The organism is Dietzia sp. 111N12-1 (genome assembly GCF_001658045.1).
Taxonomy (GTDB): domain Bacteria; phylum Actinomycetota; class Actinomycetes; order Mycobacteriales; family Mycobacteriaceae; genus Dietzia; species Dietzia kunjamensis.
The window spans coordinates 113,327-284,505 of the sequence record NZ_LSSV01000001.1 but is presented as its reverse complement, the minus strand read 5'-3'; the positions used below and the strand labels follow the sequence as shown (position 1 = coordinate 284,505).

Genomic DNA, 171,179 nt, shown 5'->3' with positions numbered 1-171,179 from the left:
GGCGGCTCCGATAAAGTTACACGGGCCGCGGCGAAAGTACTAATCGCCTGGTCAGAGGCAGTTTCGGCGTTGCGTGCCCGATCTCCGCCCCGTCGACCTCAACGATGGGTGGGCACTCGCTCGATCTCGCCGCCGAGGGACCGGACGTTCCCGACGAAGTCGGAGTATCCCCGGTCGATGTGGAAGACCTCGCAGACCTCGGTGACGTCGTCCGCGCACATGCCGGCCAACACGAGCCCGGCCCCGGCGCGGATGTCGCTCGCCCAGACCGTCGCGGAGTCCAGGCGCTCGCGGCCGACGATCTTGGCGTGGTGACCGTCGGTCTCGGCGGTGACGCCCATGCGGACCATCTCCTCGACGAACCGGAACCGTGCCTCGAAGAGGTTCTCGGTCACCACCGACACCCCCTCGGACACGGAGGCGAGTGCGATCGCCATCGGCTGGAGGTCGGTGGGGAAACCGGGGAAGGGCAGGGTCCGGATGTCCCGGGCCCGCGGCCGGCCCTCCTGGGCGACCCGGATCCAGTCGGGCCCGGTCTCGACGTCGGCACCCACCGCGCGCAGGTTCTCCAGCACCACATGGATGAACATGGGGTCGATGCCGGTGACGGTGACGTCGCCCCGGGTCATCACCGCACCCATGGCCCAGGTGGCCGCGACGATCCGGTCCCCGACCACCCGGTGACTGACCGGCGTCAGCTCATCGACGCCGCGGATGGTGATCGTGCTCGTCCCCGCGCCGCTGATCTGTGCCCCCATCTCGTTGAGCAGGTCGCAGATGTCGACGATCTCCGGCTCGCGCGCGGCGTTCTTGAGAACCGAGGTGCCCTCCGCCAGGACCGCCGCGGTCACGAAGGTCTCGGTCGCGCCGACGGACGGGAAGCTCAACTCGTAGTCCGCGCCCCGGAGCTCGGTCGCGTCGGCGACGAGTCGGCCGTGGTCCATGCGGGTGCGGGCGCCGAGCCAGTTGAGTCCGTTCTGGTGCCAGTTGAGGGGACGGCTTCCGATCGCGTCTCCGCCGGGCATCGCGATCACGGCGCGATGATGGCGGCCGACCAGTGGTCCCAGGATGCACACCGATGCGCGCAGGCGCTGGGCCGCTTTGTCATCGGCCACGTGCCCCAACTCAGCCGGGGTGTCGATCACGACGGTGTCGCCGGAGACCTCGACCGTGCACCCGAGGTGGCGCAGCACATCGGCCATCGCGGGGACGTCGGAGATCGTCGGGCAATTGGTCAGCGTCGTCCGCCCCTCGGCCATGAGCGCCACCGCCATCAGCTTGAGCACGCTGTTCTTGGCGCCTGATACGGAGATCTCGCCGGACAGTCGGGTACCGCCGCGGACGAGGAAGCTCTCCTCGCGGGACGTGGGATTAGCGCTCACGGTTCCACCCTAGGCGAGAGGAGGGAGGGATCCGCTCCAGCCGCGGCCCCGCGGCAGCGTAGGTTGGCCGACATGGCTGTTCACCTGACCAAGATCTATACCCGGACCGGCGACGACGGGTCCACGGGCCTCTCCGATTTCTCGCGCGTGAGCAAGAACGATCCCCGACTGGTGGCGTACGCGGACTGCGACGAGGCCAACGCGGCGATCGGCGTGGCCGTGACGCTCGGAGGCCTGGACGACCGTGTCGTCGCGGTACTGCGGACCGTGCAGAACGACCTCTTCGACGCCGGCGCGGACCTGTCGACGCCGGAGGTCGAGGACCCCAAGTACCCGCCGCTGCGCATCGAGCAGCCCTATATCGATCGCCTCGAGAGCTGGATCGACCAGTTCAACGCCGAGGTGCCGGACCTGACGTCGTTCATTTTGCCGGGCGGGACCCCGGGGGGTGCGTACCTGCACGTCGCCCGTACCGTCACCCGACGGGCGGAGCGTTCGGCATGGGCGGCCGTCGAGGCCCATCCGGAGACGACCTCGGTCCTGCCGGCGAAGTACCTGAACCGGCTGTCGGATTTGCTGTTCGTCCTGGGCCGGGTCGCGAACCCGGAGGGCGACGTCCTGTGGGTGCCCGGCGGGGGAGCGCGGCTGACCGGAGCTCAGCGGACGGAGCGCGGCTGACCGGACCGCGACCGGCCGGAGCGGTGCGGGTCAGGGCAGCGCGCCCATGCGGCGTGCTGCGTTGACCGCCTCGAACCGGGTGTGCGCGTCGAGTTTCCGCATCACCGACCGCAGGTAGCTCTTCACCGTCTCGGCACCGATGCCCATGTCGACGGCGGTCTCGATGTTGGTCTTGCCCTGGGCTACGCACGCCAGCACGTCGAGTTCGCGGCGGGACAACCGCGCGGTGGGCATCTCGGGCGGCGGGGAGACCATCTCGGCACAGATGCGTTCGAGCTCCGCGCGGACGTCCGGGTCCTCGGTGCGTGAGGCGAGCATCCGCAGGCGGGCGTGGGTCTCGCGCATCCGCTCGTTGGACAGCACGTCGTCCCACCGGCCCTCGCCGGAGCCGGGCCCGACCGGGGCGGCGCCGCGGGCCGCCAGTGCGTCGTTGACCGCGATCTCCTGTTCCAGGGCACGGGCGGTGGCCGCCATCTGGTTGAGGACCTTCTCGCCGAACCTGACCGAGGAGTGGACACCGGCGTAGATCACCGCGCGTACGTCCTTGCCCACCACGACGGGGATCGCGGCCATCGACCGCAGCCCCTCGGAGAGCACCGGCAGGTCGTACTCGTGGGTGATGACCCCGGCCCGCGGGTAGTCCGCCACGCCGACCGGCCTGCCGGTGGCCATGACCCGACCGCCCACGCCCGCCCCGTAGTGGACCTTGAGGTCCTTCATCGCCGAGGTCCGCATCCCGAGGGACTCGGACAGGACCAACGTGTGGCCCTCCCCGACGACACCACCGATCGTCACGGGGATCCCCGTGGCCTCCCGCAGCGCCGCGATCGCGCTACGCACCGAGGCGAGGTCACGCTTGCGTCGCTGGGCGTCCCCGGCGCCGCTCGGGCCGTGGCCGGTGTTGTCCTCGTCCACGAGGTCTCCTCCCTCGTCCGTGCAGCACCCCCGCCGCGGGCGGGTTGGCCCCCCTGCCGGTGCGACACTTCGGCGTCGTCAGCGCCACTATACGCACGTGGTCGGGGTGACGCCGAACCAGAACATGAGAGAGGCGTCAGGTCGTCGGGGGTACCGGCCGCAGCTTCGTCCCCGCACCGCGGTCAGGGGGTGAAAGCTGGATCGAATGCCTCCGGATCCTCGGGGTCGGCCAACATCGCGGCGACCCCGGTGACGGGCGCCGCGCGCTGTTCGTCGTAGATCCATTCCTCGACGTCGCTGGAGTCCGGGTCGCCGACGAGGTACGGGTGCAGGCCCAGCATGGCCGAGGCGTCAACCGTCTCCCCGGTGTCCAGCACGGTCTCGTCGAGGAAGCGGACCACCTCGTCGTCGTCCATCTCCACGCCGATCACCACCAGACCCTCCGGCCCCTCTCCCCCGGCGCGCAGCTCCAACCGGCGACCCACCAGGGCCACCTCGTAGCGGCGGGGGCCGTCCGCGCCTGCCAGGGTCAACGTGCCCTTGGCGCGGTAGGCGCCGGCCGGCGGCGCCGAGACCGCGGTGAGGAAGCGGCGCGGGTGCAGGGGACCGGTCGGCGTCACGGTGACGGCCGTGTAGCCGTCATGCAGGTGTCCGTGCTCGTGGTGTCCGTGCTCGCCGTGTCCGTGCTCACCGTGTCCGTGGTCGCCGTGTCCGTGCTCGCCGTGCCGGTGGGTGCCGCCGGACGTCGCGGCGGGCGCGGCGGTCGGTGGGCCGTCGGGGGCCATGTCCAGGAGCAACCCGGCCGGGACCGCGGCGCGGACCGCCGGGAGCACGGCCACGCGCGGGGCGTGGGTGCGGATCGTCGCCCGGAGCTCGCCGAACCGCTCGCGGGTGACGAGGTCGCATTTGTTGACGACGACGAGGTCGGCCTCCGCCAGGTGCGCCGCGAGTCGCGGATGTCGCGTCATGGCGTCATCGAGGCCCTCGGCGTCGACGACCTGGACCATCCCCGCGTGGCGCGCCACGTGCCGCGGCACGTCGTGCACCATCCGCGACAGGACGGGCGGCTCGGCCAGGCCGCTGGCCTCGATGACCGCGAGATCCAGGCCGAGCTCCGGGTCCGCGAGCCGGGTGAGGGTCTCGCCGAGCTCGCTGGCGTCGACCTCGCAGCACACGCAGCCGTTGGCCAGCGAGACCATGGAGTCCACCCGGCCGGCGACGGCGGTGGCGTCCACGTCGATCTCGCCGAAGTCGTTGACGATCGCGGCGATGCGCAGCCCCGGTGTGCCGGACAGCAGGTGGTTGAGCAGGGTGGTCTTGCCGGCGCCCAGATAGCCGGTCAGGACCAGGACGGGCAGGGGCTCGCCGGGGGCGCGGTGCGCGTCGTGCGTCCCGCCACCGCCCCCCGCGAGGTGCCCGTGCCTCAGTCCGTCGTTCAGCGACGCCACTCGGGCTTCCGCTTCTCCGCGAACGCGGACATGCCCTCCGTCTGGTCCTCCGTGGCGAACAGCGCGTAAAAGGCGTTCTGCTCGGCGAGCAGGCCCTCCTCGAGGGTGGTCTCGAAGGAGCGGTTGACCGCCTGCTTGGCGACGATCGCCGTGGTCTTGCTCATGGAGGCGATCGTGGTGGCGACCTTCATGGTCTCGTCGAGCAGCTCGGCCGCGGGGACGACGCGGGCGACCAGGCCGGAGCGCTCGGCCTCGTCGGCGTCCATCTGGCGGCCGGTCAGGCACAGGTCCATGGCCTTGGCCTTGCCCACCGCGCGGGTGAGGCGCTGCGAACCGCCCATGCCGGGGATGACGCCGAGGGTGATCTCGGGCTGGCCGAACTTGGCGTTGTCGCCGGCGATGATCATGTCGCACATCATCGCCAGCTCGCAGCCGCCGCCCAGGGCGAAACCGGACACGGCGGCGATGATCGGCGTGCGCGCGGCGGTGAGGCGCTTCCAGTCGTGGAAGAACCGCTCGAGGTAGATGCCCGGGTAGTTCTTGTCCTTCATCTCCTTGATGTCGGCGCCGGCCGCGAAGGCCTTCTCCGACCCGGTGATGACGATGCACCCGACCCCGGGATCGCCGTCCAACGCCTCGACGGCCTCGACGACCTCCTTCTCCATGCCGCTGGACAGCGCGTTGAGCGCCTTGGGGCGGTTGAGCGTGATGGTCGCGACCCGGTCGGTCTGCTCGACCAGGATGTTCTCGAACTGCTTCTCCGTCACGGACATGCGTGTCTCCAGTCTGTCGTCGTCAGGTGCCTGTGCGCCATTACTTGGAAGTCCTTGTAATAGCTCCGGGGCCGATGCTAGCCGGTCACCGTGCGAGCGGCCCACCGTTCCACAGTCCCGACCGTACGGCCTCGTCGTGGGTGACGGTCGCCTCGCGCGCCTCGGGCACGAGCGGGGTGTACCGCACGAGCGATCCCCAGTCGCGGTCCCAGTCGTGTTCGAGGTAGGTCGGCACCGTCTCGCCCTCGAGCAGCAACTCGATGAACCCGATGGGGCCGCCGCCGTCCCACGCCTGCCACGTGTTGGTGGAGCTCACGGCCAGTCCCCGATCGGGCAGGACGCGGTACTCGGGCAGTTCGTGGACGCCGGCGTACTCGTCGAACGGGCGCAGGCACGGGGTGTGGAACGCGACCGCCCAGTCCGGCAGCACCGGCCTCGAGTCGCCGACCAGTTGCTGCATGGTGACCAGCTCCGGCATGCGCGGCGGGGTGAACGCGATCCACCGCGACGGGTCCGGGTCGAGGTCGCGCACGACCAACCGGATGGCCGAGGCGTCGGCGGGCAGGGTGTCCGTCGGTACGCGCAGGTTGCGCCAGGACGGAGCCGGCCCGATGTCGATCGGCAGGACCGAGCCCGCCACCTCGAACTCCCCGCCGCCGGTGGAATACTCGACGAGCACCGCGTCGGGAGCGAAGGACCCGGCCACGCCGATCGTGACGAGCGGGTCCTCCCTCTTCTGGCCGTTCTCCCCCTCCCCCTCGGGGAGCCGGTACCAGTTGGTGGTCGTCTCCGCGTTGAACTGCGCACCCGACTGGTGGCTGCCGAGGACCGGCACGCGGGCGGGGTCGAGTCCGAACGGCAGGACTGCGTGGCTGCCGTTGATGCCCTCCCCGATGCGCACGCCGCCCTCGGTGCCGGCGGTGGTCGACGTGGTGTCGGAGCCCTCGCCGGTGCCGGGGGTGTCGGTATCGGCCGCCTGCGTGGCGGTGAGGTCGGTCGGGATCCCGTCGGGGTCGAACACGACCGCCTCGCCGCCGGCCTCGAGCTGGTCCCGGGGCTCGCCGACGGGGGCGAGCAGGCCGGCGTTGGCGTCGGGCTCGGCGAGCACGACATCGGCGATGCCGCACGGCTCGCCGGAGAGCGCGCGGAGGTTCTGCAGGCCCACCGAGTACGCGGGGTACTGGTTGCGGACCGCTGCGGCCATGGAGGCGACGATGACGACGACGACGAGGGCCGCGGCCAGCCCGAGTGGGGCGTGGGAGACCTCACGGGCGAACCGGAGCAGGGGTCCGCGGTCGCCACCGTCCCGCTCCTGCCCGGTGCGCGTCATGAACGGCTCCCGGTAGTGCAGGACCAGGGCGGCGAGGAGTGCCACGAGCATCAGCCCGAGGAACACGGAGTACAGGGTGATCCCGGCGATGGTCGGCTGGGTGCCGCCCCACGGGATGCCGTAGATGGAGATGTACCACCAGCCGTTGGTGGAGGTGAAACTCAGCGCCAGCACGAACAGGACACCGGCGAGGAAGAGCATGCGGTTGCGCAGTGACCTGGTCGCCGCCGGGAGGACCGCCATGGTCACCAGTGCCGCCAGCGCCGCGCCGATGGTGGCGAAGGCGCCGAAGTGGTGGGTCCACTTGGTGGGGTTGAGCGCCATGAACGCGATCGAGATGGCCGCCAATCCCACGATGCGGCGGGCGGGGCCCACGGACACCCCGGGGATCCGGCCCTTACGGAACAGGATCGCCGCGCAGGTGATGAGGGACAGGAGCATGGCGAGTACACCGAAACGGCGGGCCAGCGAGCCGTCCGGGGTGGGGTTCATCAGCCATTCGTAGCGCCACACCTCCTCGTACCAGCTGCCCGAGGGGCCGACATCCCCGAGCAGCGCCGACGACTGCAGCGTGGTGACCAGCGGCTGGTCGAGGAAGATCAGGTGCAGCACGCCCAGTCCGGCGGCCAGCAGCGGCGCGACGGTCGGTACCCAGCCGTCGCGCTTCGCGCGCCGGATGACGAGCAGCAGTAGTGGCCTGGACGCGGCGATGATGACCGCGATGCAGAACGTTCCCGTGGGCGCTGCGGACAGGGTGAGCCCACCGATGATGAACCCGGTCGCCGCGGGTAGCAGCCGTCCCGTCGCGAGTGCCCGCTCGAGCGAGACCCAGGTGGCCAGGACACCGAAGGCGATGATCGGTTCGGGCCGGAGGCCGTTGTTGTAGGTGAGCCAGAACGCGAGGAAGACCGCGGCGGTGCTCCACCGCACGGCCGCGGCGCGGCGGGCGGCGATGCCGAGCCTCGGGATGACCTCCCGGGACAGCAGGATCCACGAGGCGATGCCGAGCAGCAGCGCGGGCAGTCGGAGCCAGACGCTGCCCAGCGAGATGGCGCTCATCGCTGTGTAGAGGTAGTACGGCATGCCGAACGGCGCGTACGGAGCCCCGTAGTAGCGGAACACCTCGGGCATGTAGCCGCTGGAGACGGCAGCGCGCGCCTCGGTGAGGATGTAGCCGTCGTCGGCGGTGTTGGCCCCGATGACGTGCCACACCAGGAGCGTCGCCACGACCAGCAGGTCCAGCGGACGCGGTTTCCACCAGCCCGGTGGGAGGATGCGTCGCGCGGTCCGCCCGTCCCGCAGGTCGAGCCGGTGCAACGCGACGAGTGCCACGAGGATCGCGAGGATGCCCACGACGATCGCGATCTGCTTGATGGCGGTCGCCTGCGTGGTGTAGCGCGAGTCGACCGTGATGTGGACGGCCATGCCCTCCGGTGCCGCGCCCTCCAGGTCGGTGAACACCCCGACCACCTGTGGACGGAGGTCCGCGTCGATCCGGCCCCCGACGCCCTGCCCGTCGATCTCCAGGCCGACGAACTCGGCACCGATCGAGCCGGAGTCGGCCGTGACGCGGATCGTGGAGCACGCGCCGGGCGCGGCGACCGCGTCGGTGGGCGCGGAGGCGACGAGCGCGTTGCGGCTGCGGACCTCCACGTCGGGGCCGGCCACGGACACCATGAGCGCGCGGGCCGCCGCGTTCTCCCCCGCCTCGCGGGGCGCGGTCGAGACCAGCACGCCGTCCTCGCGGCCGTCGGGCAACTGCCCGACGGCCGTGCACGGCACCTCGACGGTGAGGTCGAGCGGGTAGTACGCGACGAGCGGCGCGGTGACCGGCTCGAGGGTGCCCGCCTCGGGCCAGCTGACGGTGGAGGTGGTCTGCGTGACCGGCAGCAGCGGCACGATGATCGCGAGCAGGATGCCGACGAGTCCGCTGACGGCGGCGACGATCCCCCACCGAGGTCCCCTACGGGACTTTTCCGGCACGTCAGGGACCTCGGCGGCAGTCGATGGCATGGCGTCCACGCTATAACGAGGGGAGGACGTTCCCCGAAACGACGAACGCGCCGGAGGGGGTTCCCTCCGACGCGTTCGTCGGTGTTGTGGCCAGAGTCGGGATCGAACCGACGACCTTCCGCTTTTCAGGCGGACGCTCGTACCAACTGAGCTACCTGGCCCTAAGACCACCGGCGCACCCGGTGAACACCGAATGCGCCGGTATGTCTCTGGCGACCCTGACGGGACTCGAACCCGCGACCTCCGCCGTGACAGGGCGGCGCGCTAACCAACTGCGCCACAGGGCCGTGCTCTTCGCACGAGAAAGAACACTAGTGGACCGCCCGACCTTTGCGCAAATCGGCCCCCTGCCAGCCGTATCCGAGCACGTCAGGGTCGCGACAGAAGCACGCGTGCCATGAATGCACGAGGTCCCGGCCACCTGACGGTGACCGGGACCTCGACCATGTGTACCCCCTACGGGATTCGAACCCGCGCTGCCGGCGTGAAAGGCCGGTGTCCTAGGCCGCTAAACGAAGGGGGCCTACGCCACGTCCGGGTGCCCCGGTCCGCAGCGGGGTCCAGTGTAGGGCACCGCCCACCGGGCGGATAAACCAACCGCACACGAGGACGGTATCGTGACCGTCGCCCCTATAGCTCAGTTGGTAGAGCTACGGACTTTTAATCCGCAGGTCGTCGGTTCGAGCCCGACTGGGGGCACCATGTACCGCCCGGCGCGCGGGCCCATTGGACCTGCTCGCGCCCCGCTGGGAGAATCGGGGTCATGTCCGCACCCACCGCCGCCGCGGCCCCCGCACTGCGCATCGGCCCCCTGGAGCTCGCGTCCCCCGTCGTCCTGGCGCCGATGGCCGGGGTCACCAACGTCGCGTTCCGCACGCTCTGCCGCGAGATCGAGCGTGACCAGCAGGGCTCGGTGTCCGGCCTGTACGTCTGCGAGATGGTCACCGCCCGCGCCCTGGTGGAACGCCAGCCCGGGACGCTGCACATGGCCACCTTCGCCCCGGACGAGTCGCCGCGCAGTCTGCAGCTGTACACGGTCGACGCCGAGTACACCTACGCGGCCGCCAAGATGATCGTCGACGAGGACCTGGCCGATCACATCGACATCAACTTCGGGTGCCCCGTGCCCAAGGTCACCAGACGCGGTGGCGGGTCCGCCATCCCCTACAAGCGCCGGTTGTTCCGCTCGATCGTCGCCGCGGCGGTCCGCGCCACCGAGGGCACCGACATCCCGGTGACGGTGAAGATGCGCGTCGGCATCGACGACGCCCACCACACCCATCTCGACGCCGGCCGCATCGCCGTCGAGGAGGGCGCGCAGGCCGTCGCGCTCCACGCGCGGACGGCCGCCCAGCGGTACTCCGGGGAGGCGGACTGGTCGCAGATCTCCCGGCTCGTCGAGCACGTCGGGGCGGTCTCGGATGTGCCGGTGCTGGGGAACGGCGACATCTTCTCCGCCGAGGACGCCGTGCGGATGCGTGAACAGACCGGCTGCGCGGGCGTGGTGATCGGCCGCGGTTGCCTCGGCCGTCCGTGGCTCTTCTCCGAACTGGCCGCACGGTTGGACGGTCGCGAGGCGCCGACCCCGCCCGCGCTGGGCGAGGTCGCGCGCATCATGTACCGCCACGGCGAACTCCTCGCGCAGCACCACGGCGAGGACAAGGGGATGCGCGACATCCGCAAGCACGTCGCGTGGTACCTCCGGGGCTTCCCGGCCGGATCGGAGAAGCGGGTCGGCCTGTCCGCCGTCCGCACCCTGGACGACCTGGCCGAGCTGCTCGCGGACCTTCCCGCCGACGAGCCCTTCCCTGCCGACGGGTACGGACCGCGGGGGCGTCAGGGCTCCCCCTCCAAGGTGCTGCTGCCCGAGGGCTGGCTCGATGACCCGGAAGACGACGCCACCGCGCTCGAGGGCGCGGACGCCGAGAACTCGGGCGGCTGAGCCCACCGCGGACGAATGTTCACCGGTCGTTCACCGCACCGGCGGTGACCGCCCTGACATGCGCGTATTCTGGCAACATGCGTCTTGTCTACTCCGAAGAACTCGCGGGCCTGGCCACGTCCATGGCCCGGATGTGCTCCCTCGCGACCGATGACATGGAGCTGGCGACCCACGCCCTGCTCCAGGTCGACCTCGTCGCCGCGGAGAAGGTCCTGGAGTCCGCGACGGAGATGTCCAGGCTGGCGACCGAGAACGAGGAGCGGGGTTTCGCCCTGCTCGCCCTCCAGGCGCCCGTCGCGCGGGACCTGCGACAGGTGGTCACGTCGATCCAGCTCGTGCAGGACCTCGTCCGGATGGGCACCCTCGCCGGACACGTCGCCAAGATCGTCCGCCGTCGCCATCCCGAGCCGGTCCTGCCGGAGCCCGTCAACGGCTACCTCGCCGAGATGGGCCGGGTGGCGGTCTCACTGGGGCGCTCCGCCACCGAGGTCCTCCTCAACCGTGATGCCGAGCAGGCGGCCACGCTGGCACGGCAGGATGATGCCGTCGACGACCTCCGGCGCCATCTGTTCACCCTGCTCACCGTCCGGGAGTGGAAGTGGGGCGTCGCCTGCGCGGTCGACGTCACCCTCCTGGGCAGGTACTACGAGCGCTTCGCCGACCACGCCGTAGAGGTCGCCCAGCGCGTGATCTTCCTGGCGACCGGCGAGTACGCCACCGTCCCCGAGGACGACCCCGAGCGCCCGTCCCCCTCCAGCGAGGAACTGGTGCGCCAGTTCAACGAGACGGACCGGACCTTCAAGGAGCGCATCGCCCGCCACGAGGCCACGGGCCGGGACGGCACCGCCGGGGACTCTTGACACACCGCGACCTGACGTGGGGGAACGTCACTGCCCCGGTGCCGGCCTCGAGGCCTGTACCGGGGCAGTGACGTCCGTGTGAGCGCCGGGACGGGTCAGCCGAAACGGCCGGACACGTAGTCCTCGGTCTGCTTGTTGTCCGGGTTGGAGAAGATCTTCTCCGTGGAGTTGACCTCGACCAGTTGACCCGGCATGCCGGTGGCCTCGAGGGAGAAGAACGCGGTCTGATCGGACACGCGGGCGGCCTGCTGCATGTTGTGGGTGACGATCACGATCGTGAACTCGTTCTTGAGCTCGGCGATGAGGTCCTCCACGGCCAGTGTCGAGATCGGGTCGAGCGCGGAACAGGGTTCATCCATCAGGAGTACCTGCGGCTCGATGGCGATCGCGCGGGCGATGCACAGACGCTGCTGCTGGCCGCCGGAGAGCCCACCACCGGGCTTGTCGAGGCGGTCCTTCACCTCGTTCCAGAGATTCGCACCGCGCAGCGACTTCTCGGCGACCTCGTCGAGGGTCTTCTTGTTCTTGACGCCCTGGAGCCTGAGCCCCGCGACCACGTTCTCCTTGATCGACATCGTGGGGAACGGGTTGGGGCGCTGGAAGACCATCCCGATGGTCCGCCGGACGGCGACGGGGTCGATCTTCTTGTCGTAGATGTCCACACCGTCGAGCTTGATGGAGCCCTTGACGTAGGCCCCGGCGATCTCCTCGTGCATCCGGTTGAGGGAGCGCAGGACGGTGGACTTGCCACATCCGGAAGGGCCGATGAACGCGGTCACGGACCGGGGCGGGACGTGGAGGTCGACGTCCTTCACCGCGTGGAAGTCACCGTAGAAGATATCGACGTTCTCGAGGTCGAGTCGCTTTGCCATCTGAACCGATGTGTCCTTACTTGGTCTTCGGCGCGAGCGCCTTGGAAGCGAACGCCGCGAGAACGTTCGCGAGCGCGATGATGAGGATGAGCGTGAGGGCCGCGCCCCAGATGCGGTACTGACCGGCGTCGTTGGGGTTGGACAGCTGGTTGTAGATCAGCAGTGGCAGCGAGGCCATGTTGCCCTGGAAGAGGTCGTAGTTGTAGCTCGCGGTGTACCCCACCAGGATCAGCACGGGCGCGGTCTCCCCCATCACCCGGGCGAGCGCCAGGAAGATGCCCGAGATCATCCCCGACAGCGCGGTGGGGATGACCACGCTGGTGATGGTCTTCCACTTGGGCACCCCCAACGCGTACGAGGCTTCACGCAACTCATCCGGGACGAGCTTGAGCATCTCCTCGGTGGAGCGGACGATCAGCGGGATCATGAGCAGGACCAACGCGAGTCCCACAGCGAAGGCGCTCAATTCGAACTGCAGCATCGTGATCCAGATGCCGAAGATGAAGATCGCCGCGACCACCGAGGGGACGCCGGCGAGGACGTCGACCATGAGGGTGGTGGGTCGCGCCAGCGTGGAGTCGGGATACTCCACGAGCATGATGCCGGCGGCGATACCCAGTGGGATCGAGATGACGGCCGCGATGAGCGCCTGGACGAGGCTGCCGTAGATGGCGTGACCGACGCCGCCGGCGAGCGACGACGGCGATACCAGGAAGAGCGAGTTCGTCCACCAGTTCGGGTTGATGATCGCCTCGGCCCCCGCGGAGACCACCTTGTAGAGCAGCGCGATCAACGGGATCACCGCGACGATGAACGACAGGGTGAACACGACCGTCGCCACGGAGTTCTTCGCCTTCCGCCCACCGGAGACGGGGAGGAAGGTCTCGGACGGCTTGGCCGGTCGTGCGAGGTCGGGGGTTACCTGGGACATCAGCCGTTGACCTTTCCACCGGACACCGAGCGCGCGATGAGATTGACGATGAACGTGAGGAGGAAGAGCACGAGCCCGGCGGCGATGTAGGCCCCGGTCGACATCGGGTTGTTGAACTCCGCGGACCCGGAAGCGATCTTGGACGCGAACGTGAAGCCCCCGTCGAACAGGGAGAGGCCGCTGGCCGAGCTCGAGGCACGGAGGATGATGAGCACCGCCACCGTCTCACCGAGCGCTCTGCCGAGGGCGAGCATCGACCCGGCGATCATGCCCGATTTGGCGTAGGGGAAGCACGTCATCCGGATCTTCTCCCACTTCGTCGCGCCGAGTGCCAGAGCGGCCTCCTGGTGCAACGACGGGGTCTGACGGATCGTCTCGCGGGACATCGAGGTGATGATCGGGAGGATCATGATCGCGAGCACGATGCCCGCGGTGAAGATGGTCCCGCCTCCGGCGATCGAGACGTTCCCGTCGGCGAAGAGGAAGAACCACCCCAGGTTCTCGTTGAGCCAGGTGGCGAAGGGGGTGATCCACGGGCCGAGGACGATGAGTCCCCACATCCCGTACACGATCGACGGGACGGCCGCCAGCAGGTCGATCATCGCCGACAGCGCCCGGGAGATCCGGGGTGGCGCGTACTGGACGAGGAACGTCGCGATCCCGATCGCGACGGGCACCGCGAGCAGCAGTGCGAAGACCGAGCTCAGGACCGTGACCTTCAACAGGTCGAGGATGCCGAACCTCAGGTTGTCGGGATCGGTCGTGTTCCACTCGGAACTGGTGAAGAAGTTGACCTGGTCCTGGAGGATGGAGGGCACCGCCTGGAGGACCAGCACGATGCCGATCAGCGCGATGAGCCCGACGATGATCGCGCCCGCCGCGACCGTGACCGACCGGAAGACGGAGTCGATATTCCGGGACGACCCGTTGGTGAGCAGGCCCCGTGGGCCGTCTCCCCGGCCCCCGGCCCCCGGGTGGTCGTCCTCCGACCATTCACCGCGGCGGCCGGCGGTCTTGTCGACGTCTCGTTCGACGGAGTCGTGCACAGTCATGGGACCTTCAGTCTTCCGGGGGTCTGTATGAGGTCGGTCGCTGTCCCCGTCCGCGGACGGGGACAGCGACCGGGCTATCACTTGATCGCGTCGATCGCGTCAGTCAGCTTGCCACGGAAGGCGTCGGGAACCGGAATGTAACCCTCGCCCTCGAGCTCACCCTGCACGGACTCGGAGACGGCGACGTTCAGGAAGGCCTTGACCGCAGCAGCGGTCTCGGCGTCGGGGTACTCGGAGCAGACGATCTCGTAGGTCGGCATGAGGATCGGGTAGGCCCCCGCGGCCTCCGGGACGTAGAAGGACGAGGTGTCGATCACCAGGTCGTTGGTCCCCTCGTTCTGCAGCTTGGCGGAGTCGATGGTCGTGCCCGCGGTCTCGGCGTTGAGCTCCACGCCCTCGGCGTCCGCCGGCGTGATGACCTTGGCCATCGACAGGCCCTGGTTCTTGGCGTAGGACCACTCGGTGTAGGTGATGGTCCCCGGGGTCTGGCCGATCGCGGCCGAGACGCCCTCGTTGCCCTTGGCGCCCTCGCCGACGCCGCCGTTGAACGTCTTGCCGGCCTCCTGGGTCCACGCGCCGTCGGACGCGGCCACGAGGTACTTCTGGAAGTTGTCGGTCGTACCCGACTCGTCGGAGCGGAAGATCACGGTGATGTCCTGCTCGGGGAGCTCCACTCCCTCGTTCTCCGCGGCGATGGCCGGGTCGTTCCACGTGGTGATCTCGCCGTTGAAGATCTGGGCGATGGTGGAGCCCGACAGGCTGAGCTCGACCCCGTCGAGGTTGTAGGCCACCGCGATCGGACCGAAGACCGCCGGAAGGTTCCACGCGGGGCTCTCACAGCGCTGCTCGGCCTGGGGGTACTCGTCCTCCTTCAGCGCCGAGTCGGAACCGCCGAAGTCGGTCTGTCCACCGATGAACTCCTTCACGCCGGCGCCGGAGCCGTTGGAGTTGTAGTCGATGGTCTGTCCCTCACAACTCGTGGCGTAGGAGTTGGCGAAGATCGTCATGGCGTTGTTCTGCGCCGAGGATCCCGAGGCATTGAGGTTGGGCTTCCCCTCGCACTCGACGCCCGCGACGTTCTGGGCGGTGTCGTTGGTCCCCGCGTTGTCGTCGGAGCAGGCGGCCAGTCCGGCCGTCGTCAGGGCGGCCAGCCCGAGCAGGGCACCGGTGCGCTTGAGGTCCACAAAATCTCCTTGGTTCATCCGGTGGAGACCTCCACCGGGTCACGTTGTCGGCGACTGGGTCGCAGGGCCGGACCGGGACACGCCGATCCGACGTGGAGAGAACCTAGGGTGCGGACGTGAACAACGCCGAGGACGTAGGTGAACCCGAGATGAACTCCCTGGTCATGGGCTGTTCACCCGGACAGCCGTCCCTCCCCCCCGCGGTACCCCACCTGGGGTGATCCTGAGATCTCGTCTCCGGACCGCCGCGGAATTCAGCGTGAGGCGTACGTCACGTCTCGGTGCTCGACGGCGAAACCGAGCCTCTCGTAGGTGCGGATGGCCGGGAGGTTGTCGCCCTCCACGTAGAGGACGACCGATTCCGCCCCGGCCCGGCCCTCGAGGTGCTCGACCCCGACGGCGGTGAGCAGACCGCCCAGGCCCCTGCCCTGGTCAGACGGGTCCACGGCGACCACGTAGACCTCGCCCTCGACCGGCTTCCCGGGCTCGGCGACGGTCTTCGTCCAGTGGAACCCGGCCAGCCGCGGCGTCTCGCCCGCGGCATCCACGGCGAGGAAGACCGCGCCGGGATCCACCCAGTCGACGCCGAGCCGGTCGTCGAGCTGCTCTCGCGTCCAGCCCCCCTGTTCCGGATGCCACGAGAACGCGGCGTTGTTCACGCGGAGGAACTCCTCCCGGGTGTCCATCCCCGGCCACCGCGACCCGCCCTCCGACGCGGCCTCGGCGAGGGTTCCGGTCTCGATCCCCCCGGGCGGGTGCGGATCCGGAAGCGCGGGCCCGCCGGCGGCGCGCCGGCGCATCTTCAGCAGTTCGCGTGTCCGCGCCAGCCCGAGGCCCTCTGCCAGGGCCCGCGCGGACGGCATGTCACCGTGCGCCCACATCGCGGCGCCGGGCTCGGCTTCGAGGACCGTGCGGACGAGGGCGCTCCCGTGCCCCCGGCGCCGGTGCGAGGGGTCCACGACCAGTTCCGCCGAGGCCTCGTCCCCGGCGCCGACGAGCTGGGCGTAGCCGACGATCGCGGGGTCAGCGGAACCCCCGCCCGCGGCGGCACCGGGCTCATCGGGGTCGGTCGCGAGGAAGTGACGCGCCCCGCCGGCCGGCCCGCGGAGGGCCCGGAGGGGTTGCTCACCGAGGGGTGCGACCCCGTCGACCGATCCCGCCTGCCGTGCCATCGCCTCGATGCGGTCGGCGGCACCGGCGTCCGGTGCGCGTTCGGTGACTGTCATGCGTCGCCTCCGTCCTCCCTGCGATCCGACGGCCGGACCGCTTTGTACCCGACGTTACGGACGGTGCCGATCAGCGACTCGTGATCGGGACCGAGCTTGGCGCGCAGTCGCCGGACGTGGACGTCGACGGTCCGGGTTCCACCGAAGAAGTCGTAACCCCACACCTCCTGGAGCAGCTGCGCGCGGGAGAAGACCCGGCCGGGATGCTGGCACAGGTGCTTGAGGAGCTCGAACTCCTTGTAGGTCAGATCCAGGGGGCGCCCCTTGACGCGGGCGACGTAGGTCTCCTCGTCGATGACCAGCTCGCCGACCGTGAGGAGGCCACCGTCCGCCTCGCCCTGGGACGAGTGCCGCGCGGCGGCGAGGCGGAACCGGGCGTCCACCTCCGCCGGCCCGGTGGTCGGCAGGAGGATGTCGTCGAGGCCCCAGTCTCCGCTGACGGCGATCAGTCCCCCCTCGGAGACGACGGCGATGACGGCGAGGTCCCCGCCACCGGACAGCAGCCTGCACAGTGCCCGCGACGCCGCGAGATCACTCCGCGCGTCGACCAGGGCGAGTGCCGCACCGGAGAGATCCCCCAGCGAGGACGCCAGCGGCGGGAGTACACGCACCGAGTGCGGGAGGAGAGGCAGCGCGGGGATGACCGCCTCCGGGTCTGCTTCAGCGGCGAGGAGCACTACGTCCATGTCGCTTCCTCTCCGTCCGGGGGCCGAGACGATACTAGCGACCCGCACCCCCGAAACGGGGATTGGAGTACACCTGAATGCCATGAGACTCCCCCGCCCCGTCGTCATCGCGGCTGTCGCCGTGGCCGTCGTGGCCGGCAGCGCCTTCACCGTGGAGACGGTGTCCGCCTCACGGATCGAGGCCGACCTGTCCGGTCGGATCGACCCGGGGAACACTGGTGCCGGGCCCCCCTCGGTGACGATCGGCGGCGCGCCGGGGTCGCGGTGGTCCGGCCCGGACACCCTCGTCTCGGCGACGATCCGGGTCGAAGGGGTCGACCGGCCCGGGCTCGGGCCGGTCGCGGTGGAGGCCGTGGCCACCGACGTCTCCGTGCCGGAGGACCCGACCGGTCCGCTGACCGCCGGGGAGGTGACGGTCTCGGTACAGATCACCGGGGCCTCGCTCGGCCCGGCCCTGGGGATGCGGGACGTGCTGGTCGGCGCGGCCGACGACCCGAGCCTCGCCGGGGGTACCGAGACCCGGGCCCGGGTCACCGGGACACTCGAGGGATCCGACGTCCGCGTCTCGGCGTTCGTCGACCTCGTCGTCGACGACCTCGGCGCACGGCTCGTCCCCGTGGCGCCCGCGACCGGGCCGGCGGGGTTCCCCGACGGCGACGGCGAGCTCGCCCTGCGCCGTACGGCACTGACGTTGGAACCGGACGTCCTCCCGCTGGGCGTGGCGGTCGAGACCCTCAGCATCACGGGCGGCACCATCACCGCCGCCGGTGACGGCGGGCCCGGCACCGCGCCGCTCGACGGCCTCGCACGGACGGACCTCTAGACTCGGGCTCATGAGTCGCGACGACGTACTGGTCAGCACCCGCTGGGCCTCCTCGCGCCTGGCCGACGACTCGGTGGTCTTCCTCGAGGTCGACGAGGACGTGACGGCCTACCACTCCGACGGGCACATCCCCGGTGCCGTCGCGCTGAACTGGCGAACCGAACTCCAGCAGGAGTACACGCGCGATCTCGTCGACCGTGAGCGGTTCGGCGAACTCCTGTCCGTTCGGGGCATCACCCGCGAGCACACCGTGGTGGTCTACGGCGGTAACCACAACTGGTTCGCCGCCTACGCCTACTGGTACCTCCGGCTGTACGGGCACCCCGACGTCCGCCTCCTCGACGGGGGCCGTATGCGCTGGGAGCGGGACGGCCTGCCACTGGAGACCGAGCTGCCGCAGCGGCCGGCGACCGAGTACGTCGCCGAGCCCCAGGACTTGTCGATCCGGGCGTTCCGCGAGGACGTGCTCTCGGGCCTCGGCAGTGACGCGCTCGTCGACGTGCGATCGGTCGACGAGTTCACCGGCCGACTCGCCGCCCCGGCCGGCCTGCCCCAGGAGGGCGGCCGACAGCGCGGGCACATCCCCGGCGCGGTGAGCATTCCGTGGAACCGGGCGGTCACCCGCGACGGTACGTTCCGGCCCGACGCCGAGCTCCGTGAGATCTACGCCGATCTTCTCGGCACCCCCGGGCAGCGCGTCGTCACGTACTGCCGGATCGGCGAGCGGTCCAGCCACACCTGGTTCGTCCTCCACGAGCTCCTCGATCAACCGAACGTCGTCAACTACGACGGCAGCTGGGTGGAGTACGGCTCCCTGATCGGGGTCCCCGTCGAGCGGTGAGCCGTGTGTTCACCCCGGCGGCCGGCGGGACTGGCTAATCTCGATCCCATGTCTCTCCTGTCGCGTGCGCTCGGTATGGCCGGGCGAGCCTCCGTCGTCGCCGTCGGCGCCGCGGTCGCTTCCACCGTCCTCGTGGGAATCGATCAACGCCGTGGGGCGACCCCGGCCGTGCCCGATCACCCCGGCCCCTACTCCCCCGAGGAGCGGGAGGCAGCCGTTCGGATGTACCTCACCGCGCTCACGGTCCCGGCCGCGGCGTTCCGTGTGCCGTTCGCGAAGGACTGTGTCCGTCGCGAGAACGGCCTGAAGACCGGGTTCGGGGCGGACCAGCTCCGGTGGGACCTCCACCTGCACCTGCAGTACTCGGTGATCCGCGAGGTCCGCGACATTGTCATCACCGTCGACCCCCCGGGGCGCGAGGGCGTCGTGCACGCGGACTTCACCCTGGCGACCGTCGTGGGCGCCACCGCGCGGGTCAGCGAGGACTTCGTCGTGCCCCCCGAGGACTGCCTCATCCACTCGATCGAGGCCCGCGTCTCACTCGGCTGAGAGGCTCGGGGTTAGGATTGGGCCATGGTGCTCTTCTTCGAGATCCTCCTGGTCCTCTGCACGCTGGCCATCCTGTGGGCCACCTGCTACATCGTGTACCGCACGGTCACCGACGAGTCGTGACGGAACGCGACCAGCCGAACACCGGTGACCCCACGCCGCCCACCCCTCCCGGGGGAGGCGGCGGTTCGGTCGTGCGCGGGTCCGGAAACGCGGCCGTCGACGCGGCGGCGGAGCAATCGGAGCAGACCGCCCGCCGCAACATCGCCCCGTTCTCCGAGCTCCCGGTCCCCGAGGACACCGCCAACCTGCGGTTCGGCCCCGACCTGCACCCGGGCCTGCTGGCCCTGCTGCCCCTCGTGGGCGTCTGGGAGGGTGAGGGCGAGGCCGACACCGAGGACCGCGGCCAGCACCGGTTCGGCCAACAACTCATCGTCGCCCACGACGGCGAGAACTATCTGACCTGGACCTCCCGCGCCTGGACCTTCGACGCCGGTGGCGCCGTGGACGATGCGGCCTACCGGGAGACGGGATTCTGGCGGATCTCCGCGGATGACCAGCTCGAGTTCCTCGTGGCCCACGCGTCCGGCGTGATCGAGATGTACTACGGCGCACCGATCAGCCAGTCGGCCTGGGAGATGACCACCGACGTGGTCCTCGCGTCCCCCACCGGACCCAAGCGTGGCGGCGCCAAGCGCATCTACGGGATCGTCGAGGGTGGCGACCTGGGCTGGGTCGAGGAGCGCGTCCACCCGGAGCGGGGCCTGGTGCCCCACATGTCCGCGCGACTGCGTCGGATAGCCGGCTAGCGGTTCCCCGCCCGGGTGGCGGGGCCCGTCACCCGCGGCCGACCGCGCGGTCGACCATGCCGACGACATCGATCCCGGGGTCCCCGGTCGACAGCGTCACATCGTCGACCCTGCGGACCCGCGCACACAGGGTCACCGAGGACAACAGCCACACCGCGTCCGCGGCCAACAGGTCGGTCAGCAGCAGCCGCTCCCGCCGCACGCGCACACCCTCGGCCCCGGCGATCTCCGCCATGGCCGCCAGGGTGGTGCCCTCGAGGATCCCCACCTCCGCCGGAGGGCTCACCAGCTCACCGCCGCGGGCGATCACCACGGTGGAACGGGGGCCCTCCAGCACCTCGCCGTCGGAGGACAGGTAGATCACGTCGTCGAACCCGGCCGCGGCGGCGTGCCGCAGCGCCGCCATGTTGGCCGCATACGACAGCGTCTTGGATCCGAGCAGCAGCCACGGGGCGGACGCGGCGACGTCCGACGCATACCCCCGACCGAGGGCCGTCACCGCGATTCCGTCGGCCCGTGCCCGCAGGGCCACCCCGCTCACGGGCGCGACGGTGATGTAGGCCGTCTCCCGCCCGCCGCGCTCGGGCCCGCGGGACAGCACCAACCGCAGCATCGCCTCCGAGTCCGGCCCCCACCGGCGCGCGGCCAGGTCGATGCCCGCCAGCCACTGCTCCGGGGACGGCCCGGTCAGCCCCAGCGAGGCCGCTGATCTGGCGAGTCGCGCCAGGTGACGTTCCGGCTTGGCGGGGCGGCCACCGACGACGAGGAGTGTCTCGAAGCAACCGTCGCCACGGACGGCGGCCAGGTCGTCGGCCAACAACAGTGGCTGATCGGACGGGTGGACCCGGGGACGCGGCCCCTCCGGACCGCCCGCGACGAGGACGACCACCCGTGCGTCGTCAGTCCGGTCGGTACCCGTTTCCGCTGCTGCGCCCATGCCGCCCAACACTACGGCGGGGTACGTAGACTCGCGATCGTGACCGACCCAGTTGTGCCCGAGCGGACCGACAGCGGCTACCGCAGCCCGATCCTGAACCGCCCCGGAGCAGTGAACCAGGCCGACACCTCCCCCGACGTCGGGGTGCCGTACCACTACGGCGACCCGTTCGGGGAGCAGCGCGCGGCCGACTCCGCGCCGGTGGTCGTCGACCGCTCCCACCGGGACGTCCTGACCATCGGTGGCGGCGAGCGGCTGACCTGGCTGGAGGGCTTCGTCTCCCAGCACGTGTCCGAGATCCCGGACGGTGGCGGCGCCGAGACGCTGGTGCTGGACGCGAACGGGCGGGTGGAACACCACGCGGTCCTCGCCGACGTCGCCGGCACGCTCGTCGTGGACACCGAACCCGGCCGGGGAGCGGACCTGCTGCAGTTCCTCACCAAGATGGTGTTCTGGGCCGACGCGACACCGGAGACCGCGGACCTCGCCGTCCTCACCCTCACCGGCGCCGCCCTCCCCGCCACCCTCGAGGCCCCGGACGGCACCGAGGTGACCCTGCCGGTCGGGGACTACGCCGGCATCCCGCTGCCGGGCGGCGGTGTGGCCCGGCGGATGCCCTGGCCCCTGACCGGATCGATCGACCTGCTGGTCCCGCGCTCCGGACTGAGCGCGTGGTTCGACGCGGCGGTCGCCGCGGGAGCGCGTCCGGCGGGTTCGTGGGCGTTCGAGGCCCTACGGGCGGCGGGGACGACCCCGCCACGCGGCCGCCTCGGGGTGGACACCGACGAGAAGACCATCCCCCACGAGCTCCCCACCTGGATCGGCGATGTGGCGCAGCGCGGCGCCGTGCACCTGGACAAGGGGTGCTACCGCGGCCAGGAGACCGTCTCCAGGGTCCACAACCTCGGACGGTCGCCCCGGGTCCTGGTCCGACTCCAGCTGGATGGATCCGCCAGCGACGAACTGCCCGTGCCGGGCGCCGAGGTCCGCGCCGCCGGCCGCCCCGTCGGACGCGTCGGGACCGTGGTCCAGCACCACGAGGACGGACCGGTGGCCCTCGCCCTGCTCAAGCGGTCCGTGGCCGTCGACGCCGCCCTCGAGATCGACGGGGTCGTCGCCGCCGTCGACCCGGACAGCGCCCCGGAGGACACCGGGACCCAGGCCGGACGAGAGGCCATCCGCCGACTCCGCGGCCAGGCCTGACACCCCCGCGGGGGTCGGATCACCCCCGCGGGTCACTGCCGGAGACGACTCCCTCGACACCCGGGCGGACATTCCGCGCCGGGCACGCTATCCTGTGGACAGGCAGATACTCACACTTGCAATGGGCACCCCCGAGGTGGCCCAGCACCGTTTCCGAGGGGGTCAGGTCAATGGGCCGAGGCCGCGCGAAGGCGAAGCAGACCAAGGTCGCTCGCGAACTCAAGTACAACACTCCGCAGACGGACCTAGAACGTCTCCAGCAGGAGTTGTCGGGTGGAGGGTCGCCGACGCGGCTCAGCACCGATGAGGACGATGACCCCTACGGGTCATGGTCCGACGGCGACACCAGGTACTGATCATCCCCCGTTCCCGGTAGACCCACGTGGGCCGGGCATCCCCGAGGATGCCCGGCTCACGCGTGTCACACTGGCCGGGACACCTCACGACGACACAGCGACCCGGCCGGAACTGCCCCGGCCGGGTCGCTGTCGTCTGCGAGCGGTCAGAACCGGGCGTGTGAACCCTCGAGTGTCACGCGGGGGGCGTCGGCGTCCTCGCCGGCCTTCTCCACGCGCCCGATCACCCAGTTCTCGACGTGGCGTGCGGTGAGGACGGCCTGGGCCCGGTCCACGTCCTCCTCGGGCAGGACGGCGACCATCCCGACCCCCATGTTGAACGTGCGCTCCATCTCGGCCTGCTCGACGCGGCCGTGGTGGGCGATGGTGCCGAAGACGGCGGGAACGGGCCAGCGCCCCCGGTCGAGGCGCGCGACCAGGCCGCGGGGCATCACCCGGGCGAGGTTCTCGGCGAGCCCGCCGCCGGTGACGTGGCTGAAGACCCGGACGTCGGTCTCCGCGATGAGGCTCAGGCAGTCGAGCGCATAGATACGCGTCGGCTCGAGCAGCTCCTCACCCAGCGTCCGTCCGAACTCCTCGACGTGCCCCTCGAGCGGGAGTCGGGCGAGCTCGAGGAGGACGTGCCGGGCCAACGAGTACCCGTTGGAGTGCAGCCCCGAGGAGGCCATGCCGATGATCACGTCGCCGGGGCGGACCTTCTCGGCCTGGAGGATCTCGTCGGCCTCGACGATCCCCACACCGGTGGCGGAGATGTCGTACTCCCCCGGGGCCATGAGCCCGGGGTGCTCGGCCGTCTCCCCGCCCAGCAGCGCGCACCCGGCCCGGACGCAGCCCTCCGCGATCCCCTCGACGATGTCCGCGACGTGCTCGGGGACGACCTTGCCGATGGCGATGTAGTCCTGCAGGAACAGCGGCTCGGCACCGCACACCACGAGGTCGTCGACGACCATGGCGACGAGATCGATACCGACCGTGTTGTGGACGTCCATCGCCTGCGCGACGGCGATCTTGGTCCCGACGCCGTCCGTGGACGACGCGAGGAGCGGTTGCCGGTAGGTGTTCTTCAGCGAGAACAGGCCGGCGAATCCACCGAGGCCTCCCATCACCTCCGGCCGGGTCGCCCGCTTGGCATGGGGGGCGAACAGCTCCACCGCGCGCTCGCCGGCGTCGATGTCGACGCCCGCGGCGGCATACGAGGCGCCGGTCGGGGGGTGTGAGTTGTCGGTCATGTGGTCTCTCCTCGTCGGCGCCCCTGGTCGGGCGCCCGTTCAGGGTCGGCGGACGGGGTCCGCGATGTCACTGCGGACCGGGAAGCGATCGGCCTCGAGGCCGTCGACCTCGGCTGCCAGCGCGCGCACGGCCGCGCTCATGGGCGAGTCGTCGGGAAGCTCGATGGGATAGTGCCCGTCGAAGCACGCTGCGCACAGTTCGTCGCCGCGTTGGCCGCTGGCCTCGATCATCCCCTCGACGGAGACGTATCCGAGGCTGTCCGCGCCGATGGCGCGGCGCACCCCCTCGAGCATCCCGTCCGAGGCGTCGACGCCGTTGGCGATGAGTTCGGCGGGGCTCGCGAAGTCGATCCCGTAGAAGCACGGCCAGCGCACCGGCGGCGAGGCGATCCGGACGTGCACCTCACGGGCTCCGGCCTCGTACAACATGCGGACCAGGGCGCGCTGGGTGTTGCCCCGAACGATCGAGTCGTCCACCACCACGAGCCGCTGCCCGCGGATCACCTCACGCAGCGGGTTGAGCTTGAGTCGGATCCCCAGTTGCCTGATGGTCTGGCTGGGTTGGATGAACGTACGGCCCACGTAGGCGTTCTTCGTCAGCCCCTGCGCGAACGGGATCCCGGACTCCTGCGCGTAACCGACGGCGGCCGGGGTGCCGGACTCGGGGACCGGGATCACCAGGTCACCCTCGGCGGGATGCTCGCGGGCCAGGCGGCGCCCGATCTCGACCCTCGCGGAGTTGACCAGGCGCTGGTTGATCACCGAGTCGGGACGGGCGAGGTAGACGTACTCGAACACGCACGTCTTGGGGGTCGGGGGCGAGAGCTTGCGGGACCGCACGCCGTCGGCGTCGATCGCGATGAGTTCGCCGGGCTCGATGTCGCGGACGAACGAGGCGCCGACGATGTCCAGGGCCGACGTCTCGGACGAGACGACCCAGCCACGCTCGAGGCGGCCGAGCGCCAGCGGGCGGACACCGTGCGGGTCGCGGGCCGCGTAGAGCGTGTTCTCGTCGGAGAAGGTGAGACAGTAGGCGCCGCGGAGCCGGGGCAGCAGACGGGCCGCGGCCTCCTCGAGTCCCCCGTCGCGCGCTTCGTGGGCCAGCAGGGTCGAGACGATGTCGGAGTCCGAGTGGGTGCTCTCCTCCGAGTACCCGCCGATCCCCAGGGCCGTCGCGTGCCGTTTGAGTTCCTGCGTGTTGACGAGGTTGCCGTTGTGGCCGAGGACGACGGAACCGCCGTCGATGATCGGCCTGAACATCGGCTGGGCGTTGTCCCAGCTCGCCGCGCCGGTGGTGGAGTAGCGGCAGTGGCCGATCGCCACGTGACCGTGCATCGACTCGAGGGTCTGCTCGTCGAAGACCTGACTGACCAGGCCGAGATCCTTGTAGACCAGGACCTGCTCACCGTCCGCCACGGCGATCCCGGCGGCCTCCTGGCCACGGTGCTGGAGTGCGTACAGGCCGTAGTAGGTGAGCTTGGCGACGTCCTCGCCGGGGGCCCACACGCCGAAGACGCCGCATTCCTCGACCGGGCCGATGCGCTCGGCGTCGACGGGCAGGCCTGCGGGGCCGGGGGCGGACGGATCGGGCAGCCCGAGCCCGACGGCGGAGCTGCCACCGGGACGGCGGAGTGACCCGGACGGTGCCGGTCGTGACGACGTACTCTCCACCTGCTGGTGCTCCCTCGCGACTTTCGGGGCGGTCCGCCCGGACGGACCCCGGCGGTGCGCCTGCAAGTCTACGGTCACCGACCCCCGCGGCCCCAAAGTCCGGCGCGCAGCCCCCCTCCGCCGGGCGTCCGCGCCCGCCCCGTCACGAGGCACCCGACCGAGCCCCACCCCCCGGCTGAGCCCCGCACCCGGTCGGGCCCCTCACCCCGGCCGGACGACCGGCAGCCCCGCGGCGACCGCCGCCGCCCGGGTCCCCGAGGCGCGCACCCGGCCCTCGGAGATCGCCGAGTCCCAGTCGAGCCGGCCCGTCGCCAACTCCAGCCAGGTGCGGGGGTCCGTCTCGACGACGTTCGGGGGGCTGCCGCGGGTGTGCCGGGGCCCCTCCACGCACTGCGCCGCGGCGAACGGCGGCACCCGGACCTCGACCGACCGTCCCGGCAGCTCCGCCGCGAGGATCTCCACGGTGCCGCGGACCGCCGCCGCCAACGCGGACCGACCAGGTCTGGCGGCCGCCTCGTCGTCGTCGTCGAGCCACGGTGTCACCGCCTCGACGGCCGCGCGCACCGCCGCGGCGTCGGGGACGCGGCTCACGTCGGATCCCCCGCCGCCACGAGGACCGGGTCCGCGGCGACCGGCAGTCCCCGCGCGCCGGTGCGCACGCCCCGACGGCGGTCGCGACGGTCCTGGGCGGTGCGCCGACTCCACGTCCGCGCGGCCAGGCTCGTGAGCAACAACATGATGAGGACGTTGACCGCCAGGACGGGGTACCCGCCGAGGAAGGTGTCCTGCTCGGCATCGGTGGACACGCGCCCGTACTCGGTGGAGACGGTGCTCACCACGGTCAGTGTCAGCAACCACACGCGCGGCCGGGCGTACCCCAGGTAGGTGAGCAGTGCCAGAACCCCCATCGCGCCGTAGGTCGCGCCGATGAACAGCGCGAGCGCCACGACCGCGGGCACCACCTCGGACTGCTCGAGCCCCGCGAACTCCTCCAGGTCCGTCCCGCCCAGCAGGTCGCGCAACGCCAGCACGGTCAACACGAGGACGCTGACGGCGACGAGTGCGCACCCCGCGGTGAGCGCCGCCGGCCGCGGCAGGTGGCCGGGGTCGGGCGCGACGTCGTCGGCCGGGCGGTCCGGATCCCCCGAGGCGACGCCGCCCTCGGCGACCGGGTCGTCGAACCCGCGGGCCGCGCGCACCACGCCCGGCGGCAGGTCGGCCACCGACGCCTCGGGCACCGGCACGCTGCGCAGGTCCAGCACGGGCAGGTCCCCGTCGGTGCGGATGGCGTCACCGCCACCGTTGCGGGAGTGGTAGCCGGTCGAGAAGTTCTCCAGCACCCGGACCCCCACACCGGGGACGTGGTACCGGATGGAGTCGACGATGTAGTCGCGCTCGACGTCGATGTCCGCGTCGATCTTGTGGGTCACCTGGAGGGTGAACAGCGACAGGCCCACCGCGCGGTCGTAGGTGCCGGCGCCGAGCCACTGCACGCGGTGCCCGCCGGGCAGCAGCCACCCGTCCGGGCACCGCCAGAAGCGCACGTGGTGGCGCTGCGCGGCGTTGCCCTCGACCTCCTGCTGATACGCCAGGCACTGCCGGCGACCGAAGAGCCGCAACGGACTGACCGGCGCCGACGGGTAGGACCGACGCAGGACCGAGGACATGATGATCCCCCACGAGGAGCGGACCGTGATGTCGTCGGCCAGCACCCAGCCGCAGGCGGTCATCGCCTCGTGGATCTGGCGGGCCGTGCCGTCGACGGCGAGGTTGACCGGATCCCCCAGCAGACCGTCGGAGGTGCGGGTGCGGGCGATGAAGTACCCGGGCACGTACACCGACGTGACGAGCGTCTGCAGGCGCGGCAGCACCAGGTAGGCGACCAGCGCCCAGAACGGGATCAGCAGGAACAGATGCCACCAGGTGTGGTGCCAGACGTCGCTCAGCAACCGCCAGCCCAGCCAGCCCGCCGACAGGGTGGCGACCGAGAAGAACACGGTGTCCACCGCGAGGCCCGGCAGGGGTGGCCGCACCGTGTCGTCGCGGACCTTGGTCGGCGGGCTGACGTAGACGGGCGGTTCGGTCGGGCGGCCGGGCTCGACGGGGACTCCCGTCACGGCCGGAGCCGCCGGGTCGGCGCCGCCGCCCGCGACGGGCGTCGTGCGCTCGCTGGTGGACATGGATCGACGATAGCCGCCGGTCCGTCCCGTGCGGAGCCCGATCACTGCGAGAATATGCGCGTGCCCACGCCCGACCCCACCCCCGCGAGCAGTCTGACCGCCCACGAGGACCACCTGCGCGCCCTGGGGTTGCCGCTCGTGATCGCCCCGGCCACGCGGCGCCGCGAGGTGCTCCCCCGCTCCGCCGGCGTCGGTGCCGGGCTCGCGGTGGCCGCCACCGGGATCGCCGCCGTGGACCGGTCGAACGACTACATGATCGCGCTGCTCGAGCGGGCCGGGCCGGGGGCGGAGCCGGATCTGCTCGACGCCCCGGAGCCGATCTTCGAACTGCTCCTACTCGCGGTCGCGCTCTGGGTCGCCGCCCCACTCGTGGGATGGCTGGTGTCGACGGCGGCCCGTCGCGCGCGCCCGGTGGCCGGCTCGGCGATCGGTCTCGGGGCACTGATCGCCCTCGTCGTCGTCCCCCACGTCGTGTTCGACCCCCACGACGGCCCCTCGTACCGCACCACCGTCCTGCTCGCGGTGGGCGTCCTGGTGGGCACCTACACGGGGCTGGGCTCGCTGGTGCGCTGGTCGGCGCGGCGCGTGCGGCGGGAACTGGCAACCATGGGGCCGATGGTGGCGAGGGTGCTGCCGATCCTCATGCTGGCGGTGCTGTTCCTGTTCTTCAGCGTGGAGATCTGGCAGGTCATGGTGGAACTGTCCTGGCCGCGGACGTTCGCCGTGTTGGGCGTCATGGTGGTGCTCACCGTGCTGCTGGTGGGCATCTCCACCCGCGACGACATCATCCAGGACCTGGGCGGGCGCGCGCCGGACCACCCGCTGCGTCCGGGCGAGCGGGTGAACCTGGTGCTGGTGCCCGTGCTGGCGACCCTGATCCAGGCGGCGTTGTTCGCCACGCTCGTGTTCCTGTTCTTCGTGACCCTCGGGTGGATCGCCGTCCCCGAGATCACCGAGACCCGGTGGACGCTGCGTCCTCCCGACGAGCCGGGCGGGCTGCTGTTCGGACTCCCGGTCAGCGTCACCCTCGTGCGCGTGTCGCTGATGCTGGCGACGTTCTCCGCGCTCAACCTGGCCGCCGCGGCGGCCTCCGACGCAGCGCACAAGGAACGGTTCGTACGTCCGATGCTCGACGAGGTGGTCCGTGGCCTCGCCGCGCGGGAGGCCTACCTGGGGGCACGACGACGAGGGCTGCCGTAGGCCCGGGGCCCTGACGGGCCGTCAGGGGGTGCGGTAGTCCCGGGCGCGCAGCAGGACGGTCACGACCGCCGCGCCGATCACGACCGCCGCGGCCAGCGCGAGCGCGGTGGCGCCCATGGCCACGTGCAGCAGTGCGCCGGCGACACCACCGAGGACGAGCGCGGACCACAGGGCCACCTGCTGGCGGTACGGGGCCCACGATCCCCCGGCCAGCGCGTCGACCAGGCGGTGGGCCGACTTCACCACCGCGCCCGTCATGTACGTCACGCCGAGCGAGACCTCGCCACCGGAGTGGAAGACGGAGTTCATGGCCCCCATCGATGCCGCCGCTGCCGCGACCGACACCGGCGCCCCGAGCACCGTGGCCGTGGTGACCCAGTGCAGGACGAGCGAGAGCAGGAGTAGGAACGCCACGAGGGACAGGACCGCCGGTCGGTCGTCGAGGTTGCGGCGTCGGGTCACCACCGCGCCCCCGACCGCCCCCAGGAAGAACGAGACCAGCACGACGGCGGCGATGGCGGCACCTGCGAGGTCACCGCCAGAGAGGTCGACGACCATGCGGGTGGAGTTCCCGCTCATGAAGGACACGAAGTAGCCGCCCACCACGAGGAAGCCGACGGCGTCGACGAACCCCGCGGTGGCGGCGAGCACCACCGCGAGGACCCGCTCACGCCCGCGCAGGTCGCGCATCCGCCCGCCTGTCCCCGGTCCGGCCGTCCTCCCCGACGACTCAGACGGGGTCGACGCCGAACAGAGCCGGCAGCGTCCCCTCGTGGGCGGCGCGCAACTCGTCGGTGGTGAGGGTGAACTGGCCCTGCACCTCGAACGTGCCCGAGTCGGGGTCGGTCACGCCGACCCGCGCGTGCGGGATGTGCTGCGCGGTGAGCATCTGCTGGAAGCGGATCTCCTCGCCCCGCGGCACGGAGACGATCACGCGTCCGGAGGACTCGGAGAACAGCCACACGAACGGGTCGGCGCCCTCGGGCAGCACGACGCGGATGCCGCACTCGCCCGCCAGCGCCGACTCCACGAGAGCCTGCGCGAGGCCGCCCTCGGACAGGTCGTGGGCGCCGGTGATGAGGCCGTCCTTGGAGCTGGTCGCCATGATGCGGGCCAGGGTGGCCTCCCACGCCAGGTCCACCGTCGGGGGCAGGCCGCCGAGGTGGTCGTGGGCGACCTGGGCCCAGATGGACCCGTCGAGCTCGTCCCGGGTCTCGCCGAGGAGGTAGATGCTCTCGCCGGGGGTGTCACCGAACGCGGTGGGCGTGCGGCGGGCGACGTCGTCGATCACCCCGAGCACGCCCACGACGGGCGTCGGCAGAATCGGCGTGGAGCCGGTCTGGTTGTAGAACGAGACGTTGCCGCCGGTGACGGGGATGCCGAGCTCGGCGCACCCGTCGGCCAGGCCGTGGACGGCCTCGCGGAACTGCCACATCACGCCCGGGTCCTCGGGGGAGCCGAAGTTCAGGCAGTTGGTCACCGCGACCGGGGTGGCGCCGGTGACGGCGACGTTGCGGAAGGCCTCCGCCAGGGCCAGTCGGGCGCCGGTGTACGGGTCGAGCTTGGTGTAGCGACCGGAGGCGTCGGTCGACAGCGCGATGCCGCGACCGGTCTCCTCGTCGATGCGCAGGACACCGCCGTCGGCGGCTTCCGCGAGGATCGTGTTGCCGCGGACGTACCGGTCGTACTGCTCGGTGATGAACTTGCGCGAGCACAGCGCCGGGCTGGAGATCATGTCCAGAAGGGTCTGACGCAGCTCGTCACCGGTGGCCGGGCGGGCCAGGTTCGCGGTGGTGTCGGCCTGCAGAGCGTCCTGGTCGGCGGGGCGCTCGACGGGGCGCTCGTAGACCGGTCCCTCGTCGGCCAGTGACTCCGGCGGGGCGTCCACGACGGTCTCGCCGCGGAACTCGATGGTGAGCCGGTCGCCGTCGGTGACCTCGCCGATGTCGGCGGCCAGCACGTCCCAGCGGCGGCACACCTCCATGAAGGCCTCGACGTTCTCCGGCGTCACCACGGCGCACATGCGCTCCTGCGACTCACTCGAGAGGATCTCCGCGGCGGTCATGCCCTCCGCACGCAGCGGGACGTTGTCGAGCACGATGTGCATGCCGCCGTCGCCGGCCGCCGCCAGCTCGGAGGTGGCGCACGCCAGGCCGGCTCCGCCGAGGTCCTGGATGCCCACGACCAGTTCCTCGCGGTACAGGTCGAGGCAGCACTCGATGAGGACCTTCTCCATGAACGGGTCGCCCACCTGGACGGCCGGGAGCTTGCGGGGTTTGACCGGCGCGCCGTGCTCATCCACGTCGAAGGTCTCGGAGGCGAGCACCGACACGCCACCGATCCCGTCGAGGCCGGTGCGGGCACCGAACAGGATGATCCGGTTGCCAGTGCCGGAGGCGAACGCCAGGTGCAGGTCCTCGACGCGCATGACGCCCGCGCCGAGGGCGTTGACCAGAGGGTTGGCGGCGTAGGACTCGTCGAACACGGTCTCGCCACCGATGTTGGGCAGGCCCAGGCAGTTGCCGTAGCCGCCGACGCCCGCCACGACGCCGGGGAGCACGCGGTGCGTGTCGTCGGCGTCGGCGGGGCCGAAGCGAAGCTGGTCCATCACGGCCACCGGCCGCGCACCCATCGCCATGATGTCGCGGATGATCCCGCCGACACCGGTCGCGGCGCCCTGGTAGGGCTCGATGTACGAGGGGTGGTTGTGCGACTCCACCTTGAACGTCACGGCCCAGCCGCCGCCGATGTCCACGACGCCGGCGTTCTCACCGATGCCGGCGAGCATGGACGAGCGCATCTCGTCGGTGGTGGTCTCCCCGAAGTACTTCAGGTGCACCTTGGACGACTTGTAGGAGCAGTGCTCCGACCACATGACGGAGTACATGGCCAGCTCGGCGTCCGTGGGGCGACGCCCCAGGATCTCCCGGATGCGGGCGTACTCGTCCTCCTTGAGTCCGAGTTCCGCCCACGGCTGGGCCAGCTCGGGGGTGTCGGAGGCGTGCGAGATGGAGTCCACGTGAGAGGTCACGGGGCCGAGTCTAGTCGGCCCCCTCCGGGTGGCGAATCGACGCCTTCGGCCCCACCTCGTGCGGGGCCGCCCGGGGCCCGCCCTACGTCGACAGGACCTCGAACGTCAGGCCGCCGCGCTGGACCCGGTCCAGCAGGGCGTCACCCATGGCCTGGGCCGTGGTGAGCTGACCCGAGAGCGCGGGCAGGTCGTCGAACGCCAGACTCAGACCCGACTCGGCGAGCATCATCGACGTCTCGGTGTACCCGGGGTCGCCCCCCGAGACCCGGGTGACGATCCGACGGCCGCCGGCGAGCGCGACGAACGTGACGTCGAACGAGGACCGGGCCCGGCGGGACTCGCTCGGCCCGGCCCCGCGGTCGATCCGCTTGAGGATCTGCGACCGGATGGGGCCGACCTGCGAGCCGAGCGCGAGCGCGCCGACACCGACCATGCCGGCCGTGGCGGTGACGGGCGAGCCGACCGAGGCGTAGTGCGAGTAGGTGAAGTCCGGCCCGTAGCTCTCAAGGGCTGCGGCCGACCGCAGGACGATCTGCGGGTCGATGGTCGGCAGCGGCACGAGCCACCGGCCCAGCACGCTGTCCCGGTGCGGCTTGCCCTGGACCGACTTGATCCGCCGACCGGAGACCCTGCCCTCCTTCTGTCGCCGGAGCTTGGCGGTCTTCGCCGCGTCCCGCAGGCGCGCGAACTGGCCGATGGCCGAGTGGAAGGTTCCGCCGGAGAACTGGGCGTCCGCGTGGACGGCCCCGTACACCACCGCGGGCACGCCCTCGGGCACCTGCTTCATGGTGTAGAACACGCCCAGGTCGTGGGGGATCGAGTCGAAACCGCAGGCGTGGACGATCCGTGCGCCGGAAGCCACGGCCACGTCGTGATACTCGAGGTACATGCGGTCGACGAACTCGGGCTCCCCGGTCAGGTCCACGTAGTCGGTTCCGGCCTCGGCGCAGGCGGCCACCAGGGGCTCGCCGTACTCGAGGTACGGGCCGACGGTGGTGATGATGACGCGAGCGGACCGTGCCATCTCCGCCAGCGATCGCGCGTCGTCGGTGTCCGCGACGACGACCCCGGGCGCGGGGACGTCGGGCATCTCGGTGGCCAGTCGGGCGACGATCGCGTCCAGCTTGGTCCGGTTCCGGCCCGCGACCGCCCAGGAACCACCCTCGGGCATGTGCCGCAACAGGTACTCGGCCACCAGTCCCCCGGTGAACCCGGTGGCACCGTAGAGCACGATGTCGAACGGCCGGTCGGCCTTGTCGGGCGCGGAGACGGGCTGGCTGTTGGTATCGCTCATCCCACGGTTCTACCGCATCCGTGGCGGTCGACGACGGCGCGACGACATCGGAACCGTTGCGACCGCGGATCGCGGAGCATGACCTGGCAGCGGCGAACTGGACCGCCCGTCAACACCGTGGCCGATCCGAGGACAGCGGGCCCGCCGGTTCTCGCGCGCGGCGCCGCGGCCGGGTCTGCGCTGAGGCGGCCTGCCTCGCCACCACCGCACATCAACGCGCTGCCCATGAAGTTGTCGTTCGCACCCTCACGTTCAGGGGGCACCTGATGTTCGCCTGGCTTATATCACAGCTTGGTTGCTCTTGGCGCGCCTCGCGCCACGCGGTGAGATACTTTTCACCGACCCGGTTTCGCCGGGCGAGCGACGGCCCCTCGGCCGCCGCGGCCGCACTCCAGACGGGGAGCAGCACGAACCACTCAACCAAGGAGTCCCACATGGACCTCACCGGCTCGATCTTCGACGCCACCAGTCCCCTGAGCACGCAGGTCACGGGCAGCGTCCTCGGCCTCACGGGCTCGTCCTTCATCGATACCGTCGCCTTTGCCCTGACAGCCGCGCCCGGGTATCTGCTCGGCGTCCTCGCCGGAATCGGCGCCGACCTGGGCAGCACCACCGGCGCCTGACCGAATCCGCCACCCACCAACCAAGGAGACACCCCATGGACCTCACCGGTTCCATCTATGACGCCACAGCGCCTCTCAGTACGACGCTGGGAGGAAGCCTCGCCGGAGGCCCCACCGGGTCGTCGGCGATCGACACGATCCTCGGCACCCTCGTCTCGCTCCCCTCACTCTTCGGGAGCCTGGCCGCCATGGCGGGCGCCGACATCGGCAGCACCTGGGGGCCATAGCGCCGTCGGCCGGAACGGCCGCCCCACCGACTCCCCTGAGCGGCAGCGACGCGCCGCCCGATCGCCGGGCGGCGCGCCTCTTCGTCATCACCAACAACACCAAGTGACGTGCGACACATCTCCTGTGAAAGTAAGTGAATTCCTAAGTACCTGTGCAAAATGAGCCGGTGCGCGACCACCCGGGTCGCGACACTGCGGCTCAGCCTCGTGAGGCCGGGCCCTGACCCCAAGGAGACCCCGTGGACCTCACCGGTTCCATCGCTGAAATCACCGGCCCCCTGAGTGCCGACCTCACGGGAAGCGCCGACCCCGTCGGCTCGTCCGTCATCGACACCCTGTCGGCCGCACTGGTAATCGGCCCGACCCTGCTTCTGAACTTCATCGGCGATCTCGGCTTCGATCTCGGCAGCACCGGAAGCCTCTTCGGCGACGGTGGCGTGAACCTCCCGCTCTGACGTTCACGGAAACAAGAAGGGCCCGCCGGGATCACTCCCGGCGGGCCCTTTCTATGGCCGCTCTGCGGGGCCTCGAGGTGTGTCGATTAGACCTTCACGACCGCGTCCAGCGCGGATAGGAACAGGCCCAGCCCGTCGTCGGACGGCCCGGTCAGCGGGTCGATCGCGTGCTCGGGGTGCGGCATGAGACCCACCACGCGACCGTCGGCGGAGCTGATGCCGGCGATGTTGTTGGTGGAGCCGTTGGGGGCGTCACCGGCGTAGCGGAAGACCACGCGCCCCTCGGCCTCGAGCTGCTCGATGGTCTCGGGCGTGGCCATGTAGCGGCCCTCGCCGGACTTGAGCGGGATGAGGATCTCGGCATTCTGCTCGAACCGGGAGGTCCAGGCCGTGCCGTTGTTCTCCACCCGCAGCCACTCGTCGCGGCAGATGAAGTGCATGTCTCGGTTGCGTCCCATGGCGCCGGGCAGGAGCCCGGCCTCGCACAGGATCTGGAAACCGTTGCAGATCCCCAGCACGGGCATGCCGCCCTTAGCGGCCGAGATGACCTCACCCATGACGGGGGCCATCGAGGCGATGGCACCGCACCGCAGGTAGTCGCCGTAGGAGAAGCCGCCGGGGACCACCACGGCGTCGACGCCCTTGAGGTCGGCGTCGTCGTGCCACAGGGAGACGGCCTCGGCCCCGGCCCGGGTGACGGCACGGGACGCGTCGATGTCGTCGAGCGTGCCGGGGAAGGTGATGACGCCGATCCGTGCGGTCACGAGGCCGCCTCCGCGGTGTCCACGCGGACGACCTTCCAGTCCTCGATCACGGTGTTTGCCAGGAGGGACGACGCGATCTCCTCGAGCTCGGCCTCCGTCACGCCGTCGGCGACCTCGAGTTCGAACCGCTTGCCCTGCCGGACGTCGGTGACTCCGCCGTGGCCCAGACGGCCGAGGGCTCGGTGGATGGCCTGACCCTGCGGATCGAGGATCTCGGCCTTGGGCATGACTTCGACGACGACTCGGGCCACGGTGGGAACTCCTCGATCGGACGGCTACGCGGGACGATCCCGGACCGGCCGGGACTCACTGGTCGATCCTACCCGCCGCTGGTCGCCGGACCGAAAGCTCACGCGGCACCCACGAGGGCGACCGGAGACCACTCGTAGCGGGCGGGCCGCGCACCGTACTCTCCGACGACCGCATCGACCGCGTCGAGCAGCGCCGACCGGGGTGCCCGGCGCGAGAGTTGCCCGGCCGCGACGTTGAGCCGGACCGTCCCGCCGGCCTCGGCGGTGCGCCCGGCCGCGGCGACGAGGGCCCGGCACCACCAGGCGTCGGCGACGAACCCCTCGCCGATCGAGAGCGCCCGACCCCGCTCGATGGTGCCGCGCGGGAGGTCGTGGATCCCTGTCAGCGCGGCACAGACGTGGAAGCCCGCCCCGGGGAGTGCCCTGAGGCATCCCGGGGAGGCGTTCCAGCGCGGCGGGGCGAACACGCGGGTCCGCAGGCCCATCTCCGCCATGAGCCGGTCGGCGGCGGTGAGACGCACGGCGGCCTCGGCGGGTCCGATCGAGGCGAACTCGGGCCTGCGGGGCCTGGTCGCCGCGTCGTCGTAACCGCCCAGCACGATGGCGTCGCCCCGCCGCCGGCGATGCCGCAGCCACTCCTGGGTGCCGTCGTCGTCGGCGAGTCGGTACTCGCGCCCCCGCCGCGGGGCGACGAGCAGCGAGACCGGCACGGATCGACGTTCGAGGTCGCCGACCAGGTCGACGGCGTGGTCGAGGGTGGTGTCGCGGAGTCCCGAGACCGAGACGATGAGGTGCGGGGTCATGGGGGGATCGTGTCAGGGAGTGATGACGCGGTGACGACGGCGAGGTGTACTCCAGATTGCCGAGCCCGACACAGTGCCGGCGCGACACAGTGCCGAGACCGATATCCCCGCCGGCGCGGTCAGATCGGAAGAGTCTCCTCGAGCGCGTCCACCAGTTCGGGGGCTCCGGGCTCGACCTTGGGACGGAACCGTCCGACGACCTCTCCCTCGGGCGAGAGCAGGAACTTCTCGAAGTTCCACTGCACGTCCCCCGCCTCACCGTCGGAGTCGGCCACCTTGGTGAGCTCGACGTAGAGCGGGTGTCGGTCGGGCCCGTTGACGTCGACCTTGGCCGCGAGCGGGAAGGTGATCCCGTACTTGCCGGAGGTGAACTCCTTGATGGTGTCCTCGTCACCCGGCTCCTGGCCCATGAACTGGTTGCAGGGGAACCCGATCACGAAGAGGCCGCGGTCGCGGTAGTCGTCCGCCAGCTCCTGCAGCCCCTCGTACTGCGGGGTGAGCCCGCACTCGCTGGCGACGTTGACCACGAGGACCGCGTGGCCCGCGTAGTCGCCCATGCTGGCCTGCTCGCCGTCGATGGTGGTGAACGAGATGTCGTGGATGCTTCCGCTACTCATGTGATCCAGCCTACCCACAACGGACCATTGACAAATCGTTGGGTTTTCCCAACACTTAGATGCATGAGTCCAGTCCGACGGGGAGAAAAGCTCCCCATCCACAACCGGATCGCCGTGCTGCGGGCCGAGCGCCGCCTGAGCCGTGCGGCGCTCGCCGAGCAGATCGAGGTCAACCCCCAGACCGTCGGGGCGCTCGAGAGAGGCGACCACTACCCGAGCCTGGATCTGGCCTTCCGGATCTGCGCGGTCTTCGACCTGCCGGTCGAGGCCGTGTTCTCCCGCGAGGAGTTCCAACCGATGTCCGCCGAGATCTACCGCCCCACCCGAGAAGACCGATCATGACCTCCAACCGCGTCGACACCCTCACCCGATCCGAGCAGCGATTCGAGAAGATGCAGACCCGGACGGAGGGCAGACTCCCGTCGTGGCGCACCCCGGCACGTCGCCGACTGCTCGTCCGCCTGAACTGGGCGAGCCTGGCGATCATGGCCGCGATCGCGGTGGCGGGTTACTTCTGGTTCCCGATCATCCTGGCCTGGCTCCCCATGACCGTGGTGATCTGCGTGGTCTGGACGATGCTGCGCATCACCATCGACTCCAAGGACACCGCCCCCGCCCGATACCTGGACGAGTTCGAGCTGGCGACGCTCCTTCAGGCCCGCTCTCAGTCGCTCTCGCTGGTCACTGGCGGACTGTTCGTGATCTCGATGGTGCTGATCTTCGGTTCGAGCTTCGAGATCGGCGACGGACACCGGCTCGCCTATGTGATGGGAGGCCTCGGCATCCTCACGTTCCTGGCCGGGGCGGTCATTCCCGCAGCCGCGATGACCCGCACCATGCCCCCCGAGAGCGCGGACGACTTCGGGCCCGCCGCCGCCGACCACACCGCCTGATCCCCAGGAGATCCGCTACTCCGATTCCGGATCCGCTATCCCGATGGGACTAGCAGATCCCGAATTGGAGTAGCGGATCCTCGGGGTGGGGTGGGCGCTGGGCGGGGTGGGCGCGACTCGGAGTGGGCGCGACTCCGGGTGGGCGCCGGGCGGGTCTAGCGGGCGGGCCGGGCGGGCCGGGCGGGTCTAGCCTGCGCCCGCCGTGCGGAGGGTCCACGCGTACTCGAACGCGGTCTGACGCCACCGCTCGTAGCGCCCGGACACTCCCCCGTGACCCGCGCTCATCTCACAGCGCAGCAGCACCGGCCGATCCGCCGAGTTGGCCGACGGGGACACCGCCCGCAGCCTGGCCACCCACTTGGCGGGCTCCACGTACAGCACCCGGGTGTCGTTGAGCGAGGTCACCGCGAGGATGGCCGGATAGTCCTTGGCCTCGATGTTCTCGTACGGGGCGTACGAGGCCATGTAGTCGTAGACCTCCTCGGAGTGCAGCGGATCGCCCCACTCGTCCCACTCGATCACCGTCAGCGGCAGCTCCGGCATGAGGATCGAGGTGAGCGGGTCGACGAACGGCACCACGGCCTGGATGCCCGCGAACAACTCGGGGGCCAGATTCGCGACCGCCCCCATCAGCAGACCGCCCGCGCTTCCGCCCTCGGCGACCAACCGGTCCGGGGCGGTGAGCCCGGAGTCGACCAGGTGTCGCGCACAGTCGACGAAGTCGGTGAAGGTGTTGCGCTTCGTGTGCGTCTTGCCGTTCTCGTACCAGAGCCGGCCCATCTCACCGCCGCCCCGCACGTGCGCCACGGCGAAGGCCATCCCCCGGTCGAGCAGCGAGAGCCTCGCCACCGAGAACGCGGGATCGATGCTGGTCTCGTACGAGCCGTAGCCGTACAGCAGCGTCGGCACCTGCTCGCCGGCATCGACGCGGGCGGCGGTGCCGGTGGACATCACCAGCGAGATCGGCACCCGGGTGCCGTCCGCTGCCGTCGCCCAGTCGCGTCGCTGGACGTAGCCGCTCGGGTCGTACCCGCCGAGCACCTCCTGCTCACGCAGCAGCGTCCGCTCCCCCGAGGCGAGGTCGAGCGAGTAGACCCGGCCCGGCGTGACGAACGAACCGAAGCCGAACCGCAGGACCGGCGAGTCCCACTCCGGGTTGGACCCCGGACCGGAGGTGTACAGCTCCTCGTCGAACTCGACGGGCTCGAACCGCCCGTACGCCTCGACTCCCGCCGTGGACCCCTGCTCGAGCGGCATCAGCGCGAACCGCGGCAGCGCCGCTTCGCGGTACCCCAGCACCAGCACGCGCGCGAAGGCGTCCACGCCCTCCACCCGGACGTCGTCACGGTGGGCCACCAGCGTGCGCAGATCCCGCAGCTCGCCCTCGATCGGACCGACAGGCGCCTCGACCACCTCGTAGTTCGGGGCGCCGTCGTTGTGGGTGATGATGAACCGGTCCTCGCCACCGACGACCGCGTGCTCGACGTCGTACTCGACGCCCTCCTGCCGCGGCCGGACGCACCAGAACTCGCCAGCGGGATCGTTCGAGTCCAGGCACCACACCTCGGTGGTGATCTTGGACCCCGCCGCTATCTGCAGGAACTTCTCGCTGCGTGTCTCGCCGACCCCGATCCAGTAGGACTCGTCGGGCTCGTGGAAGACCTTGTCGTCGTCGTCCCTCGTCGTGCCCAGCCGGTGACGCCACACCGTGTCCGGTCGCCAGGCGTCATCGACGGTGACGTAGAAGACGTACCGGCCATCGCGGGACCAGGTCACGCCGGCGGCGATCCCGGAGATCTCCTCGTCCGGGGCCGTGTAGTCCGGGTCGAGCGAGCGGAAGCGCAGCGTGTACCGCTCGTCGCCCTCCGTATCCGTGGCCCACGCCAGTGCGCGGCCGTCGTGGCTGACCGAGAACGCGCCCAGCGCGAAGTAGTCGTGACCCTCCGCCTCGGCGTTTCCGTCGAGGAGCAACTGCTCACCCGGCAACTCCACGTCCGGGGAGACCTCGGGCGGAACCCAGCCCGCAGGGTCCGACGGGTCGTCGACGAACTGCTGCGGGACCGGGACCCGACAGTGCCTGGCGTACGAGCGGCCCTCCTCGGTGCGCGAGAAGTACCACCAGCCGCTGGCGCGCACCGGAACCGACATGTCGGTCTCCTTGACGCGGGAGCGGATCTCCTCGTAGACCTCGTCCTCCAGGGGCTTGAGGTCGGCGGTCATCGCATCGGTGTAGGCGTTCTCCGCCTCGAGGTAGGCGCGGGTCGCCGGAGCGTCCTTGTCGCGCAACCACTCGTAGTCGTCGACGAAGACGCGGCCGTGGTGCTCGCGACGGTGGGGCCGGCGCTCGGCCTGCGGCGGCGTGGGCGTCTGCCCCGTGGTGGTGGCTGTGGTGGCGGTCGCGGCGGCGGCGGTGTCGGTGGCTGCGGTGTCGGTGTCGGTGTCGGTCGTCTCGGTGGAGCTCACGCTGCGTCGCCCCCGATCCAGTCGGCGAACGAGCGGCCCGAGATGCGCTCGTAGGCCTCGATGTAGCGCGCCCGGGTCGCGTCCACGACCTCCTGCGGCAGAGCCGGTGGCGGGGTGTCGGCATCGGAGTTCCAGCCCGCCTCCGGGCCCGTCAACCAGTTCCGCACGTACTGCTTGTCGAAGCTCGGTTGCACACGGCCCGGCGAATACTCGTCAGCGGGCCAGTAGCGCGATGAGTCCGGGGTGAGCACCTCGTCGGCCAGGATCAGCTCCCCGTCGACCAGGCCGAACTCGAACTTGGTGTCGGCCAGCAGCACTCCGCGCTCGGCCGCCATCTCCGCGGCCCGCGCGTAGACGTCCAGCGTCGCCGTACGCAGCTGCTCGGCCAGCTCGGCCCCGACGATCCCGGTGAGCTGATCGAACGAGATGTTCTCGTCGTGATCCCCCACCGCCGCCTTGGTGGCCGGGGTGAAGATCGGCTCGGGCAGTCGGCTGGCCTCGACCAGGCCCCCGGGCAGCTCGATGCCACACACGGTCCCCGACTCCCGGTACTCGGTCATCCCCGACCCGGTCAGGTAACCGCGGGCCACACACTCGGCCGGGACCATGTCGAGTCGACGGACCACCATCGCGCGGCCGAGCACCTCGAGCGGGATGCGCTCGTCGTCCAGCGTCCCGGCCAGGTGGTTGGGCACGTCGAGGGCGTCGAAGAAGTAGGCGCTCATCGCGGTGAGCACGCGGCCCTTGTCCGGGATGGGCGTGCCGAGAACGTGGTCGTAGGCGGAGATTCGGTCGGTGGCCACCAGGAGGAGCGTCTCACCGTCGATCTCGTACAGCTCGCGGACCTTTCCGGAGACGAGATGGCGGTAGGAGGAGAGATCGGGTCGCATGACGGCCAGCGTAGCCGGAGGCCCACGTCCCGAGTCGGGGCCGTCGGCCCCCACCCGTGGTTGGTCGGACTCAGCCCAGTCGGGCCTCGAGCCACTCCCCCAACGCCGCGTACGCGTCCTCGGCGCACAGGTCGTTGAACAGCTCGTGGAGGCCGCCCTCGAACTCCCGGTAGGTGATCTCCGGGCGCGGGTCGTGGTCCGAACCGGCGATCTGCGCGAAGCGCCGCGCGCCCGACGGGTAGGTGATGGTGTCGGCCGAGCCGTTGAGGATCAGCGTCGGCAACCGCAGTGCCGGCGACCGCTCGATGAACTTGAGGCCGCCGGCGAGCATCGTCCCCGCCGTCACCGCGGGCACGCCCTTGTGGTGGACCAGCGGATCCGAGGTGTAGTCCTCGACGTACTCGGGCACTCGGGAGATGTCGTGCGGGTCGAGCTTCTCCACCGGCAGGAACGGCAGGAGACGAGCGATCACGGGCGCCGCCACGCGCAGCGGTGCCGGTGTCCCCTCGCCCACGACGAGCCCGGGCGAGGAGAGGATGAGGCCCTTGAGGTCCCACGGCCGCCGGAGCGCGGACTCCCCCGCGATCAACCCGCCCATCGAATGCCCCATCAGCAACCGGGGCAGGGACTCGGCCCCGCCGCCCTCGGCGGACCGGCTCCACTCCACCACCGCGTCACGCACCGCGAGGTTGTCGCGGATGTGCGTCTCCATCGACACCTTGGCGCGGGGCCCGGGAGCTGTGCCGTGGCCACGCAGATCGTAGGAGGCCACGCTGATCCCCCGGTCCGTGAGAAACCGGATGGTCCGCCCGTACCGGCCGGAGTGCTCGGCGAAGCCGTGCACGAGCAGCAGCAACGCCCGGGGCTGGTCAGCGTGGTGCAGGGTCACCTGCAGGCCGGAGGTGCCGGGGACGGGAACGGGGGTCTGGCGCATGAGCACGAGAGTAGCGCCGGTAGCCCCACCGGCGACGTCGATTGACCGGCCGCCTCAGATCCCGAGCTGGTCCAGGATGAGGCTGCCGGCACCGAGCGGCATCAGAGAGAACGCGATCGGAACGTAGAACTGCTGCATGAACGCCCCCGGGTCGATCCCGACGGCCGAACTGGCCGTGGCGAGCCCGGCCTGGATCATTCCGAACACGTCGTACAGTGCGCCCCCGATGGAGCCGTCGGGCCTGGTGACCATGAGGTGGTCCTTCCTTGTCACTCGGCGACGGGAGGGCCCCGCCGCCGTCGGTGTACAGGACTTATCGGGCGGGGGGCCCGGCGGGTTACGGACCGGGTGTCAGAGGATCGAACCCGGTGCGTAGCCGGCCGCCTCCGGGTGGCGGGCCACGAGCGCCTCGACGCGGGCGGCGACCGCGTCGACCTGGTCGCCGGCAGCGCCGACGAACGCGGCACGATCCGCGAGCGCCTCCTCGAGCGCGGCGCGATCCAACGGCAGTCGGTCGTCGGCGGCGAGCCGGTCGATGAGGTCGGGTTCGCGGCCCTCCTCGCGCATGGCCAGCGCCACCGCCACCGCGTTCTCCTTGATCGCCTCGTGCGCGACCTCGCGGCCGACCCCGGCGCGCACCGCGGCCATGAGGACCTTGGTGGTGGCGAGGAACGGCAGGTAGCGCTGGAGCTCCTTGTTGATCACGGCCGGGTAGGCGCCGAACTCGTCGAGCACGGTGAGGAACGTCTCGAACATTCCGTCCAGGGCGAAGAACGCATCCGGCAGCGCGACACGACGCACCACGGAGCAGAAGACGTCGCCCTCGTTCCACTGCGCGCCCGCGAGTTCGGCGGCCATGGAGCCGTAACCGCGGAGAACGACCTGCAGACCGTTCACGCGCTCGCAGGAGCGGGTGTTCATCTTGTGCGGCATCGCGGACGAGCCGACCTGGCCGGGCTGGAAGCCCTCGGTGACCAGCTCGTGCCCGGCCATGAGCCGGATGGTCTGGGCCAACGAGGACGGGCCGGCGCCGAGCTGCACGAGCGCCGAGACGACCTCGTGGTCCAGCGACCGCGGGTAGACCTGGCCCACCGAGTCGAAGGTGCGGGCGAAACCGAGATGCTCGGCGATCCGCCCCTCGAGCTCGGTCATCTTGGCGGCGTCACCACCGAGGAGGTCGAGCATGTCCTGCGCCGTGCCCATCGGGCCCTTGATGCCGCGCAGGGGGTACCGCTCGAGCAACGACTCCACGCGCTCCAACGCCACCAGCAGTTCGTCGGCCGCGGAGGCGAAACGCTTGCCCAGCGTGGTGGCCTGCGCGGCGACGTTGTGGCTGCGCCCGGCCATCACGGTGTCGCGGTGGGCGACGGCGTGCTCGGCCAGACGCCGGACCGCGGCGACGCCCCGGTCGCGGACGAGCTCGAGTGACCGCACCACCTGGAGCTGCTCGACGTTCTCGGTGAGGTCTCGGCTCGTCATGCCCTTGTGGATGTGCTCGTGGCCGGCGAGGTCGTTGAACTCCTCGATCCGGGCCTTGACGTCGTGCCGGGTGACGCGCTCGCGCTCGGCGATCGAGCCGAGGTCGACGCGGTCGATCACCGCCTCGTAGGCCTCGATCACCCCGTCGGGGACGTCGATGCCCAGGTCGCGTTGTGCGCGCAGCACCGCGATCCACAGCTGCCGCTCGAGCACGATCTTGTGCTCGGCGGACCACAGCGTGGCCAGGTCGGCGCTCGCGTAGCGCGAGGCGAGGACGTTGGAGATGCGGGACTTGCTGCTCTGGGCGGTCACGCCCCCCAGTATCGCAGCCCGGTCAGGAGATCATCGAGCCGCCGGTGGACCCGGCCAGGATCTCCCGGGCGTTGAGGTAGACCTGCTCCACCGTGAGCGGAGCCTGCGCCAGCAGCCACGGCCGGGTGAAGTAGACGAGGGCGGTGATGATCTCGGCGGAACCCATGCGCCGACGGTAGCGTTCCCCGGCCGCCGGCGGGGGCCGTACATCACAGCCGCCCACGGGGCCGGTACCTACGGGGTGAGCACTGCCTCCAGCCGGTCCATGGCCTCGGCGATCTCCTCGGTGCCGCCGGCGAAGCTCAGCCGGACGGTGTGGCCACCGTCGACGGTGTCGAAGTCGACGCCCGGCGTCAACGCGACCCCGGTGCGTTCCAGCACCTCCGCGCACCATGCCACCGAGTCGTCGGTCCAGCGTGAGACGTCGAAGTACGCGTAGAAGGCGCCGTCGGGTGGCGCGATCTCCCCCACGCCCAGCTCGCCCAGTCGGCGCAGGACCAGGTCGCGGTTGCGGGCGTACCGATCGACGTGGCCGTCCAGCTCCGCGGCGGCGGCCTCGGTGAACGCGGCGACGGCGGCGAACTGGGCGTCGGCGGGCGGACAGATGGTGAGGTTGCCGATCAGGCGGTCCACGGGATCACGCAGGTACTCCGGCAACAGCATCCAGCCGATCCGCCAGCCGGTCATGGAGAAGTATTTGGACACCGAGCCCATCACCACGGCCTCGCGGCTGGTCTGCCACGCGCTCGCACACCGGCGGCCGTAGGTGACGCCGTGGTAGATCTCATCGCTGATGAGCAGCGTGCCGTGGGCCTCGCACCAGCGCGCGAGGGCCTCGAGTTCGCCTGCGTCGATGATCGTGCCGGTGGGGTTCGCCGGGCTCGCCACGATGAGGCCGGCGGGCGCGTGCCCCAGTTCCGCCGTCACCGCCTCGAGCTGCGCGACCGTGGGTTGGTACCGGGTCTCGTGGCCGCAGGCGATCTCGTGGACCCGGCAGCCCAGGGCCTGGAGGGTGTTGCGGTAGGCGGGGTAGCCGGGGCGTGCCATCACGACGGTGTCGCCGGGGTCGAACGCGGCGAGGAACAGCACGGTGAAGCCGCCGGAGGACCCGGTGGTGACGACGACGTCGTCGGCCGTCACGTCCACCCCGTCCCGCCGCCGGTGGTACCCCGCGATCGCCTCGCGGAGCGGCCGGATACCCAGCGCCTCGGTGTATCCGAGGATCTCGGTGTCCAGGGCGTGGCGGGCGGCGGCGAGCACCGGGCCGGGGGCCGGGGTCGAGGGCTGCCCCGCGCACAGCGAGATGACGTCGCCGTGGGTCTCCTGCCGGCGGGCGGCGGCGGCGAGGACGCTCATGACGTGGAAGGGCTCGACGGCCGAGCGGCGGGAGGGTTCGCGTGCGACGGGCATGCCCCCGACGCTAGCGGGCCGGTCAGACGATCAGCCGGTCAGCCCGAACACCCACACCAACAGCGTCATGGTGACCGCGGTGATGGCGATCAGCCCGATCAGGTTGAGCCAGATCCCGCCGCGGATCATCTGCCCGATGGTCACGTATCCCGAGCCGTAGGCGATCGCGTTGGGCGGGGTCGCCACCGGGAGCATGAAGGCGCAGGTGGCGGCGAGCGCGACCGGGACGGCCAGGAACATCGGGTCCAGGTCCAGACCGAGGGCGACGCCACCGGCCACCGGCAGGAACGTGGCGGCGGTGGCGGTGTTGCTCGTCAGCTCGGTGAGGAACAGGACCCCGGCGGCCGCGACGAGCACCAGCGCGACGGTCGGCAGCGCGTCGAGCGCCGACGCCTGCTCGCCGATCCACCCGGTGAGCCCGGAACCGGAGAACTGCGCGGACAGTGCCAGTCCGCCGCCGAAGAGCAGCAGCACGCCCCACGGCAGGCCCAGCGCGGCGTCCCAGGTGAGCAGCCGCACCCCGCGCTCGGTGCCGGCCGGCAGCAGGAACAACAGCAGTCCGGCAGTGAGCGCGATCCCGGCGTCCGAGATCGGCGGGTCCTCCCACACCAGCGGCACGGCCACCCAGGCCACGGCCGCCGCGACGAACACCGCCAGGACGCGCCGTTCGCCCGACGAGGTCGGGCCGAGCCTGCGCAGTTCGTCGTCGAACAGTGCCCGACCGCCGGGGATCCGCTCGATCTCGGGACGGAACAGCACCTTGGTGAGGAGGAACCACGTGATCACGAGCATGACCACCGCCAGCGGGAGTCCGACCAGCATCCAGCGTCCGAAGCCCAGGACGATGTCGTGCTCGCCCTCCAGGTAGCCGGCGAGAAGGGTGTTGGGCGGGGTGCCGATGATGGTCGCCAGCGACCCGACCGACGCCGCGTAGGCGATGCCCAGCATCAGCGCGGTGCCGAAGTTCGACCGGATCACGGCCTGCTTCACCTGTTCGGAACGCGGATCGGACGAGGAGTCCATCCGGGGGATCGCGTCCTCGTCGTCGTTCCCACCGGCGCCGCCGTTCCCACCGGCACGGTCCTTCCCACCGGCACCGCCCTTCCCACCGAGCTCGGAGGCGAGCATCAGCACCGACACCCCGATCGGGAGCATCATCACCGCCGTGGCCGTGTTGGACACCCACATGCTCAGGAAGGCGGTGGCGATCATGAACCCGGCGACCACCCGGGTCGACCGGGTACCCATCGCGCGCACGGTGAGCAGGGCGATCCGCCGGTGCAGGTTCCAGCGCTGCATGGCGATCGCGATGAGGAAGCCGCCCATGAACAGGAAGATGATGTTGTTGCCGTACTCGGCGCCCACGTCGTTGACCGAGACGTCCTCACCCAGGACGGGGAAGACGATGAGCGGCACCAACGCGGTGGCCGGGATGGGGATGCACTCGGTCATCCACCAGATGCCCAGGAGCACGGCGACCGCCGCGGTGAGGCGCGCGTTGTGTTCGAGATCGCCCGGCATGACCAGGTACACGAGCACGGCCGCCGCCAGCCCGGCGACGGTGCCGATCACGCTGCGGACGAACTCGCCCCGCGGCACCGCGGGGTCGAGCTCGCCGGGTGACTTCTGGTCGATCTCCATCCCGCGGTCGGGGTCCGGCTCCAGCCCCCTCAGGTGTGGTGCCATCACGATCCTGCGGTCGACTGTGCCGCCCGCGTCCGTGCCCCCGCCGGTCATGGCCCGCTCCCTCCGCCGGTCACCCCGACGCCTCCCAGCGGGGTGCTCTGGCGATCACGGTAACCCCGGGACGGCGGCCTCACATCCGATCAGGAGCCGGACGATCCGATCGGGGCGGATCCGAGTGCGCCCGATCCGAGTGACAAGGTTCCGTCCGGGGCGACCTCGAGGCCGAACACCGCCAGTTCCTGCGCCGCGCCGCCATCCGCGGCACTGATCGAGATCACCAGTTCGTGGCGGCCCGGGGCGAGCGGCGCGGCCGGCCGGAGCGTCAGCGGGCGGTCCACCGACGCCCCGGCGCCCACGCTCACCGGGACGGCCGGCAGCTCCCCGGTGCCGGTCACGATCGGCAGTGCGAGCCGTCGCTTGTCCGGGCCGGTGATGGTGGCCCGGACCTCGCCGGAATAGGCGGTGCCGGTGGAGGCGACCCGTACCGAGAGGTCGATCACCTCGTCGTCGTCGTCGGCGGCGGTGCCGTCGTCGCCCGGTCGCAGCGACGCCTCCCCCACCGCGGTGAGGCGGACGGGGAGCGCGACCACCGGATCGGCGGGCCGCGCCTCCGACGGCGTGCCGTCCCCGACGACCGGCCAGCCGCCCACCCAGTCCAGACGGTCGAGCATGAGGTAGCGCCGCTGCACGCCGCTGGGCAGCACCGCGTTGCCGCGGGGCGCGGCGTGGTAGAGCATCCAGTCCCCGCCGGCGTCGTCGGTGGCCACGTCCACGTGCCCCGGGCCCACCCAGTCGTCGTCGCCGCGCAGGATGACGTCACCGGGAAGGGGCTCGCCCGGCGCCTGCACCAACGGGCGCCCGGTCCTGTCCCCGTACGGCCCGAAAAGTCCGTCGGCGCGGCCGCCCAGCACGCGGTACTGCGAGGCCTCCCCGTCGCAGCACAGCCCGGCGCTGGTGAACAGGTGCGTGCGCCCCTCACGGGTGACCACGGCCGGGGCCTCCACGCCGGTGCCGGCGACGAGCACGGGGTCGCCGTCCAGCGCCGTGCCGGTGGCGTTCATCGGCACCGCGTGGATGCCCTCGAAGTTCCCCATGAGCATGACCGGGCCGGCGTCGGTGACCACCACCTCGGGGTCCATGGGGTCCAGGTCCTGATACGGCTCCGGGGCGCCGTGGCAGACGATCGGCGCCGGATCGTGCGTCCACGGGCCGTCGACGCTCGGCGCGGTGGCCCGGCCGATACAGGGCGCGGCGCCCCCGGTCGTGTAGTACATGACGGCGCCCGTCGCGGTGAGGTGGACGTCGGGCGCCCACAGGAACGAACCGGGCGGGGCCCACGCGGGCCGGGCGGCGAACGCGTCGCCCACGTACTCCCACTCCACCAGGTCGAAGGACCGGAAGTGCGGGATGAGGCGGGACCCGGCGCCGTCGCCCCAGTCGTCCGAGGTCGCGTGGACGTGGAACGCCCCGTCGGCGCCCCGCTGCACGGAGGGGTCGGGGGCGACCGAGGAGATCACCGGGTTGGCCGCCGCCGTCGCCGCGGTGGTCGCCGAGGCGAGAGGGACGACGACGACGAGCGCCGCGGACACGAGAGCACGGGCAGCCGCCGCCGGTTTCATGTGCTGAGGGTAGACCCGTCACGGGGTGTGTGAACCGCGTTCACCGCGTTCGGTCGGGGCGGATGCGGTGCCGGTGGTGGCGACGCGCGGCGCGGGCCGCCTCAGGCCTGCCCGGCGCGCTCAGGCCTGTCCGGCGCGCTCCTTGCGCAGCAGGAACCGCTGGATCTTGCCCGACGGGGTCTTGGGCAGCTCGCGGACGAAGTGGATCTTGCGCGGGAAGGCGTGGGCCGCGAACTCCGTCTTGACCCACTTCTGCAGCTCGGCCTCGGCCTCCGGGCCACCCTCCACGCCGTCGCGCAGGACCACGTACGCCTCGAGGACCTCCCCGGCCAGGTCGTCGGGGACGCCGATGACCGCCGACTCGAGCACGTCCGGGTGCTTGGCCAGGACGGACTCCACGTCGAACGGGCCGATGCGGTACCCGGACATGATGATCACGTCGTCGTCGCGGCTCGAGAAGTAGAAGTGGCCGTCCGCGTCGAGCTTGGCGGCGTCGCCGGTGTAGTACCAGCGCCCGTCCGCGCTGAAGCGCTCGGCGGTCTTCTCCGGGGCCTGGTGGTACCCGGTGAACCACATGAGGGGGCTGGCGGGGACATCGATCGCCACGCGGCCCAGCTCGCCCACGGGGGCGGGCTCGTCGGAGTCCGCGGCGAGCACGGTGCACGACCAGCCCGGCAGCGGCACGCCCATGGAGCCCGGGCGCACGTCCTCCCGCAGCGAGTCGTGCCACGGGTTGATGATGAACATCCCGTGCTCGGTCTGCCCGTACTGGTCGCGCACCTCGACGCCGAACTGCTCGGTCGACCACTCGATCACCTCGGGGGTGAGCGGCTCACCGGCGGCGGAGGCCCGTCGGAGTCTGACGTCGGCCGGTGCGATGTCCCGCTTGGCCCGCATGGTGCGGTACACGGTCGGCGCGGCCGCGAAGTTGGTGACGTGGAAGTACTGAAGGACCGCGAACGCCAGCTCCGGGCTGTAGCGGGCGTGCAGCAGCAGGCTCCGACGGCCGACCGCCAGCGGGCCGAGGATGCCGTAGTAGAGGCCGTACGCCCAGCCCGGGTCGGCACCGTTCCAGAACACGTCGTCGGCCCGCACGTCCAGGCCCGTCTCGATGTACTGGTGGAACGCGGCCAGGGCGCGCACCGGCACGACGACGCCCTTCGGGGTGCCGGTGGTGCCGGAGGTGAACAGCATGACCAGGCCGGCGTCCGGGCCGGTGACCGCCGCGGCGAGGCCGGGCTGCTGGGCGGCGGTGATCGTGGCCAGGTCGAGGTCGCCGTCGCGGGCCTCGGGGCAGTCCGCCAGGCCGGCGACGACCACCGGGACCGCGACGCTCTCGAGCTTCCCGCGCTGGTCCGCGTCGGAGACGACCACCTTGGCGTCGCCACCGGTGAGACGCATCTCGATGGCCGGCCACGCGAAGGCGGTGAACAGCGGCATGTGGACGGCACCGAGTCGCCAGATCCCCATGAGGGTGAACACCAGGTCCGCGGACTTGGACATCAGCGTGGCCACCCGGTCGCCCTCGCCCACGCCGAGCTCGGCCAGCGCCGCGGCGACCTTCTCGCTCTCGGTCCGCAGCTCACCGTAGGTGATGTCCCGCCCGGACAGGTCGGCGTCGATGACGGTGAAGGCGACCGCCTCGGGGGCGTGGCGGTCGCACAGGAACTCCGCGGCGCTCGCACCGGGGACGTCGTAGATCGCCAGCAACTGCTCCGGCGACAGGGGCGTGGACGCGGTGGTCTCGGTCATACCGCCAGATTGTGTCGCACGTGACCCACGACGCACCAGCAGCACCCACCAACGGGCACCCCCACTATCGGGGCTGGGCGGCCCGCGTGGTGGCGGTGCACTCTAATGGGAGTCGACCGACCCCGGGGACCGCACGGTCCCCCACCCGCACCCGGAGGACCCCATGGCCGTGGACCGCCTGCTCCCCAGCGACGAGGCGTACGAACTGCTCGAGATGACGCGTTCCGTCGCGGACAAACTCCTCGAGCCGATCGCCGCCGAGCACGAGCGGAACCACACCTACCCCGAGGGCCTGTTCGTCCAGCTCGGCGAGGTCGGGCTGCTGGGCCTGCCCTACCCGGAGGAGTTCGGCGGCGGCGACCAGCCCTACGAGGTGTACCTGCAGGTCCTGGAGGAGCTCGGCGCCCGCTGGGCGGCCGTCGCCGTGGCGACCAGCGTGCACGGCCTGTCCTGCTTCCCGCTCGCCACCGTCGGGACCGACGCGCAGAAGGCCGAGTGGCTGCCGGGAATGCTCGCCGGCGAGCAGATCGGCGCCTACTCGCTGTCCGAGCCGCAGGCCGGGTCGGACGCCGCCGCCCTGCGGTGCCGCGCGGAGCGGGAGGGCGACGGCCCGGGCTCCGTGTTCGTCGTCAACGGCACCAAGTCGTGGATCACCCACGGCGGGATCGCGGACGTCTACAACACCTTCGTCCGCACCGGAGAGGGCTCCCGCGGGATCTCGTGCCTGCTCATCCCGCGCGAGACCGAGGGCCTGCACTTCGGCAAGCCCGAGGACAAGATGGGCCTCAACGGCGTCCCCACCACCACCGCCTCGTACGAGGGCGCCCGGGTCGACGCGGGCCGCCTGCTCGGTGCGGAGGGCGACGGTCTGCGCATCGCGTTCTCGGCCCTGGACTCGGGCCGCCTCGGGATCGCCGCGGTGGCCACCGGCATCGCCCAGCGCGCGCTGGACGACGCGGTCGCCTACGCCCGCGAGCGTGAAGCGTTCGGCAAGACGATCATCGGCCACCAGGGGCTGGGCTTCCTCCTCGCCGACATGGCCGCCGCGGTGGCCTCGGCCCGCGCCTCCTACCTCGACGCCGCCCGCCGCAAGGATGCCGGCCGCCCGTACTCGCGTGAGGCCTCGATCGCCAAGCTCACCGCCACCGACGCCGCCATGAAGGTGACGACCGACGCGGTGCAGGTCCTGGGCGGTGTGGGCTACACCCGCGAGTTCCCTGTCGAGCGGTACATGCGCGAGGCCAAGATCACCCAGATCTTCGAGGGCACCAACCAGATCCAGCGGCTGGTGATCGCCCGCAGCCTCGCGGGCTGACCGACTGCCGGCGGTGCCCGGAGCGGCGGCTCTCCCGCTGCGTGCGGCGGCCGGGCCCGCCGGAATTGCCTAGGCTGGGCGGCATGTCCTCCCCTTCCGAGTCCCCCGCCACCGCCGGGTCCCGCGCCACCGGGTCGCCGTCCGTGCCCACCGAGCTCGTTGTCCTCCTCGACGACGACGCCAACCCGATCGGTACCGCCGACAAGGCCACGGTCCACACCACGGATACGCCGCTGCACCTGGCGTTCTCGTGCCATGTCGTCGACGACGAGGGGCGCGTGCTCCTCACGCGGCGAGCTCTGGACAAGCGGACCTGGCCCGGCATCTGGACGAACTCGTTCTGCGGCCACCCCGGTCCGGGCGAGGATCCGGTCGAGGCGATAGTCCGGCGGGCCGAGCAGGAGCTCGGAACCCGGGTGGACTCGATCGAACCCGCGGTACCGGACTTCCGCTACCGGGCCGTCGACGACTCGGGGATCGTCGAGAACGAGATCTGCCCGGTGTTCACCGCCCGCATCCGCGCCGAGGTGAACCCGCGGGCCGACGAGGTGTGCGCGCACCACTGGGCCCGTCCGACGGATGTCCGCACCTCGGTCGACGCCACCCCGTTCGCCTTCAGCCCGTGGCTGGTCGCGCAGGTGCCCCGGATGGAGCTCTACTCGCGCTGATCGCGTGGGGCGCGTCAGCCGGGGAGGCTGATGCGCCCCTCCTCTGCGGCCTGGCCGATGTCCCGGCGGAAGTGCCCGCCGCCGAGCTCGATGCCGTCGAGGACCCGGTAGGCCTCGGCCCGGGCGGCTGTCAGGTCCGCCCCCGTGCCCACGACCGACAGGACCCGGCCCCCGGCGGAGACGAGTCGGCCCTCCGCGTCGCGGGCCGTGCCGGCGTGGAGCACGCCCGGTTGTTCGGCGCCTTCGATGAGGTCACCGCGCCGCGGCGTCGCCGGGTAGTGCTCGGCGGCCAGGACCACGGTCACGGCGGCGCCGTCCCGCCACACCAGCGGCGGCAGTTCGGCGAGTCGGCCGGTCGCCACGGCATGCAGTGCCTCGCCCAGCGGCGACTCGAGCAGCGCCAGTACGGCCTGTGTCTCCGGGTCGCCGAAGCGGCAGTTGAACTCCACGACCTCGGGCCCGGACGAGGTGATCGCCAGCCCCGCGTACAGCAGGCCGGAGAAGCCGCAGCCACGGGCGACCATCTCGCGGGCCACCGGCTCGCACACCTCGGTGACGATCCGGTCGACCATCCCCTGCGGCAACCACGGCAGCGGCGTGTAGGCGCCCATCCCGCCGGTGTTGGGACCGCGATCGCCCTCGCCGACCCGCTTGTGGTCCTGGGCGGGCAGCAACGGCACGACGGTCTCGCCGTCGACCAGGCAGAACAGGGAGACCTCCGGACCGTCGAGGAACGACTCCAACAGCACCGGGTGCCCGTCGTCGAGACAGGCGAGAGCATGCGCACGGGCCGCGTTGCGATCGGGTGTCACGACGACCCCCTTGCCGGCGGCCAACCCGTCGTCCTTGACCACCCAGGTCGGACCGAAGCGGTCGAGTGCGTCGTCGAGGTCGGCGGGCGAGTCCACGATCTCGGCGCGCGCGGTCTTCACACCCGCAGCCGCCATGACGTCCTTGGCGAACGCCTTGGATCCCTCGATGCGGGCGGCCTCGGCGGACGGGCCGAACACCGGGATCCCGGCCTCGCGCAGGGCGTCGGCGACGCCCGCGACCAGGGGCACCTCGGGACCGATGACGACCAGTCCGGCGTCGAGCTTGCGGGCCAGGGCCGTCACGGCTGCCGGATCGGTCACCGCGAGTTCGTGGCACTGCGCCTGCACCATGCCGGGGTTGCCCGGCGCGGCGTGCAACTCCGTCACCGCGGGATCCGCGGCGAGGGCGACGAGGAGGGCGTGCTCACGGGCACCGGAACCGATCACGAGAATGCGCACGACGACCACAGTAGCCCGGCCGCCGCGCCGGGTTGGCCCGGCCCGGAACGAACGGGCTCTAGACCCCTGCGTCGGCGGTGATGTCGGCGGCGGGGAACGCCGCGTCGCGGGACCGCAGACCCTCGTCGGTGAGCAGGTCCGTCATACACAGATCAATGGTCCGTGCGGTCGACCGTGCGGCGTCCGGGGTCCGCATCGGGCGGATCCCGAACATCGCCTGGGCGCTGAGTCCGTCGATCGCCGCCCACAGCGGCAGCTCGTCGTTCATGACGACGCCGGGCCGGAACGCCCCCGCCTCGATCCCGCGCTCGACGATCGCCTGCAACTCCACGTTGATGGCATCGGCGTGCGCGGCGACGGTCTCCGACGGGCCCAGGTTCTCCATCATCGTCCGGGCCCACGCCGGCTCGTCGATCGCGAACTCCACCACGGCGAGGGCCGCCTCGCGCAACTGGAGGTAGGCGGCGAGGACCGGATCGGACTCCGCACCGCCGACGGCCGAGGCCGCCACGCGCCCGACCAACTCGACGAACCCGCGGGCCGCGACCTCCTCGACGAGCTGCTGCCGATTGGCGAAATGGCGGTACGCCGCGGTGGCGGACACCCCGATGTGCGGGGCGATCTCCCGGAGGATGATCGCCTTCTCCCCTGAGACCCTCGCGCGCGCGGTGGCCTCCTGGATGATGGCGTTGCGCAGATCGCCGTGGTGGTAGGCCTTCTTCTTCACCGCACCCTCTGCCGTCGCAATACCTGCCTCGACCATGTCGATGCTCCTTCGCGTATGTAGAGAGAACGGGGGCCACCCGGCGGGTGGCGGATACATCCATTAGACCACTTTTCGCCAGTCTGCCACCTGAGGTCATCGCCCCCGATACGTAGGCTGGGGTCCATGTCGACCGTTTTCAGCAAGATCATCGCCGGTGAACTGCCCGGCCGGTTCGTCTGGAAGGACCCCGAGGTGGTCGCCTTCCTCACCATCGCGCCGGTCGCGCCCGGACACACCCTGGTCGTCCCGCGCGCGGAGGTCGATCGGTGGACGGATCTGGAGCCCGCGCTGCTGACCCGGCTCAACGAGGTCGCACAGGCCGTCGGCAAGGCGGTCGTGGGAGGCCTCGGCGCGGCGCGCGCCGGGTATCTCATCGCCGGCTTCGAGGTGCCACACACCCACATCCACATCTTCCCCGCCGACGACATGTCCGGGTTCGACCTGTCACTGGCGGACCCCGACGCGCCCGCCGAGGAATCCGACGCGGCGGCGGAGACCATCCGGCGGTCGCTGCGCGAACTGGGCTACGGGGAGTTCGTCCCGGAGGCCTGACCCGGACCCCGACTCGTCCTCCCGCCCCTCCGGTTCAGTGGCCGAGAGCCCGCCAGACGTTCTGCATGTCCTGGTAGTCGGTCCAGTCCGCGACGAGCCCGTCGCGGAGGGTGAAGAACGACCCGACCTCGACCCGTAGCCGCTTCCCCCCCACCGTGAGGTGGGTGGTGCGGTTGAGCGCCGCGGTATCGTCGGAGCCGAGCACATGGTGGATCTCGATGACGACGTCGGTCGCGATCTCGGCGTTGAACTCCAGGAGCTGCCGGAGTCCCTCGTGGCCACTGACGGTTTGGATGCCCTCCAGCGTCAGGGTGATATCCGGAGCGCAGTACGACCTGGCGGCCTCGAAGTCGCCCGAGAGCGCCGCCTCGACCAACGCCCTCGCCACGTCGCCGGGGCCCCCGTCGCGCGGCCGTCGTCCACCCATGCCGCTCCCCGGCCCGTCATCCGATGACGTCATCGATCGTTTCCATGCTCTTGTAATCCGCCCATCGCGTGACCACCCCGTCCTCGACTTCCACGAAGGAACAGCCCCGGATCTCGATCCCGCCACTGGGCAACGTGTACCGCTCGATCCGGCGCAGCGCGACGACCCCCTCGGATTCCAGGATCTCCCCCTCCACCGCGATGGTGAGGAAGCCGGCCAGCCGGGAGAGGTCGGACACGATGTCGCGGACACCGTCGTGCCCGACATAGCGCCTGACCTGGCCCGTCGTATAGACGATCGACGGGGAGGACAGGGCCACGGTCCTCTCGGCGTCACCGGACGCGAGGGCGGCCATCCAGGCCGTGGCGATCTCTCGTGCGGACTGTCTCATCTCAGCGTCATCTCGGCTGCGTCTTTCTGGCGACGGGCGTGTCGAGAACATTCTACTCACCAGTAGACGGAAGCTAACAATGATTACTGAACTGCGGTTCCCCGCGCGGCTCGGCACCTCGCGACAACTGGGACGGCCTCATCCTTGGCCTGTCCTCAGCTTCCGGCTCGACCGCCGACGCCACGCGAGAGCTGGAGACGAGACTTGAACTCGCAACCGCCCGATTACAAGTCGGGTGCGCTACCAATTGCGCCACTCCAGCACGGGCAGCGACACCGTCGCGTCCCGCCGGACATCCTAACCCGGCCACCGTCGGGGCTCTTGACTACGGTGTGCACCGTGGAGACCCGCGACGCACCGGCACCGCTCACCCGACCCCTGGCGTGGATGGGACTGCGCAAGTCCGCCATGGACCTGGCGGTCGAACCCCCGCTGTCCCCCATGGCGCCGGTCGACCTCGACGACGACGGCGCCGTCACCGACGTGCTCAACCTCGCCCTCGAGATCGGCGGGATCCTCCTATCCTCCGGTGAGGGTGCGGCGGACACCGTCGCCCAGGCCGAGTCCGTGGCGGCGGCGTTCGGCCTGCCGGGCGCGACCGTGGAGGTCACCTTCACGTCGCTGACCATCGGGGTCAACCGACGTCGCGGACGACCGCCGATCTCGGTCATCCGGGTGGTCAACTACCGCACCGTCGACATGACACGGGTGACCCGCGTCTCCCGCCTCATCGACCTCATCGTGCGCCGCCAGCTCACCGTCGACCAGGCCGCCGCCGAGGTCGAGAGGATCGTGGCCTCCCCGCACCCGCACTCCTTCCGCGTCGCGGTCCTGGGGTGGGCGATGCTGGGGTGCGCGGTCGTCATCCAGCTCGGGGGTAGCCCGCTGGCCGGCCTCATCTCCATGGTCTCGACGTTCGCCCTGATGTACGCCAACCGCTACCTGGACAGCCACCGACTCCCGAGCTTCTTCCAGCAGGTCGTGGGTGGGTTCATCGCGGCCGCGTGGGCCCTCGCCGCGTACGTGGCCGTGAGCAACAACTTCATCGAGGTCCAACCGTCCCAGCTGGTCGCGGCCGGCATCATCGTGTTGCTCGCCGGACTCACCCTCGTCGGTGCCATCGAGGACGCCATCACCGGGTTCCCCGTGACCTCCGCCGGGCGAGGCGTCGAGACGATGGTCATGACCGGCGGCGTCCTGGGCGGGATCACGATCGCACTCGCCGCGTTCGAACGCCTCGGGATGTCCCCACCCCCGATCGACCCGGCCATCGCCGGCAACGCGGCGGTCCACATCGCGGTGTTCGCCGCGGGCGTGGGCGCCGCCGGGTTCGCCGTGGCGAGCTATGCGACGGTGCGGGCGACCTGGCTCGCCGCGGCCGTCGGCGCGATCGGGATGCTCATCTTCCAGGCGGTCATGGCCACCGGGCTGGGAGTGGTGGTGGGGTCCGCCCTCGCAGCCTGCACGATGGGCCTGATCGGCGGCATCCTCGCCCGTATCGCCACCGTCCCGCCGCTGGTGGTCACCATCGCCGGCATCACACCGTTCCTGCCGGGCCTGTCGGTGTACCGCGGCCTGTCGGCGCTGACGAGCGACCAGACGGGTATCGGTCTGGGCCTGATGTTCCAGGCGTTGGCGATCGCGGTGGCACTGGCCGCCGGGATCGTGTTCGGTGAGTGGGTGACCCGCAATCTGCGCCGGTCGGCGGCCGCGGACGGGTGACGTAGGATCGGCAGCGGACGATGTCGCCCGAACAGGGCGCGCGCCCCCCACCGATCACAGGAGGACACCGATGGCATCCGCCGCCGCCAGCAAAGAACCCGAGCTCGACGACCTGGAGCCGGTCGCGGACGAGACCGCCGACATGGCCCGCAAGGTCGTGGCCTCGTACTCGGCCGACGCCGACGAGTGCCGGATGCTGCTCGACATGCTGGGGATCGGTCCGGAGCCGCAGGTGACGGCGGACGCCGAGTAGGCAGACCACGGAATCCGAGGCGAGGGGCAGGGGATGGCGAGCGGTACCGGGCAGGCGACCACCGGGGCGGGGGCCGACTTCGTCGTCGTCGCCAATCGTCTCCCCGTGGACCTCGTCGTCGACCGCGACGGCACCGAACACTGGAAGGCCAGCCCCGGCGGCCTCGTGACGGCGCTGGAATCCATCCTCAAGGCAAACGACGGCGCCTGGGTGGGGTGGCCGGGCGTGCCCGACGCCTCCCCCGATCCGTTCGACGCGGACGGCATCCGGCTCCATTCGGTGCGGCTGTCCGCCCGCGACGTCGAGCTCTACTACGAGGGTTTCTCCAACGCCACGCTGTGGCCGTTGTTCCACGACGTCGTGGTGGCCCCCGAGTACCACCGCGAGTGGTGGAACGCCTACCGCGAGATCAACACCCGCTTCGCGGAGGCGACCGCGGACGCCGCCGCCGAGGGCGCCACGGTCTGGGTGCAGGACTACCAGCTGCTGCTGGTGCCCCGCCTCCTGCGAGAACTGCGCCCCGACCTGACGATCGGGTTCTTCCTCCACATCCCGTTCCCGCCCATCGAACTGTTCATGCAGTTACCGTGGCGCACCGAGCTGGTCGAGGGCATGCTCGGCGCCGACCTGGTGGGCTTCCACCTCCCGGGCGGGGCCGACAATTTCCGGATCCTCGCCAACCGCCTGCGCGGCTATCCGTCCGTGCGCCTGCGGTCGACGCGGGGGCGTGCCTCCGAGATCCGCGTGGGCGACCGTATGGTCCGCGTCGGCGCGTTCCCCATCTCCATCGACTCCGCCGCCGTGGACGCCATCGCGCGCCAACGCGACACCCGGGCCCGCGCCGCCCGACTCCGCGTCGAGCTGGGCTCCCCCGGGATCCTCATGCTGGGCGTCGACCGTCTGGACTACACCAAGGGCATCGACGTCCGGTTGCGCGCGCTCGAGGAGCTGTTCGAGGAGGGCCGCCTCGAGCCGGCGGACGTCACGCTGCTCCAGCTCGCCACCCCGAGCCGCGAACGGGTCGAGCAGTACCAGATCATGCGGTCGCGGATCGAGGAGTCGGTGGGCCGTATCAACGGCACGTTCGGCGAGATCGGGCACCCCGTGGTGACGTACATCCACCGGCCGGTCCCCAAGACGGAGCTGGCGGCGTTCTACGCGGCCGCAGACGTCATGCTGGTCACGCCCGTGCGGGACGGCATGAACCTGGTGGCCAAGGAGTACGTGGCTTCCTGCACCGACGGGAACGGCGCCCTGGTGCTCAGCGAGTTCGCCGGTGCCGCCGCAGAGCTCCGCCAGTCGTACCTGTGTAACCCGCACGATCTCGACGGCGTCAAGGACGCCATCATGGCCGCGGTCGAGGACGCCCCCGAGGACCGTCGCCGACGCATGCGGTCACTGCGTCGTCAGGTGTTGAGCAATGACGTCCACGCGTGGGCCCGCCGGTTCTTCAACACCCTCGACGCCACCTCGGACGACTAGGACCCCGTCCGCCCCGGGCGGCGCCCCATACCCGGGCGTCGGCCGGCGGTCAGAGCGCTTCCGGGTCAGAGCGCGTCCGGGTCAGAGCGCGTTGAGCTCGGCGAGCTTCCACGTCCCATCCTGGCGGACCATGTCCACGCTCAGCCGTGAGGCCGAACTGGCCGCCTCGGGCGCGTCCTTGGTGGAGACCATCCGGTTGAGCATGACCAGCACGGTGACGCGCTCGGCGTCCGTCACCTCCTGCGGCGCGGCGGCGGCGACGGTCGCGTAGACGGTGGCCTCCTGCTGCTTGGCGGCGGAGGAGACGGTCGGCATGGACTGTTCGACGAACTCCGACAGTGCCGGGTCGGCGAGCCGCTCCCGTACCGCTCCGAGGTCCGCGTCCACCGTCCGGTGGTCGTAGGTGAACATCTGGGTGGTGATCTCGCGAGCCGCGTCGGTGGCCGCCCGGGGCGCGGCCGCGATCTGTTCCTCGATCGCCGTCGCCTCGCGGGCCTCGACGTACTGCCACGTGGCCAGGCCGGTGACGACGACGAGGACCGCCGACACCAGCGCCAGGGCGGTGATCAGGGTGCGCCGACGGGCCGGGTCGATCGGTTCCCGGGACGCCGGCGACGGCGAGGGGGTCGAGGTGGCCGGCCGGGCGGTCGCGCCGCCGGCGGTGTCCTCGTCCGATCGTGGGTCGGCGGTCTCGGTGCGGGGCATGGCCTCCATGCCCTCGAACAGCCCACCGGCCCGTGCGGCCTCGAGGGCACGCTCGCGGGCGGCGTCGGCCTTGCGCTGGGCGCGGGCCGCGCGTTCGGCCTCGCGCTGGGCGCGACGGGTGGCGCGGATGTCGGAGTCGGGAGTGGTCATGGGATGAAGTTCACCCCCGTGACCTTCATCTCGCCGTCGTCGTGTCGGTTCACGGTCACGCGCACACGGTACTGGCGGTCCTGGTCCTCATCGGACTTCGGGTTGCCGATGGTCTGGTCGATCGCCATGATCACCTCGGCCCGGTCGGGGTAGGAGTGCTCGACGGCGGCGGCGGACACCACACCGTCGGCGACGACATTGGTGGTCTTGACGACGTCCTCGTACGAATCGCGGCGAGGCGCGAACTGCTCCGAGAAATCGCCGTCGATCAGGCCGACGATCTCGTCGACGTCCTCCGACAGCGTCTCCTGCCTGATGGTCATGAGCTTGGTCATCACAGTCGTCGCGAAGTCACGGTACGAGGCGTCCAGTTCGGTCGCGGAGGCCCGGTCGGCGCGCACGGAGGCCGCCGAGTTCCGCTCACCCAGCCACAGCGACGTCGCGACGACGGCGGCCACGAGGCAGACCGCCGCGACCACCGCGGTCACGGTGAGCCAGGGGCGCCCACGGTCGGCGGGGTTGTCGTCCGGCTGTGGCACTAGGTCACTCCGTTCGTGAGGATGTCGGCCAGGTCGGCGTCCGCCGAGAGTCGTCCGGCATCACCGAGATTGAGCTGACGATACGTCTTGCCGTCGGCGCCCAGGTATTCGCCCGTCGACGGGTCGTACATCGCGGCCGACGTGCGGATCTCCTGTTCACCGGTGTCGGACGACGGCACAACGTTCCACCCGTTCGGGTTGTTCCCGGGCGGACCGACCTCGCTCGTGTCCGGGGGGTTGATCCCCTCGGGCTGGTAGTCGTTCGCCGCGCACTCGGCGGGCGACGCCGCCCGCCGACCGGGATACTCCATGCACGGCAGGTTGCGGGCTCCACGGACGGTCGTCTGGGAGTCCTTGGGGACCTTGCAGTAGATGCCGTTCATCAGCGGGGGCACGGACAGGTCGGCGGGCGACCGCCGCTGGTCCGCCGGCAAGAAGCCGGTGGTGCACGGCGGGGTCTCGTTGATCTGGAGGTTGAAATCCACCTTGATCTCACCGGTGTCCTTGGCGCCGTTGATCGCGGTGATGAGCGAGGACACCAGGGCCGGGTAGATCACGAGCAACTGCTCGATGGAGCGGTTGTAGACCACGCCAACCTCGCCGACGCTCACCAGGTTGGCGACCAGCACCGGCATGGTCGGCTGCAGATCGTTGAGGACCCTGGTCGCCCGGGCCAGCGAGTCCGGGCCGCGCTGGATGATCGAGGTCAGCTGGGGCTCGTTGACCCGGAGCTGATCGGTCAGGTCTGCGAGGTTCCGGGTCCAGGCACGGATCGAGTCCGATGAGCGCAGCTGCGAGTCCAGGACCGGCTCGGCGTCGGCGATCAGCTGGCGGGTGGCCCCGGTGTTGCGCTGGGCCTCCTCAAGGAGGAGCTGCGCGGAGTCCAGGAACTGCTGGAGCTCCCGCTCGGAACCGTTGAACGCGTCGAACGACTCAGAGATGACGCGGCGCATCTTGCCGTCGTCGATCGACGCCATGAGCACCGTGGCCTGGTCCAGGACGGGGCCGATCCCCTGGGGCATGTCGACCCGGTCCTCGCCGAGCACGGTGCCGTCGGCCATCTCGCCGACGGGCTCGCCCTCAGGCACTAACTCGACGAACTGCTCTCCGACCGCGGAGACACTCCGGATCTGCGCACGCACGTTCTCGGGGACCTCCGCCCGCGTGTCGAAGTGCAGTTCGGCCACGACGTGACCGGGCTTGAGGGTGACCGCGTCGACCCTCCCGATCACATTGCCCAGGTAGGAGACGTTGGCGTTCTTGTAGAGCCCACCGGTGTCCGGCATCTGCAGTGCGACATCGGTGCGCTGCCAGCCGAACGCAGTCGGCAGCTTGAGGTACGAGACCGACATCACCGAGAGGGAGAGAACCGTCACCACGGCGAAGATGGTCAGCTGGATTCGCACGAACCGGGTCATCGGGGGGCCTCCTCGGTCGGGGCACCGGATTCCGGCTCAGGCGGCAGTTCGGCGAACGGCTCCTCGCCCGAGTGCTCCAGCCGCGGGATCTCAAGGGAGAACGGGTTCGCGCCGGCCAGCGGATTGGGCGCGAGGCCCACATAGCCCTCGAGGCCGGCCATACGGTTGCCGAACTCGGTGCCCAGGAGGAAGGTCTCCGACAGACGCGGCATCGTCGTGTCGGCGTGGATGTACAGGTTGGCGTAGTCGCCGCGGAGGAAGTTGTCGATGCCCGCCTGCGGGAACGGGAACGTGATGAGCACGCTCAGCGCCCGGGTCAGGTCGCGCCCGGCGTTGGCTAGCGAGTCGAGGACCGGCGTGATGTCGCGGAGGTTGTCCACCAGGTTCTGTCCACCACCGGCGTCGATCACCTGGTTGGCCTTGTTGCCGAAATCCCCGAGCGAGACCATTGCTGTGGTCAGCTCCTGCTTCTGGTCGTTGATCAGCGCGACGGCCTCGGGCATCTGACCCAGCGCCTTGGCCAGGGTGTCGTTCTGCTCGTTGATCTGCCGCGAGAGCCGGTCCAGACCGTCCATGGCCGCGATGATGTCGGCCCGCTGCTGGTCGAGACCACTGACGGTGGTCTCCAGCTGGGAGATGACCTCCTTGGCCTCGAACTGGCGACCGTCCAACGCGGTGTTGAGCTCGCGGGAGATGGTCTCGAACTGGGCCAGTCCGCCGTTGGTGAGGACCACCGACAGCGCCGACAGCGTCTGCTCGGTGGTCGGGTACACACCGGCGCGGGCCAACGGGATGACGTCCCCGTCGGAGAGCGAGCCCTCGGGTTCGCCGTCCGGGGGCGGGAAGATCTCGAGATGTTGCGACCCCAGGAGGCTGGTCTGCCCGATCTTCGCATGCGCGTTGGCCGGGAGCCGGACATCCTCGTTGAGCGAGACCGTGACGATCGCCGTGTAGTCCTCCACCTGCATGTCCGTGATCGATCCGACGTTGACGTCGTTCACTCGGACCGGGGAGTTGCGGGTGATGGTGGTGACGTTGGGCATCTCAAGGGTGATCTCGTACGCACCCTCGCCCCTGCCCTGCGCACCGGGTAGCGGCAGGGAGTTGAGACCCTCCCAGGTGCATCCGGCACCGGAGAGCAGCACGACGGCGCCGAGTGCACCTGCCGTCAGAATTCGGCCACTGGGTCGGTTGCGGAACATCTACGCATCTCCCGTCACGAGCAAGGTGTCGGTGAGGTTGTCGCCCTTGTTGACCACGTTGATCAGCGGGTCGGGCCGGTCGGAGACCGGCTGCACACCCGGTGGGGTCTGCGTCCCTGGCTTCTGCGAGTCCCAGATCTGTTGGGGCTCCGCGGTGGGCGTGATCGGCGGGGTGACCGCGCCGTATGGGTAGTTGGAGGCGAGCGAGTTGAACAGCGGGCCCATGTACTGGGCGCACAGCTGTGCGTCGGATTCGGCGGTGTTGTTGGCCAGGCCCGCGATCGCACCGCAGATGAAGTTGGTCGGGTTGGCCATCTGGTTCATGGTCAACACCCCGGTGAGGACGCCCTGGTACGGCCGGTAGATGTTGTAGAAGTTGGCCATGGCGGTGGGGCCCACGTGGAGCACTCCCTCCAGCTCGGCCCGCCGGTCGCGCACCACCTCGGTCGCCTGGCCGAGCTTGTCGACAGCAGTGGTCACGCGTTCCCCGTTGTTGTCAAGGAACCGGTTGATGTCGGTCACCGCCAGGTCGAGATCGCTCAGCGCCGCATCGATGTTGCCCGTCTGGTCTCCGAGCACCTGCGACACGCTGGCCAGCCTCCCCCCGAAGGACACGATCTGCTCCTCGCTCTGTGAGAGCGCGGTGACGAACAGTTGCAGGTTCTTGAGGGTGGTGAAGAGGTTCTCTCGCCCGTCCGAGAGCAGCGCCATGGTCTGCGAGACCTCGTTGAGGGCGTCGCGGACCTCCGCACCGTTGCCGTCGAGCATCGCGTCGGCCGAGTCGACGAACTCGCCGAGCGGGCCCGTCTCCTCGTCACCAACGGGACTGAGGGCGGTGGACAGCTTCATGAGCTGCTCCTTGACCCCGTCCCATTCCACCGGGATCGCGGTGCGCTCGACGGGGATCGTGCCGCCGTCCGGCATCTCCTCGCCGCCCGTGAAGGCGGGGGTGATCTGGATGAACCGCTCGGCCACGAGGGACTGTGCCACGAGCAACGCGGTGGCGTCGGCGGGGACCGGGACGTCCCGGTCGACCTTCATCGTGACCTTGGACCTGCCGTCCTCGGAGGTGATCTCGGAGATCCGTCCGACACGCACCCCGAGCACCCGGACGGTGTCGTCCTCGTAGACGCCACGGGTGGATTCGAAAAAGGCGATGATCGTCTTGGTCCGGGTGGAGAAGAACCACACCGTGGCAATCACGAGGAGGACGACGACGACGAGGGCCACGACCTTGGACAGTGTGGACGAGAACAGTCGACTCATCGGGGCAACCTCTTCTCGCCCCAGCCGGGGTGCTCGTCCATCAGGGTCAGACCCGGTACGGCCGGCAGCGTCGGCTCGCGCACCAGTCCGGGCTCGGGCTGGACGCGGTCGTCGATGAGAGGCATGAGGTCGCGCAGGATGGTCTGCTGGTAATGACCGATCGACAAGTTGGATATGTAGGCGTTGAACCACGGTCCGGACGCCACGGCCTCGCTCAGCGCCGTGGAGAACGGCACGATCCGGCGCAGCCCCAGATCGATGTCCTCTTTGTTGCGGATCAACAGATCCGACACCTGCTCCAACTTGTCCAGGGCGGGTCCGAGCTGTGCCTCGTTGTCCTGGACCACCCCCGAGAGCTGCCGGGCGAGTTCGTCGATGTTGACAATCAACTCGCTGAGGGCCCTTCGCCGGAGGTCGAGCTGGGTGAACAGCACGTTGCCGTCCACCATGAGCTGGTTGATCTGGTCACTTCGCTGCCCGAGAATGTCGGTGGTCCCCGCGGCCTTGTCGAGGAGCTGCCGTACGCCCTCGTCACGCTCGTTGAGAGAGCGCGAGAGCCTGGTGATCCCGTCCAGCGCTCCCCTGATCTCAGGCGAGGACCCCTCCATGGTCTCGGCGAGCACGGTCAGCGCCTCGTCGACCTTGTCCGTGTTCATTGCCTCGACGGTGTTGCTGAGGTCGCCAAGCGCGGCGGTGAGCGAGTACGGGACCGAGGTCCGCTCGAGCGGGATGATGTTGGCGGGGAGCTCGCCCTGGCCGTCAGAGAAGACCCCGAGCGCACGCCGGCCGAGGATCGAGTCGGTCTTGATCTGGGCGGAGGTGTCCGCGCCGAGCGCGACGTCGGTGTCGATGTCGAAGCGGACCCTGACCCTGTCCCCGTCGAGCTCGATCTTCCGCACCGAACCGACCCTCATCCCGGCCACCTGCACCTCGTCACCGGTGTTGAGCCCGGCTGCGTCGGCCACGTACGCCGTGGCGTTCCGCAGCCCGTTGACGAAGGGGATCCGGTCGTAGTTCAGCGAGATCGCCATCAACGCCACGGCCCCCACGGCTCCCCAGACACCGATCGTCTTGGGGTCGCGGTCGCGGAACCGGAGCTGTCCTCGGGGCGCCTTCGGCGGGGTCCCGTCTATTGTGTCACTCATCGGGGAACGCACACCGTCCCGTCGTCTGCTCGTACTGGGGCAGGTACACGCCCCTGCCGGTCACGGGGTTGGTGACCTGCACGATCACACCACAGAGATAGAACTGGAAGAAGCTGCCGTACACGCCCAAGCGCCCCATCTTCTCGAAGTCGGACGGGAGCCGGTTGATCACGTTCTCGACGAACGGCTCGTCCTCGTTGATGAGTGTCGCCACCCGGTCGATCTGGGCGACGTCCTCGCGCAGGGCCGGGCGGACGTCGGACAGGAGTGTGGTCATGTTGGCGCTCGAGTCGTTGAGCCTGGACACCGACTCGGCGAGCGGCTCCGAGTTGGTGGCCAGCCCGGAGACGAGCTGCTGGAGGTCGTCGACGATCGAATCGACGTTGGACTGGTTGTCCGCCACCGTGGTGAGCACCCCGTTGAGATTGGTGATGATGTCTCCGATGAGCCGGTCCCGATCAGCCAGTGTCTGAGTGAGGGACGACGTCGAGGCGAGCAGGTCCTGCACGGTTCCGGCCTCGCCCTGGAATACCTTGACGATCGATTCCGACAGCTGGTTCACCTGGCCGGGGTCGAGTGCCCTGAACAACGGACGGAACCCGCCGAGCAACGCGTCGAGGTCCAGAGCCGGGGAGGTCTGCGAGATCGGCAGCGTCCCGCCCGCCTCGAGCGGAGACTGATCCCCCTCCCCCCGGTTGAGTTCCAGATAGCGGTCCCCGGTCAGGTTCTCGTACCGCACCATCGCCTCGGTGCTAGCGTGCACGACCTGGTTCCCGGCCACGGAGAACCGGACCGCGGCTGTGTTCCCGTCCGCCAGTGCGATCCGGTCGACGCGGCCCACCTCCACTCCCGCGATGCGCACCTTATCCCCAGACTCCAGCCCCGAGACGTCGGTGAACTCGGCATTGTACTTCTCGGACGCGCCGGAGCGGTACTCGCTGAAGACCATGACCAGACCGGCCAGGACCAGCACCATCACCGTGGTGAAGATCGCCAGCTTGATCAGGGTGAGACGGGCGTTTCGCGCTGCCGAGCGCCCGGCGGTCACGGGGCCTCCCCGTCCATGCCGAGCATGACCTGCAGCAGCGTCGGGGGCGCGGGACGACCAGGCTCGGTGGGCCGCAACGGGCCGAACAGCGGGGCGGGGCGAGTGGTGAACACGTCGGGCATGCCCTCCACGGGGTTCGAGCCGGTGTCGGTGACGACGAACGGGGCGTGGACCTCCGGGTCCGGGAACGGGAGGCCGTAACAGTTGGGTCCGGTGCTGGCGTTGACCTTCGGCAGGTCCTTGGGGTACTCGTACGCTCGCGCCCCCTGCTGCCACCCCGACTTGAATACCAGGCCGGGCTGGTCCTCGCCGCCGAAGGCTGAGTTGGCGCCCTCGACGCCCTGGTTCAGGCCCACGATCAGACAGGTGAGCATGGGGTGGTACTCCGCCAGCAGGCTGGTCGAGGCACGCAGGTCCGAGAGCGTCTTGACGAATTCGTTGCCGTTCTCGGACAGCAGGCGCTTGCCGGTCTCGCCCGTGCCGATCGCAGAGACCAGCAATTGTTCGAACCGCGCCTGGTTGTTGACGACGTTGGCGCCGACATCGGTGCCGGAGTCGAGCAGGCGCATGATGTCGGGGGTGACGTCGGCGTAGAGGTTGGCCACCCGCGACCCCTTGGCCAGGTCCCTCTGGAGGGTGTCGATCTGCGGGTTGATCTCTTGCAGGTAGTCGCCCAAGTCGGTGATCGTGCGCCCCACCTGTTCACCGCGCCCGTCGACCGCCCCGGAGACCGCGCCGAGGGTGGCGTTGAGCTTCTCCGGCTCGATCGCGATGAGCAGGTCGGTCAGGTCCTGGAACAGTGTGTTGACCTCGGCGGTGACATTGGACGCCTCGACGACGGTGCCCGCGGCCAGCGGCGTCGGGTCCGGCCGCATCGGGGACTCGAAGTCGACGGACTTCGCACCGAACACTGTGTTGGATCCGATCGTCACCGGGGAGTTGGCGGGGATGGCCTCCAGCGCCGCGGGATCGACCTCGATCTCGATCGTCGCCCCGCCGAACTCTTGGCGGATGTCCTTGACGTTGCCGATCTCCACACCGCGGGCGCGCACCTTGGCGTCGGCCTCCATGACCAGACCGGCGCGATCACTGCGGACGGTCAACGGCACCCGGCTGTCGAAGACCCTCGCGAACATCAGGAGGGAGAGCGCGATCACCACGACGATGAAGAGCGCCAGCACCGTCGCCGCGATGCGCTTGGGCACCGTATCGCTCTGACTCACAGTTCTCGCCACGTCCGCCTCCTATCCTGACAGGTTGAAGTTGCCGTCTCCGCCGTAGATCGCGAGGGAGAAGAGAAGGGTTACGGTCACCACCGCGATGAGCGAGGTGCGGACGGCGTTGCCCACGGCCGAGCCGACGCCGGCGGGACCGCCGGCGGCGTTGTAGCCGTAGTAGGTGTGGATGAGCATGATCGCGATGGCCATCGCGATGGCCTGAACGAAGGACCACAGGATGTCCGTGGGGATGAGGAACGTCGAGAAGTAGTGGTCATAGACGCCGCCGGACTGACCATAGATCTGCACGGTCGCGAACCGGCTCGCCAGGAACGAGGCGATGACGGCGAGCGAGTACAACGGCACCACGGCGATCATCCCGGCGACGATCCGGGTGGAGACCAGGTAGGTGATCGAGTCGATCGCCATGACCTCCAGCGCGTCGATCTCCTCGGACACCCGCATCGCCCCGAGCTGGGCCGTCGCGCCGGCACCGATGGTGGCGGCCAACCCGATGCCAGCGATCACGGGTGCGGCGATGCGGACGTTGATGAACGCCGCGAAGAAGCCGGTGAGCGCTTCGACCCCGACGTCGGTGAGCGAGGAGAAGCCCTGGACCGCGATCACGCCGCCGGTGGCGAGGGTGAGGAACCCGACGATCACCACTGTGCCGCCGATCATCGCCAGCGCACCCGTTCCCATGGCGATCTCGGCGATGAGCCGCAGTGTCTCCTTCGGGTACTGGGTGAGCGCCCGCGGCGTGGCCAGCAGTGCTCGCCAAAAGAACAGGGCGATGCCGCCGAAGTCGTCGGCCCTGCCGACGGTGTGGTGCCGGGCCCGCGCGAGATGCGGGAACCGGGTGGTCTCGATGACGGCCACCTCACGCCCCCAGGACCTTGACGCCGACCGCCGTGAGCACGGTGTTGACGACGAACAGGGCCATAAAGGCGAAGACGACGGTCTCGTTCACAGCGCTGCCCACCTCTTTCGGCCCGCCCCGGACGTAGAGGCCCTTGTAGCAGGCCACGAGCCCGGCCAGCATGCCGAACATGCCGGCCTTGATCTGCGCCAGGATGAGCTCACCCAGGCCCGTGAGCAGGGTGATCCCGTCTACGAAGGCGCCCGGGTTGACGCCCTGCAGAAGAACCGAGAAGAGGAAACCGCCGAGGATGCCGATCGTGCACACCAGGCCGTTGAGCAGCAGCGCCACGAAGGTGGACGCGGCGACCCGGGGGACGACCAGGCGCTTGACCGGGTCGATCCCGAGGACCTCCATCGCGTCGATCTCTTCGCGGATGGTGCGGGCCCCGAGGTCCGCGCAGATGGCGGTGGCCCCGGCCCCCGCCACGATGAGGACCGTGACCATGGGACCGACCTGGGTGACGGCGCCGAGCGCGGCCCCCGCCCCCGACAGATCGGCCGCACCGATCTCGCGGAGCAGGATGTTGAGCGTGAAGCTCACCAGGACGGTGAACGGGATCGCCACCAGGATGGTGGCCATCATGGAGACCCTGGCGATGAACCAGGACTGTTCGACGAACTCCCGGCCCTGCCGCACGATCGACGGGAAGGACACGAACGTGTCGAGACTCATGGCGACGAAATCGCCGACTCCCTTAAGCGGCGCATCGAGAACTCTCGCCATATCGCCCCCCTCCTGTCTTCTTTCATCCCCCGGTCACACCAAACTGAACAAGTGACCGGTTCATCGTGACCCAGATTACATAGTAGCTAGAACACGTTCTATCTGACAAGGGCTTCCCCATCCCCCCGACCGGTGCCCCCGCCAGCTCGCGTCGGGGGAATCTAACACGCCCGACACACCAATAAGTCGTCCCCGGCGCGATCGACGTCGATCACGCCGGGGACGGGCCCGCCACTCAGAGCTTCATGATCTCCGCAGCGGAGAAGGACTTGCCCTCCGGGCGGCCTGACCAGTGCCCGGAGATCGCATCCGCGAACTCGCGACGGTCCCATACGCCGCCCTCTGCGTCGAACCTCTTCTCCACGACGGGCGCCTCCACGAGCGCCACCATCCCGCCGTATACCACGAACAGCTGACCCGTGACGTCCGCGGCAGCGGGCGAGGCCAGGTAGGACACGAGGTCCGCGACCCGGTCCGGCGAGAGCGGATCCGGCCCTTCGGAGGGGTCCCAGGGCTCGAAGACCGCCTCCGTCATCCCGGTGCGACCGCGCGGGGCGATCGCGTTGGCGGTGCAGCCGATGCGCTCCAGCACCCGCGACGCGGACAGCGTCAGCGCGGTGATCGCGGCCTTGGCCGCGCCGTAGTTGGCCTGGCCGGGCGGGCCGAAGAGCCCCGCCTCCGACGAGGTGTTGATGAGCCGGCCGTAGACCGGCCCCCCGGATTTCTTGCTCTCCTCGCGCCAGTGGGCGGCCGCATTGCGGGTGAGCAGGAAGTGACCGCGCAGATGCACCTTCACGACCGCGTCGAAATCCTCGTCGGAGAGGTTGAACAGCATCTTGTCGCGCGTGATCCCGGCATTGTTGACCACCACGTGCAGCCCACCGAGCTTGAGGGCCTCGGCCACCATGGCGTCGGCTGTCTCCCGCTCGGAGACGTCGCCCACGACGAGTGCCGCCTTGGCTCCGGCCGCCTCGATGTCCGCGATCACCGCGTCCGCGGCTTCACCGGCGCGGATGTCGTTGATGACCACCGCGGCCGCGCCCGACCTGGCGAGCTCGACAGCCTCGGCCGCGCCGAGACCCGAGCCGGACCCGGTGACCACGGCGACCCGCCCGTCGAGTGAGAGGTCCGCGTCGAGCTTCTCCCGACCCATCCCCGCGGTCACTCCGCGGCCTTCAGCGCGGCCATCGGGCACTTCTCCACAGCCTTGAGTGCGCGCTTCTGCAGGTCCTCGGGGACCTCGTCGACGATCACACGCACGACCTCGTCGTCGTCGTTCAGCTCGAAGACCTTCGGCGCCAGGCCGACGCACACGGCCTGCCCCTCGCAGCGGTCGGGATCGACTTCAATCCTCATGCCGTCCTCCTCGGTCGCACCCACGGCCACCATGGCCGCGAGATGGTTGGATACTATGTGAGACACGACACTAGAACGTGTTCCACTCACCGATGAGCTTAGGGCATATGGACATCACCTACACCACCGGCCAGGAACGTCTGCGCGGGGAGTTGCGCGAGTATTTCTCGGCACTGATGACCCCTGAACGACGCGAGGCCTTCACCTCCACCACCGGCGAGTACGGGCACGGCGACGCGTACCGCGAGATCGTCGCGGAGATGGGCCGAGACGGCTGGCTGACCCTGGGGTGGCCCGAAGAATTCGGCGGGAAGAACCGGCCGATGATCGAGCAACTCATCTTCACCGACGAGGCCGCGATCGCCGGCGTCCCGGTACCGTTCCTCACCATCAACTCCGTGGCGCCCACCATCATGGCGTTCGGCTCCGACGAGCAGAAGAACTACTTCCTGCCCCGGATCAGCCGCGGTGAGCTGCACTTCGGCATCGGCTACTCCGAGCCGGACTCCGGCACCGACCTCGCGTCGCTCCGCACGCGGGCGGTCCGCGAGCCCGGGACCGGTGAGCACGAGGGCCGCGAGGTGTACCGGATCAACGGTCAGAAGATGTGGACGTCGCTGGTGGCGTACGCCGACTGGATCTGGCTGGCCGCGCGCACCGATCCGGACGCCAAGCGCCACAAGGGCATCTCCATGATCATGGTGCCCACCGACGCCGAGGGCTTCTCGTGGACCCCGGTCCACACGATGGCCGGCCCGGACACCAGTGCCACCTATTACCAGGACGTGGTGGTCCCGGCGAGCAACCTCGTGGGCCCCGAGCACGGCGGCTGGCCGCTCATGACCAACCAGCTCAACCACGAGCGCGTCGCCCTGACCTCGGCGGGGCCGCTGCAGGCCTCACTGCGGCAGGTCGTGCAGTGGGCGCGCACCACCCGCTCGGCGGACGTCGGCATGCCCGGGGCCGGCACCGTCATGGACAACGAGTGGGTGCGCACCCACCTGGCCCGCGTCCACGCGATGGCCGAGTACCTGGCCCTGCGCAACTGGGAGATCGTCTCCGCGGGCACCGCCGCGCCCACCCGCATCGCCGCGTCGGCGACCAAGGTGTACGGGACCGAGACGGCGTGCGAGGCCTACCGGTTGCTCATGGAAGTCCTCGGATCGAGCGGCTACCAGCGCTCCCACTCCCCGACCGCCGCCCTGCACGGGCGCATCGAGCGCCTCCACCGATCGGCGCTCATCCTCACCTTCGGGGGCGGCACCAACGAGGTGCAGCGCGACATCATCGCCACCGCCGGATTGGGGCTGCCCCCGGCGCCACGTGTCGCCCCCGCGCCGTCCGCCAGCACCGCCCGGAAGGAGCGCTGACATGGATTTCTCCGTCGACGACACCACCGCGGAGCTGACCGCCCTCGTCCGTGACATGGGCGAGCGTCTGGTCACCGACGACTCCCTGCGAGAACTCGACGCCCGGTTCGGCCCCGGCACCGAGTCCGGCGGAACCGACCGCGACACCGCCCGGTTCCACGCCCGATACTGGGAGGAACTGGTCCGGGCCGGCGTCCCGGCCGCCCTCGCCCCGGAGTCGCTCGGCGGCGCCGGACTGGGGGTGATCGGCGAGGCCCTGGTCCTACGCGAGTTGGGCCGGGTCGTCGCCCCGGTTCCCCTGTCCCCCGCGATACGCGCGGCCCACCTGCTCGAGGCGGCCGGGCAGACCGACCGCGCCACCGCCGTGGCGGAGGGGCGCGAGATCGCCGCTGTCGCCGACGGCTGGTCCGGCTCCGCACCGGAGGTGGACTGGGCGCCGATCGCCGATGTGATCGTCCGGCCTTCGGCCGACGGCCTACACGTGACGGACGGCGCGGCGGTCACCGTGGAACGCACGGTCCCCGTCGACTACTCGTGCAGCGGGCTCGTCACCGGTGACCCCGGCGACGCCACCGCGCTCGCCGCCGCGGCGCTCGAGTTCGATGCCCTGCGCCGCCGCGTCCACCTTGCCGCCCACCAGTGGGGCGTGATCGAGGCCGCGCTCGAGCGCACCGCCGCGTACGCGAGCACCCGCCACCAGTTCGGTCGCCCCATCGGCACGTTCCAGGCCGTCGCCGCCCGCCTGGCGGACGGGTCCATCGACGTCGACGCCGTCCGGTTGAGCACCCTGCGCGCCGCCTACGAACTCGACGCCTGTAGCGGCGACCCCGGACCGACCGCACACGCGGCGGTGGCCTCCGCCCACTTCTGGGCCTGCGACGCCGGCCACCGCCTCGCCCACACCGCCGTGCACGTCCACGGCGGCGTCGGGCTGGACCGCTCCGAGCCCGCCCACCGCTACTTCCTCGCCGCGAAGGCCGACGAGTTCCGCCTCGGCGGCGCCACCCGGCAACTGCTCGACCTGGGCGACGTGCTGGCCACCGCAGGCGACCCCTGGGAGTACTCGGCGTGAGCGGCGCGGTGAAGACGATCGCGGACGTCGCCGCCCAGCCGTTCACCTCCGTCGCCGACGCGGTGCACGCCCTGTCCGCCGTCGGCGACCGCGGAATCTGGTCCGACGGGCAGCTGACGCCCTGGTCGGACGCCGTCGGCGCGGTGGCCGTGCGGATCGCGGCGCTTCGGGAACTGATGACCTCGTCGTCGCCGCCTTCGTCGTCGTCACCATCGTCGTCGTCACCGTCACGCCCGCACATCGGCCTCCTCCTGGCCGGCACACCCGAGTACCTCCACCTGCTCGGCGCGGCGGCATGCTCGGAGCTCGTCGTGGCCGGGCTCAACCCCACGCGACGCGGCGAGGCTCTGATCCGCGACGCGGCCCTCGCCGACTGCGCGCTCATCCTCACGGACACCGACAACGAAGCCCTCCTGGATGGGCTCGACCCCGGCGTGCCCGTGGTCTCCGTTGACTCCCCCGAGTGGACCGCACTGCTCGACCGGCACGCCGGCGCGGCGCTCCCCGAGGTGGCGGACGTGCCCGTCGGCCCCGACGACCTCGTCGCCCTGGTGTTCACCTCGGGCACGAGCGGCGACCCCAAGGCCGTCCGGATCACGCAGAGCAAGATCTCCGTGCCCGGCCGCATGCTCGCCGAGAGGTTCGGGATCGGTTCGGACGACTGCGTGTACAGCGCGATGCCACTGTTCCACTCCAACGCCGTGATGGTGGCGTGGCCGATCGCCCTGTACTCCGGATGCTCGATCGCACTGCGGCGTCGCTTCTCCGCCTCCAACTGGCTCGACGACGTCCGGCGACACGGATGCACCTTCGCCAACTACGTCGGCGCACCACTGTCCTACATCCTGGCCACCCCCGAGCGACCCGACGACGCCGACAACCCGATGCGCGTGGTCTACGGCAACGAGGCGCCCGCCGACGTGCGTCGCGAGTTCGCCCGGCGCTTCGGCGTCACCGTGGTGGACGGGTTCGGTTCCAGCGAGGGCGGCATCTCCGTCACCCGTACGCCCGGGACCCCCGACGCCGCGCTCGGTCCACTGCCGGACGGGGTGCGGATCGTCGACCCGGAGTCCGGGGACGAGCGCCCCCGCGCCCGCTTCGACGACGCCGGTGTCCTGCTCAACGCCGACGAGTCCGTGGGTGAGATGGTCGCCGACGGGCCGGGCCTGTTCTCCGGGTACTACGGCGACCCCGCCGCCGACGCCGAGAGGATGCGCGGCGGCCGGTTCCACTCCGGTGACCTCGCGTACGTCGACGACGACGGATGGGTCTACTTCGCGGGCCGGTCCGGTGGCTGGATGCGCGTGGACGGGGAGAACCTGGCGGCGGCACCGATCGAACGCGTACTGCGGCGCCACCCCGATGTGGCCGAGGTCGGCGTGTACGCCGTGCCGGCGGAGACGGTGCGGGGCCCGGCCGTCATCGGCGACGCCGTCGCCGCGGCGGTGGTGCCTCGCGAGGGTGCAGAAGCCTCGGCCCTGGCGGGCGGGTTCGGTGATTTCCTCGCCGCCCAACCCGACCTCGGGCCCAAGCAGTGGCCGTCGCTGCTCCGGATGACCGCCGCGCTACCACGGACGGCCAGCTTCAAGTTCCGGGCCCGCGACCTCAGCTCGCTGGGCGCCGAATCGGCCGGGGACAGGGTCTGGGTCCGCGCCGACGGTGCGGGGGCCTTCACCCCCGGGTGAGGTCGTCGGTAGGTTTGGCGTGTGAACCACGCCGTGAACCCCGACCTGCAGCATCCCGCCGGCGACGGCATCAACGCCGATGCCGTCGCCGCCGACGACGACTTCGGTATCTCCGCGCCCGTTCCGCCCAAACCGCTGCTGCGGGGGTGGATTCACGCCGGCACCCTACCCGTCGCGATCGCGCTGGGCGTCGTGCTCACCGTGCTCGCCGAGGGGACCGCGCTGACCTGGGCCTGCGCCGTGTTCCTGGCGACCTCGACCCTGCTGTTCGGGATCTCGGCCCTGTATCACCGGGTGAACTGGGGGCCACGCGCCGCAGCCCTGATGCGCCGTCTGGACCACTCCAACATCTTCCTGCTCATCGCCGGGACGTACACCCCCATGACGGTGGCGGCACTCGAGCCCCCGACCACCCAGATCCTGTTGACACTCGTGTGGTCGGGCGCCCTGCTGGGGATCCTGTTCCGCCTGTTCTGGCTGTCCGCGCCGCGCTGGCTGTACGTCGTCCTGTACATCGGCCTCGGCTGGACCGCGGTGTGGTTCGCCGGCGACCTCATCACCGCCAACCTCGCGGCCGTCATCCTGGTCATGGTCGGTGGCGTCGCCTACACCGGCGGCGCGGTGGTCTACGGCCTCAAGCGACCCGACCCGGCCCCCGGCGTCTTCGGTTTCCACGAGGTGTTCCACACGTGCACCGTGATCGCGTTCGCCTGCCACTGGGCCGCGATGCTGCTGTTCGTCCTGACCAGCTGATGACCTGCTGACGACCTGACGGCCGAGAATCCGCTATCCCGATACCCGATCTGCTACCCGAATTGGGCTGGCGGATCCGGAATCGGAGTAGCGGATCTGGCTGATGACGGCGAGACGGGCCCGTCCGGTCAGGCCAGGGTCGCGCGCAGTCGCTCGACGGCGGCCTCGTACTCGGCGACGATCTGCGCCATCGTCTCGGCCACGGGCACCACGCCCTCGAGGGAGCCGATGATCTGCCCTGCGGGCATCGCCACGACCTCGGGATCCTGCGCCTCGGAGATCCGCTGGTGGGCCTCCGCGACGAGGATGTTCTGCAGGGGCATGGGCATCGGGTCCGGCGCGTCGGCGGCGGCCCACGCCTCGGTCCACTTGCTCTTGAGCAGCCGCGCGGGCTTGCCCGAGTAGATACGGGTACGGACGGTGTCGCGGCTGGTCGCGGCCACGAGCGCCTTTTGCATGGCCCGCGACCCGCCGTCCTCGGCGTACTCGGCGGCCGTGAGCCAGCGCGATCCCATCCAGGCGCCCTGCGCGCCCATCCCGATCACGGACGCGACCTGGGTTCCGTCGCCGATGCCACCGGCGGCCAGCACCGGGGCCCGGCCGTCGAGGGCCTTGACGATCTCGGGGACCAGCACCATCGTCGCGACATCGCCGGTGTGACCTCCCGCCTCGCCGCCCTGGGCGATCACGATGTCCACGCCGTTGTCGACGTGGGCCAGGGCGTGCTTGGTGGCGCCGGCGAGGGCGGCGACCTTCATCCCGTTCTCGTGGGCGAGGTCGATGATGTGCTTCGGCGGCGAGCCCAGGGCGTTGGCGATGAGCACCGGCCGGTGCTTGAGAGACATCTCCACGTGCGACTGGGCGACCGAGTGGAGCCACCCGATCACCCCTGCGTTGTGCTCGGCGTCATCACCGAGCGGTGGGACGCCGAGGTCATCGAGGACACGGGAGACGAACGACTTGTGCTCCTCGGGGATCATCGCGGCGATGTCCTCCGGGCTCCCCTCGGTGGGGACCTTGTTGGGCATGACGATGTCCACACCGTAGGGCTTGCCGTCGGTGTTCTCGTCCATCCAGGTGAGGACCTCGTCGAGTTCCGCGGCATCGTTGTACCGGACACACCCGAGCACGCCCATGCCGCCGGCACGGGTCACGGCGGCCGCGACGGCCTTGGACGGGGTGAACGCGAAGACGGGGTACTCGATCCCGAACTCCTCCGTGAGGGAAGTGCGAATGCTCACTTGCTGATCTCCTGGCTGTCGTCTGCGGGGCGGGACGCGGCGATGTCCGCGGCCCACCGGTAGTCGGGCTTGCCCGCGGGATTGCGCTTGACCGAGGTCTCGACCCAGACCGCGCGCGGGCACTTGTAGCGGGCGATCTCCGTGCGCGCGTGCTCGTTGATCTCCTCGATGGGCGGGCACTTGCCGTCCCGGGTGTGCAGCACGGCGGCGACCTTCTGCCCCATCCGATCGTCGGGGACCCCGATCACCAGCGCGTCGAACACGTCGGGGTGCGTCTTGAGGGCCGCCTCGACCTCCTCCGGGTGCACCTTCTCGCCGCCGGTGTTGATGGACACCGAGCCGCGGCCGAGCATCGTGACGGTGCCGTCGGACTCGACCCGGGCGTCGTCGCCGGGGATGGAGTAGCGCTTACCGTTGTACGTCTTGAACGTCGCCGCGGTCTTGGCCTCGTCCTTGTAGTACCCCAGCGGGATGTGACCGGTCCGGGCCACCTTGCCGATGACATCCGATCCGGGTCGGATCTCGTTGCCGTCGTCGTCGAGGACCGTGGTCTCGCCGTCGATCTTCACGCGCGGACCGCCGGTGTGGGTCTTCCCCTTCTCCGCCAGTGCGATGCCCGAGAAACCCGTCTCCGACGAACCGATGGAGTCCGAGATCATCGCGTTGGGGAAGGCCTCGATGAACTGGTCCTTGACCGAGGGCGAGAAGAGGGCAGCCGAGGACCCGATGTAGAAGAGCGACGAGGGGTCGTACTTCTCCGCGTCCCAGGCCTCGATCATCGGTCGCGCCATCGCGTCACCGGTGATGAACATCAGGTTGATCTTGCGGTCGGTGACCGTCTGCCAGACCGTCTCCGCGTCGAATTCCGGGATGAGCACACTCGTGTGACCGGCGAACAGGGCCATGAGGATCGCCCACTGGGCTCCGCCGTGGATGAGCGGCGGTAGCGCGGCCCGGACCAGCACCCCGCCGTCGACAGCCTTGTTCGCCAACTCCCACTCGTCGGCGACCCGCTCCCCCGTGAGGAAGTCGATGCCACCGCCCAGGACCATGAACACGTCCTCTTGGCGCCACATGACGCCCTTGGGCGAGCCCGTGGTGCCACCCGTGTACAGCATGTAGATGTCGTCGTTCGAGCGCTCGCCGAAGTCCCGCTCCGGGGACTGCGCCGCCAGGGCGTCCTCGTAGTGCGCCACGGAGACGCTCTCGGGGACCACCGGGTCCGGTCCGTCGGTCCCGTCCTCGAACACCAGGCAGTGCCGGACCCCCGGGGTCCTGGGCAGGGCCTCGGCCAGGGTCTGCGAGTACCGCCGCTCGTGGATCACCGCGACGGCGTCGGAGTTGTCCAGCAGGTACTCCAGCTCGGCCGGGACGTAGCGGAAATTCACGTTGACCATGACCGCGCGGATCTTGAAGATCGCCACCATGGCCTCGACGGCCTCGATGGTGTTGCGGCTGTACACCGCGACCTTGTCGTCGGGCCCCACCCCCACCGACTGCAGGTGGTGGGCGAGTCGGTTGGCACGGTCCTCGAACTCCCGGAAGCTGAGCTCACGATCACCCTGGACGAGCACGAGCCGGCCGGGGACACGGTCCACGCTGTGTTCTACGAGATCTCCGATGGTGTACGCCATGCCCCCAAACTAGAACGTGTTACCTTCCCGTGGTGTGGGTTACATCGAACCAGGCATAAAGAAATCCTCCAGGAGGCCGAAGATGACCAGCGCCGCAACCCCCGAGGACCAGCACCTGCTCACCGAGCGGCGGGGGCACGTCCTGATCGTCACCATGAACCGCCCCGAAGCCCGGAACGCCCTGTCCGGGCCGATGATGCGGGGCATGGAGGCCGCCTGGGACCTGGTGGACTCCGACCCCGACATCCGGGCGTGCATCCTCACGGGCGCGGGCGGGTTCTTCTGCGCGGGCGCCGACCTCAAGGCCATGAACTCCGACGCCCCGGGGGACAAGTTCGCCGGCGGCGGCTGGGATCTCACGACGCTCCCGGCCCTGCTCAAGGGCCGTCGACTGAGCAAGCCGCTCATCGCCGCGGTCGAGGGGCCGGCCATCGCGGGCGGGACCGAGATCCTGCAGGGCACCGACATCCGCGTCGCCGGACGGTCCGCGAAGTTCGGTGTCTCCGAGGCGCGGTGGGGCCTGTACCCGCTCGGCGGTTCGGCGGTCCGGCTCGTGCGCCAGATCCCGTACACCGTCGCGATGGAGGTCCTCATGACGGGCCGCCACCTCACCGCCGAGGAGGCCGAGCGGTTCGGGCTCATCGGCCACGTCGTCGACGACGGATCGGCCCTCGACAAGGCCCTGGAGATCGCCGACCTCATCTCCGCGAACGGTCCGCTGGCGGTCCGGGGGATGATCGAGACCATCCGTCGCACCGAGGGCATGCACGAGGAGGAGGCCTTCCGCGTCGACGCCGAGGTGGGCGGGCGGGTCTTCGCCTCCGCCGATGCGAAGGAGGGCCCGCGGGCCTTCGCCGAGAAGCGCACGCCCGAGTTCCGGGGAGAGTGACCGGTCCGGCTGCGGGCCTCACGGCAGGCCCGCAGCCGGGCGACGACTACAGCTTGAGCCGTGTCCGTACCTGCATCGCCCTCAGGTATCCCGAGGCCATCCGCTGCTTGTCCTTGGTGAACGGCGGCACCATCATCTCCGAGACGTTGTAGGCGAACGAGTGGTGCGCCACCGCCCGCTCGTGGGTGAACGTCCGGAAGCCGTAGTGGCCGTGGTACCCGCCCATCCCCGAGTTGCCGACGCCGCCGAACGGGATGGTGGACGAGGCCATGCCGATCCCGAAGTCGTTGCCGTAGATGTTGCCGGAGCGGGTGCGGTCGGCGACGGTCTCGAAGCGGTCGTTTCGGTCCCCGTACCAGTACAGGACGAGCGGGCTGGGCCGGTCGTTGACGTAGCGGATCGCCTCGTCGAGGCCCCTGTAGCCGAATACCGTGAGGACGGGGCCGAACACCTCCTCGGAGTCGATCTCCATGTCCGGGGTCACGCCGGTGAGCAGGGTGGGCGCGATCTTGCGGCCGACCGGGTCGGGCAGCCGTTCGCCGGCCGGCGCGGCGTCGCGTTTGTCGGCGCCCTTCCCCACGGCGTCGTCGATCAGGCCGACGATCCGCTCGTAGTTCGAGGTGTTGACGGTCGCCGTGTACTCGGGGTTGCCGACGATCGCGGGCAGGCTGGTGCGCCACTGGTCGAGCACGGTGTCGCAGAACGCGTCCAGTCGGTCCTCGGGGACGAACACGTAATCCGGGCACATGCACACCTGACCGCCGTTGACGAGGCGGGAGGACGCGATGCTGCGCGCAGCCCGATCGATGTCGGCGCTGGTGTCGACTAGGACCGGGTTCTTGCCGCCCAGTTCGAGGGTGACGGGGGTGAGGTTCTCCGCGGCGTCCTTGGCGACGGACTTGCCGACCCCGGGCGAGCCGGTGAAGAACAGGTGGTCGAAGGGCAGGACCGAGAAGTCCGAACCACGGCCGTGTTCGGGTCCGGCGATCGCGAGTTCGTCGACGGCGAAATACTCCGGTGCCAGCCGGCACAGGGCCTCGGTGGTGTGCGCGGTGACCGAGGACGGCCGGATCATCACCCGGTTGCCGGCGCCGAGGGCGGAACCGGCGGGCACGATCGTGAGGTACAGCGGGAAGTTCCACGGTCCGATGATGCCGACGACCCGCTTGGGGTCGTGTCGGACCTGTTGGGTGAAGCCCACCGCCTCCAGGGCTCGGGACACGCGCGTGGGGCGCATCCACTTCTTGATGTTGCCGCGCTGGTGGTCCAGGTCGGGGATGGAGGAGGCGATGTCGGTGAGGGTGGAGAAGGTCTCCGGCCGGGAGCCGTAGTCCTCGCGCATCGCCTCGGTGAGGTCGGCGGCGTTGTCCAGGACGAGGCGTTTGAGGCGCAGGATCCGGTCCCGGCGGATCTTCACGCCCGGCTGGGGATCGGCGAGGAACGCCTGTTGTTGCCGCTCGAGGATCTGCGCGAGCGTGAGATCGCGCGCGGTGGGGGTTCTGGTCATGCGTCCAGGGTAGAACGCGTTCTCGCCCCGCGTCGGGGATCCGACGACGACGAGGGCCCGCCCCTGCCCAGACCTACTTCGCGTCCGCCCAGTACGGATCCTTCAGCGTGCGCTTCATCAGTTTCCCGTTGGCCTGGCGGGGCAGCTCGTCCACCACATCGATCGACCGCGGCATCTTGAACTTCGCCAGCCGACCGGACAGGTCCTCGAGGATGTGTGCCTTGAGCTCGTCGGACTCGGGGTAGCCCTCGGCCAGTTCGATGACGGCCTTGACCTCCTCACCCCAGCCCTTGTGCGGGATCCCAAAGACCGCCGCGTCGCGGACCGCCTCGTGGCGGGTCATCTCCGACTCGATCTCTGCCGGGTAGATGTTCACGCCGCCGGAGATGATCATGTCGTTCTTGCGGTCGCACAGGAACAGGTAGCCGTCTTCGTCCACGTAGCCGATGTCGCCCATGGTGAAGAGCTCGCCGACGTAGGTCTTCGCGGTCTTCTCCTTGTCCTGGTGGTACTCGAACTTCGACCCGTGCATCTGCAGGTACACATTGCCGATCTCGCCGGTGGGCAGCTCGTTGCCGTCGTCGTCGAGGATCTTCAGGGTGGTGGTCTTCCACGGCCGCCCCACGCTGCCGGGCTTGCGCAGCCATTCCTCGCCGGTGATGGTGCACCCACCGCCCTCGGTCCCGGCGTAGTACTCGGTCAGGACCGGGCCCCACCAGTCGAGCATGGCCTGCTTGACGTGCTTGGGGCACGGCGCGGCGCCGTGGACGATCGTGCGCAGGCTGGACACGTCGTACTTCGCGCGCACATCCTCCGGCAGCTCCAGCAGCCGCGAGAACTGCGTCGGCACCATGTGCGACTGGGTGACGCCGTGGGCGTCGATGAGTCGCAGCATCTCCTCGGGCGTCCACTTGTCCATGAGCACCACGGCCTGGCCCAGATTGAGCGAGATGGTGACGAAGTTGAGCACGGCCGTGTGGTAGAGCGGCGAGCCACAGATGTGGACGTTGTCCGGCGCCTGGATGTCGAAGCCGGCGAAGAAGTAGTAGTTGGGGACCGTCACTTGATCCGGCGAGGCGCCGGTGAGGGGGCGCCGCACGCCCTTGGGGCGGCCGGTGGTGCCGGAGGTGTACAGCATGGGGCCGCCGAGGGTCCGCGACGACGGCAAGGGGTCCTCCCCCGCGGCTGGGACCGTGAGCTCGGGCAGCGGACGGAATCCGGGAACCTCACCGATGGCGTAGCAGCGGGCGGGGTCGAGCCCGGCCTCCCCGGCGGCTGCGGTCGCGACGTCGGCGAACCGGGTGTCCGCGATGAACACCGTCGATCCCGAATTCTCGAGGATGTACGCCACCTCGGGGCCGGTCAGGTGCCAGTTCGCCGGGGCCACGTAGAGCCCGATCTCCATGGCCGCGTAGTAGACCTCGAGGAATTCAATGCTGTTCGGCGCCAGCAGGACGATGCAGTCACCGGTCTCCAGTCCGAGCTCGCGCAGACCCCGGGCGTAGCCGTGGGCGGCGTCGGCGAGCTGGCCGAAGGTGACCTGCCGACCGCCCGCCTCGATTACGGCGATGCGGTCCGGATCCGCCTCGGCGATCCGGTAGACGCTGGTCACGTGCTCGCCGGTCCGCGGATCCAGGATTCCGGCGTCGGCGGGGACGGAAGGCGTGGGTGCACTCATGACCCCATAGTAGAACGTGTTCTATCGCGATGGCGGGCTTTCCCGGCGACCGTGACCAGACCACGGCGAGCCGCCGGTGGTTACCCTCCTGCCCATGGCGCAGCATCGGATCCGCGCGAGCGACCCCCAGCGCGTCGCGACGTGGGAGCAGCTCGACGCCGCCGCTGCAGAAGGGCGCCTCGCCCCCCTGGATCACCTTCACCTCGGGTGGCAGGTGCGGTCGAGCGGATACGTCGATGAACTCCGGGCGATCCTCGCGGACCTGCCGGCCCCGGCCCGGTCGCCTTCCGAGGTGGCGGGCACCCGCTCCACTCCGGTCGCCCGGTCCCGCCGCGCGCCACGCGACCCGCTCGACACCGCCAAGTTGGTCGGCGCCTCGACCGTGGCGGGGCTCGCCCTTGTCGCCGGCGGGGTCCTCGCGCTGCGAGACGGTGCGTTCACCGGCCTCGTCGGCGGCACCGAGGACACGATCACCTCGAGCAGCGTCGATGAGGTCATCTCGTCTGCGCGTGCGAGGTTCGGCGACGCTCGTGTGGCCTCGCTCGACATCAGGGGCGACTACGCCCTCCTCCTCATCGAGGATCCGACAGACCCCGGGGCGGTCGACTCGTGGCGACGCGACGACCTGGGCGAGTGGGCCGCCGAAGGGGAGGCTTTCCGCCCCGTTGACGACCTCTCCGTTGCAATGGAGTCCATCGATGTACCGGCCGCCCTGGAGGCGGCTCGGCCCTCCGCGGCGGAGAACGGGCTCTCGGACGCAGATCTCGTGGGGATCGACGTGGGCCCGGACGCGCTCGCCCAGCCCACATACGAGATCACCGTGAGTCGTGAGGGTGACCGCGGGCACATAGTGGTGGGGCACGACAGGATCGTGAGAGAAGTCGGCGTCCCCCGATGAGCGCACCGCCCCCGCCCCCCGGTGGGCCCGCCCCGGAGCCGGCCACCGAGGACCGCAGGCGAGCCGTGTGGCAGATCCTGGACAACGCCTACACGGACGGCCGGATCGGCCCCCTCGAACATGGCGAGCGCAGCCGCGACGCCGCCCTGTCGACCACCCGCGACGACCTCGACTCACTGGTGGCCGACCTCAACAGGCGCTTGTTCGAACTGGAGGTACGCAGCCGGGGCCTGTCAGCCGACACCCCGCTCTCGGTACGGCGGACCAACGCGCGCGAGCGGATCGTCGCGAAGCGACCGCCCGGGCCTTCGACGCGGGGGCCGGCGGGGCGCAGGCGCCTGGCGAGCGGACTGCTGCGCGCGGTCCTGGCCAGCGCATTGGCCGTCGGCCTCATCGCCGGCCTGGACCACCTCGCCGGGAACACACCCTCCCCGGCCGGCGACACGGTGGACCGCCCGGCCTCCGTCGAGGTGATCCGCACGGCACCGGGACCACTGCTCACCGCCGAAGGGATGACCCGCGTCATCGATGCCGCACGCGACCAGCTCGACGACCCCACCGTGGAGCGGCTCGTCATCGAAGGCGACACCGCGCACCTGAGCCGCCCCGATCCGGACGATGCGGAGGCGACGCTGCACCACACCTTCCACGGTCGATGGCGGGACGGGATCACCAGCCGGCTGCCCGCGTCGCCCGGTTTCCCTGTGGCCGCGGTGGACGCGGAGACCGTGCTGTTCGCGATCGAGGCGACGCCCGCCCTGTTGGGAGCGCCCGGGGCGGTTCCGGACAGGGTGGTGATCTCCCCGGGTTCACCCCCCTCCGGCTCCGGGCCCCCGCCCGTCTACGCGGTCAGAGTCTCGCTCACGGACCGACCCGGCTGGGTCACGGTCGGCCCCGGTCGCGAGATCCTGGAGGTCGGCGACGGCGGTTGACCCTCGGGACCGGCCCACGTCAGTCGATGAACTGCGCGATCGTCTCGATCTCCTCGACCGACCGGGCGGTCACCACGAGCATGGTGATGCCCGCGGCCTCCCACTCGGCGATCTGCGACCGCACCGAGTCGGCATCACCGATGATCGCGGTGGCCTCGACCATCTCGTCCGGGACCGCGGCGGTGGCCTCGTCCTTGCGGCCGGAGCGGAACAGTTCGGTGATGCGGTCCACGTCGTCGCCGAAGCCCATGCGACGGAACGCCTCGGCGTGGAAGTTCTTCTCCTCGGCGCCCATGCCGCCCGCGTACAGGGCGGTGAACGGCTTGTACGCGTCGAGGACGCCGCGGCGGTCGTCCGTCACGTGGAGCTGGCACAGGAAAGCCACCTCGAAGTCCTCGCGGGTGCGGCGCGCCCCGGGTCGGGCGAACCCCTCGTCGAGCCACGCGTTGAACTCGTGGGCGGTGCGCGGCGAGGCCAGGAAGCCCAGCCAGCCGTCGGCGATCTCTGCGGCCAGGGCCACGTTCTTGGGCCCCTCGGCACCCAGCCAGATCGGCACGTCCTCGCGCAGCGGATGCAGGATCGGCTTGAGCGGCTTGCCCAGCCCGGAGGCGTCCGCGCCCCGGTAGGGCAGGGCGTACGCGGGACCGTCGGAGGTCACGGGCTCCTCGCGCCGCAGCACCTTCCGGATGATGTCGATGTACTCCCGCGTCCGCGCCAGCGGCTTGGCGAAGGCCTGCCCGTACCAACCCTCCACGACCTGCGGCCCCGAGACGCCCAGCCCCAGGCAGAACCGGCCGTTCGAAAGATGGTCGAGGGTCATGGTGCTCATCGCGGTGGCCGTGGGCGTACGCGCCGAGAGTTGTACGACGGCCGTCGACAGTCGGATTCGTTCGGTGAGCGAGCCGTACCAGGCCAGCGGCGTGAAGGCGTCCGAACCCCAGGCCTCGGCGGTGAAGACGGTGTCGAAGCCCGCCCTGTCCGCCGCCACCACGAGGTCGGCATGGTTGGTGGGCGGCTGGGCGCCCCAGTATCCGAGCTGCAACGCGAATTTCATGGACACCAGTGTGACCCACACCTCTCCGCGGCGGGGGCGGCGACCCGGATCAGCGTGTCGGGGAAACTCACACACCGGCCGGTGGAACGTGTTCTACTTGTGCGCGTGACATCCAGAGAGATCGTTGTCGATATCACCCCACCGGACGAGCCCGTGCTCTCGGCGTCCCTGTCACCGTCGTTCGACTACACACGGTCGACCGGCCCCGTGCTGGGAGCGTTCTTCACCGGCCTACGCGAGCGACGCCTGGTCGGTAACCGCGATTCCCGCGGCACCGTGCACCTGCCGCCGGTCGAGTTCGACCCCCACACACGCCGGGCCCTCACGGAATCCGTGGAAGTGGGATCCGGTTCCGCGATCGAGGGCCTCGTCGTCGCATGGACCTGGGTTCCCGCTCCCACCGAGGTCAACCCGCTCGACACCCCGTTCGCGTGGGCGCTCGTGCGGTTCGACGGCGCGGACACCGCCATGCTCCTGCCGCTGGCCGCCGACGGCCCCGACGCGGTGAGCACCGGGATGCGTGTCCGCCTGCGGTGGGCCGCCGAGCGCACCGGCACCATCCACGACATCGCGTGCGTGGTCCCCGCCGACGCGCCGGGTGACACCGGAGGCGACGACGACGAGGTCCCGCGGTCCGAGTCCGAGCCCGTCACCATCGTGGTGACGCCGATCGGACTGTCGGTCACCCACACGGCCGGACCCGCCGAGAGCGAGTACCTGCGCGCGATCGTGCAGGGCAAGGTGCTGGGGCGGCGCCGCTCCAACGGCCCCGAGGTCTACGTGCCCCCGCGTGACTACTGCCCGTCCGACGGCGTGGCCATGGGCGAGTACGTGGAGGTCGCCGACGTGGGCACCGTGACCACGTTCGGCATCGTCAACGTGCCGTTCGCCGGCCAGGAGATCAAGCCCCCGTACGTCACCGCCTACATCCTGCTCGACGGCTCCGACGTCCCCATCCAGCACCTGGTGCTGGGCTGCGAGGCGTCCGAGGTGCGGATGGGGATGCGCGTGCGCGCTGTGTGGACGCCCGAGTCCGAACGGCCCGCCTCGATGAAGGCCATCGCCCACTTCGAGCCCACCGGCGATCCCGACGCCGATCCCGACACCTATGCCGATCACCTGTAGAGGACACCACCCGTGACCCCCAACGCTCCCCGGGACGTGGCCGTCGTCGGATTCGCCCACGCCCGCCACACCGAGTCCACCTTCGGCACCACCAACGGTGTCGAGATGCTCGCCCCCGTCTTCGCCGAGTGCTACCGGCAGACCGGACTGGACCGCACCGACATCGACTTCTGGTGCTCCGGCTCGTCCGACTACCTGGCCGGCCGCGCCTTCTCGTTCATCTCCGCCGTCGACTCCATCGGCGCGGTCCCCCCGATCTCCGAGTCGCACGTCGAGATGGACGCCGCATGGGCGATCTTCGAGGCCTACCTCAAGATCGCCTCCGGCCAGGCCGACACGGCCCTCGTCTACGGGTTCGGCAAGGCCTCGGCCAGCACCGACCTCGACACCGCCCTGGCGCTGCAACTCGACCCCTACACCGTCGCCCCGCTGTGGCCCGGCCGGCACCACGTCGCCGCACTGCAGGCCCGCGCCGGCATCGACGCCGGCCGCTGGTCCGAGGCGGAGATGGCCGCGGTCGCCGCCCGCGCGACCGGCCGCGACGAGAAGGACCTGCTCGCCGAGCCGTACGTGGCCGACCCGCTGCGTCGGCACGACTGCCCGCCCGTCACCGACGGCGCCGGCGCGATCATCCTCGCCTCCGCCGATCGCGCCCGCGAGCTGATCGACACCCCGGCGTACATCACCGGGATGGAGCACATCGCCGACTCCGCCGAGTTCGGCGCACGTGACCTCACCGACTCCCCGTCCGCCCGCGCCGCCGCCGTCCGCGCGACCGGCTCGTCCGGGGACCGCCCCGACCTCGGTGGTGTCTCGGTGGCCGAGCTCCACACCCAGTACACCCACCAGGAGCTCCTCCTGCGCGGCGCGCTGGGCATCTCCGACGACGTCGCCGTCACCCCGTCCGGCGGCTCGTTGCTCGCCGACCCGCTGTTCTCCGCGGGCCTCGAGCGCATCGGCTACGCCGCCCACAGCATCTGGGAGGGCCGCTCCGAGCGCGCCCTCGCCCACGCCACCAGCGGCCACCTGCTGCAGCAGAACCTCATCTGCCTCCTGGAAGGACGCACCGCATGAGCGCTCCCGCATCCGGAACCCACGGCTCCGGTCTGCCCGCCGCCGTCCTCGGGACCGGCCAGACCCACCACGTCGCCCGCCGCACCGACGTCTCCATGGCCGGGCTCTGCCGCGAGGCCATCGATGCCGCAATGACCGACGCCGGGGTCGGCTGGGACGACATCGACGCCGTGATCGTCGGCAAGGCCCCCGACCTGTTCGAGGGCGTCATGATGCCCGAGCTGATGATGGCCGACGCTCTCGGCGCCGTCGGCAAACCGCTGCTGCGCGTCCACACGGCCGGGTCCGTCGGCGGCTCGACCGCTGTCGTCGCCGCGTCCCACGTCCAGTCCGGCCGCTACCGCCGGGTGCTGGCAGTGGCGTGGGAGAAGCAGTCCGAGTCCAACGCCATGTGGGCGCTCAGCCTGCCCGTGCCGTTCACCGCGCCCGTCGGGGCCGGCGCGGGCGGCTACTTCGCCCCCCACGTGCGCTCCTACATCCGCACCACCGGGGCGCCCGAGCACGTGGGCGCGATGGTCGCGGTCAAGGACCGCCTCAACGGTTCGGTCAACCCGCACGCCCACCTCAAGCAGCCCGACATCACGATCGACAAGGTGCTGCAGGGACAGATGTTGTGGGACCCCATCCGGTTCGACGAGACCTGCCCCTCCTCCGACGGCGCGTGCGCGATAGTCATCGGCGATGCCGAGGCGGCCGAGGCCGTGGAGTCCGCCGGCCGACAGGTCGCGTGGGTCCACGCCACCGCGCTGCGCACCGAGCCCGGGACCTTCGCCTACCGCAACTACCGCAGCCCGCAGGCCGGCCGTGACGCCGCCGCCGCCCTCTGGGCCGAGGCCGGGATCACCAACCCGGCAGAGGAGATCGACGCGGCCGAGATCTACGTGCCGTTCTCCTGGTTCGAGCCCATGTGGCTGGAGAACCTCGGGTTCTGCGCGGAGGGCGAGGGGTGGCGCATGACCGAGTCCGGTGCCACCGCGCGCGACGGCTCCCTGCCGGTCAACCCGTCCGGCGGCGTGCTGTGCTCGAACCCCATCGGCGCGTCCGGCATGCTCCGGTTCGCCGAGGCCGCCCGCCAGGTGATGAACCGGGCGGACGAGCACCAAGTCCCCGGCGCGCGCAAGGCCCTGGGCCACGCGTACGGCGGTGGATCCCAGTACTTCTCCATGTGGGTCGTGGGGACCGACCGTCCGGAGCGTCACTCATGAGCAACCCCTATCTGGACGCCGACGGGCAGTACCGCCCGCTCGAGATGAGCGACGCAGCGCTGGCGAGTCCCGCCTACGCCGCCGCGCGCCGCTCGTGGGCCGCGACCAACACCGGCGACCGCGACGCCTGGATCGCCGGTTGGAACCCCGAGGGCACCATCGAGGATCCCGTGGGCCCGTCGATGTTCGACGCCGAGGGCCTCGGCCACACCGGCACGGAGAGGCTGCTGGAGTTCTGGGAGAAGGCCGTGGCCACCCCGGATCACATCGAGTTCCGGTTCGACCGCGGGATCGCCGCGGGCGACGAACTCCTCTGCGTCGGCACCATGCGCACCCACATGGGCTCCAGCATCATGGAGATCGACATCGCCGTGGACTACCGTGTCGACGCCGACGGTCGCCTGATCAACCTCCGCGCCTTCTGGGAGCAGGACGTGGCCATGGCCTCGGGCCTGCGTGCACTCACGGACGACGACAAGGCCGCCATCGCCGGCGCCGCAGGAAAGAGCGAGTGACCATGAGCCGCGTAGCGGACGTCGAGTTCTCCGTCCCCGTCTCCTTCTCCCCCGTCGACCAGTACCTCGACATCGCACGCGGCGCCGAGGCCGCGGGTATCGACCGGATCGTGCTGCCCGACTCGCTGTTCCACCCGCGGCGTCAGGACAAGGACTACCCGTACACGCCGGACGGCTCGCGGATGTGGGACGAGAACACCGAGTGGGTGGAGCCGCTCATCGCCTGCGCCGCCATGGGCGGGGCGACCTCCCGGATCAGGTTCTGTCCGCAGGTGCTCAAGGTGGGCCCGCGCAACCCGCTGCTGCTCACCCGGCAGGTGGGCTCGGTCGCGTTGCTCACCGGCAACCGGCTGGACCTGGGCGTGGGCATCGGCTGGGACCCCAACGAGTTCGAATGGTGCGGCGCGCCGTTCAAGGGCCGCGGCAAACGCACCGACGAGTCGCTGGCCATCATGCGAGAAGGCCTGCGCGGCCAGTGGATGGAGTTCCACGGCGACCACTTCGACTTCGACGAGCTCATCTTCACCCCGGCGCCGTCCGAGCAGGTCCCCTTCTACGTCGGCGGCCACACCGAGATCGCGCTCAAGCGCGCCGCCCGCGTCGGCCAGGGCTGGACCAGCGCGATGATGGGGTTCGACGACATCGTCGCCACCGTCACCCGCCTGGGCGAACTGCTCGAGGAGCAGGGGCGCTCGCTGGCCGACCGCGGCGACGGCAAGCGCTTCGCCATCCAGGTGGTGTGCCTGGACCGCTACGGCTCGAAGGGCTTCGCCGAGCTCGCGGAGGCCGGCGTCACCGACATCATCGTCATGCCGTGGCTGATCGAGGGCCACGGCTACGACTGCACGGCCGAGCAGAAGGTCGAGTCGATCGCCCGCTTCGGCGAGAAGTACGGCCTCACGCCCTAGTTGCACGGGGCGCTTCGGCGCGTGATGCCCCTCAGGCGGGCAGGTGCGCAGCGACGTCGTCCCGGCAGGCGAGGATCTCCCGGTGCGTGTCCTGCGTGGCCTCGAGGTGCATGAGGTGTCCCGCCGGCGCCGTGATCGCGCGGACCATCCGCACGTCGTCGTGGTAGCGGTCGAGCTTGGTCAACGGGTCGCGGCCGTGGAAGCCCTCGAGGTCCGGGTCGTGCTCGGAATAGAGGAAATAGAAGGGCACGGGATTGGTCTGCCGCTCGAACTCCTGTCGCGCGTGCCAGCTCACGTCCATCGCCCGGTACCGCTGCAGTGGCCCCGCGAACCCGGTGCGCGCGTACTCCTCCTCGTAGGTGTCCATCTCCTCGACCGACAGCCACGGCCACGGCAGCGGCGGCGCCTCGGGCAGCGCGTCGAGATAGGTGGAGCCGGGCGGATGCTGCCACACGTCGAGGTAGTGATAATTCGCCGACAATGCCCAGAAGACGCGGGTGAGGAATTCACGCTCGCGCCCCGCCAGGTCGGCCTCGGCCACACCGGGCTGCGCGAAGTAGTGCAGGTGGAGGAAGTGTTTCTGCGCCATCATCGCCGACCCCTCCAGGGGCGGGACCGACCCGGCGGTGCTCATGAACGGGTTCTCCATCCCGATCACCGCGCGGACCCGCCCGGGTTCGAGGTGGCACGTGTCGTAGGCGACTCCGGCGCCGAAGTCGAAGCCCACCAGTACCACCCGGCCCGCGTCCTCGGCATCCCAGACGGCCACCACGTCGTCGACGACCTCACGCGGCGCGTACGCCGCGACGTCCGTGGGCGCGTCCGACCCGCCCATCCCGCGCAGGTCGGGGGCGATGACCCGCCATCCGGCCGCGGTCAGGTCGGGGATCAGGCGGTGCCACGTGAACCAGAAGTGCGAGAAACCGTGCAGGAGGACCACGGTCCCGGTGCCGTCGCCGGTCGGCGCCGTGGCGGACCGGGGGTCGGGGTCGGCGACCACGTAGTGCAGTCGGACGCCGTCACGGTCGACGGTGCGGTGGTCGATCATGGTGATAACCTTGCCTGTTCGATGGGGCCGACGGGATCGGTTCGGGGTGTGTGCGAGGTCGGACGCCGACGACGACAAGGTCACCCCTCCCCCGAGACGAGAGCCCCGGCCCGGCCTGCGGAACAGGCGGGACCGGGGCTGACCGGCCGGGGGCCGGGTCTGGCTGCTCGCTGTGTCAGGTCAGTGCATGACCGGGCACTTGAAGTCGACCTTCCAGTCCTGGATCGCGTTGAGCCAGCCCGAACGCAGACGCGTCGAGTCCCCCAGCGAGGTGATGTCCGGCATGTGATCGGCGATCGCGTTGAAGATCAGCTCGATCTGCAGCTTGGCCAGGTTGGCGCCGATGCAGTAGTGCGGGCCGTTGCCGCCGAACGTCAGATGCGGGTTCGGGTCGCGGGTGATGTCGAACGTGAACGGATCGGAGAAGACGTCCTCGTCGAAGTTCGCCGAGCCGTACATGATCGCGGCACGGTCACCCTTCTTCATGGTCACCCCGCCGATCTCCACGTCTTCGGTGGCAGTGCGCTGGAACGAGGTGATCGGGGAGGCCCACCGCAGGATCTCGTCGTAGGCGGTCGCCGGGCGCTCGCGCTTGAACAGCTCCCACTGGTCCGGGTTCTCGAGGAACGCGATCATCCCGTGGGTCGTGGCGTTGCGGGTGGTCTCGTTGCCCGCCACCGCGAGCAGGACCACGAACCAGCCGAACTCGTCGGAGGTGAGCTTCTCGCCGTCGACATCGGCCTGGATGAGCTTGGTGACCAGGTCGTCACGGGGGTCGGTCTCGCGCTTGGTGGCCAGCTCCTGGGCGTAGGAGAGCACCATGGCGTTGGCCATCTGCGACTCCTCGACCTTGCCGGGGACGTCGTAGCTGGTCATCTGGTTGGACCACTCGAAGATCTGGTGACGGTCCTCCAGCGGGATGCCGATGAGCTCGGCGATCGCCTGGAGCGGGAGCTCGGAGGCGACGTCGACGATGAAGTCGCCGCTGCCCTTCGCCGCCGCGGTCTCGACGATGTTCTTGGCCTTCTCGGCGAGGTGCTCGCGCATCTTCTCGATGTTGCGCGGGGTGAACCCCTTCGAGATGATCCGCCGGTACTTCTTGTGCTCCTCGCCGTCCTGGTTGATGAACAGCAGGCGGGTGAGCTCGACGATCTCCCGCTCGGTGCCGGGGGCGAAGCGCGGGATGGCGGTGTTCTCGAAGGTGGAGAAGACCTCGTTGGTCCGGCGCGAGATCTCCTTGACGTCCTCGTGCTTGGTGACGACCCAGTAGCCGTCGTCGTCGAAACCGTCGACCCCGGGGGCCTTGGCGCACCACCAGATCGGCTCGGTCCGGCGGAGGTGGGCCCACTCGGGATGCGGTAGGCGCTTCTCGTAGAGCTCCGGATCCGTGAAATCGAACCCCTCGGGAATGGTGACTGGCTGCACTGGCACTCCTTGACCACGTCTGATTGCGTCTCGTGCTCGAACGGCGCCGGGACATCTCTGCCCTCACCCCGCAATGTAATCTAGAACACGTTATAGGCACCATACTGGAACACGTTCACTTCTGGGTCGTCGTTCCTGATCGCCCGGAGCGCCCGGTCGCCCCCCGCACCGCGAACTCGGAATCCCCCGCCGGGTGACGTAAACTAGAACTCGTTCTAACCTTGCTTCCAAAGGAGCGCATCCATGGGAAATCCCGTCATCGTCGAGGCCGTCCGGACCCCGATCGGAAAGGCTCGCGGCGCACTGTCGGGCCTGCACCCCGCGCACCTGCTGGGGGCCTCGCAGAAGGAGGTCATCCGGCGCGCCGGGATCGACGCCGCGCTCGTCGAGCAGGTCGTCGGAGGGTGCGTCACCCAGGCCGGCGCCCAGGGGAACAACGTCACCCGCGGTGCCTGGCTGGCGTCGGGACTGCCGTGGCAGACGGCGTGCACGACCATCGACTGCCAGTGCTCGTCCGCGCAGCAGGCCAATCACTTCATCGCCAACCTCATCCACGCGGGGGCGATGGACGTCGGGATCGCGTGCGGTGTCGAGTCGATGAGCTGGATCGCGCTGCGCGCCGCCGTCGGCGACGGCTCCAACGGGATGCCCCGCCCGGACGACTGGGACGTCGACCTGCCCGACCAGTTCACCGCCGCCGACCGGATCGCGAAGCGCCGCGGGCTGAGCCGCGCCGACCTCGAGGAGCTGGGTGTCCGGTCCCAGGCCAACGCGAAGCGCGCGTGGGAGGAGGGCCGCTTCGATCGCGAGACCTTCGCCGTCGACGCCCCCGAGCGCCTCAAGGACGGCACCTACACCGGTGAGACGGTGACGGTCACCCGCGACCAGGGGTTGCGCGACACCACCGCCGAGGCACTGGCGTCCCTCAAGCCCGTCATGGAGGGCGGACTGCACACCGCCGGCACCTCCAGTCAGATGTCCGACGGTTCGGCCGCCGTCCTGCTCATGGACGAGGACGTGGCCAGGGCGCACGGACTGAAGCCACGGGCACGGATCCTGCACCAGGCACTCGTGGGCGGCGAGCCCGAGTACCACCTCGACGGCCCGGTCCAGGCCACCCAGCGGGTACTCGACCGCTCCGGCATGTCGATCTCGGACTTCGATCTCTTCGAATGCAACGAGGCGTTCGCCTCCGTGCTCCTAAGCTGGGCGCAGGTGCACGGGCCCGACATGGACAAGGTCAACGTCAACGGAGGGGCCATCGCGATCGGCCACCCCGTCGGCAGCACCGGGTCCCGGCTCATCACCACCGCCCTGCATGAGCTCGAGCGCACGGACGGCGAGCGCGCCCTCATCACGATGTGCGCGGGAGGCGCCCAGGCCTCGGCCAGCATCATCGAGAGGATCTGACATGAGTAACGTCATCGAGGCCGCAGCGGGACGTCGGCGGGAGATCTTCGCCGCCATCTCCTCGGCCAACGGCACGGACGACGCGGTCCAGGCCATCTCGCACCTCCTCGCCGTGTCGGCAGACGAGGCGCGCGAGGTCCTGGGGGCCCCGCTGGAGTCGTTCGTCGGCGTCACCACCGAGCACCCGGTCTCGGCCGGGCCGTCCGGTTTCGAGCTCCATCCGTTCAAGGACTCGGACGATCACCGTTCGCTGTACCACTCCCGCTCCTCCGATTCCTCGTCGGCGACCGGCGGCGAGTGGGACGAGAACCGCACCGAACAGGAGCGCCGCGACGGCCTCAGCCGGATCGACGAGGAGTCGGCGATGTGGTTCGTCGCCGTGGACACCGCGCGCGGTTCCGCCGTGGGCCTGGTGTTCGGCGAGCAGATCAATGACGGCGACGTGGACGTGGCGATCTGGATCCGCCCGGAGGAACGCAAGCGTGGCTATGGCCTGCTCTCGCTCAAGGAGAGCCGTCGCGAGCTGGCCGCGTTCTTCCCGGGCAAGCACGTGATCGTCCGCGCACCGCTGCCGAGCGGCAAGTGACGGACCCCCGCCCCGAGACGGGCGTCGACGACCCCCGGCGTGGCGCGCCGTGGGTCGTCGGCGTGATCAAGGTGATGTCGCGGGTCAACACGTGGCTCTACCAGCGCACGGGCGGCCGCGTGGGTGGTAACTGGCGTGTGGGTTCGGCGCTGCGGGCGCCGGTTCCGGTGTGCCTGGTGACGACGACGGGCCGCAAGAGCGGTCAGCCGAGAACCGTGCCACTGCTACATATTCCCGACGGCGATCGCGTCCTGCTGGTCGCCTCCCAGGGCGGCCTGCCCACGCATCCCCAGTGGTACCGCAATGTCCTGGCCGATCCGTCCGTCACCGTCCAGGTGGGCCGCCGTGTCAGGTCGATGACGGCGAGGGAGGCCATTCCGGTCGAGCGTGCGGAACTCTGGCCGCGGCTCGTCGAGCGGTACGCGGACTTCGCTGAGTATCAGGCAAACACGAGCCGGGTCATCCCCGTCGTGATCTGCGAGCCCCGCACGCGCACCGAAAGCTGACCGATCACCTTCACGCAGTTCAGAAGCGGTGACCGCCGTCAACACCACTGACGCACCGATTCGGTCGGTAACTATTGACAAAAGTTCATTCTCAGAGAAGTCTTATGCAACGAGGGGCACACACGTGCCCTACACCGCTGAAAGGACTTGTCTCGTGAAGAACACCACCAGGGCCGCAGCTCTCGTCGCCGCCGCAGCTCTTGCATCTTCGGGCGCCACCGGCGTCGCCAATGCTCAGTCCGGAGATTTCGAGATCCCGATCCTCGGTGGTCTGACGACCTCTGCCGATATCGAATTCCCCAACATGGGGTCGACCGACCTGGGCTCCATGGAGCTGATCCCCGGCTCTGCGGGCGTCATCCCCGAGGGCTCGACCGGCGGCATCGGTGAGGGCTCCACCGAGCTCGGCGGTTCCGCTGACTTCACCGGCTCCGGCGGAATCATCTCCGACGGTCTCGCCGGCTCGCTTGAAGGCGGCTCGGTGACCACGGTCATCGACTCGGTCAGCGGCTCGGTCGACAACCTTTCGGGGTCGTCCACCGGTCTCAGCGGCTCGCTCGGCGCCTTCACCACGGCACTGACCGGCTCGATCTCTGACGGCGGCTCACTCAGCGGCGTGCTCGACGGTGTCGAGGGCTCCCTCGGCGACGGCGGCTCGCTCACCGGCGTCCTCGACGGCGTTGAGGGATCCATCACCGGTGGTTCGCTGACCAGCGTCATCAACGGCGTAGCCGGCTCCCTCGGCGACGGCGGCTCACTCAGCGGCGTGCTCGACGGTGTCGAGGGCTCCCTCGGCGACGGCGGCTCGCTCACCGGCGTCCTCGCCGGTGTCGAGGGCTCCCTCGGCGACGGCGGTTCGGCAGGCGACGTCACCACGGGTGTCGGCGGCTCGCTCACCGACATCGGCACGGGCATCACGGGTTCGCTCGGCGACGGTGGTTCGGCCGGCGACATCACGACCGGCCTCCAGGGCTCGATCGAGAACGGCGGCTCTCTCGAGAGCATCACCGACGCGGTCGCGGGTTCGCTCGGCGACGGCGGCTCGATCGCCGGCATCCTCGGGGCTTCGGAGGGCTCGATCGCCAACCTGTCGGGCTCGCTGACGGACCCCGAGACCGGCCTGTTGGGTTCCGTCACCGGCGGCTACCTCACCCAGGGCATCGTCGGCTCGCTCGACGTGGTCACCAACTCGCTCGCCGGGCCGGACTCCGGTCTGCTCGGCTCGATCACCGGCAACGGTGGCTCGACTGGCCAGAGCTCCGACGCGATCACCACCATCTCCACTGACAGTGCCTACGTGGGCATCGGCTCTGCCGAAGAGCTGACCGGAGTCAACGGTTCGCTCACCGCCTTCACCGGCTCGCTCGAGAACGGCTCGCTGCAGGGCACGGCGTCCGCGGACAACGGCTCGCTGCGCGCCACGGCGTCCACCGACACCGCGTCCGGCGTCGGCACCAACGCCTCACTCGAGAGCGTCACCAGCATCGAGTCCAGCGTCGGCGGCGGCCTGCTCCCGATCCTGTCTGTGGGTGGAGCGCTCGCCCTCGGTGGTGCCGCTGCCGGCGCCGCCTTCGGCGGCGACCTCCGCCTCCCGGCCCTGCCGCCGCTGCCGGGCGTCCATATCCCGGGCATCTGCGACCTGCCGCACGACATGGTCGACCAACTGGCCAACTCCGGTTCGGGCATCGCCGACCAGGAGTGCCTCCACCCGGAGCGCGAGGGGAACTGATGATCCCCTCCTGACGGACGTCAGCAACTGACGCCCTCAGACGACGTGGCCCCGCACCGACAGGTGCGGGGCCACTGGCTTAGTCAGCGCGTCAGCGCGCGCCGTAGACCGGAACCGGGGCCGGCGACTCGGCGAGCAGTCGCGGAACCACGGAGCCGAGTTCGGCCGGGTCCCACTTGGCGCCCTTATCCTCGGAGGCGGCGCGCTGCCACCCGTCGCAGACGGTGACCCTGCCGCCCTCGACCTCGAAGACGCGGCCGGTGACGTCGCCTGAGGCCTCCGAGCCCAGCCACACAACGAGCGGCGAGATGTTGGCCGGGTCCATGGCGTCGAACGAGCCGTCCTCAGGGGCGGCCATCTGCGAGGCCATGCCCTCGCCCGCCGACGTCGTCATGCGCGTACGCGCAGCGGGCGCGATCGCGTTGGCCGTGACACCGTAGCCCTTCATCTCGGCGGCGGTCTGAATGGTCAGCAGGGCGATGCCGGCCTTGGCGGTGGCGTAGTTGCCCTGGCCGACAGAGCCGAACAGTCCGGCGCCCGACGAGGTGTTGATGACGCGGGCGGCGCGGGGGCGGCCGGCCTTGGATTCGGCTCGCCAGTACTCGGCGGCGTGACGCATCGGCGCGAAGTGGCCCTTGAGGTGGACTCCTGTGACCTTGTCCCACTCCTCCTCGGACATGCCCACGAGCATCTTGTCGCGGAGGAAACCGGCGTTGTTGACCAGCACGTCGAGCCCACCGAAGGTGTCGACGGCCTGCTGGACGAGCTCGCGCGCGCCGTCCCACGACGAGATGTCGTTGCCGTTGACCACGGCTTCGCCGCCGGCGGCCTTGATCTCGGCGACGACCTGCTCGGCGGGGTGCTCCCCCACGTCGGAGCCGTCGATGCCGGCGCCGAGGTCGTTCACGACGACCTTCGCGCCCTCGGCGGCGAAGGCCAGTGCGTGCTCACGGCCGATGCCGCGGCCGGCGCCGGTGACGATGACGACGCGTTCGTCGCAGATTCCCATGTGTGTCTCCTTGCTGAAAGTTGCAGTGCGTGTGTTCTGGGTCAGTGCTTGTTCTCGGCGGTGGAGGCCGCCAGGAACGCGGGCTTCTCGCCACCGCCGTGGACGAGCAGCTGCGCGCCGGTGATGTAGGCGGCGAGCGGCGAGGCGAGGAACGCGGCGGCGCGGCCCACGTCGGCGGGCTCGGCCATGCGCCCCATGGGGATGGTGGCGTCGACGGCGGCCACCCCGTCTGCGTCTCCGTAGTGCATCTCGGCGAGCTCGGTCTTGACGGGGCCCACCACCACGGAGTTCACGCGCACGGCCGGGGCCCACTCCACGGCGAGCGACTGCGTGAGCGAGTCGATGCCGGCCTTGGCGGCGCCGTAGGAGGCGGTGCCGGGCGAGGGTCGGTGGCCGGAGACGGAGGAGATGTTGATGATCGCGCCGCCGAGTTGGCCGTCGGGCCCGTCCGCGGTCATGACCCGGTGGGCCTCCTGCAACACGGTCAAGGCCGACAGCAGGTTGAGGGCGACGATCTTGGAGTGGAAGTTCGCGCTGGCGTCCGCGGCGAGGGCGAACGGCGCGCCCCCCGCGTTGTTCACCACCACGTCCAGGCGTCCGTGATCGGCGACGATTCTGTCGATCATCGCGCGAACCGCATCCGCGTCACGCAGGTCGACGGAGTGGAACTCCAGGTCGGCAACGTCGGAGCCCTCGTCAGCGGGGCGGCGCGCGCAGGTCACGACCACCGCGCCGGCCTCCCGGAAGACCGTGCTGATGCCGGCGCCCACGCCGCGTACGCCGCCCGTGACGAGGACGACCTTCCCCGCCAGACCCAGATCGATGTTCGTCATGCGTGCTAGCCTACCAAGCAAGCGTTTGGTTAGTCACTGTGCCGTCCCGGACGGCGGTGGCGTGGGAAGGAGCTCCATGGGCATCAACGTCGACAAGGGCGCAGACGGGATAGCCACCGTCACGGTCGACTACCCACCTGTCAACGCCATCCCGTCCGCGGGATGGTTCGAACTCGGCGAGCAGATCCTCGCCGCGGGCCGCGACCCCGACGTCCACGTCGTGATCCTCCGGGCCGAGGGCCGGGGATTCAACGCGGGCGTCGACATCAAGGAGATGCAGGACTTCGAGGGGTTCGACCACCTGCTGGCCGCCAACCGCGGCTGCTACGTCGCGTTCAACGCCGTCTATGAGTGCGCGGTCCCCGTCATCGCCGCGGTGAACGGGTTCTGCGTGGGCGGCGGGATCGGCCTGGTGGGCAACGCCGACTGCATCGTCGCCTCCGACGATGCGGTGTTCGGCCTGCCCGAGGTGGACAGGGGGGCGCTCGGCGCCGCCACGCACCTGGCCCGGATGGTCCCCCCGCACATGATGCGCACCCTGTACTTCACCTCGCGCAACGTCACAGCGCAGCAGCTCCACTCGTGGGGCACGGTGTACGACGTGGTCCCCCGCGACCAGCTGGACGCCGCGGCACGCGACCTCGCGGAGACCATCGCGGCCAAGGACACGCGGGTCATCCGGGCGGCCAAGGAAGCCATCAATCACATCGACCCCATCGACGTGAAGTCCTCGTACCGCATGGAGCAGGGCTTCACCTTCGAACTCAACCTCGCCGGCGTGGCCGACGAGCACCGTGACGAGTTCGTCAAGACTGGGACGAATCTGGACAAGCGAGTCAAGCGATCCGAGAGGACGGGCGAGAACAAGTGACGACGACCCCCACCCCGCGCGACAAGCGCACGAGCTTGGACGAGGCCGTCTCGCGCCTCTCCAGCGGCATGACCATCGGAATCGGCGGATGGGGCTCGAGGCGCAAGCCGATGGCGCTCGTCCGCGCGATCCTGCGTCGCGAGGATCTCACCGACCTCACCGTGATCTCCTTCGGCGGCCCGGACCTGGGCCTGCTCTGCTCCGCCGGGAAGGTATCCAAGGCCTACTACGGCTTCGTCTCACTGGACTCCGCCCCGTTCTACGACCCGTGGTTCGCGCGGCGCCGCACCGAGGGAGCGATCGACTCCCGCGAGATGGACGAGGGCATGGTCCGCGCCGGACTCACCGCCGCCGCGCACCGCCTGCCGTTCCTGCCCACCCGCGCGGGCCTGGGTTCAGACGTCTTCCGATTCTGGGGCGACGAACTCAAGACCGTCGACTCGCCGTACGAGGTCGACGGCAAGACCGAGACCCTGGTCGCGATGCCCGCCCTGCGCATGGATGCCGCGCTGATCCACCTGGACAAGGCGGACAAGCACGGCAACGCCGCGTTCACCGGCGCGGACGGGTACTTCGACGATCTCTACGCCATGGCCGCGGACACCGTCCTGCTCGAGACCGACGAGATCGTCGACTCCGCGGACGCCCTGATGAACGAGGTCGGCCCGCAGCGCATGCTGCTCAGCCGCATGTTCGTCGACACCGTCTCCGAGGCCCCGAACGGCGCCCACTTCACGTTCGCGGGTGGCTACGGCCGTGACGAGGCGTTCCAGAAGCACTACGCCGCGTCCGCGAAGGAAGAGACCTCGTGGAAGGCGTTCGTCGACGAGTTCCTGTCCGGGTCCGAGGAGGACTACCAGAAGGCCGTCACCGCGTTCGCGGAGAAGGCCGCTGCCGAGAAGGCCGCCCAGAAGGGAGCCAAGTGATGTCCGACGTCACCACCGAGTCCGCCACCACTCAGTCCATCAGCAGGGCCGAGTACTGCGCTGTCGCCTGCGCGGAGATCTTTGCCGGCGCCGGTGAGATCTTCGCTTCGCCGATGACCCCGATGGCCACCATCGGCGCGCGTCTGGCCCGGCTCACCACCGAGCCGGACCTGCTCATCACCGACGGCGAGTACCGATTCCTCGGCCAGACCCCGCCGCTGGGCAAGACCATCGACTTCGAGGGGTACATCCCGTTCCCCCGCGTGTTCGACGTCCTGCAGGCCGGCACCCGCCATGTGGTGATGGGCGCCAACCAGATCGACCGCTTCGGCAACCAGAACCTCTCAGCTTTCGGCGACGACGTGCAGAAGCCCACCCGCCAGATGTTCGGCCTGCGCGGGGCGCCCGGCAACTCGATCAACCACGCCACCAGCTACTGGGTGGGCAAGCACTCCTCGCGCGTGTTCACGGACAAGGTCGACGTCGTCTGCGGCGTCGGTTATGACCGCTACACCGAGGGTGACCCCGCCTTCCGCTACCACCACATCCACCGGGTGGTCTCCAACCTGGGCGTGTTCGACTTCGGCGGCGCCGACCGCAGCATGCGTGCGATCAGCCTGCACCCCGGCGTCACGGCCGACGAGGTCGCGGAGAACACGGGCTTCGAGATCGAGGGCCTGGCCGACGCCGCGGTCACCCGCGACCCCTCGGCCGAGGAGCTGCGCATCATCCGCGAGGTGCTGGACCCGCGCGGGTTCCGCGACCGCGAGGTGCCGGCCGCATGAACGCGCCGACACTGTCCACGGCCTTCACCGAGCTCGTCGGTGTCGAGTACCCGATCGTCCAGACGGGCATGGGCTGGGTCTCCGGACCCGAGCTGACCGCGGCCACGGCCAACGCCGGCGGACTGGGGATCATCGCCTCGGCCACCATGACCTACGCCGAGCTCGAGGACGCCATCGTGCGGACCAAGAAGCTCACTTCCAAGCCCTTCGGCGTCAACCTCCGGGCCGACGCCGAGGACGCCGCCGAGCGGTGCGAGCTGATGATCCGCCACGGGGTGAAGGTCGCGTCGTTCGCCCTCGCGCCCAAGCCGGAGCTGATCGCCCGGCTGAAGGAGAACGGCCTCGTCGTCGTCCCCTCCATCGGCGCGGCCAAGCACGCCGTCAAGGTCGCCTCCTGGGGCGCCGACGCGGTGATCGTCCAGGGCGGTGAGGGCGGTGGACATACTGGCCAGGTCGCCACCACCCTGCTCCTCCCCAGCGTCATCGACGCCCTCGGCGGCGCCGGCAACACCTCGATCCCCGTGGTCGCCGGCGGCGGTTTCTTCGACGGCCGCGGACTGGTCGCGGCACTGTCCTACGGCGCCGCCGGCGTCGCGATGGGCACCCGCTTCCTGCTCACCAGCGACTCGCAGGTGCCCGACGCCGTGAAGAAGCAGTACCTCGAGCGTGGGCTCCAGGACACCGTCGTCTCCACCCGTGTCGACGGGATGCCGCACCGCGTCCTGCGCACCGGCCTGGTCAACGCCCTCGAATCGGGCAGCCCCCTCAAGGGCATGGCCGCCGCCGTCCAGAACGCCAATAAGTTCAAGTCCATGACCGGGATGAAGTGGCAGCAGCTCGCCAAGGACGGCCTCAACATGAGGAAGGCGTCGGACCGGACGTGGCAGCAGATCGTCATGGCCGCCAACACCCCGATGCTGCTCAAGGCCGGGCTGGTCGAGGGCAACACCGAGGCCGGAGTCCTGGCCTCCGGACAGGTCGTGGGCATGATCGACGACCTGCCGAGCTGTGACGAACTGATCCAACGGATCATGACCCAGGCTCACGAACGCCTGGACGCGCTTCGCGAACTCGGCTGAGACACCATCGGACGGACGCCCCCACCTGTGTTCACAACAGGTGGGGGCGTTCGTCTTCGATAATCCCCACGTGTGGCGAACTCTTGGCTTACCCTTAGGCAGTTCACATATCAGGCGGGCTCGGCCCGTCCCATCCCCTCCGGAGGAACCCCTCATGTCCCGTACTGCTCTCCGCACCGCCGCCGCCCTCGGCGCGGCCACCGCACTGACCGGCGCCGGCGTCGGCGTCGCGGCCGCGACCACGGCCGACACCGCGACCGACGGCAATACGGTCTCGGTGACCTTTACGCTGGACGGGGGCTTCATCGACGGGGACGCCTGCGGTGCGCTTCTCGCGCCGACCTCGACGGCCGCCACCCTCGCGGGTCAGCTCGCGACCGCCACCGACACGAATCTCCTGGCCACTCTGCAGAACATCAGTGAGGCCCCCGGAGTGGAACTCCTCAAGGCCAACGGCTCCCCGGCCGTTCTGCTGGGGACCTTCGGCGACATCGGCGTGGACTCGGCCACCGTGTCCGCCACCGTCGACTCCAACGTCTACGCGCTGGTCACCTACTGCTCGTCCGATGACGCGCCCGGGGTCACCCCGTTCCTCCTCGTCGGCGATCCGGTCGAGGCCGTTATGGGCAGTGTCGCCACCGGCAGCGAGGGTGACCTGCTCGGCACTGCGTCCGCGATGCTCGGGGAGGCCGACGGCGAGGCCGGTGGCGGCCTCGGCCTCGACACCCTCTCGTCCGCGCTCGGCGGCGAGGCGGAGGGCGAGCTCGACCTGGCCGTCCTGTCCTCCGCGCTGGGCGAGACCGACGCCGCCAACTGACCCCTCACCGCGTCGGCCCGCCGGCGCATGAGACGGGCCCCGCACCGGCTGGTGCGGGGCCCGTCCCGTCGTTCGGGGGTCGTCGCCGTCAGGCGTCCAGGCGCTCGATGATCGTGACGTTGGCGGTGCCGCCGCCCTCACACATGGTCTGCAGTCCGTAGCGGCCGCCGGTGCGCTCGAGCTCGTTCAGCAGGGTGGCGAACAGCTTGGCGCCGGTCGCGCCGAGCGGGTGGCCGAGCGCGATGCCGCCGCCGTTGGGGTTGACCCGGGCCGGATCGGCGCCGGTCTCCTTGATCCAGGCAAGCACGACGGGGGCGAAGGCCTCGTTGATCTCCACCACGTCGATGTCGTCGATCGTCAGGCCGGTCTTCTCCAGCGCCCACTTGGTGGCCGGGATGGGTGCCGACAGCATCATCACCGGGTCGTCACCCCGGACGGTGAGGTGGTGGATGCGGGCGCGGGGCTTCAGGCCGTACTTCTCGACCGCCTCGGCGGAGGCGAGCAGCCCGGCGGAGGCGCCGTCACAGATCTGCGAGGCGACGGCGGCGGTGAGTGAGCCGCCCTCGGCCAGCACGGGCAGCGAAGCCATCTTCTCGAGGGTGGTCTCGCGCGTGGTCTCATCGGCCTCGAGGCCGGCCATCGGGACGTACTCGCTAGCGAACCGCCCCTCGGCGATCGCGGCGCGGGCGCGGGCGTGGGACTGCAGTGCCCACTCCTCCATCTCCCGGCGGGAGATGTCCCACTTGTCGGCCATCATCTGGGCGCCGTTGAACTGCGAGATCTCCTGGGAGCCGAAGCGCTCGACCCAGCCGGTGGAACCGGTGAACGGGTCGTCGAATCCGTACTCGCGCCCGGCGAGCATGGCCGACGAGATGGGCAGGGCGCTCATGTTCTGCACCCCGCCGAACAGGATCACGTCCTGGGTGCCGGACCAGATGGCCTGTGCGCCGAAGTGGATGGCCTGCTGACTGGAGCCGCACTGTCGGTCGACGGTCGTGCCCGGGACGCCCAGGGGCATCCCGGCGGCGAGCCAGGCGGAGCGGGCGATGTTGCCGGCCTGGGGGCCGATGGTGTCGACGCAGCCGAAGATGACGTCGTCGACGACCTCCGGGTCGATACCGGTGCGTTCGACGACCGCCTTGATGACGTGCGCGCCCAGGTCGGCCGGATGCTGTCCGGACAGGCTGCCGCCGCGCTTGCCGACGGGCGTGCGGACGGCGTCGATAACGTAGGCCTCGCGGCCGGTCACGCTGGTCATGTGTCTCCTCGGGAAGGGGTGGGAAGGTCAGCCGACGGCCAGGCCGTCGAGCACGATGTTGAGGTATTGGTCCGCGATGGCCGCGTGATCGTTCTCGTCGTCGGGCCGGTACCACCGCACGGCGACCCACACCGTGTCGCGCAGGAAGCGGTAGGTGAGCCGCACGTCGAGGTCACCGCGGAAGTCGCCGGACCCCATCCCCCGGGTGAGCACGTCGGTCCACATCTCGCGGAACTCGGTGTTGCGCTCACGGAGGTAGTCGAATCGCGGGTTGCCGCGCAGGTGCTTGAGTTCGTCCTGGTAGATGGCGACCTCGTCGCGGTCGCGGTGGATGGCCTCGAACGAGGCGCGGACCAGCTGTTCCAGGGTCTCCCGCGGGCCGAGGCCGGCCTCCACGATCCGACGGTATTCGCCGAAGAGTGCGTCGAGGAATCCGCGGAGGATCTCGTCGACGATCGCCTCTTTGGACGAGAAGTGGTGGTAGAGGCTCCCCGAGAGGATGCCCGCGGCGTCGGCGATGTCGCGGACGGTGGTCGCACGCAGGCCGCGTTCGGCGAAGAGCCCTGCCGCGATCGACAGGAGCTCCTCACGTCTGGTCGTGCTGGTCATACCCCGAGGGTACCAACCAAGCACTTGCTAGGTAGAGGTTCGGTCCTCCCCCGCGCCACCGAGCCCCCGGAAAGGTCCCCGGGGGCTCGGCCACTGTCGCGCGGTCGGGTCAGGAACCGAAACCCAGGAAGACGTACTCCAGGGTCGCGATGAGTGTTCCGGGAATGTTGAGGACCCCGTGGACGATGTCGCCGAGGGAGCCGGCCGGCAGGGAGGGGGCGAGGCCGTCGACCGATCCGTCGATCGTCTCGTGGAGGTCGTGCAGTGAGCCACTGAGCATGGTGTTCTCCGTTCGGTCGGATCAGGCGGGGCCGTGGGAGCCGAAGCCCCAGAACAGGTTGGACGAACCGTAGAGGAGGGCCGCGGGCAGCTTGAGCACGCCACCGATGACGTTGCCGGCCGATCCGGCCGGCACGATGCCGTCCACGGATCCCCACAGGTCGTCAGCGAGCCCTCCGAGCACGCCGCTGAGGTCAATCATTCTTCATCTCCGATGGTCGAGGGGGTTGACGACACTCAGCTTAGTGAGGCCCCCGACTGCCCGCGTGGCAGTCCCCCGGATTGCCACGCGGGCACCGGGCGCGGCGCACGGGCGCCGCCGCCCCGCCCACCTCGCCGCTAGACTCCGGCGCATGCGGACCACCTCACCACTGACCTCCCGCCCCTGTCGCACCCGTGCCCTCGCCGCGTCGGCGGTGCTCGGCCTGACGCTGGGGCTGGGCGCGTGCGCGACCGGGGAGGGGAACGACGACGAGGGCGGCACCGCCACCACCACCGCAGCGGCCGAGTCGGCCGAACCGGCGGGGTCGGCAGCGTCGTCGGAGTCTGCAGTGTCGTCGGAGCCCGCCGATCCGGGGTCGACCCCGCCGCCCGGCAAGGTCGAGCAGCTCGTCCTCACCGCCGAGGACGCCCCGGAGGTCGGGCTGCAACCCGTCCCCGCGGATGAGATCGCCGGCGGGATGGACGCACTCGGCGCGTTCACGTCCGATGTCCGCGTGGAGCCGGAGCAGTGCGCGGACATCAGTCAGGACGGCCCGGGCGCGCAGTCGGAGCCGGACGCGATGGCGATCCAGGCCGGCCAGGTCGGGGGCACCTCGTTCGCGGTGGCCGTGACCCGGGTGACCGACGGCCTGGCCGCGCGTGCGCAGCAGATCGAGGACTGCCCGGTCATGACGGTCGCGTTCCCGCTCCAGGGCGAGGAGATGATCACCGAGGCGCAGAACTCGCTGCTGGACGTCGACGCCCCGGAGGGGGTCGAGGACTTCGCGGCCGTCGTCCAGGACAACTCGATGACCATGATGGGTCAGACCATCCGGACGTCGAACGTGATGATCACGGGCGTCGTCCGCGGGCTCGGCATCTCCGTCACCGCGTCCGGCACCGACGGGCCGATCTCCGACGAGGCCCGGGACACCGCCCTCGAGCTCTTCGCATCGCAGGCGGAGAAGGTCCGGACCGCCTGACACCGCTGCCCGCCCGGCGCACCGGGCGGGCCGCCGTCAGGCGCGCTGCGAGGAGATGGAGACGACCTCCCCGGTGAGGTACGTGGTGTAGTCGCTGGCGAGCATGGCGATGGTCGCGGCGACCTCCCACACGTCGGCGGCCCGCCCGAAGGCCTCCTTGGCGGCGAGCTCGTCGAGCAGTTCCGCCGAGGCGGACTTCTCGAGGAACTTGTGGCGCGCGATCGACGGGGCGATGGCGTTGATCCGCACCCCGTAGTCGGCACCCTCGATGGCGGAGCAGCGGGTCAGCGCCATGACGCCGGCCTTGGCCGCGGCGTAGTGGGCCTGCGCCCGCTGCGCGCGCCAGCCCAGCACCGAGGCGTTGTTGACGATCACGCCGTTGTGCTCCGCGTCGCGGAAGTACCGCAGCGCCGCGCGCGTCGCGCGGAAGGTGCCGTTCAGGGTGATGTCGAGGACACGGTCCCAGTCCTCGTCGGTCATGTCGACGAGTTCGGTCTCGCCGCCGAGTCCAGCGTTGTTGATGAGCACGTCGATCCGGCCCAGCTTCTCCGCGGCACCGGCGATCAGCGCGTCGACGTCGGCGGTCGACTGGACGTTGCAGGTCAGCGACTCGATCTGCTGGTCCGGGAACTCGGCGGCGAGCGCGTCGCGGGCCTCGTTCATGCGGCGTTCGTGGAAGTCGGAGACCAGGACGTCGGCGCCCTCGAGCGCCGCGCGTCGGGCCGCCGAGAAGCCGATCCCGGTCCCGGCCGCCGCGGTCACCACGACCTTCTTGCCCTTGAGCAGTCCGTGTCCGGGGGTCTCCTCGGGGACGACGGCGAGGGGGGATTTCTGCTCGGTCATGACGGCCTTGCCTCTCGGGGTAGTCCGAGCACGCGCTCGGAGATGATGTTGCGCTGGATCTCGTTCGATCCGCCGTAGATGGTGTCGGAGCGGGTGAACAGGAAGAGCCGCTGCCACAGCGCGAGCTCGAGATTCTCGGGGTCGCGGAGGTCGTTCGGCGCACCCTCGGAGGTGTGGGTGGGACCGGTGAGGGACTGCGCCCCCTGCACCTCCATCGCGAGCTCGCCGAGGTCGCGGTGCCAGTTGGCCCACAGCAGCTTCGCGGCGGAGGCGTTGCCGCCGGAGGAGTCGCGATCGGCGAGGGTCCGCAGCGCGTGGGCACGGATGACCTTGAGCCCGATCCACGCGCGGGTGATGCGCTCGCGCACGGCGGGCACCTCGGCGCTGCCGTTGGCGCGGGCCATCGCGACGATCTCGTCGAGTTCGCGGGCGAAGCCGACCTGCTGGCCCAGGGTGGAGACCCCCCGCTCGAACTCGAGCAGGGTCATGGCCACCTTCCAGCCGTCGCCCCGCTCCCCCACGATCATGCCGGCGTCGGTGACCGCGTCGTCGAAGAAGACCTCGTTGAACTCGGAGGTCCCTGTCAGTTGCTGGATCGGGCGGATCTCCACGCCCGGCTGGTCGAGCGGGACCAGGAGGAAGCTCAGTCCCTTGTGCCGACTCGTACCCGCTTCCGTGCGGGCCACCACGAACACCCACTGACTGAGGTGCGCGAGCGAGGTCCACACCTTCTGCCCGTTGAGGTGCCACCTGCCGTCATCCCCGAGTTCGGCGGTCGTCGAGACGTTGGCCAGGTCGGACCCGGCTCCGGGCTCGGAGTACCCCTGAGCCCACAGTTCGGTGACGTCGATGATCCGCGGCAGGAAGCGGTCCTTCTGCTCCTTGGTCCCGTGGGCGATCAGGGTCGGGCCGAGGAGCGTCTCACCGAGGTGGGACACCCGCGCCGGGGCGTCCGCCTTGGCGTACTCCTCGTGGAACCGCACCTGCTGGCTCAGCGACGCACCGCGCCCGCCGTGCTCGACCGGCCAGCCGACGCAGGTCCACCCCGCCGCCGCCATGTGCCGCTCCCAGGCGAGGCGTTGCGGGAAGAACTCGTGTTCGCTGCCGGGGCCGCCGACGCCCTTGATCTCGGCGAACTCGCCGACGAGGTTGGCATCCAACCAGGTGCGGAACTCCGCCGCGAACTCGTCGTCGGTCATCTCCGACGCGGGCGTGCACTTCTCGGGTGCCGAACTCTCGGTCATACGCCCACACTACCAAGCACTTGCTTGGTTTGCCGGAACCGCCCTCCGCCCACGCCGGGATCGGTTTGGATGACGCCCATGAACTCCCCGTCTCAGCCCCTGTCCGGCAAGGTCGCCTTCATCACCGGCGCCGCGCGCGCCCAGGGCCGGGCCCATGCGGTCCGCCTCGCCTCGGAGGGCGCCGACCTCGTCGTCGTCGACGTCTGCGCGCCCGTGTCCGGGTCCGCCACCTATCCCGCACCCACGCCGGACGACCTGGCCGAGACCGTCCGCCTCGTGGAGGAGACCGGCCGGCGCGCGATCTCGGCGGTCCTCGACATCCGCGACCTGGGCGCGCTGCAGGATCTCGTCGCCCGCACGATCTCCACCTTCGGACGGTTGGACATCCTGGTCGCCAACGCCGCCGTGCTCAGCTGGGGGCGACTGTGGGAGATGCCGGAGGACGACTGGGACACGGTCATCGGCGTCAACCTCAGCGGCACGTGGCGGACGATCCGTGCGGCGGTGCCGGCGATGATCGAGGCGGGAAACGGCGGGTCGATCATCATCGTGAGCTCGTCCGCGGGCCTCAAGGCGACGCCCGGGAACGGGCACTACTCGGCCTCGAAGGCCGGCCTGGTGGCGTTGACCAACGCCCTCGCACTCGAGGTGGGCGAGTTCGGCATCCGCGTCAACTCGATCCACCCCTACTCGGTGGACACGCCGATGATCGATCCCGAGGGCATGGCCGACCTCTTCGGCCGCTTCCCGTCGTTCCTCCACAGCTTCTCGCCGATGCCCCTGAAGAACGCCCGCGTGGACGGCGCGAGCACGCTCGCCGACTTCATGCCGCCCGAGGAGGTCTCCGAGGTGGTCTCCTACCTCGCCGGCGACGGTTCGCGGTCGATCTCCGGCGTCCAGCTCACGGTCGACCGGGGAGCGCTGAAGTACTAGGTGAGAGCACGCACCAGACCTGACCAAGCACTTGCTTGGTAGAGTTGCGCCCGCATCACCCGCAGTCCGCAGCCCCACCGAGGAGTCCGCGATGAACCCGACCGACGACACCGCGCCCGCCCAGGGCGCCCCAGTCGAGACCACCCCCGCCGCACTGCGTCGCGCGGCCCGGTCGTGGCCGGAGCGCGAGGCGATCGTCGACGTGCAGCCGGGCCAGGACACCCGCTGGACGTGGGCGCACCTGCACGACGAGGTCCGCCGGTTCGCCGCCGGCCTCGTCTCGCGCGGGATCGCCCCCGGTGACCGCGTGGTGATCTGGGCGCCCAACACCCGCCACTGGGTGGTCGCGGCGCTGGGCGTGCAGTTCGCGGGAGGCACCGTCGTCCCCGCGAACACGCGCTACACCGGGAGCGAGACGCTCGAGATCATTCAGCGCACCCACGCGGTGGCGGCCGTGGTCGCGGGGACGTTCCTCGGCACCGAGCGGATCGTCGACCTCGTCGACGCCGCCGGGGCCGCCGACGCCGCCGGGGCCGCCGCCGGCCCGCTCGCGGCGGCCACCTCCCTGCGCACGATCGTGCGCATCCCCCTCGACGCCGGCGACACGGTCCCCGCGGGGGCCGGCGCCGCCGGGGGCGTCGACGTCGTGGACTTCGACGACCTCCGCGCGCTGGCCACCGAGGAGCTGCTCGCCGCCGCGGACGCGCGCGCCGACGCGGTGACCGGGGACGACGTGGCCGACATCCTCTTCACCTCCGGCACCACCGGCAAGAGCAAGGGCGTGGTGGCCCTGCACCGGCAGACCGTCGCGGGTTCGCGCGCGTGGGGCGGCAACAACGGGCTCACGGAGCGGGACGGGTACCTCATCGTCAACCCGTTCTTCCACAGCTTCGGCTACAAGGCCGGCTTCCTGGCGTGCGTGCTGTTCGGCGTGACGATCGTCCCCCTGGCCGTCTACTCGACCACCGAGACCATGCGGTTGATCCGGGACGAGAAGGTCACGATCCTCACCGGGGCACCGACGATCTTCCAGACCCTGCTCGACGACCCCACCCGCACCGACTACGACCTGTCCTCGCTGCGGGTGGCGGTGACCGGCGCCTCGGTGGTGCCGGTGGTGCTCATCGAGCGGATGCAGTCCGACCTGGGGCTGGAGACCGTGATCACGGCGTACGGGCAGACGGAGACGATGGGCTTCATCACCACCACCCGCACCGGTGACGACGACGTCACGGTGTCCACCACGTGCGGCCGCGCCTACCCGGGCATGGAGATCCGCATCGGCGAGCACGGTGAGATCCTCACCCGCGGCGAGATGGTCATGCAGGGCTATCTCGACGACCCCGAGAACACGGCCAAGACGATCGACCCGGACGGCTGGCTGCACACCGGCGACGTCGGCGAGATCGACGCCGACGGCAACCTGCGCATCACCGACCGGCTCAAGGACATGTACATCAACGGCGGGTTCAACGTCTATCCCGCCGAGATCGAGCAGACCCTGGCCCGCCTGGACGGAGTGGTGGAGACCGCCGTGATCGGTGTCCCGGACGATCGGATGGGCGAGGTCGGCAAGGCGTTCATCGTCCGCCGCGAGGGCTCGACCCTCACCGAGCAGGACGTGCTGGACTTCTGCTCCGAGCACCTGGCCAACTTCAAGCGGCCGCGCACGGTCGAGTTCGTCGACTCCCTTCCGCGCAACGCCTCGGGCAAGATCGTCAAGACCGAGCTGCGATGAGTCCCGGCGCGGTCCTGGTCACCGGCGCCTCCGGTGGGATCGGCGGAGCGGTCGCCCGACGGCTCGCGGACGAGTTCCCCGACGCGCCCCTGGTCCTCGGCTACCGCTCGACCGAGCCCGAGGACCTGGCGCGGGAACTGGGGGCGGAAGCCGTGCGCCTGGCGCCGGGCCACGCCGACGGGGACGGCGGCGGTGACGGCGGCGGTGACGACGACGAGGTGGCCTCGGTGATCGACGGGATCGCCTCCCGACACGGCGGGATCCGCGTACTGGCCCACTGCGCCGGTCCGCACGTGCCCATGGTGCACCTGTCCCGGATCGCGCCGTCCGAGTTCCGCCGGCAACTCGAGGACGACGCGGTCGGGTTCTTCGCGATCGTGCGTCCCGCGCTGGAGCACCTGCGCGCGGTGGCGGGCAACGTCGTCGTCGTCACCACCGCCGCCACCACCCGCTACCCGGTACGCGACGGACTGTCGGCGGCCCCCAAGGGCGCGGTCGAGCAGCTCGTCCGGGGCCTGGCCGCCGAGGAGGGGCGCTTCGGCGTGCGCGTGAACTGCGTGGGCCCGGGGATGCTCACCGACGGGATGGCCGAGCGGCTCATCTCCTCCGGCGACCTCGACGAGCGCGCGCTGGAGGTCACACGCGGCAACATCCCCCTGCGCCGGTTCGGCACGGCCGCCGACATCGCCGAGGCGGTCGCGTTCCTGGCGTCGGACCGCGCCGGGTTCATCTCGGGCCAGAAGCTCGACGTGGACGGGGGTTACGGGGTGTGACGAGAGCCGTCTGAATCCGGCTCGCCGCGCCCGTCCGGTACAGTTACCAACCAAGCACTTGCTAGGTAAGGAGAGTCCCAGGTCATGACCGATGCACCCATCCCCCCGGTCCTCGGGGTAGACGACCTCGGGCCGGACACGCAGCCCGTGGCCTACGAGGTCACCGACGGCACCGCGTACGTCACCCTCAACCGACCGGACTTCCGCAACGCGCAGAACTCGGTGATGACGTACTCGCTGGACAACGCGTTCATCAAGGCCGTCGAGGACGATGCGGTCAAGGTGATCGTCCTGCGGGCCAACGGCAGGCACTTCTCGGCGGGCCACGACATCGGCACGCCCGAGCGCGACCACCACGTCCAGTACCCCAACCGCGCGGCGCTCTGGTGGGACCACACCACCCGCGGCGGCGGCGACCGGCGCCTGGCCCGCGAGAGCGAGGTCTACGTGCAGATGTGCCGCCGGTGGCGGGAGATCCCCAAGCCGATGATCGCCCAGGTGCACGGCGCGTGCATCGCCGGCGGGCTCATGCTGGCCTGGGTCTGCGACTTCATCGTGGCCTCCGACGACGCCTTCTTCTCCGACCCCGTGGTGAAGATGGGCATCCCCGGCGTCGAGTACTTCGCCCACGCCTTCGTGCTGGGCCCGCGCCGCGCCAAGGAGATCCTCTACACCGGTCGCAGGTTCGGCGCCGCCGAGGCGCTGGAGTGGGGGATGCTCAACCACGTGGTCCCCCGCGAGGAGCTGCAGGCCAAGGTCGACTCGATCGCCGAGGAGATCAAGGCAATGCCGGCGTTCGGTCTGACGCTGGCCAAGAAGGTCATCAACTCGAACGAGGACCAGATGGGGTTGCAGACCTCCCTGGACACCGCGTTCGGCTGGCACATGTTCGCGCACTCCGCCAACGCCGAGCCGGACGACACCGACTCGTTCTCCGCCTCCCTGGGCGGTATGGACGCGCGCTCGATGCGCGACAGCGCGAACACCGGCTCGACGGGCGGCGCCGCCCCGACCGGCGAGAAGAAGGACTGACGCCGTGGATCTGGATCTGGACGCATCGACCCGCGAGTTCCGGCTCGAGGTGCGGCAGTGGCTCGAGGCCAACGTGCCCACCGAGCCGCTGCCCCACATGGACACCCGCGAGGGTTTCGAGGCCCACCGCCGGTGGGAGGCGACGATGGCCGACGCCCGCATGTCGGTCGTGTCGTGGCCCGAGGAGTTCGGCGGCCGCGACTGCGGGCTGGTCAACTGGGTGGTCTTCGAGGAGGAGTACTTCCGCGCCGGAGCCCCGCTGCGGGTGAGCCAGAACGGCATCTTCCTGCTGGCCCCGACCCTGTTCGACCACGCCTCCCCCGAGCAGCTGGCCCACATCATGCCGCGCATGGCCCGGGCCGACGACATCTGGGCGCAGGCCTGGTCCGAGCCCGAGGCCGGGTCCGACCTGGCCTCGCTGCGCTCGACCGCCAAGCGCGTCGACGGCGGCTGGGTCCTCAACGGGCAGAAGGTGTGGTCCACCCGCGCGTCGTTCGCCGACAAGGGCTTCGGCCTGTTCCGCACGGACCCGGACGAGCCTCGCCACAAGGGCCTGACCTACTTCATGTTCGACCTGCGGGCCGAGGGGGTCACCGTCCGCCCGATCGACCAGCTCGACGGGCTGCCCGGCTTCGCCGAACTGTTCCTCGAGGACGTCTTCGTGCCCGACGACCCGGCGAACCCCGCCGAGTCCGGCGTGATCGGCGAGGTCAACCAGGGCTGGAAGGTGGCCATGTCCACCGCCAACAACGAGCGCGGCCTCTCTCTGCGCTCCCCCGGACGGTTCCTCGCCACGACCGACCGGCTGCTCGACCTGTGGGGCACCGCCGAGCCCGAGCTCGACGACCGCACCCGTGGATCCCTGGCGGACCGCGTCGTGGACGCGTGGATCGGGTCGCGCGCCTACGAGCTGAGCACCTGGAACACGGTCACGAAACTCACCGGAGGCGCCAACCTCGGTTTCGAGTCCTCCATCAACAAGGTCTTCTGGTCGGACTGGGACATCGCGACCCACGAGACCGCCCTGGACGTCCTCGGCACCGCCGGCGAGCTGGCCGGTGAGCAGTGGATGGACGGCTACCTGTTCGCCCTCGCCGGCCCCATCTACGCGGGCACCAACGAGGTCCAGAAGAACATCATCGCCGAGCGACTCCTCGGCCTCCCGCGCGGCTGAGAAGGCGGTTTTCTGAACATGCAGTTCGCACTCGATCCCGAGATCATCGACTTCGCCGGCAGCATCGACTCCCTGCTGGCCAAGTCCGACATGCCCGCGGTGATCCGCTCGTGGGCCGCCGGTGACACGGCCCCCGGCACCGCCGTGTGGGGCCGCGTCGCCGAGACGGGCGCGGCAGCCCTGCTCATCGACGAGGCCGCCGGCGGCGCCGGGGCCACCGCGGTCGAGGCCGTGGCCGCGCTCGAGGTCCTGGGCCGCCACGCGGTGCCGGGTCCCGTCGTGGAGACCGTCATGGTGGCGCCCCGTATCGCCGCCGCCCTCGACGGGGACTCCGACGCCGGGGACGTGGCCGGGGAGATCGCCGGCGGTGCGCTGGCCTCCGTCGCCGCGCCCGGTGTGTCGCCGTTCGCGCCGGACCCCCACCTCGCGCAGTACCTGTGGGTGGTGTCCGACGACGAGGTGTTCACCGCCGAGGCCGGCGAGACCCGTCGGTCGGTCGACCGGGCCCGCACGGTGGCCACGCCCACCGCGGGCGCCCGCGCGGCCGCGGTGAGCACGACCGACCTCGTCAACCACGGCGCCCTCGGCACCGCGGCCCAGCTCCAGGGCCTCGGGCAGGCCATGCTCACGATGAGCGTGGACTACGCCAAGCAGCGCAAGCAGTACGGCAAGCTCATCGGCGAGTACCAGGCGCTCAAGCATCAGCTCGCCGAGGTCGCGATCGCGCTGGAGATGGCCCGCCCGCTGCTGTGGGCCGGCGCGCTGGCGATCGCCGAGAACCCCGGCGACCCCGACGCCGCGGTCCGCGACGTCTCCGCCGCCCGCGTGGCCGTGGCGGACGCCGCCTACCTGGCCGCCCGCACGGCGCTGCAGGTGCACGGCGCGATCGGCTACACGCTGGAGCACGACCTGGGCCTGTGGCTGACCAAGACCCGCGCCCTGCAGACGGCGTGGGGCACCCAGAGCTACCACCGCGGTCGGGTGCTGGACTCACTGCGCGGCGAGGGTGCCGGAGCCGCGGGGACCGCCCGATGACCGCGCCCGGCACCCCGGCGACCGCCACCCCCGGCGTCGACACCGAGGAGCAGGCCGCGTTGCGGCAGTCCGTGGCCGCGCTGCTGGAGAAGAAGTCGGACTCCGCCGCCGTGCGGGCCGCGTTCAGCTCCCCCGACGGGTACGACCCCGCGCTGTGGGCGACGCTGGTCGACCAGATCGGGGCCGCCGCACTGTCGATCCCCGAGGAGCACGACGGCGCCGGGGCCACCTGGCTGGAGACCCACCTGGTGTGCGAGGAGCTGGGCCGACGCCTCACGCCCTCCCCCATGCTCGGGTCGGCCGTCCTGGCCGCGCAGGCCGTGCTCGCCTCCGGTGACGCCGACGCGTACGCCCGCCTCCTGCCCGGAATCGCCGCCGGCGACTTGTCCGCGCTGTGCTGGGCCGGGCTCGACGGCTGGGCCACCCCGGGTGTCCGCGGCGACGGCACGGCGCAGGGCAATGCCACGCTCACCGGCACCGCCCATCACGTCCTCGGCGCCGACACCGCCGCCACGCTGCTCGTCGTGGCGGTCGCCGGAGACGAGGTCGGCCTGTTCGAGTTGCCCGCCGACGCAGCCGGCGTCACCGTGACCCGCGTGCCGGTGATGGACCCCACCCGCACCCTGGCGCGCGTGGAGTTCGACGGCGCCGCGGCCACCGCGATCCCCACCCGTCCGAGCTTCCTGTCCCGCCTGCGCGCCGCCGCGTGGGCCGCACTGTCGGCCGAGCAGGTCGGTGCCGCCCGCGCCGTACTGGACGCCACCGTGCAGTACACGCAGGAGCGCAAGCAGTTCGGCCGGGTCATCGGGTCGTTCCAGGCGCTCAAGCACCGGATGGCCGACATGTACGTCAAGGTCGAGACCGCCCGGTCGCTGTCCTACTCCGCCGCCGCCTCCGTCGCCGAGGCGCAGGCGCTCGGCGACGGGCCCGCCGCCGACGAGGCGGCCTACGCCGCGGAGATCGAGGCCGCCGCGGCCAAGGTCTACTGTTCCGAGGCCCTGCAGTGGATCGCCGGGGAGTCGATCCAGCTCCACGGGGGCGTCGGCATCACCTGGGAGTACGACGCCCACCTGTACTTCAAGCGGGCCCACGGGACAGCGCAACTGCTCGGACAACCGCACGAACTCCTCGCCGCCCTGGAGGTCGCGGCGGGGCTGTAGCCGGGGCCACTAGAATCACCCGCATGAGCCCCTTCCCCGCGCACGGACGGACCAACGACCAGCGGTCGGCCGAGGACCTCGCGGCCCAGGCCGGTCGCCTGCTCACCGACCTGCGGGTCTCCCGGGTGGCGCCGGAGGATCTCGGTGCGTTCGCGGAGGCCGAGGCGCAGTCCGTCATCATCGACCGACTGGCCGTGGCGAGGCCCGGCGACCTCGTGTTCGGCGAGTGGGACCCCGACTCCCGCGCCCGGCTGGAGGCCGACCGCGTGTGGTTCGTCGATCCCCTCGACGGAGTGCGCTCCTACGTGACCGAGGGCCGCCCCGACTGGGCCGTCCACGTGGCCCTGTGGGAGAAGGACCCCGAGGGTGTCGGCGGCATCACCGCGTGCGCGATCGCCATGCCCGCCTATGGCCGGGTCCTCACCGGGCGCGGCGCCACCACCTATCAACCCACGTCGATCATCCGCGGCCCCCGGCCCGGACCACTGGTGCCGCCCCGCGAGGACGACCGCCTGCGCATCGCCGTCTCCGAGGCCGAGCCGCCCGCGTTCGCCGAGGAACTCGCCGAGGAGCTCGACGCCTCCCTGGTCCACCTCGGATCCGGCGGCGGCAAGACCGCCACCGTGCTCGAGGGTGAGTGCGACGCGTACATCCACACCAGCGGTCACCACCAGTGGGACTCCGCGGCCACTGTGGGCGTGGTGCAGCAACGCGGCCTGCACGCCAGCGCCCTGGACGGCTCCGAGCTGGTCTACAACACCGAGCAGATCGAGTTCCCGGACCTGCTGGTGTGCACGCAGGACGTGGCCGAGACGATCATCGACGCGGTCCGCAGATACCTCTAGCGCTCCAGGCCGCGGTAGCCGGCGAACCGCTCCGCGATCAGCTCCTCGCTGAGCCCGTAGTCGGCGAGCGTGTAGCGGTGCGCGGGGGCGCGGTCGCCGGACAGGCTCTTGTCGTTCTCGGCCACCACGCCCGCGCGCACGTCCTCCGGCAGCTCCGTGCCGACGGCGCCGTAGACGCGCTCCACCACGCCGGCCGGGTCGGCCAGCAGCTCATGGTGATCGACGTCGACGAACGTCGCCCGTGACGTCGGGTCCGCCTCGTGCCGCGCGCGGGCGGCGTCGAAGGTCTCGACGCCCCGCGCCCAGAAGTCCAACTGTGACTCACCTATGTACTCCGGGGTGAACCGCGTGGACCATTCCGCGGCGGTCTTGTGCGCGAGCGAGCACATCGACGCCATGGATTTGCGCGGATCGCGATGCGTCTGCACCACGACCGCGTCGGGGTAGACCTCGAGCAACGCGTCGAGAGCGAACAGGTGACTCGGGTTCTTGAGCACCCAGCGACGCTCGGGATCATTCGCCCCGATGAGCTGGAGGTTCCGCTTGTGCCGCCGGTACGCGGGCACCCAGTCGGCGCCGGCCAGCCACTGCGAGTAGCCGTCGAGCCGGGCCAGGCACTCGTACGACGCCGACGTGAGCGACTGCCGCAGCAACTGCCAGCACTCCTCGAGGTCGTCCGCGGAGATGTAGTGCACGCCGCCGTAGTCGGGGTTCTCGGCCATGAAGCCGGAGTACAGGTCCCGTAGGCCCACGTAGGCGGGGTCGTCCTCCCACTTCTCGCGCGGCGGCCGCGGCTGCGGCACCTCGGTCAACCACAGTTCGAGCCCCTGGTTGGCGGGGTCCGCGCCCAGGAGCCGGTGCAGCGCCGTGGTGCCGGTGCGGGGCAACCCGGTGACGACGACGGGCCGCTCGATCGCCACCTCCGCCCCGGCCGGGTCCGCCGAGAATCCCGCGTTCGCCAGCAACCGGGCGGTGAGCGCGCTCTTGAGGACCGACCGCCAGTACTTGCTGCCGGCCGGGGTCAGGCCCGCGTCGGAGTGCAGGGAGTCCAACAGGATCCCCAGCGCCTCACGGTGCCCGTCCTCGCCGTCGCCGAAGTCCTCGAGTCCGACCGTCCGCGAGGCGCTGGCGTGCAGGTCCTCGACGGTGCCGACATGCACACGGTCGGTGTCGCCTCCGGCCGAGACGGTCATGAGAGCCCCCTCCGGGCGAACGCGTCCTGGCGGGCGGCGATCCGCTCGCGCCACTGCTCCGGCGTCACCCGCAACTCCTCGTACCCGGGCACCTCGTCGGCGAGCCGCTCGAACGGCACCACCTTCACGGTGGGGCCCAGCTCCGGTGTGATGGGATCTCCCACCCGCTGCCAACGGAACTGCATGATGCCCTCGCGGCGGCCCAGCGTCTCGATCCAGTTGGCCAGCCCCGGGTCGCGCTCGGAGGCCACCAGATGGATCAGTCCGTCGGAGGTGACGTGCGCCTGGTCGGCGGTGAGACTGGTCTGGTGATGCACGTACTCCAGCGAGGCGTACCACATGCTGCCCAGCTGGAAGCCCTGGTAGGGCACCCCGGCGACGGGCACAGAGATCACCATGGCCTCGTCCGGACCGAGCTCGAAGACGCCCGCGGACGAGAACTGCGTGGTGAGCCCACCCGGCGTCTGCCGCGGTTCGTTCAGCGTGTTGCGGGCCTGGTCGCCGAAGAACCACTCCGGGAACGCCAGCCACGTCCGCAGCCGCCCGACGAGCGCCTCGGCGAGCTTGGCGTAGAACTTCTCCTGCCCGGCGAGCGTCACCGGCTCCGGTGCGGTGCCGACCGTGTCGAGTCTGCGGATGATCGCCGACCCGGCCTCCTCACGGCTCCAGTCGGAGTACACCTCGCGGACCGCGATCATGGACGATCCCGGGTGGAGCACCACGTAGCCGGCGTCGCCCTCGTCGTCGTCGTACCTCGCCGGTCCCAATCGGAAGCGATACCGGCCGTCGGCGTCGATCTCCAACGCACGGTCGTCGAACGCCGCGTGCGACGCGGCGCGCTCGTCGGCCGAATACGTCCCGGCCATGACCTGGAACGACAGGTCCGCGGTGGTACCGCGCCGACCCTCGATCTCGTACTCGGCGCCGTCGGTGAGGTTGGCGTAGAAGTACAGCGTGTCCGGGTTGTCCAGGCCCATCTTGGTGTACGGGCCCGTGGCCTGGAACAGTTGCGGGTGACTGCGCCCGCGGTGCTGGCCGGTCTCGATGGCCCCCCGGATGGTCCCCATCAGGTAGTCCAGGCCCTCCGCGACGTCCTCCTCGGTGTGGACGTGCGGCGCCGAGCGGATGATCTCCTCCGCCTCGGCCAACGCCTTGGCCAGCGGCTCCGTGGCCCGCCCGACCTCGCCCACCGGCCCGCTCACAGCCACGTGTAGGAGTCGGCGGAGGTGATGAAGTTCTCCAACTCCTCCTGCTCGGGCGTCGGATCGACCACGTCCTCCTCGATGCTGAGGTAGGCACCGCGGTAGAACAGCAGCGGGCGGATGTCGCGCTTGGTCGGGCCGAGGTTATCGACCCGCCCCAGCACGATCCAGTGATCGCCGCCGTCGAGGACCTGGTCGATCTCGCAGTCCAACCAGGCCATGACGCCGTCGATCACCGGCGAGCCCAGCGGGCTGGGCGACCAGTCGATCTGCGCGAACTTGTCGTCACCGCGGCGGCCGAACGTCGAGGAGACGTCCTCCTGTTCCTCGGACAGGATGTTCACCACGAACCGTCCCGCCTTCTCGATCCCCTTCCACGAACCCGAGGTCTTCATCGGGCAGAACAGCACCAACGGCGGCTCGAGCGACAGTGCCGAGAACGACTGGCAGGCGAAACCCACCGGCTTGTCGTCCTCGATCGCGGTGATGACGGTGATCCCCGTACAGAACTGTCCCAGTGCGTCACGCAGTTCACGGCTGCTGAAGGACTGGCCCTCCGGGCTCTCGTCGGTGCTGCTCATGTGGGTCGTCCTCCCTGGACTTTCGGCTCGTGAACTGTCTGCAAGGCCCAGCCTAGGCGGCTACTTGAACCCGACGGAGAAGTCGTGGCCCCACAGGCTCACGGCCGTCGACTCACGCGCCACCCACTTCTCGTCGTCCTCGACCTGCACGCCCTCACAGCCGTACTCGCAGTCGAAGCCTCCGGGCGTCTTCATGTAGAAGCTCAGCATCTTGTCGTTGACGTGCCGGCCGAGCGAGGCCGACATCCTCACCTTCTTGCGCGTCGCCCGGTCCAGCGCCAGCCCCACGTCGTCCGCGGTACCGACCTCGACCATCAGGTGGATGATCCCGGTCGGGCTGGGGAACGGGGTGAACGCCAGCGAGTGGTGCCGCGGGTTGCAGCCGAGGAACCGCAGCCACGCGGGCTCGCCGTCGGCCGGTCGGCCCACGATCTCCGGCGGCAGGCTCATCGAGTCACGCAGCGAGAACCCCAGGACGTCGCGGTAGAACTCGAGCGCCGCGGTCTCGTCCGGGGTGGACAGGACGATGTGGCCCGCACCCTGGTCGCCGGTGACGAACTCGTGCCCGTACGGCGTCGGGATGCGACGGTGCTGCAGCGCGATGGTGTGGTAGATCTCCAGCGTGAACCCGGCCGGGTCCTGACAGGTGATCAGCCCGCGCACCTTGCGGTCGCGCGCCACCTCGGCCGGGGCGTCCTCCCAGGGCACACCGGCCGCGTCGAGGCGCCGCTTGACGTCCTCGAACTCGCCCTCGTTCGCACACTCCCAGCCCACCGCGGAGAGCGTGTCCTCCTCGCCGGGGACGATGATCCACCGGTGCGGATGATCGTCCATCCGGAAGTAGAGCGACTCCGGATCGTCGCCCGCTCCCACCACGAAGCCCAGCACCTTCGTGCCGTACTCGTGCCAGGCGGCCATGTCCGTGGCGAAGACCCGGACATACCCGAAATTGCTGATCGCCATAATTGCCAGTCCTTTCGATCCGTGAGGCGGATCAGACCATCGAGTCGGTGACCTTTTCGCCGAACTCGTTCTGTCCATACATGATGTACGCCTTGGTGGCCTCGTTGGCGGCGTGGACCCGCCCGGCGTTGGCATCCCGCCAGAATCGCTGGATCGGCGAGGTCTCCTCCAGGGCGCGGGCCCCGGAGTTCTGGAACAGCAGACCGATGGCGTCGATCGACCGCTGCGTGGCGCGGACCTGGTCGCGGCGGGCGCGCGTGCGGATCGTCATGTCCGGGTATCCGCCGGCGGTGATGATGTCCTGCTCCTCGCGCACGTTGCGCATGAGCTGCAGCCACGCCGCGTCGATGTCGCCGGCCGCCTCGGCCAGGCGCACCTTGGCGAACGGATCGTCCTTGACCGCGGTGCCGAACGCCGCGCGCACGCGCTCCCGCTGGTGCTCGCGGTGAACGTCATAGCAGCCGAACGCCATGCCGACGATCGGCGTCGAGATGGTGGTGGGGTGGATGGTGCCCCACGGCATCTTGTAGATGGGGTTGGTGTTGACCTCGAGACCCGGGCTCTTGGTGGCCGCCATGAGGCCGAAGGACAGCACGCGGTGCTCGGGGATGAGTGCGTCCTTGACCAGGATGTCGTTGGAGCCCGTGCCCTTGAGCCCGGCGACGTGCCAGACGTCGAGGATCTCGTACTGCGACTTCTCGACCAGGAACGTGCAGAAGTCGACCATCTTGCCGTTGTCGTCGAGCACCGGGCCGCCCACGAAGACCCAGTCGGCGTGGTCGGAACCCGAGGACCAGGACCACTTGCCGTTGAGCAGCAGCCCGTCGGCGGTCTTCTTCGCCGCACCCATCGGCGCGTACGAGGACGAGATCCGCACCGTCGGGTCCTCGCCCCACACGTCCTCCTGCGCCTGCTGCGGGAAGAGCGCGAGGTGCCAGTTGTGGATACCGAGGATGCTCGCGCACCACCCGGTGGACGGGCACGCCGTCGCGATGGTCTTGACCGCCGTGTAGAAGGTCTCCATGTCCGCCTCGTACCCGCCCCACTGGGCCGGCTGGCACAGCTTGAAGAAGCCGGCCTCGTCGAGTTCCGCGATGTTCTGGGGATGGACCTTGCGCAGGTCCTCCGTCTCCTGGGCCCGCTCGGCGAAACCGGGCAGCAGAGCCGTGATGCGGTCGATGACCTCGTGGGAGGCGTACTCGCTCATGTGAACCTCTCTGGCGTTCGTGGGAGTGATGCGGACTAGACTAGAACACGTTACAGTTTTGCACCAGGCAACCGCCGCCGAGCAAGAGCTTCTGGCACCCCGTGCCAGCACTTACGCACCCTGGTTGTGGCCTGCCCGCCCATTCTATAACCTGTTCTCATCCGGCTCACGCCCCTCAGGAGGAATCATGACCGCACCCGGCTCAGCCCCCGGAGCCGTCCGCGAGATCGATACCGGCAAGGCCCGGGATCGATATGCACGCGGCTGGCACTGCATCGGCACCGTCAAGGAGTTCTCCGACGGCAAGCCCCACTCCATCCACGCCTTCGGCACCAAGCTCGTGGTGTGGGCCGACGACGAGGGCGAGATCAAGGTCCTCGACGCGTACTGCCGCCACCTGGGCGGCGACCTGTCCGACGGCTCGATCAAGGACGGCAACATCGCGTGCCCGTTCCACGACTGGCGCTGGGGTGGCGACGGCAAGTGCAAGGGCATCCCCTACGCCAAGCGCGTGCCCCTGCGTGCCAAGACCCGCGCGTGGATCACCAACGTCCAGTCCGGCCAGGTCTTCGTCTGGCACGACCACGAGGGCAACCCGCCCCTCGAGGAGGACGCCATCCCGGTCATCGAGGAGTACGACACGGGCGAGTGGACCGACTGGGAGTGGAACCGCCTCGTCATCGAGGGCTCCAACTGCATGGAGATCGTCGACAACGTCGTCGACATGGCCCACTTCTACTACATCCACTTCGCGTTCCCGACGTACTTCAAGAACGTCTTCGAGGGACAGACAGCCACCCAGTACCTCAACACCAAGGGCCGTCCGGACCACGATCCGTCCGGCGGCAAGTACGGCGACACCCTCCTGGAGTCCGAGGCCTCGTACTTCGGCCCCGCGTACATGATCAACCCCCTCAAGCAGATGTACGGAGACTTCGTCACCGACGCGATCCTCATCAACTGCCACTACCCGATCGACCAGAACTCGTTCGTGCTCATGTACGGGCTCTCGGTGAAGAAGCCGCAGGGCTTCGACGACGAGACGTCGGCGAAGATGGCCGCGAAGATCGCGACCTTCTTCGGCGAGGGCTTCCTCCAGGACGTCCGGATCTGGCAGCGCAAGTCCTCGATCGCCAACCCGCTCCTGTGCGAGGAGGACGGCCCCGTCTACCAGCTCCGCCGCTGGTACGAGCAGTTCTACGTGGACCGCGACAAGGTCGAACCCGAGATGCAGGAGCGTTTCGAGTTCGAGGTCGACACCACCGCGGCCAACCAGTACTGGGAGAGCGAGGTCGCCGAGAACATGCGCAAGCAAGCGGCCGGCGAGGCGGAGATCTCCGACGAGCAGACCCAGTACACCGGCATGGCCGAGGTCGCCGGCGAGGCGGGCGCGGCCCCGTCGAAGAAGTGATGTTCAAGAAGAACGATTCGCGGCGCGCGCCCACCTGGGACGAGACCGACCCCGCGCGCGCCGCGCGGCTCCACGAGTACACCGACCTGGATCGCGAGACCTACACGCGGGCCGGCTTCCAGCCCGTCGAGTGCCGCAGCTGCGGCACCAGCGTGGCCGTGCGCAAGAACAGCGAGAAGCACACCTCGATCCAGTGGACGGAGGGCGGCGACCGCAACTGCCCCGTCCTCAACGAGTGGCGCGAGGGTGGTGCACGGCCCGATGGCGAGGACACGTGCCCCCGGATGCTCGCGAGCATCCGCTACGCCTACGCCGAGGGTCTGCTGACCATCGCCGAGGGCGTCGACCCGGCCGACGACGAGCACATGGTGAACCCGCTCTACGTCCCCGAGTAACACCCCGACGGCCGGCGACTTCCCCGAGGCGAGAACAGCCCGGAGGAGGTCGCCGTCGTCTGGGACAGTGCACTGAAACCCGTCCGCGCGTATCCAAGCGATAGGCTCCCGATCCATGACCGAAACTCCCCCGCTCGGCTCCTTCGTGCGCGAGCTCACGATCGCCGAGGTGATCGAGGAGACCGCCGACGCCAAGTCGATCGTCTTCGATATCCCCGCCGGCTGCGAGGACGACTTCCGGTACACCCCCGGACAGTTCCTCACCCTGCGAGTCCCCAGTGAGCGGACCGGATCCGTCGCGCGCTGCTACTCCCTGTCGAGCTCCCCCACCGAGGACGCCCGGCTCAAGGTGACCGTCAAGCGCACGATCGACGGATACGGGTCCAACTGGCTGTGCGACAACGCCGAGGCCGGTATGAGCATGCACGTGCTCGCCCCGTCCGGCATCTTCACGCCCAAGAATCTCGACCAGGACTTCATCCTCCTGGCCGCGGGTTCGGGCGTGACCCCCGTGATGTCGATCCTCAAGTCGGCCCTCGCCCAGGGCACCGGCCACATCGTCATGGTCTATGCGAACCGCGACGAGAAGTCGGTCATCTTCAAGGACGAGCTGCAGAAGCTCCAGCGGGAGAACCCGGACCGCCTCACCGTTCTCCACTGGCTCGAGTCGGTCTCCGGCATCCCCACCGCGGAGATGATCGGCAACCTGCTCCAGCCCGTCGCGACCAAGCGACACTCCTACATCTGCGGTCCGGCGCCGTTCATGGAGACCGTCAAGGACGGGCTCCGCCGCTCGGGCGCCGACATGCACCTCATCCACACCGAGGTGTTCTCCTCGATCGAGGGCGACCCGTTCGCCGAGATCGTCATCGACGAGTCGGCCGACGAGGACGGCGCAGGCCCGGCGACCGCGATCGTCGAACTCGACGACGAGGTCCACGAGGTCTCCTGGCCCCGCAAGACCCCGCTCCTCGACGTCCTGCTCTCCAAGGGGATCAAGGCACCGTTCTCCTGCCGGAAGGGCGAGTGCTCGGCGTGCGCCTGCATCCTCAAGTCCGGCGAGGTCGAGATGATGCACAACGGGATCCTCGACCCCGAGGAAGTGGAAGAGGGATACGTCCTGAGCTGCCAACTCCTCCCCAAGACCGACCGCGTCGAGGTGTCGTACTCCGAGTGAGCCCGCTCGGAATCGAGCCGGGGCTGGCAGACTCGGTGGCGTGACCAGCCCCGTCGTCGCCTTCACCTCCAGGTACGGCTCCACCCGGCGCTACGCCACCGCGCTCGGGAGGCGACTCGGCACGCCCGCGGTCGAGCTCGCCGACCTCGCCCCCGCATCCGACGCCGACCCGCTGATCCTGCTCGCGCCCGTCTACGCGACCCGGATCCTCGGGCGACGTCGGATCATCCGGGCGATCCGCTCGGCTCCCGGGAGGGTCGCCCTCGTCGTCGTCGCGATCTCCCCCGCGGACGACCCCGGGCGCGGCTCCCTCTCAGCCCGCCTGATCACCGCCACCGGCCGGGCCGTCACCACCTTCCACGTCCGAGGGGATCTCGACCCCGCCCGGCTCAACTGGGTCGACCGCGCCCTCATGGCCGCGCTCCGCCGCCAGTTGCGCAGGACCCCCGACACGCCCGCCGCGCGGATGCTGTTGTCCGGCGAGCCCCTGCACTTCGTCGACGAGACGGCCCTCGACCCGGTCGTGGCCTGGGCGGACGGCAGCGACACCGCCCCCTGAACCGCCAGCAGCCGCGCACTCCGGGGGTCATCCGGGGCGCGCGGCTGCAGGCCGGGAGGATCAGGCGTTGGCCCGCTCCTTCTGGATCTCCAGCGCGATGTCGATGAGCTGGTCCTCCTGGCCGCCCACGAGTCGACGCTCACCGGCGCGGAGGAGGATCTCCGAGGCCGGCACGTCGTACCGCTGCGCGTGGCCCTCGGCGTGCTTCATGAAGGACGAGTAGCAGCCGGCGTAGCCGAGCATCATGGCCTGGCGGTCGACGACGCACTCGCTCGGCATGAGCGGGCGCACCACGTCCTCCGCGGCGTCGGCGATCTTGAAGAAGTCGACGCCGGTGGTGATGCCGAGCTTGTCGCACACGCCGACCAGTGCCTCGACGGGCGTGTTGCCCGCGCCGGCGCCGAACCGACGGGTGGAGCCGTCGATCTGCTGGGCGCCCGCGCGGATGGCCATGATGGAGTTGCCCACGCCGATGTCGAGGTTCTCGTGGCCGTGGAAACCGACCTGGGCGTCGTCACCGAGCTCGGCGACGAGAGCCGAGACGCGGTCGGAGACCTGGTCCATGACGAGCGCCCCCGCCGAGTCGACGATGTAGACGCACTGGCAGCCGGCGTCGGCCATGATCCGGGCCTGCTTCGCGAGCACCTCCGGCGGCTGGGTGTGGCTCATCATGAGGAAACCGACGGTCTCCAGGCCGAGGTCGCGGGCGTAGCCGAAGTGCTGGATCGAGACGTCGGCCTCGGTGCAGTGGGTGGCCACGCGGCAGATCGACCCGCCGTTGTCCCGGGCCTGGAGGATGTCGTCCTTGATGCCCAGGCCGGGCAGCGTGAGGAACGCGATCTTGGCCTGCTTTGCGGTCTCGGCCGCGACCTTGATGAGGTCCTGGTCGTACGACTTGGCGAAGCCGTAGTTGAAGGAGGCGCCGCCGAGGCCGTCGCCGTGGGTGACCTCGATGACCGGGACGCCGGCGCCGTCGAGCGCGGCGACGACGTTGCGGACGTCCTCGACGGAGAACTGGTGCCGCTTGTGGTGCGAACCGTCGCGGAGCGAAGAGTCGGTGATGCGGATGTCGAGCTCGGCGCTATAGGCGCGGGCGTGGGCGTTGTGTGGGTTGGTCGTATCCATGTCTGTCACACTCCGAGCTTGGTCTTGGCGATGTCCTCGCCGACCTTGGTGGCGGCGGCGGTCATGATGTCGAGGTTGCCGGCGTACGGCGGCAGGAAGTCTCCGGCGCCCTCGACCTCGACGAAGATCGCGACGCGGGCCATGCCGCCGGTGATCTCGGTGGGAGGGTCGAACTGCGGCTCCTGGAGTAGGCGGTAACCGGGCACGTACTCCTGGATCTCCTTCTCCCGCGTGCGGATGGCGGTGGTGATGAGGTCGTGGTCCGCGTCCTCGGGGATGGCGCAGAAGATCGTGTCGCGCATGATCATCGGCGGCTCGGCCGGGTTGAGGATGATGATGGCCTTGCCGCGCTTGGCGCCGCCTACTTTCTCGATCGCCAGCTTGGTGGTCTCGGTGAACTCGTCGATGTTGGCGCGGGTGCCCGGGCCGGCCGACTCGGAGGAGACGGAGGCGACGATCTCGGCGTATTCCACGGGCACGACCGAGGACACGGCGTGGACCATCGGGATGGTGGCCTGGCCGCCGCAGGTGACCATGTTGTGGTTGGGGGCGTCGACGTGCTCGTGGAGGTTCGCCGGCGGGATGACCATCGGGCCGACCGCGGCCGGGGTGAGGTCGATGGCGATGATGCCGGCCTCTTCGTACTTGGGCGCGTAGGCCTTGTGCACGTACGCGCTGGTGGCCTCGAACAGCAGGTCGGGCTTCTCGCCACCGGCCTCGATGGAGGTGAGCAGTTCGTCGGCGCCGCCCGCCATGCAGGTGAGGCCGTGGTCGGCGGCGCGCTTCATGCCCTCGGACTCGGCGTCGATGCCGATCATCCATTTGGGCTCGATGTACTCGCTGCGCTCGAGCTTGTACATGAGGTCGGTGCCGATGTTGCCGGACCCCACGATCGCGGCGGTGAGCTTGGTATCGACTGTCATGACGGAAGTGTCGCGCGGGCGGGCTCGCGGGACAACAGGTTGTGCCACTCAGTGAAATCGCGGCACTCCAGGGCGGTGCACGCCGGCACTCAGGCCGGCCGTGCGCGCGCCCGGGCCGCGCCCGGAGGGTTCGTGAGGTGACCGTCTGCGCTGATGAGCCGGTCGGCGAAGGCGTTCCACTCGCGTTCCCGTATGGCATCGCGCGCACGGGCCAAGGGGCCCTTGGGTCTGGTGCGGTGTTGGTGTCCGGTGTCGGCGAGGATGATCAGTTCGCCGAGCGGGCCGGGCCTGTAGGCGTTGGTCCCGAACGTCTTCTCCCGGTGGTGTTTCCGACACAGGCAGACGAGGTTCCACTCGGTGGTCGGCCCGCCGAGTTCGGGATCCTTCGTATTGAACGCGATCACATGGTCCACGTCACAGTCCTCCGCGGGAACCGAACACCCCGGATGTCGGCAGGTGCCGTCGCGCATGCGGATGCGCTCCGCCATCGCGGGGGTGATCAGGTAGCGCAGGGCGTGTTCCGGGGAGTCGAGCACGCCGGGGGCGGGGTCGACGAGTTCGAACCGCACGCGTGCGTCGTCGCCCTCCAGCAACTGCTGGCACAACCAGGAGTAACTGCTGTATGCGCCGTGGACGAATTCCACGCGGTTGGGCAGCCCCTGCGCGGCCGCGGCGATCACGCTCACCCGGATCGGCCGGCCGGCTGCGGCGGCGTTACCGAGCGACGGCCTGGGCATGTCCGCACCCACGGTGACCTCACCCAGCTCGATCGATCCGTCGTCCCCCGGGCCGGAGTCCGTCCCGCCGGCGTCGGCGAGCGCCGGGGCCGGGGCGGGCGCCGGGGCGTACACGGCGAGGGAGGCGAGAGCGTCGGCACGCAGCTGATCCAGCGTGCCGGGCACCCCGTCTCCGGAGGCAGCGCGGGCGTCGGTCTCGATACGTCCCCGCAGCAACTCCGCATCGGCCAGAGGCAGCTTCGCCCACATCGAGGCCATCCCGTCCCGGCCCGACCGGAACCGGACCGTACGCGTGAGCGCCGCCCGGGCCCGGGCATCCTCGGCGCCCTCCGGGTCGAGCCGGCCGACGGCCTCATCGATCCGGCCGTCCACCGAATTGCGAGTCGGCCGGTCACCGCCGTCCAGGTCGTCGACGATGCCCGCCACGACCTCGTCCTCCACGTCCGAGACGATCGAGTCGGGCACCTCGGCCAGCTTGCAGGCGATGTCGATGGCGAGCTGTTCGGGAACGACCCCGCGCTCCACCGAGGCCCGCAGTCGCGCGAGCCGCGAATGGATCTGGACCCCGGCGGTGACCAGACGCGCGGCGTGCCAGCACGTGAGCTGACAGGCCGCCACGAGATGGTCACGAGCCCTGGACTGCGGGTCCAACCGTGCGTACGCCGGACGTGCACGACCACCGCTGCCGGCGACCCCATCGAGGCCATCGGCGCCATCTGCGTCCTTGCCGAGCTCCGCCCGCGACATCTGCTCGACCAGGGCCGCTGCCGCCTCCAGCCGGGTTGCACCTGCCCGGTTCTGCGCCAGGGTCGCGGCTCGTGCCGCCTCGCTCACCGCCGTCGTGTCGAGCCCGCCCAGGGATTCCGGAACCGCGAAGAGTGTCGTCGTCGTCGTCAATTCCCCCACCTCCTGCCGCCGCGCCCATATTAGAACCTGAGTTCGACACTACGAGACGGCGCGCGTTAGCGCAAGTGTTCGATCATCCCGGCCTCCGGTGTCCGACCCGCGCGCTACACTCGGCGCATGACCGAGCCCCCCGCCTCTCCCGTTGACCGCGCCTTCGAGGTGCTACGCGTGACGGCGGGCGGGACGGGGATGACGCTCAGCGAGATCGCGCGCGAGACCGGGCTGGCCAAGTCCACGACGCTGCGCCTCCTGGCCGCGCTCGAGCGCAACGACGCGGTGACGCGGATCGGGCAGCGCTACCGGCTGGGGCCGTTGGTGCACGAGCTGGACCCGATCCCCGTCTCGCCGGCGTACGAGCGGATCCGCCGGGTGCTCACACCGTTTCTCGCGCACCTCTTCGAGGCCACACGCGCGACCGTTCATCTGGCCACCCTGCACGGGGACGAGGTGGTCTACCTCAACAAGTTGCACGGGCCGCGGCCGATCCCGTCGCCGTCGCGGATCGGCGGCGGCCTGCCCGCGTACTGCACCGGGGTGGGCAAGGCGATGCTCGCGTTCGACGAGGACGCGGCCGACCGCGTGGCGCAGGGGCCGTTGATCGAGTGGACGGACACCACTCTGACCTCCCCCGACGCCCTCGCGGTGGAGCTCGCGGAGATACGACGGAGGAGGCGCGCGGTCGACCGGGCCGAGCTCACGCCCGGCCTGTACTGCGTGGCGGCGCCGGTGTTCGACGACGACGACGAGGAACACGCCGGCCGGACGCGGGCCGTCGCCGCGTTGTCCGCCAGCGCGGCGGACGAGAGCGCCCTGGCCCGGCTCGAGCCGCTGGTCACCCGCGTCGCCGCGGCGGCCAGTCGCGCGCTGGCCGCGGACGCCTAGCGGAAGTCCATGGTGACGTCGCCCAGCCCGGCGAACTCGGCGCGGAAGCTGTCGCCCGGGGCGGCGTCCATCGCGCGGATCGCGGTGCCCGGCAGGATCACGTCGCCCTTGCGCAGACGGACACCGAACTTGGCGACCGTCGACGCGAGCCACCCGACCGAGTTGAGCGGGTTGCCGAGCACCGCGTCGGAACGCCCGGACGCGAGGAACTCGCCGTTCTTGTAGAGGGTCGCATCGATTGCGGCGACGTCGATGTCCGCGAGCCGGACCCGCTGCTCGCCCACCACGTAGCCGCACGACGAGGCGTTGTCCGCGATCGTGTCGGGCAGCGTGATCTTCCAGTCCCGGATGCGGGAGTCGATCAACTCGATCGAGGGGACGACCCACTCGATCGCCGCGGCAGCCTCCTCCTGGGAGCATCCCTCCGGCGGGATGTCGGCGCCCAGGATGAAGCCGACCTCCACCTCGACCCGCGGGAAGCAGAACCGGGCCGCCTCGATCGCGGTGCCCTCGGGGTACTCCATGGTGTCGAGCAGATGCCCGTAGTCGGGCTCGTCGACGCCCATCATCTCCTGCATCGCCTTGGACGCCAGGCCCACCTTGTGTCCGGTCACCACCGCTCCGGCGTCGAGCTTGCGGCGGATGTTCACCAGCTGGATCTCGAAGGCGTCGTCCGGCGTCATGTCCGGATGGTCGTCGGTCAGCGGCGCGATCGGCGCGACGTCGGACTCGGCGTCCCAGAGTCGCTGGGCTAGTGTGGCGCGGGTCTCCTCGTTGAGCATGACGGGGATGCTACCTGGGCCGTCTGGCGCCACGGCGATCAGTTCTATAACGTGTTCTACATGGCAGACCAGGAATTCGACGTCGTCGTCGTCGGCAGCGGTGGAGCAGGCATGACGGCCGCCCTCGCGGCAGCAAAGAAGGGCCTCAGCGTGGTCCTCGTTGAGAAGGCCCCCCACTACGGCGGCTCCACCGCCCGCTCCGGCGGCGGCGTGTGGATCCCCAACAACTCGGTGCTCCGCCGCGACGGTGTCCTGGACACCCCTGAGGCGGCCCGGACCTACCTCCGCTCGATCATCGGCGATGTCGTGGAGCCCGCGAAGATCGACGCCTACATCGACCGCGGGCCCGAGGTCCTGGACTTCGTCCTGGCCAACAGTCCCCTGCGGCTGGAGTGGGTCAAGGACTACGCCGACTACTACCCGGAGGCCCCCGGTGGTCGTCTCGGCGGACGGTCCGTCGAGCCCAAGCCCTTCGACCTGAACCAGCTCGGCTCGGAGGCCGACAAGTTGGAGCCCGGTTACGCCAAGGCCCCGGCGAACATGGTCGTGATGCAGTCCGATTACCGCTGGCTCAACCTGCTCCAGCGTCCGCACACCAAGGGCATCAGGCGCTCGATCCGAGTCGCCGCCCGCATGTTCCTCGCCAAGGCCCGCAAGCAGAACTCGGTGGGCATGGGCCGGGCGCTCATCGCCGCGATGCGCAAGGGCCTGCTCGACGCGGGCGTTCCGGTGTGGCTCGAGACCCCCATGACCGGCCTGGTGACCGAGGGCTCGGGCACCCAGGAGCGCGTCGTGGGCATCACCGTCACCCGCGGTGACGAGGAGGTGACCCTCCGTGCGCGACTCGGTGTGGTGATCGGGTCCGGTGGCTTCGAGCACAACCAGGAGATGCGCGACAAGTACCAGCGTCAGCCCATCCCCACCTCGTGGACCGTCGGCGCCGCCGCCAACACCGGTGAGGGAATCGAGTACATGGAGAAGGCCGGCGCCTCGCTGTCCTTCATGGAGGACTCCTGGTGGGGTCCGTCGATCCTGCTGCCGCGCGGCCCCTGGTTCGCACTGGCCGAGCGGTCGCTGCCGTGTTCCTTCATGGTCAACTCCCGCGGCGAGCGGTTCATGAACGAGTCGCTGCCCTACGTCGAGGCCGGCCACAAGATGTACGGCGGCGAGTTCGGACAGGCACCCGCCGGGCAGGAGGGGACCCCCGGCGAGAACGTCCCGGCCTGGATCATCTTCGACCAGGAGTACAAGAACCGGTACCTCTTCGCCGGCCTGCAGGCCAAGCAACCGCTGCCCAAGAAGTGGCTCGAGACCGAGAACTTCCACAAGGCGGACACCCTCGCCGAGCTCGCCGATCTCATCGGCGTGCCGGCGGAGGCGCTGGAGCGGACCACCGAGAAGTTCAACGGCTTCGCCGCCAAGGGCGTCGACGAGGACTTCAACCGCGGCGAGTCGGGGTACGACCACTACTACGGCGACCCGACCAACAAGCCCAACCCGAGCCTCGGCCCGGTCCGCAAGGCGCCGTTCTACGCCGCCAAGATGGTGCCCGGCGACCTCGGCACCAAGGGCGGCGCGAACACCGATGTCCACGGTCGGGTCCTGCGTGAGGACGGCTCCGTGATCGAGGGACTCTACGCCGCGGGCAACGCCTCCTCGCCGGTCATGGGTCACACCTACGCCGGCCCGGGCGCCACCATCGGCCCCGCGATGGTCTTCGGCTACCTCGCCGTGGAGAACATGCTGGCCGCCACCCCCACCACCACCGCGAAGACGGGAGTCTGACGTGCCGATCGACCTCGACAAGGCCCTCGGGGCGCAGTTGCCCTCGCAGGAGTTCTCCTGGACCGCCTCCGACGTGGCGCTCTACGCCCTGTCGGTGGGCGCCGCCGCCGACCCGATGGACACCACCGGTCTCGAGTACGTCCACGACACGGCGCCCAAGGTGCTGCCGTCGTTCGCCACCGTCGCAGCGACGATGAACGTCACCGAGGCGCCCCGGGTGTCCTTCCCGGGCGTCGAGATCGACCTGGCCAAGGTCGTCCACGGCAGCCAGTCCGTCACGCTGCACCGGCCGATCCCCGCCTCCGGCACCGCCACCACCACCACGAAGATCGCCGAGATCCAGGACAAGGGCTCGGCCGCGGTGATCATCCAGGAGTCCGAGACGGTCTCCGCCGACGGTGAGAAGCTGTGGACCTCGCGCTCGGGCATCTTCGCCCGCGGTGAGGGGGGCTTCGGCGGCGATCGCGGGACCTCCGAGAAGGTCGAGTACCCCGAGCGGGAGGCCGACCACACCATCGAGGTGGCCACGCTCCCCCAGCAGGCGCTGTTCTACCGCCTCTGCGGCGACCGCAACCCGCTGCACTCCGATCCCGCGTTCGCCGAGGCGGCCGGGTTCCCGCGCCCGATCCTCCACGGACTGTGCTCGTACGGCCTGGTCCTGCGGGCGGTCGTGGATCAGGTGCTCGGCGGCGACGTCGCCCGCGTCGGCGGTTACGGCGTGACCTTCGGCGGCATCTTCTTCCCCGGCGAGACCATGCGCATCCGCGTGTGGGAGGAGGGCTCGCGACTGCTCGTGGCGGCGACCGTCGTGGAGCGCGACGACGCCCCCGTGCTGAAGAACGTGGTGGTCGATCTCGCCTGACCGGCGCTGGTCGCCCCACCGGGCGGCATCCGAAAGCACCCGAGAACACCCCGCGGTCGACCACCGCGGGGTGTTCTCGCGTCCGGCCGACACCGGCGCCCGCCGTGGTGCGACATGAAGACTCCGTCATGGAGGTTTCATCAACCCGTCATACCGGGCACCCAGGATGGCACTCATGACAGAGAACAACAGCCTCCGCACCGTCCTCCTCGCCCTGTCCGCCTCCGCCGCCCTCATCCTGTCCGGATGCGGCGCGGGGAATGACGCCGGGAGCAATGCCCCTGCCTCCGAGACCACCACCGTGACCGCGCCTGCCCAGTCCGTCGACCTGGATGATCAGGACGATGACCGGGGCGGTGACGACGACGACGATGACGACCGCGACGACCGCAACGATGATGACGACCGCGATGACCGCGACGACGATGATGATGACGACCGGGACGACCACGGCGACGACGACGACGACCTCGACGACTGACCGGGCCCGCCATGTCTGAGTTCACGCGCAAGCTCGCCCTCATTGCCGCGGTGGTGCTCGTGCCCGCCGGACTCGCACTGGGCGCCGTGGCGATCGGTTCCGATACCGGCGCCCCGCCCGTCCGGGTCGAGGACGCGACGGTCGACATGCACGCGCCCCCCGGCCAGCAGGGGCGTACCTCGTCGTCGTCATCTCCCACGACGAACTCCTCCCCGACCCCCATCTCATCCCCCGGTGAGGCACCGGCGCCGGCGCCGGCGCGACCGGTGCCCGTGCAACCGGTTCAGCCGGTGGTGCCCTACTACGGAGACGACCGGGATGACGACTGGGACGATGGGTGGGACGACGACGGGGATGACTGGGATGACGACTGGGACGACTGAGACCGGCGCCGCCGAACGGGCGGACGCCACCTCGATCCCGGCGCGGTGGCGGATCGTCGGGTGGATCGTGCTCACCACCGCCCTGGTGCTGCTCGCACTCGGTCTGACGCTCCGGACACTGCTCATGGCCGACGTCGACCGGACCGCGAACGCGGACGTGGTCCAGGAGCTCGACGAGTTCCGCGCGTTCGTCCGGGAGGGCGTCGATCCGACGACCGCAGAGCCGTTCGACGATCCCGAACGACTGCTGCGGCTCTACCTCAGCCGCCAGATCCCTGCGGCCGACGAGGTCCACCTGGGGATGGACGAGGCCAGGGTGTTCGCCGTGGACCGCTCCGCCGGCGATCCGAGCCCCTACGACCTCGCCGCCGATGCAGAACTGCTCGAGACCATCCGGGCCTCGGCCGCCCCGTCGGGCATCGCCGACAGTCCTGTCGGCCCGGTCCGGTGGGGCAAGATGACCATCGCCGCCGGTGAGGCACCGGGCGGGGCGGACGCGGCCGCCGGCGAGTCGACGTTCGTGATCTCCGTGTTCACCGGGCCGGAACGTGCCGAGGTGGACTCCACCATGCGCGTCTTCGGCTGGGGGTCGCTCGGCGGCCTCGCGCTGACCGCACTGTTCGGCTACCTCGTGGCCGGACAGATCCTCGCGCCCGTCCGAGAGGTGCGCCTGGTGGCCGAGCGGATACAGGAGAGCGACCTCGACAGCCGGGTTCCGGTACACGGTCGCGACGACATCTCCCAGCTCGCCGAGACGTTCAACGCGATGCTCGACCGGATCGAGGGTGCCTACGACACCCAACGTCGGTTCGTCGACGACGCCGGTCACGAACTGCGGACCCCGATCACGGTGATCCGCGGTCACCTCGAGACGATGGATCCCGACGACGACCCCGCCGCCCGCGCCGAGACCCTCCGCCTCGTCGACTCCGAACTCGACCGCATGTCCCGGATCGTCTCCGACCTGCTCACCATGGCCAAGTCCGAGCGCCCCGACTTCGTCAGGCCGCGACCCGTCGACGCCGCCGAGCTGCTGCTGGACATCGAGTCCCAGGCCCAGCAGTTGGGTGACCGCCGGTGGGAACTCGTCGAGATCGCCGAGGGCGAGGCGTCCGTGGACCCGCAGCGGATCACCCAGGCCGTGCTCCAGCTCGCGTCCAACGCGGTCACCCATACCGAGGTGGGCGACCGGATCCGGATCGGGTCCCGGTGGGTCGACGGCCGCCTGGTGGTCTCCGTGGCCGACGAGGGCCCCGGGGTCGCGCCGGAGGACGCCGAACGAATCTTCCGCCGCTTCGACCGCGGCACCGCCGGGACCTCCGGTTCCGGTGGCGCCGGCCTCGGACTGGCCATCGTCACCGCTATCGCGACTGCCCACGGAGGCACCGTCACCCTCGACTCCACGCCCGGTCACGGCGCCACCTTCGCCGTCGATATCCCCGTTCCAGATCGCCCCCAGGAGGCCCAGCCGTGAACCGCATCCTCATCGCCGAGGACGACGCCCGGATCGTGTCGTTCCTCCAGAAGGGCCTGCACGCCGCCGGCTTCGTCACCTCCCATGTCGCCGATGGCCGCTCCGCCCTCGAGGCCATGCGGGCCGGCGACCACGACCTGGTGGTCCTCGACATCGGCCTCCCGCTGATGGACGGGTTCGAGGTGCTCGCCACCGCCCGCGGGTCGGGGATCACGACGCCGGTCGTCGTCCTCACCGCCCGCGACTCGGTGGACGACACCGTTCTCGGCCTGGAATCCGGGGCCAACGACTACCTGGCCAAGCCGTTCCACTTCGCCGAACTGCTCGCCCGGGTGCGTATCCGGCTGGGCGAGCGCGGTGAGTCAGCGGAGGCCACACCCGTCCTGCACCACGGCGACCTGACCCTCGACCTGCTCACCCGGATCGCCACCGTCGCCGGGCGACCCGTCGAGCTGACGAGCCGGGAGTTCGCGATGCTCAAGGTGTTCCTCAAGCACCCCGGGCAGGTGCTGTCGCGGGAGCAGATCCTGGCCCACGCCTGGGGATACGACTTCGACCCCGCCTCGAACGTCGTCGACGTGTACGTCCGCACACTGCGCCGCAAGATCGGCGCCGAGCGGCTGGTCACCGTCCGCGGGGCCGGATACAAACTGTCGTGACCGCCGCCCCGTCTGATCGCGCGGCCTGACCCGGCGGCTCAGCAGAGCTCGCGGAACTGCTCCACCAGTCGGAGGCGACCCGGGGCGTCGAGCGCCATCGGGGTGACGGTGAGGGTGGTGGCGCCGGCCTCGCGGAACGCCTCGACGCGCTCGGCCACGTACCCCGCCGGGCCGATCAGAGAGACCGAGCGGACCAGTTCGTCGGGCACGGCCGCGGCGGCCTCGTCCTTCTTGCCGTCCAGGTACAGGTCCTGGATCCGGGCGGCCTCGGCCTCGTAGCCGTAGCGGCAGGCGAGCTCGTTGTAGAAGTTCTTGCCGCGGGCGCCCATCCCGCCGATGTAGAGGGCCAGGTGCGGGCGCACGAAGTCCAGGTAGCCGGGGACCTCGTCCTCCTCGCAGATCGCCAGCGCCGGCCCCGCGTAGACCTCGAGTTCGCCCAGGGACGCATCGCGCTTCTCGCGGCCGCGGGCCAGCGCGTCGCCCCAGGCCAGGTGCGCCTTCTCGGGGTGGAAGAACAGCGGCTGCCAGCCGTTCGCGACCTCGGCCGCGAGCTCGACGTTCTTGGGCCCCAGGGCGGCGAGGATGATCGGGATGTCCTCGCGCACCGGGTGGTTGATGAGCTTGAGCGGCTTGCCCAGGCCGGTGCCCTGATCGGCGGGCAGGGGGATCTGGTACTTCTTTCCGTCGTGGACGACCTTCTCGCGGCGCCACACCTTCCGGCAGATCTCGATGATCTCGCGCGTGCGGGCGAGTGGCGCGTCGTACTTCACGCCGTGGAAACCCTCGACGACCTGCGGTCCGGAGGCGCCCAGGCCGAGGGTGAAGCGACCGTCGGAGACGTAGTCCAGGCCCGCCGCGGTCATCGCGGTGAGCGTGGGCGTGCGGGTGTAGATCTGCAGGATGCCCGAGGCCAGCTCCATGGTGGACGTCTTGGCCGCGAGGTAGCCGAGCTGGCTGACCGCGTCGAACGAGTAGGCCTCGGGGACGAACGCGATGTCCAGTCCCGCCCGCTCGAGGTCGGCGGCCTCCGCGGCCGTCTCGGCGAATCCGCCGCTGTAGTTGAGAGCCATTCCGATGCGCATGCGCGCAACGCTACCGGGGGGCCCGGTCACCCCGGATCACCACGTCGAGCTCGCTCCCGATCCGCACGAACACCCCGACCCGGCGACGCATCGGCGTATCGGTGCGTTCGTAGCCCACCAGCCGCATCCGCGCGTCGGAGGCGACCTCCAGGACGGTGTGCTCGGGCAGGTCGACGTCGGAGGTGGGGACGATGACGAGGTCGGCGGTCCCCAGCATCCGGGCCAGTCGCAGTCGGCGCGTGGGTTCGTCCCCCCGGCGACGCAGCCACCGGCGCACCGCGACCACACAGGCCGCGATCCCCGACGCGACGAGCGGGAGGAGCGCCACGAGCGTGAGCACCCAGCCGGGGCTCACCGCCGCACCGCCACACGGGTGAACCGCATCGGGTCCAGCCAGGGGCCCCGCTGCACGAGTGCCCGCGTGCCCCCCACCGGTTCCAGGCCCCTGGACCGGGCCGCCGCGTAGACGACCGACCGGGGTAGCCGTAGCTCCCAGGGGCGGATGACCACCTCGTCGTCGTCGCCGTCGAGCCGCACCGCGAGCGCACGGGCGCGCCGACCGTGCCGGCCCCGATACCACCGCGCCGGGTCGATTTTCCGCATGCAACGGATCGTACGGGGCCGTAGGCTCGCCCCCATGGCACCGAAGCCCAGCCTTCAGTCCGAGTCACACCCCGCCGATCCCCGTGCGGCCGATCCGGAGCTCACCGACGACGGGCACGTCGTCGAGCCCAGCGCGGACGACTACCGTCACGCCACCGAGCTCGAGATCAACCACGACTGGTACAAGTCCGCGGTGTTCTACGAGGTCCTGGTGCGGGCTTTCTACGATTCCGACGGCAACGGCACCGGCGACCTGCGCGGGCTCATCGAGAAGCTCGACTACCTCGAATGGCTCGGCGTGGACTGCCTGTGGCTGCCGCCGTTCTACGACTCGCCGCTGCGCGACGGCGGGTACGACATCCGCGACTTCCGCACCGTGCTGCCGGAGTTCGGCACCGTCGAGGACTTCGTGGAGCTCCTCGAGCAGGCGCACAGCCGGGGTATCCGGGTGATCACCGACCTGGTCATGAACCACACCTCCGACACCCACGCGTGGTTCCAGGAGTCCCGAGCGGACCCGACGGGCCCGTACGGCGACTTCTACGTCTGGTCGGACGATGACGCCCGGTACCCGGAGGCGCGCATCATCTTCGTCGACACCGAGTCGTCCAACTGGACCTACGACCCGGTGCGCGGACAGTTCTACTGGCACCGCTTCTTCTCCCACCAGCCCGACCTCAACTACGACAACCCCGAGGTCCAGGAGGCGATGATCGACGTCCTGCGCTTCTGGCTGGACCTGGGGATCGACGGGTTCCGCCTGGACGCCGTGCCGTACCTGTTCGAGCGCGACGGCACCAACTGCGAGAACCTGCCCGAGACCCACGAGTTCCTGCGCAAGTGCCGGGCCGTGGTCGAGGAGGAGTTCCCCGGGCGCGTGCTGCTGGCCGAGGCCAACCAGTGGCCCGAGGACGTGGTGGACTACTTCGGCGAGTCCGAGGTGGGCGACGAGTGCCACATGGCGTTCCACTTCCCGCTGATGCCGCGCATCTTCATGGCGGTGCGGCGGCAGTCCCGGTTCCCCGTCACCGAGATCCTCGCCCACACCCCGGACATTCCGTCCTCGGCCCAGTGGGCGATCTTCCTGCGCAACCACGACGAGCTCACGCTCGAGATGGTCACCGACGAGGAACGCGACTACATGTACGCCGAGTACGCCAAGGACCCGCGGATGAAGGCCAACATCGGCATCCGCCGGCGCCTGGCCCCGCTTCTCGACGGCGACACCAACCAGCTCGAGCTGTTCACCGCGCTGCTGTTGAGTCTGCCCGGGTCGCCGATGCTGTACTACGGCGACGAGATCGGCATGGGCGACAACATCTGGCTCGGCGACCGTGACGCCGTCCGCACCCCGATGCAGTGGAGCCCCGACCGCAACGCCGGCTTCTCCCGCTGCGACCCGGGCAGGCTGTACCTGCCGGCGATCATGGACCCGCAGTACGGCTACCAGGGCGTCAACGTGGAGGCGCAGATGAACTCCACCGCCAGCCTGCTGCACTGGACGCGGCGCATGATCCACGTCCGCAAGAGCCACCCGGCGTTCGGGCTGGGCGAGTTCACCGACCTCGGCGGGTCCAACCCGTCGATCCTGTCCTACCTGCGCACGCATGGGTCCGACAGCGCCGGGGCCGACGTGATCCTGTGCGTCAACAACTTGTCGCGCTTCCCGCAGGCGGTGCGCCTGGACCTGGCGGAGCACGCTGGTCGTCAGCCCGTCGAGCTCACCGGCGGGGTGCCGTTTCCGGAGGTCGACGCCGACCCGTACCAGCTCACGCTGCCCGGGTACGGCTTCTACTGGCTCGAGCTGCGCAGCCCGGAGGAGGGACCGCGATGAGTATCTCCCCGGTCGACGACGACACCCTGGCCCGACTGCTCACCGACTGGCTACCCGAGCAGCGGTGGTTCGCCGGCAAGGGGCTGGAACTCACCGGGGTGCGGATCACCCGGCGCGAGGTGTTCCTGGACGATCCCGAGGTCCTGGTCGAGCACCTGCTGGTGGATCTCGAGGTGGACGGACGGCCCCAGCGCTACCAGGTGCCGATCGCGACCGCGGCCGAGTTGCCGGGTGACCGACGGGCGTTCCCGTTGACCCCGGAGGGCGCCTCCCCCGTGATCTACGACGGACTGCGCGACCCCCGCGGCACCGAGTCCCTGCTCCGCCACCTGGCCGGGCAGGACGAGGTCGGCGGGCTGCGGTTCCGACTGGTCCCCGGCGCCACGCTTCCCGAGCCCACGTGGGGGCGGCTGCTGGAGGGTGAGCAGTCCAACTCGTCGCTGGTGTACGGTGACGACCTCATGGTCAAGGTGTTCCGGCTGGTCCAGCCGGGCGTGAACCCCGACGTGGAGCTGCACGCCGCGCTGGCCGACCGGGAGTGCCCGGCGGTGGCGGCGCTGCGGGGATGGGTGGAGTTGGACGACGACGACACCGCCGCCGGCGACACCGGGGCCGGGCCCACCACGCTCGCCATGGCCCAGGAGTTCATGGCCGGGGCGGCGGACGGGTGGGCGATGGCCACGGCGAGCGTGCGTGACCTGTTCGCCGAGGCCGACCTGCTCGCCGAGGAGGTCGGCACCGACTTCGCCGACGAGAGCTTCCGGCTGGGCGCCGCCGTCGCGCAGGTGCACGAGGACCTGGCGGCGGCGACCGGGGTGAGCACCCGGGACGGCACCGATCTGGTGGCGTCGATGCGGGCCCGCCTGGATGCCGCGGTGGCGGAGGTGCCGGAGCTGGCGGAATTCGCCGACGCGGCCCGGGCGGTCTTCGACGAGGTGGCGGGATCCGGCCCGGTGCGGGTGCACCGCATCCACGGCGACCTGCACCTCGGCCAGACGCTGCGGGTCCCGGACCGGTGGATCGTCATCGACTTCGAGGGCGAGCCGGCCGCGCCCCTCGCCGAGCGACGGGTGGCCGACGCCCCCGCCCGCGACGTGGCCGGCATCCTGCGCAGTCTCGACTACGCGGCACAGCACACCCTGGTCGGTGTGGAGGACCGGCAGCTGCGGTTCCGGGCCCGCGAGTGGCGCGACCGCAACGTCGACGCATTCTGCGCGGGGTACGCCGCGGTCAGTGACTCCGACCCGCGCGAGACCGGTGCGCTGCTACGGGCCTACACGCTCGACAAGGCGCTGTACGAGGTCGTCTACGAGATGCGGAACCGACCCGGCTGGGTCGCGGTGCCGATGGGCGCGGTGCGGCGCATCCTCACCGCGGACTGACACGCCTGTCGCCCACCCGGCCGGTCGGGCGGGTGGGCGACAGGGGCGACACCGTGAGGCGTCAGTTGCTCGAGATCCGCTCCTTGGCCCACTTGTAGTCGGCCTTGCCCGCGGGCGAGCGTCGGATCTCGGGGACGTCGACGATCACCTTGGGGACCTTGTAGTTCGCCAGGGACTCGCGCAGGAACGCCGAGAGCTCCTCCTGCTCGGCCGACATGCCCTCGCGGAACGACACCACCGCGGCGACCTTCTGTCCGTACCGCTCGTCGGGAGCACCGGCGACCAGCGCGTCGTGGACGGCCGGGTGCGCCTTGAGCGCCTGTTCGACCTCCTCCGGGAACACCTTCTCGCCACCGGTGTTGATGCAACCCGAGCCGCGGCCCAGGAAGACGATGGTCCCGTCCTCGCGGATCTGGCCCATGTCACCGAGCACCGCCACCCGCTGTCCACCGACCTCCGGGAAGGTCTTGGCGGTCTTCTCCGGATCGTTCCAGTAGCCGAGGGGGACGTGGCCGCGTCGGACGATGTACCCGACCTCGTCCGACCCGGGCGTGATCGGACGGTTCGACTCGTCGATCACCCCGAGGCGCGGGGTGGGGGCCAGGAGCATCTCACCCTGCTCGTTGAGGTTCATCTCGCCGTCGTTGCCGGTCTCGGACGCGCCGAAGTTGTCGCGGATGATGACGTTCGGGAACGCCTCGATCAGCCGGTCGCGGGAGGTCTTGGACCAGATGCCGCCGCCGGACGCGACCATGAACATGGCGCTGAAGTCCTTGGTCTCCTTGGCCGCGAGCAGGGCGTCGGTGATCGGGACCGCCATGCCGTCGCCGACGAACATCAGCAGCTGGGCCTTGTACTCGGCGGTCGCGTCGACGATCACCTCGGCGTCGAAGTCGCGGAACATGACCAGGTGGCCGCCCAGGTTGACGAAGGTCAGCAGGGTGAACAGGCCGGCGCCGTGCATGAGCGGGGCCGAGATGACGATCTTGAAACCGCCCTCGGGCGAGACGTTGTCCGCGACCTCCTGCGGGCTGTGCCGCTTGTCGCCGTACGGGTTACCGCCGGACAGGCACGCGTAGTAGTAGTCCGACATGTGCCACTGGACGCCCTTGGGGAACCCGGTGGTGCCGCCCGTGTAGACGATCCAGTGGTCGTCGCCGCGCACGGGATCGAAGTCGCGCTCCGCGGACTGTCCCGGCAGCTCGGCGTCCACGTCGACGACCGTCAGGCCGTTCTCGGCGCAGGCGTCGGCGAGGACCTGCGGGACGCCACCCACGACGAGGACCGTGCGGGCGGTCTCGAGCTTGGGCACGGCGGCGGCCATGGTCTCCGCGAACTCCGCGTCGACCAGGACGGCGACCGACTGCGAGTCGTTGAACAGGTAGACCAGCTCGGCCGGGGTGTAGCGGTAGTTGACGTTGATCCCGGCCACCCGGATCTTCATGGCCGCGACGATGGCCGCCATGTGCTCGGCGCTGTTCTTCATGTACAGCGCGATATGGCTCTGCGGCTCCGCGCCGTGGGCCTTGAGGAGATGACCCATCCGGTTGGCGAGCTCGTCGATCTGACGGTAGGTGTAGTCGACCCCGTCCATCGTGAGCAGGAGGTTGTCCGGGATCTTGTCTGCCACGGCCTCGAAGACGGCGGCCTCGTTCATCTCCGGATTGGTCCCGGCGAGGGGATCGGTGGACTGGTCGGCTGCTGCATCAGTCATCGGGCGGGTCCTTTGCACGCGGGGGGCTAACTGTGTCGTCTCTCACATTGTGACCTGAACTTGTTCTCATGTCCAGACGCGGGTCTGACCTGCGCTGATTTCAGATTGTTGGAACAGGTTCTATTCACTATAGGCGGCCGCACCGGCAGGTCGCTGCAGCGGTGGGGCCGGGGAGGGCCTACATTGCGAACATGAGCGGATCACGGTCCAGAAATCCCGGCCCGCCGTACGACGGCGGTCTCCGGCTGCCGCGTTCGACGGGGTCGGGTGACGTGCCGCAGGATGGTCGTCGCTCGTCGGCGCGGGAGGCCGACCGGCCCTCGCGGCGGAGCGGCCCGACCCTGCACGGCCCGTCCGAGCAGGGCACTCTGCGGTCCCGCGGGCTCGCGGGAGGGCTGCGGATGTTCGTCCGTCCGGCGCTGGACAGGATGCCCGCGACGGACGTCTCGCTCGGCCGCCTGCGTGCGCTGACCTCCGGCGCCGGGCGGGCGGCCGCCCTGGAGAGCACCAACGACTGGTCCGGGGACGGGCCCGTGCCCGGCCTCTGGGTGGGCCGCAAACGCTTCTTCGACTCGGACAAGGTCATCTACCACATCCACGGGGGTGGTTTCACGTTCGGATCGCCGTGGTCGCACAAGGCCCTGGCGTCGAGGATCGCCAGCGAGACCGGGGTGCCCGTGTTCCTGCCGGACTACCGCCTCGCCCCGGAGCACCCGCACCCGGCGGCCACCGAGGACACGATCGCCGGGTGGGAGTGGCTGCTGGAGATGGGCTTCCCGGCCGAGAACATCGTGGTCGCCGGAGATTCCGCAGGGGGCAATCTGGCGATGCAGCTGGTCGCCCACCTCGAGCGGACCGGGGCGGCGATGCCCGCCGGCGTCGTCCTGCTCTCCCCGTGGGTCGACCTGGACTTCACCGACATGACCGCGCGGGACCGGGCGCGCAAGGACCCGTTCCTCGCGCTGGGGCTGGCCGAACTGTGTCGTCGCCAGTACGCGCCGGGCGTGGACACGGACGATCCGGCGATCTCCCCGATCAACTACGAGCCCTCGCCCGAGTGGCCGCCGTTCCTCATCCAGTGCGGCGGCGAGGAGATCTTCAGCGGGGGCATCGAGGCGATGGCCGAGAAATTCGCCGAGCACGGGGTGCGCCACGAGTTCCAGCTGTGGCCCCACCAGTTCCACGTGTTCCAGGTCTTCCACCCCCTCGTCCCCGAGGCGAAGATCGCGGTGCGGGACATCGGGTCGTTCGTGCGCGGCTGCCTGCGGGGCTGAGCCACTCGGGCAGGCCACGCCCGAGGCCCCGTCGCGGCAGCGGCCCCGCTCAGGCGCGGGAGGCGACCACCCGCCGGGAGGCGCGCAGCAGCAGATCCTTGGGTAGTTCGCGGACCCCGAGGGGCGTCGCACGGTGCAACCGGGAGCCCGCGCTCATCAGTCTGTCGAAGCGGCGCTGGTCGGCCGGGTTCCACGGGAAGCCGTAGGCGGCCCTCAACTGATCGGGCAGGAGCCCGACGGTGACGAAGCGCATGAGTCGGAACACCGGGCGCGCCGGCATCGGGTGCTGTGAGGGGTCGAGCAGAGCCGCCCCGTAGTCACGCACACGTCGGTCGATCTCGATCCCGTCCAGGGTCCGCGCGACATAGGCGTCGTAGGCCTCGGCGTCGGCCGGCCACAGCTCGGGCGGCACCTGCAGCGAGGTCCCGTAGGTCTGGAACTGACGGTACAGCCGCTCGGCGGCCCCGTCGTCGAGCGGCCCGACCATGCGTTGCCACATGTCGCGACCGCCGTAGTACATGCAGCCGGCGACCCACAGTTGCAGTTCGGGGTCGAAGGCGGTGTACTCCACCTCCGCGCCCGGAGCCGACCGCACCGGGCGATGGGCCCGGTTGACCATGCGGATCACCGCGTCCCGCTCGTCCGGGTCGCCGAACGCCACGAGGTAGATGTACGCGGTGGTGTTGCGGAACCGGCCGATCGGGTCCCGCAGCGCCCGGCTGTGGTCGGCCACCCCGTGCCCCACCGGCTGCAGCGCGATCTCCATGAGGAAGCGTCGGGGCGCCCCCGCGAGGAATGCGACGTCGCCCACGACGTCGCGGAGGGTGGGCCCGTCGGCGGTGCGGGCGGCGGCGGTCGCGGTCATGCCACCACTCTATCGGCTATCACATATATGTGATGCGTGATTCCTCGGAGTTCGAGGTCAGACGGTGAGCACCAGTCCCGAGGTGGGCACGCCGGTCCCGGCGGTCACGACGAGCTTCTCGGCACCCGCCACCTGGTTCACCGACTCGCCGCGGAGCTGACGGACGCCCTCGGCGATGCCGTTCATCCCGTGGATGTACGCCTCGCCGAGCTGGCCGCCGTGCGTGTTGAGCGGGAGCCGGCCGCCCACCTCGAGCGCGCCGGGCTCGCGGACGAAGTCCTTGGCCTCACCGCGACCGCAGAAGCCCAGCTCCTCGAGCTGCATGAGGACGTACGGGGTGAAGTGATCGTAGAGGACGGCCATGTCCATGTCGTCGGGGCGCAGGCCGGACTGCGCCCACAGCTGGTCACCGACGATGCCCATCTCCGGCAGTCCCGCGAGCTCGGGGCGGTAGTACGAGGTCATGATGTACTGGTCCGGCCCGGACCCGGACGCCGCCGCCGCGATCGACACCGGCCGGTTCGGCAGGTCGCGCGCCCGCTCCGGGGTCGTCACGACGATCGCCTGGCCGCCGTCGGACTCCTGGCAGCAGTCCAGCAGATGAAGCGGCTCGGCGATGTAGCGCGAGTTCTGGTGGTCGTCCAACGTGATCGGCTTGCCGTGGAAGAACGCGGCGGGATTGGCCGCGGCGTGCTTGCGGTCGACCACCGCGACCCGGCCGAAGTCCTCGCTGGTCGCGCCGTACTCGTGCATGTAGCGCTGCGCCACCATGGCCACGAACCCGGCCGGGGTGGACAGGCCGTGCGGGTAGGAGAAGGCGTTGTCCGTGCCGGAGGAGTTGACCTGCTGCACCAGCGCCGAGTTGACCTGGCCGAAGCGCATCCCGGAGCGCTCGTTGAACGAGCGGTAGCAGACCACCACCTCGGCCACGCCGGTCGCCACGGCCATCGCGGCCTGCTGCACGGTCGCGCACGCCGCGCCGCCGCCGTAGTGGATGCGGGAGAAGAAGTTCAGGTGGCCGATCCCGGCGGCGCGGGCCACCGCGATCTCGGTGTTGGTGTCCATGGTGAACGACACCAGGCCGTCGACGTCCGAGGGCTGCAGCCCGGCGTCGGCGACGGCGGCCTGCACGGCCTCGGCGGCCAGCCGCAGCTCGGAGCGGCCGGAGTCCTTGGAGAAGTCGGTCGCGCCGATGCCGACGATCGCCGCACGGTTCGCGAGTGTCTCAGCTGCGAGGGTGCTCACTGCGGGTCTCCGTTCATGTAGAGGGTGGCCGTCGAGGTGACGTGCGCGCCCAGTGAGTCCGTGCCGACGATCTTCAGCGTGACCAGCCCGTCGTCGTCGACCCCGGTCACCTCGCCGGTGAGGGTGAGGGAGTCGTAGGCGTACCAGGGCACGCCCAGGCGCAGCTTGATGGACGTGATGCGCGCCCGCTGGCCCGCCCAGTCGGTGACGAACCGCTGCACCAGACCGGTGTCGGTGAGGATGTTGACGAAGATGTCCTTGGACCCCTTGGCGTGGGCCAGGTCGCGGTCGTGGTGGACGTCCTGGAAGTCCCGCGTCGCCAGCGCCGAGGCCACGATGAACGTCGGCGTGCCCTCGATGGTCAGCTCGGGGAGCCGGTCCCCCACCGCCACGGCGGGCGGGGTGGCCGGACAGACGGTACGGTTCTCGCTCACTTGACGGCCCCTTCGGTTCTTGCGGGTGACCCCGCGGATTCCTGACGGTCGACAGGGCGTGCCCCGGCCGGGCGCCAGGCGTACAGCGTCCACGGGTCGGTGCCGAACGCGGCGTCGGCGGAGGAGTCGCCGGGCATGTCGAGGAACTCCACCTCGACCTCCATGCCGATCCGGACCTCCGCCGGCTCGACGTCGCGCAGCTCGCCGAGCATGCGCACGCCCTCCTCCAGCTCCACCAGCGCGATCACGAACGGGAACCTGGTGCGGCCCGGCACGCGCGGGGCGTGATGGACCACGAAGCTGTACACGGTGCCGCGGCCCGAGGAGACCACGTAGTCGGTCTGCTCGGACCTGTCCTTCCACAGCGCCGGGACGGGCGGGTGCTGCAGCGAGCCGTCCTCGCGGGTCTGGATGCGCAGCTCGTGGGCGGCGACGCCGTCCCAGAAGAACTGCGTGTCGTGCGAGACCGAGGGGCGCAGGACCTTGCCCACCACCAGGTCGTCGGTGGCCGAGCCGGAGCTGGCCACGATCTGGTCGGCGGGCGCCGGCTCGGGCTCGGCGGGCTTCGCCGCGGGGCGGAACTTGAGGATGCGGAAGTCCATCTCCGCGACGACCTCGTCACCGACGCGCCAGTAGTTGCGGGTGGTGAAGAACCAGCCCTCCCCCAGGCCCGTGGTCTTGGGGCCGACCACGTCCACCAGGACGGACTCGATGGTCACCTCCTCGCCCGGGCGGGTGTACCGGTGGTAGGTGGAGTCGCAGTTGGTCGCGACGACCGAGGTGAAGCCCTCGGCGTCGAGGAGGTCGGTCATCCGACCCAGTGGGTCGTCGGCCTCACGGGTCTTACCGAGCCCGCGCATGGTCCACACCTGCGCCATGGCCGGCGGTGCGACCGGTCCGCCGTGTCCGGCCGCGCGTGCGGCCTCCTCGGAGGAGTAGATGGGGTTGGTGTCACCGATCGCCTCGGTCCAGTTGCGGATCATCGGCGTGTTGATCGGGTCGCGGCCCGCACGGCGGGCGCTGCCGCCGGAGGCGCGGACCTCCTCGGCGGCGGCGAGGATACGGGCGGCCTGCTCGTCACTCATGGGTACCTTCTCGGTGGATCAGGGGGATGGTCTCTAGCGGGCGGTGCGGGGCATGCCGAGGCCACCCATGCAGGTCAGTTCCCGCATGACCTCGTTGACACCGCCGCCGAAGGTGATCACCACGTTGCGCTTGTTCATCATGTCGAACCAGCGCTGCAGCGCGGCGGTGTCGGGATCGGTGGGGTCGCCGAAACGGCCGAGCAGCTCCTCGACGATCCGGCCGACGTGCTGGATCTCCTCGGTGGAGAACACCTTCGAGGCCGCGGAGTCGCCCATCGACGGGTTCTCGCCCATCGAGGAGACCTTCCAGTTGAGCAGCTCGTTGAGCCGGACGATCGCGAAGATCTCCGCGAGTCCGCGCCGCACCTCGGGCCGGTCCAGGTGGCGGACCCCGTCCGGGCCCGTGCCTCGGGCCCAGGCGGCCAGCTCGTCGTAGTACCCGCCCGGACGCCCGGACGGCGCGAGCATGACGCGCTCGTGGTTGAGCTGGGTGGTGAGCATCTTCCAGCCGCCGTCGACCTCGCCCACCACCATGTCCGCCGGGACGCGCACGTCCGAGTAGTAGGTGGCGTTGACGTGATGGGCACCGTCGCAGGTGATGATCGGGGTGAACGAGAAGCCCGGGTCGGTGGTGTCGACGATGAAGATCGTCAGGCCGCGGTGCCGCGAGTCCGGGGTCCCGGTACGGGCGGCCAACCAGATGTAGTCGGCATGGTGACCGCCGGTGGTCCACATCTTCTGGCCGTTGATGACCCAGTCGCCGGTGGCCTCGTCGCGCTTGGCGGTGGTGCGCAGGGCGGCCAGGTCGGTGCCGGCGTCGGGCTCGGAGTAGCCGATCGCGAAGTGGATCGACCCGTCGAGGATGCCGGGGAGGAACTTCGCCTTCTGCGCCTCGCTGCCGTACTTCTGCAGGGTCGGACCCACGGTCTGCAGCGTCACCGACGGCAGCGGCACGTCCGCACGCGTGGCCTCGTTGGTGAAGATCTGCTGCTCGATGTGGCCGAAGCCCTTGCCGCCGTACTCGGCGGGCCAGCCCACGCCCAGCCAGCCGTCGCGGCCCATGCGCTTGATGATCTCGGCGTAGGTGTCGCCGTGACGGGTGGTGGCGATGTCCGCCGCCTCCTCCGGCGAGATGAGCGTCGAGAAGTACTCGCGCAGTTCGGCCTGCAGTGCGCGCTGCTCGGGCGTGAGGTCGATGAACGCGCCGTCGGCGTCGGCCGGGGTGGCGTCCGCGGCGGGGGCGGCACCGCCCGTCTCGATCCTGTCGACCGGGTCCGCGGCGAGCGCGGCACCGAGCGCGTCGAGGTGCAGCTGCGCGCCGCCGACGAACCGTGCCAGGTCCTTGACCGCCGAGGCGTATCGGAACATGGGGTAGGTGACGTCCACGCCCACGCCACCGTGCAGGTGGTGCAGGATCTGGACGGCCCGCGGGCCCTCGGCCGCCAGCCAGTAGGCGCCGATCGTGGGGTCGGACTCGTAGCGGTCCCCGGACCCGGCCACCCCCTCGGAGATCCGCCAGGACACCGACTGCGCGATCACGTGGAGCGTCTGCGAGACGATGTACACGTCCGCGAGCTCCTGTTGGACCGCTTGGAACGACCCCAGCGCCTTGCCGAACTGCTGGCGCTCCTTGAGGTAGCCGGCGGTCATGTCCAGCGCGCCGCCGACGAGACCGTCCCCGTGCGCGATACAGGCGGACAGGACGAGACGTCGGAACACCTCGAGGACGGGCTCCGATCCCGAGCCGCGCAGGACGTCGTCGTCGTCGACCCCGGTGGCCTCGAACCGCATCGCGTACTCGGGCACCCCCAGGGAGCCGAGGGTGGGCGTCAGGGTGACGCCCGGGGCGTCGGGGGCGACGACGACGAGTGCGGCGCCCTCGGACGTGGACACCGGCACGAGTACCGAACGGGCCTGGGCCGCATACCGCACCGACGTGGCGGTCCCGGTGAGCTTCCCACCGTCGAGTCGCACGGTGGGCTCGAGCGGCAGTGGGCGTCCGGGCTCGGCGACGGCGGCGGTGAGGATGCGGCCGTCCTCGATGCCCTCGAGGAGCCGGGCCTGCTGGTCGGGGGTGCCCAGCGCGACGATCGGCGCCACGCCGAAGCCCAGCGTCTCCAGGACGGGGATCACCACTCCGGCGCGGCCGACCTCCTCGAGCACCACCGCGATGTCGGCGGGCGTGAGGTCGTCCCCGCCGAGGGCGGAGGGCAGGCCCAGGGAGAGCAGTCCCGATTCGGCGAACGCCGCCCACAGCCGCTCGTCGAAGCCGGCGTCGTCCACGCCCCGGCTGGGTAGCGCGGTGAGCAGTTCCTCGGCCGGGGCGGCCGTCGACAGTGCGCCGGCCACCGCCTCGGCGACGGCGGCCTGGGTCTCGGTACGGGTGAAGTCCACGGGGGTCAGTCCTTAATCCGGAGGGGGTCGGTCACGTGCTCGAACTAGTCCCTGGGCAGGCCGAGGATGCGCTCGCCGACGACGTTGAGCAGGACCTGCTCGGTGCCACCGGCGATCGACAGGCAGCGGACCATGAGGAACTTGCGTCCCTGCTCGGTGAACTCGACGCCGCCGGTGCCGGTGAGCTGCAGGCCGAACTCGGCGATGTCCTGACGGTGGCGCACACCCACGATCTTGCGGACCGAGGACTCGGCGCCCGGACCCGAGCCGGCGAGGCTGCGCAGCGCGGTGCGCAGGTCGAGGAGGTTGCCGACGACGCCGTCGGCGACGTGCTTGCCGAACTCGTCGAGCACGAGCGCGTCATCGGCCACACCGGCGGCGTTGATCAGCCCGATGATCTCCTCCGCCGCGTCGCCGAGCGACGAGCCACCGCCCATGGCCACGCGCTCGTTGGCCAGGGTGGTGCGGGCGATCTTCCAGCCGTCGTTGACCGTGCCCACCTGGAACTCGTCGGGGACGAAGAGGTCCTCGAGGTAGACCTCGTTGAACAGCGCCTCACCGGTGATCTCGCGCAGGGGTCGCGTGCGGATGCCCTCGGAGCGCATGTCCACGAGGAAGTACGTGATGCCCTTGTGCTTGGGGGCGTCCTTGTCCGTCCGGGCCAGGCACATCGCCCAGTCGGCCTCGCGGGCCAGGGAGGTCCACACCTTCTGTCCGTTGAGCTTCCAGCCGCCGTCGACCTTCTCGGCGGTGGTGCGCAGGGCGGCCAGGTCGGAGCCGGCGCCGGGCTCGGAGAACAGCTGACACCACCTGATCGCCCCGGCCATGGTGTCGCGCACGAGCAGGTCGGCGTGCTCGGGGGCCGCCTGGAGGATGGTCGGCACCGCCCAGCCACCGATGGTGATGTCGTGGCGGGTCACGCCGGCGGCCTCGAGCTCCTCGTCGATGAGGAGCTGCACGGCCGGGCTCGCGCCGAGGCCCCACGGCTCGGGCAGATGGGGCATGAACAGGCCGGTGTCGGCGAGGGCACGCTTGCGCTCGTCACCCTCGACCGCCGCGACCGTCGCCACCAACGCGCGGATGTCCTCCCGCTTGGCGTCGAGGCCCTCGATCTCCGACAGGTCGATGTCCAGGTGACGACGCTTGCCCGCCAGCGTGAGCTCGGCCAGGGATCGCCGCCAGCGGGCGGAGCCGCCGATCGCCTGGCGCAGTGCGCCCGCCCGGCGCATGTAGAAGTGGGCGTCGTGCTCGAAGGTGAAGCCGATGCCGCCGAGGATCTGGATGCAGTCCTGGGAGTTGCGCACGGCGTTGTCGAAGGCCAGGGCGCCGGCCACGGCCGCCGCGACGGGCAGCTCCGAGTCGCCGGCGAGCAGGTCCTCCGCGGCCGCCGCGGCGTCCCACGCCAGCGCACGGACCTGCTCGGTGCGGCACAGCATGTCGGCGGCGAGGTGCTTGATGGACTGGAACGAGCCGATCGTGCGCCCGAACTGCTCGCGGATCTTGGCGTAGTCCACCGCGGTGGCGAGCGTGTAGTCGGCGACGCCCGCGGCCTCGGCGGCGGCCAGGGTGACGAACAGCTGGTGGACGTGTGCGGTGGTGACGCCCTCGAGGACGCGGTCGGCCGGGATCGTCACGCCCTGCAGGCTGACGTGCCCGATCGACGCCGAGATGTCGTACGGGGTCGCCGGGGTGACGGTGAGCCCCGGCGTGCCCGCCTCGAGAAGCGCCCAGCGGGTGGCGCCGTCCACCTCGACGGGCAGCAGCAACCCGCCGCCGGAGGTGCCGCCGTAGGCGACGCCGGGATCGCCGGTGATCTCCCCCGACCCGTCCAGGGTCGCGGTGCCAATGCCCAGGCACACCCCCACGGGAAGGCCGCCCTCGGCGATCGTCTCACCCAACGCGCGGGCGACGGCTCCGCCTGCGCGCGAGACCAGGGCACCGGTCAGCGCGGTGGACAGGACCGGGCCCGGCGCCATCCTCGCGGCGGCCTCCTCGAGCATGCACGCCAGGTCGACGATCTCGGCGCCGGCGCCACCGTGTTCCTCCGCGATCGCGACGCCGAACAGTCCGAGTTCGGCGAGCTGGGGCCACAACGCCTTCCAGGCTTCCGGATCGTCTTCCTGGGCGCGTACCGTGGCCACGGGATCGGCGGACCTGGCCCAGGCCTTGATCGAGTTCTGGATCTCGGTCTGATCCGGGGTGGTGGCGATACTCACTGCTGGGCTCCTCGGGCGCTACGGGGGATCCGTACTCGTCGCGGGCCCGCTGACCCGCGCACTGCACGCCATAATAGAACGTGTTCTAGGTAACGTGTTCTAGAATGCACCAGCGGGGTCCCGAACGCACACCCGGGTCCCGCCCCAGACCGCCGGAATGCCCCGCCGACCCGATCCGACCAGCGCAGAAGGTGCCGCTTCCATGACCAAGAGCTCAGCCGAGACCGGTTCCGCCGCAGCCGCGTCGGATCCCGCCCCCCGGAGTGACGAGCCCAGCACGTCGTCGCAACGCGAGCGCCGTCGGCGGATCCTGGACGCGACCCTCGCCCTGGCCGCCAAGGGCGGGTACGAGGCCGTGCAGATGCGTGCCGTCGCCGAGAAGGCGGAGGTCGCGGTGGGCACCCTCTACCGGTACTTCCCGTCCAAGGTGCACCTGCTGGTCTCGGCGCTCGCCCGTGAGTTCCGTCGGCTCGACCAGCGCACCGAGCGGTCCGCCCCGCCCGGCGACACCGCGCAGGAGCGGATGAAGGTCGTGGTGGAGATGATCACCAAGTCCATGCAGCGCGACCCGAACCTCACCGAGGCGATGACGCGCGCCTTCATGTTCGCCGACGCCTCCGTGGCCAACGAGGTCGAGGAGGTCGGCTTCTACATGGACCGGATTCTCGCCCGCGCGATGGCCCAGGGCACCCCGGACGAGGTGCAGCTCTCGATCGCCCGGGTCGTCTCCGACGTGTGGATGTCCAACCTCGTGTCGTGGCTGACCCGCAGGTCGTCGGCCGCCGAGGTCGCCACCAGGCTCGGTCTCACCATCGATCTGCTGCTGGGCAGCGACGACTCTCCCCGCCGGGCCCGGATGCACACCGCGATCGGCAACGGCCACGACACAGACTCGGACTCCGACCCCGACCCCGACGAGATCGGCGAGATCGGCGTGGGCAGAGACTCAGCCGTCTGACAACCCGCCCAGAGCGGCACCGCAACCGCTCCCGCGGCTGGCGTCCCGCTCCCGCGCCTGACCGCCAAGACGGCCGCCGCTCCCGAAGATGGCGTCTCGCCTGCCCATCGGGGCACGCGAGACGCCATGTCGAGGGGCGACGGGCCCGGGCGGTTGCGTCAGGGGCGGTCAGGGCACGACGACCGGCGGCACCGTCCGGACCGGCCCGGAGACGTCGGCGATCCACCGCAGCGGGCCGCGGCTCGGATCCCAGCCGGTGAGCAGGTCGGCGACCTTGGCGGTCATCTCGCGGCCCAGGCGGAGGAACGAACTCTCCGGCTGGTCGTCGACCTCCCCGAGGATCAACCACCACGCCCAGGCCACCGCCCCGGCGTTGGCGACGAAGTCCGGCAGCACCGCGATCCCGCGGGCCGTGAGGTCGAGTTCCGCGTCGGCCGTGGTGGCGGCGTTGGCCGCCTCGACCACGATCGGTGCGGTGACCTCGGTGCAGTTGTCCGCGGTGATGGCGTACGAGACGGCGGCGGGCACGAGCACGTCCACGTCCATGCCGAGGATCCGGTCGCGGTCCAGCCGCTGCACCCGGGCGGGGACGGCCGAGCGGTCGATCTCCCCGAAGCGGTCGCGGGTCGCCAGCAGCGCCGGGACGTCGAGTCCCGCCGGGTCGTAGAGGGTGCCGGCGGCGTCGGCCAGTGCGACGACGCGCATGCCGGCCTCGTGGAGGTACCACGCGGCGCCGCCCCCCATCGTGCCCACGCCCTGGACGGCCACCGAGGTGCGCTCGATGTCCCAGCCCCGGACGTACGCCGCCGCGAGGCACGCCTGCGCGACCCCGTAGCCACCGATCACATCGCCGAGCAGCCCGCCCGGAACCCCGGCGTTCAGCCCGCGGAAGATCCGGTCGGCGGTGGCGGCGGGATCGGCCGACCGCTCGATCGCCGCGTGATAGGACTGCCGCATCCCCAGTCGGGCGAACACCTCGTCGATCAGGTGCTGCGGGACGCCCAGATCCTCGGCGGTGACCCAGTGTCGGTCGAGGAACGGCCGCATGGCCTCGCAGAACCGGCCGAGCACGTCGATGGCGCGGGGGTCCTTGGGGTCGAAGTCGATGCCGCCCTTGGCCCCGCCGATGGGCAGGTCGAACGCCGCCGTCTTGCGGGTCATTCCGCGGGCCAGGTCCTCGACCTCGCGGAGAGTGCACCCGGCGCGCATACGGGTCCCGCCGGTGGCCAGACCGCCGACGAGGGTGTCGACCACGAGGTAACCCCGCGCCCCGGTCTCGTCGTCCTCCCAGTGCAGTCGCAGGTAGGGCTCACGGCTCGATCGGCTCGCGCTCTCCGGAGCGGCGGGCACGGTCTGGGGGGCTGACCCGGTATGACCGGTGGTGTCCGGGATCTCGATGGACGTCATGGTGCTCGCCTCCTCGGCGACCTCGTCCGCCGGCGGGTCCGGCGGGGATGTCCCCAGCATGCGAGCATTCGTCCCGGGGGTCCAGCGAGACTTCGTGGACCTGACCGTTCACTTTTCCTGCACGATGCGGCCGCGCGCTCCTACGCTCGGGGAATGGAGCCGTCACTGCACCGGCTACGGCTGCTCGCCGAGTTGGAGCGCCGCAGCACCGTCACCGCGGTCGCGGCCGCGCTGGGGTACACCGTCTCGGCCGTGTCGCAGCAACTCTCGTTGCTCGAGCGGGAGGCGGGGACCCCGCTGTTCGAGAAGCGGGGTCGCGGGCTCGCGCTGACCGAGGCGGGGCTCATACTGGCCGGGCACGCGCGGACGATCCTGTCCGCCGTGGAGGACGCCGGTCACGCCATGGAATCGGCCCGTGCGGGCGTCGGCACGAACCTCACCGCCGGGGTGTGGGCGTCGGTGGCCGTCACGCTGCTGCCCGCCGGGATGCGGATCCTGGCGCGCGACCACCCGGGCATCGTGGTGCGGACCCGGGAGCTCGCCCCGGAGGACACCACCGGCGCGGTCCGGGACGGCTCGCTCGATCTGTCGTTCGTGCTGGACTACTCCAGCTACGTGATGGCGGACGTGACCGACCTGGTGCGGGTGCCCATCGCGAGGGAGTCTCTGCACGCGGTCGTCCCCCGCGGCTTCGTGGACTCGACCCGACTGTCGCTGGCCGACCTCTCCGGGGCGCCGTGGGTCGTCGCGCACCCGCGGTCGCACTTCGGTCGCGCGGTGCGGATCGCCTGTCGCGAGGCGGGGTTCGAACCCGACGTGCGGCACGAGGCGGGCGAGCAGTCCACGGCGCTGTCCCTGGTCGCCGCGGGCCTCGGGGTCACCCTGGCCTCCGACCTCGGGCTGAGCACCTTCGGCGCGGACGTGGAGGTGATTCCCCTGACCGACGAGCTCACCAGGACGGTGTCGATCACCTATCGCCGTCGGGACGCCCGGCGGCGACCACTGCAGGCGTTCGTCGAGGCGTTCACCGACGGCGCGCGCGAGGTCGGCCTGGACCCCGCCTGACTCCGGCGCACCGATGCTGGGTCCCGCACCCGCGGGGCCCGGCACCGGTGTCCGGCTCAGGGCCGGCGCGCGAGGAAGTCCGGCCGCGGCGGGGTGCCCGCGAACGGCTCGGTCAACTCGTTCTCCACACTGTTGAACACGATGAACACGTTCGCCCGGGGCAGCGGCGTGATGTTGCCGCCCGAGGCGTGCAGGGCGTTGCAGTCGAACATCGTCATCGATCCCGCCCCGCCCGTGAGCACGTCGAGACCGTGGCGCTCGTACATCTCGGAGATGTGCTCCTCGGACGGGACGCCGATCTTCGGCGACGTCGAGACGAGCGATTCCTTGTAGTAGTTCTCCGGAGTCTCCCCCGCGCACTGCACGTAGTACTTGTGCGTGCCCGGCATGATCATCAGGGGCCCGTTGTAGGTCTCGTTGGGTGTGAGCGCCAGGGAGGCGCTGCACGCACGCGGCCGGGGCATCCCGTCCTCGGCGTGCCAGGTCTCGAAGTCCGAGTGCCAGTAGAAGGCGCCGCCGGCGAATCCGGGCTTGTAGTTGAGCCGGCTCTGGTGGACGTAGACGTCCGAGCCGAGGATCTGCCGGGCCAGGTCGATCGCGCCGGATCGCTCGACCGCCTCCCACACGACCTCACTCAGGTCGTGGACGTCGAAGATCGAACGGACGGCCTCGCTGCCGGCCTCGCGGATGATCCGGGGGTCGCCGGCCATCCGCGGATCCGATCCGATGCGGTCGATCTCGGCCAGGCAGGCGTCGATCCGCTGCCGGTCGAGTGCGCCCTCACGCTGGATGTAGCCGCGCTCGCCGAACTGGAGGACCTCGGGATCCTCGCTGCGTCCCCACAGGACGGGGTCACGGCGCTCGACGATCTCCGGTCGCCCGCTCACGCGGGACTGGTAGTCATCTATGGCAATGGTCATTACGACTCCTTTCTCTCCTCAGCCTGAAAACCCCGGCTGACTCGGGAAAAGCGAGGAGTGCCACCCCTCGCGGAGCCGACCGTATCCGGGGAGATGACCCCGGACAACCGCTCAGCCGCTGACGTATCCTCGACCCTTGTCCACCGGTGGGCCGGGAGTCCCGCCGCCGACCCACGTGCGCAGGTGGTCGAGGAACTGCCCGGACAGTGTGTCCCGCCACCCCACGACGTCGCCGGACATGTGGGGACTGATGTGCGCGCCGTCGAGCGTCCAGAGGGGGTCGCCCCCGGGGAGGGGTTCGACGACGAGGACGTCCAAGTGCGCCGAGAGCCTGCCCGTCCCGATCTCGCGCGTGAGGGCCTCCTGATCGACCAGCTCTCCGCGACCGACGTTCACCACGTGGGCGCCGTCGGGCAGGGCGGCCAGTTCCGCGGGGCCGAGCATCCCCCGCGTCGCGTCGGTCAGCGGCGCCACCATGACGAGATGGTCCACGTCGCCGAGATGCTCGGACAGGTGCGCGGAATCCAGGACGCGGCCGAAGTCCTCGTCGTCGTCGCGCGGTCGACGTCCGGCCCCGCTGACGTCGAGCCCGACCGCCCGCAGTAGCCGCGCGGTGGCCCGTCCGATACCGCCGGTGCCCACCACCAGGGCGCGCCGGCCGGCCACCCGGGTGGTCTCGCGGTGGCGCCACCGACCCGCGCGTTGCAGCGCCTCGGTCTCGTGGAGCCGTTTGTCGTGGGCCAGGACGCAGGCCAGGACGTACTCGGCGATCGGCCCGTCGAAGACCCCGCGGGCGTTGGTGACCAGCACGTCGGAGTCGCGCAGCTCGTCGAAGAGGAGCTTGTCCACCCCGGCGGCGGCCACGTGGACCCACCGCAGCGCGTCGGCGGCGTGCCAGGCGGAGGCCAGGGCGTCGGAGAAGATGTCCCACACCAGCAGGATCTCGGCCCCGGGCAGAGCCTGCGCGAGGGTGTCGGCCGTGCACTCGCGCACGTCGGCGAGCTCGCGGATCAGCGCGAGGGTGGTGGGGGGCTCGACGCCGTCCGCGGTGAGGACGACGACGGTCGGCCGGGTGCCCGGGTCGTGGTTGCCCGGGTCGCGGTGCGGCTGCGTCATGGCCCCACCGTAACGCGCCGACCCTCACGCGAACCAGGATCGTCGGATTGTTGACAATCGACCGTGGCGCACCACACACTGGCACCCATGACCGCGCACCTGTCGCCCCATCTCAAGCAGGCCACGCCCGTCGTGGTGGACCACGCCCTCGGCTCGTGGATCCACGGCACCGACGGCCGCGACTACCTGGACTTCACGACCGGCATCGGCGTGACCAGCACCGGCCACTGCCACCCCGACGTGGTCGCCGCGGCTCGCGAGCAGTGCGGGAAGATCATCCACGCGCAGTACACCACCGTCATGCACCAGCCGCTGCTGGAGCTCACCGAGAAACTGGGCGAGCACCTGCCCGGGGGGATCGACTCGGTCTTCTACGCCAACTCCGGGTCCGAGGCGGTCGAGGCCGCGGTCCGGCTGGCCCGCATGGCCACCGGCCGGCCCAACATCGTCACCGTCCAGGGCGGCTTCCACGGGCGCACCGTCGCCGCCGCCAGCCTCACCACCGCCGGCACCCGCTTCTCCGCCGGGTTCTCCCCGCTCATGGGCGGCGTGGTGATGACCCCGTTCCCGCACGCCCTGCGCCACGGGTGGACGGAGGACGACGCGATCGACTTCGCGCTGGCCGAACTCGACTACCTCATGGCCACCCGCGTCGACTCCCGCGAGATCGCGGCCTTCCTCATCGAACCCGTGCTGGGCGACGGCGGGTACATGGCCACTCCCCCGCGCTACCTGCAGGGGCTGCGCGAGCGCGCCGACCGGACCGGCGCGCTGCTGGTGCTCGACGAGGTCCAGGCCGGCATCGGGCGCACCGGCCGGTTCTGGGGGCACCAGCACACCGACGGGCTCGTGCCGGACATCATCATCACCGCCAAGGGCATCGCCTCGGGCTTCCCCATCTCCGCGATCGCCGCACCCTCCGCCCTCATGGCCAAGGCCTGGCCCGGATCCCAGGGCGGGACCTACGGCGGAAACGCTGTCGCCGCGGCGGCCGGGGTCGCGACCCTCGCGGTGGTCGAGCGCGAAGGCCTCGTGGACAACGCCGCCGCCCGCGGGACCCAGCTTCTCGACGGGCTCCGGCGTACCCTCGGCGACGTGGGCGAGATCTGCGACATCCGCGGGACCGGGCTCATGCTGGGCGTCGAGTTCGGCGACGCAGGCGCGCCCGCCGGCAGCGCCGGTGCGCTCGAGGCCGCCCGCCTGGCCGCGGCGGTGCAGCAGGCGTGTGTCGACGAGGACCTGCTCACCCTGACCTGCGGCCCGACCGGTTCGGTCGTGCGCCTCATCCCCGCGCTGGTGGTGACCGCCGACGAGGTGGACGCCGGTGTCGAGCGCTTCACCCGCGCCGTGCACCGGGTGTGCGACGGGGCGGCGTGACCTCCCGCGTCGCACCGGACGCCCCCGGGCTGGCGCTCGTCGACGCGATCGTGGACGCGGGTCTGGCGCCCGAGTCCGACCCCCGCCGGATCGCCGAGTACTCCTACGACGCCTCGAACTACCGGGTCGTGCCGGCGGCCGTCCTGTTCCCGCGGTCGGAGAGCGAGGTCGCCGCCGCCCTGGCCGTGTGTCACCGGCTCGGGGTGCCCGCGACCGCACGCGGCGGCGGCACGTCGATGGCCGGCAACGCGATCGGCACGGGCCTGGTGCTGGACCTGTCCCGGCACATGAACCGGGTCCTCGAGGTGGACGAGGCGGCGGGGACCGTCACCGCCGAGGCCGGCACCGTGCTCACGGCCCTGCGCGCGGCCGTCCACGCCGCCACCGGCGACCGGCTGACCTTCGCCCCCGACCCCTCGAGCCAGTCCCGCGCCTGCCTGGGCGGCGCGATCGGCAACGACGCCTGCGGCAACCACTCCGTACGCCACGGCCGGACCGCCGACCACGTCGAGGCGCTCCGGATCGTCACCGCCGACGGCCTGCGCCTCACCGCCACCCGCACCGGCGTCGAGGCCACCGATCCGGCCGATGCGGCGGCCGCCGCCCGCGCCGAGCACCTCACCACGCACCTGCGGGACCTGGCCTCCGACCACCTGGCCGCCATCCGCACCGAACTCGGCCGCCTCCCCCGCCAGGTGTCCGGCTATCACCTGCGACACCTGCTGCCCGAGGAGGGCTTCGACGTGGCGCGGTCCCTCGTGGGCTCCGAGGGCACGTGCGCGATCGTCACCGCCGCGACCGTGCGGGCCGTCCCCCGTTCCGCGCGCACCGGGCTGGCGGTCGTGGGGTACGCCGACGTGGTGGACGCTGCGCGGGACGTGCCGGCGATCCTGAGACACCGCCCGACAGCCGTAGAGGGTATCGACGAGGTGATCGTCGCGACGATGCGGCAGCGCCGCGGCGCCGACTCGGTCGCCGAGCTGCCGCGCGGCCACGCGTGGCTGTTCGTGGAACTCGATGACGACGGGAGTGACGACGACGGGGGCGACGACGACGGGGGTGGGCTCGACGCCCGGGTGGCCGAACTGGCCGACGAGCTGACGCGGGACGGCCACGCTCTCGAGGTCCTCGTCGTGACCGATCCCGTGGCCCGCGCGGACCTGTGGCGCGTCCGTGAGGACGGCGCCGGGCTGAGCTCGAGACTGACCGATCCGGCGACGGGCGCGACCATCGAGTCCTGGCCCGGCTGGGAGGACTCCGCCGTCGCCCCCGAGCGGCTCGCCGACTACCTCGCCGACTTCCGCGACCTGCTTGCCCGGCACGAGCTCACGGGCGTCATGTACGGGCACTTCGGGGCGGGCTGTATGCACATCCGCATCAGCTTCGACCTGCGCTCGGACGCGGGCCGGGCCGTCATGCGCGCGTTCTGCACCGACGCCGCCCACCTCGTCGTGCGGCACGGCGGGTCGCTGTCCGGGGAGCACGGCGACGGCCGTGCCCGCTCCGAACTGCTGCCGGTGATGTACTCGCCCGAGATGCTGGACGCCTTCGCCCGCTTCGCCGGGGTCTGGGACCCGGCGGGGATCCTCGCCCCGGGCGGCCTGACCGCCACCCGGCCCCTCGACGCCGATCTGGCCCTGGCCGGGGTGGGCCGACGCGACCTGGGCCTGCTCACCTCGCCGGACGGCGCCCACCCGGTCCAGGCCTGCATCGGCGTGGGCCGCTGTCGCACCACCTCCGGCGGTGTGATGTGCCCGTCCTTCCGGGCCACCGGGGACGAGAAGGACTCCACCCGCGGTCGGGCCCGCGTCCTGCAGGAGGTGGTCCGCGGCACCCTGCCGATCGACGACCCGGCCGTCGAGGAGTCGCTCGAACTGTGCCTCGCGTGCAAGGCGTGCTCCTCGGACTGTCCCACCGGCGTCGACATGGCCACCTTCAAGTCCGAGGCCCTGCACCGTCGCTACACGCGTCGAGTGCGACCGACGGCCCACTACTCCCTGGGCCTGCTCCCGCTGTGGCTCCGCGGGACCGTCCGCGCGGCCGGGCCGATCAACGCCCTGCTGGGAACCCGCGCCGGCCGCGCCGCGGCGCGGATCGGGGGTCTGAACACCGAGCGCACCCTGCCCCGCTTCGCGTCCGCCCGGCAGCTGCGCGACGAGCTCGCCCGGGTACCGGAGAGCGTGTGGACCGTCCGCGAACCGGCACCGGGGCGCACCTCCGCAGAGGTCGTGCTGTTCCTCGACTCGTTCACCCGCGGACTGCGCCCCGCGGCCGCCGGCGCCGCCGCCCGCGTGCTGGGCGGCACGCACACCTCCGTCGCCTGCACAGCCGACCAGTGCTGCGGGTTGACCCACGTCACCACCGGCCGACTCGATGCCGCACGCCGCACCATGACCTCGACCGCGCGCCGCCTCGACGCGATCCGCGGGCCGGGCGGGGAGGAGGTCCCCGTCGTCGTCGTCGAACCCTCCTGCGCCGCCACCCTCCGCGAGGACCTCCCCCGCCTGCTCGCCGACACCCCCCACGCGGACGCCGCACGCCGCGTGGCCGCCCGTGTCCGCTCCTCCGCCGACCACCTCGGCCGACTCGCCGCCGAGGGCCGCGCCCCCGCGTGGCCCGGCGGCGCGCCCCCGGACCGCGTCACCGTCCAGACCCACTGTCACGAGTACGCGACCTTCGGCAACCGCGTCCAACGCGCCACGCTCACCGCCCTCGGCGTGGGCTCGGTCCGCGAGGCGACCGGCTGCTGCGGCGTCGCCGGCGACTTCGGCTTCACCGCCGGCCACGAGACCGTCACCGCAGCCGTCGCCGAACTAGCCCTCGCCCCCGCCCTGCGCGCCGACACCGACGCCCCCGTCCTCACCGACGGGTTCTCGTGCGCCACCCAGGTCGACCACCTCGGCGCCGGCGACCCCACCACGGGACCCGGCCGCACCGGCCGCCACCTGTTCGAACTGCTCGACCCCGACCCCCGTCCCGACCCCCGCCCCGCACCCACCAGGAGGCCCACATGACCCGCTCCGCAGCCGACATCATCAGTGCCCTCGGGACCGGCATCCACGTCGACGGGGCCTGGCGCGACGCCGCCTCCGGCGCGACGTTCGACGTGATCAACCCCGCGACCGGTGAGGCGATCGCGACCATCGCCGACGGCGGGGCCAGTGATGCCGCCGCCGCGATCGAGGCCGCCGGCCGCACCCAACCGGAGTGGGCGGACGTCCCCGCCCGCGAACGGGCCGAGATCCTGCGCCGGGCCTACGAGCTGCTCGTCGAGCGCGCCGACGAGGTGGCGCTGCTCATGACCACCGAGATGGGCAAGCCGCTCGCCGAGGCGCGGGGCGAGGTCACCTACGGGGCCGAGTTCTTCCGCTGGTTCTCCGAGGAGGCCTGCCGCATCCGCGGCGACGCCCGCCGCTCCCCCGACGGCAAGACCAGGCTCATGGTCACCCACGAGCCCGTGGGACCGTGCATCCTCATCACCCCGTGGAACTTCCCGCTCGCCATGGCCACCCGCAAGATCGGACCCGCCATCGCCGCCGGCTGCACCATGGTCTTCAAGCCCGCCAACCTCACGCCACTGACCTCGCTGTACGTGGTGGACCTCCTGCGCGAGGCGGGGCTGCCCGACGGCGTCCTCAACGTGGTGTGCACGACCGACGCCGGGGGCGTGGTGGAGCCGTGGATCGACTCCGGCATCGCCCGCAAGCTGTCCTTCACCGGATCCACGCCCGTCGGCCGCATGCTCCTCGAGCAGTGCGCGCGCGGGGTGCTGCGCACCTCCATGGAGCTCGGCGGCAACGCGCCGTTCGTGGTCTGCGAGGACGCGGACATGGACACCGCCGTCGCCGCGGCGATGGCCGCCAAGATGCGCAACATGGGCGAGGCCTGCACGTCCGCCAACCGGATCCTCGTGCACCGCTCGGTGCTGGACGAGTTCGGTCGGCGCCTGACCGAGAAGATGTCCGCCCTGACCGTGGGCGACGGCACCACCGAGGGCACCGACGTGGGCCCGCTGGTCGAGGAGAAGGCCGTCACCAAGGTCGTGGACCTGGTCGACGACGCCGTCGAGCGCGGGGCCGAGGTGCTGACCGGCGGCTCGCGCCTCGAGGGTCCCGGCTACTTCTACCCGCCCACCGTGCTCACCGGTGTCACCCCGGACGCCGAGCTGATGTCGACCGAGATCTTCGGCCCCGTCGCCGCCCTCGTACCGTTCGACACCGACGACGAGGCCGTCGCACTGGCCAACGACACCGAGTTCGGACTGGTCTCCTACGTCATGACCGAGAACCTCGACCGCGCCATGACCATGTCCGAGCGGCTCCAGGCCGGCATGGTCGGCATCAACGTCGGCGTGGTGTCCAACCCGGCCGCCCCGTTCGGCGGCATCAAGCAGTCCGGGCTGGGGCGCGAGGGCGGGCTCAGCGGGATCGAGGAGTTCGTCGAGACCAAGCTGGTCGCGATCCCCGTGCGCTGAGCCGATTCACACTGAGCCGACCCGCGCCGGGCCGGCCCTCCTGCTCCCCTAGCCGGTGCGGACGCGGCCGGCCCGGCGGTGACGCTCGGCCTCGGTCATCCCGCCCCAGACGCCGTACAACTCACGCTGGGCCATCGCGTGCTGACGGCACGCGTCGATGACGGGACACTGCCCGCAGAGCTTCTTGGCGGCGGCCTCCTTGCGGCGCCGCGTCGACTTGGCCTCGTCCTCCGAGTTGTAGAACAGGTCCGGGATCTCGCGGCACATCCCGGAGTCGGCCCACGCCCACCGATCGTCGAGTCTGGTCATCGCGGTCTGCATCATGGTTCCCCTCGCCGTCCGGTCCAGCTTCCGATGTCCCGGGGGGATTCGGCACACCCCCAGGGGTGGGATGGGTCACAACTGCTAATGTCCCTTCATGAAGGTCCGGGTCTCGGTGGTCAACGACTACTCGCTGGTCGTCGCCGGCGTGGAAGCCCTGTTGGGCCCGTATGCCGACCGGGTACAGGTGGTGCCGACCCATCACGCGACCGACGTGGCCACGCCGGTCGACGTCGCGTTGTTCGACACCTTCGGCTCCGGCCCCGGGTGGCAGCAGCGGTGCGCCGAAATGGCCCGTGACCCGCAGATCGGCGCGGTGGCGGTCTACTCGTTCATCACCGATCCGCGGGCCGTCGACGAGGCGCTGGCGGCCGGGGCCCGGGGTTTTCTCGCCAAGTCCCTGATCGGGGACGAGCTGGTCAGCGGTATCGAACGCATCGCTGCCGGTGAGCGGGTCACGGTGATCGACCGGGAGGACTCCGGGCCGGCCGCGCCGTGGCCCACCGGTGGTGTCGGACTGACCCCTCGGGAGGCGGAGATGCTCGCGCTGATCACCCAGGGCCGGTCGAACGAGGAGATCACCGTGGCCTGCTACCTGTCGATCAACACCGTGAAGTCCTACATCCGGGACGCGTATCGCAAGATCGGGGTGACGACCCGGCCGCAGGCCGTGGCGTGGGCACTGCGCAACGGCCTCGGGTCGAGCCACTGACCGCCGTGCCCTGACCGCCCTCCCCTGAGCTACGCGCCCTCGCTGACCCTGGCCAGCCCGTCCCGCATGTGGTCGACGAGCAACGACCGGGCCCGGAGCCGGTCACCGGAGCGCACCGCGTCCGCGATCGCCCGGTGCTCCGCGAGCCTGGACGCGGCGTCGGTATAGGTGCTGCGCATCGCGTGGAGGCACATGCTCGTCTCCACCACCACGGTCTCGTGCACCCGCGACAACCGCGGGCTCCGCGCGGCCTCCACCAGCGCGTGGTGGAAGTCCAGATCCGCCGCCACCATGGCCGCGGACCGGGGTTCGTCGGCCAGCGCCGCCATCGCGTCGACGGCCGCGTCGAGGGCGTCGGCCGTGGCCTCCCCCAGACCCAGTTCGAGCACCCGCTCCAGAGCGCCGGTCTCGATGGTCGTCCGCAGCAGGTACATGTCCTCGACGGCGTCGGGCGTCAGGTCGGCGACGAACAGTCCGCGATTGCGGTGCGAGACGAGCAACCCCTCCTGGGTGAGCCGCTGCATCGCCTCGCGCAGCGGGCCGCGACTCACGCCGAGCGAGCGTGCGAGAGCGGCCTCGCCGAGCTGCGTCCCGGGGGCCAGGGAGCCGTCCGCGATGCCCCTCCGGAGAGCGCGTGCAATGAGGGACGGCGTCGACTCCTGGACGACGGGTTCCAGTCCCGCGGTCGAGTCGATCACGGCCGACCGTCCCCCGGACGCCCCGCCGCGTGGACCCGCGGGGTGGGCACGACCTGACCGAGCGCGGCTTCGAGTGCGGCACCGACCCGGACCACCAGTCGGTCCTCGAACCGCGCACCCACCACCTGCAGCCCCACCGGGAGGCCCGCGTCGGTCGTCCCGCAGGGGACGCTCAGCGCCGGCTGCTGGGTCATGTTGAACGGATAGGTGTACGGCGTCCACGACGTCCAGTCGGGACTGTCCCAGCCCGGCGGCACGTCCGATCCCACGGCGAAGGCGGCGATCGGCGTGGTGGGCGTGATGAGGATGTCGTGGGCCCGGTGGAAGTCGGCCATCCGCGCGCCCAGGGCCATCCGCACCGCCACGGCGTCGAGATAGTCGGCGGCGGAGTAGTCGTGGTACCGCCCCAGCGCCTCGCGCATCGACGGGTCGACGTGGTCGACGGCGCCCGGCCCGTGGGGTGCGAGGACCGCGGCGAGACCGGCGAACCACAGGACGTGGAACGCGTCGACCGGATCGGTGATCCCGGGGTCGACCGTCTCGACCCGCGCCCCCAACGATTCCAGCACGGCGACCGCGCGTCCGACCTCCCGCTCGACCTCCGGGTCGGTGGTACCGAAACCGAGGTCGGGACTGTACGCGACGCGCAGCCCCTCGAGTGGGCGGTCCCCGCGTGAGCCGTCGACGGCCGCAGCGAGGTACCCGCCCGGACCGGGGGTCGTCGCGCGCGCCGGCACCGCCGACCAGTCGCGGGGGTCCGGACGCAGCAGGGTGTCCATGAACGCGGCCGTGTCGGCGACCGTGCGGGTCATCGGCCCGGCGTGCGCGAGCGTGCCGAACGGGCTGGACGGGAACATAGGGATTACGCCGTAGGTGGGCTTGAGCGCCACGATCCCGCAGAACGCGGCGGGGATGCGCACCGACCCGCCACCGTCGGTGCCCAGCGCGAGCTGGCCGAGCCCGGCGGCGACCGCGGCCGCCGCCCCGCCGCTGGATCCGCCCGGGGTGAGGCCCGGGTCGTGCGGATTACGGGTGATCCCGGTGAGCGTGTTGTCCGTGACCCCCTTCCACGCGAACTCCGGGGTGGTGGTCTTGCCGATCACCACGCACCCGGCCTCGCCGACCGCCGACGTGACGGGGGCGTCGTCGGGCCACGAGGCGGGATCGGACGCACCGGGCTTGTCGGCCAGGAGGCGGGAACCCCGGAGCGTCGGGACGCCGCGGGTGTAGAAGATGTCCTTGATCGTGGTGGGGACGCCGTCGAGCGGGCTGAGCGGTTCACCTCGGCGGTACCGCTCCTCGGACGACCGCGCGGCCGTCAGCGTCGCGTCACGGTCGACGTGACAGAAGGCGTTGATCTCGCCGTCGACCCGATAGATCGCGGTGAGCACCTCCTCGGCGGCATCAACCGGGGAGAGTTCGCCCCGGCGGTAGCCGTCGGCCAGTTCGAGGGCCGTGTGCGACAGGGTCATCGGCGCGCCTTCCATGGAACCGTCTGATTGTCGACAATCCTACAGGCAGCCGGGTCACGGTCAAGCGTCACGCCACACGGGGCGGGTCACCGTTCGAGGACGGCCTTGAGGAACGTGCGTGTCCGGTCCTGCTTGGGAGCGGTGAAGATGGCCTCGGGGGTGCCCTCCTCCACGATCTTGCCCTGATCGAACACCAGCACGCGGTCGGCCACGTCGCGGGCGAACCCCATCTCGTGGGTCACGATGAGCATCGTGATGTCGGTGGACTCGGCGATCATCCGCAGCACCCCGAGCACGTCGGCGACCAGCTCGGGATCGAGAGCCGAGGTGACCTCGTCGAGGAGCAGGATGTCGGGATCCATCGCCAGCGCCCGGGCGATGGCGACCCGCTGCTGCTGCCCGCCCGACAGCGTGGTCGGGTGGGCGTTCTCCTTGTCCGCGAGACCGACGGTGTCGAGGAGCTCACGTGCCCGCTCCACCGCCTCCCCCTTGGACCGCCCCAGGACGTGGATCTGCGCCTCGGTGATGTTCTCGAGCACCGTCATGTTGGGGAACAGGTTGAACTGCTGGAACACCATCCCGATCTTCGAGCGGACGGCGCGCAGGTGCTTCTGGGAGGCCTTGACCAGCTTGTCGCCCTTGAACTGGTGGGTCAGGGGTTCGCCCTCCACCCAGATCACGCCGTCGTTCGCCTCCTCGAGGGTCATCAGCAGGCGCAGGATCGTCGTCTTGCCCGACCCGCTGGGGCCGATCAGCGCGACCCGCTCGCCCCGCTGCACGGTGAAGTCGAGGTGGTCCAGGACCACGTGGTCGCCGAACTGCTTGACCACCTTCTCGAACACCACCATCGGCGACTCGCCGCCTGTCGGCGTGCTCGGCCGCGTCGGCGTGCTGGGGTCAGTAGACAAGGGACTTCTCCAGTCTCCGGATGAGGATCGAGGTCGGGTAGCTCGCGAGCAGGAAGATCACCCCGGCGAGGGTGATGGGCTCGAGGTACTGGAAGTTGCGGGCGCCGTACTGCTGCGCGGCGGTCACCATCTCCACCACCGTGATCGCGAACAGGAACGGGGTGTCCTTGAACAGGGAGATCGCGTAGTTGCCGAGCGCGGGGACCGTGTTGCGGATCGCCTGGGGCAGGACGACGGCGCGCCACGTGCGCCCCGTGGGGAGTGACAGCGCCCGGGCGGCCTCCCACTGCCCGGTCGGGACCGCGTCGATGCCCGCGCGGTACACCTCCGCCATGTAGGTCGCGTAGTGCACGCCGATCACGGCGATGCCGATCTGCAGCGCGGTGAACTGCGGGAGCAGGAAGTACGCGAACAACAGTTGGACGACGAGAGGGGTCAGGCGGATGAACTCGGTGACCAGGCGCAGGGGCACGGTGATCACGGCGGGCGCGGCGCGACGCACCATCGCGACGACCAGTCCCAGCACCGCGGCGATGAGGAAGCCGACGACGGTGGCCAGCAGAGTGATCCGGAACCCCTCCAGCAGGATCGGGATGCTCTCGATGGCGCGTTCCCAGCTCCAGTCGACGCTCATCGGCCCACCCCCACTGCCTCGTTGACCCGTTCGGGTCGCAAACTGAGCACCTCACGGAGCGACGGCCCCGCCCCCAGTCGGGACTTCGCCCGGACCTCGAGGAGATTCATGAACAGGGTGAGGACGTACGCGATGACGAAGTAGAGGATCAGCCCGACGCCGAAGGCGAACACCGTATCGCCGGTCACGCGGCGCAGCTCCCCGATGTGGAAGGTCAGGTCCTGCAGCAGGATGAAGCTGGCCAGCGCGCTCCCCTTGAGGAGCTGGACCAGGAGATTGTTCAGCGGCGGGATCATCTGCACCCACGCCTGCGGGAAGACGACCTTGGACATGCGATGCCAGGGCGAGAAGTTCAGGGCGACCGCGGCCTCCTTCTGCGGGGTCGGGACGGCGGCCAGCGAACCACGGACCACCTCGGCGGCGTACGCGCCGTAGTTGAGTCCCAGCGCCAGGATTCCGCAGAAGAGCGGATCGAGTTCGTAGCCGAGCAGCGGCAGCACGAAGAACAGCCAGAACAGTTGCACCAGCAACGAGGTGCCCCGGAAGAACTCGACGATCGTCCTCGACACCCCGCGGATCACCATGAGGCGGGACCCGGCCGCCACGCCGAGGACCAGCGCCATGGCGAAGCCCAGCGCCGCACCGCCCAGTGTCAGATAGATGGTGGTGACGATGCCTTCCTGGAAGCGGGGCCACGCCTCCAGGAAGGCCTCGATGTTACTTTCCACGGTCGTTCGTCACCGGACTCCGTGCACCGTCACTCGCCGGCGCAGAGGTCGGCGGTCGTCAGCGCGGGGTCGGGGAGCTCCCCCTCGGTGAACCCGAACTCACCCACGATGGAGAGGTACTTCTCCGGATCGGAGGTGATCTTGGCCAGTTCCTCGTTGTAGGCGTCGAGGAGCTCCTGGTCGTCGGTGCGGAACACGGTACCGCCCGCGCCGACCTGCGGCTCGCCGTTGATCTCCGCGACGAACGACTCGGTCACCTCGACGGGGGCGTCGGGGTTGTTGTTCTTCATCCAGTTCAGCGAGATGCCGGTCAGGGCGAAGACGTCGGCGCGCCCGGAGGTGACCGCGTCCATCCCGTCCTGGGGGGTGGCGACCTGCATGCTCTCGATACCCAGCTCGGAGGCGTAGTCGGACTCGATCGCCCCCGTCATCGTCGCGAGCCGCGCACCGCTCTCGGCCACGGACTGCATGTCCGTGAGGTTCATCGGGTTGCCCTCCTCGACCATGAGGGCGGTGGTGTAGTTGAACTCGGGCTCGCTGAACGCGGCCTGCTCGCAGCGCTCCGGGAGGATCGACATGCCCGCGCTCACCACGTCGAAGCGGTTGGCCTGGAGACCGGGGATGAGGGCACCGAAGTCCGCGTTCACGCCCTCGACGGTGTCGATGCCCAGATTCCCGAAGATCTCGCGGTGGAGGGCGACCGTGGCGCCGGTGAGCTCGCCGTTCTCCTGGAACGAGTAGGGCGCCTCGCCGGCGAAGCCGACCGTCACGC

At 70.5% G+C, this 171,179-nt stretch carries 164 protein-coding genes, 5 tRNA genes and 1 pseudogene (1 of these 170 cut by a window edge); 72 read left to right on the top strand and 98 right to left on the bottom strand.

Annotated features, from left to right (window positions below):
• Nucleotides 1-98: 98 nt before the first annotated feature.
• Entirely contained in the window at nucleotides 99-1,382 is a 1,284-nt protein-coding gene (murA, locus tag AYO52_RS01375; protein ID WP_067712054.1) for a UDP-N-acetylglucosamine 1-carboxyvinyltransferase, read from the bottom strand.
• Between the two features lie 72 nt (nucleotides 1,383-1,454).
• Between murA and AYO52_RS01370 the strand changes: the two genes are divergently transcribed.
• On the top strand, nucleotides 1,455-2,060 hold the full coding sequence (locus tag AYO52_RS01370) for a cob(I)yrinic acid a,c-diamide adenosyltransferase (protein ID WP_067712052.1): 606 nt from the start codon (nucleotides 1,455-1,457) through the stop codon (nucleotides 2,058-2,060).
• Nucleotides 2,061-2,090: 30 nt separating this feature from the next.
• On the opposite strand, the gene AYO52_RS01365 is transcribed toward AYO52_RS01370, so the two are convergent.
• From AYO52_RS01365 to AYO52_RS01335, 7 genes are all read right to left on the bottom strand, one after another.
• Nucleotides 2,091-2,975 (bottom strand): LuxR C-terminal-related transcriptional regulator, encoded by an 885-nt coding sequence (locus AYO52_RS01365; protein WP_067712050.1) that lies wholly within the window; start codon nucleotides 2,973-2,975, stop codon nucleotides 2,091-2,093.
• Between the two features lie 182 nt (nucleotides 2,976-3,157).
• Entirely contained in the window at nucleotides 3,158-4,423 is a 1,266-nt protein-coding gene (locus AYO52_RS01360) for a GTP-binding protein (protein WP_067712044.1), read from the bottom strand.
• Complete coding sequence (locus AYO52_RS01355) at nucleotides 4,411-5,196, bottom strand: enoyl-CoA hydratase (RefSeq protein ID WP_067712041.1); 786 nt, start codon at nucleotides 5,194-5,196, stop codon at nucleotides 4,411-4,413. The genes AYO52_RS01360 and AYO52_RS01355 overlap by 13 nt, the downstream gene beginning before the upstream one ends.
• 85 nt (nucleotides 5,197-5,281) lie before the next feature.
• Nucleotides 5,282-8,539 (bottom strand): arabinosyltransferase domain-containing protein, encoded by a 3,258-nt coding sequence (locus AYO52_RS01350; RefSeq protein WP_067712038.1) that lies wholly within the window; start codon nucleotides 8,537-8,539, stop codon nucleotides 5,282-5,284.
• An 87-nt stretch (nucleotides 8,540-8,626) separates the two neighbouring features.
• Nucleotides 8,627-8,700, bottom strand: a tRNA-Phe gene (locus AYO52_RS01345).
• A 49-nt stretch (nucleotides 8,701-8,749) separates the two neighbouring features.
• Nucleotides 8,750-8,826, bottom strand: a tRNA-Asp gene (locus tag AYO52_RS01340).
• Between the two features lie 163 nt (nucleotides 8,827-8,989).
• Nucleotides 8,990-9,062, bottom strand: a tRNA-Glu gene (locus tag AYO52_RS01335).
• Nucleotides 9,063-9,165: 103 nt separating this feature from the next.
• Here AYO52_RS01335 and AYO52_RS01330 point away from each other — a divergent pair.
• The 3 genes from AYO52_RS01330 to phoU all read left to right on the top strand — a co-directional run bounded on the left by AYO52_RS01330 (nucleotide 9,166) and on the right by phoU (nucleotide 11,341).
• Nucleotides 9,166-9,241, top strand: a tRNA-Lys gene (locus AYO52_RS01330).
• 61 nt (nucleotides 9,242-9,302) lie between these two features.
• A complete protein-coding gene (gene dusB, locus AYO52_RS01325) occupies nucleotides 9,303-10,481 on the top strand; it encodes a tRNA dihydrouridine synthase DusB (RefSeq protein WP_067712036.1) in 1,179 nt (392 codons plus the stop codon).
• 77 nt (nucleotides 10,482-10,558) lie between these two features.
• Nucleotides 10,559-11,341 (top strand): phosphate signaling complex protein PhoU, encoded by a 783-nt coding sequence (gene phoU, locus AYO52_RS01320; RefSeq protein ID WP_067712032.1) that lies wholly within the window; start codon nucleotides 10,559-10,561, stop codon nucleotides 11,339-11,341.
• A 95-nt stretch (nucleotides 11,342-11,436) separates the two neighbouring features.
• On the opposite strand, the gene pstB is transcribed toward phoU, so the two are convergent.
• From pstB to AYO52_RS01290, 6 genes are all read right to left on the bottom strand, one after another.
• Nucleotides 11,437-12,213 carry a phosphate ABC transporter ATP-binding protein PstB gene (gene pstB / locus AYO52_RS01315; protein ID WP_067712029.1) on the bottom strand — a complete coding sequence of 259 codons (777 nt, stop codon included), beginning with the start codon at nucleotides 12,211-12,213 and terminating at the stop codon, nucleotides 11,437-11,439.
• 16 nt (nucleotides 12,214-12,229) lie between these two features.
• Nucleotides 12,230-13,144 (bottom strand): phosphate ABC transporter permease PstA, encoded by a 915-nt coding sequence (gene pstA / locus AYO52_RS01310; RefSeq protein ID WP_067712026.1) that lies wholly within the window; start codon nucleotides 13,142-13,144, stop codon nucleotides 12,230-12,232.
• Nucleotides 13,144-14,196, bottom strand: coding sequence for a phosphate ABC transporter permease subunit PstC (pstC, locus tag AYO52_RS01305; protein ID WP_082923668.1), 1,053 nt, complete (start codon nucleotides 14,194-14,196; stop codon nucleotides 13,144-13,146). The genes pstA and pstC overlap by 1 nt, the downstream gene beginning before the upstream one ends.
• Before the next feature lie 77 nt (nucleotides 14,197-14,273).
• Nucleotides 14,274-15,380: a phosphate ABC transporter substrate-binding protein PstS gene (gene pstS, locus AYO52_RS01300; RefSeq protein WP_096905966.1), complete on the bottom strand. Its 1,107-nt coding sequence runs from the start codon at nucleotides 15,378-15,380 to the stop codon at nucleotides 14,274-14,276.
• 254 nt (nucleotides 15,381-15,634) lie between these two features.
• On the bottom strand, nucleotides 15,635-16,606 hold the full coding sequence (mshD, locus tag AYO52_RS01295) for a mycothiol synthase (protein ID WP_067712022.1): 972 nt from the start codon (nucleotides 16,604-16,606) through the stop codon (nucleotides 15,635-15,637).
• Complete coding sequence (locus AYO52_RS01290; RefSeq protein ID WP_067712021.1) at nucleotides 16,603-17,292, bottom strand: response regulator transcription factor; 690 nt, start codon at nucleotides 17,290-17,292, stop codon at nucleotides 16,603-16,605. Before AYO52_RS01290 ends, mshD begins: the two co-directional genes overlap by 4 nt.
• 82 nt (nucleotides 17,293-17,374) lie before the next feature.
• On the opposite strand from AYO52_RS01290, the gene AYO52_RS01285 reads away from it, so the two are divergent.
• The 4 genes from AYO52_RS01285 (at nucleotide 17,375) to AYO52_RS01270 (ending at nucleotide 20,314) form a co-directional block, all read left to right on the top strand.
• Complete coding sequence (locus AYO52_RS01285; RefSeq protein WP_067712018.1) at nucleotides 17,375-18,115, top strand: DUF2993 domain-containing protein; 741 nt, start codon at nucleotides 17,375-17,377, stop codon at nucleotides 18,113-18,115.
• Between the two features lie 10 nt (nucleotides 18,116-18,125).
• Complete coding sequence (locus AYO52_RS01280; protein ID WP_067712016.1) at nucleotides 18,126-18,956, top strand: sulfurtransferase; 831 nt, start codon at nucleotides 18,126-18,128, stop codon at nucleotides 18,954-18,956.
• Between the two features lie 48 nt (nucleotides 18,957-19,004).
• Entirely contained in the window at nucleotides 19,005-19,505 is a 501-nt protein-coding gene (locus AYO52_RS01275) for a hypothetical protein (RefSeq protein ID WP_067712013.1), read from the top strand.
• Between the two features lie 119 nt (nucleotides 19,506-19,624).
• Nucleotides 19,625-20,314: an FABP family protein gene (locus tag AYO52_RS01270; protein ID WP_082923667.1), complete on the top strand. Its 690-nt coding sequence runs from the start codon at nucleotides 19,625-19,627 to the stop codon at nucleotides 20,312-20,314.
• Nucleotides 20,315-20,342: 28 nt separating this feature from the next.
• Here the strand turns inward: AYO52_RS01270 and AYO52_RS01265 are convergent, their stop codons facing one another.
• Nucleotides 20,343-21,251: an aminodeoxychorismate lyase gene (locus AYO52_RS01265; RefSeq protein ID WP_067712155.1), complete on the bottom strand. Its 909-nt coding sequence runs from the start codon at nucleotides 21,249-21,251 to the stop codon at nucleotides 20,343-20,345.
• Between the two features lie 39 nt (nucleotides 21,252-21,290).
• Here AYO52_RS01265 and AYO52_RS01260 point away from each other — a divergent pair, with 39 nt between their 5' ends.
• Nucleotides 21,291-22,454 carry a folate-binding protein YgfZ gene (locus tag AYO52_RS01260; protein WP_082923666.1) on the top strand — a complete coding sequence of 388 codons (1,164 nt, stop codon included), beginning with the start codon at nucleotides 21,291-21,293 and terminating at the stop codon, nucleotides 22,452-22,454.
• 170 nt (nucleotides 22,455-22,624) lie between these two features.
• On the top strand, nucleotides 22,625-22,810 hold the full coding sequence (locus AYO52_RS01255) for a DUF3073 domain-containing protein (RefSeq protein WP_067712007.1): 186 nt from the start codon (nucleotides 22,625-22,627) through the stop codon (nucleotides 22,808-22,810).
• Between the two features lie 146 nt (nucleotides 22,811-22,956).
• On the opposite strand, the gene purM is transcribed toward AYO52_RS01255, so the two are convergent.
• The 4 genes from purM to AYO52_RS01235 form a co-directional block, all read right to left on the bottom strand.
• The gene (gene purM / locus AYO52_RS01250; RefSeq protein WP_067712004.1) at nucleotides 22,957-24,039 is read right to left on the bottom strand and encodes a phosphoribosylformylglycinamidine cyclo-ligase; all 1,083 of its coding nucleotides are present in this window, start codon (nucleotides 24,037-24,039) and stop codon (nucleotides 22,957-22,959) included.
• A 39-nt stretch (nucleotides 24,040-24,078) separates the two neighbouring features.
• Nucleotides 24,079-25,710: an amidophosphoribosyltransferase gene (gene purF, locus AYO52_RS01245; RefSeq protein ID WP_067712001.1), complete on the bottom strand. Its 1,632-nt coding sequence runs from the start codon at nucleotides 25,708-25,710 to the stop codon at nucleotides 24,079-24,081.
• 201 nt (nucleotides 25,711-25,911) lie between these two features.
• A complete protein-coding gene (locus tag AYO52_RS01240) occupies nucleotides 25,912-26,301 on the bottom strand; it encodes a sterol carrier family protein (RefSeq protein WP_067711998.1) in 390 nt (129 codons plus the stop codon).
• Nucleotides 26,298-27,890, bottom strand: coding sequence for an LssY C-terminal domain-containing protein (locus AYO52_RS01235; protein ID WP_082923665.1), 1,593 nt, complete (start codon nucleotides 27,888-27,890; stop codon nucleotides 26,298-26,300). Before AYO52_RS01235 ends, AYO52_RS01240 begins: the two co-directional genes overlap by 4 nt.
• A gap of 54 nt (nucleotides 27,891-27,944) precedes the next feature.
• Between AYO52_RS01235 and AYO52_RS01230 the strand changes: the two genes are divergently transcribed.
• A complete protein-coding gene (locus tag AYO52_RS01230) occupies nucleotides 27,945-29,090 on the top strand; it encodes a hypothetical protein (RefSeq protein ID WP_253701713.1) in 1,146 nt (381 codons plus the stop codon).
• A gap of 21 nt (nucleotides 29,091-29,111) precedes the next feature.
• Here the strand turns inward: AYO52_RS01230 and AYO52_RS01225 are convergent, their stop codons facing one another.
• The 3 genes from AYO52_RS01225 to AYO52_RS01215 form a co-directional block, all read right to left on the bottom strand.
• Nucleotides 29,112-29,780 (bottom strand): YoaK family protein, encoded by a 669-nt coding sequence (locus AYO52_RS01225; RefSeq protein WP_067711992.1) that lies wholly within the window; start codon nucleotides 29,778-29,780, stop codon nucleotides 29,112-29,114.
• A gap of 40 nt (nucleotides 29,781-29,820) precedes the next feature.
• Nucleotides 29,821-32,121 (bottom strand): phosphoribosylformylglycinamidine synthase subunit PurL, encoded by a 2,301-nt coding sequence (gene purL, locus AYO52_RS01220; protein ID WP_067711989.1) that lies wholly within the window; start codon nucleotides 32,119-32,121, stop codon nucleotides 29,821-29,823.
• An 82-nt stretch (nucleotides 32,122-32,203) separates the two neighbouring features.
• Complete coding sequence (locus tag AYO52_RS01215) at nucleotides 32,204-33,415, bottom strand: trans-acting enoyl reductase family protein (protein ID WP_067711986.1); 1,212 nt, start codon at nucleotides 33,413-33,415, stop codon at nucleotides 32,204-32,206.
• Nucleotides 33,416-33,849: 434 nt separating this feature from the next.
• On the opposite strand from AYO52_RS01215, the gene AYO52_RS01210 reads away from it, so the two are divergent.
• From AYO52_RS01210 to AYO52_RS01200, 3 genes are all read left to right on the top strand, one after another.
• A complete protein-coding gene (locus AYO52_RS01210) occupies nucleotides 33,850-34,038 on the top strand; it encodes a hypothetical protein (RefSeq protein WP_067711984.1) in 189 nt (62 codons plus the stop codon).
• Nucleotides 34,039-34,073: 35 nt separating this feature from the next.
• A complete protein-coding gene (locus AYO52_RS01205) occupies nucleotides 34,074-34,265 on the top strand; it encodes a hypothetical protein (RefSeq protein ID WP_067711981.1) in 192 nt (63 codons plus the stop codon).
• A gap of 239 nt (nucleotides 34,266-34,504) precedes the next feature.
• Complete coding sequence (locus AYO52_RS01200) at nucleotides 34,505-34,720, top strand: hypothetical protein (RefSeq protein ID WP_067711977.1); 216 nt, start codon at nucleotides 34,505-34,507, stop codon at nucleotides 34,718-34,720.
• 86 nt (nucleotides 34,721-34,806) lie between these two features.
• On the opposite strand, the gene purQ is transcribed toward AYO52_RS01200, so the two are convergent.
• The 4 genes from purQ to AYO52_RS01180 form a co-directional block, all read right to left on the bottom strand.
• Nucleotides 34,807-35,484 carry a phosphoribosylformylglycinamidine synthase subunit PurQ gene (gene purQ / locus AYO52_RS01195; RefSeq protein WP_067711974.1) on the bottom strand — a complete coding sequence of 226 codons (678 nt, stop codon included), beginning with the start codon at nucleotides 35,482-35,484 and terminating at the stop codon, nucleotides 34,807-34,809.
• Nucleotides 35,481-35,735 carry a phosphoribosylformylglycinamidine synthase subunit PurS gene (gene purS, locus AYO52_RS01190; RefSeq protein WP_067711971.1) on the bottom strand — a complete coding sequence of 85 codons (255 nt, stop codon included), beginning with the start codon at nucleotides 35,733-35,735 and terminating at the stop codon, nucleotides 35,481-35,483. Before purS ends, purQ begins: the two co-directional genes overlap by 4 nt.
• Nucleotides 35,736-35,833: 98 nt before the next feature.
• Nucleotides 35,834-36,538, bottom strand: coding sequence for a DUF2334 domain-containing protein (locus AYO52_RS01185; RefSeq protein WP_067711968.1), 705 nt, complete (start codon nucleotides 36,536-36,538; stop codon nucleotides 35,834-35,836).
• Nucleotides 36,539-36,657: 119 nt separating this feature from the next.
• Nucleotides 36,658-37,155, bottom strand: a complete 498-nt coding sequence (locus AYO52_RS01180; protein WP_067711967.1) for a glutathione peroxidase — start codon at nucleotides 37,153-37,155, stop codon at nucleotides 36,658-36,660.
• Nucleotides 37,156-37,218: 63 nt separating this feature from the next.
• Here AYO52_RS01180 and AYO52_RS01175 point away from each other — a divergent pair, with 63 nt between their 5' ends.
• Both AYO52_RS01175 and AYO52_RS01170 read left to right on the top strand, forming a co-directional pair.
• The gene (locus tag AYO52_RS01175; RefSeq protein ID WP_067711965.1) at nucleotides 37,219-37,497 is read left to right on the top strand and encodes a helix-turn-helix transcriptional regulator; all 279 of its coding nucleotides are present in this window, start codon (nucleotides 37,219-37,221) and stop codon (nucleotides 37,495-37,497) included.
• Nucleotides 37,494-38,048 (top strand): hypothetical protein, encoded by a 555-nt coding sequence (locus AYO52_RS01170; protein ID WP_067711963.1) that lies wholly within the window; start codon nucleotides 37,494-37,496, stop codon nucleotides 38,046-38,048. Before AYO52_RS01175 ends, AYO52_RS01170 begins: the two co-directional genes overlap by 4 nt.
• 186 nt (nucleotides 38,049-38,234) lie before the next feature.
• Here AYO52_RS01170 and AYO52_RS01165 read toward each other — a convergent pair whose 3' ends face one another.
• The 10 genes from AYO52_RS01165 to AYO52_RS01125 form a co-directional block, all read right to left on the bottom strand.
• On the bottom strand, nucleotides 38,235-40,511 hold the full coding sequence (locus AYO52_RS01165) for a S9 family peptidase (protein ID WP_067711960.1): 2,277 nt from the start codon (nucleotides 40,509-40,511) through the stop codon (nucleotides 38,235-38,237).
• Nucleotides 40,508-41,401 carry a phosphoribosylaminoimidazolesuccinocarboxamide synthase gene (locus AYO52_RS01160; RefSeq protein ID WP_067711957.1) on the bottom strand — a complete coding sequence of 298 codons (894 nt, stop codon included), beginning with the start codon at nucleotides 41,399-41,401 and terminating at the stop codon, nucleotides 40,508-40,510. The genes AYO52_RS01165 and AYO52_RS01160 overlap by 4 nt, the downstream gene beginning before the upstream one ends.
• A gap of 70 nt (nucleotides 41,402-41,471) precedes the next feature.
• On the bottom strand, nucleotides 41,472-42,335 hold the full coding sequence (locus AYO52_RS01155; RefSeq protein ID WP_067712153.1) for an alpha/beta hydrolase: 864 nt from the start codon (nucleotides 42,333-42,335) through the stop codon (nucleotides 41,472-41,474).
• Nucleotides 42,336-42,389: 54 nt separating this feature from the next.
• Nucleotides 42,390-42,587, bottom strand: coding sequence for a hypothetical protein (locus AYO52_RS01150; RefSeq protein WP_067711954.1), 198 nt, complete (start codon nucleotides 42,585-42,587; stop codon nucleotides 42,390-42,392).
• Nucleotides 42,588-42,686: 99 nt separating this feature from the next.
• Entirely contained in the window at nucleotides 42,687-44,126 is a 1,440-nt protein-coding gene (gene purB, locus AYO52_RS01145) for an adenylosuccinate lyase (protein ID WP_067711951.1), read from the bottom strand.
• 22 nt (nucleotides 44,127-44,148) lie between these two features.
• Entirely contained in the window at nucleotides 44,149-44,292 is a 144-nt protein-coding gene (locus tag AYO52_RS18110) for a hypothetical protein (protein WP_156523484.1), read from the bottom strand.
• A gap of 68 nt (nucleotides 44,293-44,360) precedes the next feature.
• Entirely contained in the window at nucleotides 44,361-45,536 is a 1,176-nt protein-coding gene (locus AYO52_RS01140; RefSeq protein WP_067711948.1) for an aminotransferase class I/II-fold pyridoxal phosphate-dependent enzyme, read from the bottom strand.
• Between the two features lie 30 nt (nucleotides 45,537-45,566).
• On the bottom strand, nucleotides 45,567-47,273 hold the full coding sequence (locus AYO52_RS01135; protein WP_253701710.1) for a DASS family sodium-coupled anion symporter: 1,707 nt from the start codon (nucleotides 47,271-47,273) through the stop codon (nucleotides 45,567-45,569).
• A gap of 89 nt (nucleotides 47,274-47,362) precedes the next feature.
• The gene (locus AYO52_RS01130; protein WP_067711945.1) at nucleotides 47,363-48,841 is read right to left on the bottom strand and encodes a family 43 glycosylhydrolase; all 1,479 of its coding nucleotides are present in this window, start codon (nucleotides 48,839-48,841) and stop codon (nucleotides 47,363-47,365) included.
• A gap of 120 nt (nucleotides 48,842-48,961) precedes the next feature.
• Complete coding sequence (locus AYO52_RS01125) at nucleotides 48,962-50,593, bottom strand: AMP-binding protein (protein WP_067711942.1); 1,632 nt, start codon at nucleotides 50,591-50,593, stop codon at nucleotides 48,962-48,964.
• 163 nt (nucleotides 50,594-50,756) lie between these two features.
• Between AYO52_RS01125 and AYO52_RS01120 the strand changes: the two genes are divergently transcribed.
• On the top strand, nucleotides 50,757-51,908 hold the full coding sequence (locus AYO52_RS01120; RefSeq protein ID WP_067711939.1) for an acyl-CoA dehydrogenase family protein: 1,152 nt from the start codon (nucleotides 50,757-50,759) through the stop codon (nucleotides 51,906-51,908).
• An 83-nt stretch (nucleotides 51,909-51,991) separates the two neighbouring features.
• Entirely contained in the window at nucleotides 51,992-52,576 is a 585-nt protein-coding gene (gene idi, locus AYO52_RS01115) for an isopentenyl-diphosphate Delta-isomerase (RefSeq protein WP_067711936.1), read from the top strand.
• 14 nt (nucleotides 52,577-52,590) lie between these two features.
• Here the strand turns inward: idi and purD are convergent, their stop codons facing one another.
• Both purD and AYO52_RS01105 read right to left on the bottom strand, forming a co-directional pair.
• On the bottom strand, nucleotides 52,591-53,847 hold the full coding sequence (gene purD, locus AYO52_RS01110; protein WP_067711933.1) for a phosphoribosylamine--glycine ligase: 1,257 nt from the start codon (nucleotides 53,845-53,847) through the stop codon (nucleotides 52,591-52,593).
• 58 nt (nucleotides 53,848-53,905) lie between these two features.
• Nucleotides 53,906-54,610, bottom strand: a complete 705-nt coding sequence (locus AYO52_RS01105) for a TetR/AcrR family transcriptional regulator (protein WP_067711930.1) — start codon at nucleotides 54,608-54,610, stop codon at nucleotides 53,906-53,908.
• A 126-nt stretch (nucleotides 54,611-54,736) separates the two neighbouring features.
• Between AYO52_RS01105 and AYO52_RS01100 the strand changes: the two genes are divergently transcribed.
• Entirely contained in the window at nucleotides 54,737-55,165 is a 429-nt protein-coding gene (locus AYO52_RS01100) for an HIT family protein (protein WP_067711927.1), read from the top strand.
• 34 nt (nucleotides 55,166-55,199) lie between these two features.
• Here AYO52_RS01100 and AYO52_RS01095 read toward each other — a convergent pair whose 3' ends face one another.
• The 3 genes from AYO52_RS01095 to AYO52_RS01085 form a co-directional block, all read right to left on the bottom strand.
• On the bottom strand, nucleotides 55,200-55,625 hold the full coding sequence (locus AYO52_RS01095; RefSeq protein WP_253701707.1) for a nuclear transport factor 2 family protein: 426 nt from the start codon (nucleotides 55,623-55,625) through the stop codon (nucleotides 55,200-55,202).
• Nucleotides 55,609-55,983 (bottom strand): nuclear transport factor 2 family protein, encoded by a 375-nt coding sequence (locus tag AYO52_RS01090; protein ID WP_067711923.1) that lies wholly within the window; start codon nucleotides 55,981-55,983, stop codon nucleotides 55,609-55,611. Before AYO52_RS01090 ends, AYO52_RS01095 begins: the two co-directional genes overlap by 17 nt.
• Nucleotides 55,984-56,172: 189 nt before the next feature.
• Nucleotides 56,173-56,245, bottom strand: a tRNA-Thr gene (locus AYO52_RS01085).
• A 77-nt stretch (nucleotides 56,246-56,322) separates the two neighbouring features.
• On the opposite strand from AYO52_RS01085, the gene AYO52_RS01080 reads away from it, so the two are divergent.
• The 3 genes from AYO52_RS01080 to AYO52_RS01070 all read left to right on the top strand — a co-directional run bounded on the left by AYO52_RS01080 (nucleotide 56,323) and on the right by AYO52_RS01070 (nucleotide 59,440).
• Nucleotides 56,323-57,705 carry a threonine/serine exporter ThrE family protein gene (locus AYO52_RS01080; protein WP_253696030.1) on the top strand — a complete coding sequence of 461 codons (1,383 nt, stop codon included), beginning with the start codon at nucleotides 56,323-56,325 and terminating at the stop codon, nucleotides 57,703-57,705.
• A 70-nt stretch (nucleotides 57,706-57,775) separates the two neighbouring features.
• On the top strand, nucleotides 57,776-57,958 hold the full coding sequence (locus tag AYO52_RS01075) for a hypothetical protein (RefSeq protein ID WP_067711921.1): 183 nt from the start codon (nucleotides 57,776-57,778) through the stop codon (nucleotides 57,956-57,958).
• A gap of 33 nt (nucleotides 57,959-57,991) precedes the next feature.
• Complete coding sequence (locus tag AYO52_RS01070) at nucleotides 57,992-59,440, top strand: trehalose-6-phosphate synthase (RefSeq protein ID WP_067711918.1); 1,449 nt, start codon at nucleotides 57,992-57,994, stop codon at nucleotides 59,438-59,440.
• Between the two features lie 81 nt (nucleotides 59,441-59,521).
• Here AYO52_RS01070 and AYO52_RS01065 read toward each other — a convergent pair whose 3' ends face one another.
• The 12 genes from AYO52_RS01065 to AYO52_RS01010 all read right to left on the bottom strand — a co-directional run bounded on the left by AYO52_RS01065 (nucleotide 59,522) and on the right by AYO52_RS01010 (nucleotide 71,131).
• A complete protein-coding gene (locus AYO52_RS01065) occupies nucleotides 59,522-60,295 on the bottom strand; it encodes a hypothetical protein (protein ID WP_067711917.1) in 774 nt (257 codons plus the stop codon).
• Nucleotides 60,292-60,834, bottom strand: a complete 543-nt coding sequence (locus tag AYO52_RS01060; RefSeq protein WP_067711915.1) for a hypothetical protein — start codon at nucleotides 60,832-60,834, stop codon at nucleotides 60,292-60,294. The genes AYO52_RS01065 and AYO52_RS01060 overlap by 4 nt, the downstream gene beginning before the upstream one ends.
• Nucleotides 60,834-62,252 carry an MCE family protein gene (locus AYO52_RS01055; protein ID WP_067711912.1) on the bottom strand — a complete coding sequence of 473 codons (1,419 nt, stop codon included), beginning with the start codon at nucleotides 62,250-62,252 and terminating at the stop codon, nucleotides 60,834-60,836. Before AYO52_RS01055 ends, AYO52_RS01060 begins: the two co-directional genes overlap by 1 nt.
• Nucleotides 62,249-63,454, bottom strand: coding sequence for an MCE family protein (locus AYO52_RS01050; protein ID WP_067711909.1), 1,206 nt, complete (start codon nucleotides 63,452-63,454; stop codon nucleotides 62,249-62,251). The genes AYO52_RS01055 and AYO52_RS01050 overlap by 4 nt, the downstream gene beginning before the upstream one ends.
• On the bottom strand, nucleotides 63,455-64,720 hold the full coding sequence (locus AYO52_RS01045) for an MCE family protein (protein WP_067711906.1): 1,266 nt from the start codon (nucleotides 64,718-64,720) through the stop codon (nucleotides 63,455-63,457). It abuts the gene before it with no gap.
• Nucleotides 64,717-65,865 (bottom strand): MCE family protein, encoded by a 1,149-nt coding sequence (locus tag AYO52_RS01040; RefSeq protein WP_067711903.1) that lies wholly within the window; start codon nucleotides 65,863-65,865, stop codon nucleotides 64,717-64,719. The genes AYO52_RS01045 and AYO52_RS01040 overlap by 4 nt, the downstream gene beginning before the upstream one ends.
• Entirely contained in the window at nucleotides 65,858-66,913 is a 1,056-nt protein-coding gene (locus AYO52_RS01035; RefSeq protein WP_082923664.1) for an MCE family protein, read from the bottom strand. Before AYO52_RS01035 ends, AYO52_RS01040 begins: the two co-directional genes overlap by 8 nt.
• Nucleotides 66,910-68,136 carry an MCE family protein gene (locus AYO52_RS01030; RefSeq protein ID WP_235027837.1) on the bottom strand — a complete coding sequence of 409 codons (1,227 nt, stop codon included), beginning with the start codon at nucleotides 68,134-68,136 and terminating at the stop codon, nucleotides 66,910-66,912. The genes AYO52_RS01035 and AYO52_RS01030 overlap by 4 nt, the downstream gene beginning before the upstream one ends.
• A gap of 21 nt (nucleotides 68,137-68,157) precedes the next feature.
• Nucleotides 68,158-69,009 (bottom strand): ABC transporter permease, encoded by an 852-nt coding sequence (locus AYO52_RS01025; protein ID WP_067711897.1) that lies wholly within the window; start codon nucleotides 69,007-69,009, stop codon nucleotides 68,158-68,160.
• Nucleotide 69,010: 1 nt separating this feature from the next.
• Entirely contained in the window at nucleotides 69,011-69,775 is a 765-nt protein-coding gene (locus AYO52_RS01020) for an ABC transporter permease (protein ID WP_067711895.1), read from the bottom strand.
• A gap of 235 nt (nucleotides 69,776-70,010) precedes the next feature.
• The gene (locus AYO52_RS01015) at nucleotides 70,011-70,928 is read right to left on the bottom strand and encodes a 3-oxoacyl-ACP reductase (RefSeq protein ID WP_067712141.1); all 918 of its coding nucleotides are present in this window, start codon (nucleotides 70,926-70,928) and stop codon (nucleotides 70,011-70,013) included.
• A gap of 8 nt (nucleotides 70,929-70,936) precedes the next feature.
• Nucleotides 70,937-71,131 carry a ferredoxin gene (locus AYO52_RS01010; RefSeq protein WP_067712138.1) on the bottom strand — a complete coding sequence of 65 codons (195 nt, stop codon included), beginning with the start codon at nucleotides 71,129-71,131 and terminating at the stop codon, nucleotides 70,937-70,939.
• Nucleotides 71,132-71,238: 107 nt separating this feature from the next.
• On the opposite strand from AYO52_RS01010, the gene AYO52_RS01005 reads away from it, so the two are divergent.
• The 4 genes from AYO52_RS01005 to AYO52_RS00990 are packed head-to-tail and all read left to right on the top strand — an operon-like array spanning nucleotide 71,239 to nucleotide 76,011.
• Nucleotides 71,239-72,501 (top strand): acyl-CoA dehydrogenase family protein, encoded by a 1,263-nt coding sequence (locus tag AYO52_RS01005; protein ID WP_067711892.1) that lies wholly within the window; start codon nucleotides 71,239-71,241, stop codon nucleotides 72,499-72,501.
• Nucleotide 72,502: 1 nt separating this feature from the next.
• Nucleotides 72,503-73,573, top strand: coding sequence for an acyl-CoA dehydrogenase family protein (locus AYO52_RS01000; RefSeq protein ID WP_067711889.1), 1,071 nt, complete (start codon nucleotides 72,503-72,505; stop codon nucleotides 73,571-73,573).
• Nucleotides 73,570-75,258 (top strand): AMP-binding protein, encoded by a 1,689-nt coding sequence (locus AYO52_RS00995; RefSeq protein ID WP_067711887.1) that lies wholly within the window; start codon nucleotides 73,570-73,572, stop codon nucleotides 75,256-75,258. The genes AYO52_RS01000 and AYO52_RS00995 overlap by 4 nt, the downstream gene beginning before the upstream one ends.
• Nucleotides 75,259-75,279: 21 nt before the next feature.
• A complete protein-coding gene (locus AYO52_RS00990) occupies nucleotides 75,280-76,011 on the top strand; it encodes a hemolysin III family protein (protein ID WP_172812080.1) in 732 nt (243 codons plus the stop codon).
• Nucleotides 76,012-76,139: 128 nt separating this feature from the next.
• On the opposite strand, the gene AYO52_RS00985 is transcribed toward AYO52_RS00990, so the two are convergent.
• Both AYO52_RS00985 and AYO52_RS00980 read right to left on the bottom strand, forming a co-directional pair.
• Nucleotides 76,140-77,246, bottom strand: coding sequence for a nitronate monooxygenase family protein (locus AYO52_RS00985; protein WP_067712132.1), 1,107 nt, complete (start codon nucleotides 77,244-77,246; stop codon nucleotides 76,140-76,142).
• A gap of 2 nt (nucleotides 77,247-77,248) precedes the next feature.
• A complete protein-coding gene (locus AYO52_RS00980; RefSeq protein WP_067711885.1) occupies nucleotides 77,249-78,886 on the bottom strand; it encodes an acyl-CoA synthetase in 1,638 nt (545 codons plus the stop codon).
• 82 nt (nucleotides 78,887-78,968) lie between these two features.
• Between AYO52_RS00980 and AYO52_RS00975 the strand changes: the two genes are divergently transcribed.
• On the top strand, nucleotides 78,969-79,775 hold the full coding sequence (locus tag AYO52_RS00975; protein WP_067711883.1) for a crotonase/enoyl-CoA hydratase family protein: 807 nt from the start codon (nucleotides 78,969-78,971) through the stop codon (nucleotides 79,773-79,775).
• 46 nt (nucleotides 79,776-79,821) lie between these two features.
• Here AYO52_RS00975 and AYO52_RS00970 read toward each other — a convergent pair whose 3' ends face one another.
• Both AYO52_RS00970 and AYO52_RS00965 read right to left on the bottom strand, forming a co-directional pair.
• On the bottom strand, nucleotides 79,822-81,282 hold the full coding sequence (locus tag AYO52_RS00970) for an aldehyde dehydrogenase family protein (RefSeq protein WP_067711880.1): 1,461 nt from the start codon (nucleotides 81,280-81,282) through the stop codon (nucleotides 79,822-79,824).
• A gap of 73 nt (nucleotides 81,283-81,355) precedes the next feature.
• A complete protein-coding gene (locus AYO52_RS00965) occupies nucleotides 81,356-82,960 on the bottom strand; it encodes an acyl-CoA synthetase (RefSeq protein ID WP_172812079.1) in 1,605 nt (534 codons plus the stop codon).
• Nucleotides 82,961-83,054: 94 nt separating this feature from the next.
• On the opposite strand from AYO52_RS00965, the gene AYO52_RS00960 reads away from it, so the two are divergent.
• Together AYO52_RS00960 and AYO52_RS00955 are read left to right on the top strand one after the other, a co-directional pair.
• Nucleotides 83,055-83,858: a DUF1707 domain-containing protein gene (locus AYO52_RS00960; protein WP_156523483.1), complete on the top strand. Its 804-nt coding sequence runs from the start codon at nucleotides 83,055-83,057 to the stop codon at nucleotides 83,856-83,858.
• Complete coding sequence (locus AYO52_RS00955; protein ID WP_082923662.1) at nucleotides 83,855-84,790, top strand: DUF1707 domain-containing protein; 936 nt, start codon at nucleotides 83,855-83,857, stop codon at nucleotides 84,788-84,790. Before AYO52_RS00960 ends, AYO52_RS00955 begins: the two co-directional genes overlap by 4 nt.
• Nucleotides 84,791-84,809: 19 nt before the next feature.
• Here the strand turns inward: AYO52_RS00955 and AYO52_RS00950 are convergent, their stop codons facing one another.
• Nucleotides 84,810-85,844, bottom strand: a complete 1,035-nt coding sequence (locus AYO52_RS00950) for an LLM class F420-dependent oxidoreductase (RefSeq protein WP_067712126.1) — start codon at nucleotides 85,842-85,844, stop codon at nucleotides 84,810-84,812.
• Nucleotides 85,845-85,949: 105 nt separating this feature from the next.
• Here AYO52_RS00950 and AYO52_RS00945 point away from each other — a divergent pair, with 105 nt between their 5' ends.
• The 5 genes from AYO52_RS00945 to AYO52_RS00925 are packed head-to-tail and all read left to right on the top strand — an operon-like array spanning nucleotide 85,950 to nucleotide 90,671.
• Nucleotides 85,950-86,969 (top strand): Zn-ribbon domain-containing OB-fold protein, encoded by a 1,020-nt coding sequence (locus AYO52_RS00945; RefSeq protein WP_253701704.1) that lies wholly within the window; start codon nucleotides 85,950-85,952, stop codon nucleotides 86,967-86,969.
• A gap of 12 nt (nucleotides 86,970-86,981) precedes the next feature.
• On the top strand, nucleotides 86,982-88,043 hold the full coding sequence (locus AYO52_RS00940) for a thiolase domain-containing protein (protein WP_067711871.1): 1,062 nt from the start codon (nucleotides 86,982-86,984) through the stop codon (nucleotides 88,041-88,043).
• Nucleotides 88,040-89,248: a thiolase domain-containing protein gene (locus AYO52_RS00935; RefSeq protein WP_067711868.1), complete on the top strand. Its 1,209-nt coding sequence runs from the start codon at nucleotides 88,040-88,042 to the stop codon at nucleotides 89,246-89,248. The genes AYO52_RS00940 and AYO52_RS00935 overlap by 4 nt, the downstream gene beginning before the upstream one ends.
• Nucleotides 89,245-89,763 (top strand): nuclear transport factor 2 family protein, encoded by a 519-nt coding sequence (locus AYO52_RS00930; protein ID WP_067711864.1) that lies wholly within the window; start codon nucleotides 89,245-89,247, stop codon nucleotides 89,761-89,763. The genes AYO52_RS00935 and AYO52_RS00930 overlap by 4 nt, the downstream gene beginning before the upstream one ends.
• Before the next feature lie 2 nt (nucleotides 89,764-89,765).
• Nucleotides 89,766-90,671: a TIGR03619 family F420-dependent LLM class oxidoreductase gene (locus tag AYO52_RS00925; RefSeq protein WP_067712120.1), complete on the top strand. Its 906-nt coding sequence runs from the start codon at nucleotides 89,766-89,768 to the stop codon at nucleotides 90,669-90,671.
• Nucleotides 90,672-90,702: 31 nt separating this feature from the next.
• Here the strand turns inward: AYO52_RS00925 and AYO52_RS00920 are convergent, their stop codons facing one another.
• Nucleotides 90,703-91,719, bottom strand: a complete 1,017-nt coding sequence (locus AYO52_RS00920; RefSeq protein WP_067711861.1) for an alpha/beta fold hydrolase — start codon at nucleotides 91,717-91,719, stop codon at nucleotides 90,703-90,705.
• A gap of 180 nt (nucleotides 91,720-91,899) precedes the next feature.
• Nucleotides 91,900-93,144: a cytochrome P450 gene (locus tag AYO52_RS00915; protein WP_067711858.1), complete on the bottom strand. Its 1,245-nt coding sequence runs from the start codon at nucleotides 93,142-93,144 to the stop codon at nucleotides 91,900-91,902.
• Between the two features lie 243 nt (nucleotides 93,145-93,387).
• On the opposite strand from AYO52_RS00915, the gene AYO52_RS00910 reads away from it, so the two are divergent.
• The 4 genes from AYO52_RS00910 to AYO52_RS00895 all read left to right on the top strand — a co-directional run bounded on the left by AYO52_RS00910 (nucleotide 93,388) and on the right by AYO52_RS00895 (nucleotide 97,375).
• Nucleotides 93,388-94,554: a steroid 3-ketoacyl-CoA thiolase gene (locus AYO52_RS00910; RefSeq protein WP_067711854.1), complete on the top strand. Its 1,167-nt coding sequence runs from the start codon at nucleotides 93,388-93,390 to the stop codon at nucleotides 94,552-94,554.
• Nucleotide 94,555: 1 nt separating this feature from the next.
• Nucleotides 94,556-95,140: a hypothetical protein gene (locus AYO52_RS00905; protein WP_067711851.1), complete on the top strand. Its 585-nt coding sequence runs from the start codon at nucleotides 94,556-94,558 to the stop codon at nucleotides 95,138-95,140.
• Nucleotides 95,141-95,214: 74 nt separating this feature from the next.
• Nucleotides 95,215-95,646: a nitroreductase family deazaflavin-dependent oxidoreductase gene (locus AYO52_RS00900; RefSeq protein WP_082923676.1), complete on the top strand. Its 432-nt coding sequence runs from the start codon at nucleotides 95,215-95,217 to the stop codon at nucleotides 95,644-95,646.
• A 154-nt stretch (nucleotides 95,647-95,800) separates the two neighbouring features.
• On the top strand, nucleotides 95,801-97,375 hold the full coding sequence (locus AYO52_RS00895) for a hypothetical protein (RefSeq protein ID WP_067711844.1): 1,575 nt from the start codon (nucleotides 95,801-95,803) through the stop codon (nucleotides 97,373-97,375).
• A 91-nt stretch (nucleotides 97,376-97,466) separates the two neighbouring features.
• Here AYO52_RS00895 and AYO52_RS00890 read toward each other — a convergent pair whose 3' ends face one another.
• Together AYO52_RS00890 and AYO52_RS00885 are read right to left on the bottom strand one after the other, a co-directional pair.
• Entirely contained in the window at nucleotides 97,467-98,384 is a 918-nt protein-coding gene (locus AYO52_RS00890; RefSeq protein WP_067711841.1) for an SDR family oxidoreductase, read from the bottom strand.
• Nucleotides 98,385-98,425: 41 nt separating this feature from the next.
• Nucleotides 98,426-99,217 (bottom strand): SDR family oxidoreductase, encoded by a 792-nt coding sequence (locus tag AYO52_RS00885; RefSeq protein ID WP_067711837.1) that lies wholly within the window; start codon nucleotides 99,215-99,217, stop codon nucleotides 98,426-98,428.
• A gap of 76 nt (nucleotides 99,218-99,293) precedes the next feature.
• Here AYO52_RS00885 and AYO52_RS00880 point away from each other — a divergent pair, with 76 nt between their 5' ends.
• The 5 genes from AYO52_RS00880 (at nucleotide 99,294) to AYO52_RS00860 (ending at nucleotide 103,695) form a co-directional block, all read left to right on the top strand.
• Nucleotides 99,294-100,088: an enoyl-CoA hydratase family protein gene (locus tag AYO52_RS00880; RefSeq protein WP_067711834.1), complete on the top strand. Its 795-nt coding sequence runs from the start codon at nucleotides 99,294-99,296 to the stop codon at nucleotides 100,086-100,088.
• A 68-nt stretch (nucleotides 100,089-100,156) separates the two neighbouring features.
• Nucleotides 100,157-101,014, top strand: coding sequence for a CoA-transferase (locus tag AYO52_RS00875; RefSeq protein ID WP_253701720.1), 858 nt, complete (start codon nucleotides 100,157-100,159; stop codon nucleotides 101,012-101,014).
• Nucleotides 101,014-101,799 carry a CoA-transferase subunit beta gene (locus tag AYO52_RS00870; RefSeq protein ID WP_067711826.1) on the top strand — a complete coding sequence of 262 codons (786 nt, stop codon included), beginning with the start codon at nucleotides 101,014-101,016 and terminating at the stop codon, nucleotides 101,797-101,799. The genes AYO52_RS00875 and AYO52_RS00870 overlap by 1 nt, the downstream gene beginning before the upstream one ends.
• Nucleotides 101,796-102,878, top strand: a complete 1,083-nt coding sequence (locus tag AYO52_RS00865; protein WP_067711823.1) for a nitronate monooxygenase family protein — start codon at nucleotides 101,796-101,798, stop codon at nucleotides 102,876-102,878. The genes AYO52_RS00870 and AYO52_RS00865 overlap by 4 nt, the downstream gene beginning before the upstream one ends.
• Before the next feature lie 154 nt (nucleotides 102,879-103,032).
• Nucleotides 103,033-103,695, top strand: a complete 663-nt coding sequence (locus AYO52_RS00860) for a hypothetical protein (protein WP_067711821.1) — start codon at nucleotides 103,033-103,035, stop codon at nucleotides 103,693-103,695.
• A gap of 88 nt (nucleotides 103,696-103,783) precedes the next feature.
• On the opposite strand, the gene AYO52_RS00855 is transcribed toward AYO52_RS00860, so the two are convergent.
• From AYO52_RS00855 to AYO52_RS00845, 4 genes are all read right to left on the bottom strand, one after another.
• Nucleotides 103,784-104,953, bottom strand: a complete 1,170-nt coding sequence (locus AYO52_RS00855; RefSeq protein WP_067711818.1) for an acetyl-CoA C-acetyltransferase — start codon at nucleotides 104,951-104,953, stop codon at nucleotides 103,784-103,786.
• A gap of 27 nt (nucleotides 104,954-104,980) precedes the next feature.
• A complete protein-coding gene (locus tag AYO52_RS00850) occupies nucleotides 104,981-105,562 on the bottom strand; it encodes a TetR/AcrR family transcriptional regulator (protein WP_067711815.1) in 582 nt (193 codons plus the stop codon).
• A 109-nt stretch (nucleotides 105,563-105,671) separates the two neighbouring features.
• On the bottom strand, nucleotides 105,672-105,842 hold the full coding sequence (locus tag AYO52_RS18105; RefSeq protein WP_156523482.1) for a hypothetical protein: 171 nt from the start codon (nucleotides 105,840-105,842) through the stop codon (nucleotides 105,672-105,674).
• 21 nt (nucleotides 105,843-105,863) lie between these two features.
• The gene (locus tag AYO52_RS00845) at nucleotides 105,864-106,043 is read right to left on the bottom strand and encodes a hypothetical protein (protein WP_067711812.1); all 180 of its coding nucleotides are present in this window, start codon (nucleotides 106,041-106,043) and stop codon (nucleotides 105,864-105,866) included.
• 151 nt (nucleotides 106,044-106,194) lie between these two features.
• Here AYO52_RS00845 and AYO52_RS00840 point away from each other — a divergent pair, with 151 nt between their 5' ends.
• Nucleotides 106,195-107,025, top strand: coding sequence for a hypothetical protein (locus tag AYO52_RS00840; protein WP_067711809.1), 831 nt, complete (start codon nucleotides 106,195-106,197; stop codon nucleotides 107,023-107,025).
• 36 nt (nucleotides 107,026-107,061) lie between these two features.
• Here AYO52_RS00840 and AYO52_RS00835 read toward each other — a convergent pair whose 3' ends face one another.
• Entirely contained in the window at nucleotides 107,062-107,868 is an 807-nt protein-coding gene (locus tag AYO52_RS00835) for an SDR family oxidoreductase (RefSeq protein ID WP_067711807.1), read from the bottom strand.
• Nucleotides 107,865-109,112 (bottom strand): acyl-CoA dehydrogenase family protein, encoded by a 1,248-nt coding sequence (locus AYO52_RS00830; RefSeq protein ID WP_067711804.1) that lies wholly within the window; start codon nucleotides 109,110-109,112, stop codon nucleotides 107,865-107,867. Before AYO52_RS00830 ends, AYO52_RS00835 begins: the two co-directional genes overlap by 4 nt.
• Nucleotides 109,113-109,190: 78 nt before the next feature.
• On the opposite strand from AYO52_RS00830, the gene AYO52_RS00825 reads away from it, so the two are divergent.
• The 8 genes from AYO52_RS00825 to AYO52_RS00790 all read left to right on the top strand — a co-directional run bounded on the left by AYO52_RS00825 (nucleotide 109,191) and on the right by AYO52_RS00790 (nucleotide 117,802).
• Nucleotides 109,191-110,045: a mycofactocin-coupled SDR family oxidoreductase gene (locus AYO52_RS00825; protein ID WP_061227410.1), complete on the top strand. Its 855-nt coding sequence runs from the start codon at nucleotides 109,191-109,193 to the stop codon at nucleotides 110,043-110,045.
• A 91-nt stretch (nucleotides 110,046-110,136) separates the two neighbouring features.
• Nucleotides 110,137-111,783: a FadD3 family acyl-CoA ligase gene (locus tag AYO52_RS00820; RefSeq protein ID WP_067711801.1), complete on the top strand. Its 1,647-nt coding sequence runs from the start codon at nucleotides 110,137-110,139 to the stop codon at nucleotides 111,781-111,783.
• Complete coding sequence (locus AYO52_RS00815; RefSeq protein ID WP_067711798.1) at nucleotides 111,780-112,556, top strand: SDR family NAD(P)-dependent oxidoreductase; 777 nt, start codon at nucleotides 111,780-111,782, stop codon at nucleotides 112,554-112,556. The genes AYO52_RS00820 and AYO52_RS00815 overlap by 4 nt, the downstream gene beginning before the upstream one ends.
• A gap of 84 nt (nucleotides 112,557-112,640) precedes the next feature.
• Complete coding sequence (locus tag AYO52_RS00810; protein ID WP_067711795.1) at nucleotides 112,641-113,588, top strand: enoyl-CoA hydratase; 948 nt, start codon at nucleotides 112,641-112,643, stop codon at nucleotides 113,586-113,588.
• A 4-nt stretch (nucleotides 113,589-113,592) separates the two neighbouring features.
• A complete protein-coding gene (locus AYO52_RS00805) occupies nucleotides 113,593-114,762 on the top strand; it encodes an acyl-CoA dehydrogenase family protein (protein ID WP_067711792.1) in 1,170 nt (389 codons plus the stop codon).
• 18 nt (nucleotides 114,763-114,780) lie between these two features.
• A complete protein-coding gene (locus AYO52_RS00800) occupies nucleotides 114,781-115,797 on the top strand; it encodes an acyl-CoA dehydrogenase family protein (protein WP_067711789.1) in 1,017 nt (338 codons plus the stop codon).
• A complete protein-coding gene (locus AYO52_RS00795; protein WP_067711786.1) occupies nucleotides 115,794-116,957 on the top strand; it encodes an acyl-CoA dehydrogenase family protein in 1,164 nt (387 codons plus the stop codon). Before AYO52_RS00800 ends, AYO52_RS00795 begins: the two co-directional genes overlap by 4 nt.
• A 23-nt stretch (nucleotides 116,958-116,980) precedes the next feature.
• Complete coding sequence (locus tag AYO52_RS00790) at nucleotides 116,981-117,802, top strand: inositol monophosphatase family protein (protein WP_067711783.1); 822 nt, start codon at nucleotides 116,981-116,983, stop codon at nucleotides 117,800-117,802.
• On the opposite strand, the gene AYO52_RS00785 is transcribed toward AYO52_RS00790, so the two are convergent.
• From AYO52_RS00785 to hsaA, 5 genes are read right to left on the bottom strand one after another with little or no spacing between them, the layout of a single operon-like run.
• On the bottom strand, nucleotides 117,799-118,995 hold the full coding sequence (locus tag AYO52_RS00785) for a sulfotransferase (protein WP_067711781.1): 1,197 nt from the start codon (nucleotides 118,993-118,995) through the stop codon (nucleotides 117,799-117,801). The two genes, AYO52_RS00790 and AYO52_RS00785, sit on opposite strands and share 4 nt — an antisense overlap.
• Nucleotides 118,992-120,197, bottom strand: a complete 1,206-nt coding sequence (locus AYO52_RS00780) for a hypothetical protein (RefSeq protein WP_082923660.1) — start codon at nucleotides 120,195-120,197, stop codon at nucleotides 118,992-118,994. Before AYO52_RS00780 ends, AYO52_RS00785 begins: the two co-directional genes overlap by 4 nt.
• Complete coding sequence (hsaB, locus tag AYO52_RS00775; protein WP_067711778.1) at nucleotides 120,194-120,778, bottom strand: 3-hydroxy-9,10-secoandrosta-1,3,5(10)-triene-9,17-dione monooxygenase reductase subunit; 585 nt, start codon at nucleotides 120,776-120,778, stop codon at nucleotides 120,194-120,196. The genes AYO52_RS00780 and hsaB overlap by 4 nt, the downstream gene beginning before the upstream one ends.
• A gap of 60 nt (nucleotides 120,779-120,838) precedes the next feature.
• Nucleotides 120,839-121,741: an iron-dependent extradiol dioxygenase HsaC gene (hsaC, locus tag AYO52_RS00770; protein WP_067711775.1), complete on the bottom strand. Its 903-nt coding sequence runs from the start codon at nucleotides 121,739-121,741 to the stop codon at nucleotides 120,839-120,841.
• A gap of 31 nt (nucleotides 121,742-121,772) precedes the next feature.
• Complete coding sequence (gene hsaA, locus AYO52_RS00765) at nucleotides 121,773-122,948, bottom strand: 3-hydroxy-9,10-secoandrosta-1,3,5(10)-triene-9,17-dione monooxygenase oxygenase subunit (RefSeq protein WP_067711772.1); 1,176 nt, start codon at nucleotides 122,946-122,948, stop codon at nucleotides 121,773-121,775.
• Between the two features lie 187 nt (nucleotides 122,949-123,135).
• On the opposite strand from hsaA, the gene AYO52_RS00760 reads away from it, so the two are divergent.
• The 4 genes from AYO52_RS00760 (at nucleotide 123,136) to AYO52_RS00745 (ending at nucleotide 126,490) form a co-directional block, all read left to right on the top strand.
• Nucleotides 123,136-124,359, top strand: a complete 1,224-nt coding sequence (locus tag AYO52_RS00760; RefSeq protein WP_067711769.1) for a Rieske 2Fe-2S domain-containing protein — start codon at nucleotides 123,136-123,138, stop codon at nucleotides 124,357-124,359.
• A complete protein-coding gene (locus AYO52_RS00755) occupies nucleotides 124,359-124,754 on the top strand; it encodes a hypothetical protein (RefSeq protein WP_067711766.1) in 396 nt (131 codons plus the stop codon). Before AYO52_RS00760 ends, AYO52_RS00755 begins: the two co-directional genes overlap by 1 nt.
• Before the next feature lie 115 nt (nucleotides 124,755-124,869).
• Entirely contained in the window at nucleotides 124,870-125,931 is a 1,062-nt protein-coding gene (locus AYO52_RS00750; RefSeq protein WP_067711763.1) for a ferredoxin--NADP reductase, read from the top strand.
• Between the two features lie 40 nt (nucleotides 125,932-125,971).
• Entirely contained in the window at nucleotides 125,972-126,490 is a 519-nt protein-coding gene (locus tag AYO52_RS00745) for a flavodoxin domain-containing protein (RefSeq protein ID WP_067711761.1), read from the top strand.
• 60 nt (nucleotides 126,491-126,550) lie between these two features.
• On the opposite strand, the gene dmpG is transcribed toward AYO52_RS00745, so the two are convergent.
• The 3 genes from dmpG to AYO52_RS00730 all read right to left on the bottom strand — a co-directional run bounded on the left by dmpG (nucleotide 126,551) and on the right by AYO52_RS00730 (nucleotide 130,181).
• Entirely contained in the window at nucleotides 126,551-127,615 is a 1,065-nt protein-coding gene (dmpG, locus tag AYO52_RS00740) for a 4-hydroxy-2-oxovalerate aldolase (protein ID WP_067711758.1), read from the bottom strand.
• Between the two features lie 5 nt (nucleotides 127,616-127,620).
• Nucleotides 127,621-128,538 (bottom strand): acetaldehyde dehydrogenase (acetylating), encoded by a 918-nt coding sequence (locus tag AYO52_RS00735; RefSeq protein WP_067711755.1) that lies wholly within the window; start codon nucleotides 128,536-128,538, stop codon nucleotides 127,621-127,623.
• Between the two features lie 89 nt (nucleotides 128,539-128,627).
• Nucleotides 128,628-130,181 carry an HNH endonuclease signature motif containing protein gene (locus AYO52_RS00730; RefSeq protein WP_067711752.1) on the bottom strand — a complete coding sequence of 518 codons (1,554 nt, stop codon included), beginning with the start codon at nucleotides 130,179-130,181 and terminating at the stop codon, nucleotides 128,628-128,630.
• Between the two features lie 117 nt (nucleotides 130,182-130,298).
• Here AYO52_RS00730 and AYO52_RS00725 point away from each other — a divergent pair, with 117 nt between their 5' ends.
• Nucleotides 130,299-131,063, top strand: coding sequence for an IclR family transcriptional regulator (locus AYO52_RS00725; protein ID WP_067711750.1), 765 nt, complete (start codon nucleotides 130,299-130,301; stop codon nucleotides 131,061-131,063).
• Here AYO52_RS00725 and AYO52_RS00720 read toward each other — a convergent pair.
• A complete protein-coding gene (locus AYO52_RS00720) occupies nucleotides 131,060-131,845 on the bottom strand; it encodes a 2-keto-4-pentenoate hydratase (protein WP_067711747.1) in 786 nt (261 codons plus the stop codon). The two genes, AYO52_RS00725 and AYO52_RS00720, sit on opposite strands and share 4 nt — an antisense overlap.
• Before the next feature lie 60 nt (nucleotides 131,846-131,905).
• Between AYO52_RS00720 and kstD the strand changes: the two genes are divergently transcribed.
• From kstD to AYO52_RS00690, 6 genes are all read left to right on the top strand, one after another.
• Complete coding sequence (kstD, locus tag AYO52_RS00715; RefSeq protein WP_253701700.1) at nucleotides 131,906-133,630, top strand: 3-oxosteroid 1-dehydrogenase; 1,725 nt, start codon at nucleotides 131,906-131,908, stop codon at nucleotides 133,628-133,630.
• 1 nt (nucleotide 133,631) lies between these two features.
• Entirely contained in the window at nucleotides 133,632-134,492 is an 861-nt protein-coding gene (locus AYO52_RS00710) for a MaoC/PaaZ C-terminal domain-containing protein (protein ID WP_067711742.1), read from the top strand.
• 175 nt (nucleotides 134,493-134,667) lie between these two features.
• Nucleotides 134,668-134,973 (top strand): hypothetical protein, encoded by a 306-nt coding sequence (locus AYO52_RS18100; RefSeq protein ID WP_156523480.1) that lies wholly within the window; start codon nucleotides 134,668-134,670, stop codon nucleotides 134,971-134,973.
• A gap of 11 nt (nucleotides 134,974-134,984) precedes the next feature.
• Nucleotides 134,985-135,356: a hypothetical protein gene (locus tag AYO52_RS00700; protein ID WP_067711736.1), complete on the top strand. Its 372-nt coding sequence runs from the start codon at nucleotides 134,985-134,987 to the stop codon at nucleotides 135,354-135,356.
• Entirely contained in the window at nucleotides 135,337-136,830 is a 1,494-nt protein-coding gene (locus tag AYO52_RS00695) for a cell wall metabolism sensor histidine kinase WalK (protein ID WP_067711731.1), read from the top strand. Before AYO52_RS00700 ends, AYO52_RS00695 begins: the two co-directional genes overlap by 20 nt.
• The gene (locus AYO52_RS00690) at nucleotides 136,827-137,489 is read left to right on the top strand and encodes a response regulator transcription factor (RefSeq protein WP_067711728.1); all 663 of its coding nucleotides are present in this window, start codon (nucleotides 136,827-136,829) and stop codon (nucleotides 137,487-137,489) included. The genes AYO52_RS00695 and AYO52_RS00690 overlap by 4 nt, the downstream gene beginning before the upstream one ends.
• A 38-nt stretch (nucleotides 137,490-137,527) precedes the next feature.
• Here the strand turns inward: AYO52_RS00690 and AYO52_RS00685 are convergent, their stop codons facing one another.
• Genes AYO52_RS00685 through AYO52_RS00675 form a run of 3 tightly spaced genes read right to left on the bottom strand, consistent with a single transcriptional unit; the run spans nucleotide 137,528 to nucleotide 139,174 of the window.
• Nucleotides 137,528-138,571 (bottom strand): LLM class F420-dependent oxidoreductase, encoded by a 1,044-nt coding sequence (locus AYO52_RS00685; protein WP_067711725.1) that lies wholly within the window; start codon nucleotides 138,569-138,571, stop codon nucleotides 137,528-137,530.
• 10 nt (nucleotides 138,572-138,581) lie between these two features.
• Nucleotides 138,582-138,926 (bottom strand): hypothetical protein, encoded by a 345-nt coding sequence (locus tag AYO52_RS00680; RefSeq protein WP_067711723.1) that lies wholly within the window; start codon nucleotides 138,924-138,926, stop codon nucleotides 138,582-138,584.
• Nucleotides 138,923-139,174 carry a hypothetical protein gene (locus tag AYO52_RS00675; protein ID WP_067711720.1) on the bottom strand — a complete coding sequence of 84 codons (252 nt, stop codon included), beginning with the start codon at nucleotides 139,172-139,174 and terminating at the stop codon, nucleotides 138,923-138,925. The genes AYO52_RS00680 and AYO52_RS00675 overlap by 4 nt, the downstream gene beginning before the upstream one ends.
• Nucleotides 139,175-139,208: 34 nt before the next feature.
• On the opposite strand from AYO52_RS00675, the gene treS reads away from it, so the two are divergent.
• Together treS and AYO52_RS00665 are read left to right on the top strand one after the other, a co-directional pair.
• Nucleotides 139,209-141,008, top strand: a complete 1,800-nt coding sequence (gene treS, locus AYO52_RS00670; RefSeq protein WP_067711718.1) for a maltose alpha-D-glucosyltransferase — start codon at nucleotides 139,209-139,211, stop codon at nucleotides 141,006-141,008.
• Nucleotides 141,005-142,390 (top strand): hypothetical protein, encoded by a 1,386-nt coding sequence (locus tag AYO52_RS00665; protein ID WP_067711715.1) that lies wholly within the window; start codon nucleotides 141,005-141,007, stop codon nucleotides 142,388-142,390. The genes treS and AYO52_RS00665 overlap by 4 nt, the downstream gene beginning before the upstream one ends.
• A gap of 61 nt (nucleotides 142,391-142,451) precedes the next feature.
• Here AYO52_RS00665 and AYO52_RS00660 read toward each other — a convergent pair whose 3' ends face one another.
• On the bottom strand, nucleotides 142,452-144,104 hold the full coding sequence (locus AYO52_RS00660) for an AMP-binding protein (RefSeq protein WP_067711713.1): 1,653 nt from the start codon (nucleotides 144,102-144,104) through the stop codon (nucleotides 142,452-142,454).
• A gap of 191 nt (nucleotides 144,105-144,295) precedes the next feature.
• Between AYO52_RS00660 and AYO52_RS00655 the strand changes: the two genes are divergently transcribed.
• Nucleotides 144,296-145,378 (top strand): alpha/beta hydrolase, encoded by a 1,083-nt coding sequence (locus tag AYO52_RS00655; RefSeq protein ID WP_067711710.1) that lies wholly within the window; start codon nucleotides 144,296-144,298, stop codon nucleotides 145,376-145,378.
• 49 nt (nucleotides 145,379-145,427) lie between these two features.
• On the opposite strand, the gene AYO52_RS00650 is transcribed toward AYO52_RS00655, so the two are convergent.
• From AYO52_RS00650 to AYO52_RS00625, 7 genes and pseudogenes are all read right to left on the bottom strand, one after another.
• Nucleotides 145,428-146,243, bottom strand: coding sequence for an oxygenase MpaB family protein (locus AYO52_RS00650; RefSeq protein ID WP_067711708.1), 816 nt, complete (start codon nucleotides 146,241-146,243; stop codon nucleotides 145,428-145,430).
• Nucleotides 146,244-146,300: 57 nt separating this feature from the next.
• Nucleotides 146,301-147,488 (bottom strand): lipid-transfer protein, encoded by a 1,188-nt coding sequence (locus AYO52_RS00645; RefSeq protein WP_067711706.1) that lies wholly within the window; start codon nucleotides 147,486-147,488, stop codon nucleotides 146,301-146,303.
• Nucleotides 147,485-147,922 (bottom strand): MaoC family dehydratase, encoded by a 438-nt coding sequence (locus AYO52_RS00640; RefSeq protein ID WP_067711703.1) that lies wholly within the window; start codon nucleotides 147,920-147,922, stop codon nucleotides 147,485-147,487. Before AYO52_RS00640 ends, AYO52_RS00645 begins: the two co-directional genes overlap by 4 nt.
• On the bottom strand, nucleotides 147,919-149,007 hold the full coding sequence (locus tag AYO52_RS00635; RefSeq protein ID WP_067711701.1) for a bifunctional MaoC family dehydratase N-terminal/OB-fold nucleic acid binding domain-containing protein: 1,089 nt from the start codon (nucleotides 149,005-149,007) through the stop codon (nucleotides 147,919-147,921). Before AYO52_RS00635 ends, AYO52_RS00640 begins: the two co-directional genes overlap by 4 nt.
• A gap of 33 nt (nucleotides 149,008-149,040) precedes the next feature.
• Nucleotides 149,041-150,204 (bottom strand): acyl-CoA dehydrogenase family protein, encoded by a 1,164-nt coding sequence (locus AYO52_RS19225; RefSeq protein WP_371517084.1) that lies wholly within the window; start codon nucleotides 150,202-150,204, stop codon nucleotides 149,041-149,043.
• Between the two features lie 102 nt (nucleotides 150,205-150,306).
• Nucleotides 150,307-151,290, bottom strand: a pseudogene (locus AYO52_RS19220) (acyl-CoA dehydrogenase family protein); the annotation flags it as partial.
• A 155-nt stretch (nucleotides 151,291-151,445) separates the two neighbouring features.
• Nucleotides 151,446-153,617: an acyl-CoA dehydrogenase gene (locus tag AYO52_RS00625; protein ID WP_067711695.1), complete on the bottom strand. Its 2,172-nt coding sequence runs from the start codon at nucleotides 153,615-153,617 to the stop codon at nucleotides 151,446-151,448.
• 202 nt (nucleotides 153,618-153,819) lie between these two features.
• Here AYO52_RS00625 and kstR point away from each other — a divergent pair, with 202 nt between their 5' ends.
• Nucleotides 153,820-154,575: a cholesterol catabolism transcriptional regulator KstR gene (kstR, locus tag AYO52_RS00620; protein WP_067711693.1), complete on the top strand. Its 756-nt coding sequence runs from the start codon at nucleotides 153,820-153,822 to the stop codon at nucleotides 154,573-154,575.
• Between the two features lie 168 nt (nucleotides 154,576-154,743).
• Here kstR and AYO52_RS00615 read toward each other — a convergent pair whose 3' ends face one another.
• A complete protein-coding gene (locus AYO52_RS00615) occupies nucleotides 154,744-155,982 on the bottom strand; it encodes a Glu/Leu/Phe/Val dehydrogenase dimerization domain-containing protein (protein WP_156523487.1) in 1,239 nt (412 codons plus the stop codon).
• A gap of 153 nt (nucleotides 155,983-156,135) precedes the next feature.
• On the opposite strand from AYO52_RS00615, the gene AYO52_RS00610 reads away from it, so the two are divergent.
• Nucleotides 156,136-157,047, top strand: coding sequence for a LysR family transcriptional regulator (locus AYO52_RS00610; protein WP_067711690.1), 912 nt, complete (start codon nucleotides 156,136-156,138; stop codon nucleotides 157,045-157,047).
• A 56-nt stretch (nucleotides 157,048-157,103) separates the two neighbouring features.
• Here the strand turns inward: AYO52_RS00610 and thpD are convergent, their stop codons facing one another.
• Nucleotides 157,104-157,967 (bottom strand): ectoine hydroxylase, encoded by an 864-nt coding sequence (thpD, locus tag AYO52_RS00605; protein WP_067711687.1) that lies wholly within the window; start codon nucleotides 157,965-157,967, stop codon nucleotides 157,104-157,106.
• A gap of 111 nt (nucleotides 157,968-158,078) precedes the next feature.
• Nucleotides 158,079-159,083, bottom strand: coding sequence for a D-2-hydroxyacid dehydrogenase (locus AYO52_RS00600; protein ID WP_067711685.1), 1,005 nt, complete (start codon nucleotides 159,081-159,083; stop codon nucleotides 158,079-158,081).
• Nucleotides 159,084-159,170: 87 nt separating this feature from the next.
• On the opposite strand from AYO52_RS00600, the gene AYO52_RS00595 reads away from it, so the two are divergent.
• The 3 genes from AYO52_RS00595 to AYO52_RS00585 are packed head-to-tail and all read left to right on the top strand — an operon-like array spanning nucleotide 159,171 to nucleotide 164,934.
• Nucleotides 159,171-160,460, top strand: a complete 1,290-nt coding sequence (locus AYO52_RS00595) for an aspartate aminotransferase family protein (protein ID WP_067712111.1) — start codon at nucleotides 159,171-159,173, stop codon at nucleotides 160,458-160,460.
• Nucleotides 160,457-163,474 carry an FAD-binding and (Fe-S)-binding domain-containing protein gene (locus AYO52_RS00590; RefSeq protein ID WP_253701697.1) on the top strand — a complete coding sequence of 1,006 codons (3,018 nt, stop codon included), beginning with the start codon at nucleotides 160,457-160,459 and terminating at the stop codon, nucleotides 163,472-163,474. Before AYO52_RS00595 ends, AYO52_RS00590 begins: the two co-directional genes overlap by 4 nt.
• Nucleotides 163,471-164,934: an NAD-dependent succinate-semialdehyde dehydrogenase gene (locus AYO52_RS00585; RefSeq protein ID WP_067711679.1), complete on the top strand. Its 1,464-nt coding sequence runs from the start codon at nucleotides 163,471-163,473 to the stop codon at nucleotides 164,932-164,934. Before AYO52_RS00590 ends, AYO52_RS00585 begins: the two co-directional genes overlap by 4 nt.
• Before the next feature lie 48 nt (nucleotides 164,935-164,982).
• Here AYO52_RS00585 and AYO52_RS00580 read toward each other — a convergent pair whose 3' ends face one another.
• Complete coding sequence (locus tag AYO52_RS00580; RefSeq protein ID WP_167507195.1) at nucleotides 164,983-165,255, bottom strand: WhiB family transcriptional regulator; 273 nt, start codon at nucleotides 165,253-165,255, stop codon at nucleotides 164,983-164,985.
• 97 nt (nucleotides 165,256-165,352) lie between these two features.
• On the opposite strand from AYO52_RS00580, the gene AYO52_RS00575 reads away from it, so the two are divergent.
• Nucleotides 165,353-165,967, top strand: coding sequence for a response regulator transcription factor (locus AYO52_RS00575; protein ID WP_067711674.1), 615 nt, complete (start codon nucleotides 165,353-165,355; stop codon nucleotides 165,965-165,967).
• Between the two features lie 29 nt (nucleotides 165,968-165,996).
• Here AYO52_RS00575 and AYO52_RS00570 read toward each other — a convergent pair whose 3' ends face one another.
• The 6 genes from AYO52_RS00570 to ehuB form a co-directional block, all read right to left on the bottom strand.
• On the bottom strand, nucleotides 165,997-166,665 hold the full coding sequence (locus AYO52_RS00570) for a GntR family transcriptional regulator (RefSeq protein ID WP_067711672.1): 669 nt from the start codon (nucleotides 166,663-166,665) through the stop codon (nucleotides 165,997-165,999).
• On the bottom strand, nucleotides 166,662-168,137 hold the full coding sequence (locus tag AYO52_RS00565; protein ID WP_067711669.1) for an amidase: 1,476 nt from the start codon (nucleotides 168,135-168,137) through the stop codon (nucleotides 166,662-166,664). The genes AYO52_RS00570 and AYO52_RS00565 overlap by 4 nt, the downstream gene beginning before the upstream one ends.
• 86 nt (nucleotides 168,138-168,223) lie before the next feature.
• Nucleotides 168,224-168,985, bottom strand: coding sequence for an ectoine/hydroxyectoine ABC transporter ATP-binding protein EhuA (gene ehuA / locus AYO52_RS00560; RefSeq protein ID WP_067711666.1), 762 nt, complete (start codon nucleotides 168,983-168,985; stop codon nucleotides 168,224-168,226).
• A gap of 49 nt (nucleotides 168,986-169,034) precedes the next feature.
• On the bottom strand, nucleotides 169,035-169,679 hold the full coding sequence (gene ehuD, locus AYO52_RS00555; protein WP_067711663.1) for an ectoine/hydroxyectoine ABC transporter permease subunit EhuD: 645 nt from the start codon (nucleotides 169,677-169,679) through the stop codon (nucleotides 169,035-169,037).
• Nucleotides 169,676-170,407, bottom strand: coding sequence for an ectoine/hydroxyectoine ABC transporter permease subunit EhuC (gene ehuC, locus AYO52_RS00550; RefSeq protein ID WP_067711660.1), 732 nt, complete (start codon nucleotides 170,405-170,407; stop codon nucleotides 169,676-169,678). The genes ehuD and ehuC overlap by 4 nt, the downstream gene beginning before the upstream one ends.
• Before the next feature lie 29 nt (nucleotides 170,408-170,436).
• Nucleotides 170,437-171,179 carry the 3' portion of an ectoine/hydroxyectoine ABC transporter substrate-binding protein EhuB gene (ehuB, locus tag AYO52_RS00545; protein WP_200841581.1) on the bottom strand. Its footprint extends 109 nt past the window's final position, so the window shows 743 of its 852 coding nt (coding positions 110-852); its start codon lies beyond the right edge, outside the window; its stop codon occupies nucleotides 170,437-170,439.

Coding starts and splice junctions, on each gene's coding strand:
- AYO52_RS01370 (WP_067712052.1), top strand. CDS start 1,455: ATGGCTGTTCACCTGACCAAGATCTATACCCGGACCGGCGACGACGGG.
- AYO52_RS01355 (WP_067712041.1), bottom strand. CDS start 5,196: ATGTCCGTGACGGAGAAGCAGTTCGAGAACATCCTGGTCGAGCAGACC.
- AYO52_RS01350 (WP_067712038.1), bottom strand. CDS start 8,539: ATGCCATCGACTGCCGCCGAGGTCCCTGACGTGCCGGAAAAGTCCCGT.
- dusB (WP_067712036.1), top strand. CDS start 9,303: ATGTCCGCACCCACCGCCGCCGCGGCCCCCGCACTGCGCATCGGCCCC.
- phoU (WP_067712032.1), top strand. CDS start 10,559: ATGCGTCTTGTCTACTCCGAAGAACTCGCGGGCCTGGCCACGTCCATG.
- pstB (WP_067712029.1), bottom strand. CDS start 12,213: ATGGCAAAGCGACTCGACCTCGAGAACGTCGATATCTTCTACGGTGAC.
- pstA (WP_067712026.1), bottom strand. CDS start 13,144: ATGTCCCAGGTAACCCCCGACCTCGCACGACCGGCCAAGCCGTCCGAG.
- pstC (WP_082923668.1), bottom strand. CDS start 14,196: ATGACTGTGCACGACTCCGTCGAACGAGACGTCGACAAGACCGCCGGC.
- mshD (WP_067712022.1), bottom strand. CDS start 16,606: ATGACAGTCACCGAACGCGCACCGGACGCCGGTGCCGCCGACCGCATC.
- AYO52_RS01290 (WP_067712021.1), bottom strand. CDS start 17,292: ATGGACGTAGTGCTCCTCGCCGCTGAAGCAGACCCGGAGGCGGTCATC.
- AYO52_RS01285 (WP_067712018.1), top strand. CDS start 17,375: ATGAGACTCCCCCGCCCCGTCGTCATCGCGGCTGTCGCCGTGGCCGTC.
- AYO52_RS01280 (WP_067712016.1), top strand. CDS start 18,126: ATGAGTCGCGACGACGTACTGGTCAGCACCCGCTGGGCCTCCTCGCGC.
- AYO52_RS01275 (WP_067712013.1), top strand. CDS start 19,005: ATGTCTCTCCTGTCGCGTGCGCTCGGTATGGCCGGGCGAGCCTCCGTC.
- AYO52_RS01265 (WP_067712155.1), bottom strand. CDS start 21,251: ATGGGCGCAGCAGCGGAAACGGGTACCGACCGGACTGACGACGCACGG.
- AYO52_RS01255 (WP_067712007.1), top strand. CDS start 22,625: ATGGGCCGAGGCCGCGCGAAGGCGAAGCAGACCAAGGTCGCTCGCGAA.
- purM (WP_067712004.1), bottom strand. CDS start 24,039: ATGACCGACAACTCACACCCCCCGACCGGCGCCTCGTATGCCGCCGCG.
- AYO52_RS01235 (WP_082923665.1), bottom strand. CDS start 27,890: ATGTCCACCAGCGAGCGCACGACGCCCGTCGCGGGCGGCGGCGCCGAC.
- AYO52_RS01230 (WP_253701713.1), top strand. CDS start 27,945: ATGCGCGTGCCCACGCCCGACCCCACCCCCGCGAGCAGTCTGACCGCC.
- AYO52_RS01225 (WP_067711992.1), bottom strand. CDS start 29,780: ATGCGCGACCTGCGCGGGCGTGAGCGGGTCCTCGCGGTGGTGCTCGCC.
- AYO52_RS01215 (WP_067711986.1), bottom strand. CDS start 33,415: ATGAGCGATACCAACAGCCAGCCCGTCTCCGCGCCCGACAAGGCCGAC.
- AYO52_RS01210 (WP_067711984.1), top strand. CDS start 33,850: ATGGACCTCACCGGCTCGATCTTCGACGCCACCAGTCCCCTGAGCACG.
- AYO52_RS01205 (WP_067711981.1), top strand. CDS start 34,074: ATGGACCTCACCGGTTCCATCTATGACGCCACAGCGCCTCTCAGTACG.
- AYO52_RS01185 (WP_067711968.1), bottom strand. CDS start 36,538: ATGACCCCGCACCTCATCGTCTCGGTCTCGGGACTCCGCGACACCACC.
- AYO52_RS01180 (WP_067711967.1), bottom strand. CDS start 37,155: ATGAGTAGCGGAAGCATCCACGACATCTCGTTCACCACCATCGACGGC.
- AYO52_RS01175 (WP_067711965.1), top strand. CDS start 37,219: ATGAGTCCAGTCCGACGGGGAGAAAAGCTCCCCATCCACAACCGGATC.
- AYO52_RS01170 (WP_067711963.1), top strand. CDS start 37,494: ATGACCTCCAACCGCGTCGACACCCTCACCCGATCCGAGCAGCGATTC.
- AYO52_RS01160 (WP_067711957.1), bottom strand. CDS start 41,401: ATGCGACCCGATCTCTCCTCCTACCGCCATCTCGTCTCCGGAAAGGTC.
- AYO52_RS01155 (WP_067712153.1), bottom strand. CDS start 42,335: ATGCGCCAGACCCCCGTTCCCGTCCCCGGCACCTCCGGCCTGCAGGTG.
- AYO52_RS01150 (WP_067711954.1), bottom strand. CDS start 42,587: ATGGTCACCAGGCCCGACGGCTCCATCGGGGGCGCACTGTACGACGTG.
- AYO52_RS18110 (WP_156523484.1), bottom strand. CDS start 44,292: ATGGGTTCCGCCGAGATCATCACCGCCCTCGTCTACTTCACCCGGCCG.
- AYO52_RS01140 (WP_067711948.1), bottom strand. CDS start 45,536: ATGCCCGTCGCACGCGAACCCTCCCGCCGCTCGGCCGTCGAGCCCTTC.
- AYO52_RS01135 (WP_253701710.1), bottom strand. CDS start 47,273: ATGACCGGCGGGGGCACGGACGCGGGCGGCACAGTCGACCGCAGGATC.
- AYO52_RS01130 (WP_067711945.1), bottom strand. CDS start 48,841: ATGAAACCGGCGGCGGCTGCCCGTGCTCTCGTGTCCGCGGCGCTCGTC.
- AYO52_RS01125 (WP_067711942.1), bottom strand. CDS start 50,593: ATGACCGAGACCACCGCGTCCACGCCCCTGTCGCCGGAGCAGTTGCTG.
- AYO52_RS01120 (WP_067711939.1), top strand. CDS start 50,757: ATGGCCGTGGACCGCCTGCTCCCCAGCGACGAGGCGTACGAACTGCTC.
- idi (WP_067711936.1), top strand. CDS start 51,992: ATGTCCTCCCCTTCCGAGTCCCCCGCCACCGCCGGGTCCCGCGCCACC.
- AYO52_RS01105 (WP_067711930.1), bottom strand. CDS start 54,610: ATGGTCGAGGCAGGTATTGCGACGGCAGAGGGTGCGGTGAAGAAGAAG.
- AYO52_RS01100 (WP_067711927.1), top strand. CDS start 54,737: ATGTCGACCGTTTTCAGCAAGATCATCGCCGGTGAACTGCCCGGCCGG.
- AYO52_RS01095 (WP_253701707.1), bottom strand. CDS start 55,625: ATGACGTCATCGGATGACGGGCCGGGGAGCGGCATGGGTGGACGACGG.
- AYO52_RS01090 (WP_067711923.1), bottom strand. CDS start 55,983: ATGAGACAGTCCGCACGAGAGATCGCCACGGCCTGGATGGCCGCCCTC.
- AYO52_RS01075 (WP_067711921.1), top strand. CDS start 57,776: ATGGCATCCGCCGCCGCCAGCAAAGAACCCGAGCTCGACGACCTGGAG.
- AYO52_RS01070 (WP_067711918.1), top strand. CDS start 57,992: ATGGCGAGCGGTACCGGGCAGGCGACCACCGGGGCGGGGGCCGACTTC.
- AYO52_RS01065 (WP_067711917.1), bottom strand. CDS start 60,295: ATGACCACTCCCGACTCCGACATCCGCGCCACCCGTCGCGCCCAGCGC.
- AYO52_RS01055 (WP_067711912.1), bottom strand. CDS start 62,252: ATGACCCGGTTCGTGCGAATCCAGCTGACCATCTTCGCCGTGGTGACG.
- AYO52_RS01050 (WP_067711909.1), bottom strand. CDS start 63,454: ATGTTCCGCAACCGACCCAGTGGCCGAATTCTGACGGCAGGTGCACTC.
- AYO52_RS01045 (WP_067711906.1), bottom strand. CDS start 64,720: ATGAGTCGACTGTTCTCGTCCACACTGTCCAAGGTCGTGGCCCTCGTC.
- AYO52_RS01040 (WP_067711903.1), bottom strand. CDS start 65,865: ATGAGTGACACAATAGACGGGACCCCGCCGAAGGCGCCCCGAGGACAG.
- AYO52_RS01020 (WP_067711895.1), bottom strand. CDS start 69,775: ATGGCGAGAGTTCTCGATGCGCCGCTTAAGGGAGTCGGCGATTTCGTC.
- AYO52_RS01015 (WP_067712141.1), bottom strand. CDS start 70,928: ATGGGTCGGGAGAAGCTCGACGCGGACCTCTCACTCGACGGGCGGGTC.
- AYO52_RS01010 (WP_067712138.1), bottom strand. CDS start 71,131: ATGAGGATTGAAGTCGATCCCGACCGCTGCGAGGGGCAGGCCGTGTGC.
- AYO52_RS01005 (WP_067711892.1), top strand. CDS start 71,239: ATGGACATCACCTACACCACCGGCCAGGAACGTCTGCGCGGGGAGTTG.
- AYO52_RS01000 (WP_067711889.1), top strand. CDS start 72,503: ATGGATTTCTCCGTCGACGACACCACCGCGGAGCTGACCGCCCTCGTC.
- AYO52_RS00980 (WP_067711885.1), bottom strand. CDS start 78,886: ATGGCGTACACCATCGGAGATCTCGTAGAACACAGCGTGGACCGTGTC.
- AYO52_RS00975 (WP_067711883.1), top strand. CDS start 78,969: ATGACCAGCGCCGCAACCCCCGAGGACCAGCACCTGCTCACCGAGCGG.
- AYO52_RS00970 (WP_067711880.1), bottom strand. CDS start 81,282: ATGACCAGAACCCCCACCGCGCGCGATCTCACGCTCGCGCAGATCCTC.
- AYO52_RS00965 (WP_172812079.1), bottom strand. CDS start 82,960: ATGAGTGCACCCACGCCTTCCGTCCCCGCCGACGCCGGAATCCTGGAT.
- AYO52_RS00960 (WP_156523483.1), top strand. CDS start 83,055: ATGGCGCAGCATCGGATCCGCGCGAGCGACCCCCAGCGCGTCGCGACG.
- AYO52_RS00955 (WP_082923662.1), top strand. CDS start 83,855: ATGAGCGCACCGCCCCCGCCCCCCGGTGGGCCCGCCCCGGAGCCGGCC.
- AYO52_RS00950 (WP_067712126.1), bottom strand. CDS start 85,844: ATGAAATTCGCGTTGCAGCTCGGATACTGGGGCGCCCAGCCGCCCACC.
- AYO52_RS00935 (WP_067711868.1), top strand. CDS start 88,040: ATGAGCGCTCCCGCATCCGGAACCCACGGCTCCGGTCTGCCCGCCGCC.
- AYO52_RS00930 (WP_067711864.1), top strand. CDS start 89,245: ATGAGCAACCCCTATCTGGACGCCGACGGGCAGTACCGCCCGCTCGAG.
- AYO52_RS00925 (WP_067712120.1), top strand. CDS start 89,766: ATGAGCCGCGTAGCGGACGTCGAGTTCTCCGTCCCCGTCTCCTTCTCC.
- AYO52_RS00920 (WP_067711861.1), bottom strand. CDS start 91,719: ATGATCGACCACCGCACCGTCGACCGTGACGGCGTCCGACTGCACTAC.
- AYO52_RS00910 (WP_067711854.1), top strand. CDS start 93,388: ATGGGAAATCCCGTCATCGTCGAGGCCGTCCGGACCCCGATCGGAAAG.
- AYO52_RS00905 (WP_067711851.1), top strand. CDS start 94,556: ATGAGTAACGTCATCGAGGCCGCAGCGGGACGTCGGCGGGAGATCTTC.
- AYO52_RS00900 (WP_082923676.1), top strand. CDS start 95,215: ATGTCGCGGGTCAACACGTGGCTCTACCAGCGCACGGGCGGCCGCGTG.
- AYO52_RS00890 (WP_067711841.1), bottom strand. CDS start 98,384: ATGGGAATCTGCGACGAACGCGTCGTCATCGTCACCGGCGCCGGCCGC.
- AYO52_RS00885 (WP_067711837.1), bottom strand. CDS start 99,217: ATGACGAACATCGATCTGGGTCTGGCGGGGAAGGTCGTCCTCGTCACG.
- AYO52_RS00880 (WP_067711834.1), top strand. CDS start 99,294: ATGGGCATCAACGTCGACAAGGGCGCAGACGGGATAGCCACCGTCACG.
- AYO52_RS00875 (WP_253701720.1), top strand. CDS start 100,157: ATGACCATCGGAATCGGCGGATGGGGCTCGAGGCGCAAGCCGATGGCG.
- AYO52_RS00870 (WP_067711826.1), top strand. CDS start 101,014: ATGTCCGACGTCACCACCGAGTCCGCCACCACTCAGTCCATCAGCAGG.
- AYO52_RS00865 (WP_067711823.1), top strand. CDS start 101,796: ATGAACGCGCCGACACTGTCCACGGCCTTCACCGAGCTCGTCGGTGTC.
- AYO52_RS00860 (WP_067711821.1), top strand. CDS start 103,033: ATGTCCCGTACTGCTCTCCGCACCGCCGCCGCCCTCGGCGCGGCCACC.
- AYO52_RS00855 (WP_067711818.1), bottom strand. CDS start 104,953: ATGACCAGCGTGACCGGCCGCGAGGCCTACGTTATCGACGCCGTCCGC.
- AYO52_RS00850 (WP_067711815.1), bottom strand. CDS start 105,562: ATGACCAGCACGACCAGACGTGAGGAGCTCCTGTCGATCGCGGCAGGG.
- AYO52_RS18105 (WP_156523482.1), bottom strand. CDS start 105,842: ATGCTCAGTGGCTCACTGCACGACCTCCACGAGACGATCGACGGATCG.
- AYO52_RS00845 (WP_067711812.1), bottom strand. CDS start 106,043: ATGATTGACCTCAGCGGCGTGCTCGGAGGGCTCGCTGACGACCTGTGG.
- AYO52_RS00840 (WP_067711809.1), top strand. CDS start 106,195: ATGCGGACCACCTCACCACTGACCTCCCGCCCCTGTCGCACCCGTGCC.
- AYO52_RS00835 (WP_067711807.1), bottom strand. CDS start 107,868: ATGACCGAGCAGAAATCCCCCCTCGCCGTCGTCCCCGAGGAGACCCCC.
- AYO52_RS00830 (WP_067711804.1), bottom strand. CDS start 109,112: ATGACCGAGAGTTCGGCACCCGAGAAGTGCACGCCCGCGTCGGAGATG.
- AYO52_RS00825 (WP_061227410.1), top strand. CDS start 109,191: ATGAACTCCCCGTCTCAGCCCCTGTCCGGCAAGGTCGCCTTCATCACC.
- AYO52_RS00820 (WP_067711801.1), top strand. CDS start 110,137: ATGAACCCGACCGACGACACCGCGCCCGCCCAGGGCGCCCCAGTCGAG.
- AYO52_RS00815 (WP_067711798.1), top strand. CDS start 111,780: ATGAGTCCCGGCGCGGTCCTGGTCACCGGCGCCTCCGGTGGGATCGGC.
- AYO52_RS00810 (WP_067711795.1), top strand. CDS start 112,641: ATGACCGATGCACCCATCCCCCCGGTCCTCGGGGTAGACGACCTCGGG.
- AYO52_RS00800 (WP_067711789.1), top strand. CDS start 114,781: ATGCAGTTCGCACTCGATCCCGAGATCATCGACTTCGCCGGCAGCATC.
- AYO52_RS00795 (WP_067711786.1), top strand. CDS start 115,794: ATGACCGCGCCCGGCACCCCGGCGACCGCCACCCCCGGCGTCGACACC.
- AYO52_RS00790 (WP_067711783.1), top strand. CDS start 116,981: ATGAGCCCCTTCCCCGCGCACGGACGGACCAACGACCAGCGGTCGGCC.
- AYO52_RS00785 (WP_067711781.1), bottom strand. CDS start 118,995: ATGACCGTCTCGGCCGGAGGCGACACCGACCGTGTGCATGTCGGCACC.
- hsaB (WP_067711778.1), bottom strand. CDS start 120,778: ATGAGCAGCACCGACGAGAGCCCGGAGGGCCAGTCCTTCAGCAGCCGT.
- hsaC (WP_067711775.1), bottom strand. CDS start 121,741: ATGGCGATCAGCAATTTCGGGTATGTCCGGGTCTTCGCCACGGACATG.
- hsaA (WP_067711772.1), bottom strand. CDS start 122,948: ATGAGCGAGTACGCCTCCCACGAGGTCATCGACCGCATCACGGCTCTG.
- AYO52_RS00760 (WP_067711769.1), top strand. CDS start 123,136: ATGACCGCACCCGGCTCAGCCCCCGGAGCCGTCCGCGAGATCGATACC.
- AYO52_RS00755 (WP_067711766.1), top strand. CDS start 124,359: ATGTTCAAGAAGAACGATTCGCGGCGCGCGCCCACCTGGGACGAGACC.
- AYO52_RS00750 (WP_067711763.1), top strand. CDS start 124,870: ATGACCGAAACTCCCCCGCTCGGCTCCTTCGTGCGCGAGCTCACGATC.
- dmpG (WP_067711758.1), bottom strand. CDS start 127,615: ATGGATACGACCAACCCACACAACGCCCACGCCCGCGCCTATAGCGCC.
- AYO52_RS00735 (WP_067711755.1), bottom strand. CDS start 128,538: ATGACAGTCGATACCAAGCTCACCGCCGCGATCGTGGGGTCCGGCAAC.
- AYO52_RS00725 (WP_067711750.1), top strand. CDS start 130,299: ATGACCGAGCCCCCCGCCTCTCCCGTTGACCGCGCCTTCGAGGTGCTA.
- AYO52_RS00720 (WP_067711747.1), bottom strand. CDS start 131,845: ATGCTCAACGAGGAGACCCGCGCCACACTAGCCCAGCGACTCTGGGAC.
- kstD (WP_253701700.1), top strand. CDS start 131,906: ATGGCAGACCAGGAATTCGACGTCGTCGTCGTCGGCAGCGGTGGAGCA.
- AYO52_RS18100 (WP_156523480.1), top strand. CDS start 134,668: ATGACAGAGAACAACAGCCTCCGCACCGTCCTCCTCGCCCTGTCCGCC.
- AYO52_RS00700 (WP_067711736.1), top strand. CDS start 134,985: ATGTCTGAGTTCACGCGCAAGCTCGCCCTCATTGCCGCGGTGGTGCTC.
- AYO52_RS00695 (WP_067711731.1), top strand. CDS start 135,337: ATGACGACTGGGACGACTGAGACCGGCGCCGCCGAACGGGCGGACGCC.
- AYO52_RS00685 (WP_067711725.1), bottom strand. CDS start 138,571: ATGCGCATCGGAATGGCTCTCAACTACAGCGGCGGATTCGCCGAGACG.
- AYO52_RS00675 (WP_067711720.1), bottom strand. CDS start 139,174: ATGCGGAAAATCGACCCGGCGCGGTGGTATCGGGGCCGGCACGGTCGG.
- treS (WP_067711718.1), top strand. CDS start 139,209: ATGGCACCGAAGCCCAGCCTTCAGTCCGAGTCACACCCCGCCGATCCC.
- AYO52_RS00665 (WP_067711715.1), top strand. CDS start 141,005: ATGAGTATCTCCCCGGTCGACGACGACACCCTGGCCCGACTGCTCACC.
- AYO52_RS00660 (WP_067711713.1), bottom strand. CDS start 144,104: ATGACTGATGCAGCAGCCGACCAGTCCACCGATCCCCTCGCCGGGACC.
- AYO52_RS00655 (WP_067711710.1), top strand. CDS start 144,296: ATGAGCGGATCACGGTCCAGAAATCCCGGCCCGCCGTACGACGGCGGT.
- AYO52_RS00650 (WP_067711708.1), bottom strand. CDS start 146,243: ATGACCGCGACCGCCGCCGCCCGCACCGCCGACGGGCCCACCCTCCGC.
- AYO52_RS00635 (WP_067711701.1), bottom strand. CDS start 149,007: ATGAGTGACGAGCAGGCCGCCCGTATCCTCGCCGCCGCCGAGGAGGTC.
- kstR (WP_067711693.1), top strand. CDS start 153,820: ATGACCAAGAGCTCAGCCGAGACCGGTTCCGCCGCAGCCGCGTCGGAT.
- AYO52_RS00615 (WP_156523487.1), bottom strand. CDS start 155,982: ATGACGTCCATCGAGATCCCGGACACCACCGGTCATACCGGGTCAGCC.
- AYO52_RS00610 (WP_067711690.1), top strand. CDS start 156,136: ATGGAGCCGTCACTGCACCGGCTACGGCTGCTCGCCGAGTTGGAGCGC.
- thpD (WP_067711687.1), bottom strand. CDS start 157,967: ATGACCATTGCCATAGATGACTACCAGTCCCGCGTGAGCGGGCGACCG.
- AYO52_RS00600 (WP_067711685.1), bottom strand. CDS start 159,083: ATGACGCAGCCGCACCGCGACCCGGGCAACCACGACCCGGGCACCCGG.
- AYO52_RS00595 (WP_067712111.1), top strand. CDS start 159,171: ATGACCGCGCACCTGTCGCCCCATCTCAAGCAGGCCACGCCCGTCGTG.
- AYO52_RS00585 (WP_067711679.1), top strand. CDS start 163,471: ATGACCCGCTCCGCAGCCGACATCATCAGTGCCCTCGGGACCGGCATC.
- AYO52_RS00580 (WP_167507195.1), bottom strand. CDS start 165,255: ATGCAGACCGCGATGACCAGACTCGACGATCGGTGGGCGTGGGCCGAC.
- AYO52_RS00575 (WP_067711674.1), top strand. CDS start 165,353: ATGAAGGTCCGGGTCTCGGTGGTCAACGACTACTCGCTGGTCGTCGCC.
- AYO52_RS00565 (WP_067711669.1), bottom strand. CDS start 168,137: ATGACCCTGTCGCACACGGCCCTCGAACTGGCCGACGGCTACCGCCGG.
- ehuA (WP_067711666.1), bottom strand. CDS start 168,985: ATGGTGGTGTTCGAGAAGGTGGTCAAGCAGTTCGGCGACCACGTGGTC.
- ehuD (WP_067711663.1), bottom strand. CDS start 169,679: ATGAGCGTCGACTGGAGCTGGGAACGCGCCATCGAGAGCATCCCGATC.